The organism is Arthrobacter sp. QXT-31, assembly GCF_001969265.1.
Lineage (GTDB): Bacteria > Actinomycetota > Actinomycetes > Actinomycetales > Micrococcaceae > Arthrobacter.
On the sequence record NZ_CP019304.1, the window covers coordinates 854,526 to 1,082,147 of the forward strand.

The 227,622-nt window shown below is 65.8% G+C and carries 200 protein-coding genes, 1 tRNA gene, 3 rRNA genes, 3 pseudogenes and 1 riboswitch (2 of these 208 running past the window's edge); of the genes and pseudogenes, 101 read left to right on the forward strand and 106 right to left on the reverse strand.

Translation table 11 applies throughout. The annotated features are described in order from the left end of the window. From BWQ92_RS03890 to BWQ92_RS03900, 3 genes are all read left to right on the forward strand, one after another. Nucleotides 1-599, forward strand: partial view of a DUF4245 domain-containing protein gene (locus tag BWQ92_RS03890; RefSeq protein ID WP_076798375.1) — the 3' portion only. 97 nt of this gene lie to the left of the window's left edge; 599 of the gene's 696 nt are visible here — the last part of the coding sequence; the start codon falls outside the window, past its left edge; the stop codon is at nucleotides 597-599. A gap of 9 nt (nucleotides 600-608) precedes the next feature. Then, nucleotides 609-1,223 (forward strand): carbonic anhydrase, encoded by a 615-nt coding sequence (locus BWQ92_RS03895; protein ID WP_076798376.1) that lies wholly within the window; start codon nucleotides 609-611, stop codon nucleotides 1,221-1,223. Nucleotides 1,224-1,310: 87 nt separating this feature from the next. Next, nucleotides 1,311-2,738, forward strand: coding sequence for a class II fumarate hydratase (locus BWQ92_RS03900; protein ID WP_076798377.1), 1,428 nt, complete (start codon nucleotides 1,311-1,313; stop codon nucleotides 2,736-2,738). 227 nt (nucleotides 2,739-2,965) lie between these two features. On the opposite strand, the gene BWQ92_RS03905 is transcribed toward BWQ92_RS03900, so the two are convergent. Then, nucleotides 2,966-3,517: a prepilin peptidase gene (locus BWQ92_RS03905; protein WP_076798378.1), complete on the reverse strand. Its 552-nt coding sequence runs from the start codon at nucleotides 3,515-3,517 to the stop codon at nucleotides 2,966-2,968. A gap of 58 nt (nucleotides 3,518-3,575) precedes the next feature. On the opposite strand from BWQ92_RS03905, the gene BWQ92_RS03910 reads away from it, so the two are divergent. From BWQ92_RS03910 to BWQ92_RS03920, 3 genes are all read left to right on the forward strand, one after another. Then, a complete protein-coding gene (locus BWQ92_RS03910) occupies nucleotides 3,576-4,373 on the forward strand; it encodes a hypothetical protein (protein ID WP_076798379.1) in 798 nt (265 codons plus the stop codon). Nucleotides 4,374-4,456: 83 nt separating this feature from the next. After that, nucleotides 4,457-5,011 (forward strand): hypothetical protein, encoded by a 555-nt coding sequence (locus BWQ92_RS03915; protein WP_236783096.1) that lies wholly within the window; start codon nucleotides 4,457-4,459, stop codon nucleotides 5,009-5,011. A gap of 65 nt (nucleotides 5,012-5,076) precedes the next feature. Beyond that, entirely contained in the window at nucleotides 5,077-5,727 is a 651-nt protein-coding gene (locus BWQ92_RS03920) for a GNAT family N-acetyltransferase (protein ID WP_076798380.1), read from the forward strand. Between the two features lie 59 nt (nucleotides 5,728-5,786). Here BWQ92_RS03920 and BWQ92_RS03925 read toward each other — a convergent pair whose 3' ends face one another. Both BWQ92_RS03925 and BWQ92_RS03930 read right to left on the reverse strand, forming a co-directional pair. Next, the gene (locus BWQ92_RS03925) at nucleotides 5,787-7,223 is read right to left on the reverse strand and encodes a PhoH family protein (protein ID WP_076798381.1); all 1,437 of its coding nucleotides are present in this window, start codon (nucleotides 7,221-7,223) and stop codon (nucleotides 5,787-5,789) included. 270 nt (nucleotides 7,224-7,493) lie between these two features. Further along, a complete protein-coding gene (locus BWQ92_RS03930) occupies nucleotides 7,494-8,255 on the reverse strand; it encodes an isoprenyl transferase (protein WP_076803496.1) in 762 nt (253 codons plus the stop codon). 177 nt (nucleotides 8,256-8,432) lie between these two features. On the opposite strand from BWQ92_RS03930, the gene trhA reads away from it, so the two are divergent. Continuing rightward, a complete protein-coding gene (trhA, locus tag BWQ92_RS03935; RefSeq protein WP_236783097.1) occupies nucleotides 8,433-9,206 on the forward strand; it encodes a PAQR family membrane homeostasis protein TrhA in 774 nt (257 codons plus the stop codon). On the opposite strand, the gene BWQ92_RS03940 is transcribed toward trhA, so the two are convergent. From BWQ92_RS03940 to mca, 3 genes are all read right to left on the reverse strand, one after another. Continuing rightward, complete coding sequence (locus BWQ92_RS03940) at nucleotides 9,187-11,382, reverse strand: thioredoxin domain-containing protein (RefSeq protein WP_076798382.1); 2,196 nt, start codon at nucleotides 11,380-11,382, stop codon at nucleotides 9,187-9,189. The genes trhA and BWQ92_RS03940 overlap by 20 nt on opposite strands. Continuing rightward, nucleotides 11,360-11,638 carry a hypothetical protein gene (locus tag BWQ92_RS03945; protein WP_076798383.1) on the reverse strand — a complete coding sequence of 93 codons (279 nt, stop codon included), beginning with the start codon at nucleotides 11,636-11,638 and terminating at the stop codon, nucleotides 11,360-11,362. The genes BWQ92_RS03940 and BWQ92_RS03945 overlap by 23 nt, the downstream gene beginning before the upstream one ends. Before the next feature lie 144 nt (nucleotides 11,639-11,782). Continuing rightward, nucleotides 11,783-12,688 carry a mycothiol conjugate amidase Mca gene (gene mca / locus BWQ92_RS03950; protein ID WP_076798384.1) on the reverse strand — a complete coding sequence of 302 codons (906 nt, stop codon included), beginning with the start codon at nucleotides 12,686-12,688 and terminating at the stop codon, nucleotides 11,783-11,785. An 84-nt stretch (nucleotides 12,689-12,772) separates the two neighbouring features. Between mca and BWQ92_RS03955 the strand changes: the two genes are divergently transcribed. Further along, entirely contained in the window at nucleotides 12,773-13,243 is a 471-nt protein-coding gene (locus BWQ92_RS03955; protein WP_076798385.1) for a DUF4307 domain-containing protein, read from the forward strand. A gap of 203 nt (nucleotides 13,244-13,446) precedes the next feature. Then, complete coding sequence (gene greA / locus BWQ92_RS03960; protein WP_076798386.1) at nucleotides 13,447-13,941, forward strand: transcription elongation factor GreA; 495 nt, start codon at nucleotides 13,447-13,449, stop codon at nucleotides 13,939-13,941. Nucleotides 13,942-14,074: 133 nt separating this feature from the next. Here greA and BWQ92_RS03965 read toward each other — a convergent pair whose 3' ends face one another. From BWQ92_RS03965 to BWQ92_RS03980, 4 genes are all read right to left on the reverse strand, one after another. Continuing rightward, a complete protein-coding gene (locus tag BWQ92_RS03965; protein WP_076798387.1) occupies nucleotides 14,075-14,680 on the reverse strand; it encodes a rhomboid family intramembrane serine protease in 606 nt (201 codons plus the stop codon). Between the two features lie 8 nt (nucleotides 14,681-14,688). Then, nucleotides 14,689-15,927, reverse strand: coding sequence for a threonine ammonia-lyase (gene ilvA / locus BWQ92_RS03970; RefSeq protein ID WP_076798388.1), 1,239 nt, complete (start codon nucleotides 15,925-15,927; stop codon nucleotides 14,689-14,691). Nucleotides 15,928-15,930: 3 nt separating this feature from the next. Beyond that, nucleotides 15,931-17,346 carry an AI-2E family transporter gene (locus tag BWQ92_RS03975; protein WP_157365094.1) on the reverse strand — a complete coding sequence of 472 codons (1,416 nt, stop codon included), beginning with the start codon at nucleotides 17,344-17,346 and terminating at the stop codon, nucleotides 15,931-15,933. A gap of 66 nt (nucleotides 17,347-17,412) precedes the next feature. Beyond that, a complete protein-coding gene (locus BWQ92_RS03980; protein WP_076798389.1) occupies nucleotides 17,413-18,366 on the reverse strand; it encodes an aldose 1-epimerase family protein in 954 nt (317 codons plus the stop codon). A 178-nt stretch (nucleotides 18,367-18,544) separates the two neighbouring features. On the opposite strand from BWQ92_RS03980, the gene BWQ92_RS03985 reads away from it, so the two are divergent. The 4 genes from BWQ92_RS03985 to BWQ92_RS04000 are packed head-to-tail and all read left to right on the forward strand — an operon-like array spanning nucleotide 18,545 to nucleotide 22,998. Continuing rightward, nucleotides 18,545-19,390, forward strand: coding sequence for a DeoR/GlpR family DNA-binding transcription regulator (locus BWQ92_RS03985; RefSeq protein WP_076798390.1), 846 nt, complete (start codon nucleotides 18,545-18,547; stop codon nucleotides 19,388-19,390). Further along, the gene (gene galT, locus BWQ92_RS03990) at nucleotides 19,387-20,565 is read left to right on the forward strand and encodes a galactose-1-phosphate uridylyltransferase (RefSeq protein ID WP_076798391.1); all 1,179 of its coding nucleotides are present in this window, start codon (nucleotides 19,387-19,389) and stop codon (nucleotides 20,563-20,565) included. The genes BWQ92_RS03985 and galT overlap by 4 nt, the downstream gene beginning before the upstream one ends. Beyond that, nucleotides 20,562-21,719, forward strand: coding sequence for a galactokinase (gene galK / locus BWQ92_RS03995; protein ID WP_076798392.1), 1,158 nt, complete (start codon nucleotides 20,562-20,564; stop codon nucleotides 21,717-21,719). Before galT ends, galK begins: the two co-directional genes overlap by 4 nt. 40 nt (nucleotides 21,720-21,759) lie before the next feature. After that, nucleotides 21,760-22,998 (forward strand): acetyl-CoA C-acetyltransferase, encoded by a 1,239-nt coding sequence (locus BWQ92_RS04000; RefSeq protein WP_076798393.1) that lies wholly within the window; start codon nucleotides 21,760-21,762, stop codon nucleotides 22,996-22,998. Nucleotides 22,999-23,159: 161 nt separating this feature from the next. Here BWQ92_RS04000 and BWQ92_RS04005 read toward each other — a convergent pair whose 3' ends face one another. After that, complete coding sequence (locus tag BWQ92_RS04005) at nucleotides 23,160-24,098, reverse strand: Bax inhibitor-1/YccA family protein (RefSeq protein ID WP_076798394.1); 939 nt, start codon at nucleotides 24,096-24,098, stop codon at nucleotides 23,160-23,162. Between the two features lie 355 nt (nucleotides 24,099-24,453). Between BWQ92_RS04005 and BWQ92_RS04010 the strand changes: the two genes are divergently transcribed. The 4 genes from BWQ92_RS04010 to BWQ92_RS04025 are packed head-to-tail and all read left to right on the forward strand — an operon-like array spanning nucleotide 24,454 to nucleotide 28,522. Then, nucleotides 24,454-25,749, forward strand: a complete 1,296-nt coding sequence (locus tag BWQ92_RS04010; RefSeq protein ID WP_076803499.1) for a branched-chain amino acid ABC transporter permease — start codon at nucleotides 24,454-24,456, stop codon at nucleotides 25,747-25,749. Between the two features lie 9 nt (nucleotides 25,750-25,758). After that, nucleotides 25,759-26,727, forward strand: a complete 969-nt coding sequence (locus BWQ92_RS04015) for a branched-chain amino acid ABC transporter permease (RefSeq protein ID WP_076798395.1) — start codon at nucleotides 25,759-25,761, stop codon at nucleotides 26,725-26,727. Beyond that, nucleotides 26,724-27,755: an ABC transporter ATP-binding protein gene (locus BWQ92_RS04020; RefSeq protein WP_076798396.1), complete on the forward strand. Its 1,032-nt coding sequence runs from the start codon at nucleotides 26,724-26,726 to the stop codon at nucleotides 27,753-27,755. Before BWQ92_RS04015 ends, BWQ92_RS04020 begins: the two co-directional genes overlap by 4 nt. Further along, nucleotides 27,752-28,522: an ABC transporter ATP-binding protein gene (locus BWQ92_RS04025; RefSeq protein ID WP_076798397.1), complete on the forward strand. Its 771-nt coding sequence runs from the start codon at nucleotides 27,752-27,754 to the stop codon at nucleotides 28,520-28,522. The genes BWQ92_RS04020 and BWQ92_RS04025 overlap by 4 nt, the downstream gene beginning before the upstream one ends. A gap of 70 nt (nucleotides 28,523-28,592) precedes the next feature. On the opposite strand, the gene BWQ92_RS04030 is transcribed toward BWQ92_RS04025, so the two are convergent. The 17 genes from BWQ92_RS04030 to BWQ92_RS04110 form a co-directional block, all read right to left on the reverse strand. Beyond that, complete coding sequence (locus BWQ92_RS04030) at nucleotides 28,593-29,939, reverse strand: ABC transporter substrate-binding protein (RefSeq protein WP_076798398.1); 1,347 nt, start codon at nucleotides 29,937-29,939, stop codon at nucleotides 28,593-28,595. Nucleotides 29,940-30,112: 173 nt separating this feature from the next. After that, nucleotides 30,113-30,186, reverse strand: a tRNA-Leu gene (locus BWQ92_RS04035). A gap of 20 nt (nucleotides 30,187-30,206) precedes the next feature. After that, nucleotides 30,207-31,157, reverse strand: coding sequence for an N-acetyltransferase (locus BWQ92_RS04040; protein ID WP_076798399.1), 951 nt, complete (start codon nucleotides 31,155-31,157; stop codon nucleotides 30,207-30,209). A gap of 99 nt (nucleotides 31,158-31,256) precedes the next feature. Beyond that, nucleotides 31,257-32,738 carry an NAD(P)/FAD-dependent oxidoreductase gene (locus BWQ92_RS04045; protein ID WP_076798400.1) on the reverse strand — a complete coding sequence of 494 codons (1,482 nt, stop codon included), beginning with the start codon at nucleotides 32,736-32,738 and terminating at the stop codon, nucleotides 31,257-31,259. 34 nt (nucleotides 32,739-32,772) lie between these two features. Next, nucleotides 32,773-34,167 carry a S8 family serine peptidase gene (locus BWQ92_RS04050; protein WP_076798401.1) on the reverse strand — a complete coding sequence of 465 codons (1,395 nt, stop codon included), beginning with the start codon at nucleotides 34,165-34,167 and terminating at the stop codon, nucleotides 32,773-32,775. 19 nt (nucleotides 34,168-34,186) lie between these two features. Continuing rightward, nucleotides 34,187-35,143, reverse strand: a complete 957-nt coding sequence (locus BWQ92_RS04055) for a Ppx/GppA phosphatase family protein (RefSeq protein WP_076798402.1) — start codon at nucleotides 35,141-35,143, stop codon at nucleotides 34,187-34,189. Then, on the reverse strand, nucleotides 35,140-35,835 hold the full coding sequence (locus BWQ92_RS04060) for a DUF501 domain-containing protein (RefSeq protein WP_172411759.1): 696 nt from the start codon (nucleotides 35,833-35,835) through the stop codon (nucleotides 35,140-35,142). The genes BWQ92_RS04055 and BWQ92_RS04060 overlap by 4 nt, the downstream gene beginning before the upstream one ends. Before the next feature lie 75 nt (nucleotides 35,836-35,910). Further along, nucleotides 35,911-36,729 carry an FtsB family cell division protein gene (locus BWQ92_RS04065; protein ID WP_076798404.1) on the reverse strand — a complete coding sequence of 273 codons (819 nt, stop codon included), beginning with the start codon at nucleotides 36,727-36,729 and terminating at the stop codon, nucleotides 35,911-35,913. A gap of 87 nt (nucleotides 36,730-36,816) precedes the next feature. After that, nucleotides 36,817-38,097, reverse strand: a complete 1,281-nt coding sequence (gene eno, locus BWQ92_RS04070; protein ID WP_076798405.1) for a phosphopyruvate hydratase — start codon at nucleotides 38,095-38,097, stop codon at nucleotides 36,817-36,819. A 121-nt stretch (nucleotides 38,098-38,218) separates the two neighbouring features. Continuing rightward, entirely contained in the window at nucleotides 38,219-38,839 is a 621-nt protein-coding gene (locus tag BWQ92_RS04075) for a MazG nucleotide pyrophosphohydrolase domain-containing protein (RefSeq protein ID WP_076803500.1), read from the reverse strand. Nucleotides 38,840-38,939: 100 nt separating this feature from the next. Further along, on the reverse strand, nucleotides 38,940-40,082 hold the full coding sequence (locus BWQ92_RS04080) for an adenosine deaminase (protein ID WP_076798406.1): 1,143 nt from the start codon (nucleotides 40,080-40,082) through the stop codon (nucleotides 38,940-38,942). A 159-nt stretch (nucleotides 40,083-40,241) separates the two neighbouring features. After that, nucleotides 40,242-40,943 (reverse strand): DedA family protein, encoded by a 702-nt coding sequence (locus tag BWQ92_RS04085; protein ID WP_076798407.1) that lies wholly within the window; start codon nucleotides 40,941-40,943, stop codon nucleotides 40,242-40,244. 102 nt (nucleotides 40,944-41,045) lie between these two features. Beyond that, a complete protein-coding gene (locus tag BWQ92_RS04090; protein WP_076798408.1) occupies nucleotides 41,046-41,663 on the reverse strand; it encodes a DedA family protein in 618 nt (205 codons plus the stop codon). Nucleotides 41,664-41,665: 2 nt separating this feature from the next. Continuing rightward, the gene (locus BWQ92_RS04095; protein ID WP_076798409.1) at nucleotides 41,666-42,979 is read right to left on the reverse strand and encodes a thymidine phosphorylase; all 1,314 of its coding nucleotides are present in this window, start codon (nucleotides 42,977-42,979) and stop codon (nucleotides 41,666-41,668) included. Beyond that, the gene (locus BWQ92_RS04100; protein WP_076803501.1) at nucleotides 42,976-43,377 is read right to left on the reverse strand and encodes a cytidine deaminase; all 402 of its coding nucleotides are present in this window, start codon (nucleotides 43,375-43,377) and stop codon (nucleotides 42,976-42,978) included. Before BWQ92_RS04100 ends, BWQ92_RS04095 begins: the two co-directional genes overlap by 4 nt. A gap of 221 nt (nucleotides 43,378-43,598) precedes the next feature. After that, the gene (locus tag BWQ92_RS04105) at nucleotides 43,599-44,798 is read right to left on the reverse strand and encodes an amidohydrolase (protein ID WP_076798410.1); all 1,200 of its coding nucleotides are present in this window, start codon (nucleotides 44,796-44,798) and stop codon (nucleotides 43,599-43,601) included. A 99-nt stretch (nucleotides 44,799-44,897) separates the two neighbouring features. After that, nucleotides 44,898-46,031 (reverse strand): mannose-1-phosphate guanylyltransferase, encoded by a 1,134-nt coding sequence (locus BWQ92_RS04110; protein WP_076798411.1) that lies wholly within the window; start codon nucleotides 46,029-46,031, stop codon nucleotides 44,898-44,900. A 257-nt stretch (nucleotides 46,032-46,288) separates the two neighbouring features. Here BWQ92_RS04110 and sdhC point away from each other — a divergent pair, with 257 nt between their 5' ends. The 5 genes from sdhC to BWQ92_RS04135 all read left to right on the forward strand — a co-directional run bounded on the left by sdhC (nucleotide 46,289) and on the right by BWQ92_RS04135 (nucleotide 50,735). Further along, on the forward strand, nucleotides 46,289-46,669 hold the full coding sequence (sdhC, locus tag BWQ92_RS04115; protein ID WP_076798412.1) for a succinate dehydrogenase, cytochrome b556 subunit: 381 nt from the start codon (nucleotides 46,289-46,291) through the stop codon (nucleotides 46,667-46,669). A 3-nt stretch (nucleotides 46,670-46,672) separates the two neighbouring features. Beyond that, nucleotides 46,673-47,164 (forward strand): succinate dehydrogenase hydrophobic membrane anchor subunit, encoded by a 492-nt coding sequence (locus tag BWQ92_RS04120; RefSeq protein WP_076798413.1) that lies wholly within the window; start codon nucleotides 46,673-46,675, stop codon nucleotides 47,162-47,164. Between the two features lie 105 nt (nucleotides 47,165-47,269). Continuing rightward, complete coding sequence (gene sdhA, locus BWQ92_RS04125; protein ID WP_076798414.1) at nucleotides 47,270-49,072, forward strand: succinate dehydrogenase flavoprotein subunit; 1,803 nt, start codon at nucleotides 47,270-47,272, stop codon at nucleotides 49,070-49,072. 1 nt (nucleotide 49,073) lies between these two features. Further along, nucleotides 49,074-49,856, forward strand: coding sequence for a succinate dehydrogenase iron-sulfur subunit (locus BWQ92_RS04130; RefSeq protein ID WP_076798415.1), 783 nt, complete (start codon nucleotides 49,074-49,076; stop codon nucleotides 49,854-49,856). A gap of 108 nt (nucleotides 49,857-49,964) precedes the next feature. Beyond that, nucleotides 49,965-50,735, forward strand: a complete 771-nt coding sequence (locus BWQ92_RS04135) for an alpha/beta hydrolase family protein (protein WP_076798416.1) — start codon at nucleotides 49,965-49,967, stop codon at nucleotides 50,733-50,735. Here the strand turns inward: BWQ92_RS04135 and BWQ92_RS04140 are convergent. The 13 genes from BWQ92_RS04140 to glyA all read right to left on the reverse strand — a co-directional run bounded on the left by BWQ92_RS04140 (nucleotide 50,692) and on the right by glyA (nucleotide 62,708). Beyond that, nucleotides 50,692-51,756, reverse strand: coding sequence for a YihY/virulence factor BrkB family protein (locus BWQ92_RS04140; RefSeq protein WP_076798417.1), 1,065 nt, complete (start codon nucleotides 51,754-51,756; stop codon nucleotides 50,692-50,694). The two genes, BWQ92_RS04135 and BWQ92_RS04140, sit on opposite strands and share 44 nt — an antisense overlap. 37 nt (nucleotides 51,757-51,793) lie before the next feature. Beyond that, nucleotides 51,794-52,402, reverse strand: a complete 609-nt coding sequence (locus BWQ92_RS04145) for a 2'-5' RNA ligase family protein (protein WP_087873655.1) — start codon at nucleotides 52,400-52,402, stop codon at nucleotides 51,794-51,796. A 4-nt stretch (nucleotides 52,403-52,406) separates the two neighbouring features. Then, complete coding sequence (gene trpS, locus BWQ92_RS04150) at nucleotides 52,407-53,495, reverse strand: tryptophan--tRNA ligase (RefSeq protein ID WP_076798419.1); 1,089 nt, start codon at nucleotides 53,493-53,495, stop codon at nucleotides 52,407-52,409. A 17-nt stretch (nucleotides 53,496-53,512) separates the two neighbouring features. Next, nucleotides 53,513-54,346 (reverse strand): exodeoxyribonuclease III, encoded by an 834-nt coding sequence (locus BWQ92_RS04155; protein WP_076803502.1) that lies wholly within the window; start codon nucleotides 54,344-54,346, stop codon nucleotides 53,513-53,515. Nucleotides 54,347-54,356: 10 nt separating this feature from the next. Further along, the gene (locus BWQ92_RS04160) at nucleotides 54,357-54,914 is read right to left on the reverse strand and encodes a hypothetical protein (protein WP_076798420.1); all 558 of its coding nucleotides are present in this window, start codon (nucleotides 54,912-54,914) and stop codon (nucleotides 54,357-54,359) included. A 57-nt stretch (nucleotides 54,915-54,971) separates the two neighbouring features. Continuing rightward, a complete protein-coding gene (locus BWQ92_RS04165; protein WP_076798421.1) occupies nucleotides 54,972-55,805 on the reverse strand; it encodes an ABC transporter permease in 834 nt (277 codons plus the stop codon). Beyond that, entirely contained in the window at nucleotides 55,802-56,620 is an 819-nt protein-coding gene (locus tag BWQ92_RS04170; protein ID WP_157365265.1) for an ABC transporter permease, read from the reverse strand. The genes BWQ92_RS04165 and BWQ92_RS04170 overlap by 4 nt, the downstream gene beginning before the upstream one ends. Nucleotides 56,621-56,678: 58 nt before the next feature. Continuing rightward, nucleotides 56,679-57,641, reverse strand: coding sequence for an ABC transporter ATP-binding protein (locus BWQ92_RS04175; RefSeq protein WP_076798423.1), 963 nt, complete (start codon nucleotides 57,639-57,641; stop codon nucleotides 56,679-56,681). Nucleotides 57,642-57,743: 102 nt separating this feature from the next. Further along, nucleotides 57,744-58,052 carry an SHOCT domain-containing protein gene (locus BWQ92_RS04180; RefSeq protein WP_076798424.1) on the reverse strand — a complete coding sequence of 103 codons (309 nt, stop codon included), beginning with the start codon at nucleotides 58,050-58,052 and terminating at the stop codon, nucleotides 57,744-57,746. A gap of 472 nt (nucleotides 58,053-58,524) precedes the next feature. Then, entirely contained in the window at nucleotides 58,525-59,190 is a 666-nt protein-coding gene (locus BWQ92_RS04185) for a response regulator (protein ID WP_076798425.1), read from the reverse strand. Beyond that, nucleotides 59,187-60,383, reverse strand: a complete 1,197-nt coding sequence (locus BWQ92_RS04190) for a sensor histidine kinase (RefSeq protein ID WP_076798426.1) — start codon at nucleotides 60,381-60,383, stop codon at nucleotides 59,187-59,189. Before BWQ92_RS04190 ends, BWQ92_RS04185 begins: the two co-directional genes overlap by 4 nt. Before the next feature lie 117 nt (nucleotides 60,384-60,500). Further along, nucleotides 60,501-61,400 (reverse strand): bifunctional methylenetetrahydrofolate dehydrogenase/methenyltetrahydrofolate cyclohydrolase, encoded by a 900-nt coding sequence (locus BWQ92_RS04195; protein ID WP_076798427.1) that lies wholly within the window; start codon nucleotides 61,398-61,400, stop codon nucleotides 60,501-60,503. Nucleotides 61,401-61,403: 3 nt separating this feature from the next. Then, complete coding sequence (gene glyA, locus BWQ92_RS04200) at nucleotides 61,404-62,708, reverse strand: serine hydroxymethyltransferase (protein WP_076798428.1); 1,305 nt, start codon at nucleotides 62,706-62,708, stop codon at nucleotides 61,404-61,406. A gap of 172 nt (nucleotides 62,709-62,880) precedes the next feature. Then, a riboswitch (ZMP/ZTP riboswitch) is annotated at nucleotides 62,881-62,967 on the reverse strand. Nucleotides 62,968-63,009: 42 nt separating this feature from the next. Between glyA and purU the strand changes: the two genes are divergently transcribed. The 4 genes from purU to BWQ92_RS04220 all read left to right on the forward strand — a co-directional run bounded on the left by purU (nucleotide 63,010) and on the right by BWQ92_RS04220 (nucleotide 65,418). Then, complete coding sequence (purU, locus tag BWQ92_RS04205; protein ID WP_076798429.1) at nucleotides 63,010-63,870, forward strand: formyltetrahydrofolate deformylase; 861 nt, start codon at nucleotides 63,010-63,012, stop codon at nucleotides 63,868-63,870. 72 nt (nucleotides 63,871-63,942) lie between these two features. Beyond that, nucleotides 63,943-64,302, forward strand: coding sequence for a class I SAM-dependent methyltransferase (locus BWQ92_RS04210; RefSeq protein WP_076798430.1), 360 nt, complete (start codon nucleotides 63,943-63,945; stop codon nucleotides 64,300-64,302). A 204-nt stretch (nucleotides 64,303-64,506) separates the two neighbouring features. Continuing rightward, entirely contained in the window at nucleotides 64,507-64,827 is a 321-nt protein-coding gene (locus BWQ92_RS04215) for a DMT family transporter (protein WP_076798431.1), read from the forward strand. A gap of 66 nt (nucleotides 64,828-64,893) precedes the next feature. Beyond that, nucleotides 64,894-65,418 carry a gamma carbonic anhydrase family protein gene (locus BWQ92_RS04220; protein ID WP_076798432.1) on the forward strand — a complete coding sequence of 175 codons (525 nt, stop codon included), beginning with the start codon at nucleotides 64,894-64,896 and terminating at the stop codon, nucleotides 65,416-65,418. Nucleotides 65,419-65,485: 67 nt separating this feature from the next. Here BWQ92_RS04220 and BWQ92_RS04225 read toward each other — a convergent pair whose 3' ends face one another. Continuing rightward, nucleotides 65,486-67,216 (reverse strand): flavin monoamine oxidase family protein, encoded by a 1,731-nt coding sequence (locus tag BWQ92_RS04225; RefSeq protein ID WP_172804240.1) that lies wholly within the window; start codon nucleotides 67,214-67,216, stop codon nucleotides 65,486-65,488. Nucleotides 67,217-67,246: 30 nt separating this feature from the next. After that, complete coding sequence (locus BWQ92_RS04230) at nucleotides 67,247-68,785, reverse strand: amino acid permease (protein ID WP_076803504.1); 1,539 nt, start codon at nucleotides 68,783-68,785, stop codon at nucleotides 67,247-67,249. A 102-nt stretch (nucleotides 68,786-68,887) separates the two neighbouring features. Between BWQ92_RS04230 and BWQ92_RS04235 the strand changes: the two genes are divergently transcribed. Next, the gene (locus tag BWQ92_RS04235) at nucleotides 68,888-70,747 is read left to right on the forward strand and encodes a PucR family transcriptional regulator (protein WP_076798433.1); all 1,860 of its coding nucleotides are present in this window, start codon (nucleotides 68,888-68,890) and stop codon (nucleotides 70,745-70,747) included. Here the strand turns inward: BWQ92_RS04235 and BWQ92_RS04240 are convergent. Further along, a complete protein-coding gene (locus tag BWQ92_RS04240; protein WP_442856760.1) occupies nucleotides 70,744-71,565 on the reverse strand; it encodes a nitrilase-related carbon-nitrogen hydrolase in 822 nt (273 codons plus the stop codon). The two genes, BWQ92_RS04235 and BWQ92_RS04240, sit on opposite strands and share 4 nt — an antisense overlap. 211 nt (nucleotides 71,566-71,776) lie before the next feature. Between BWQ92_RS04240 and BWQ92_RS04245 the strand changes: the two genes are divergently transcribed. The 11 genes from BWQ92_RS04245 (at nucleotide 71,777) to BWQ92_RS04295 (ending at nucleotide 85,827) form a co-directional block, all read left to right on the forward strand. Beyond that, a complete protein-coding gene (locus tag BWQ92_RS04245) occupies nucleotides 71,777-72,967 on the forward strand; it encodes an ROK family transcriptional regulator (RefSeq protein WP_076798434.1) in 1,191 nt (396 codons plus the stop codon). 130 nt (nucleotides 72,968-73,097) lie between these two features. After that, a complete protein-coding gene (gene mmsA, locus BWQ92_RS04250) occupies nucleotides 73,098-74,654 on the forward strand; it encodes a multiple monosaccharide ABC transporter ATP-binding protein (protein WP_076798435.1) in 1,557 nt (518 codons plus the stop codon). Nucleotides 74,655-74,697: 43 nt separating this feature from the next. Then, a complete protein-coding gene (gene mmsB / locus BWQ92_RS04255; RefSeq protein WP_076798436.1) occupies nucleotides 74,698-75,975 on the forward strand; it encodes a multiple monosaccharide ABC transporter permease in 1,278 nt (425 codons plus the stop codon). 55 nt (nucleotides 75,976-76,030) lie between these two features. Then, nucleotides 76,031-77,131 carry a substrate-binding domain-containing protein gene (locus tag BWQ92_RS04260; protein WP_076798437.1) on the forward strand — a complete coding sequence of 367 codons (1,101 nt, stop codon included), beginning with the start codon at nucleotides 76,031-76,033 and terminating at the stop codon, nucleotides 77,129-77,131. A gap of 259 nt (nucleotides 77,132-77,390) precedes the next feature. After that, nucleotides 77,391-78,854, forward strand: a complete 1,464-nt coding sequence (locus BWQ92_RS04265) for an ABC transporter permease (protein ID WP_076798438.1) — start codon at nucleotides 77,391-77,393, stop codon at nucleotides 78,852-78,854. Nucleotides 78,855-78,856: 2 nt separating this feature from the next. After that, nucleotides 78,857-79,564, forward strand: a complete 708-nt coding sequence (locus tag BWQ92_RS04270) for an ABC transporter ATP-binding protein (protein ID WP_076798439.1) — start codon at nucleotides 78,857-78,859, stop codon at nucleotides 79,562-79,564. Nucleotides 79,565-79,721: 157 nt separating this feature from the next. Then, nucleotides 79,722-80,792 (forward strand): Gfo/Idh/MocA family protein, encoded by a 1,071-nt coding sequence (locus BWQ92_RS04275; RefSeq protein ID WP_076798440.1) that lies wholly within the window; start codon nucleotides 79,722-79,724, stop codon nucleotides 80,790-80,792. A gap of 124 nt (nucleotides 80,793-80,916) precedes the next feature. After that, nucleotides 80,917-82,101, forward strand: a complete 1,185-nt coding sequence (locus BWQ92_RS04280; RefSeq protein WP_157365095.1) for a hypothetical protein — start codon at nucleotides 80,917-80,919, stop codon at nucleotides 82,099-82,101. A gap of 141 nt (nucleotides 82,102-82,242) precedes the next feature. Continuing rightward, the gene (locus tag BWQ92_RS04285; RefSeq protein ID WP_076798442.1) at nucleotides 82,243-83,889 is read left to right on the forward strand and encodes a beta strand repeat-containing protein; all 1,647 of its coding nucleotides are present in this window, start codon (nucleotides 82,243-82,245) and stop codon (nucleotides 83,887-83,889) included. A gap of 301 nt (nucleotides 83,890-84,190) precedes the next feature. Further along, nucleotides 84,191-85,315, forward strand: coding sequence for a serine/threonine-protein kinase (locus BWQ92_RS04290; RefSeq protein ID WP_442856761.1), 1,125 nt, complete (start codon nucleotides 84,191-84,193; stop codon nucleotides 85,313-85,315). Further along, complete coding sequence (locus BWQ92_RS04295) at nucleotides 85,312-85,827, forward strand: hypothetical protein (RefSeq protein WP_076798444.1); 516 nt, start codon at nucleotides 85,312-85,314, stop codon at nucleotides 85,825-85,827. Before BWQ92_RS04290 ends, BWQ92_RS04295 begins: the two co-directional genes overlap by 4 nt. Before the next feature lie 62 nt (nucleotides 85,828-85,889). On the opposite strand, the gene BWQ92_RS04300 is transcribed toward BWQ92_RS04295, so the two are convergent. Further along, on the reverse strand, nucleotides 85,890-88,106 hold the full coding sequence (locus BWQ92_RS04300; protein ID WP_076798445.1) for a catalase: 2,217 nt from the start codon (nucleotides 88,104-88,106) through the stop codon (nucleotides 85,890-85,892). Nucleotides 88,107-88,379: 273 nt separating this feature from the next. Between BWQ92_RS04300 and BWQ92_RS04305 the strand changes: the two genes are divergently transcribed. Continuing rightward, entirely contained in the window at nucleotides 88,380-89,231 is an 852-nt protein-coding gene (locus BWQ92_RS04305) for an SRPBCC family protein (RefSeq protein WP_076798446.1), read from the forward strand. Nucleotides 89,232-89,338: 107 nt separating this feature from the next. On the opposite strand, the gene BWQ92_RS04310 is transcribed toward BWQ92_RS04305, so the two are convergent. After that, on the reverse strand, nucleotides 89,339-91,558 hold the full coding sequence (locus tag BWQ92_RS04310) for an NADP-dependent isocitrate dehydrogenase (RefSeq protein ID WP_076798447.1): 2,220 nt from the start codon (nucleotides 91,556-91,558) through the stop codon (nucleotides 89,339-89,341). 374 nt (nucleotides 91,559-91,932) lie between these two features. Between BWQ92_RS04310 and BWQ92_RS04315 the strand changes: the two genes are divergently transcribed. Then, entirely contained in the window at nucleotides 91,933-92,925 is a 993-nt protein-coding gene (locus BWQ92_RS04315) for a trypsin-like serine peptidase (protein ID WP_076798448.1), read from the forward strand. Next, entirely contained in the window at nucleotides 92,909-93,079 is a 171-nt protein-coding gene (locus BWQ92_RS23815; protein WP_172804241.1) for a hypothetical protein, read from the forward strand. The genes BWQ92_RS04315 and BWQ92_RS23815 overlap by 17 nt, the downstream gene beginning before the upstream one ends. Nucleotides 93,080-93,575: 496 nt before the next feature. Here BWQ92_RS23815 and purH read toward each other — a convergent pair whose 3' ends face one another. Continuing rightward, nucleotides 93,576-95,246, reverse strand: coding sequence for a bifunctional phosphoribosylaminoimidazolecarboxamide formyltransferase/IMP cyclohydrolase (gene purH, locus BWQ92_RS04320; RefSeq protein ID WP_076798449.1), 1,671 nt, complete (start codon nucleotides 95,244-95,246; stop codon nucleotides 93,576-93,578). A gap of 178 nt (nucleotides 95,247-95,424) precedes the next feature. Here purH and BWQ92_RS04325 point away from each other — a divergent pair, with 178 nt between their 5' ends. Continuing rightward, complete coding sequence (locus BWQ92_RS04325; RefSeq protein ID WP_076798450.1) at nucleotides 95,425-96,777, forward strand: MFS transporter; 1,353 nt, start codon at nucleotides 95,425-95,427, stop codon at nucleotides 96,775-96,777. Nucleotides 96,778-96,952: 175 nt separating this feature from the next. After that, nucleotides 96,953-98,407, forward strand: a complete 1,455-nt coding sequence (locus BWQ92_RS04330; protein ID WP_076798451.1) for an exodeoxyribonuclease VII large subunit — start codon at nucleotides 96,953-96,955, stop codon at nucleotides 98,405-98,407. A gap of 65 nt (nucleotides 98,408-98,472) precedes the next feature. Here the strand turns inward: BWQ92_RS04330 and BWQ92_RS04335 are convergent, their stop codons facing one another. Then, nucleotides 98,473-99,414: a hypothetical protein gene (locus BWQ92_RS04335; RefSeq protein WP_076798452.1), complete on the reverse strand. Its 942-nt coding sequence runs from the start codon at nucleotides 99,412-99,414 to the stop codon at nucleotides 98,473-98,475. A 145-nt stretch (nucleotides 99,415-99,559) separates the two neighbouring features. Continuing rightward, nucleotides 99,560-100,147 (reverse strand): phosphoribosylglycinamide formyltransferase, encoded by a 588-nt coding sequence (gene purN / locus BWQ92_RS04340; protein WP_076798453.1) that lies wholly within the window; start codon nucleotides 100,145-100,147, stop codon nucleotides 99,560-99,562. Between the two features lie 39 nt (nucleotides 100,148-100,186). Here purN and BWQ92_RS04345 point away from each other — a divergent pair, with 39 nt between their 5' ends. After that, nucleotides 100,187-100,630 carry a hypothetical protein gene (locus tag BWQ92_RS04345; protein ID WP_076798454.1) on the forward strand — a complete coding sequence of 148 codons (444 nt, stop codon included), beginning with the start codon at nucleotides 100,187-100,189 and terminating at the stop codon, nucleotides 100,628-100,630. Between the two features lie 31 nt (nucleotides 100,631-100,661). On the opposite strand, the gene BWQ92_RS04350 is transcribed toward BWQ92_RS04345, so the two are convergent. Continuing rightward, nucleotides 100,662-101,981 (reverse strand): cell division protein PerM, encoded by a 1,320-nt coding sequence (locus tag BWQ92_RS04350; RefSeq protein WP_076798455.1) that lies wholly within the window; start codon nucleotides 101,979-101,981, stop codon nucleotides 100,662-100,664. A 174-nt stretch (nucleotides 101,982-102,155) separates the two neighbouring features. Between BWQ92_RS04350 and BWQ92_RS04355 the strand changes: the two genes are divergently transcribed. After that, nucleotides 102,156-102,617 (forward strand): DUF4383 domain-containing protein, encoded by a 462-nt coding sequence (locus BWQ92_RS04355; RefSeq protein WP_076798456.1) that lies wholly within the window; start codon nucleotides 102,156-102,158, stop codon nucleotides 102,615-102,617. A gap of 193 nt (nucleotides 102,618-102,810) precedes the next feature. Here the strand turns inward: BWQ92_RS04355 and BWQ92_RS04360 are convergent, their stop codons facing one another. Further along, complete coding sequence (locus BWQ92_RS04360) at nucleotides 102,811-103,602, reverse strand: ZIP family metal transporter (protein WP_076798457.1); 792 nt, start codon at nucleotides 103,600-103,602, stop codon at nucleotides 102,811-102,813. A gap of 48 nt (nucleotides 103,603-103,650) precedes the next feature. Then, entirely contained in the window at nucleotides 103,651-103,830 is a 180-nt protein-coding gene (locus BWQ92_RS04365; protein ID WP_076798458.1) for a hypothetical protein, read from the reverse strand. Between the two features lie 129 nt (nucleotides 103,831-103,959). Between BWQ92_RS04365 and BWQ92_RS04370 the strand changes: the two genes are divergently transcribed. After that, on the forward strand, nucleotides 103,960-105,087 hold the full coding sequence (locus tag BWQ92_RS04370; RefSeq protein WP_172804242.1) for a hypothetical protein: 1,128 nt from the start codon (nucleotides 103,960-103,962) through the stop codon (nucleotides 105,085-105,087). Between the two features lie 400 nt (nucleotides 105,088-105,487). Here the strand turns inward: BWQ92_RS04370 and BWQ92_RS04375 are convergent, their stop codons facing one another. Both BWQ92_RS04375 and BWQ92_RS04380 read right to left on the reverse strand, forming a co-directional pair. Further along, the gene (locus BWQ92_RS04375; protein WP_076798460.1) at nucleotides 105,488-106,189 is read right to left on the reverse strand and encodes a MarR family winged helix-turn-helix transcriptional regulator; all 702 of its coding nucleotides are present in this window, start codon (nucleotides 106,187-106,189) and stop codon (nucleotides 105,488-105,490) included. A 103-nt stretch (nucleotides 106,190-106,292) separates the two neighbouring features. Then, nucleotides 106,293-107,165 carry a YsnF/AvaK domain-containing protein gene (locus BWQ92_RS04380; protein WP_076798461.1) on the reverse strand — a complete coding sequence of 291 codons (873 nt, stop codon included), beginning with the start codon at nucleotides 107,163-107,165 and terminating at the stop codon, nucleotides 106,293-106,295. A 397-nt stretch (nucleotides 107,166-107,562) separates the two neighbouring features. Between BWQ92_RS04380 and BWQ92_RS23940 the strand changes: the two genes are divergently transcribed. The 3 genes and pseudogenes from BWQ92_RS23940 (at nucleotide 107,563) to BWQ92_RS04395 (ending at nucleotide 109,628) form a co-directional block, all read left to right on the forward strand. Continuing rightward, complete coding sequence (locus tag BWQ92_RS23940) at nucleotides 107,563-108,564, forward strand: hypothetical protein (RefSeq protein ID WP_076798462.1); 1,002 nt, start codon at nucleotides 107,563-107,565, stop codon at nucleotides 108,562-108,564. Then, nucleotides 108,561-108,991: pseudogene (locus BWQ92_RS04390) on the forward strand (phage holin family protein). Before BWQ92_RS23940 ends, BWQ92_RS04390 begins: the two are co-directional and overlap by 4 nt. Then, nucleotides 108,988-109,628, forward strand: a pseudogene (locus tag BWQ92_RS04395) (DUF3618 domain-containing protein). The pseudogenes BWQ92_RS04390 and BWQ92_RS04395 overlap by 4 nt, the downstream one beginning before the upstream one ends. Nucleotides 109,629-109,704: 76 nt before the next feature. On the opposite strand, the gene BWQ92_RS04400 reads toward BWQ92_RS04395, so the two are convergent. Together BWQ92_RS04400 and BWQ92_RS04405 are read right to left on the reverse strand one after the other, a co-directional pair. Beyond that, a complete protein-coding gene (locus BWQ92_RS04400; protein ID WP_076798463.1) occupies nucleotides 109,705-110,880 on the reverse strand; it encodes an NAD(P)/FAD-dependent oxidoreductase in 1,176 nt (391 codons plus the stop codon). Nucleotides 110,881-111,005: 125 nt separating this feature from the next. Further along, nucleotides 111,006-111,215, reverse strand: a complete 210-nt coding sequence (locus BWQ92_RS04405; RefSeq protein WP_076798464.1) for a DUF2945 domain-containing protein — start codon at nucleotides 111,213-111,215, stop codon at nucleotides 111,006-111,008. A gap of 230 nt (nucleotides 111,216-111,445) precedes the next feature. Here BWQ92_RS04405 and BWQ92_RS04410 point away from each other — a divergent pair, with 230 nt between their 5' ends. The 6 genes and pseudogenes from BWQ92_RS04410 (at nucleotide 111,446) to BWQ92_RS24555 (ending at nucleotide 118,119) form a co-directional block, all read left to right on the forward strand. Further along, nucleotides 111,446-112,882 carry a flotillin family protein gene (locus BWQ92_RS04410; protein WP_076798465.1) on the forward strand — a complete coding sequence of 479 codons (1,437 nt, stop codon included), beginning with the start codon at nucleotides 111,446-111,448 and terminating at the stop codon, nucleotides 112,880-112,882. Between the two features lie 81 nt (nucleotides 112,883-112,963). Then, the gene (locus BWQ92_RS04415; RefSeq protein ID WP_157365267.1) at nucleotides 112,964-113,209 is read left to right on the forward strand and encodes a hypothetical protein; all 246 of its coding nucleotides are present in this window, start codon (nucleotides 112,964-112,966) and stop codon (nucleotides 113,207-113,209) included. A gap of 80 nt (nucleotides 113,210-113,289) precedes the next feature. Further along, nucleotides 113,290-114,453 (forward strand): glycosyltransferase family 4 protein, encoded by a 1,164-nt coding sequence (locus BWQ92_RS04420; RefSeq protein WP_076798466.1) that lies wholly within the window; start codon nucleotides 113,290-113,292, stop codon nucleotides 114,451-114,453. After that, nucleotides 114,450-115,832, forward strand: a complete 1,383-nt coding sequence (locus BWQ92_RS04425; RefSeq protein WP_076798467.1) for a UDP-glucose dehydrogenase family protein — start codon at nucleotides 114,450-114,452, stop codon at nucleotides 115,830-115,832. The genes BWQ92_RS04420 and BWQ92_RS04425 overlap by 4 nt, the downstream gene beginning before the upstream one ends. Before the next feature lie 141 nt (nucleotides 115,833-115,973). Continuing rightward, nucleotides 115,974-117,173, forward strand: a pseudogene (locus tag BWQ92_RS24550) (diguanylate cyclase domain-containing protein); the annotation flags it as partial. A gap of 154 nt (nucleotides 117,174-117,327) precedes the next feature. Continuing rightward, on the forward strand, nucleotides 117,328-118,119 hold the full coding sequence (locus BWQ92_RS24555; RefSeq protein ID WP_335633098.1) for an EAL domain-containing protein: 792 nt from the start codon (nucleotides 117,328-117,330) through the stop codon (nucleotides 118,117-118,119). Between the two features lie 76 nt (nucleotides 118,120-118,195). Here the strand turns inward: BWQ92_RS24555 and BWQ92_RS04435 are convergent, their stop codons facing one another. The 4 genes from BWQ92_RS04435 to BWQ92_RS04450 form a co-directional block, all read right to left on the reverse strand. Beyond that, on the reverse strand, nucleotides 118,196-119,050 hold the full coding sequence (locus BWQ92_RS04435; protein ID WP_076798468.1) for an SDR family NAD(P)-dependent oxidoreductase: 855 nt from the start codon (nucleotides 119,048-119,050) through the stop codon (nucleotides 118,196-118,198). 492 nt (nucleotides 119,051-119,542) lie between these two features. Further along, nucleotides 119,543-119,659 (reverse strand): 5S ribosomal RNA (rrf, locus tag BWQ92_RS04440). 168 nt (nucleotides 119,660-119,827) lie between these two features. Next, a 23S ribosomal RNA gene (locus BWQ92_RS04445) occupies nucleotides 119,828-122,955 on the reverse strand. A gap of 494 nt (nucleotides 122,956-123,449) precedes the next feature. Beyond that, a 16S ribosomal RNA gene (locus BWQ92_RS04450) occupies nucleotides 123,450-124,975 on the reverse strand. The 16S, 23S and 5S rRNA genes sit together here, the layout of an rRNA operon. Nucleotides 124,976-125,678: 703 nt before the next feature. Here BWQ92_RS04450 and BWQ92_RS04455 point away from each other — a divergent pair. The 4 genes from BWQ92_RS04455 to BWQ92_RS04470 all read left to right on the forward strand — a co-directional run bounded on the left by BWQ92_RS04455 (nucleotide 125,679) and on the right by BWQ92_RS04470 (nucleotide 130,392). Beyond that, nucleotides 125,679-125,936 (forward strand): hypothetical protein, encoded by a 258-nt coding sequence (locus tag BWQ92_RS04455; protein WP_076798469.1) that lies wholly within the window; start codon nucleotides 125,679-125,681, stop codon nucleotides 125,934-125,936. A 137-nt stretch (nucleotides 125,937-126,073) separates the two neighbouring features. Continuing rightward, nucleotides 126,074-127,501, forward strand: coding sequence for a GAF domain-containing serine/threonine-protein kinase (locus tag BWQ92_RS04460; protein WP_076798470.1), 1,428 nt, complete (start codon nucleotides 126,074-126,076; stop codon nucleotides 127,499-127,501). 207 nt (nucleotides 127,502-127,708) lie between these two features. Then, a complete protein-coding gene (locus tag BWQ92_RS04465) occupies nucleotides 127,709-130,054 on the forward strand; it encodes a multicopper oxidase domain-containing protein (protein ID WP_076798471.1) in 2,346 nt (781 codons plus the stop codon). A gap of 155 nt (nucleotides 130,055-130,209) precedes the next feature. After that, on the forward strand, nucleotides 130,210-130,392 hold the full coding sequence (locus tag BWQ92_RS04470; RefSeq protein ID WP_076798472.1) for a PspC domain-containing protein: 183 nt from the start codon (nucleotides 130,210-130,212) through the stop codon (nucleotides 130,390-130,392). Nucleotides 130,393-130,399: 7 nt separating this feature from the next. Here the strand turns inward: BWQ92_RS04470 and BWQ92_RS04475 are convergent, their stop codons facing one another. After that, a complete protein-coding gene (locus tag BWQ92_RS04475; RefSeq protein WP_076798473.1) occupies nucleotides 130,400-131,377 on the reverse strand; it encodes an exonuclease domain-containing protein in 978 nt (325 codons plus the stop codon). 245 nt (nucleotides 131,378-131,622) lie between these two features. Continuing rightward, nucleotides 131,623-131,889 carry a hypothetical protein gene (locus tag BWQ92_RS04480; RefSeq protein ID WP_157365097.1) on the reverse strand — a complete coding sequence of 89 codons (267 nt, stop codon included), beginning with the start codon at nucleotides 131,887-131,889 and terminating at the stop codon, nucleotides 131,623-131,625. 146 nt (nucleotides 131,890-132,035) lie between these two features. Here BWQ92_RS04480 and BWQ92_RS04485 point away from each other — a divergent pair, with 146 nt between their 5' ends. Then, nucleotides 132,036-132,389 (forward strand): GYD domain-containing protein, encoded by a 354-nt coding sequence (locus tag BWQ92_RS04485; protein WP_076798475.1) that lies wholly within the window; start codon nucleotides 132,036-132,038, stop codon nucleotides 132,387-132,389. 28 nt (nucleotides 132,390-132,417) lie between these two features. On the opposite strand, the gene BWQ92_RS04490 is transcribed toward BWQ92_RS04485, so the two are convergent. Beyond that, nucleotides 132,418-134,049 carry an alkaline phosphatase D family protein gene (locus BWQ92_RS04490; RefSeq protein WP_076798476.1) on the reverse strand — a complete coding sequence of 544 codons (1,632 nt, stop codon included), beginning with the start codon at nucleotides 134,047-134,049 and terminating at the stop codon, nucleotides 132,418-132,420. Between the two features lie 157 nt (nucleotides 134,050-134,206). Then, nucleotides 134,207-134,701, reverse strand: coding sequence for a hypothetical protein (locus tag BWQ92_RS04495; protein WP_076798477.1), 495 nt, complete (start codon nucleotides 134,699-134,701; stop codon nucleotides 134,207-134,209). 471 nt (nucleotides 134,702-135,172) lie between these two features. Here BWQ92_RS04495 and BWQ92_RS04500 point away from each other — a divergent pair, with 471 nt between their 5' ends. Then, nucleotides 135,173-135,637, forward strand: a complete 465-nt coding sequence (locus BWQ92_RS04500; protein ID WP_157365098.1) for a hypothetical protein — start codon at nucleotides 135,173-135,175, stop codon at nucleotides 135,635-135,637. A 71-nt stretch (nucleotides 135,638-135,708) separates the two neighbouring features. Here BWQ92_RS04500 and BWQ92_RS04505 read toward each other — a convergent pair whose 3' ends face one another. After that, on the reverse strand, nucleotides 135,709-136,176 hold the full coding sequence (locus BWQ92_RS04505; protein ID WP_076798479.1) for a hypothetical protein: 468 nt from the start codon (nucleotides 136,174-136,176) through the stop codon (nucleotides 135,709-135,711). 354 nt (nucleotides 136,177-136,530) lie between these two features. On the opposite strand from BWQ92_RS04505, the gene BWQ92_RS04510 reads away from it, so the two are divergent. Both BWQ92_RS04510 and BWQ92_RS04515 read left to right on the forward strand, forming a co-directional pair. Next, nucleotides 136,531-137,862, forward strand: coding sequence for an SAM-dependent methyltransferase (locus tag BWQ92_RS04510; protein ID WP_076798480.1), 1,332 nt, complete (start codon nucleotides 136,531-136,533; stop codon nucleotides 137,860-137,862). A 38-nt stretch (nucleotides 137,863-137,900) separates the two neighbouring features. Further along, entirely contained in the window at nucleotides 137,901-138,602 is a 702-nt protein-coding gene (locus BWQ92_RS04515; protein WP_076798481.1) for a type 1 glutamine amidotransferase domain-containing protein, read from the forward strand. Nucleotides 138,603-138,639: 37 nt separating this feature from the next. Here BWQ92_RS04515 and BWQ92_RS04520 read toward each other — a convergent pair whose 3' ends face one another. The 6 genes from BWQ92_RS04520 to BWQ92_RS04545 form a co-directional block, all read right to left on the reverse strand. Next, nucleotides 138,640-138,903, reverse strand: coding sequence for a hypothetical protein (locus BWQ92_RS04520; RefSeq protein WP_076798482.1), 264 nt, complete (start codon nucleotides 138,901-138,903; stop codon nucleotides 138,640-138,642). A 140-nt stretch (nucleotides 138,904-139,043) separates the two neighbouring features. Further along, nucleotides 139,044-140,027, reverse strand: a complete 984-nt coding sequence (locus tag BWQ92_RS04525; protein WP_076798483.1) for a D-2-hydroxyacid dehydrogenase — start codon at nucleotides 140,025-140,027, stop codon at nucleotides 139,044-139,046. Continuing rightward, the gene (locus BWQ92_RS04530; RefSeq protein WP_076798484.1) at nucleotides 140,024-141,181 is read right to left on the reverse strand and encodes a tartrate dehydrogenase; all 1,158 of its coding nucleotides are present in this window, start codon (nucleotides 141,179-141,181) and stop codon (nucleotides 140,024-140,026) included. The genes BWQ92_RS04525 and BWQ92_RS04530 overlap by 4 nt, the downstream gene beginning before the upstream one ends. Next, nucleotides 141,178-142,620 (reverse strand): aldehyde dehydrogenase family protein, encoded by a 1,443-nt coding sequence (locus tag BWQ92_RS04535; RefSeq protein ID WP_236783099.1) that lies wholly within the window; start codon nucleotides 142,618-142,620, stop codon nucleotides 141,178-141,180. The genes BWQ92_RS04530 and BWQ92_RS04535 overlap by 4 nt, the downstream gene beginning before the upstream one ends. Before the next feature lie 145 nt (nucleotides 142,621-142,765). After that, complete coding sequence (locus tag BWQ92_RS04540) at nucleotides 142,766-144,043, reverse strand: NAD(P)/FAD-dependent oxidoreductase (RefSeq protein WP_076798486.1); 1,278 nt, start codon at nucleotides 144,041-144,043, stop codon at nucleotides 142,766-142,768. A gap of 27 nt (nucleotides 144,044-144,070) precedes the next feature. Continuing rightward, nucleotides 144,071-144,745 (reverse strand): haloacid dehalogenase type II, encoded by a 675-nt coding sequence (locus tag BWQ92_RS04545; RefSeq protein ID WP_076798487.1) that lies wholly within the window; start codon nucleotides 144,743-144,745, stop codon nucleotides 144,071-144,073. Nucleotides 144,746-145,148: 403 nt separating this feature from the next. On the opposite strand from BWQ92_RS04545, the gene BWQ92_RS04550 reads away from it, so the two are divergent. The 10 genes from BWQ92_RS04550 to BWQ92_RS04595 all read left to right on the forward strand — a co-directional run bounded on the left by BWQ92_RS04550 (nucleotide 145,149) and on the right by BWQ92_RS04595 (nucleotide 155,286). Then, nucleotides 145,149-146,072, forward strand: coding sequence for an ABC transporter substrate-binding protein (locus tag BWQ92_RS04550; protein ID WP_076798488.1), 924 nt, complete (start codon nucleotides 145,149-145,151; stop codon nucleotides 146,070-146,072). Between the two features lie 48 nt (nucleotides 146,073-146,120). Continuing rightward, complete coding sequence (locus BWQ92_RS04555; protein WP_076798489.1) at nucleotides 146,121-147,017, forward strand: amino acid ABC transporter permease; 897 nt, start codon at nucleotides 146,121-146,123, stop codon at nucleotides 147,015-147,017. Further along, the gene (locus BWQ92_RS04560) at nucleotides 147,014-147,781 is read left to right on the forward strand and encodes an amino acid ABC transporter ATP-binding protein (protein ID WP_076798490.1); all 768 of its coding nucleotides are present in this window, start codon (nucleotides 147,014-147,016) and stop codon (nucleotides 147,779-147,781) included. Before BWQ92_RS04555 ends, BWQ92_RS04560 begins: the two co-directional genes overlap by 4 nt. A 2-nt stretch (nucleotides 147,782-147,783) precedes the next feature. Then, the gene (locus tag BWQ92_RS04565) at nucleotides 147,784-148,917 is read left to right on the forward strand and encodes an FAD-dependent oxidoreductase (RefSeq protein WP_076798491.1); all 1,134 of its coding nucleotides are present in this window, start codon (nucleotides 147,784-147,786) and stop codon (nucleotides 148,915-148,917) included. Between the two features lie 80 nt (nucleotides 148,918-148,997). Then, on the forward strand, nucleotides 148,998-150,251 hold the full coding sequence (locus tag BWQ92_RS04570) for an aspartate aminotransferase family protein (RefSeq protein WP_076798492.1): 1,254 nt from the start codon (nucleotides 148,998-149,000) through the stop codon (nucleotides 150,249-150,251). Nucleotides 150,252-150,278: 27 nt separating this feature from the next. Next, nucleotides 150,279-151,733, forward strand: coding sequence for an NAD-dependent succinate-semialdehyde dehydrogenase (locus BWQ92_RS04575; protein WP_076798493.1), 1,455 nt, complete (start codon nucleotides 150,279-150,281; stop codon nucleotides 151,731-151,733). Nucleotides 151,734-151,772: 39 nt separating this feature from the next. Then, the gene (locus tag BWQ92_RS04580; RefSeq protein WP_076803507.1) at nucleotides 151,773-152,465 is read left to right on the forward strand and encodes a GntR family transcriptional regulator; all 693 of its coding nucleotides are present in this window, start codon (nucleotides 151,773-151,775) and stop codon (nucleotides 152,463-152,465) included. Between the two features lie 186 nt (nucleotides 152,466-152,651). Beyond that, on the forward strand, nucleotides 152,652-153,578 hold the full coding sequence (locus BWQ92_RS04585) for an ABC transporter substrate-binding protein (protein ID WP_076798494.1): 927 nt from the start codon (nucleotides 152,652-152,654) through the stop codon (nucleotides 153,576-153,578). Between the two features lie 55 nt (nucleotides 153,579-153,633). Continuing rightward, complete coding sequence (locus BWQ92_RS04590; protein WP_076798495.1) at nucleotides 153,634-154,521, forward strand: amino acid ABC transporter permease; 888 nt, start codon at nucleotides 153,634-153,636, stop codon at nucleotides 154,519-154,521. 69 nt (nucleotides 154,522-154,590) lie between these two features. Further along, complete coding sequence (locus BWQ92_RS04595) at nucleotides 154,591-155,286, forward strand: GntR family transcriptional regulator (RefSeq protein WP_076798496.1); 696 nt, start codon at nucleotides 154,591-154,593, stop codon at nucleotides 155,284-155,286. A 106-nt stretch (nucleotides 155,287-155,392) separates the two neighbouring features. Here BWQ92_RS04595 and BWQ92_RS04600 read toward each other — a convergent pair whose 3' ends face one another. Both BWQ92_RS04600 and BWQ92_RS04605 read right to left on the reverse strand, forming a co-directional pair. Further along, nucleotides 155,393-155,737 (reverse strand): cupin domain-containing protein, encoded by a 345-nt coding sequence (locus tag BWQ92_RS04600; protein WP_236783100.1) that lies wholly within the window; start codon nucleotides 155,735-155,737, stop codon nucleotides 155,393-155,395. Nucleotides 155,738-156,293: 556 nt separating this feature from the next. Continuing rightward, the gene (locus BWQ92_RS04605) at nucleotides 156,294-159,278 is read right to left on the reverse strand and encodes an FAD-binding and (Fe-S)-binding domain-containing protein (RefSeq protein ID WP_076803508.1); all 2,985 of its coding nucleotides are present in this window, start codon (nucleotides 159,276-159,278) and stop codon (nucleotides 156,294-156,296) included. Between the two features lie 305 nt (nucleotides 159,279-159,583). On the opposite strand from BWQ92_RS04605, the gene BWQ92_RS04610 reads away from it, so the two are divergent. Further along, the gene (locus BWQ92_RS04610; RefSeq protein ID WP_076798498.1) at nucleotides 159,584-161,782 is read left to right on the forward strand and encodes an amylo-alpha-1,6-glucosidase; all 2,199 of its coding nucleotides are present in this window, start codon (nucleotides 159,584-159,586) and stop codon (nucleotides 161,780-161,782) included. Nucleotides 161,783-161,814: 32 nt separating this feature from the next. Here the strand turns inward: BWQ92_RS04610 and BWQ92_RS04615 are convergent, their stop codons facing one another. From BWQ92_RS04615 to BWQ92_RS04660, 10 genes are all read right to left on the reverse strand, one after another. Beyond that, nucleotides 161,815-162,477 (reverse strand): GntR family transcriptional regulator, encoded by a 663-nt coding sequence (locus BWQ92_RS04615; RefSeq protein WP_076798499.1) that lies wholly within the window; start codon nucleotides 162,475-162,477, stop codon nucleotides 161,815-161,817. Nucleotides 162,478-162,520: 43 nt separating this feature from the next. Then, nucleotides 162,521-163,972 carry an NAD-dependent succinate-semialdehyde dehydrogenase gene (locus BWQ92_RS04620; RefSeq protein ID WP_076798500.1) on the reverse strand — a complete coding sequence of 484 codons (1,452 nt, stop codon included), beginning with the start codon at nucleotides 163,970-163,972 and terminating at the stop codon, nucleotides 162,521-162,523. A 1-nt stretch (nucleotide 163,973) separates the two neighbouring features. Continuing rightward, the gene (locus BWQ92_RS04625; RefSeq protein WP_076798501.1) at nucleotides 163,974-165,149 is read right to left on the reverse strand and encodes an FAD-dependent oxidoreductase; all 1,176 of its coding nucleotides are present in this window, start codon (nucleotides 165,147-165,149) and stop codon (nucleotides 163,974-163,976) included. Nucleotides 165,150-165,206: 57 nt separating this feature from the next. After that, entirely contained in the window at nucleotides 165,207-166,613 is a 1,407-nt protein-coding gene (locus tag BWQ92_RS04630) for an NAD(P)/FAD-dependent oxidoreductase (protein ID WP_076798502.1), read from the reverse strand. A gap of 98 nt (nucleotides 166,614-166,711) precedes the next feature. Further along, nucleotides 166,712-167,446 carry an SDR family NAD(P)-dependent oxidoreductase gene (locus tag BWQ92_RS04635; RefSeq protein ID WP_076798503.1) on the reverse strand — a complete coding sequence of 245 codons (735 nt, stop codon included), beginning with the start codon at nucleotides 167,444-167,446 and terminating at the stop codon, nucleotides 166,712-166,714. Nucleotides 167,447-167,516: 70 nt separating this feature from the next. Further along, complete coding sequence (locus BWQ92_RS04640) at nucleotides 167,517-168,626, reverse strand: alanine racemase (protein ID WP_076798504.1); 1,110 nt, start codon at nucleotides 168,624-168,626, stop codon at nucleotides 167,517-167,519. A gap of 39 nt (nucleotides 168,627-168,665) precedes the next feature. Beyond that, entirely contained in the window at nucleotides 168,666-169,136 is a 471-nt protein-coding gene (locus tag BWQ92_RS04645) for a RidA family protein (protein ID WP_076798505.1), read from the reverse strand. A 17-nt stretch (nucleotides 169,137-169,153) separates the two neighbouring features. Next, complete coding sequence (locus BWQ92_RS04650; protein WP_076798506.1) at nucleotides 169,154-169,843, reverse strand: haloacid dehalogenase type II; 690 nt, start codon at nucleotides 169,841-169,843, stop codon at nucleotides 169,154-169,156. 223 nt (nucleotides 169,844-170,066) lie between these two features. Continuing rightward, complete coding sequence (locus tag BWQ92_RS04655; RefSeq protein ID WP_076798507.1) at nucleotides 170,067-171,470, reverse strand: GntP family permease; 1,404 nt, start codon at nucleotides 171,468-171,470, stop codon at nucleotides 170,067-170,069. A gap of 59 nt (nucleotides 171,471-171,529) precedes the next feature. Next, entirely contained in the window at nucleotides 171,530-172,075 is a 546-nt protein-coding gene (locus BWQ92_RS04660) for a gluconokinase (protein WP_076798508.1), read from the reverse strand. Nucleotides 172,076-172,266: 191 nt separating this feature from the next. On the opposite strand from BWQ92_RS04660, the gene BWQ92_RS04665 reads away from it, so the two are divergent. From BWQ92_RS04665 to BWQ92_RS04675, 3 genes are all read left to right on the forward strand, one after another. Then, nucleotides 172,267-173,019 (forward strand): FadR/GntR family transcriptional regulator, encoded by a 753-nt coding sequence (locus BWQ92_RS04665; RefSeq protein WP_083706213.1) that lies wholly within the window; start codon nucleotides 172,267-172,269, stop codon nucleotides 173,017-173,019. 273 nt (nucleotides 173,020-173,292) lie between these two features. Continuing rightward, nucleotides 173,293-173,757: a hypothetical protein gene (locus BWQ92_RS04670; protein WP_236783103.1), complete on the forward strand. Its 465-nt coding sequence runs from the start codon at nucleotides 173,293-173,295 to the stop codon at nucleotides 173,755-173,757. A gap of 103 nt (nucleotides 173,758-173,860) precedes the next feature. Further along, nucleotides 173,861-175,417, forward strand: a complete 1,557-nt coding sequence (locus tag BWQ92_RS04675) for an IS1182 family transposase (RefSeq protein ID WP_076798510.1) — start codon at nucleotides 173,861-173,863, stop codon at nucleotides 175,415-175,417. 259 nt (nucleotides 175,418-175,676) lie between these two features. Here the strand turns inward: BWQ92_RS04675 and BWQ92_RS23820 are convergent, their stop codons facing one another. Continuing rightward, nucleotides 175,677-175,844 carry a hypothetical protein gene (locus BWQ92_RS23820; protein ID WP_172804245.1) on the reverse strand — a complete coding sequence of 56 codons (168 nt, stop codon included), beginning with the start codon at nucleotides 175,842-175,844 and terminating at the stop codon, nucleotides 175,677-175,679. Nucleotides 175,845-175,964: 120 nt separating this feature from the next. Here BWQ92_RS23820 and BWQ92_RS04680 point away from each other — a divergent pair, with 120 nt between their 5' ends. Next, nucleotides 175,965-177,821 carry a tetratricopeptide repeat protein gene (locus tag BWQ92_RS04680; RefSeq protein ID WP_236783104.1) on the forward strand — a complete coding sequence of 619 codons (1,857 nt, stop codon included), beginning with the start codon at nucleotides 175,965-175,967 and terminating at the stop codon, nucleotides 177,819-177,821. Between the two features lie 11 nt (nucleotides 177,822-177,832). Here the strand turns inward: BWQ92_RS04680 and BWQ92_RS04685 are convergent, their stop codons facing one another. The 3 genes from BWQ92_RS04685 to BWQ92_RS04695 form a co-directional block, all read right to left on the reverse strand. Then, entirely contained in the window at nucleotides 177,833-179,089 is a 1,257-nt protein-coding gene (locus tag BWQ92_RS04685) for a plasmid pRiA4b ORF-3 family protein (protein WP_172804246.1), read from the reverse strand. Nucleotides 179,090-179,180: 91 nt separating this feature from the next. Next, the gene (locus BWQ92_RS04690; RefSeq protein WP_076798513.1) at nucleotides 179,181-179,384 is read right to left on the reverse strand and encodes a cold-shock protein; all 204 of its coding nucleotides are present in this window, start codon (nucleotides 179,382-179,384) and stop codon (nucleotides 179,181-179,183) included. 237 nt (nucleotides 179,385-179,621) lie between these two features. Beyond that, a complete protein-coding gene (locus tag BWQ92_RS04695; protein WP_076798514.1) occupies nucleotides 179,622-180,920 on the reverse strand; it encodes a phosphoribosyltransferase family protein in 1,299 nt (432 codons plus the stop codon). Nucleotides 180,921-181,048: 128 nt separating this feature from the next. On the opposite strand from BWQ92_RS04695, the gene BWQ92_RS04700 reads away from it, so the two are divergent. Continuing rightward, a complete protein-coding gene (locus tag BWQ92_RS04700) occupies nucleotides 181,049-181,426 on the forward strand; it encodes a TfoX/Sxy family protein (protein WP_076798515.1) in 378 nt (125 codons plus the stop codon). 5 nt (nucleotides 181,427-181,431) lie between these two features. On the opposite strand, the gene BWQ92_RS04705 is transcribed toward BWQ92_RS04700, so the two are convergent. Further along, nucleotides 181,432-182,169 (reverse strand): hypothetical protein, encoded by a 738-nt coding sequence (locus BWQ92_RS04705; RefSeq protein WP_076798516.1) that lies wholly within the window; start codon nucleotides 182,167-182,169, stop codon nucleotides 181,432-181,434. A gap of 267 nt (nucleotides 182,170-182,436) precedes the next feature. Here BWQ92_RS04705 and BWQ92_RS04710 point away from each other — a divergent pair, with 267 nt between their 5' ends. The 5 genes from BWQ92_RS04710 (at nucleotide 182,437) to BWQ92_RS04730 (ending at nucleotide 190,308) form a co-directional block, all read left to right on the forward strand. Further along, complete coding sequence (locus BWQ92_RS04710) at nucleotides 182,437-182,913, forward strand: hypothetical protein (protein ID WP_076798517.1); 477 nt, start codon at nucleotides 182,437-182,439, stop codon at nucleotides 182,911-182,913. A 20-nt stretch (nucleotides 182,914-182,933) separates the two neighbouring features. Continuing rightward, nucleotides 182,934-184,769, forward strand: coding sequence for a glycoside hydrolase family 15 protein (locus tag BWQ92_RS04715; RefSeq protein ID WP_236783105.1), 1,836 nt, complete (start codon nucleotides 182,934-182,936; stop codon nucleotides 184,767-184,769). Between the two features lie 182 nt (nucleotides 184,770-184,951). After that, nucleotides 184,952-188,416 (forward strand): chitobiase/beta-hexosaminidase C-terminal domain-containing protein, encoded by a 3,465-nt coding sequence (locus BWQ92_RS04720; RefSeq protein WP_172804247.1) that lies wholly within the window; start codon nucleotides 184,952-184,954, stop codon nucleotides 188,414-188,416. A 525-nt stretch (nucleotides 188,417-188,941) separates the two neighbouring features. Beyond that, a complete protein-coding gene (locus tag BWQ92_RS04725) occupies nucleotides 188,942-189,910 on the forward strand; it encodes a TM2 domain-containing protein (protein ID WP_076798520.1) in 969 nt (322 codons plus the stop codon). Nucleotides 189,911-190,029: 119 nt separating this feature from the next. After that, nucleotides 190,030-190,308: a DUF4190 domain-containing protein gene (locus tag BWQ92_RS04730; protein WP_076798521.1), complete on the forward strand. Its 279-nt coding sequence runs from the start codon at nucleotides 190,030-190,032 to the stop codon at nucleotides 190,306-190,308. Nucleotides 190,309-190,419: 111 nt separating this feature from the next. Here BWQ92_RS04730 and BWQ92_RS04735 read toward each other — a convergent pair whose 3' ends face one another. From BWQ92_RS04735 to BWQ92_RS04755, 5 genes are all read right to left on the reverse strand, one after another. Beyond that, entirely contained in the window at nucleotides 190,420-191,886 is a 1,467-nt protein-coding gene (locus BWQ92_RS04735; protein ID WP_076798522.1) for a mannitol dehydrogenase family protein, read from the reverse strand. A gap of 22 nt (nucleotides 191,887-191,908) precedes the next feature. After that, nucleotides 191,909-192,913 (reverse strand): NAD(P)-dependent alcohol dehydrogenase, encoded by a 1,005-nt coding sequence (locus BWQ92_RS04740; protein WP_076803510.1) that lies wholly within the window; start codon nucleotides 192,911-192,913, stop codon nucleotides 191,909-191,911. Between the two features lie 145 nt (nucleotides 192,914-193,058). Beyond that, entirely contained in the window at nucleotides 193,059-193,976 is a 918-nt protein-coding gene (locus BWQ92_RS04745; protein WP_076798523.1) for a carbohydrate ABC transporter permease, read from the reverse strand. Further along, complete coding sequence (locus BWQ92_RS04750) at nucleotides 193,973-194,947, reverse strand: carbohydrate ABC transporter permease (RefSeq protein WP_076803511.1); 975 nt, start codon at nucleotides 194,945-194,947, stop codon at nucleotides 193,973-193,975. Before BWQ92_RS04750 ends, BWQ92_RS04745 begins: the two co-directional genes overlap by 4 nt. Before the next feature lie 26 nt (nucleotides 194,948-194,973). After that, nucleotides 194,974-196,320 (reverse strand): ABC transporter substrate-binding protein, encoded by a 1,347-nt coding sequence (locus BWQ92_RS04755; protein ID WP_076798524.1) that lies wholly within the window; start codon nucleotides 196,318-196,320, stop codon nucleotides 194,974-194,976. Between the two features lie 217 nt (nucleotides 196,321-196,537). On the opposite strand from BWQ92_RS04755, the gene BWQ92_RS04760 reads away from it, so the two are divergent. Together BWQ92_RS04760 and xylB are read left to right on the forward strand one after the other, a co-directional pair. After that, on the forward strand, nucleotides 196,538-197,488 hold the full coding sequence (locus BWQ92_RS04760; RefSeq protein WP_076798525.1) for a sugar-binding transcriptional regulator: 951 nt from the start codon (nucleotides 196,538-196,540) through the stop codon (nucleotides 197,486-197,488). Beyond that, complete coding sequence (gene xylB / locus BWQ92_RS04765) at nucleotides 197,485-198,888, forward strand: xylulokinase (RefSeq protein ID WP_076798526.1); 1,404 nt, start codon at nucleotides 197,485-197,487, stop codon at nucleotides 198,886-198,888. Before BWQ92_RS04760 ends, xylB begins: the two co-directional genes overlap by 4 nt. Before the next feature lie 32 nt (nucleotides 198,889-198,920). Here the strand turns inward: xylB and BWQ92_RS23440 are convergent, their stop codons facing one another. Both BWQ92_RS23440 and BWQ92_RS24460 read right to left on the reverse strand, forming a co-directional pair. Continuing rightward, nucleotides 198,921-199,076 carry a hypothetical protein gene (locus BWQ92_RS23440; protein ID WP_157365099.1) on the reverse strand — a complete coding sequence of 52 codons (156 nt, stop codon included), beginning with the start codon at nucleotides 199,074-199,076 and terminating at the stop codon, nucleotides 198,921-198,923. Further along, complete coding sequence (locus BWQ92_RS24460) at nucleotides 199,073-199,198, reverse strand: hypothetical protein (RefSeq protein WP_257787662.1); 126 nt, start codon at nucleotides 199,196-199,198, stop codon at nucleotides 199,073-199,075. Before BWQ92_RS24460 ends, BWQ92_RS23440 begins: the two co-directional genes overlap by 4 nt. 306 nt (nucleotides 199,199-199,504) lie before the next feature. On the opposite strand from BWQ92_RS24460, the gene BWQ92_RS04770 reads away from it, so the two are divergent. The 4 genes from BWQ92_RS04770 to BWQ92_RS04785 are packed head-to-tail and all read left to right on the forward strand — an operon-like array spanning nucleotide 199,505 to nucleotide 206,211. Then, nucleotides 199,505-200,947 carry a DUF3375 domain-containing protein gene (locus BWQ92_RS04770; protein ID WP_076798527.1) on the forward strand — a complete coding sequence of 481 codons (1,443 nt, stop codon included), beginning with the start codon at nucleotides 199,505-199,507 and terminating at the stop codon, nucleotides 200,945-200,947. Next, entirely contained in the window at nucleotides 200,944-201,588 is a 645-nt protein-coding gene (locus BWQ92_RS04775; protein ID WP_076798528.1) for a DUF4194 domain-containing protein, read from the forward strand. Before BWQ92_RS04770 ends, BWQ92_RS04775 begins: the two co-directional genes overlap by 4 nt. Further along, entirely contained in the window at nucleotides 201,585-204,980 is a 3,396-nt protein-coding gene (locus BWQ92_RS04780) for an ATP-binding protein (RefSeq protein ID WP_216639968.1), read from the forward strand. The genes BWQ92_RS04775 and BWQ92_RS04780 overlap by 4 nt, the downstream gene beginning before the upstream one ends. Beyond that, nucleotides 204,970-206,211 (forward strand): Wadjet anti-phage system protein JetD domain-containing protein, encoded by a 1,242-nt coding sequence (locus BWQ92_RS04785; protein ID WP_076798529.1) that lies wholly within the window; start codon nucleotides 204,970-204,972, stop codon nucleotides 206,209-206,211. Before BWQ92_RS04780 ends, BWQ92_RS04785 begins: the two co-directional genes overlap by 11 nt. On the opposite strand, the gene BWQ92_RS04790 is transcribed toward BWQ92_RS04785, so the two are convergent. The 3 genes from BWQ92_RS04790 to BWQ92_RS04800 all read right to left on the reverse strand — a co-directional run bounded on the left by BWQ92_RS04790 (nucleotide 206,208) and on the right by BWQ92_RS04800 (nucleotide 208,278). After that, the gene (locus BWQ92_RS04790; RefSeq protein ID WP_076798530.1) at nucleotides 206,208-207,437 is read right to left on the reverse strand and encodes an ATP-binding protein; all 1,230 of its coding nucleotides are present in this window, start codon (nucleotides 207,435-207,437) and stop codon (nucleotides 206,208-206,210) included. The two genes, BWQ92_RS04785 and BWQ92_RS04790, sit on opposite strands and share 4 nt — an antisense overlap. Nucleotides 207,438-207,751: 314 nt before the next feature. After that, the gene (locus BWQ92_RS04795) at nucleotides 207,752-208,078 is read right to left on the reverse strand and encodes a type II toxin-antitoxin system PemK/MazF family toxin (protein ID WP_076798531.1); all 327 of its coding nucleotides are present in this window, start codon (nucleotides 208,076-208,078) and stop codon (nucleotides 207,752-207,754) included. After that, nucleotides 208,075-208,278 carry an antitoxin MazE family protein gene (locus tag BWQ92_RS04800; RefSeq protein WP_076798532.1) on the reverse strand — a complete coding sequence of 68 codons (204 nt, stop codon included), beginning with the start codon at nucleotides 208,276-208,278 and terminating at the stop codon, nucleotides 208,075-208,077. Before BWQ92_RS04800 ends, BWQ92_RS04795 begins: the two co-directional genes overlap by 4 nt. A gap of 124 nt (nucleotides 208,279-208,402) precedes the next feature. On the opposite strand from BWQ92_RS04800, the gene BWQ92_RS04805 reads away from it, so the two are divergent. Next, nucleotides 208,403-209,185 carry a GntR family transcriptional regulator gene (locus tag BWQ92_RS04805; RefSeq protein WP_076798533.1) on the forward strand — a complete coding sequence of 261 codons (783 nt, stop codon included), beginning with the start codon at nucleotides 208,403-208,405 and terminating at the stop codon, nucleotides 209,183-209,185. A gap of 53 nt (nucleotides 209,186-209,238) precedes the next feature. Here BWQ92_RS04805 and BWQ92_RS04810 read toward each other — a convergent pair whose 3' ends face one another. Together BWQ92_RS04810 and BWQ92_RS04815 are read right to left on the reverse strand one after the other, a co-directional pair. Then, nucleotides 209,239-210,480, reverse strand: coding sequence for a S8 family serine peptidase (locus BWQ92_RS04810; protein WP_076798534.1), 1,242 nt, complete (start codon nucleotides 210,478-210,480; stop codon nucleotides 209,239-209,241). 188 nt (nucleotides 210,481-210,668) lie between these two features. Then, complete coding sequence (locus BWQ92_RS04815; protein WP_076798535.1) at nucleotides 210,669-211,961, reverse strand: S8 family peptidase; 1,293 nt, start codon at nucleotides 211,959-211,961, stop codon at nucleotides 210,669-210,671. A gap of 219 nt (nucleotides 211,962-212,180) precedes the next feature. On the opposite strand from BWQ92_RS04815, the gene BWQ92_RS04820 reads away from it, so the two are divergent. After that, nucleotides 212,181-212,555, forward strand: a complete 375-nt coding sequence (locus BWQ92_RS04820; protein WP_076798536.1) for a PH domain-containing protein — start codon at nucleotides 212,181-212,183, stop codon at nucleotides 212,553-212,555. A 99-nt stretch (nucleotides 212,556-212,654) separates the two neighbouring features. Here BWQ92_RS04820 and BWQ92_RS04825 read toward each other — a convergent pair whose 3' ends face one another. Next, nucleotides 212,655-213,407, reverse strand: coding sequence for an IclR family transcriptional regulator (locus tag BWQ92_RS04825; RefSeq protein ID WP_236783106.1), 753 nt, complete (start codon nucleotides 213,405-213,407; stop codon nucleotides 212,655-212,657). 207 nt (nucleotides 213,408-213,614) lie between these two features. Between BWQ92_RS04825 and BWQ92_RS04830 the strand changes: the two genes are divergently transcribed. Both BWQ92_RS04830 and BWQ92_RS04835 read left to right on the forward strand, forming a co-directional pair. Further along, entirely contained in the window at nucleotides 213,615-214,433 is an 819-nt protein-coding gene (locus tag BWQ92_RS04830; protein WP_076798538.1) for a maleate cis-trans isomerase family protein, read from the forward strand. A 12-nt stretch (nucleotides 214,434-214,445) separates the two neighbouring features. Beyond that, entirely contained in the window at nucleotides 214,446-215,822 is a 1,377-nt protein-coding gene (locus BWQ92_RS04835) for an SLC13 family permease (protein ID WP_076798539.1), read from the forward strand. 84 nt (nucleotides 215,823-215,906) lie between these two features. Here BWQ92_RS04835 and BWQ92_RS04840 read toward each other — a convergent pair whose 3' ends face one another. Then, complete coding sequence (locus tag BWQ92_RS04840; protein ID WP_076798540.1) at nucleotides 215,907-216,527, reverse strand: flavin reductase family protein; 621 nt, start codon at nucleotides 216,525-216,527, stop codon at nucleotides 215,907-215,909. A gap of 40 nt (nucleotides 216,528-216,567) precedes the next feature. Here BWQ92_RS04840 and BWQ92_RS04845 point away from each other — a divergent pair, with 40 nt between their 5' ends. Next, a complete protein-coding gene (locus BWQ92_RS04845; protein WP_076798541.1) occupies nucleotides 216,568-217,314 on the forward strand; it encodes a haloacid dehalogenase type II in 747 nt (248 codons plus the stop codon). A gap of 12 nt (nucleotides 217,315-217,326) precedes the next feature. Here BWQ92_RS04845 and BWQ92_RS04850 read toward each other — a convergent pair whose 3' ends face one another. The 3 genes from BWQ92_RS04850 to BWQ92_RS04860 form a co-directional block, all read right to left on the reverse strand. Next, nucleotides 217,327-218,244 (reverse strand): hydroxymethylglutaryl-CoA lyase, encoded by a 918-nt coding sequence (locus BWQ92_RS04850; RefSeq protein WP_076798542.1) that lies wholly within the window; start codon nucleotides 218,242-218,244, stop codon nucleotides 217,327-217,329. Continuing rightward, on the reverse strand, nucleotides 218,244-219,563 hold the full coding sequence (locus BWQ92_RS04855; protein ID WP_083706215.1) for a CaiB/BaiF CoA transferase family protein: 1,320 nt from the start codon (nucleotides 219,561-219,563) through the stop codon (nucleotides 218,244-218,246). Before BWQ92_RS04855 ends, BWQ92_RS04850 begins: the two co-directional genes overlap by 1 nt. 124 nt (nucleotides 219,564-219,687) lie before the next feature. After that, nucleotides 219,688-220,479: an IclR family transcriptional regulator gene (locus BWQ92_RS04860; RefSeq protein ID WP_076798543.1), complete on the reverse strand. Its 792-nt coding sequence runs from the start codon at nucleotides 220,477-220,479 to the stop codon at nucleotides 219,688-219,690. Nucleotides 220,480-220,618: 139 nt separating this feature from the next. Here BWQ92_RS04860 and BWQ92_RS04865 point away from each other — a divergent pair, with 139 nt between their 5' ends. From BWQ92_RS04865 to BWQ92_RS04890, 6 genes are all read left to right on the forward strand, one after another. Further along, a complete protein-coding gene (locus BWQ92_RS04865; protein ID WP_076798544.1) occupies nucleotides 220,619-221,464 on the forward strand; it encodes an ABC transporter ATP-binding protein in 846 nt (281 codons plus the stop codon). Then, nucleotides 221,461-222,324 (forward strand): ABC transporter permease, encoded by an 864-nt coding sequence (locus BWQ92_RS04870; RefSeq protein WP_216359107.1) that lies wholly within the window; start codon nucleotides 221,461-221,463, stop codon nucleotides 222,322-222,324. The genes BWQ92_RS04865 and BWQ92_RS04870 overlap by 4 nt, the downstream gene beginning before the upstream one ends. A 32-nt stretch (nucleotides 222,325-222,356) precedes the next feature. Beyond that, on the forward strand, nucleotides 222,357-223,433 hold the full coding sequence (locus BWQ92_RS04875; protein ID WP_083706216.1) for an ABC transporter substrate-binding protein: 1,077 nt from the start codon (nucleotides 222,357-222,359) through the stop codon (nucleotides 223,431-223,433). Nucleotides 223,434-223,530: 97 nt separating this feature from the next. Then, a complete protein-coding gene (locus BWQ92_RS04880) occupies nucleotides 223,531-225,528 on the forward strand; it encodes an aconitate hydratase (RefSeq protein ID WP_076798545.1) in 1,998 nt (665 codons plus the stop codon). Next, complete coding sequence (locus BWQ92_RS04885) at nucleotides 225,525-226,748, forward strand: MFS transporter (RefSeq protein WP_076798546.1); 1,224 nt, start codon at nucleotides 225,525-225,527, stop codon at nucleotides 226,746-226,748. Before BWQ92_RS04880 ends, BWQ92_RS04885 begins: the two co-directional genes overlap by 4 nt. 186 nt (nucleotides 226,749-226,934) lie before the next feature. After that, on the forward strand, nucleotides 226,935-227,237 hold the full coding sequence (locus BWQ92_RS04890) for a YciI-like protein (protein WP_076798547.1): 303 nt from the start codon (nucleotides 226,935-226,937) through the stop codon (nucleotides 227,235-227,237). 153 nt (nucleotides 227,238-227,390) lie between these two features. Here the strand turns inward: BWQ92_RS04890 and BWQ92_RS04895 are convergent, their stop codons facing one another. Further along, nucleotides 227,391-227,622, reverse strand: the 3' end of a protein-coding gene (locus tag BWQ92_RS04895; RefSeq protein ID WP_076798548.1) for a 2,3-butanediol dehydrogenase. It continues 824 nt past the right edge of the window; the window shows 232 of its 1,056 coding nt (coding positions 825-1,056); its start codon lies off the right edge, out of view; it ends in the stop codon at nucleotides 227,391-227,393.

Here is a 227,622-nt window from a genome sequence, read left to right on the forward strand (position 1 = left end):
CCGTCAAGCCCGTAATCGCCGCGGCTGCTGCGAAGCGGGCCAATGCCTCGGTAATCGGAATGATCATCGCCCTCGTGGTGAGCGTCGCGGCGTTCCTGCCTATCGTCCTCATGAACCCGTCCCCGAAGTCGGACGGCTACCGCCCCAATATCGATGTCAGCGCCGTGGCCACCAACGCCAAGGGTGTGGCGGGATTCACACCTGTGGCCCCCGCGCCGGGCGACACATTCCGCCCGAACTACGCCCGCTGGGCTGCTGGCAGCGGCACCGGAGTCGCGGCCTGGGAGGTCGGGTACGTCACCCCCAAGGAAAAATTCATCGGCCTGACCCAGACCAGCAAGGCCAACCCCACCTGGCTCCTGCAGCAGACCAAGAACGCCCCCGTCACCGGCACCCGCAATGCCGGGGGCAAGGAGTGGGAGCTCCACGACACCGGCAAGGGCGAGAAGAGCATGGTGCTCGCCTACCGCGGCTCAACCGTCGTCCTGGCGGGAGACGCCAACCTGGAGGAGTTCGCGGTCCTGGCTGCCGCCGTCGTCAAATCCCTGGAAAGTAACCCTGCTGTCATTGTTTCCCCTTCGCCGAGCCCCGCGCCGTAAGGTGGGGCGGTGACCACTTACCTGACCCCTGCCCTGGCCTGGCGCCGTCTGCGCGAAGGCAACGAACGCTTCGTCACCGGTGAATCCTCGCACCCCAACCAGGACGCCTCACGGCGGTCCTCGCTCGTGGAGAACCAGCACCCTTTCGCCGTGATCTTCGGCTGCTCGGACTCGCGGCTCGCCGCCGAGATCATTTTCGACGTCGGGCTCGGTGACGTCTTCGTTGTCCGCACCGCCGGCCAGGTCATCGACGACGCCGTACTCGGCTCGCTCGAGTACAGCATCGGTGTGCTGGGCGTGCCGCTGATCGTGGTGCTCGGCCACGACAGCTGCGGAGCCGTCAGCGCCACGAAGGACGCCGTCGAAACCGGCCAGATGCCGGCGGGCTTCATCCGCGACCTCGTGGAGCGCATCACGCCGTCGGTCCTCACCTCCCTGCGCAATGAGCAGACGGAGGTCAACGACATGGTGGTGGAGCACGTCAAGCAGACCTCACACCGTCTCGTGGACAGCTCACGTGTGATTTCGGACGCAATCGAGTCCGGCCGGACAGCTGTCATCGGCCTCTCCTACAGCCTCGGCGAGGGCCACGCGGAGCTTGTTTCCGGAATCGGCGACCTCTAAAAGCAGCCTGAAAACGCCCGGGCGGGCCGCATGAAGCATGCCGTTCACGGTTTTCGATGCGGCGCCCGGGCGTCCTAAGCTAGCCCCATGACTTCCACTGAAGAGTTCCGTATTGAACATGACACGATGGGCGAAGTCCGCGTCCCCGTGAACGCCCTGTACCGCGCGCAGACGCAACGTGCAGTCGAGAACTTCCCGATCTCCGGAAAAACCCTGGAACGTGCCCACATTGAGGCGCTGGCCCGGGTCAAGAAGGCCGCTGCCCAGGCCAACGCTGAACTGGGTGTGCTCGACGGCGAGCTGGCCAAGGCGATCGCGGACGCCGCCGACGAGGTGGCCACGGGCAAGTACGACGGCGACTTCCCCATCGACGTTTTCCAGACCGGCTCCGGCACGTCCTCGAACATGAACACCAACGAGGTCCTCGCCGAGCTGGCAACGCGCGCCCTGAAGGCCGCCGGCAGCGACAAGGTGGTCCACCCCAACGACCACGTCAACGCCTCGCAGTCCTCCAACGACGTGTTCCCCACCTCCGTCCACGTCGCAGCCACCTCGGCCCTGATCAACGACCTCATTCCGGCCCTCGGCTACCTCGCCGAATCACTGGAGCGCAAGGCCGTCGAGTTCAAGGACGTCGTCAAGTCCGGCCGCACGCACCTCATGGACGCCACCCCGGTCACCCTGGGCCAGGAATTCGGCGGCTACGCCGCGCAGGTCCGCTACGGCATCGAGCGCATCAACGCCGCACTCCCCCGCGTCGCCGAAGTTCCCCTCGGCGGCACCGCCGTGGGAACCGGCATCAACACCCCGGCCGGCTTCCCGGAGCGCGTCATCGAACTGCTCGCCACGGACACCGGCCTGCCGCTGACCGAAGCACGCGACCACTTCGAGGCTCAGGCCAACCGCGACGGCCTCATCGAGGCCTCCAGCCAGCTGCGCAACATTGCCATCTCCTTCATGAAGATCAACAATGACCTGCGCTGGATGGGCTCCGGCCCCAACACCGGCCTCGGCGAAATCGCCATTCCGGACCTGCAGCCGGGCTCCTCGATCATGCCGGGCAAGGTCAACCCCGTCATCTGCGAGGCGTCCATCATGGTCTGCGCCCAGGTCATCGGCAACGACACCGCCATCGCCTGGTCCGGCACCAACGGCGCCTTCGAGCTGAACGTCGGCATCCCGGTGATGGCCGCGAACCTGCTCGAGTCCGTCCGCCTGCTGGCCAACACCAGCCGCGTCATGGCTGACAAGATGATCGACGGCATCACCGCCAACGTGGAGCGCGCCCGCTTCCTCGCCGAGGCCTCGCCGTCGATCGTCACCCCGCTGAACAAGTTCATCGGTTACGAAAACGCAGCCAAGATCGCCAAGACCGCGGTGGCCGAGGGTCTCACCGTCCGCCAGGCCACCGAGAAGCTGGGCTTCGTCGGCGAAGGCGAAGGCAAGGTTTCCGAAGCGGATCTCGACAAGGCCCTGGACGTCACCACCATGACGGCCCCGGCCCACAAGGCCTAGGTCTCCCCACCGCCTCTGCGGAGGCGCCAATAAAGTACGACGGCGGTCGCCCACCTTCATCGCGAAGGCGGGCGGCCGTCGTCGTTCTTTTGGGCCACAACTGTACGTTCGCGCTTCCAGGTGGGGCCACAACTGTACGTTCGCGCTTCCAGGTGGGGCCACAACTGTCCGTTCGCGCTCAGGTGTGGGGCCACAAGTGTACGTTCGCGCTCGGTCAGAGGTGGAGGTCAGGCGGGCAGCAGCACCATCGCCACGGCCGCGCCGGCCAGCATGAACGGCCCGAACGGAATGGCCGACTTGAGCGTCCCGCGCCGCAGCGCCAGCACGCCGATGCTCCAGAGGCCGCCGAGCAGGAACGCGGCGAACGTCCCCGCAAACACATGCGGCCAGCCCAGGTAACCCAGGTACAGCCCGAGGACACCGGCGAGTTTCACATCACCGAACCCCATGCCGGGCGGGTACACCAGCCGCAGCAGGAAGTAGAACAGCCACAGCACCGCTCCCCCGGCCAGGATCCGCAGCGCCGGGACGCCGAAAAGGCGGGCCCCGCCGTCGGGCACTCCGGACGGATCACCGACGGCGAGGGTCAGCACCGCGCCCAGCAGCAGCGCGCCGGCCACGGCATAGGAGGGGAAGACGATCCGGTTCGGCAGCAGGTGGTGCCGGACGTCGATCACCGTGAGCCGCACCGCCATTACGGCAAAGTAGGCGCACGCGGCGAGCACCAGCCAGAATGCGGCGGGTGCGGCTTCCCAGAGTTCCCCCAGTCGTTGGATCACCCTCGGATGCTACTGGATTGCCCGTCCCGGCGCTGGGGGCCGCGCGTAAACTGTGGATATGGTGACCTGGGACGCCAAACACGCGCAGGAACATGGCGGCGATGCTCCGCCCACATCGGCTGCCTCCTTTCGCAATCTTTGCCGCTCGTCCCCGTGGAAATGGCAGTCCCTGCGCTTCGAATACACCGAAACTCCGGGCAGCGGACCTCCCGCCACTGACATGGTCCGCGCCTGGCTGCGCCGTCCCGGCGCCCTCCGCCTGGAGTCCGCCGACGGCACCCTGCTCGGCAGCACCACAGGCATCAACGATTCCCGCGACGGCCTGTACATCAGCGCCACCCGGAAGTCCTGGCTTCTTCCTGCGCACCTGGTCACGCCGGTCTATGACGACGGCGGGCTGGTGCGCCGCCGCCCGGAGGCCGCCTACGGGGAACCCTCCTTCGGAAACGGCCGCTTCGCTGCCGCGCTGGATCCGGTGGAGCTGGCGGGCAATGCCCCGGTGCCCCTGGAGTTCCCCAACGCCAACGCCGTCGAAGTGCTGGAGCCCGTCCAGGAGGTGACGCACGAGGGCCGTACGGCGCTGGAAACCGTGGTGTCCCCGAACCCCGGTTACCGTCCGCTGGATTCGGCAACGCCCCTCTGCGGCCCGGGCCGGACCAGGATCCGCGTTGATGCCGGCACCGGTGTGTGCGTGGCCGCCGAACCGCTCGACGGCGGCGGGCAGCTTCCCGGGCACCGCATCCGGATCCTGGCCGTGGACGAGTACATGCTGGACGATCTTTTCGTGGCGCAGCCGATGAACCTCACAGACGTGCGCGAGCACATCCCGTGGCCGCTGCGTCCCAACCCTGCGTGACCGGTGGCTGCGCCTGACCGGGACGCCCGGAATGCGGGGTGCAGCGCAGGTTTTCTCCAACCTGGCCGCCGCACACTCGTGCCATGTCAGCCATGGCCCGAGACGTCTCGACAACCGACGCGGGGGACGCCGGGTCGCCCCGTTCCCGGCACCGCAGGAAGCTGCTGCTGATCCCGCTCTCCCTGCTCTGTGCCCTGGGACTTCTGCTGGGATATCTCTTCCTCACCGCCAAACCGGAGGCCAGCACGCCGCTGGGTGCGAGCGCGGCGGTTCCCGGCGGGACGGCGCGGGTCAGCGATGTGGTCCCGCTGGAAAAGGACGGCTGGCTTCCGCCGGAGCGCGTCCAGGTGCTGGACGCCGGCCCGTCGGCGGGGACCCACCGGGTGCGCATCCTGGTGCAGTTCACGGCCCTGGACGGCGAGGGCATCGGCCTGGACACGTCACAGTTCGCGGTGACGGGGCTGGGTGCCGGCAGCATCCGTCCGCTGTGGGCGGCACCCGGGAAGGCGCAGCTGCGGCAAGGTGACTCAGCCGATGCCACCATGGTGTTTGAGCTTCCCAACCGGGCAGTTGCCCTGGTGCTGGAAGGACCGGATAACACCCGGCTGTCCCTCGGCCTGTCGCACCACACCGGCTGACGGCCCGGCGGCCGGCAGCCCCCGGCCGGCAAGGGCGCTCCCCACAGATCGGTTAGGCTTCCGGCATGACCGAGCTGACCTCCGTGTGGCCTCCGTTCGCCCTCACCCTGAGCACGCCCAGGCTCACACTGCGGCCCCTGCGCGACGACGACATCCCCAAGGCCGTTGAAGCGGCGGCCAGCGGCATCCACGACCAGGGCCGGAACCCGTTCAGCACGCCCTGGACCGCGGTGCCCGCCGAGGAGCTCGGCCCCACCATGGCCCGCTGGTACTGGCAGTGCCGCGCCGCCTCCACGCCGGAGTCCTGGACTCTGGCACTGGGCATCTGGCACGACGGCACCTTCCTCGGCTGCCAGGACATGGCAGCGCGGGACTTTTCCATCCTCCGCACCGTCACCACCGGATCATGGCTGCGGAGAAGCGCCCAGGGGCGCGGCTTCGGCAAGGAGATGCGGGCCGCCGTCGCGCTTTACGCCTTCGACTGGCTCGGCGCTGAGGTGTGCGAATCCGACGCGGCACACTGGAACGCCGCATCGCTGGGCGTCTCCCGCGCTCTCGGCTACGAACTGAACGGTGTCACCCGCATGTCCTGGGCCGGCAAGCCGGAAACGGTCCAGCGGGTGCGCCTCACGCCGGAAACCTTCAACCGCCCCGACTGGCAGTTGCGGGTGGAAGGTCACGAACCGACGGCGAAGTTCCTCCTGGGAGTCAACTAGGGCGGCGGGGCGCCGTTGCCGTGGAAGCAGCGCGGCAACGGCACCCCGCCGTCATCGAACTACGCCCCTTCGAGCAGGTCCGTGACGAGCGCCGCGATGGGCGAGCGTTCGGAGCGGGTGAGGGTGATGTGGCCGAAGAGCGGGTGGCCCTTGAGCGTTTCGACGACGGCTGCGATGCCGTCGTGCCGTCCGACCCGGAGGTTGTCGCGCTGTGCGACGTCGTGGGTGAGGACGATCTTCGAGTTCTGCCCGATCCGGCTCATGACGGTCAGCAGGACGTTCTTCTCCAGCGACTGGGCCTCATCCACGATCACGAAGGCGTCGTGCAGGGAACGGCCGCGGATGTGGGTCAGCGGCATGACCTCCAGCATGCCGCGGTCCATGACCTCCTCCACGACTTCCTGGCTCACGAGCGCGCCCAGGGTGTCGAAGACCGCCTGCGCCCAGGGGTTCATCTTTTCCGCCTCCGAGCCCGGCAGGTAGCCGAGCTCCTGGCCGCCCACGGCGAACAGCGGACGGAAGACGATCACCTTGCGGTGCTCGCGGCGCTCCAGCACCGCTTCCAGGCCGGCACACAGGGCGAGGGCTGACTTGCCGGTGCCTGCGCGTCCGCCCATGGACACGATGCCCACGGCCGGATCCATCAGCAGGTCGATGGCGAGCCGCTGCTCCGCGGAGCGTCCGTGGAGTCCGAAGATGTCGCGGTCGCCCCTGACCAGGCGGACCTGTTTGTCGGCGCCGACCCGGCCCAGGGCGGACCCGCGGCTGGAGAGCACCACGAGGCCGGTGTTGACGGGCATCTCGGCGGCCGCCGGGATGAAGACGGGCTCGTGGCCGTAGAGCGTGGAGATTTCCTCGTCGCTCGCATCGATCTCCGCCACCCCGGTCCACCCGGAGTCCTTGACGAGCTCGTTGCGGTATTCGTCGGCCAGCAGGCCCATGGCCGAGGCCTTCACCCGCATGGGGAGGTCCTTGGACACCACGGTGACGTTGCGCCCCTCGTTGGAGAGGTTCTTGGCGACGGCGAGGATGCGGCTGTCGTTGTCCCCTGCGCGGAATCCGGCCGGAAGGACTTCGGCCGAGATGTGGTTCATCTCGATCATGAGCGTACCGCCCGCGTCACCCAGGGGGATGGGCCGGTTCAGCCCGCCGTGCTGGATGCGGAGATCATCAAGGAGCCGGAGCGCCTTCCGTGCAAAGTAGCCGAGTTCGGGGTCGTGCCGCTTCCCTTCAAGTTCGGTGATCACCACGATCGGCACAACGACCTCATGCTCCGCAAACCGCAGCAGGGCGCGGGGGTCGGAGAGCAGCACGGAGGTATCGATGACGAAAGTGGAGACTGCTGGCTGGGATTCAGTCCGTGGGCCGGAAACAGCAAGACCGGCTGCGGCGTCTTTCATGTCCGCACCGGTCTTTGAATTGGCTCGCTTGGCGCGAGAGGTAGCCTTCTCACCCGTGTCCGTGATGACGTCGGGCAGTTGTTCAGAAATAGCCACATCGACTCCAGCCCCGGGGCGCACGCCCGGAATTGTTATTGGTGAGGCGGTTCGGCCACGAGGCCGGATCCGGCCTCCCATACAGCCGGTGCGAAAAATCGCTCCATGTACTGGCCTCCCCGATCAGCCGGCGGTTTGCCTGCTGATGGGTTTAACGTAAATCGGCCCGCAGTAATTTCCAACGTCTTCTTCCGGCGATTCCTGTTGCCGGCGCGTGAATTCGGAGTGAACGGAAACAGCCCATGGCAGGGCCGCCAGACAACGGAAGGGCTATGAACCGAAGCGCCGCTGCCGGCCCGCGTAGTCACGGAGGGCGCGCAGGAAATCGACCTTCCGGAAGGCCGGCCAGAGTGCCTCGCAGAAGTAGAACTCGCTGTAGGCGCTTTGCCACATGAGGAAACCCGAGAGCCGCTGCTCCCCGGACGTCCGGATGACCAGGTCCGGATCGGGCTGCCCGCGGGTGTAGAGGAAGCGTGAGATGTCCTCCACGCTCAGGGAATCCGCGAGCTCGGTGATGTCGGCCTTGTGCGCCACGGCGTCGTGCAGCAGCTCGCGTACCGCGTCCACGATTTCGCGTCGGCCGCCATAGCCGACGGCCACGTTCACGTGCAGTTTCTCGCGCACCGGCGTCCGGGCAGTGAGCTTGGTCAGGCGGTCCGCCAGGTAGTCCGGGAGCAGCTCCGGGGCGCCCATGGCGTGCACCGAGATGTCCTCATCCTCGTCCAGCCGGTCCAGCGTGTTGGCGATGATGCCCATGAGGAGATCGAGCTCCTCGCCGGAACGGCTCATGTTGTCCGTGGAAAGCATGTACAGGGTGACCACCCGGACGCCAAGCTCCTGGCACCAGCCGAGGAACTCGTGGATCTTGTCGGCGCCGGCCTGGTGGCCCTGGCTGGTCGGGGCATTGAACTGCCGCGCCCAGCGCCGGTTGCCGTCCACCATGACGCCAATGTGGCGGGGGATCCGTTCCGGCTCCAGGGACCGCAGCAGCTTGCGCTCGTAGAAGCCATAGAGGAACCCGGGCCATTCCATCCGGAGATTCACCTGACTTCCTGCTGTACGACTTTTCTGCAAGTCCTAGGCTACCGCCCGCAGGCCGGGGCCGTGTGCAGGTGCCCGCAGAGCGGTCCGGCGGACGAGCCTCCCAAGCACCAGGACCGGAACACTACCGGCAGGTAACTTACTGAACCGTAGGTTATTCTGGAGGGCATGGAGAGCAATGCCCCGGATGGCAGGCCGGGCGCGCCGGGCGGGCCGGACCCGGAACCTGCGAAACGGAACCCAGGCCGGCAGCCGGCCCCGGCAACAGAGCCAAGCGCCGTGGACGACGCCGCGGAACGCATCGCAGAACTGCTGACCATCAAGCCAAAGTGGCGGGGATGGATCCACACCGTCACCGCCCCGTTAGCCCTGGCTGCGGGGATTGTCCTGGTTGCGCTGGCTCCCACGGCGGACCGCAAGATCACGTCCGCCATCTATGCCCTGACCGGGGTCCTGCTGTTCGGAGTCAGCGCGGTCTACCACCGCGGCAACTGGTCCCCCGGGGTCAAGCGCGTCCTCAAACGGCTCGACCACACCAACATCATGCTGGTGATTGCCGGCAGCTACACGCCGCTCGCGTGGAGCCTGCTGGACAGGCCGGCGGCGGAGGTCCTGCTCTGGCTGATCTGGCCCGCCGCGGTCCTCGGGGTGCTGTTCCGGCTGCTGTGGACCGACGCCCCGCGGTGGCTGTATGTGCCCATCTACATCGGCCTCGGCTGCGGGTCCCTGTTCTACCTGCCCGCGTTTTTCGCCGCGAGCGTCCCGGCGGCACTGCTCATCTGCATCGGCGGCGCACTGTACATCGCCGGGGCCGTGTTCTACGCGCTCAAGAAGCCCAACTTCAGCTACCGGCACTTTGGCTTCCACGAACTGTTCCACGCGTTCACGGTGCTGGCCTTCGGCGCGCACTTCGCGGCCATCCTCATGGCCGTGCTGAGCTGACCCGCTCGAGCGCCTCCTCAGCGGTTGCCACCGGCCGGTCACAGACCATGCCGCGGCACACATACACCAGCGGCTCTCCGCCGGGTCCGGCCGTCCTGTGCCGCAGCAGCGGCACTTCTGCCGGCGTCCCGCCGTCGTCCGCGTCCCCTGCCGCCACCACCAGCCCCGGGCTCGGGGACAGCAGCAGCGCGCGGTGGAGGGCGTCCCGCTCCGGACCGGGAGGCCCGACGACGGCGGCCTCCACCGGCCCGGCAAGCGCGGCCTGCGCTGTGGCCAGGAGCCATCCCGCCACCCGCGGTGCCCGTGTTGCCAGCGGGGGCACCAGTGCCAGGATGTTCGCGGAGATGGTCCGGTGTTCGGCGGAACCGGACAGGGCGGCGTAGCTCAGCAGGACGCCGGCGAAGGCGGCCGCGCCGCTGGGCGTCGCGTTGTCGAAGGGATCCAGGCCCGGCGTTCCGCCCTGGGCGCTGACCACCTGCTCCGATTCCCCCGCCGAGTCGGCGAGCCTGCCGCCGTCGACGAACCGGGTGCAGGCGGCCTGGATCAGCGCCTCGGCGAGCGCGTACCAGCGGCCGGCGCCTGTGGCCGCATACAGGGCCAGGAAGCCGTCCGCGCAGAAGGCATAGTCCTCGAGCAGGCCGCCGATGCCCCGGGCTGCGCCGCCGTGCGACACCCGGACCAGTTGCCCGGCCGCCTGCGGCCCGCCAGGTTCCGGCCGCCAGTGGACCCGTTCCAGGTAGCCGGCGATCCGGCCGGCAGCGTCCACCAGGTCCGGCCGGTCCAGGACGGCGCCGGCCTCCGCGAGCGCCGCCACGGCGAGCCCGTTCCAGCCGGCCACCACTTTCTCGTCCCGCTCGGGCTGCGGCCGCCGTGCCCTGGCTTCCCGGAGGCGGCCCCGCACCTCCTGCCAGAGCCGCACCTCGTCTGAGTCCAGTGCCCGGCCCGGGTGCAGCGGCGAGCCGAGCTCCGAGACGGTGCCGCGGGGGCCGATGTTCATCATCCAGGCGGCAGCGGTGGCGTCCTCCGCGCCAAGCACCTGTTCGAGATCCGCGGGAGTCCAGAGGTAGCTGCCCCCTTCGTGGTGCTCCCCGTCCACCACGGAGTCCGCATCCAGCGAGGACGCCAGCCCGCCCTCCGGAAGCCCCAGCGCGGCGAGCATCCATTCGGCGGTCCGCGCCGCGACATCCGCAGCCTCGGCGGCCGGGAACCCTGCAGTGCCGCCCAGCCTGATCCAGTGGACGTAAGTCCGCAGCAGCTGGGCGTTGTCGTAGAGCATCTTTTCGAAGTGCGGAACGGACCAGTCCCGCGTCACCGAGTAGCGGGCGAAACCGCCGTCGAGCTGGTCAAAGAGAGCCGAGCGGGCCATGGCCGCGAGGGTGCGCCCGGCCATCTCCCGGGCTTCACCGGCCGTGTCCGAGGGGACCGCCGCGTGCCGGATCAGGAACTCCAGAACGGCCGACGGCGGGAATTTGGGGGCGGTGCCGAACCCGCCGTCGTCGGGGTCTTCGGACCCGGCCAGGGAACGGACGGCGGCCGGCAGCAGGCCGGCGTCGAGCAGTTCCGGGGGCCGGGACACGTCCACGGCGGCGGCGAGCTGCACCTGGCCCATGTTCTGCGCGAGCGAGCGGGCGTTTTCCTCGACGGCGCCGCGGCGTTCTACCCAGGCCTCGGACACAGCCTCAAGAACCTGGCGGAAGGAGGGGCGCCCGGGCATGGGACGGGGCGGGTAGTAGGTGCCCGCGTGGAAGGCCAGGCCCGCGGGGGTCAGGAAGACGGACATGGGCCAGCCGCCCTCGCCGCTGATGGCCTGGGTAGCGGCCATGTACACCGAGTCCACGTCCGGACGTTCCTCGCGGTCCACCTTGACCGGCACGAAATGGCGGTTCAGGTAATCGGCGGTGGACTGGTCCTCGAAGGATTCGCGGGCCATGACGTGGCACCAGTGGCAGGCGGCGTAGCCGATGGAGAGGAACACCGGAACGTCCCGGGACGCGGCAGCCGCAAAGGCGGCGTCCCCGAACGGCTGCCAGTGCACCGGGTTGCCGGCGTGCTGGCGCAGGTAGGCCGAGGGTTCAGCATCGAGGGCGTTGCGTTCCCCCGGCCGGGGATCCCCTGGCCGGGGTTGCCCTGGTGCGGGCGGCCCTGATCGGGGATCAGGTGTCGGTGCGGCCTGCATTGCCGTTGGCGGCATCGTCGCGGGCAATGTCCGCCGCCTCGGCGGCAGCCAGGCGTTCTTCCTCCACCTGCGCACGGTACCGCACGCGGCGGATGCGGCGCACCATGTCCACGATCAGCAGCGCGGTGAGCACCACGATGAAGGCGGTCAGCAGGAAGCCCAGCAGGCCGGGCGTGACCTGGTCCTCGGACAGGCCGGGGCGCAGCGACGGCGAGGGTGCCGGGGACGCTGCCAGGGCGATGAGCAAATGGTGCACTGTTCAAACCTTCTCAAGGCTGGGGCCGCCGTCGGCAGCCTGGGCTAACGTCCGGCCCGTTGGTACGCGCGCGGCCACGGCCGCACGGTGTTTCCGCACGGTACGCGGAAACTTTCTACGCGGGATAGAAAATGTCTCTTGTCTCTATCTTAGCCCCGCGAACAGGTCCTTTTCCGGCAGCTCCGGGGCCACCTTCGACTGGATCAGCGTGTAGTCCTCCCAGGGCCAGACGCGCGCCTGCATTTCGGCCGACACGGCGAAGAAGAAGCCCAGCGGGTCCACCTGGGTCCGGTGGGCGCGGAGCGCGTTGTCACGGGTCTCGAAGAAGTCGCCGCAGTCCACCTGGGTGGTGGTCTCATGCGTGGGCGGAGGCGGCGTGTGGCCTTCGGCGTCGGCCTCAAGCCAGGCGGCAAGGCGCTGCGCGTAGGGCGACTGGAGGCCGGCCTCCTCCAGCGCGAAGTGCAGCGCACGGAAGCGTTCGGGGCTGAACGCGCGGTCGTAGTAGAGCTTGCTGGGCTCCCACGCCTCCCCGGTGCCCGGATACCTGGCGGGGTCGCCCGCGGCTTCGAAGGCTTCCACCGCAACCCGGTGCGCCATGATGTGGTCCGGATGCGGGTAGCCGCCGTTCTCGTCATAGCTGACCATGACGTGCGGCTTGAAGTCCCGGACCAGCCTGACGAGGGGCGCCGCAGCGCGTTCCAGGGGCTGCAGGGCAAAGCAGCCAGCCGGCAGCGGCGGGAGCGGGTCCCCTTCGGGCAGCCCCGAGTCCACGAAGCCCAGCCAGCGCTGCCGGATGCCGAGGATCCGGGCGGCCTCGTTCATTTCCAGGCGCCGGGCACCGGCCATGTCCCGCTTCGGATGGGGCGCGGCCTCCATGGCGGGGTTCTGGATGTCGCCGCGGGAGCCGTCCGTGCAGGTTGCGACCATCACATCCACGCCGGCCGCGGCGTACATCGCCATGGTGGCTGCGCCCTTGCTGGATTCGTCATCCGGGTGGGCGTGGACTGCCAGCAGGCGAAGCTTGGACGTCTGGCTGGTGGACGCTGTCATCTGGGACTGCTCCTCTTTCTCCTGGGACGGACTGCAATGCTGACGCCGGATATTTCCCGCGTTGATCGCCACTAAACTGGAAGGGTGACTACCGAGGACAAGTCGGCCACCGCCCAGCCTGCAGACATTAGCCTAGCCAATCGCTATGGCCCCCCAAAGCGCAGGATGTCCGGGAAGGCCAAGCGCTGGGCGGGAATCGCTGCGCTTGCGGCCGGGATGGGCTTTCTGGCCTGGGTGTCCACGTCCAATGCCACGGCGTCGGTGACGTTCAAGGACATCGGCTACCGGACCACGGATGCCACCCAGGCCGAAGTGGACTTCCAGGTGACGAGGGAACCCGGCACGGCAGTCAAGTGCGCCGTCAAGGCGCTCGATTCCAAGTTCGCGGTGGTCGGCTGGAAGGTGGTCGACATCCCGCCCGTCCCGCAGGAGGCGCAGGGCCAAAGCGCCGACGGCGGACGCACCCTCGCCCAGCGGGTTGTCCTGCGCACCGAATCGCAGGCCGTCTCGGGCGTCGTGGACAGCTGCTGGATCCCGAAGCCCGCGGCCTCCTAGGCCCGATTAGGCACGCCGGGTAAGCGGGCAGCAGAAGAAGCTATGTGACCCACGCCCCTTGGTTATTGGGTTTACTCCACAGGATTGACTACAATGAATCAATACCTTTACCCCGCTGAGATGGTTGCTGAGTTCCACAGGTGGCCACCGTGGCGGGGTCTTTGTTTGTTTGACCGCTTGTACACCCACTAGAGGAGAAGTCCGTGTCTACCACTAACAGTGCGCCTGCAGCTTGGCTTACCCAGGAAGCTTTTGACCGCCTGAAGGCAGAGCTGGACCATCTTTCCGGCGCCGGCCGGGCGGAAATCGTCCAGAAAATCGATGCCGCGCGTCAGGAGGGCGACCTCAAGGAGAACGGCGGTTACCACGCTGCGAAGGAAGAGCAGGGCAAGATCGAGGCCCGCATCCGCCAGCTGACCGTCCTGCTCCGCGATGCCCACGTCGGCGAGGCACCGGCCGACGACGGAATCGTTGAGCCCGGCATGATCGTCGTCGCCCGCATCGCCGGTGACGAGGAGACCTTCCTGCTCGGCTCCCGCGAAATCGCCGGCGACTCCGACCTCGACGTCTTCAGCGAGAAGTCCCCGCTCGGTTCCGCCATCATGGGCCACAAGGAGGGCGACAAGCTCAGCTACACCGCCCCCAACGGCAAGGACATCTCGGTAGAGATCATTTCCGCCAAGCCCTACTCCGGCTAACACCGCATCCGTCCGCGGTCGCTGCAAACGCACGACGCCGGCCCTCCCCTTCCGGGGACGGCCGGCGTCGTGCTTTAACCCGTCTTAGCCCTGCTGGCGCCGCATAGCGGCGTTCAGAGCAGTTCAGCTGTGTTCAGCGGCGGGAGACCCGGGCCCGCAGCACCACGGCGGCCAGGACGCCGCCTGCGGCGCCGCCGAGGTGTGCCTGCCAGGAGACGTATCCCGCCAGGTTCGGAATGATCCCGAAAAGGATGCCGCCGTAGGCGAGGAACAGCACCACCGAGAGGAGGATCTGCCACCAGCTGCGGTTGATGAAGCCGCGCACCAGGAGGAACGCGAACAGGCCGAAGACCAGGCCGGACGAGCCCACGGTGACCCCGCCGGCGCCAAACAGCCAGACGGCCAGGCCGGAGCCCAGCCAGCTGCAGGCGACGGCCGTGAGGAAGACCCGGAGCCCGGACAGGAACACCAGGAACCCGAAGATGATCAGCGGCAGGGCATTGGACAGCACGTGGTTGAGGTTGGCGTGCAGCAGCGGGAAGGTGAACACGTCCAGGACGCCGTCGGCGCTTCTGGGCCTGAGCCCGAAGACGCCGTTCAGGGAGTGCAGCAGCACCGTGTTGAGCAGTTCGATGGCGAACAGGAGCGCCACGAAGGAACCCACCACCAGCAGTCCGCCCCTGGCACGGGCGGCAGCCGTTGCCCTGCCGGCCGGCGCCTCTCCGGAACTGTCCAGCATGCCGGCTCCTAGTGCACCACGATCGGCTGGAATCCCTCGGCGCGCAGGGCACCGAGGACCTGTTCGCCGTGTTCGTGGCCCTTGGTTTCCAGGTTCACGGTGATGGACACGTCGCCCATGCTGATGGAGCCGCCTACCCGGGTGTGGTCGAGGCCGGTGACGTTGGCATCGTTCTCGGCGATGATCCGCGCGATGGTGGCCAGCGAACCCGGCCGGTCATCGAGCATCATGCGCACGGTCATGTAGCGGCCGGCGGCGGACAGGCCGCGCTGGATCACCTTGAGCATCAGCATGGGGTCGATGTTCCCGCCGGAGAGCACGACGGCGGTGGTTCCCGGGTTTTCGATCTTGCCGTCCATGAGGGCCGCCACGCCCACGGCACCGGCGGGCTCCACCACCATCTTGGCCCGTTCCAGCAGGAAGATCAGGGCGCGGGCCAGCGAGTCCTCGCTGACCGTGACCACGTCATCCACCAGTTCACGGATGATGCTGAACGGAAGCTGGCCAGGCCGGCCGACGGCGATGCCGTCGGCCATGGTGGAAACCTTCTTGAGCGGCACCAGGGCATCCGCTGCCAGCGACGGCGGGTAGGCGGCCGCATTCTCTGCCTGGACGCCGATGATGCGGATGTCGCGGCCGAGCTCCCTGGCGCGGGCCTTCACGGCAACCGCGACGCCGGCCAGCAAGCCCCCGCCGCCGACCCCCATGAGGATGGTGTCAACATTGGGCACCTGCTCGAGGATCTCCAGGCCCAGCGTGCCCTGGCCTGCCACGACGTCCACGTTGTCGAAGGGGTGGACGAAGACCGCTCCCGTGTCGTCGGCGTAGCGCTGGGCCTCGGCCAGGGCTTCATCCACGTTGTGCCCGTGCAGGACCACCTCGGCGCCGTGGCTGCGCGTGGCGGCAAGCTTGGGCAGGGCCACGCCGAGCGGCATGTAGATCCGGGCCTTGATGCCCAGGCTCTTGGCGGCGACCGCCACGCCCTGCGCATGGTTGCCAGCGGAAGCAGCCACCACTCCGCGCTTCTTCTCGGCTTCGGAGAGGCGCGCCATCCGCACGTAGGCGCCGCGCACCTTGAAGGAGCCGGCGCGCTGCAGGTTCTCACACTTGAAATAGACGTCGCCGCCCACCATGCCGCCCAGGGCCCGGGAGGACTCCACCGGTGTCCGCGCAATAATCCCGTCCAGCAGCTTCTGCGCCTCAAGGACATCGTCCAGCGTGACGGGAAGGCTTTCGGGGGTGTTCACGAACTATTCTCCTTTGGGTGATTCAACGTCGGCACCCGGGGCAGCGTTGCCGTCCGGGGCGCCGTGTGCAGTGCCGGCAGGGTTGCCGTGGCCGGAATGCGAGCCCGGCAGCCGGACATCCTTGAACGTGTTGTCCTCGTCGGCAGAGGCCGGGTCTGCGGTACCCGCGGCAGCCGGCACAAGTTCATGTTCCCACGTTCTGGCAGCAATATACCGAATCGCCGAATTTGCTACGGCCAGGATGGGCACCGAGAACAGCGCACCGGGGATGCCGGCAAGGTAAGAACCGGCGGCAACGGACAGGATCACGGCCACCGGGTGCAGGGCAACAGCCTTGCCCATGACCAGCGGCTGCAGGATGTGGCTTTCCAGCTGCTGCACCAGCAGCACGATGCCCAGCATGATGAGTGCGTTGACCGGGCCGTTGGCCACCAGCGCGAGCAGCACCGCGATGGCGCCCGTCACCAGCGCACCGACGATGGGGATGAAGGAGCCGATGAAAACCAGCACCGCCAGGGGCAACGCCAGCGGGACTCCGATGATCGCCGCGCCGGCGCCGATGCCCACGGCGTCCACGAACGCCACAAACATCTGGATCCGGGCATAGCTGACCATGGACGCCCAGCCGCGCCGGCCGGCGCCGTCAGTGGCCGCGCGGGCCTGGCGCGGCAGGAGCCGGACCAGGAACGCCCAGATGCGGCTGCCCTCGAGGAGGAAGAAGATCAGGATGAACAGCGCCAGGATCATGCCGGCGGCGAAGTGCCCGGCAGTGCTGCCGAAGGAGAGTGCCCCGCTGAGGATACTGCTGCTGTTGTTCTGCAGCGCCGCCGTGGCCTCCTTGATGTACTGGTCGATCTGCGCCGCGCTCAGGTGCAGCGGCCCCTGGGCCAGCCAGTCCTGGATCTGCTGGATGCCGGTCAGCGCTTCGCTCCACAGCTCCTGGAAACCGAGGGCAAGCTGCCGGCCGACGAGTGCCAGGGAACCGGCGATAAGGCCGATGAAGGCAAGGACGGTGATCGCGACGGCGGCGCCGTTGGGCACCTGGGACTCTCGCAGCCAGCGCACCACCGGACTCAGCAGGCCGGCCAGCAGCGCTGCCACCATAACGGGAATGATGAGGAAACTGACCTTGGCCAGCAGCCAGACCAGTGCCCCGGTGATCAGCAGGATCAGGCCCAGCCGCCAGGCCCATGCCGCCGCAATGCGCACGCCGTAGGGAATGTCCTGCTCCAGGTCACGGTCGGTGCGGATGCGCCGCGGCTCGAGGCGCTCGAAGGGGCCGCGCCCGACGGGTCCGGCGCCCGCTGCTGCGCCTGCCCCGCCGGTGTTGCCGCCGCTCCCGGCCGCGGCTGCGCTTCCGGTGGCGCTGGCGCCCATGTTGGCTGCGTTGTCTGGTGTGGCGTCCCTTGCTGGCGTCATAGCCCAATACTTCCCTAGCCGCAGGGTTATGGGAAAGCGGAGTAGGAGGAACAGGGCCCGCCTGACCTAGCCCAGGTCGGCGCGGATGCCCCAGGTAGCCGTGAACGAGTCGCCGGGGGCCAGCCAGCGGAGGCTGTCCCCCGAGTTGAAGGCATTGGCCGGACCGGTCATCGGTTCCAGCGCCACGGCTGCGGGCCGGCCCGGGTAGATGCGGCTGACAAAGACGTGGACGAACGGGCAGGTCTCGTCCTGCCAGAGGCTTACGCTGCGGCCGTCCGGAGCCGTCAGCGTGTGCCGGGCGATGCCGCCGTCGAACTCCAGATCGGTCAGGGCGGCGTCGAGATCCAGCTCCCCCACCGTCCTCCCCCGGCGCAGGTCGCTGTCCGCCGAAACCGGCTCGGAGCTGCGGGGGATCATCCGCGCATCCGCCACCAGCCGCGTGGCGGCGTTCACGGTCAGGGTGAGTTCCTCGGAGGGAACATCGCCAATCCGGAGGTAGGGGTGCGCACCGAGCACGAACGGCGCCTCGGCCCCGGAATCATTGACCAGGGTTTGCCGCACCTCCAGGCCCAGGTCTTCGGCCAGGGAGTACTCCACCCGGTGCCATACCAGGAAGGGGTAGCCGTGCTGGGGGAACACGGGCGCCTCAAGAGTCACGGCAAACTCGGATTCGGCCACCAGGGCGTACGACGCATTCCGCAGCAGCCCGTGGCTGGCGTTGTTTTTGGAAACCTCGGTGATATCCAGCTGCTGCTTCTTGCCGTTCAGGTGCCATACCCCGTCCTCCACCCGGTTGGCCCACGGCGCCAGCGTGATGCCCGCCGCGCCGGGCGGAATGTCGGAATCCCCGTAGGACTCGGTCAGCTGAACGCCTCCCCGGCTGTACCACCGCAGCCCGGCAGCCAGCTCAGTGACCACGGCGAGCGCGTCGCCCCGCCTGAGCTCGTACTGCCTGCCCGTGGCGTAGCGCCGCTGAGCCTGGACGGAATCGCTGGTTTCGGAAGTCGCGCCGGAAGTCATGGACCTACCGTACAACGCACATACGGCAACCCATGCCCCATGAGGGAACGAACAGCCTTGTTATCTTTTGGTAGAAAGTATTTGTTTTTGATCGTTTTGTGCCACAATGGATTCCGAGCCCGAAAGTGACCGGGCCCACAAACACAGACGCCTGGGTCACCGGGGAAGGAGGAGACAAGTGCTCGCAACGCAGCGGCAGCACCGCATCCTCCAAGAGCTCGACGCGGAAGGAACCGTCCGCGTGGCAGCGCTGGCAGACCTGCTTCGCGTCTCCGAAATGACCGTCCGCCGCGACATCGACGTGCTCGACGCCGAAGGCCTGCTGCTGCGGGTTCACGGCGGCGCCACCCGTGCCTCCTCCTTCAGCACACTTGAACCGGGGTTCGGCGCCAAATCGGCACGGGAAACGGATGCGAAACGGGCCATCGCCGCGGAGGCGCTCACGCTGCTCCGCCCCGGCATGACCCTGCTGGTTTCCGGCGGCACCACCACTCACGAGCTCTCGCGGCTGCTCCCCCGGGATCTCGGGCTCACGGTGGCCACCAACTCCCTCATGGTGGCCAACTCATTGGGTCCGGCCGGCGACGGCGGCATCCGCACCGTGGTGCTCGGCGGCCAGCGCACCCCGTCCGAAGCCCTCGTTGGCCCGGTGACGGTGCATGCGCTGGACAACCTGCACGCCGACCTGTGCTTCATGGGCGTGCACGGCTTCGACCCGAAGGCCGGCATCACCTCGCCGAATCTCCTCGAGTCCGAGGTCAACGCCGCCATGGTCGCTGCCTCCGACAGATTGGCAGTGCTCGCCGACGCCACCAAATACGGGACCGTGGGGCTCGCCCGGATCGCCCCGCTATCCGCCGTCGGCACCCTCATCAGCGACGACCGGATCAGAACGGGTGCCGCCGGCCCCGGCGCCGAGAACCTGCTCCGGCAGTCCGTCGGCGAGCTGCGGCTGGCGCCGGTAAACCAAACATTGCTGAACCAACCACCCATGACCCCCGCGTTCAAAGGACACGACGCATGACCCACATCACCAGCACCCAGCTCGCCGACGGCCGCGAACTGCTCTATTTCGACGACGCCGGCTCAACCCGACCCCGGTCCGTGGAGCTCACGCAGGACGGCCGGGACCTTCCGCCCCGCGGCGAGCCTGGCGAAGTCCGGTTCGACGCACTGACCGGCGAATGGGTGGCCGTGGCCGCGCACCGGCAGACACGCACCCACCTCCCGCCCGCGGACCAGTGCCCCATCTGCCCCACCACCGACGCCAACCCGTCCGAGATCCCGGCGCCGGACTACGACGTCGTGGTATTCGAGAACCGCTTCCCCTCCCTCGGCCCGGCAGTGGGCCCCGTCCCTGCCAACCCAGGCTGGGGTACCACCGGCCCGGCGTTCGGGCGCTGTGAGGTGGTCACCTTCACCCCGGAGCACACAGGATCATTCAGCGGCCTGAGCGAAACCCGCGCCCGCACGGTGGTGGAGGCCTGGGCACACCGGACGGCTGCGCTCAGCGCGCTGCCAGGCATCAAACAGGTTTTCCCGTTCGAAAACCGCGGCGCGGACATCGGCGTCACCCTGCACCATCCGCACGGCCAGATCTACGCCTACCCGTACGTCACCCCGCGCGCCGCTGTCATGGGCGCCGCCGCCCGCAGGTTTTATGACGACGCCGGCGGGCAGCAGACGCTGACCGGCTCACTGTTGCGAGCCGAGCGGGAGGACGGCAGCCGGATGGTGCTGGAAAGCGACAGCTTCAGCGCCTACGTTCCATTCGCTGCCCGGTGGCCGCTGGAGATCCACCTCGTCCCGCACCGCCAGGTCCCGGACCTGGCCGCGCTGAGCGGGGAGGAGAAGGACGAACTGGCCCACGTCTACCTCGACCTGCTCAAGCGCCTCGACGCGCTCTATCCCACCCCGACGCCCTACATTTCAGCGTGGCACCAGGCACCTGTGGATGATCTCCTGCGTCCGGCCAGCTACCTGCACCTGCAGCTGACGTCCCCGCGCCGGGCGGAGGACAAGCTGAAGTTCCTGGCCGGCTCGGAGGCGGCCATGGGGGCCTTCATCAACGACACCATGCCCGAACAGGTGGCGGAGCGGCTCCGCTCGGTCACCGTCCCGGCATCCCCCGCCGAAGCCCTCGCTCCGGTTGCCCCCGGACTGATCGAGCCGGACCTCATCGAAGGAGCCCACGCATGACCGCCCCCGCCACCACCGACCTCGAGGCGCGGTTTTCCGCCGCGTTCGGCCGCCAGCCCGACGGCGTGTGGCAGGCTCCCGGCCGGGTCAACGTGATCGGCGAACACACGGACTACAACGAGGGTTTCGTGCTGCCGTTTGCGATCGACAGGACCGCCCGCGTGGCCGTGGGGGTACGCCCGGACTCCACCGTCCGGATGCTCTCGACCTACGGGGACCAGGGAATCACGGCGGCGGACACCGCGTCTCTGGAGGGCGGCACGGCCAAGGGCTGGACCAAGTACCCGCTGGGCGTCATCTGGTCCCTGCAGCAGCGCGGCATCGACGTCCCGGGACTGGACCTGCTGCTGGACTCCGATGTGCCGCTTGGCGCCGGACTGTCCTCCTCGCACGCCATTGAATGCGCGGTGATCTCCGCACTCAACGACCTCACCGGCGCCGGCATGGGCCCGGAGGACATGGTGCTGGCCACACAACGTGCGGAGAACGACTTTGTAGGTGCGCCCACGGGCATCATGGACCAGTCCGCCTCGCTGCGCGGTTCGAAGGGCCACGCCGTGTTCCTGGACTGCCGCGACCAGAGCGTCGAATTGGTCCCCTTCGAGGCGGAGGCTGCTGGCCTCGTCCTGCTGGTCATCGACACCAAGGTCTCCCACTCCCATGCCGACGGCGGCTATGCCTCCCGCCGCGCCTCCTGCGAACTGGGTGCCCAGGTGCTGGGCGTCAAGGCGCTCCGCGACGTCACCGTGGGCGACCTCGAAGAGGCCAGCGGGCTGCTGGACGAGGTCACGTTCCGCCGCGTCCGGCACGTGGTCACAGAGAACGACCGTGTGCTGCAGACCGTGGAACTCCTGCGGCAGCAGGGACCGTCGGCCATCGGGGCCCTGCTCGATGCCAGCCACGCGTCCATGCGCGACGACTTCGAGATTTCCTGTCCGGAACTGGATCTCGCCGTCGGGAGCTCACGGGCGAACGGCGCCATCGGCGCCCGGATGACCGGCGGAGGTTTTGGCGGAGCGGCCATTGCCCTGACTCCGGTGAGCGAGGAGCAGCAGGTGCGTGCCGCCGTCGTACATGCCTTTGCGGAGGCGGGGTACGCCGCACCGGACATCTTCACCGTCACCCCGGCGGCAGGGGCAATGCGGCTGGTATAGCTCCCCTGCGCGGAGGCGGGTCCGGGCGTAGGCTGGTCGCATGCCTGAAGCAGTCATTGTTTCAACCGCCAGGAGCCCGATCGGCCGCGCCTTCAAGGGCTCACTGAAGGATGAGCGGCCGGACGACATGGCCGCCGCCATGGTCCGGGCGGCGCTGGCCAAACTGCCGGCGTTCGACCCCACCGGGGACACCGGGCCCGGACTGGACGACCTCTATCTCGGCTGCGCCGAACCCAGCGGCGAGGCGGGATCCAACATGGCACGCGTCGTCACCATCCTCACCGGACTGGACAACGTACCCGCGGCCACCGTCAACCGGTTCTGCGCCTCCAGCCTGCAGACCCTTCGGATGGCCTTCCACGCCATCCGGGCGGGCGAGGGCCAGGCGTTCGTGGCGGCCGGCGTCGAAGCCGTGTCCCGCTACCAGGACTGGGCCGGGGCGGGCGAAACGGGAGCCCAAAACCACAACCCGCTGTTCGAACCGGCCCGCCAGCGGACGGCCGCACGGGCGGAGTCGAACACGCCCTGGACTGATCCGCGGCTGGGTGACCGGATGCCGGACATCTACATCGCCATGGGCCAGACGGCCGAGAACGTGGCCACGTCCTACGGGATCAGCCGTGCGGACCAGGATGAGTGGGCCGTGCTGAGCCAGAACCGGGCCGAGGCGGCGATCGCCTCCGGCTTCTACGCCCGCGAAATCACACCGTACGAGCGGCGCGACGGCACGGTGGTGGACCGGGACGACTCGCCGCGCCCCGGCGTGAGCCTCGAGGCCGTCAGCGCCCTGCAGCCGGTCTTCCGGCGCGAGGGCACGGTCACTGCCGGCAATGCGTGCCCGCTCAATGACGGCGCCGCGGCCCTGGTGGTCATGAGCTACGACCTGGCCCGGGACCTCGGGCTGGAGCCGCTTGCCAGGATCGTCTCCACCGCGGCCACCGCCCTGTCCCCCGAACTGATGGGGATGGGGCCGGTGGAGGCCTCCAGGCAGGCGCTGGCCCGCGCCCGCCTGGACATGCGGGACATCGACCTCGTGGAGCTCAACGAGGCGTTCGCCGTCCAGGTGGTGGCCAGCGCCCGCGAACTCAAAATCGACCCGGCCAAGCTCAACATCCACGGCGGCGCCATCGCCTTGGGCCACCCCTTCGGCATGACCGGCGCGCGGATGACCACCACGCTGCTCAACGGCCTGCGCGAAACGGACGGAACGCTGGGCCTGGCCACCCTCTGCGTCGGCGGCGGCCAGGGCATGGCCGTGGTGCTGGAGCGGCTCACCTAGCCCGTTCCACTGGAGATTTTGTACAGATAATGGCTCCAAATGGCCCCCGAAGTCGCGACAAATGGACAAAAACCCCAGTCTTGACGCGAAAGTGGGGCCCCGCCGGTTGGCGGGGCCCCACTTCATGCTACTGAGGAACGACGGCGGCAGCCGCTATGTGCCTATTCTTCCCCGCCGCGGAGGATCGCCAGCAGGCGGATGATTTCCACGTACAGCCACACGAGCGTGACGGTGAGGCCGAAGGCGGCGGTCCAGGAGAAGCGCTCCGGCGCTCCGGCGCGGACGCCGGCCTCGATGCTGGTGAAGTCCATGATCAGCGAGAAGGCGGCGAGGCCGATCGCGAGCAGGCCGATAAAGACGCCCAGCGGGATGCCGAAGATCTCAACGCTCGTGCGCAGGCCGAAGGGTGAATCCACCGCGCCGGTCCACATCATGATCATGTTGATCAAGGCGAACACCGCGTAGCCGATGACCGCGATCATGAAGAAGCGCATTGCCTTGGGCGTGGCGCGGACCTTGCCGCTCTTGAAGAGCACCAGGGTCACGGCGAACACGGACAGCGTGCCGATGACCGCCTGCAGGCCGACGCCCGGGTACATCCCGTCGAGGATGCGGGTCAGGCCTCCGAGGAAGAAGCCCTCGAGCGCGGCGTAGGCCAGGATGAGGGCCGGCGAGGGCTGCTTCTTGAACGTGTTGACCAGGGCCAGGACAAAGCCGCCCAGCGCGCCCACGATCATGAGCATGCTGGCGAGCGACAGGCTCACCGTCAGGGTGACGGCCGCGCCAACCACTACCGCCGCGAGGCAGATGGCGGTCTTGACGATGACGTCGTCGAAGGTCATCCGTCCGGTTTCGGCGGGGCCGGCCGCCGGCCGGTTGTACATCTGCTGCAGCTGGTCGTTGGTCATGTTCTGCTGCTGCGACATCCAGCCGGACTGGGCGTCCATGACCGAGCCGGGAGCGCGGCCCTGGCCGTACTGCGGCTGGCCGAACTGGTTCTGGCCGTAGTGGTTCTGGCCGTACGCCTGCGGGACAGGCGGTGCCTGGGTGGCTTCACGGAAATTCTTTCCGTTGAAGATCGGGTTTCCGCCAAGTGCCATTGCGGGTGTCCTCCGTCTAGGGGGTTGAGTGTTGGTTCTAAAGCTCACGCTATCAATTCCTACGCACTAACGGCAGGGAAAGTTCCGCTGTGGCAGCGGACTTTTCAGTTGTTACCGGATCGCTATCTGATGGTCAGCTCCGCCCGCGATGTTTGTACTGCCCGCGCTGTACGATAAGCGGGTCAGGGTGACGGATATCACAGCTGGTCAAGCCCGCTTCACCAGCAGGAACTCTCTTCCGTCCGCCGCCCTCCGTTCGCAGCGGCTGCAACGAAGCAGCCGCAACCACCCCCACGTGGAGGTTTTCAATTTGAGACGCACACCGAGAGGGCTGCCTATCCGGCGGCCGGCCGGGCTGCTGAAGGTATGGGGGGCCATTGCCTCCGCCGTCGTGGCACTTCTGCTGGTCGCAGCACCGGCATCGCAGGCAGGCACTCCAGCTCCGACACCACCCCCGTCGAACCAGCAGTTCCAGAACAGCATCAGCGGCTTCCTCCGCGACGATACCCGGCGTCCCCTCGAAGGCGTCAAGATCACCGCCAAGAGCGGCGACTTCACCGGCGAGGCAACCTCGGGCGCCAACGGGTCCTGGCGGATTGGCGTTCCCACCCAGGGCACCTACGAAATCGAACTGGACGAGTCAACGCTTCCGGAGGGCATCACGCTCGCCGAGGGCCAGTCGAATCCCCGCAACGTCACGTTCAGCCAGACGTCAAACCTCTCGGTCATCTTCGCCTTCGGCAAGGGCATCGTGGTGCAGCAGCAGGACTTCGGCCAGAACCTCCTCAACCGGCTTGTGGCCGGCCTTAGCTTCGGCCTGCTGCTGGCCCTTGCCTCGGTGGGCCTGTCCCTGATCTTCGGCACCACCGGGCTCACCAACTTTGCGCACGGCGAGATGGTGACGCTCGGCGCCGTGCTGGTCTTCGGATTCAGCGCCCTGAACCTGCCCTTCTGGCTGGCCATCATCCTGGCCCTGCTCGGCGGCGGACTCCTTGGCTATGTGCAGGACACCGGGCTGTGGCGCCCGCTGCGGCGCCGCGGCACGGGCCTGGTGCCCATGATGATTGTCAGCATCGGATTGGCCCTGGCGGTCCGCTACATCATCCAGTTCTACTTCGGCGGGGCCACGCAGCAGCTGCCCTTCGCGCAGAGCGCCGAAATCCAGATCGGCCCGGTCTCCATCTCCCCCAACAACCTGTGGTCCCTGGTCATCAGCGCCATCGTGATCGCCCTCCTGGGCATCGTGCTGCTGAAGACCAGGCTCGGCAAGGCGACCCGCGCGGTGGCCGACAACCCCGCCCTGGCCGCCGCTTCCGGCATCGACGTCGACGGCGTCATCCGCCTGGTCTGGATCGTGGGCGGTGTCCTGGCCTCCCTGGGCGGCATCCTCTGGGCCTACTACCGCCCGGGCGTCACCTTCGACATGGGCTCGCAGATCCTGCTGCTCATCTTCGCAGGCGTGACCCTTGGCGGCCTCGGCACCGTTTTCGGCGCCCTCGTCGGGTCCATCATCGTCGGCATCTTCGTCGAACTGACCACAGTGTTCGGCCTCGCGGCCGACCTCAAATACGTGGGAGCACTCTTCATCATGATCGTTGTCCTCTTGTTCCGGCCCCAGGGCATCCTGGGCCGCCGCGAGCGCGTGGGTTAGGAGACAGCCATGGACTTTGGATTTATCCTTGCCAGCGCTGCTGGGGAACTTTTCAGCCCGACGACGGCGGCCTACGCCCTCGCGGCGCTCGGCCTCGCCGTGCATTTCGGCTACTCGGGCCTGCTGAACTTCGGCCAGGCCGGCTTCATGGCGGTGGGCGCCTACGGCTTCGCCATCTCGACCCTCAGCTTCCGGGTGCCCTTCTTCGTGGGGCTGCTGATCGCCGTCGTCTGCTCGGTGCTCTTTGCGCTGGTGCTGGGCATTCCCACGCTCCGCCTGCGGGCCGACTACCTGGCCATCGTTACCATCGCCGCAGCGGAAATCGTGCGCTACGTCGTCACCACCAACCAGCTCACGTCCGTGACCGGTTCCGCCAATGGGCTTGCCGCCTTCGAAGGCGGGTTCTATTCGATGAACCCGTTCCCTGAGGGCTCCTATTTCGGCATGAACAACCGGGACTTCTTCATCCGGGTGGTGGGCTGGGGACTCGTGGCGGTCGGCTGCGTCCTTGTCTGGCTCCTGATGCGCAGCCCTTGGGGCCGCGTCCTGAAAGGCATCCGCGAGGACGAGAACGCGGTGCGTTCACTCGGCAAGAACGTGTACGCCCACAAGATGCAGGCACTCGTGATCGGCGGCATCTTCGGTGCGCTGGCCGGAATGATCTTCACGCTCCCCCGGGGCGCCGTGCAGCCGGCCAACTACGGCACCGAGCTGACGTTCTTCCTGTGGACCTGCCTGCTGCTGGGCGGCATGGCAACAGTCCTCGGGCCGGTGATCGGCGCCATGATCTTCTGGGTGGTCCTGTCCCTCACGCAGGGCGTTCTGTACGGTCTCATCGAATCCGGCGCGGTGACCTGGCTGACCACGGTCCAGGCCGGTCAGCTGCGCTACATCCTGGTGGGCATCGCCCTGATGCTGCTGATGATCTTCAGGCCACAGGGTGTCTTTGGCAACAAGAAGGAGCTGGCGTTCGCATGAGCAAGCACAGCGAGGAAGCAATGGAAGAGGGCGTCGACTACATGACGGACACCCGTCCGATCGCCGTCGGGGAAAACACCCCCGGCTGCAAGAAGCGGGACCCGATCGTCGTCGCCGAAAACGTCACCCGCAGCTTCGGGGGCATCAACGCCGTCGACGTCGACTACCTGGAGATTCCGCGGCACAAGATCACCGCCCTGATCGGCCCCAACGGGGCCGGCAAGACCACCCTGTTCAACCTGCTCACCGGCTTCGATACGCCGAACTCGGGCAAGTGGCAGTTCGAGGGCCAGAGCATCGCCGGGGTGTCCTCCTACAAGGTGGCGCGGATGGGCATGGTGCGAACCTTCCAGCTCACCAAGGTCATGGGCAAGCTCACCGTCATGGAGAACATGCGGCTCGGCGCGTCCAACCAGCCGGGTGAAAGGCTGTCCAAGGCCCTGTTCAAGAACATCTGGGGCGGCCGGGAGAAGGAGATCACCGAGCACGCCAACGTCCTGCTGGAGAAGTTCAAGCTCGACACCAAGAAGGACGACTACGCGGCCTCGCTGTCCGGTGGCCAGCGCAAGCTGCTGGAGATGGCGCGTTCCCTGATGGTCCGTCCCAAACTGGTGATGCTGGACGAACCGATGGCAGGGGTCAACCCGGCACTGACGCAGTCGCTGCTGGACCACATCAAAAACCTGAAGTCCGAGGGCATGACCGTCCTCTTCGTGGAACACGACATGCACATGGTCCGGCACATCGCCGACTGGGTGGTGGTCATGGCCGAAGGGAAGATCGTGGCCGAGGGCCCCCCGGGCGAGGTCATGAAGGACCCCGCCGTCATCGACGCCTACCTGGGCGCCCACCACGACGTCGATCTTGGCGACACCGAGGGCATTCGGGAGCTGGAGCAGGAACTGGCGGCGGATGAGGAGTCCATCGTCGGCACCGAGAATGCGGGCATCATCGCCGTGGACGCTGTGGCACCTGACCTCCGGCCCGGCGGATCATCTGCCATCCCCACAGACAAGGACAAGGAATGAGTGCCACGAGCCCGGCCCCGGCCGCAAACAGCGCAGCAGAGGACGGCGTCGTCGTCAAAGTCACGGACCTGGTGGCCGGCTACCTCCCCGGCGTCAACATCCTCAACGGGTGCAGCATCGAGGCCCGGAAGGGCGAGCTGATCGGCATTATCGGCCCGAACGGGGCCGGCAAGTCCACCCTGCTGAAGGCCATGTTCGGGCTGGTCAAGGTGCACTCCGGGTCCGTCGTGGTCCGGGGCCGTGACCTCACGGGACTGAAGGCCAACAAGCTGGTGACCCAGGGCGTCGGATTCGTGCCGCAGACCAACAACGTCTTCGCCACGCTGACCATCGAGGAAAACATGCAGATGGGCATGTTCCAGCGTCCCAAGGACTTCGCCGAGCGCTTCGACTTCGTCACCAGCCTGTTCCCTGAACTCGGCAAACGCCGGGCGCAGCGTGCAGGGTCCCTGTCCGGCGGCGAGCGGCAGATGGTGGCGATGGGGCGGGCCCTGATGATGGAACCGGCGGTGCTGCTGCTGGACGAGCCCTCGGCAGGCCTCTCCCCCGTCAAGCAGGACGAGACGTTCCTGCGGGTGCACGAGATCAACCGGGCCGGCGTGTCCGTCATCATGGTGGAACAGAACGCCCGCCGCTGCCTGCAGATCTGCGACCGCGGCTACGTCCTGGACCAGGGCAGGGACGCGTACACCGGCACCGGCCGCGAGCTCATGAAGGACCCCAAGGTCATCCAGCTGTACCTCGGCACGCTGGCGGACGAGCACTAGCCCCGCCAAGCACCACAGAGAAGCCCCCGTCCGGCTGGACGGGGGCTTCTCTGTGCGGTGGGAAGCGGCTTTACAGCTTGCCGAATTCTTCCCTGGCCGGCGTGTACTTGTTGTCGTCCTGGTACTCGTAGATGCCGATGAAGGCTTCCGTCGGGTCACCGGCCTCGGAGAAGGTCACCGGACCGGACTGGCCGTCGTAGTCGATGTCCTTGCCATTGCGGAGCAGCGTGACGCAGGACGGGAAGTCCGTGCACTTCTCGCCGCCCTCGGAGACTGCCTTGAGCTGCTTGGCGATCTCCGCGCCCTTAGTGCTCTTGGCGGCCTCTGATGCCAGCGAAATCAGGTTGACGGCGTCGTAGGACTCGCCGGCGTAGCTGTAGTCCTTCAGGGCCGGGTCGATGGCGAGGAGCTCCTTCTTGAAGTCCTCCTTGGCGAAGGTGCCGGGGATGGTTCCCTGCGCGCCCTTCAGCGTTCCGGCCTTGAAGTCCTTGCTGTAGTCGGACGTGTTGCCATCCACCATGAACAGCTGGGTGGGCTTGATGCCCTTGCCGGTCAGCAGCGGAACGATGCTCTTGGCCTGGTCGAAGGTGATCAGCGCAATGGCATCCGGCTTCGCGGCGATGACCTTGTCCACCTGGCTGCTGAACTGCGAGTCACCCTCGTTGAAGAGTTCCTCGGCCACAACCTGGCCGCCGGCTGCCTCAAAGGCGGCCTTGATGTTCTTCTGCAGGCCCGTGCCGTAGGCATCGTTCAGGACGATCATGCCCACGGTCTGGGCACCACAGGTGGCCATGTAGTTACCCAGCACCTTGCCCTGCAGGACGTCCGACGGAGCGGTGCGCCAGTACAGGCCCTTGTCATCCCAGGTGGTGAAGTCGGGCGAGGTGTTGGCCGGCGAGAACTGGACCACGCCCGCGCCGGTGATCTGGTTGATCACGGTCTTGGACACGCCCGAGGAGGCGGCGCCGATGATGGCGCTGACACCCTGGCCGAGGAGTGCCGTGGTGGACTGCGTGGCGATGTCCGTCTTGGTGTCGCCGGAATCGCGGTGGACCACCTGGATCGGCTTGCCGAGCACGCCGCCGGCGTCGTTGACTTCCTTGACACCAAGGTTAACACCGGCGATTTCGGGTGGGCCAAGGAACGCCAGCGACCCCGTCGTCGGCAGAAGCGATCCAAGTTTCAGCGGTGTGGGGGTGGTGGTGGTCGCAGCCGGCACGTCGCCGGTCTGTGTTGCAGTACTGGTTGCCCCGGCCGTGGCACTGGGTGCAGGGCACGCGATGCCGCCTGCCGCTGCGGTGGTTTCGGTCGCGCTTGGGGTGGAGCCGCCACCACAAGCCGTGGCCAGAAGGGCGACGCCGAGGCTAAGCGCTGTGAGCTTAGCGACCCTGGGCGCCGCCTGGGGGAGTGAAATCATTGAGAATCTCCTCGATCCAAAGGTGCGTACGGCCTTTGATGCGATTTGTGGTCAGGGGTTCCTGAGCTAAATTCAAGCTAATCCAATTCGTGCAGGAACATAAGTGACTAAGGTCACATCCTCATAACACTCGTTGCATATTGGAACACCGGCGGCGCCGAGGAGAAAGCTAGTACCCCAGGTGGGACTCGAACCCACAACACGCGGATTTTAAGTCCGCTGCCTCTGCCAATTGGGCTACTGGGGCGCCCGGTCAATGGTATCGCCTCAGAGGGCGGCCAAGGGCCCCGCGTACCGGAATGTGCCGTGGACTCCTCCTGGCCACAGGGCGAGGGGCAGGAACTGGAAGTGGTCGCCCCACTTGGCATCGGGCGCCTGAACTCCCAGGGACGACGCCGGGACAAAGCCGAACCGGGGGTAATAGTCGGTGGATCCGAGCAGCGCGATGCCCTTCTCCCCTGCTGCGTTGGCGCGGATGACTGTTTCGCGCATGAGGGCCGAGCCGATGCCGTGGCGCTGCAGCCGGGGCGTCACGCAAATGGGCCCGAGGCCCAGGAGCTCGAGGTCCTCCACCCACGCCCGGGTGCTGATCACGTGGCCGACGATTTCGCCGTCGAGTTCGGCGACGATGCTGAACTCCGGCAGATACTCCTCGGCAACGAACAGCTCGCGCAGGACCTTGACCTCAACAGGCTCCCCCTCGACGGGCAGTCCGGTGACGGGGGAAACGGCGAAGGCTTCGGCGGCCAGGGCGAGGAGGGCCTCACGGTCGCCCGGTTCTTCGCTGCGCAGCATCACTTCCCGCACCGGCTCCGGCTCGGGGGCGTTGGCGGCCGCGAGCTCGGCCAGGACTTCCAGCGCCCGCGCCGAATCGGCCACGGGGACCAGGAGATGATCGTGGTGGAAGCCGGCTAGAACGTTGCAGCTGATCCGGGCCTGGGTCAGCGCCTTGCTCACAGCCGCGGTCAGGCCCACAGCCTCCAGCGCCGAGTGGACCTCGAGGGTGATCCAGGCCGCCACGAAGTCGTAGGGCAGGTCCAGCGCGTCCGCCTCGGCCCGGGGCAGGACCACGGTGAGCCCCTCGGCTTCCCGAACGGCGGCCTCGATGTGCCCGGCGAGCGGCCTGCCATGCGGCCAGAGAACGTAGACGTACTCCCCTTTCCGGAGCACCGGATGCATCGAGGCAAGGAGAGTCTGGAGGTTCTTTTCACCCGTCATGCAGCCAGTCTAGGGGTGCGCCAGGGCACAGCCGGGAAAGCCGGGACACAACGAAGCGGCCGTTCCCCGGAAAGGGGAACGGCCGCCGTCGTTATTTTTTTACTTGGCCTCGGCCGTGACCGGGTCCTTGGCGCCGCCCTGGGCAGGGGCGGCGGACTTCTCAGCCGGAGCCTTTTCGACCGGAGCCGGCGCGGCGGGGGCCGCGGGCTTGGGCGCCGGGGTGGCAGCGGCCACGAAGGCGCCGCGCGGGTTGTCCAGGTCCAGCAGCTGCGTGGTGTCGCGGCCTGCGAAGAAGCTCAGGATCCAGTTGAAGACCACCCGGAACTTGCGCTCGAACGTCGGCATTGCCATGCCGTGGTAGCCGCGGTGTGCCAGCCAGGCGAGAGGGCCTTTGAGCCCGATGCGGCCGAACAGGTTGATGTTGGCAACGCCCTTCCACTCACCGAAGCCGGCCACAGCACCGAGGTTCTTGTGCTTGTAGTCAACGAGCGGCTTGTCCCAGCGGGAAGCCCACAGGTTCTTGGCGAGGCGCTTGGCCTGGCGCAGCGCGTGCTGGGCGTTGGGGACGCAGGTGCCGTCCGGGAGGCCGCCACCCGACAGGTCGGGAACTGCGGCGATGTCGCCGGCAGCCCATGCGTTGTCGATGATGCCCTCGTCACCCCCGATGCGCAGGTCCGGCAGGACGCGGACGCGGCCGCGCGGCTCCAGCGGGAAGTCGGTGGAGCGGACCATCGGGTTGGCCTGGACACCGGCGGTCCACACGAGGGTGTCGGTCTCGAATTCCTGGGCCGGCGTCTTGTCCGGCAGGTTGATGAGCTTGAGGGAGCCCTCGGCATTGTCCAGCGAGGTGTTCAGCAGGACCTCGATGCCGCGGCTGCGGAGGTGCTCCACAACCCACTCGGCCTGCGGCGCGGTGACCTCGGGCATGATGCGGCCCATGGCCTCGACGAGGACGAAGCGGACTTCCTCCTGCTTGACGCGCGGGTTGTTGCGGACCGCGGCGCGGGCGAGGTCTTCCATTTCGGTGATGCACTCGATGCCGGCGAAGCCGCCACCCACCACCACGAAGGTCAGGGCACGGGCGCGTTCAGCGGGGTCCGTCATGGTGGAACCGCGCTCGATGCGGTCGAGGACCTTGTTGCGCAGCGCAACGGCTTCCTCGATGGTCTTCAGGCCGATGCCCTTGTCCGCCAGGCCCTTGATCGGGAACGTGCGGGTGATGGCGCCGGCGGCAAGCACGACGTCGAAGTACGGGACCTCGAAGTTCTCGCCGCCGTCAGCCGGGGCAACCACTGCCGTGCGGTTGGCGTGGTCGATGGAGAGGACGCGGCCCTGGATGAGCTCGGTCTGCTTGAGGTGCTGGCGGTGCGAGACCACTGCGTGGCGGGCCTCGATGTTTCCGCCGGCAACTTCCGGCAGGAAGGGCTGGTAGGTCATGTAGGGCAGCGGATCGACGACGGTGACGATGCCGCCTGCGTTCGCGATCTTCTTCTGCAGTTTGAGGGCTACGTAGAGGCCGACGTACCCGCCGCCGACGACGAGCACACGCGGACGATCCTGGAGCTGTGGGGTGGTTGCCATAGCTCCAGAGTACAGTACTTTGTGAAAATCTTCACTAACTGGTGCGGTCGGCCCGGTCCACCCTTGTCAGCGTATCGGTGTCCGGCTCCTCTGGACCGCCGCCTGATGCCCGGTAGGCGCGGCGCAGCTGCACCGCTCCTGCCACAATGATGGCTACAAAAAGCGCACCGAAACCGATGACCACGGCCGCGGGCAGCGCACTGTCCAGCTGCGACGGAGGCACGGCCACCGGCACGGTCGCCGAGGGCAGCGTGGCCTGCGCGGCGGGCGCCGTGGACGAGGGCTCGGGAGCGGGCGTAGCGAGGTTGCCGCGCCGGTGGACGCGGATCCAGTCCGCGATGGAACCCAGCGGGTTTGCTTTCGTTTCTGCGACGTCTTCCTTGAGCGCCGCCTCCGCGTTGAGGACGCCGAAGCCGTACAGCGGGTCCTTGCCGGGCGCGCCTTCGTCCTTGGCAGTGGAGACAATCCTGTTGATGACCTGCTCGGCGCTCATCTCCGGCCACTTGGAACGGATCAGGGCAGCAACTCCGGAGACGATGGGGGTGGCGCCGGACGTGCCGGCCCATTCCGCGTAGCTGCCGCCGGGCAGTCCGCCGGCCAGCTTCTCGGCCGGCGCGGCCACGCCGATGCTGATGCCCTGGGAGGAGGAGTCGGTGCTCGCCCGTCCGGTCCGGTCCACGCCGGCGACGGTCAGCACACCGGGGATGGTGGCCGGGGCCCCCACCTGCACGTTGCCGCCCACCCGGTTGCCGGCCGCGGCCACGATGACCACGTCCTTCTGCTCGGCGTACAGGAACGCTGCGTCCCAGCTTTGCGGCCACTCCGGCGAGGTGCTTCCCAGCGAAATATTGATGACCTTGGCGCCGTTGTCTACGGCCCAGCGCACAGCCTCCGGGATCTGGTCCTGGTCGCTCTTGCCACCCGGGTTGGGTGATCCGAGCCAGGTGGAGACGGAAAGGATCTGGGCTTCAGGGGCCACGCCCATGATGCCGTCCGGCCTGCCCTTGGCTGCTGCAGTGGCGCTCGGCGAAGGCTTGGCGCTGGCCGTGGCCTTCTTCGGCGGCTGGTGCCCGCGGCCCGCGAGCATGGTGGCCACGAGGGTGCCGTGCTCGGGCTTGGCGCCGATGCTCTTCTCACCGTCGGGATCGCCGGCGCCGGAGACGTCGTGGCCGCCGGCCAGCACGCCCTTGAGGTCAGGATGGTTGCCGTCGACACCGCTGTCGATCACCGCCACCTTCACGTTGGCGCCCTTGGAGACCTCCCACGCCTTGGTGATGCCGGCTTCCTTGAGCCAGTATTCCCTGTCCCGCCAGGAGTCGGCCTGCGCGGCCGGGGCGGTGGCGACGGCGGACGCGGCGATGCCGCCGGCAAGCACCGCGGACAGAAGGGCCGAGACCGTCCGGCGCAGCCGGGCTGTTGCTCTGGTCATTCAGGATCCAATACTTGGTTTAGCTTTGTGCCGCGGCACTCAGGGCAATTCCGTCCAGAATATCGTGCTCGCTGGCCGTGGCCGTAATGATGCGTCCGGCGCTGAGCTCGCCCATCCGGGTAAGGATGCGCCGCCAGACCAAGGCACCGGCTCCGATGACGTCCACCCGGCCGGGATGCATGTAGGGCAGTTCCGCCCGCTGGGCCCGCGGCATCTGCAGCAGGTCGGTGGCGGCGGCCTGTACGGCGGCAATGGACAGTTCGGCGCCGTGGATGGCTGCCGGCAGGTATTCGGGCAGCCTGAGCGCGTGCGCCGTGATGGTGGTGATGGAACCGGCAACCCCGACGACGGCGGTGCTGCGTTCCAGCGGAACGTCCAGTCGCGCTTCGGCGATGGCGGCGTCGACGTCGGCCTCCGCGGCGGCGATCTGTTCGGCCGTGGGCGGGTCCGCCGTGAGGTGGCGTTCGGTCAGCCGGACGCAGCCGATGTCCACGGAGCGGGCGGCGATCACGCCATTGGCGTCGCCGAGCACGAACTCGGTGCTGCCGCCGCCCAAATCCACCACCAGGACCTTGTCCTCGGCCGAGATCGGCAGCACGCTGCTGGCGCCGGCAAAGGACAGCGCGGCTTCCTCGTCGCCGGTAATCACCTCGGGCTCCACGCCGATGAGGTTCCTGATGCCGTCCACGAACAACTGGCGGTTCCGGGCGTCCCGGCTGGCGGACGTGGCCACGAAACGGACCTTCCGGGCCTGGTACTCGCGGATGAGCTCGGCGTAGTCAGCCGTGGCGGCGAAGGTGCGCTCCAGCGCCTCGGGCGCCAATTCACCGGTGGCGTCCACTCCCTGGCCGAGCCGCACTACCCGCATTTCGCGCACGATATCGGTGAGCCTGGTGGCCCCGTTGCTGTGGTCAATGTCGGCGATGAGGAGTCGGATGGAATTGGTTCCGCAGTCGATGGCGGCCACCCGGGTCATGCGCCTGCCTCCGTGTTTCGGGACTCCGTCGTGCTTTCGTCGGTCTTGGATTTGCGGACGGGCGCCGGGCGGCCGACGATCTCCGGCAGTCCCTGCGGGCCATGGCGGCTGAGGTCCCTGGACGGCGCCTCGCCGGCCGTGTCCCAGGCACCCTCGCAGTAGCAGCGGTCAGCGGTCCACCATTCGCTGATGGCTGCGATGGCCTCGTCGCCCAGCGGGTTCACACCGGGACCGGCGGCCAGCGAGTGTCCCACCAGGACGTGCAGGCATTTGACGCGGGTGGGCATCCCGCCCGCGGAGACGCCGTCGATCTCCGGGACGTCGCCGATCCCGGACCGCGCACCGATGTCGGCACGGGCAGCCAGATAGGCCTCGTGGGCTTTCCGGTAGGAGGAAGCGAGGGAGTCGTCCGCGGCGAGCCGGTCGTTCATGTCGTTCATGAGGCCGCCGGCTTCAAGCCGCGAGACCGCCGACGTGATGACGGGGTGGGTCAGGTAGAACGTGGTGGGGAAGGGCGTCCCGTTGCTCAGGCGCGGGGATGTTGCCGCCACCAGGGGGTTCCCGCAGACGCAGCGCGCCGGGATTTCCACCACGTCACGCACCGGCCTTCCAAGCTGGCGGCTGAGCACATCGAGGTCCTGCGCTGATGGCTGCCGGGATTCACCGGGGGCGGTTGCCGTGTTGTCGTCCACTGGCGTGGCCGTCCTTCCTGCCCGGATCTGGCTGCCCCGGCATTCCGGTAGGCAGTCCCGCGGCGGGCGCCGCTCCTAGTCTGTCGCCGAGCGCTTGATGGAGTCCCAGAGGGAATCCACCCAGGGCACATCGGCGGGGTCTTGTCTTTCTGCTGCACTGGGCTGGCTGCCTGTTGCGCCGGCCGGCAGGTCGCTGCCGAACACCCAGTAGCCGGTCTCTCCCGGCATAACCATGTTAATGCGGTCCCGTGCCTGCTGCTTGACGTAGTTCGGGTCCTGCCATCGGGACACCTGCCGTTTGAGGTTGTCCTGCTCCGCCTTGCGGTCTGCGATGTCCGATTCCAGGGCCGCAATTTCGGCCCGCTTGTCGATGAAGATCTTCACGGTGGGGGCCAGCATGATGGTGATGGCCACCATCACCACGGCCAGCGCCAGCATCCGCCCGGAGAACGCCTTCGCAGGTACGGGGTCGAGGTTGTCGTCCTCGGCGGGGACGGCTGAAGAACCGGACTTCGTGCGGCTGCTGCCAGATTTTCCGGCTGCCGTGCTGCCTGTCCTGCCGGCGCGGGCTGTTACGCCGGTTCCAGTTGATGCGCCGGTTCCAGTTGATGCGCCGGCCTTTGATCCTGCGCCCTTGCTGCCGGCGCCTGTTGAACCGGTGCTGTTAGTCCCTTTAGTCCCCGCGCCGGTTTTAGTCCCTGTCCCGGCCTTCGTCCCAGGGGCGCCGGGCCTGCCCTCGGCCCGCGTCCCGTGTCCCGTCCCGGCGTCATGCGTGGCGTGCGCGGAGCGGGAAGCGCCAAAGTCCGCCTGGATGACGTCTCCCCCGGCCGATCCGGCGGCGGACTGCTGTGCTGGTGGGGTCACCCTGGGAACTTTGGGACGGCGGGTAGCCATGACACTCCTGTAACGTGTGGCGCCAAAAACAAAACCGGTGGCTATGGTCTTTCCACCATAGCCACCGGTCAGCTGTTTCTTTGGCTACTAGGCCTTGAAACGCGGGAACGCGCTGCGGCCGGCGTAGCGTGCGGCGTCGTCGAGTTCCTCTTCGATGCGCAGCAGCTGGTTGTACTTGGCAACACGCTCGGAGCGGGCCGGAGCACCGGTCTTGATCTGGCCGGCGTTGGTGGCAACGGCGATGTCGGCGATCGTGGTGTCTTCGGTTTCACCGGAGCGGTGCGAGGTGATGGTGGTGTAACCGGAGCGCTGGGCGAGGGAAACCGCGTCCAGGGTCTCGGTCAGGGAGCCGATCTGGTTGACCTTGACCAGCAGGGAGTTGGCCGTGGCGGCGTCGATGCCCTGCTGCAGGCGCTCGGGGTTGGTGACGAAGAGGTCGTCGCCCACCAGCTGGACCTTGTCACCGATGGTGTCGGTGAGGATCTTCCAGCCTTCCCAGTCGTTCTCGTCCAGCGGATCCTCGATGGACACCAGCGGGTAGTCGGCAACGAGTTCGGCGTAGTAGGCGCTCATCTCGGCGGAGCTCAGCGACTTGCCTTCGAACTGGTAGGCGCCGTCCTTGAAGAATTCGGAGGAGGCGACGTCCAGTGCCAGCGCGATGTCCGTGCCCGGGGTGTAGCCGGCCTTCTGGATGGCTTCCTGGATCAGGTCCAGGGCGGCGCGGTTGGAGGGCAGGTTCGGTGCGAAGCCGCCCTCGTCGCCGAGGCCGGTGGCCAGGCCCTTTTCGTTCAGCACGGACTTGAGGTTGTGGTAGACCTCAACACCCCAGCGCAGGCCCTCGGAGAAGGTCTCGGCACCGATGGGGGCGATCATGAATTCCTGGATGTCGACGTCGGAATCCGCGTGCGAGCCGCCGTTGAGGATGTTCATCAGCGGAACCGGCAGAACGTGGGCGTTCGGGCCGCCCAGGTACTTGTACAGCGGCAGGTCGGCCGAGGCTGCTGCAGCATTGGCAACTGCCAGGGAAACGCCGAGGATGGCGTTGGCGCCCAGCTTGCCCTTGTTGGCGGTGCCGTCCAGGTCGATCATGGCCTGGTCGATGCTGCGCTGGTCGGTGGCGTCGAAGCCGGTCAGGGCCGGTGCGATCTGGTCGATGACGGCGTCAACGGCCTTCTGGACACCCTTGCCGAGGTAACGGCCCTTGTCGCCGTCGCGCAGTTCAACTGCTTCGTGCTCGCCGGTGGATGCACCGGACGGAACGGCAGCACGGCCGATCTGGCCGTCGGAGAGGAGAACTTCAACTTCGACGGTGGGGTTGCCACGGGAATCGAGGATCTCGCGGGCGTGGATGGCATCGATAAGCGCCATGGATTTGCTCCTTGTGGGCGATATTGCGGGGGTTTCTAGAAGGAAAATCTCGACGTCCTCGTCAGGGACTAGCGTAGTCGAGAGTGGTGCACGTTACGGAAACCTATCCAGAACCCGGACGTCATGATCCGGGCGCGGAAGATTCGGGGTGGCGGTTCTGGTACCGGCGGACGGCCCCGCGGAGGGCGCGTTCGGCGTCGAACCCCCTGCTCCGGGCAGAACGCACGACGGCGAGCAGCAGCTCGCCGAGCTCGGCTTCCGTTTCCATTGTTTCGGCGAGCCGGGTCCCGGCGAACTCGACCCGCGGATGTTCTTCAGCCGGAGGCAGCCCGGCCCGTTCGGCCCGGTCCAGGGTTTTCTGGGCCTGGGCCAGTGCGGGCAGGGCCACCGGGATGCCCTCGAACGGCGTGCTGCGCTGCGGGCTTTCGGCCTTTTTGACGGCATCCCACTTGAGCACGATCTCCTCCACGGTGGCAGGGAAGGAGTCCTGGAGGGAACCGTCCGGACGGAACACGTGCGGGTTGCGGCGGATCATCTTCTCGGTGAGGCCGCGGGCGACGTCGCCGAAGCCGAACACTCCGCGTTCCTCGGCGAGCCGGGCGTGCAGCACCACCTGGAGCAGCACATCGCCGAGTTCGCCTTTCAGCTCAGCCTCGTCCGCACCCGTCTCGATGGTCTCGGCCACTTCATGGGCCTCCTCCAGCAGGTACTCCACAAGGGACTCGTGGGTGAGGGCGCCCATCCAGGGGCAGTGCTCGCGGAGGGCAGCGATGATCCCCAACAGCTCCCCCACCTCGCCGGCCGGTCCAGGATCCGGAGCGGATTCAGGCTGTCGGGCAGCTTCAGCCAAGGTCGCCGTACGCGTCGTTGATGTACTCCACGAGGGCTTCCTTTTCCTCCAGCGGCAGGAAGGACGCTTCGGCCGCGTTGAGCGTGAGCTCCAGCAGGTCGTCGAGGTCGTAGTCGAAGGTTTCCACCAGCAGCTCGAACTCGTCCGTGAGCGTCACACCGCTCATGAGGCGGTTGTCCGTGTTGATGGTTACGTTGAAGCCGAGCTGGTACAGCATGTCCAGCGGGTGGCTTTCGATGCCCTCGCCGAAGCCGGCAATGGCGCCGGTCTGCAGGTTTGAGGACGGGCAGATCTCCAGGGCGATGCCGCGGTCCCGGATCCAGCTGGACAAGTTGCCGAGCGTGACCAGGCCGATGTTGTCGCTGTCCTCGTCGGCGTCGTCCTCGTCGAACTCCACCATGATGTCCTCCGCGATGCGGACACCGTGGCCCAGGCGCAGCGCGCGGCCGTCAACCAGGGCGGACTGGATGCTGTCCAGTCCGGCGGCCTCGCCGGCGTGCACCGTGGCCGGGAAGTTGTTTTGGGCCAGGTAAGTAAAGGCGTCCCGGAAGCGCGAGGGCAGGAAGCCGTCTTCGGCGCCTGCGATGTCGAACCCGACGGCACCCTTGTCGCGGTGCCGGACGGCGAGCTCGGCGATTTCCTGGCCCCGGTCGGCATGCCGCATGGCCGTGATCAGCTGGCCCACCTGGATCTCGCGGCCGGTCTCGGCCACCGCCTCAACACCCGCTTCGAGGCCTTCCTGGACGGCCTCGACAACCTCGTCCAGGGTCAGTCCCTTCTGGAGGTGCTGCTCAGGTGCCCAGCGCACTTCGCCGTACACCACGCCGTCGTCCGCGAGATCCTCCACGAACTCCTTGGCGACGCGGAACAGCCCTTCCCTGGTCTGCATGACCGCGACCGTGTGGTCGAACGTCTCGAGGTACCGGACCAGGGATCCGGAATCGGCGGACTCGCGGAACCATTCGCCCAGTGCCGTCGGATCAGTGGACGGCAGGGTGTGCCCCACGGCTTCCGCCAACTCGATGATGGTGGCAGGGCGCAGGCCGCCGTCCAGGTGGTCGTGAAGGGAGACCTTGGGCAGGCTCTTCAGGTCGAAGTCAAGGGCAGGGGCGGCGTCAACGATTGGCTCAGTCACGTACCAACTCTAGGGTTGGACCGGCGGCAATGCCAACGAAGCGGGAGGATGCCCAAACCTGCCTCCGCCAGCGCGAACGTACAGTTGTGGCCCCAAATCCGAATGGAAATGGGGCCACAACTGTACGTTCGCGCTGGGCGGCTTCTGCTGTGCCTCCTGTTAGGCCACGCGGCTGGTCTCTTCCGGGACGTCGTTCCCGTCCGGGAGGCTGCCCTCTTCCGGAACCCTGCCCTCTTCCGGAACTGGGGCGTCGTGGCGGCCAAGCCGCTTGTGCCACCAGCGAAGGGCGTGGTCGATGATGATGCCCAGGATGATGGCGAACACGACGGCGATGCCCGCGCCCAGCAGCGGGTTGTGGTGCAGCCACGGGAAGGAACTGGCCACGAGGCCGATGCCGATCGAATAGCCCACCCACGTGAAGCAGGCGAAGGCATCCAGCACGAAGAACCTGCGGTGCGGGTACCCGGTGGTGCCGGCAACGTAGTTCACGGCGACACGTCCCCAGGGGATGTAGCGCGCCGTGAAGATCAGCACGGCGCCGCGCTTCTCCAGTTCGTAGCGCGCCCAGCCGAAGGCCTTCTGCACCTTGGGCCGGCGCATCCATTTCCAGCGCTCCAGCCCGATCTTCCGGCCCAGCATGTAGGCCATGTTGTCACCCGCCATGGCCCCGGCCAGGGCAGTCAGGCCGAGGATCCAGAGGTTGGGCTCCCCGCTGTGCCGGGAGAAGGCTGCCAACGCGACGATGAGGGTCTCGCTCGGGACCACCATCGCGAACCCGTCCACGAAGAAAAAGAGCAGTAAGACGGGGTAAATCCACCATTGACCCGCTGCATGGAGCACGGCCTCATTAATAAACTCCACGCGGCTGATGCTCCTAGGAAATATAACAAGACGGGAAGTGACGCAAATCGCTCTTTAGTGTCGCATGGCGGAACGATAGTGCGCTATGCCCTGATTGGAAAGTCAACTTTCCCGGAACGGATCCGGAATGCGGTTCCGCACCCGGTTGATTCCAATGTCCACCAGGATGCCCAGCATAATGGCGCAGACAATGGCGATCACGGCTCCCAGCAGGTGGTTTTCCTCGAACCACTGGCCGAAGAACAGGCCGATGGCCACTGAGTACGAGGCCCAGAGGGTGGCGGAAAGGACGGTCAGCCCGATGAAGCGGGAATGCGAATAGTGCGTGGCCCCTGCCGTCAGGTTCACCGCCACCCGGCCGATGGGGACGAACCGCGCCACCAGGATCAGCGACGCCGGCCGCTTGCGCAGCTCCCGCCCGGCCCACCGGAATGCCCGCTGCATCCGTGGCCCGCGCATCCACGCCCAGCGCTGGATGCCCACGGCGCGGCCGATGAGGTAGGCGGCGTTGTCGCCGGTGAAGGCGCCCAGCCCGGCGACGGCGGCCAGCAGCCACGGATTGGGAACATCCGCCGTCGCGGCCACGGCCGCCAGCCCCACCACCACCGATTCACTGGGGATGGGCGGGAAGAAGCCGTCGATAATGCAGCAGCCCAGGACTATGAACAGGACCCATGGCTGGCCGGCTGCCGCCAGGATGAAGTCGTTGATGGCCTGCACGGTCAGGCGATGCGGTCGATGATGAGCTGCTGCGCGGGCCGGGAACCTTCAGGTGCGATCGTCACGGCATGATCGAGCGCGTCCTTGGCCCGGGCAAACTTCCCGGGCGTGTCCGTCAGCAGGGTCATCAGCGGTTCACCGGCGCGCACCACTGCACCCGGTTTGGCGTGCAGGCGGACACCCGCTGCTGCCTGCACCGGGTCCTCCTTGCGGGCCCGCCCGGCGCCGAGCCGCCATGCCGCCACACCCACGGCGAACGCGTCGAGTTCCACGAGGACGCCGTCCGCCGGCGCGTAGATGGTTTCCGTCTCCTTGGCCGCCGGCAGCTTGGCCCGCGGGTCGCCGCCCTGCGCCGCGATCATCCGGTTCCAGACGTCCATGGCCCTGCCGTCCTTGAGCGCAGCGGCCGGATCGGCGTCGGAAACACCGGCGCACCGCAGCATCTCCTCTGCCAGCCTCACTGTCAGCTCGACGACGTCGGCCGGGCCCCCGCCTGCCAGGACTTCAACGGCTTCCTCCACCTCGATGGCGTTGCCTGCGGTCAGCCCCAGCGGCGTGCTCATGTTCGTCAGCAGGGCCACCGTTTCCACCCCGGCGTCCTTGCCAAGGGCCACCATCGTCTCTGCGAGTTCGCGCGCGCCGGCTTCGTCCTTCATGAACGCCCCGCTGCCCACTTTGACGTCGAGCACCAGCGAGCCCGTGCCCTCGGCGATCTTCTTGCTCATGATCGACGAGGCAAGCAGCGGGATGGATTCCACGGTGCCCGTGACGTCGCGGAGCGCATAGAGCTTCTTGTCCGCCGGGGCGAGCCCTGGCCCGGCGGCGCAGATCACCGCGCCCACGTCCTGGAGCTGGGCCATCATTTCGTCGTTGCTCAGGGCCGCGCGCCAGCCGGGAATGGACTCGAGTTTGTCCAGCGTGCCGCCGGTGTGGCCCAGTCCGCGTCCGGACAGCTGCGGGACCGCCAGCCCGAACACGGCCACGAGGGGTGCCAGCGGCAGGGTGATCTTGTCCCCCACCCCGCCCGTGGAGTGCTTGTCCGCCGTAACCTTCACGCCGCCGTCGGGCCGCCGGAGGCCGGAGAAGTCCATCCGCTCCCCGGAGGCGATCATCGCCGCGGTCCACTGGGAGATTTCGGCGCGGTCCATGCCGTTGAGCAGGATGGCCATGTTCAGCGCGGCCATCTGCTCCTCGGCGATGACGCCGCGGGTATACGCGTCGATGGTCCAGGCAATCTGCTCCGGGCTGAGCACGCCCTTGTCGCGCTTGGTCCGGATGATGTCGACGGCGTCGAACGGCTCGGTCCTCTGGGTCACCGGCTTCCTTCCAGGTGTTCGGGTCCAAATGCATCAGGCAGCACCTGGTCCATGGTCTTGATTCCCTGCGTCGTCATGAGTTCCATGCCCGGGGCGCGGAACTCGTACAGCAACTGCCGGCAGCGTCCGCAGGGCATGAGCACATTGCCGCCGCCATCCACGCAGTAGAAGGCGCGCAGGAGGCCGCCGCCCGTCATCTGCAGGTTCCCCACGAGGACGCACTCGGCGCACAGGGTCAGGCCGTAGCTGGCATTCTCCACATTGCAGCCGCTCACGATCCGGCCGTCCGCCGTGAAGGCCGCGGCGCCCACCGGGAAGCTGGAGTAGGGCGCGTAGGCACTCTTCAAGGCCTCGAGCGCAGCACCCTCCAGGGCCGCCCAGTCGATCATGGCGCCCATTGCGCTGGCGTCGTTCTGCACGGCCGTCACCCCTTGGCGTACGGGGTGCCGCTGGCCGGCACCCGGGTGCGCAGCAGCGCACTCATGAGCCCACTTTAGTGTCCTGCCCCAAGTCCGGGTAACTCGGGCCGGCTAAACACGCCAAGCGCGAACGTACACTTGTGGCCCCTGGGAAGCGCTTCCCAAGGGCCACAACTGTACGTTCGCGCCTGTCCCTGAAGCTAGAGGTCGCGGATGGTGCGGAGCGCTGCGGCGGTCAGGACCTGGATGCCGTATCCGAGGGCACGCTCATCCAGGATGTAGTCGCCGCGGTGGAGGTCGTACTCCTCGCCGCCGGGAGTCTTGGTGCCGAGGCGCATCATGGCCCCCGGCAGCTCGGCGAGGAACCATGCGAAGTCCTCCCCGCCCATGGACTGCGGCGTCAGCACCACTGCACCCTCGCCGATCTCGGCGCGCGCCGCGGCCTCGATCAAAGCCGTCTCGTGCTCGGAGTTGACCACCGGAGGAACGCCCCGGGTGTGCTCCAGCCGGACGTCGACGCCGTAAGGGGCGGCCACCTGGTGCACCACCTCATCCAGCAGTTCGCCGGCGCTGTGCCACGCATCGCGGTCCAGGCAGCGCATGGTTCCTGCCATGTATCCGGTGCCGGGAATCGCGTTGGGTGCCGAGCCTGCGGAGATGTGCCCCCACACCACCGAGACGCCGCTGCGGACATCAACCCGGCGGGACAGGACGGCCGGCACGTTCACGGCAATCTGGGCCAGCGCGAAAACGAGGTCCTCGGTCAGGTGGGGACGCGAGGTGTGCCCGCCCCGGCCGGAGAGCTCAATCCTGATGGTGTCGGAGGCCGACGTGATGGCGCCGATGCGGGTGCCGATCTTGCCCACTTCGATGCGCGGGTCGCAGTGCAGCGCCAGGATGCGGGGCACGCCCTCCAGCACGCCCTGCTCAATGCAGGCGTGGGCGCCGCCGGGCATGGTTTCCTCGGCGGGCTGGAAGATGATGCGCACGGATCCGCCCAGCGGGGATTCCTGGTGCATGCGGTGCAGCACCAGGGCGATGCCCAGCATGGTGGTGGTGTGCACGTCGTGGCCGCAGGCGTGCGTGACGCCGTGGTTCTTCGAGGCGAACGGCAGTCCCGTTTCCTCGATGATCGGCAGGGCGTCGATGTCGCCGCGCAGCGCCGTGGCGATCGGGCCCTCCCCGATGTCCACGGTCAGGCCGGTGCCCTCCAGCCGGCGGGGCTGGAGGCCGGCGGCCTCGAGCCGCTCCACCAGCTTGTCCGTGGTCCGGAATTCCCTGAAGGACAGTTCGGGGTGCGCATGCAGGTCGCGGCGAAAATCGATCAGTTCCGGCAGCAGGGGCTCGAGCCACGGTTCCACCAGGGCGGTCGGCTCAGCTTCAGTAGTGTAATTGCGCACACCTCAACTCTAGCGATGCCGGAAAAATTAGCGGCATCGCCTTCTCCGCGTTACGCGTTCGCTGTTCCCGGTTCACCCGTCGTCGGGAACAGCAGGGCCCTAGAGGACGTCGGTGTCGCCGCTGGCCTTCAGCGCGTCCACGGCCTGCTTCACCCGCTGCGAGTGCTGCTTGGTGGTGACCAGCAGCGCATCCGGGGTGTCCACGATCACGACGTCCTTGATGCCGATCAGTGCGATTACGCGTTTGGTGTCCGAGACCACCACGCCGCTGGCGTTTTCGGTGAACACACGGGCGCCCTCGCCGAGGACGGTCACCTCGTCCACTTCCTTGGCGCTGTTCAGCCGTCCCACGGACGCGAAGTCACCGACGTCGTCCCAGCGGAAGGATCCGGGTACGACGGCGACGTCCCCGGCCGCCGCTGCAGGCTCGGCTACCGCGTAGTCGATGGCGATCTTGGGCAGCGTGGGCCAGATCCGCGCGGTGACTTCGTCACGCTGCGGCGTGTCCCACGCCTGGGCGATCTCCTGCAGGCCGTTGAACAGCTCGGGCTGGTTCGCTTCCAGGTGCTTGAGCATGAGGGAAACGGGCGCCACGAACATGCCCGCGTTCCAGACGTAGTCGCCGCTGTCCACATACTGCTGGGCAACGTCCTCGTCCGGCTTCTCCACGAACTCCACCACAGCCTGCGCGTTGGGGGCCGCCGGAATGCGCAGTGAGTCTCCTGACCGGATGTAGCCGAACCCCGTGGAGGGGTGCGTTGGCTTGATGCCGATGGTTACGATCTTGCCGGCGGCGGCGGTGTGGATGGCCTCACGGACGGTGTCCTGGAAGAGACCGTCGGGGCTGATCACGTGGTCCGCGGCGAAGGAGCCCATGATGACGTCCGGATCACGCTGGTGCAGGATGGCTGCGGCCAGGCCGATCGCGGCACCGGAGTCCTTGGGCTCGCTCTCGAGCACGAGGTCGCCGTCCTGCACCTCGGGCAGCTGGCTGCACACGGCATTGCGGTGCGCCACGCCGGTGACCACCAGGACGCGGTTTCCGGCCAGCGGTTCGAGGCGGTCGTAGGTGGCACGCAGGAGCGTGCTGCCGGACCCGGTGAGGTCGTGGAGGAATTTGGGAGCTGCTGCACGCGACAGAGGCCAGAGGCGGGTCCCCACACCACCTGCAGGAATCACAGCGATAAAACGGCTGAGAGGTGAGTCCTGGCTTGTCACTTTGTCGTTACTCATCAAGGCCTACTTTAGCCGAAGCACCTCAACGTGCCCCTTCGGCGCCCTGCCGCAGGCGAATACAGTGGCAGCAAATGTGGTGTTTGTCTCAAAATAGCCGAAAATCCGTACAGTACGTGGCGGGCAAGGACCACCTGAATTGAATAAGCTGTAAGCGAAGCCTAGATTTAGGCCTGAGCTACGAGTGCTCTCGCAGCAGGCGTTTCCCCCGGCGTGGATCCCGCGCCAGCGCCGCTGTGTTCAGGGAGGTTTATTCAGTGCCGACGAAACCAGCTGGCACCTTGTACCGCGGCCGTGAAGGCATGTGGTCCTGGGTTGGACACCGTATTACGGGTGTAGTGATCTTTTTCTTCTTGTTGGTCCATGTGCTGGACACCTCGCTGGTGAGGGTGTCGCCTGAGGCCTACACCGCCGTAATCGGTGCCTACAAGAACCCGCTGATGGCCCTGGGTGAAACGGGCCTCGTCGCAGCGATCGTGTTCCACGCCTTCAACGGCCTGCGGATCATCGCCGTCGACTTCTGGAAGAAGGGCGCCAAGTACCAGCGTCAGATGCTCTGGGTGGTACTGGGCCTGTGGGTCGTCACCATGGTCGCCTTCGCCATCCGCCACCTGTCCCTCGCGCTCGGAGGTCACTAAGCCATGTCCGCAACTGAGATCCAGTCCCCTCGCAGCGGACAGATCATCGGCAAGCCCGAGTCCGGCAGGATCGCCCCGAAGTACCGCCGCAACGGCACCTCGCGCGGCAACTTCGAAATGCTGGCCTGGCTGTTCATGCGCCTCTCCGGCGTGGTCCTGGTTGTGCTGATCTTCGGCCACCTCTTCGTTAACCTCCTGGTGGGCGAGGGCATCCACGCCATCGACTTCGGCTTCGTTGCCGGCAAGTGGGCAGATCCGTTCTGGCAGTTCTGGGACCTCGCCATGCTGTGGCTGGCCATGCTGCACGGCACCAACGGCGTGCGCACCATCATCAACGACTACGCCGAGAAGGATTCCACCCGCTTCTGGCTCAAGATGGTCCTCTACGCAGCCTCCGCCGTCATCATCATCCTCGGCACCCTGGTGATCTTCACCTTCAACCCGTGCCCGGTTGTGGACGGCGTCCAGCTGCCCGGCGGCTTCTGCCCCGCGTAGCATCCCGTGGCGGCCCGCCATCGATTGGCGGGCCGCAATTTTGTGCGGAGACGGCTCAGACCGCCCGCTGTTTTATTGCGAATTTAGAGAGAAAGAGCGTCTGGTATGCAGGTCCATAAGTACGACGTCGTCATCGTCGGTGCCGGTGGCGCCGGGATGCGCGCCGCGATCGAGTCCGGTCAGCGTGCGCGAACAGCAGTACTGACCAAGCTCTACCCCACCCGCTCCCACACGGGTGCGGCGCAGGGCGGCATGTGTGCTGCCCTGGCCAATGTCGAGGAAGACAACTGGGAATGGCACACCTTCGACACCATTAAGGGCGGCGACTACCTGGTTGACCAGGACGCCGCCGAGGTCATGGCCAAGGAGGCCATCGACGCCGTGCTGGACCTCGAAAAGATGGGCCTGCCGTTCAACCGCACGCCCGAGGGCCGCATCGACCAGCGCCGCTTCGGCGGCCACACCCGTGACCACGGCAAGGCTCCGGTGCGCCGCGCCTGCTACGCCGCCGACCGCACGGGCCACATGATCCTCCAGACCCTGTACCAAAACTGCGTCAAGCACAACGTTGAGTTCTACAACGAGTACTACGTCCTGGACCTCCTGACGGTCGAGGAAGACGCCGTCCGCGAGGACGGCACGCCGTACAAGCAGAAGCGCGTTGCCGGCGTCGTGTCCTACGACCTCGCCTCCGGCGAGCTGCACGTCTTCCAGGCCAAGTCCGTCGTGTTCGCCTCCGGCGGCGCCGGCAAGGTCTTCAAGACCACCTCCAACGCCCACACCCTCACCGGTGACGGCATGGGCATCGCGTTCCGCCGCGGCATCCCCCTGGAGGACATGGAGTTCTTCCAGTTCCACCCGACCGGCCTGGCAGGCCTGGGCATCCTCCTGTCCGAGGCCGCCCGCGGTGAGGGCGCCATCCTCCGCAACTCCGAGGGTGAACGCTTCATGGAGCGCTACGCCCCCACCATTAAGGACCTCGCCCCGCGTGACATCGTGGCCCGCTCCATGGCCAACGAGGTCCGCGAAGGCCGCGGCTGCGGACCGAACAAGGACTACGTGCTCCTTGACCTGACGCACCTTGAGCCGGCCCACATCGACGCCAAGCTGCCGGACATCACCGAGTTCGCCCGCACCTACCTCGGCGTGGAGCCCTACACGGAGCCGGTTCCGGTCTTCCCGACGGCGCACTACGCCATGGGCGGCATCCCGACGAACATCGCCACGGAGGTCCTGCAGGACAACGACACCGTGGTTCCGGGCCTGTTCGCCGCCGGCGAGGTGGCCTGCGTTTCCGTGCACGGCTCCAACCGCCTGGGCACCAACTCCCTGCTGGACATCAACGTGTTCGGCAAGCGTGCCGGCATCGCCGCCGCGGAGTACGCCAAGACCGCTGGCTTCGTGGAGCTGCCGGAGAACCCGGAAGGGTTCACCAACCAGCTGCTGGACGTCGCCCGCAACGCGAACGGCACCGAGAAGGTCTCCGCGATCCGCAAGGAACTGCAGGACACCATGGACGCCAACATGCAGGTGTTCCGCACCGCCGAGACGCTCAACCAGGTCCTCAGGGACATCGAGTCCTTCGAGGAGCGGTACACCCGCATCAACGTCCAGGACAAGGGCAAGCGCTTCAACCTTGACCTGCTGGAAGCCGTTGAACTCGGGTTCCTGCTGGAACTGGCCCGGGTCATGACGGTTGCTGCCCTGTACCGTGAGGAATCGCGCGGCGGCCACTTCCGCGAGGACTTCCCGGACCGCGACGACGAAAAATTCATGAAGCACTCCATGGCGTACAAAGAAGACCACGCACCGGCCGACGGTTCCGCGGAGGAGGCAATCGCCGGTGTCCGGCTTGCCACCAAGCCGGTTGTCTTTACGCGCTACGAGCCGATGGTGAGGAAGTACTAATATGTCCGCTGAACTTGCTGAGCCAGCCTCCAAGATCGAACTTCCCGCCGGTGTTGGCGGCGGCGGGGAAATCCCGACATTCGACATCACCATGCGCGTTCGCCGCTACGACCCCGAGGTTTCCGGCGAAGCCCGCTGGGACGACTTCAAGCTGACCATGTATGGCACGGACCGTGTTCTGGACGCGCTGCACAAGGTCAAGTGGGACGTGGACGGCAGCCTGTCGTTCCGCCGCTCCTGCGCCCACGGCGTCTGCGGTTCCGATGCCATGCGCATCAACGGCCGCAACCGCCTTGCCTGCAAGACCCTGCTGAAGGACCTGGACACGTCCAAGCCCATCACCGTTGAGCCCATCAAGGGCCTGCCGGTGGAGAAGGACCTGATCGTGGACATGGAGCCGTTCTTCCAGTCCTTCCGCGAGGTCATGCCGTTCCTCATCAACAAGGGCCACGAGCCCACCAAGGAACGCCTGCAGTCCGTCGAGGACCGTGAGCGCTTCGACGACACCACCAAGTGCATCCTGTGCGCCGCCTGCACCTCGTCCTGCCCCGTGTTCTGGACCGACGGCCAGTACTTCGGCCCGGCAGCGATCGTGAACGCCCACCGCTTCATCTTCGACTCCCGTGACGACGCCGGCGACATGCGCCTGGAAATCCTCAACGACAAGGAAGGCGTGTGGCGCTGCCGCACCACCTTCAACTGCTCCGAGGCATGCCCCCGCGGCATCCAGGTCACGCAGGCCATCGCAGAGGTCAAACAGGCCATCCTGGCCCGCAAGATCTAGGGACCGCTGACCAGCGGACAAAAGAGTACGACGGCGTCGCCCACCACGTGCGGAAAACGTACGGTGAGCGGCGCCGTCGTTGTTTAACGACCCAAAGGGAGAAAACAGATGCACCGCTCCGAGAAAGTCTCCTTCGAAGGCACCACCGGTGAGCTGCTCTCCGGCATCCTCGATGTGCCGGAAGGCCCTGTAAAGGGCTGGGGCGTCTTTTCGCACGGCTTCACGCTGGGCAAGGACAGCCCTGCGGCGTCCCGGATGTGCAAGGCACTCGCGGACAACGGGATCGGCATGCTCCGGTTCGACAATGTGGGCCTGGGCGGCTCCGCCGGGCAATGGTCCGCGGGCTCCTTCAGCCACAAAGTGGCGGACACGGTGCGGGCGGCGGAATACATGCGGGCCGAGGGGCGGGCCATTTCCCTGCTCGTGGGGCATTCCTTCGGCGGCGCCGCTGTCCTTGCGGCGGCGTCCGAAATCCCTGAACTCGACGCAGTTGCCACGGTGGGTGCACCCTTCTCCCCCAAGCACGTCGCGCACGTCTTCGATGCGGCCCTGGACAAGATCCTCAGCGAAGGCAGCGCCGAGGTGGACCTGGGCGGCAAGCGGGTGGAGATCCGCCGGCACTTCGTGGAGGACCTGGAGAACGCCGACCTCACGGACTGCATCCGGCGGCTGCACAAGCCGCTCATGGTTCTGCACTCCCCCACGGACAACACCGTGGGCATCGAGAATGCCAGCACCATCTTCCAGACCGCCCGCCATCCGCGGAACTTCGTCTCGCTGGAGGGCAGCGACCACCTGCTGACCGGCAAGGGCCAGGCGGCACGGGCGGCGAAGATTATCGCGGCGTGGGCCGACCAGTACCTCGACGCCGGACACTGACGCCCACGGGGCGCGGATGATCGGCCGGATGGTGCCGCTCCACCGGCGTCTTTCCGGGCTGCACCTGCCGTGCACCCCAGCCGGTGGTTTTGGCTGCCGGAGCGGCCTTCAGGTCCTCCTCGCGGATGGCCGCCCAGGACGCGGACACGAGGTAGACCTGGCTGACCAGATTGAACCAGATCAGCAGGCCGATGATGATGGCGAACGGCGCCAGGATAGGGTTGCGTCCCGCCCCGGCAAGCAGTTCCGTGCTGAAGACCTGCAGGACCGTGGTGCCCACGCCCGCGAGGATGGTTCCCTCAAGCAGCGCCTGCCGGGAGAGCCTGAGGCCGCCGGCCAGCCGGAACATGATGAGCGCCGTGATCCAGTTCAGCAGCAGCGGCACGGCGATCTTGATCAGCGCCGCCACAGGCCCGGCCACCGCCGGGTCCAGGCGCAGTTGCTCCATCGCCCAGCCCGCCGCGGTGCCGAACACGAGGGACGCACCGGAGCTGATGACCAGGGCGACGCCGAGCAGCAGCAGCGTCCCGGCGTCGCGCAGTTTGATGACCACGGGATTCAGCCGAAGCGGGCCCAGCATCATCACACCGCGGAGACCTTCGCGGAGGCCGGCGATCCAGCCGAGGGACGTGATGACGGTGACGATCGCGGCGATGACCGCCGTCCACCCCAGCCCGTCGGGGTTCAGGAGGTCCTTCGGGTCCACCAGTCCCTCGCCGCCGTCGACCTTCAGCAGGCCCGGGGCGCTTTCGGCCACGCTGGCAACGATCCGGTCCAGGAGTGCCGGCTGGCCCCGGAGCACGAGGCCCGCGATGGAGAAACCGGTGGTCAGCAGGCCGGTGATGGAAAAGAACATGTTGAAGCCGGTGCCGGCACTCATCAGCGGCCCGTGCTGCAGCGTGTAGTGCTGCCAGGCCCGCATGGGGCGGAAGGCGTTGAGGCGGGCCAGGAGCCACTGGACCAGGGCCATGAGCTGCGGAAAGGCGCCCTTGCCGGACCGGCGGGCTTTGCCCCACTCCACCCGCTTGCGGATGACCTCCAGCTTCAGCTGCGCGCGCTCAGTGGGCGGCGGTGGCGCCGTCGGCGTTTGGTGCTCGGAGGGCGTCCCGTTCGTCGTCTGGTTCGGTACCAAAGTCAAGCTCTTCCCGTAGCTGCCAAATACCGTCGGTGTCGTGCTCGTAAAGTCCCATGCTAACCACCGGGAAGGTTGCCCTGTAGTCCTGCAGCACCGTTTCGGCCTCATCGAGGCTTTCCGGTGCGACGTCGTGGGCAATGGTCACATGCGGATGGTACGGAAAGGGCAGCTCCCGTGCCAGCGGCCCGGTCTGGAGTTTCTCGTGCAGATCAACGCATTCCTGGAAGCCCTCCTCCACGTTGATGAAAACCACCGGGGAGACGGGCCGGAAAGATCCCGTTCCGCAGATCGTCACCATGAAGGGGGCCTGCGTCCGGGCCACCTCGCGCACATGGTCCCTGGCCGTCTCCCAGTCCTGCGTGGGGGTGGTGGTCACGAGGGTGATGTGCGCAGGGATGACGGTGGCCATGGGGTCCCCGAAGGAGGCCCGCCACCGCTGCAGTTCCTCAGCGATTTCAGGCGGGAAGCCCAGAATGACCCCGAGGCTCATTCCTTCGCTGACTCCGCTGTTGGCGGGCTTCGGGGCCGGCATCTTGCTAACGGGCTCCGGCATATGGAAGGAAACCGGTCTTGGCATAGACGTCCTGGAGGGTCTCGGCGGCAATCGCACGGGCCTTGTCCGCGCCGTGGGCCAGCAGGCGGTCCAGCTCCGCAGGGTCCGCCAGCAGTTCGTTGGCGCGGTCGCGGATGGGGGTCAGGTGTTCGGTCACCGCTTCGGCGAGGTCCACCTTCAGGTGGCCGTACATCTTGCCTTCGTAGGCTTTGACCAGCTGCTCCACGGTCTGCCCGGTGATGCCCGAGTAGATGGTCAGCAGGTTGGACACGCCGGGCTTGGTTTCCCGGTCGAAGCGGATCTCCGTCTCGGCGTCGGTCACGGCGGACTTGATCCGCTTGGCCGTGACCTTGGGGTCGTCGAGCAGGTTGATCAGGCCAGCGGGCGACTCCGCGGACTTGGACATCTTGGCCGTGGGAAGCTGCAGGTCGTAGATCTTGGCCGATTCCTTCTGGATGAAGGGTTCCGGAACCGTGAACGTCTTGCCGAAGCGCGAGTTGAACCGGGTGGCGAGGTCGCGGCTGAGCTCCACGTGCTGGCGCTGGTCCTCGCCCACCGGAACGCCCTGCGGCTGGTAGAGCAGGATGTCCGCGGCCTGGAGGATCGGGTAGGTGAACAGGCCCACGCTGGCGGAGTCCGAGCCCTGCCGGAGCGACTTGTCCTTGAACTGCGTCATGCGGGAAGCTTCGCCGAAACCCGTGATGCAGTTCAGGACCCAGGCCAGCTGAGCGTGCTCGGGCACCTGGGACTGGACGAACAGGGTGCACTTGTTGACGTCCACGCCGCCGGCGATGTACTGGGCCGCCGTGACGCGCGTCCGCTTGGCCAGCTCCGCGGGGTCCTGCGGAACGGTGATCGCGTGCAGGTCCGGGATGAAGAAGATGGCGTCGTACTCGTCCTGCATCCGTACCCAGTTCACGAGGGCGCCGAGGTAGTTACCCAGGTGCAGGGAGTCGGCGGAGGGCTGCATGCCGGAGAGGATGCGGTGGCGGATTCCGGCAGCAGGCCCGGTGCCGTTTGCGGCTTCCGGCTGCGCAGCGGCGGCGTCGGTCACGGTGGGGGTGGAAGTCATTCGTCGGAGCCTTTGGACTAGAGCCGGTAGTCCACTACCAGCGGGGCATGGTCAGAGAAGCGGGTGTCCCACGACGGCGCCCGGTCCACGACGGCCTGCACTGCGGCGGCCGCGAGGTCGGGGGTGGCCAGGTGGTAGTCGATGCGCCAGCCGGTGTCGTTGTCGAACGCCTGGCCGCGCTGCGACCACCAGGTGTAGGGGCCGTTGACGTTGCCCGCCAGGCCCCTGTGAACATCCTTCCAGCCGATCTCCTCACCGAAGAAGCGGTCAAAGTAGGCACGCTCCTCCGGCAGGAAGCCGGCACGCTTGACGTTGCCCTTCCAGTTCTTGATGTCCAGCTCGGTATGGCCGACGTTCAGGTCACCGGTGACCAGGGCGTGGTCGCTGTGCTTGGTGAGCTCGGGCAGGCGGGTGCTCATGACATCCAGGAAACGGTATTTGTCGTCCTGCTTGGGGGTGCCGGCCTCGCCGGAGTGCACGTAGGCGCTCACGACGGTCAGCTGGGACGCGTTGCCTTCGGCGTCGCGGACCCGGAAGTCCGCCTCCACCCAGCGGCCGGCCGTGGCGAAGTAGTCGTCGCCGATGTGGTCGCGGGTGACCAGGGGCTCCTCACGGGAGGCGATGGCGACGCCGGCACGGCCCTTGGCCTCTGCTTCGGCGTGCAGGATGTACCACCCTTCGCCGATGAGCTGGCGGACGATGGCGTCAGGTGCGCGGACTTCCTGCAGCGTGAGGATGTCCACTTCGCGGGTCGCCAGCCATTCGGCCATGCCCTTTTTGTAGGCAGCGCGGAGGCCGTTGACGTTGACTGTTGCGATGCGAAGGTGGTCCTTCTTCAATGCCGAGCTCACCCGTTCCACTCTAGTCGATGATGGTTCCGGTCACGGGCTCGCCGGAGCCACCGGACGACTTGATCATGTCACGCGCGTTGGTGGCGGTGATTTCGATGGTCTCCAGGGCGCGGCGGATGGTGTCCTGGTCCGCGGCTGCGCCCTTGGCCCGCTCCTGCTCCACCACGCGCACCTGCACCTGCACGATCTTGAAGGAGTGGTCGAGCTTCATGTCGCGGAGTTCTTCCGCTTCACCGCGTTCGCGGACCAGCCGGGTTCCGCCCTGGTCTGCCGTGGCAGGCGCGCGGCCGGTGGCCGCGTTGAACGCGTTGTGCGCCTCGTTGAGCTTCGCCCCGGCCTTCTTGGCCGCCCGCTGGATGCTGAACACCACGAAGGACGCCAGCGCCAGCCAGAACAGTGCGATGACAGCAACGACCCAGCCGACGACGTCGTTCTGGTTGGCGGCGAAGATCACTGCCACCAGGAAAGCGGTGATCAGGACCAGCAGGCCCGGGCCGCTGATGCGGAACATGGAGAACCCTCCCCGGCCGGGGGTGGATGGAGACTTGGAGCTGCCCAGAGATTGCATGGAGCTATTCTCTCAAATCCCCGGAGCTCCCCAGGACGCTTCCACCGGCGGCGAACGCTACTTGAGGAAGAGGCTGCGCAGCCTGCCGGTGGTGAGCATGAGACCCAGCACGATCATCACCAGGTAGTAGCCCACGTGGATGGCGGTGGCCGGTGTGAAGGAGGCGGCGCTGATCTGGCGCAGCAGTTCCACGCCGTGCCACAGGGGCATGGCCTGGATCAGCCACTGGATGTACTGCGGGTAGACGCTCAGCGGATAGAAGGTGGCGCTGAACAGGAACATCGGCAGCATGATGAAGTTCACCCAGTCCATCTGCTGGAAGGTCTTCATGAAGCTGGTGATGCCCATGCCGAAGCTGGCGAACCCGAAGGCGATCAGCACCGACGCCGGGATCATCAGCAGCGCCCAGGGGGTGGTGATCAGGCCCATCACGCCCATGACCGCCGTGAACCCGGTGGCGTACAGCAGGCCGCGCAGCAGGGCCAGGAAGATCTCCCCGATGGCCACGTCCAGCGGTCCCAGTGAGGTGTACAGCATCCCCTGGTAGAGCCTGGCGAAGTTCATCTTGAAGAAGACGTTCCAGGTGGAGTCGTACACCGCCCCGTTCATGGCAGAGACCGCCAGGAGCGCCGGTGCGATGTACGCCGCGTAGCTGATCTCCTGGCCGCCCGGGCCGGCGACGGAGCCCACGACGGCCCCCATTCCGACGCCCATCGAAATGAGGAACAGCACCGGCTCGAAGAACCCGGACAGCATGACCAGCCAGTTGTTGCTCTTGGTGGCCATCAGCCCGCGCCCGATCACCGCGCGGGCGTTACGCGAGTACAGCGGGCCGAAGCGCCGGTTCCGGGCTTCCTCCGTGACAGCGTGGCCCTGCGTCAGGACTGTCACTGCTCCATCCTCCTGACGAACTGGCGTTTGGTGAGGACCCAGCCGAACCAGGCCAGCCCCAGCAGGAACAGGACATGGATGATGGTCAGCACCGGGGACTCCTCATAGCCGAACGTCATCACCCGGCCCAGCTCCGTGCCATGCCAGATGGGCGAGATCCAGCCGATCCAGCGGACCAGCACGGGCAGCGTGTCCAGCGGGAAAAACGTGCCGGAGAACAGGAACAGCGGCATGACGATGAACCGCATCACCATCGCGAACTGGCCTTTGTCCTCCGTGATGGATGCCGCGTAGGCCATGAGCGGCAGGCCGAAGGAGAGCCCGGCCAAGGTGGCCACCAGCACTGAACCCCAGCCCCAGCCGCTGGGCGATGCGCCGAACATGGCCACGAGGACGAAGTAGATCACGGACTGCAGCAGGAACCGCAGGGTGACCGCGATGATCTGCCCGGCCGCGATCTGCTCCGGGGTCAGCGGCGAGGCGTGCGGCCCGTAGTAGACCCGGCGCCACTTGAAGCCGTCCATCACCGGGAACGTGAACTCGTTGGCGGCGGTCATGACCGCGGCGGAGACGAGCAGGGCCGGCGCGATGAAGGCGATGTAGCTGACCCCGCCGAACGCTGCGGCGCCGTTGGCGTCCACCAGGGTGGCCAGGCCGACGCCCATCGCGAACAGGTACGCCGCGGGCTGGCCCACGCTGTACAGGAAGATGGACCAGCCGTAGCCCTTCATGACGCGCAGGACCTGCTCGGCGTAGTAGAAGGCGCCCCAGCGCCGCGCTTTGGCGGCCGACACCTCAGGAGGGTGGGCGCGCAAGGTGCGTCCCGCCGTCGGACTTTCCGGTGAACTGACGCCGGAGGAGGCAGGCGATGGCTCAGTCAATGAGGCTCCTGCCGGTGAGCCGGAGGAACACGTCCTCCAGCGAGGACCTGCGCACCAGCGAGGTCAGCGGCCGCAGCCCGCGTGCGGAGACTTCCTCCAGCGCCGCCTCGCCGTCGTGCGTGTAGATCAGCACCCGGTCCGGCAGCGTCTCCAGGCGTTCGCCGATGCCCTCGAGCTCGGCGCCGATGCTGGCGTTGCGCTCCGAACCGAACCTCAGCTCCAGGACCTCCCGCGTGGAGTAGTCGCGGATGAGCGATGCCGGCGAGCCCTCGGCCATGATCCGGCCCTTGTCCACCACGATCAGCCGGTCGCACAGCTGCTCTGCCTCGTCCATATAGTGGGTGGTGAGGATGAGCGTGACGCCCTGCTCCTTCAGCCGGAACAGCCGGTCCCACAAGATGTGCCGTGCCTGCGGGTCCAGGCCGGTGGTGGGCTCGTCCAGCAGCAGGATGCGGGGCTCGTTGATGAGCGAGCGGGCGATGGTGAGGCGGCGCTTCATGCCGCCGGACAGGGCATCCACCTTGGACTTGGCCTTGTCCGTCAGCTGCGCGAACTCGAGCAGTTCGTCGGCCTTGGGCTTGAGGTAGCTCATGGGCAGGCCGAAGTAGCGGCCGTAGACCAGCAGGTTGTCCCGGACCTTGAGTTCCTCGTCCAGGTTGTCCTGCTGCGGCACCACGCCCAGGTGCGCGCGCACCTCGGGCCCGTTCCGCTCGGGGTCCAGCCCCATGATGGTCAGGCTCCCGGAGGTCCGCTGGGACACCCCGCCGATCATTTTCATGGTGGTGGACTTCCCCGCGCCGTTGGGCCCGAGCAGCCCGAAGGACTCCCCCGCCGGAACGCTGAAGGAAATGCCGTCGACGGCGGTGACGTCGCCATAGGTCTTGGTCAGGTTCTCCGCGGTAATCACGTACCGCGGCGCGGCGGGCACCGCGGGCCCTGTTTCTTGAGCGGGCACAGGCTTCTTGGACGTTCCTTCGGCGGAATGGAGTTCGGGCACCCCATTACGCTAGTACGCGGCGTTAGCCAAAGGAATAGCTAAATCTCAAAAAACAGGGTACTACCTCCGGTTTCCCCGCGGGCCGCCCCGCAGGACCTCGAGCCGCTGGCGGTATTCGGTCTCGTCAATCTCGCCCCGCGCGTAACGCTCCCGCAGGACGCTTTCCCCGCCGCGGGTGGTGGCCCACTCGTCGTTCCTGCGCCACGTGCGCCTGGCGAAGAAGATCAGCAGGCCGATGACCAGGATCCAGAACAGCGGGAACACCAGGAACCACGGCGAGTAGCCTGTGCCCCACGGGCCGTGGGCGACGGAATCGGCCAGGAACTGCGCTGGCTGGACGGCGAAAACGGTGGCTAGGGATGAAGTCATGTCATGCTCCAAAAACTCGGTACGGGCCGTCTTTCGGCTCTGCTTCGAGTCTGGCTTTCCGACGGCGGCGGGTCGTCCGACGCCGGGAGTCACCTTGGGTGCCGCACGTACTCCGCGGGGAGGCAGCCTCCTGCTGCCCCAGCCGATCCAATCTTTATGGACCCTCTCTCACTCCCTGCAGGTTTTAAGGCGATCCTCTCTCACTCCCTGCAACTTTCACGGCGACCCTCTCTCACTCCCTGCAACCTTCAAGGCGACCCTCTCTCACTCCCTGCAACCTTCAAGGCGACCCTCTCTCACTCCCAGCCGCCTCCGGGTGCCGACGCTCTATCGACTGATAGAGCGTCGGCACAAAACCTGCAGGAAGTGATAGAGCATCGGTGGTTTTGGTGCAGGGAGTGAGAGAGCGTTGGGAGCTGGCCGTCCGGTTCTGCTGCCCTCCGCCGGGAGGCCGAAGCTGGCGTCTGCAGCCCTATCCCGCCCAGCCGGGGCGGACAAGGCCCGACTCGTAGGCCAGCACCACGAGCTGGGCCCGGTCGCGCACCAGCAGCTTGGTCATGATGCGGGACACGTGGGTCTTGGCGGTCAGCGGGGTGATCACCAGCCGCTCCGCGATCTCGGCGTTGTTCAGGCCCTCGCCCACGAGCTTCAGGACCTCGCGTTCGCGTTCGGTGATGTTCTGCAGGGATACCGGAGCCGCCGTGGCCCGGGATTGCAGCGCCAGCTGGGCCATGATCCGGCGGGTGACCGACGGCGAGAGCAGGGCGTCGCCGTCGTGGACCACGCGCACGGCGCGGAGCAGCTCCTCGGGTTCGGTGTCCTTCACCAGGAACCCTGCTGCCCCGGCCCGCACCGCCTCCGCAATGTATTCGTCCAGTTCAAAGGTGGTGAGGATGATGATGCGCGTGCCGGCGAGGCCGTGGTCCGCCATGATCTTCCGCGTGGCTTCCAGGCCGTCCGTCCCGGGCATCCGGATGTCCATCAGCACGACGTCGGGACGCTCCCGGGAGGCGAGGCGGACGGCGTCGCCTCCCGTGCCGCACTCGGCCACCACCTCCATGTCCGGTTCGGCGTTCAGGAGGGCCCGGAAGCCGGCCCGGATGAGCGTCTGGTCGTCGGCCAGCAGGATGCGGATCATCGCGTCTCCCCTTCCGGCTCCGGCGGCCGCCCTGCCAGGGAACCGGCCAGCGGAATCACCGCCCGGACCCGCCAGCCGGGGTGCGGCAGCGCAGGGTTCAGCGGCGCCAAGGAGAGCGAACCGCCCACGGCGGCCGCCCTCTCCCGCATCCCCGTCACACCGTTGCCTTCCGGCACCCCGGCGGCCCCGGCGCCGTCGTCGTCAATGGTCACGGTGAGCTGCTTTCCGGGCTTCCCGTCCGGTGCCGTGCCCTCCAGTGCCAAAACGACGGCGGCCTTCCGGGCCCCTGAATGGCGCACCACGTTGGTCAGTGCCTCCTGGACGATCCGGTATGCGGCCTCCTGGACGGTGTCCGGGAGCTGCTGCACGGCGGCTGTGTCCGGCTGGGTCAGGCTGACCTCGAGCCCGGCGCGGCGCGCGTCATCGGCAAGCGCGGGAACGCGGTCCAGCCGGGGCGGCGGCGCGGGCTTCAGCGGGGCGTCCTCACGGAGCACGCCCAGAAGCTGGCGGATCTCGGCCAGGGAATCCTTGCTCGCCGCCTTGATGGCCTCCAGTGCCGGGCGGAACTGGGCGGGGTCCTTCTCCCCCAGGTGCAGCGCCACGGAGGCGCGGACGTTGATCAGCGACAGGGAATGGGCAACGACGTCGTGGATGTCCCGGGCGAGGGCCAGCCGGTACTCGTCACGGGCAGCCTGTTCGCGGGCCTCACGCTGGCGGCGGCGTTCCGCCACCCGTTCGGTCCGCAGCCGGATGCCCTCCCCCATCAGCACGAGGATGGCCAGCCATGACGTGCCGGCAAACGCCCGGACCAGGGCGAACTCGTCCCCGCTGGCCGCCGCTGCTGCCACCAGGACCGATGCACAGGCGCCGGCTACGGCCCAGGTCTGCCAGCGCTTCCCCGCCGCGGCGGAAAGCACGAATGCCAGCGCCAGGGACAGGAACACCGGGCCCCAGGCGTAGCCGAGGGCCAGGTACGCCCCTACGGAGGCGGCCGCGGCAGGAAGCATCACCAGCGGGGCGCGGCGCCGCAGTGACAGGGAGGCGGGCCCGGCCAGCAGCAGGACGAAGCCAAGGGCATCCAGCACCCGGTGGTCGGGCTGCCGGGCGGAAGCGAAGACCGTGCCCACCACCTCGATGACGGCCACCGCAACCACGATGGCCGCTGTGGGCGGTCCCCGGAAACGGCGCTGCATATCTCCGAGCCTAGCCCGGAAGGCAGCGCCCGTCGTCGGCTTAACGGCGTAGGGAGCCTACTCCCGGAGGAGTAAGCTCCCTACGCGCCGTTCGCGCCCTAACCTCGCAAGCTCAGGCTAGGAGATCCCCGCCTGGCGTTCCGCGGTTTCCACCACGTTGGCCAGGAGCATGGCGCGGGTCATCGGACCCACACCGCCCGGGTTCGGGGACAGCCAGGCGGCGACGTCGGCGGCATCGGGGTGCACGTCCCCGGTGACCACCGCCTTGCCGCTGCCGTCGTCAACGCGGCTCACACCGACGTCGAGCACGATGGCACCGGGCTTCAGGTCCTCCGCCTTGACCAGGTGCGGCACACCAGCCGCAGCGATCACGACGTCGGCCTGCCGGAGTTCGGCGGGCAGGTCGGCGGTGCCGGTGTGCGCCAGCACCACGGTGGCGTTGACGTCCTTGCGGGTCAGCAGCAGGCCCACCGGCCGGCCGATGGTCACGCCGCGGCCAACCACGAGGACGCGCTTGCCCTTCAGGTCAATGCCGTGCCGGCTGAGCAGTTCCACGCAGCCCTTGGGGGTGCAGGGCAGCGGGGACTTCATGGGTCCGCTGATGTTGGCCACGAGCCGGCCCAGGTTCATCGGGTGCAGGCCGTCGGCGTCCTTGTCCGGATCCATGGCCTCCAGGATGACGTCCTGGTCGATGTGCTTGGGCAGCGGCAGCTGGACGATGTAACCCGTGCAGTCGGGGTTTTCGTTCAGTTCGCGGACCACGTCAAGGAGCTCGTCCTGGGTGGTTTCCTCGGGCAGGTCGCGGCGGATGGAGTTGATGCCCACCTCGGCGCAGTCCTTGTGCTTGCCGCCCACGTACCAGGTGCTGCCGGGGTCAGTCCCCACCAGGATGGTGCCCAGTCCCGGGGTGACGCCCTTGGCCTTGAGTGCGGCCACGCGTGCGGTCAGCTCGGCCTTGATGGCAGCGGCGGTAGCCTTGCCGTCAAGGATCTGCGCGGTTTTTGCGGTTTCAGTCATGGATCACCACTGCTCGTGCTGCGGGTACAGCGGGAAGTCGGCTGCGAGCTTGTCCACGCGGGCCTGCAGGGCTTCAACGTCCGTGCCGGAGCCGGCCTTCAGCGCGGTGGCGATGATTTCGGCAACCTCCGTGAACTCGGTGGCGCCGAAGCCGCGGGTGGCCAGTGCCGGGGTACCGATGCGCAGGCCGGAGGTGACCATCGGCGGGCGGGGGTCGAACGGCACGGCGTTGCGGTTGACGGTGATGCCCACCGAGTGCAGGAGGTCCTCGGCCTGCTGGCCGTCCAGCTGGGAGTTGCGCAGGTCCACCAGCACCAGGTGCACGTCGGTGCCGCCGGTGAGGACGGAGACTCCGGCTTCGGCAACGTCGGCCTGGTTCAGGCGGTCGGCGATGATCTTGGCGCCTTCCAGGACGCGCTCCTGGCGCTCCTTGAATTCCTGGCTGCCGGCGATCTTGAAGGCCACGGCCTTGGCAGCGATGACGTGCATCAGCGGCCCGCCCTGCTGGCCCGGGAAGACGCTGGAGTTCAGCTTCTTGGCCCACTGTTCCTTGGCAAGGATCACACCGGAGCGGGGACCGGCGAGGGTCTTGTGTACCGTGGAGGTCACGACGTCGGAGTGCGGCACCGGGCTCGGGTGCAGGCCTGCTGCGACGAGGCCGGCGAAGTGGGCCATGTCCGTCCAGAGCAGGGCGCCGACTTCATCGGCGATGGAGCGGAAGGCTGCGAAGTCGAGGTGGCGCGGGTAGGCGGACCAGCCGGCGATGATCACCTGCGGCTTCTCGGCGATGGCCTGCTCGCGCAGCTTGTCCATGTCCACCCGGAAGCTGTCCTGCTCCACCTGGTAGGCGGCAACCTGGTAGAGCTTGCCGGAGAAGTTGAGCTTCATGCCGTGGGTGAGGTGTCCGCCGTGGGCCAGGGACAGGCCCAGGATCTTGTCACCGGGGTTGATCATGGCGGAGAGCGCGGCAGCGTTGGCCTGCGCGCCGGAGTGCGGCTGGACGTTGGCGTACTCGGCACCGAACAGGGCCTTGACCCGGTCGATCGCCAGCTGCTCGGCGACGTCAACGTACTCGCAGCCACCGTAGTACCGGCGGCCCGGGTAGCCCTCTGCGTACTTGTTGGTCAGCACGGAGCCCTGGGCTTCCATGACCGCGCGCGGGGCGAAGTTTTCGGAGGCGATCATTTCCAGGGTGCCGCGCTGGCGGCCAAGCTCCTGGTCCAGGACCGCGGCGATCTCGGGGTCGAGTTCGGCCAGCGGCTGGTTGCTGACGGAGGAGGTGCTAACGGAAGTCGGTGAAGTGGTCACGAAGAACTCCTGGCTAGGGATGGGCACTGCTAAAGGTCAGGCTACCGGCTGGAACGTTGCTCCGCCCCTCGTTGACCATCATCCGGAAGAGTTCCGGGCGCAGGTCCATATAAGGGCGCCGCAGCGCACTGGGTGGCTGCTCTTCGAAAAGCAGCGCTACCGGCAAAACATGACCCTCGGCCCAGGCGTACGATCCGTGGTCTTCGTGAGTGCCGCTCCCTGGTGGTTAGCCACCCAAACGCCAGTTGCGACGCCACCACACTATCAAAAGCGGGACCAACGCGCGGGTAGGCTGTTCTTCGTGAATGAAGACCAGCTCGCCAAATCGTATGTCGTTACCCTCTCCTGCCCTGACCGCCCCGGAATCGTGCACGCCGTTGCCGGCGCCCTGCTCGTGGCGGGCTGCAACATCATGGATTCCCAGCAGTACGGCAGCGAGACCACCGGCACCTTCTTCATGCGCGTGGAAGCCACCACCAAGGCCTCCCAGAACGAGGTGGTCGCCGCCCTGGAACCCGTGGCCGAAGCCTTCGGCATGCAGTGGACCCTGAACCCCGTGGGCCGCAAGGTCCGCACCCTGCTGATGGCCAGCAAGTCGGCCCATTGCCTGAACGACCTCCTGTTCCTGCAGCGCTCCGGGACCGTGCCCATCGAGATTCCCGCGATCGTCTCCAACCACCGCGACCTGGCCGGGCTGGCCGAGTTCTACGGCATCCCGTTCCACTACATCCCGGTGACGCCCGAGACCAAGGACCAGGCCGAGGACCAGCTGCGCAAGATCATCGCCGAAGAGGGCGTCGAACTGACCGTCCTGGCCCGCTACATGCAGGTCCTCTCCGACGACCTCTGCACCGAGCTGACCGGCAAGGCGATCAACATCCACCACTCCTTCCTGCCCTCCTTCAAAGGCGCCAAGCCGTACCACCAGGCCTATGCGCGCGGCGTGAAGCTGATCGGCGCCACCGCGCATTACGTCACCGCCGCGCTGGACGAGGGCCCGATCATTGAGCAGGAAGTCATCCGGGTCAGCCACTCGCGGACGGCGGAGCAGCTGGTGCAGATGGGCCGGGACGTGGAAGGCCGCACCCTCGCCCAGGCCGTGCAGTGGCATGCAGAACACCGCGTGCTGCTGGACGGCAACCGGACGGTCGTCTTCAACTGAGCAACCCCTTCGCCGCCGCGGTCCCTTCGTGGGTTCCGTGGCGGCGGCTTTTAACCAAGACTGGTTAACACGATGACTCTGCTGACAGAAACTTCGCTGGAACCATTCATCGCCCTGCTCAAGGCCCAGGGCAGGCACGCCGTGCTGGACGTGTGCTGCGGCCCGGGCGACGACGGGCTCCGGTTCGTCCAGGCCGGCATCCACTACACGGGCGTGGATCCCTTCGACGGCAACGTCCGGTACGCCATGGCCCGCCGCTTGAGCGTGTCGGTCGCAGATCCGACGTCCCTGCCCTTCGCCGCGAACACATTTCCGGCGATCTGGGCGGTCCAGTCGCTGGAGGGCCTCACCGCGGAGGAGGCGGACGACGTCGTCCGGGAGCTTGAGCGCGTGGCAGAACCGGGTGCGCCGATCGCCGTCGTTCTGCCCTGACGCTGTCTTCTCCGGCACTTTGCTGTCTCCCCCGGCACCTGCCGGCATGGGCGCGGCACCTGCCCGCATGGCCCCGGCGTCCTGCCTTCCGCGTTCATCCGATTCCGATGCGGCGTGTCCGGCCGTTTAGGATGGAATGTTTCGCCGGGCTCTGCTGGCGGCACGCCGGCAACTGTTCCGGCGGTGGGGAAAGGACGAATCTTCGTGGGCTATGTCTATCTGGCGCTGGCGATCGCTGTGGAGGTTCTGGGCACCAGCCTGCTGAAGTCCACGGAAGGATTTACCCGGCTGTGGCCCAGCGTCTTGTGCCTGGGTTCGTATGGGGTGGCCTTCGTCCTGCTGTCACAGGTGGTCAAGAGTGTGCCGGTCGGGGTCGCCTATGCCCTGTGGTCAGGCCTCGGAACGGTTGCCATCGTGGCCATCGGCGCCATGTTCCTCGGTGAAGAGCTGAACCTGACGAAGATCCTGGGCATCGGCCTGGTGGTGGCCGGCGTCGTCGTCCTGAACGTTGGCGGAGCCCACTGACTGTACTCCGGCGGGAGCGCCAGCCGGGCGGGTCCGATGGGTCATTGGTGTCCTAGGCTTGGGGGCATGGCTCCCATTTACCCCTTTGCCGGTGACACCCCGGACATCCACCCTTCCGTTTTCGTTGCGCCGACGGCGTCGGTCATCGGCCGCGCCACGCTCGCCGAGGATTCCAGCGCGTTCTACGGCGTTTCGGTCCGCGCGGACACCGCCGCCATCACCGTGGGCGCCGGCAGCAACCTGCAGGACAACGTGGTGCTGCACGCCGACCCCGGCTTCCCCTGCAGCGTCGGGGCCCGTGTCAGCGTCGGGCACAGCGCCGTCGTCCATGGCTGCACCGTCGAGGACGACTGCCTTATCGGCATGAGCGCCACCATCCTGAATGGAGCAGTGATCGGCGCCGGCTCGCTCGTGGCGGCCGGCGCCGTCGTGCTGGAAGGGACGGTAGTCCCGCCCCGCTCGCTGGTGGCCGGGGTCCCGGCCAAGGTGCGCCGCGAACTCACCGATGAGGAGTTCGACGGCGTGAAGGGCAATGCCGCGCACTACCGCGACCTCGCCCAGGCGCACCGGGAGATGCACGCGCCCAGGTAGGCCGCAGCACAGGGTGTTCCCGGCGCCGGGAACGCCCTGACGTGCTGCCTGGCTGGGTGCCCCGGGCTTAGTCCAGGCTGATCGGGCCCAGTTCATCCAGCAGGTCGCCGGGCCCGGGGTTGCCGGGTGCCGAGGAGCCGCCGAGGTGGTTCACCACGCCCCACACTGCGTTCAGGCCCGTGGTCACGGCGCCCTCGGCCCAGCCGGCGGTGAACGAGACGTCGTCGCCGGCGAGGAAGATGCCGCGCTGGCTCTCCGGCAGCCTGTCCTGCTTGAAGTGCGTGAACAGCCGCTGCTGGTAGCGGTAGTGGCCGGGCAGGTTCGCCTTGAAGGCGCCCATGAAGTTGGGGTCGGCCTCCCAGGAGACGGTGATGGGCTGGCCCACGATGTGGCTGGCGATGTCCACGCCGGGGTAGATCTGCTCGAGGGAGTGCAGCATCAGCTCCACGCGTTCGTCGGCGTTGAGCGCCAGCCACTTCAGCGCGTCGTCGTTCCACGTGTAGGACAGCAGGATCACGGCGGGCTGGTCTGGTCCGTTGTCCAAGAGGTAGGTGGCGCGGTTGAGCCGGTCCGTCAGGGTCATGGACAGCACCTCCCTGCCGGTTTCCGGGTCGATGTCCTTCCAGAACGGCCGGTCCACCATCACGAACGTCTTGGACGACTGCATGTAGTGCGAGCGCTCGATCGCCGTCCACAGCTCGGCCGGGAACAGTGCCTCCTCCGTATGGATCCGGGTGGACAGCAGCCACGACTGGCAGGTGGTGACCACGGCCGGGTAGGACGCTTCCCTCCCCCACCGCTCACGGACGCGGAGGTTGCCGTCGGCGTCGCGGCTGATCCGTTCGACGGCGCCGCGCGGCGAGCCGGAGTGCAGGGACGCCAGGGACGTCCCCTCCGGCCAGTGCACCATGCCCGACGGCGTGTGCCGCCACAGTGCCTCCGGGAGCCTTTGCGCTCCCCCGGCGATGAGGCGGTGCTGGTCATCGGCGTCGGTGTACACGACGCGCAGGATTTCCAGGATCGAGTTGGGGAAGTCGGTGTCCCAGCCGCCGGTGCCGAAGCCGACCTGGCCGAACGCCTCGCGGTGCGCGAAGCCGGCCTTCCGGAACGCGTTGCTGCTGGCGATGAAGCCGTAGAAGGTCTCCTCGTCGAGCTCCGGGAGAAGCTCGTTCCACAGTTCCTTGATCCGGGCCGTGTCCCGCGCCCGGATGGCCTCCTGCATCTGCGTGAACTGCGCGCCGTCGTTCACGGCGGCCTTCCAGGCGTCGGCCACTTCGCGGAAGAAGGGCGGCAGGTCCGCGGAGGTGTTGGCGTAGTGTTTCTGCCCTGCCAGCTCGATCACGGTGCTGGAAGTTGCCGGGGCCAGGGGGTTGGGGAAGTCCTGCGTTTCCAGCCCCAGCAGGTCAACGTAGTGGTAGAAGGCCTTGCCGGACACCGGGAACCGCATGCCGCCCAGGTCTGCCACCACATCGGGAGCCGCCGGGAAGCTGGCGGTGCGCAGGCGTCCGCCAAGCTGGTCCGCTTCATACAGCACCGGACGCAGCCCGAGCTTCATCAGCTCGTACGCCGTGACCAGCCCGGACAGCCCGGCGCCCACCACGGCGACCTCGGTGCCGTACAGTTCCGGCGGGACCGATCCCAGTCCGTCCGGGTGGGACAGGTAGTGGTCGTAGCTGAAGGGGAAGTCCGGGTTCAGCATGGTCACCGGGGCCTGGTCCGGCACCCCGGCACCGGGCAGGCCTGGCGCGGTGGTCACGCTGGACGGGTCAGAGGCCGGCAGTTCGGTAGCGGTTGTCATGGAAGGTCTGTCTCCGTGGTCTCGTGTTTTTTACTGATGGAAGGTTGTCTGGTCAGCGGATGCAGGTGCTGGGGAAAAATCACGGCCGGATAGTTCACGGTATTCCTCCTGCCCCAGCGCGGCTACCCGCGAGTGCCGCCTGCCGTAGCCGAAGTAGGCGGCAAGGCCCACGAGCATCCAGACCCCGAAGGTCACCCATGTGTCAGCGCCCAGGTTGGCCATCAGGTAGACGCACATCAGCGCGCCCAGGATCGGTGTCAGCGGGAACAGCGGAACCCGGAAGGTCCGCCGGAGCTCCGGCTGCGTGCGGCGGAGGTAGAGAACTGCCACGTTCACCAGGGCGAACGCGAACAGGGTGCCGATGCTGGTGGCGTCGGCGAGCGCCCCGAGCGGGACCAGCCCGGCAGTGAGCGCGACGGCGGTTCCCACGATCAACGTTCCGGCAACCGGGGTGCCGGTCCGGTGCGAGACACGGCCAAAGACGCGGGGAACCAGTCCGTCACGGGACATGGAGAGCAGGATGCGGGTCTGTCCGTAGAGGACGGTGAGCACAATGCTGGCGATGGCCAGGACCGCTCCGACGGCGAACACGAGAGCGATCCACGGCTGTCCGGTGATTTCCTCAAGGATCTTCACCAGTGAGGCCTCGGTGCCGTCGAACCAGCCCCACGGGCGGGCGCCGATGGCTGCAACGGCAACCAGCACGTAGATAGTGGTGACAATCAGCATGGAGAGCATGATGGCCCTGGGCAGGTCTCGCTTCGGGTTGCGGGCCTCCTCGCCCGCGGTGGAGGCGGCGTCGAAGCCGATGTAGGAGAAGAACACCCGCGAGGCGGCGGCGGAGACGCCGGCTGCCCCCATCGGCAGCAGCGGCTCGAAGTGGCCGCCGTTGAAGGCGGTGAAGGCCACGGCACAGAAGAAGACCAGGATGCCCACCTTGACCACCACGATCGCGGTGTTGATCCACGCACTTTCCTTGGCGCCGCGGACCAGCAGAACCATGGCCAGCACCACGATCACCATGGCCGGAATGTTCACCAGGCCGCCGTCGCCCGGAGGCTGTGACACCGCATCCGGCAGCACCTGCCCGAAGACCGCCAGGGTTTCGTTGACGTACTGTCCCGCGCCCACGGCCACCGCCGCAACGGAGACGGCGTATTCGAGCACGAGGCACCAGCCGCAGATCCAGGCCATGCCCTCCCCCATGGTGGCGTACGTGTAGGAATAACTGGATCCGGCGGCAGGCACCATGCCGGCCATTTCGGCGTAGGACACGGCGGACAGCAGCGCGGCGAGGCCGGCGATGGCGAACGAGATCCAGATGGCCGGCCCTGCCAGCGGCACGGACTCGCCCAGGATCACCAGGATGCCGGTGCCGAGGGTGGCTCCCACGCTGATCATCGTCAGCTGCAGGACCCCGAAGCTGCGCACCAGCCGGGTTCCGCCATGGCCCGTCTCGGCTTCCTGCACCATCTGCCCGATCGGCTTGCGGCGGAGCAGCTGGGCTGCCAGTCCGGGGCGGCCGGCCTGTAGTGGAGGCCGCTGTCCTGCTTGGGTGGGCACAGTCATCATTGACGTCCGTTCGTGAGTAGTTGGGGGCTTTCCGTCGCTCCAGCCTAGGCATGTGAGTCACCTCTCAATGCTGTGCAAAATGACCTAGAGTGTTCTGGCATGGGACGTAATGCACAACAGGCCGGTGCGCCCGGCGGCACCGGCGACACCCCTTCCGCCGCCGGTTCGGCCGCTGAACATCAGGGCGGTGTCACCCTCGACCAGCTCCTGGCGCGGCTGCCCGCCGGGCTGGAGCTGGTTCACGACGGCGGCAACGGCTCCGGCGTGCTGCGGTGGGTTGAGCCGAGTGAGCTGGAGGACCCCACGCCCTACCTGCTCGACGGCGAGTTCCTCCTCACGGCGGGCCTGCCCTTCGTGGCCGGCGCAGGCGGGACGGCGGACCGGGGCGCAGGCGGCCGCGCGGCCAGTGAGGGTGCGGAAGACGGTGCGATGGGCGCCGCAGATGCCGTACCAGCCTGCGCCGCGGGTGACGGTGCGATGAGCGCCGCAGGTGACGCGGCCGCCGTCGACGCCTACGTCCGGCGCCTGGTGAAGGCCGGAGTCGTGGCACTCGGCTTCGGCCTCGAGCCGTACTTCAGCTCCGTCCCGGAGACCGTGGTGGCCGCCTGCGTCCGGCACAACCTGACCCTCCTGCAGGTGCCGAGCACCATCCCGTTCGCCGCCATTGGCCTGGAGTTTTCCCGGCTCCTCGAGTCGGACAACGCCAAACTGTTCCGGCACCTCGCGGACACCAACCGGCAGCTGATGCGTGCTGTCCTGTCCGCCAGGCCCGAACACGAACTGCTCGCAGCCCTCGCCCAGCGGGTTCCGGTGTGGGCCATGCTCATCGGCGCGGACGGCCGGGTGCGCGCCCGGGCAGGCTCCGGCGTCGAGGTTGCCGCGCTGCAGCCGCTGCTGGGCCGGCTCCTGGGCGGAAGCGGTCCGCGCGTCGAGATGGATTCCCTGGACCGCCCGGGGTCCGGTCTCGTGTTCGGGCATCCGCTGCGGAGTGCGCGCGATGCCAACCTCGGCGCGCTGGTGCTGGGCACTGACGCCCCGCTAACGCCCGCGCAGAACAGCGTGGTCTCCTCCGCCGTCGGGCTCCTGGAGCTCCTGGTCCGGCAGCGGACCAGCGGATCGCTGGCGCCGAGCCAGCTGGCAACGTCCCTGCTGCTGCACCCGGACAGCCTGTCCGCCGGCGGGGCGCGGCACATCAACGGACTCCGTGACCTGCTGGCCCAGAGTACGTCCTCCACGCGGTCCGCCCAGCTGCGCGTTGTGCAGGGAGTCCGGGCAGCGCAGCACATTGGAGCCCAGGGCGCCGGAATTCAAGACACCGGACATGAAGGCGCCGGGGCGCAGGTAGCCGGTGCCGTGCAGGGCATCCGGCCGGACAAGGCCGCCGGACGCGCCGGCGAGAGCCCGGTCCGTGAGCTGCTGCAGTGGCGCCGCCTGTTCGACACCAAACTCGTGGAGCTCACGGACTACGGCTTCGCTGCGATCACCCGGCTCAGGGTGGACGATGCGCTGCTGGCCGAAGTCGAAAAGCTGGGGTGGCGGCTGGTCATCGGGGACCCCAGCGAGCTCACGGACCTGAGCAGCGCCTACCAGCGGGTGACGGCACTGCGGCAGCGCGTCCAGACCACCGGCAAGAGCGCGCGGGTGGGCGAAGTGACGTGGACGGTCGCCGGACTGCTCGGCCAGGAAGCCGGAACGATGCTGGCCGGCCGGCTGCTGGAGCCGGTGCTCAGCCAGGACAGCGAACGCCGAACCGCCCAGCTGTCCGTGCTGAAGGCATGGCTCGGCGAGAACGGTAACTGGGATGCCACCGCCAAAGCGCTGGGCCTCCACCGCAACAGCGTCCGCCGGCAGATCAATGCGGTGGCCGAGCTGTTGGACACCGACCTGAACCAGGCGCAGGTGCGGGCCGAACTCTGGATTGCGCTGCAGTACGTGGACGAGCTGCAGGCCGGCGCTTAGTCCTGCGAAGGCTTTGCGGCGCCGGGCTTTTCCCAGGCCCGGTAGACGTCGGGCCGCCGTTCGCGCAGGTAGGGCACGGCGTCCCGCGCCCGGCGGGCCGCTTCGGCGCTGACCTCGGCATACACAAGCTCCTCGCCGCGACCAGCAGAGGCCAGCAGTTCGCCGTCCGGTCCGGCAATGACGCTCCCGCCCAGGAAGGTGCAGCCGTCCTCCTGTCCGGAGTGGTTGGCGTAGGCCACTGTCAGCTGGCTCTCCAGCGCCCGGGCCCGCAGCAGCACCTGCGGAACCGAATCGAAGCCGTGGGCCAGTGCGGTGGGGACAAGGAGCAGGTCGGCGCCCGCCGCGGCGGCCGCGCGCACTGTCTCCGGAAACTCCACGTCGTAGCAGATGGCCAGCGAGGCTTTGAGGCCACCCAGATCGACGACGGCGGGGGCTGCTTCCGCGGGGCTGAACGCTTTGCGCTCCTCCGGGCCAAAAAGGTGGACCTTGGCGTAGCTGAGCAATTCGTTACCGGCGTGGTCCAGGACTGTCGCGGTGATCTGCCACTCGCCACCGGGCGCAACAGCGGGCAGGCTGTAGACGAGGGCAGTCCGGTGCTTGGCGGCGATGCCTGCCAGAGTCCGCCGGAGGCCGGGCAGGGTCCCGGGGTCCAGCTCGGCCCGGACACGCAGCGGGGCGTAGCCCACCGGGAAAAGCTCGGGGGTCAGCAACGCCCCGGCGCCAGCTTCCGCGGCCGTCCGCGCCGCCCGGTCAATGGCGGCGCAGTTCCGCTCGATGTCCAAAACACTGGAGTTCGCCTGCATCAGCGCCAGCTTCACCGTGATCACCTCAAGTCTTCGTGGATGCCCCGCCCAGCACCGGGCGCCGTTTCCTTCAGCGTATCTGCGGCGGCGGCCCCCGATCCGGTCCATTTGCACCGTCCCGCACGCTCTGCGGGATGGATCGCCCGCCACGAGTTATTCGTCCAGATGCTGGGGTATTGCGTTAACTTCTTGACTACAAGGGCAGGAATGGTGCAATGTTCATTTCATGCCCTCACCATCGAGCTCAACGAGGAGCCGAACCAAAAACCCCGGGTCGCAATCGGCCCTCAGGAGCCTGAACCAGCAGCGCATCATCGAGTGTCTCCTGAACGGCCCCTCGACCCAGGCGGAACTGGCGCGGCAGACGGGACTCTCCACGGCGACGGTGTCCAACATCGTCAAAATCATGCAGGATTCGGGGCTCGCATCCACCGAGCCGACCACCAGTTCCGGACGGCGGGCGCTCAACGTCCGGCTGAACAGCAACGGCGCCGTGGCGGTGGGCATCGACTTTGGCCGGCGGCACCTGAGGGTGGTTCTTGCCTCGCTCAGCTACCACATCATCGCCGAAGAATCCGTCCTCCTGCCCCTCGGCCACCAGGCCGAGCAGGGCATCCAGGCCGCCGTCGCACTGCTGGACAAACTGCTGGCCGACAGCGGGGTGGAGCGCAGCGCAGTGGTGGGTGCCGGCGTCGGAATTCCCGGCCCCACCGACCACCGGACCAGCACTGTCGCCCAAGGGGCAATCCTTCCCGAATGGGTGGGCATCGACATCCTGGAGCGCCTCGAAGAGGCGTTCCAGTTCCCCATATTCATTGACAACGACTCGAATTTGGGTGCCCTGTCCGAGGTCACGTGGGGACCCCACAGCGGCGTCAGCAACCTGCTGTTCATGAAGATCGGTTCGGGCATCGGCGCGGGGCTGATCCTCAACGGCAACCCCTTCTACGGCAACGTCGGCATCACGGGCGAAATCGGGCATGCGACCATCCACGAACACGGCCTGATCTGCCGCTGCGGCAACCGGGGATGCCTGGAAACCATCGCCTCCACCACCACCATGATCGAACTGCTGAGCCGGGGCGAGGAGCGGCCGCTCACGCCCGAGGACATCGTCCGCAAGGCACTCGCGAGGGACGCCGCCACCCTGCGCGTAGTGGACGACGCCGGCCTGGCTGTGGGACGCGCGCTGGGGAACGTGGCGAACCTGATCAATCCCGAGGTGATTGTGGTGGGCGGTCCGCTGGCGGGGCTGGGCGACATCCTCCTGGACCCGATCCGGCGCGGGCTGGTGCGGCACGCCGTGCCGGTCGTCGGGGAAACCACCACCCTGACCATGTCCTCGCTGAACGACCGGGCCGAGGCCCTGGGCGCCGCCTCGCTGGTCTTCCAGCACGCAGGAATCCGGCGCACGTAGCGTTTCGTTATCCCGCCGTTGCGTTAAAGACTTGACGACAACGGCATGCTCCATCTACTTTTTTCATCAGACGGCCCCTGTGACTTGCAGGGGAGACAACGAAGTCAATGCATTGGAGGCGTAAGGGCAAATGACGTCCCTCAACACGCAGAGCGAACCGGTTCTCCTGGAGATGCGCTCCATCACCAAGGAATTCCCCGGTGTTAAAGCCTTGTCCGATGTGAACCTTCGGGTGAAGGCCGGCGAAATCCACGCGATCTGCGGGGAGAACGGCGCCGGCAAGTCCACCCTCATGAAGGTGCTCTCCGGCGTGTACCCCTACGGCAGCTACAGCGGCGACATCGTGTACCAGAACGAGGTGCAGCAGTTCAAGGACATCCGGGCCAGCGAACATGCCGGCATCGTGATCATCCACCAGGAGCTGGCCCTCATCCCGGAACTCTCCATCACGGAGAACATCTTCCTGGGCAACGAACCGGTCAAGCGGGGCGTGATCGACTGGGCCGAGGCCCGCACCCGGTCCCGTGAGCTGTTGGCCCGGGTGGGCCTGCGCGAGGACCCGGACACCCCGATCAAGGAGATCGGCGTCGGCAAGCAGCAGCTGGTGGAAATCGCCAAGGCGCTGAACAAGTCCGTGAAGCTCCTCATCCTCGACGAGCCCACGGCGGCACTGAACGAATCCGACTCCCAGCACCTGCTGGACCTGATCCTGGGCCTGAAAGGCCGCGGCATCACCTCGATCATCATTTCCCACAAGCTCAACGAGATCGAGCAGATCGCGGACTCCATCACCATCATCCGCGACGGCAAGTCCATCGAGACGCTCAACGTCAAGGCCGACGGCGTGGACGAGGACCGCATCATCAAGGGCATGGTGGGGCGCACCCTGGAATCCCGGTTCCCGGACCACGAGCCCAAGATCGGGGAGGTCCTGTTCGAGGTCAAGGACTGGACGGTGGGCCACCCGCAGGTCCAGGACCGCCTGGTCTGCAAGGGCTCCAACTTCTTCGTCCGCCGCGGCGAGATCGTTGGCTTCGCCGGGCTGATGGGCGCCGGCCGGACCGAGCTCGCACGGTCCGTCTTCGGCCGCTCCTACGGCCGCTTCATCAGCGGCCGGATCTACAAGGACGGCAAGGAACTCCACCTCAAGAACGTCAGGCAGGCCATCGACGCCGGCCTGGGCTACGTCACCGAGGACCGCAAGTCGCTCGGGCTGAACCTGCTGGATGACATCAAGACCACCACGGTCTCCGCGGCGCTGAAGAAGATCAGCAAGCGCCTGGTGGTGGACGCCAACAAGGAATTCACCATCGCGGAGCAGTACCGCAAATCCCTGCGGACCAAGACGCCGTCCGTGGAGGAGGGCGTGGCCAAGCTGTCCGGCGGCAACCAGCAGAAGGTGGTCCTGGCCAAGTGGATGTTCACCGACCCCGACCTGCTGATCCTGGACGAACCCACCCGCGGCATCGACGTCGGCGCAAAGTACGAGATCTACGGGATCATCCAGCAGCTGGCCAACCAGGGCAAGGGCGTCATCGTGATCTCCTCCGAACTCCCCGAACTGCTCGGTCTCTCCGACCGCATCTACACGATCTTCGAAGGCGCCATCACAGGTGTCCTGAACAAGGAGGAGGCCAGCCAGGAAAGCCTCATGAAACTCATGACCTCCAACCGCAAAGCCGCCTGACCCTCTGGAACCCTCCAGACCCTTCCAGAACAAGGACTGACAAATGAACGCGCTCAAGAAGCTCTTTGGCGGCAACACCCGTCAATTCGGCATGATCTTCGCCCTGGTGGCGCTGATCATTTTCTTCCAAATCGCCACCGACGGCCGCACGCTGACGCCGGGCAACGTGATCAACCTCTTCAACGGCAACTCCTACATCCTGATCCTGGCCATCGGCATGGTGCTGGTGATCATTGCCGGCCACATCGACCTGTCAGTCGGTTCCGTCGCGGCCTTCGTCGGCGTCACGGTGGCCCTGGCCATCCGGGACTGGGGAATCCCCTGGTACGCGGGCATCCTGCTGGGCCTCGCGCTTGGTGCGCTGATCGGAGCCTGGCAAGGGTTCTGGACGGCCTACGTGGGCATCCCCGCGTTCATCGTCACGCTGGCCGGCATGCTGCTGTTCCGCGGTTTCAACCAGTTCGTCGGCAAGTCCAACACCATCCCCGTCCCCTCGGACTTCCAGTACATCGGCTCCGGCTACCTTCCGGAGGTCGGCCCGAACACCGGCTTCAACAACCTGACGCTGCTGCTGGGCCTGCTCGCCGTCGCGTTCGTGGTCTTCAGCGAACTGCGCAACCGCCGCACAGCGAAGGCCCTCGGCGCGGAGGTCCCCGAGGGCTGGGTGGTGGCCACCAAGCTGATCCTGGTCTGCGGCGCCATCCTCTACGCCACCTACCTGTTCGCCACCGGCCGCCCCGGCACGTCCTTCCCCATCCCCGGCCTCATCCTGGCCGTCATGGTCCTGGTCTACGGCTTCATCGCCTCCAAGACGGTCGTCGGCCGCCACATCTACGCCGTGGGCGGCAACCGCCACGCGGCCGAACTCTCCGGCGTCCAGTCCAAGAAGGTCAACTTCATGGTCATGATGAACATGGCCATCCTGGCCGGCCTCGCCGGCATGATCTTCGTCGGCCGCTCCACAGCCTCCGGACCGTTCGACGGCGTGGGCTGGGAACTTGACGCCATCGCGGCCGTGTTCATAGGCGGCGCCGCGGTCACCGGCGGCGTGGGCACCGTGATCGGCTCGATCGTCGGCGGCCTGGTCATGGCTGTCCTGAATAACGGCCTGCAGCTGCTCGGCGTCGGCGCCGACCTGACCCAGATCATCAAGGGCCTGGTGCTGCTGATCGCCGTCGCGTTCGACGTCTACAACAAGAGCCAGGGCAAGCGCTCCATCATCGGCATGCTGACCCAGAACTTCAACCGCCCCAGCGGAGGCACCCCGCTCCAGCCCGACGAAGTGACCTCCACCAAGGAAACCATCTCCCGGGAAGCCTGAGCACCGCCCGCTCCCCGGATGTTTTTCCCACCCCTAAAGAAAGTGAACCGAGCAAATGCGAATGATTGGTAAGGCAGGAAAGGCGGCAGCAATCGCTGCCATTGCGGCACTGGCGCTGACAGCCTGCGGCCGTTCCGAGTCAGGAACCACGGGCGGCGGCACCGGCGGCGGGGAGGCGTTCCCCAAGGACTCCTCAATCGGCGTCGCACTTCCCCAGAAGACCAGCGAGAACTGGGTCCTGGCGGAGAAGCTGTTCAACGACGGCCTCAGCGAGGCCGGCTTCAAGCCGGACGTGCAGTTCGCCAACGGCGGCGTCTCGGAGCAGCAGAACCAGATCAGCGCCATGATCACCAAGGGCGCCAAGGTCATCATCGTCGGCGCGATCGACGGCGCCCAGCTGGGCACCCAGCTGAAGCAGGCCAAGGACGCCGGCGCCACCATCATCGCCTACGACCGCCTGCTGCTGAACACCGAGAACGTGGACTACTACGTGGCCTACGACAACTTCAAGGTGGGCGAGCTGCAGGGCAAGGCGCTGCTGGATGGCATGAAGGCCAAGAAGCCGGAGGGCCCGTACAACATCGAGCTCTTCGCGGGCTCCCCTGACGATGCCAACGCCAAGGTCTTCTTCGACGGTGCCATGAGCGTCCTGCAGCCGAAGATCGACGACGGCACGCTGAAGGTGCTCTCCGGCCAGAAGTCCTTCGAACAGGCTGTCACCCAGGGCTGGAAGGCCGAAAACGCCCAGCGCCGTGCAGACACGCTCCTGACCGGCAGCTACACCTCCGCGTCGCTGGACGGCGTGCTGTCCCCGAACGACACCCTGGCCCGTGCGGTACTGACCGCCGTCAAGGCGGCCGGCAAGCCGCTTCCGGTGGTCACTGGACAGGACTCCGAGGTTGAATCGGTCAAGTCCATCATGGCCGGCGAGCAGTACTCCACCATCAACAAGGACACCCGCAAGCTCGTTGAGCACTCGATCGTCATGGTCAAGGACATCCAGGCCGGCAAGACGCCTGAGATCAACGACGACAAGTCCTACAACAACAAGGTCAAGACCGTTCCGGCCTACCTGCTGGAGCCGGTCATCGTGACCAAGGAAAACGTCAAGACGGCCTACGTGGACGATCCGGTTCTCGGCCCGATCACCAAGTAACACCGCAGACACCACAGAGCCCCGGCTCCCCCGAGTGACCAGTTCACGAAGGAGGGCCGGGGCTCTTCCGTTGCCGCCACCCAACGCTTCCTCACCTCCTGCCGCCCCCACCCCCACGCTTCCTCACCTCCTGCCGCCCCCACCGTCGCCACGGCTTCACAGCGGAAACATAGGTCCGGCCCGTTTCCCGCACAGCAGCGGGCACCAGTGTGGAATCCGAAGCCGGCCAATCCCCCGGCATGTGATCCCAAGGAGTGCAGTGAGCGTCCTCGCCCGAAGTGTAGGCAATGCGTTTAGAAACAAGGTCCGAACAGCCGCCGTTGTGACCGTGCTGGCTGTCGCGATCGGCCTGGCCCTGGCCATGCTGGTGGCCAACCAGGCGGTCGGCGCCAAAGTCCAGGAGCTGAACGCTTCGGTGGGCACCGTGCTGACGGTGAACCCGGCCGGCGGCCAGGGCTTCGAAGGCGGCGGCGAGCCGCTCACCGCCGAGCAGGCAGCAACCGCCGCGGACGTTCCAAACGTGACCGCCGTCGTCGGAACCAAAGCGTTGCGGCTGCGCAATGCAACCGAGGCCGCAGCACAGGCGGCGGCCGGAACGCAGGCCGGCCCGGGCGGCGGGCAGGGCGGCGGCCCCGGTGGCCAGACCACCACGCTGACCACCAGCCTCACGGCCGCCGTCGACGCCGGAACGCTCGGCGCACGCAACCAGGACAGCACCGGAACCACCGGGACAAACGGAACCACCGGCACCGCCCAGCCTGCGCGGTCCCTTCCGATCACTGCCACCGGCACCGGCGCGGAGGTGGACAGCACTGGCAAGGCGCTGGAACTGACCTCGGGCACCGGCCTGGGTGACTACACCAAGGAATCCACCAAGGCGCTGCTGGGCACCACGCTCGCCGAGAAGAACAACCTCAAGGTCGGCTCTACCTTCACGATCAACAGCAAGACCTTCACCGTCGCCGGCCTGTTCGACGCCGGCACCGCGTTCGGCAACAACGCCCTCTACGTCACGCTCCCCACGGCCCAAACGCTGGCCGAGCTGCCCGGCGAACTGTCCACGATGATCGTCACCGTGGACAGCATGGAGAACGTTGAGACCGCCAAGACAGCACTCCAGAACGCACTCGGCACCGACAAGGCCGACGTCACCCAGGGCCAGCGCAACCTCGAAACCGCCGTCACCTCCCTGGGCAGCGTCAAGAACATCTCCATGGTGGCCTTCATCGCCGCACTGGGCACCGCGGGGCTGATCATCCTGCTGATCATGGTCATGCTGGTCCGCGAGCGCCGCCGCGAAATCGGCGTCCTCAAAGCCATCGGCGCACCGAACCGGACCATCGGGCTGCAGTTCGTGCTCGAGGCTCTGGTCCTGGTGGCCCTCGGCAGCGTGGTGGGAGCCGTCATCGCCTCCTTCGCCAGCGGCGGCATCGCCTCCGCCCTGGTCAGCTCCAGCACCAGTACGACGGCGGCCCCCGCCGGCCAGCGCGGCGGCGGGTTCGCGGGGGCTGGCGGAGTATTCCCGGGCGGACAGTTCCAGGGCGGACAGGGCGGCCCGTTCGGCGGCGCGTCCCAGCTGCTGACCTCCGTCACGGCCAGCGTGTCTCCCGGCATCCTTGCCGCCGGCATCGCCGCAGTGTTCGGCGTCGCCATCATCGGCGCGCTGGTTCCGGCCCTGCTCACCGCCCGCATCCGCCCCATCGAAGTCCTCCGAGGAGAATAGCCATGATTGAAGTCAAGGATCTTGTCCGCACGTTCAAGTCCGGCGACCGGACCATCAAGCCGGTCAACGGCGTCAGCTTCGAACTGGAGCAGGGCACACTGGCGTCCATCGTGGGCAAGAGCGGCAGCGGCAAGAGCACACTCCTGTCCCTCCTGGGTGCCCTCGACAAGCCCACCAGCGGAGACGTCGTCGTCAATGGCGTCAGCCTGGCGGGCATGCCCGACGGCAAGCTGACCGAATACCGGCGCCGGGACATCGGATTCGTGTTCCAGCAATTCAACCTGGTCCCCAACCTCTCCGCACTGGACAACGTCATGCTGCCCATGGAGTTCGCCGGCATGCGGAAGTCCGCCAGGGCTGAACGGGCGCGGGCGCTGCTGGAGCAGGTGCAGCTCGACCCCGACAAACACGGCCGCCGCATCAACCGTCTCTCCGGCGGCGAGCAGCAGCGCGTGGCGATTGCCCGGGCCCTCGCCAACAAGCCGAAGCTGATCCTCGCCGACGAGCCCACGGGCAACCTGGATGAGCAGACCGGCGACCACATCATCGAACTGCTCAGTTCCCTCAGCCGGGACCACAACACCACCATCCTCGTGGTCACCCACGACCGCACGCTCGCCAACAAGACGGACCGCAGGTTCCGGCTGCAGCAGGGCAAGCTCACGGAGGAAACCGTCCGCGGCCGCACTGCAGAACCGGCAGCCGTCTAGAGCCCGCAGTCCAGGGGGAACCGCCGTCGGGGTTAACGCGGAAGGTGGGGGCGGGCCAGAAACCCTCCCTCACCTCTCGCAGGTTTTTACCTCACCATCCCTCACCTCTCGCGGTGTTTTACCCAACCCTCCCTCAGCCGGGTGAGAGGATGGCGTCATGACGTCACCGATCGCCAAGCCATGGCTCTTCACCCAGCCCAACCAGGATCCCCTTGCCGCCACCGGCCGCAGGCTGCGGTGGGGTGTCATCGCCACGGGTCGGATCGCATCCCTGGTGTCGCAGGACCTGGCCCTTCTGGAAGATGCGGAACTTTACGCCGTCAGCTCCCGCGCGCAGCACACCGCGGACGCGTTTGCAGGCGAGTTCGGCTTTGCCGTGGCGTACGGGGACGACGGCGGACAGCCCGGTTATGAAAGGCTCCTCGCCGATGACGCGGTGGACGTCGTCTACGTGGCAACGCCGCACGCCCAGCACCACCGGGTTGTCCTGGCTGCGCTCCGCGCAGGTAAGCATGTTCTTTGCGAAAAGGCGTTCACCATCAATGCCCGCGAAGCTGCCGAGCTGATCAAGGTGGCACGTGAAAAGAAGCTGTTCCTCATGGAAGCCGTGTGGAGCCGGTTCCTGCCCAGCATGCAGAGGGCGTTTGAGATCGCGCATTCCGGCGAACTTGGAACCGTCCAGTGGGTCACGGCCGACCTTGGCTTTCCGGCGCCTTACTCCCCCACGGCAAGGCTCTGGGCTGTGCAGGACGGCGGCGGTGCACTCCTCGACATCACCGTTTACCCGCTGCTGTGGGCCCTTGGCACCTTGGGTTTCCCGCAGACGGTCAGTGCCATGGGCACTTTGAACGACGACGGCGTGGACGCCCAGAACGCGCTCACGCTGGGTTACCATCACGGCGCGCAGGCACAGCTCACTTCGTCCCTGCTCGCGCACGGCCCCCGCAGCGCGACTGTTGCCGGCAGCCTGGGGTACCTGCAGACTCTCGGCTCGATCAACAACCCCAAGAAGCTGGTGGTGGGGATCGGGCAGGAGACGCCGCGGACGGAACACTTCGAGGTGATGGGCCGGGGCTATACGTACGAGCTTCGTGAGGTGACGCGCTGCCTCCAGCAGGGCCTCACCGAGAGCCCGGTCATGCCCCTCGAGGACTCGCTAAATACGATGCGGCTGTTCGATGGAGTCCGCGCGCAGCTCGGTGTCGCGTATCCCAATGATGCACACTGAACAGGCCTGCCTACCTTACTCGAATCGAAAGAATTATTGCCTCCGGCTCTGGACTCTCACTTTGAGGCAGGCTTAGGCTGAAGACGGTCGTCGATTGATTCGGTGAGCTCGGGGGGTGTTAAGCATGACCATCGCGTCTTTGTCGCGGTCCGTGCTGCGCCCTTTGCGTCCTGTTCTGTTGGCCGGCGCCGCTGCAGTCGCATGGCTAGCTGTATCCGCCCCAGCCGCGGACGCCGACAATTCCCCGCAATCTGACTCCCTCGGCAGCACCATTTCGTCGGCTCTCTCCTCGGTCAACGGCAGTGCTGGCAATGTGGCAGGCGGCGTTGGCACGCTGGTCTCCTCCACCGCCCACGCAACCCGCGCCGCCGCCCAGCAGACGCCGGACGTAGCACCGCCGCCGCCTCCGGCTGTCGATCCGGCTGCCATCCCGGAACCTTTGCCAGCGACGCTTGCGCCGGCACCGGCCGAACAACCGTCGATTGTTGCGCCTCCAGCTGTGACTCCCGTCCCTGCCGCGCCTGCGGCGCCCACGCCTGCGGCCGTGGTTGCCCCGGTGGTGGCGGACATTGTTGAGCCTCTCGACGCCGCCTTGGGCGAACTGCCGCTCGGAGGAGCGCTTCCCGATGACACCGTGGCCGGGGTTACGGATCCCGTGGTGGCCATTGCTGATGAAACGCTAACGGACGCGGGCGAGACAGCCCTGAAGCCGGTGGCCGGGATTGTGGCACCCGTAACCGACGCCGTGAGCCCGGTCACCGACGCCCTGCCTGTCGAGCTTCCCGTTGGCCCGGTCACGGACGTGCTCACGCAGATACTTCCTCTAGCGGATCCAATCATTGAGCCGCTCGCGGATGCCCTCACAGGGACTGTCGCCGTTCCAGATCGGCTCACCGCAGCTGGTCTCGCTGAAACGGGCCGAATTTACGCAAGCCCAGGGGTCGCAGGCATCCTCGCCGCGCCCTCTGCAGCGTCTGCGCCGGCCGTTCAGCCTGCCCTCGGATCGCCGGCTCATCACAGCCAAGTGGTCGCGCCAAAGGCGGCCGCGCCAGCGGGGCCTGCCCCGAAGATTCCTGCCGGCGGAGACTCACCGTCCGGTGGGGACCGCACGCCAACGCCCGAGGCGCTGCTTCCGGCTCCGGCCTCAGGCTCGGGCAGCGGCACATCCTCCGGCGGCCCCTCTGCTTCGGCCGCCTGGCTAAACAGCTCCTTCGAATACCTGCCGCTCATGGGATTTGTCCCCGTCAGCGGACCCCTTCAGCATGTTCCTTCGCCGGTGGCCAACGACCCCGGCTCCCGTCCTGACTAGTTGGGCCCCTTCTGCCTCCCTGCGGCAGACACACGGCCAATCAGGTTGCCATGAGCACCTGACAACAACTTTTCAGGAGACATCGCAATGCACCAGACAGTTCGCAGGGGCCTATTAGGCACCCTCTTTGCCGGAGGGCTATTGGCCCTCGGCGCTACCGCGGCGAGCGCGGACACCACTGCCACGGGCGCGGTCGACATCGCGGCCGAAACCGCTTCGGCGGACCTCAATGCTTCGACGTCGCTGGGTCTGCTGGGTGGCCCAGCGCCGTCGAATTCTTCCACTGTCAGCGTTAACGCCGACCTCGACCTCAGCACCGGAACCTCAAGCGGCAGCACTGCCGCCGTGGCACCGGCGGCGACGGCACTGGTCGACGTCAACCTCGGCAACACGACCGTGACCGGAACCGACACCACCCTTCCGGCCACGGACGCCACCGCACTGGTCGACGTCAACCTCGGCAACACCACCCAGGCCGGGACGGACACCACCGTTCCGGCCGCGGACGCCACCGCCCTGGTCGACGTCAACCTCGGCAACACGACCGTGACCGGGACCGACACCACCCTTCCGGCCGCGGACGCCACCGCCCTGGTCGACGTCAACCTCGGCAACACGACCGTGACCGGAACCGACACCACCGTTCCGGCTACGGATGTGACGGCCGCCGCAGACATCAACCTCGGCAACACCGCCCTCACCGGAACCGACACCACCGTTCCGGCCGCTGACGCCACCGCCCTGGTCGACGTCAACCTCGGCAACACCCCGGTAGCAGGAACCGACACCACCGTTCCGGCTACGGATGTGACGGCCGCCGCAAACGTCAACCTCGGCAACACCGCCGTCACCGGAACCGACACCACCGCTCCTGCCGCTGACGCCACCGCCCTGGTCGACGTCAACCTCGGCAACACCCCGGTAGCAGGAACCGACACCACCGTTCCGGCTACGGATGTGACGGCCGCCGCAAACGTCAACCTCGGCAACACCGCCGTAGCAGGAACGGACACCGTTGTTCCCGCCACCGACGCCACCGCCCTGGCCGACGTCAACCTCGGCAACACCCACGTGGCGGGTACCGACACCGTTGTTCCCGCCACCGACGCCACCGCCCTGGTCGACGTCAACCTGGGCAACACCAACGGAACGGGAACCGGCACCACCATCCCTGACCTGACCGCCGTCGTCGACCTCAACCTCGGTAACACAGGTTCACTGGGAACCGGTGCTGACGGCACTGTCGACCTCGGGCTCGGCACGGGAACCGACACGACTGTGGACCTGGGCGTTGATCTGGGAATCGGACTGGGCACAGGAACTGAGACCACGCCGCCTGCTACCGATCCGGGTGACGGAACGGGTTCCGGCACGGCCCCCGGTGATGGAACAGATACCGGCGGCACCGGGACCGATGGAACAGATACTGGCGGCACCAGCACTGACGGCACCGGCGCGGCGGGTACCGGAACCGAAGGCAGCGGAACCGGCACCGATACGACCGGCGGAGCCACAACAGGCGCCGGCACGGCGGGTTCCGGCACCGAAGGCACCGGAACCGGAACCAACGCACCGGCCACGGCCATCCTGCCTGCGGGTTCGCTGACCACCGGCGCCGCAGCATCGGAGAGCACGGCAGCCAAGGCGAACGCAGGCATGGCCAACGGAAACACGGCCACCGGACAGCAGACGCTCGCCAACACCGGAGCCGACGCCGGGCTGCTGCCCCTGGCCCTGGTGCTGCTCGCCACCGGCGCACTGCTCGTGATTCGCAGGAAGAAGGCCTAAGGGTCCACATCCCGGTCAAAAAGGAATAGCCGCCTTCGTCGGCGGTCCGCCGCAAGGGAGTTCACAAGACTCCCAGATGCCGGACCGCCGGCGAAGCCGTGCTCGTCTGGGCGTCAGGCGCCGGCGACAGCCGGTCCGCCAGCCACAGCCCGCGGCAAAATTTAATAAGTACACGTATTATCCTTAACACCGAGCCACAGCGGATAAGGACGGCAACGTGTTGGAAGAAACGCCCGTCGGGGTGACAACGGATGTACTGGGCGGGCGCTACCGGCTGGGTGAAGTGATCGGACGAGGCGGCATGTCCTCGGTCTACACAGCCGCCGACGAGAACCTGGGCCGGGACGTCGCCCTGAAGCTATTCGCCCCGCAGGCCGCCGACGCCGACGAACTCAAACGGCAGGAAGCCGAGATCCGGCTCCTTGCAACCCTGAACCACCCCAGCCTCGTCACCCTGTTCGACGCCGGCGTGGACACCCGCATACCGGACCAGCCCAGGCCCTTCCTGACCATGGAACTCGTGGAGGGCCAGGACCTGCGCAGCCGGATCCGCCATAGCCGCGTTCCGCTCGACGAACTGTCCGTCATCGGCGCCGGCATCGCCGATGCCCTCGCCTACGTTCACGGGCTGGGCATCATCCACCGCGACATCAAACCCGCCAACATCCTCCTCGTCCAGGTCCGGCCCGGCGAACCGGTCCGCCCCAAACTGACCGACTTCGGCATCGCCCGGATTGAGGACGGCACGCGCCTCACAGCCACCGGCACCATGGTGGGCACGGCCGCCTACCTGAGCCCCGAACAGGCCATGGGCTCCCCGCTCTCGCCCGCCTCGGACATCTATTCGCTCGGCCTCGTGCTGCTGGAATGCATCAAGGGAACTGTCGAGTACCCGGGAAGCGCGGTGGAATCAGCGGTGGCGCGGCTGCACCGTGCCCCGGAAATCCCCGATGACTTGCCCACTGAATGGCAACACCTGCTCGCTTCCATGACCGCCCTCGAACCGTTGGAGCGGCCCTCCGCCGCCGACCTGGAAGTGGCCCTCCGGCATGCCCTCGTGTCACCCGACTCCGCTCCCGGAGAGCTGGCAGAGGAACACACCCGCATTCTTCCCGCGCTGCCGTCCCGGCCGCCGTCGATACTTCCGTCCGGTTCATCCGAGCCGCAATCAACAGCCGAAACTCAAGCACACCCGTCACCAGCACCCGAAACGTTGCCAGGCCCAAGCGCCCGCGTGGGCGCAGCGAAGAGACGCCGACGTTTCCGGATCGGCGCCGGGCTTGCCGCCGCCGCTCTGCTTGGCGGAGCAGCCGCGCTGACTGTCGCCGCCAACGCACCTGCAACGCCCGACGTCGTTCCCTACCCCAGCGTCAGCGGCACCTTGGGCGACCATCTCAAAGAGCTGCAAAGGAGTGTTGAACCATGAGCCCACGCCGGACACCGGCCGCGTGGCGCCGGGCGGTGACAGTTCTCACGGGGTGCATGCTTGCAGCCGGACTGGCCGGTTGCGCCGGCTCCACCCCGGAACTCGAAGCAGACGCAGCCGCAAAGCTCCAGCAGCGGGTCCTGGAGGTCACCCGGTCTGCAGCCGGCAGCAATCCCGCTGCCGCCCTGACGTCACTGGACCGACTGTCTGCCGAGCTGGATGCTGCGGCGGCCGCCGGGCAGGTTTCCTTCAAGCGCCACCGGAGCATCGTTGCGGCCATCAGCGCCGTCCGGGCCGACCTGACCGCCGCGCAGGCCGCCAAAAAGAAGGCTGCGGACGCGGCCGCTAAGGCCGCGGCAACTGCGAAACCCTCCCCTGCTCCCTCCCCCGTGGCGGTGGTCCCGGTTCCCGCCCCTGCGCCGGTGCCGGCTCCGGCAAACGGCGGGCAGCAGGACAACTCCGGGAAGGGCAGTTCGGAAGGAAACAAGGGGGCGGGCAAAAACAAGGACTAGTCCCACCTTGGGACCAGTCCTTGTTTTCAACCGTCAGGAGAATTTCTGCCTGTGCACGACCGTCAGGAGGTCGCTGCCGGGAAGCGCTCCCACGCCCGGTGGGCGGCCAGCAGCTCCTGGATCTGCGGAACCACCTGCCCTGCACTGTCGCCGAGCACCACGCCGGCCGCGTCATCCGGGATGCTCGCGGCGTCCACGCCGGCTGCGCCCGAGCCCCACGCGCCGATGGCTTTGGCATGCCGGAAGGCCTCTGACAACAGCAGCACGACGCGCGGATCCAGCGAGGCACCGGGTTCGCCGGCCTTCGCGTCCAGGCCCTGTTCGGCGTCGTCCGCCGGCTCCGCCGATCCTGCCAGGATGATCGCATCGAACTCGGTGGAGCGTGCGGTGAGGTAGGTCCGCTGAACCGGGATCCCGCCGTCGGCCTCTCCCCCGAGCGTCCCGCCGGACGGGGCGATCACCAGCGGCAGGATGCCGGCGTCGTCGAGCGCCTTGCGGGCATCCCGGAGCGCCTCGAGGTCGCTGGACTCGTCCGCCACAATCCCGACAACCCGGCCGGCCACCGGCCAGGTCTTGCCGAGCTGGGAGAGGGCAGGGCTGGGCTGGGCCTCGGGCACGTTCTCGGTTGCCTCCGGAGCGGGCATGCCCAGGCCGCGGGCAACGGCGGCGCACAGTTCGGCGTCGATGTTAGCCAGGGCGAGCAGCTGGCGCTCACGGACGGGCTTCTCGTAGCACTTGCCGAGCTCGAACGTGTAGGCCTGGATCACGTGGTCCTGCTCCACGGGAGTGAGGCTCCGGAAGAACAGCCGCGGCTGGCTGTAGTGATCATCAAAGGAGGCGGGGTTCTTGCGCTGCTTGATGGCTTCGGCCACAGCTTCCGGAACGTCAACGAAGGCCCCAAGGTCCGCGCCGGCCTTGAACGGGCAGCCGCCGTCGAGGGAATTGGGCCGGTAGGGCGCCACGCCGGCGTGGACGGCGGTCTGGTGCATGCCGTCGCGCAGCATGTCGTTCACCGGGGCCTGCGGCCGGTTGATGGGGATCTGTGCGAAGTTCGGCCCGCCGAGGCGCGAGATCTGGGTGTCCAGGTACGAGAACAGCCTGACCTGCAGCAGCGGATCGTTGGTGACGTCGATGCCGGGCACCAGGTGCCCGGGATGGAAGGCCACCTGCTCCGTTTCGGCGAAGTAGTTGACCGGGTTGGCGTTGAGCGTCATCAGGCCGATCGGCTGGACGGGAGCCAGTTCCTCGGGCACAAACTTGGTGGGGTCCAGCAGGTCGATGCCCTCGAACATCTGGTCCTCGGTGTCCGGGAACGTCTGGATTCCCAGCTCCCATTCCGGGTAGGCGCCGGCCTCGATGGCGTCCGCCAGATCGCGCCGGTGGAAGTCCGGATCCATGCCGTTGATGATCTGGGCCTCCTCCCAGACCAGCGAGTGCACGCCCTGCTTCGGCTTCCAGTGGAATTTGACGAGCGTCGTGGCACCCTCGGCGTTGACCAGGCGGAAGGTGTGGACGCCGAAGCCCTCCATGGTGCGGTAAGAACGCGGGATGCCGCGGTCGGACATGTTCCACATGGTGTGCGCCTGGGCCTCGGTGTGCAGCGACACGAAATCCCAGAACGTGTCGTGGGCGCTCTGGGCCTGCGGGATCTCGCGGTCCGGGTGCGGCTTTGCGGCGTGCACAATGTCCGGGAACTTGATCCCGTCCTGGATGAAGAACACCGGGATGTTGTTGCCCACCAGGTCGTACACACCCTCGTCGGTGTAGAACTTGGTGGAGAATCCCCGCGTGTCCCGGACGGTGTCGGCGGAGCCGCGCGAGCCGAGGACGGTGGAGAACCGGACGAACACGGGAGTTTCCACGTCCTTGGCGAGGAAGCCTGCCCGGGTGATGTTGGCGGCCGTGCCGTACGACCGGAACACGCCGTGGGCGCCAGCACCCCGGGCGTGCACCACACGCTCCGGGATCCTCTCGTGGTCGAAGTGCGTGATCTTCTCCCGGAGGTGGTGGTCCTGGAGCAGGATCGGTCCCCGCGGACCGGCCTTAAGCGAATGGTCCGTATCCGTCAGCCGGAGGCCCTGTGCGGTAGTCAGGTACTGCCCGGACTGCGCCCGGGCGTGTTCCGGCGCGCCGGTGGGGCTGCCGGTCGGGGACACTGCCTCCGGCCCCTGCTGGTCCGGCTTGGGCGGCAAAGGTTCCCTTGGGGTGGTGGGCTCGACGACGGCGGGCTGCTCGCCTGCCGGTGCTCCCGGAATGTTGATTGCTGATTCTTCAGGCACAGAGCTAATCCTTTCCGAAACGGCGGCCTAACCGGACTCGGCCACCGGCGCTGGGCGCGCGGCCGAAAGATAAGCCTGCTTAGTACCCTACGAAACCCGGCCGCCGCCCACAACCGTGGGCCGTCATCCGGGCGCTGCGCGCGTCATAGTCAGCAACCTTACTTTCTCTCTTCAAATGCCGCGTGCTTCCCGCTACGTTGGAGGTGTTCCATCCGAACAAGGGCAATCAGAACCACGGGCCATCCCCCCGTACGCTGAAGGAGTGAACCAAGCATGGCAACTGTCCAGGAATCGATCACTGTCGATGTCCCCGTACGCCAGGCCTACAACCAATGGACCCAGTTTGAGGATTTCCCCAACTTCATGAGCGGCGTGGACGCCGTCCGCCAGCTCGATGACACCACTGTTCATTTCGAAACCAGCATCGCGGGTGTGAAGCGCGAGTACGACGCCCAGATCACCGTCCAGGAGCCGGACCAGCGCGTCACGTGGGAGAGCCTGAATGAGCCGCGCAACTCGGGCACCGTGTGGTTTGAGTCCCTCGGCGCCAACGAGACCAAGGTGAACGTGGAGCTGACCTGGGAGCCGGAATCCGCGGTGGAGAAGCTCGGCGCAGCCACCGGCCTCGATTCGCGGCAGGTCGCCTCGGACCTGAAGAAGTTCAAGAAGTTCATCGAGGAACGTGACACCGAAACCGGCGCCTGGCGTGAGAGCGTGAGCGGCGGCGAGGTGGAAGGTGACGCCCGCACGACGGCGGCTGGCACCGGCGTCGGAAGCGGAACCGGCGGCGTCGGGACGGCGGGTGCCGCCGGCCTCGGAGCGGGAGCGGCGGGTGCCGGCGGTGCCGGAGCGAGCAGGGAGACAGGCACCTGGGGGGCCACGGCGGCCGGCGGTGACGGGGACCCGGGCGCAAGCACCGGCTACTCCGAGGGTGCCGGCATGGACGCGGTCCCGGGACGCAGCTACGAATCCGGTGACGCCTACGACGCCTCGGCCACGGAACGGCCGGTGAGCACGGACCCGGACCTCGCCGTCGACGCCCCTTACGGGGATGAGGGCACAGGTGAGCCGCGCAACGAAACCCGGCATACCGACACCCGCCGCGACGACATTCCCGACCGGTAGGCCAACGCCCAGACCGGCGGCAGCCGGCACGGCAAGGACAAGAAGAAACGCCCCGCCACTCAAGCGAGTGGCGGGGCGTTTCTGGTGCCTGGCGGCGGGCCGAAGAATCAGCCCAGGCTGGCAACGATCTTGTTGAGCGTGGCGGACGGCCGCATGACTGCCGCAGCCTTCTCGGCGTCCGGGTGGTAGTAACCGCCGATGTCGGCCGGCTGGCCCTGGGCGCCCAGCAGTTCGGAGACGATGGCGTCCTCGTTGGACGTCAGCGCCTCGGCCACCGGCGCGAAGGAGGCCGCGAGATCGGCGTCCTCGGTCTGCTTGGCGAGTTCCTGTGCCCAGTACTGGGCCAGGTAGTAGTGGCTGCCGCGGTTGTCGATCTCGCCGGCCTTGCGGCTCGGGGACTTGTTCTCCAGCAGGAAGGTGCCGGTGGCGCGGTCCAGGGTGTCGGCCAGGACCTGGGCCCGGGCGTTGTCCGTGGTGTTGGCCAGGTGCTCGAAGCTGACGGCCAGCGCCAGGAACTCACCGAGGCTGTCCCAGCGCAGGTGGTTTTCCTTCAGGAGCTGCTGGACGTGCTTCGGGGCCGAACCGCCGGCGCCGGTCTCGAAGAGGCCGCCGCCGTTAATCAGCGGAACGATGGACAGCATCTTGGCGCTGGTGCCCAGTTCCAGGATCGGGAACAGGTCCGTCAGGTAGTCGCGGAGCACGTTGCCCGTGACGGAGATGGTGTCCTCGCCCTTGCGGATGCGCTCCAGGGTGAAGGCGGTGGCCTTGACCGGGGAGAGGATCTCGATCTGCAGGCCCTCGGTGTCGTGCTCCTGGAGGTACTCGCGGACCTTCCCGATGAGCTTGGCGTCGTGGGCACGGGCCTCGTCCAGCCAGAACACTGCCGGGGTCTGGGACGCGCGGGCGCGGTTCACGGCCAGCTTGACCCAGTCGCGGATGGCCAGGTCCTTCGTCTGGCACGCGCGCCAGATGTCGCCCGGGGCTACTTCGTGTTCGATCAGGACGTTGCCGGAGCCGTCGACCACCTGGATCTTGCCGGGGACCTGGGCTTCGAAGGTCTTGTCGTGGCTGCCGTATTCCTCGGCGGCCTGGGCCATGAGGCCGACGTTCGGAACCGTGCCCATCGTGGTGGGGTCGAAGGCGCCGTTGGCGCGGCAGTCGTCGATGACAACCTGGTAGATGCCGGCGTAGGAGCTGTCCGGCAGGACTGCCAGGGTGTCGGCTTCCTGTCCGTCCGGACCCCACATGTGGCCGGAGGTGCGAATCATGGCGGGCATGGAGGCGTCCACGATGACGTCGCTGGGGACGTGCAGGTTGGTGATGCCCTTGTCGGAGTCGACCATGGCGAGCGCGGGGCCCTCTTCGAGGCCCTTCTTGATCGCGGTCTGGACACCCTCGCGGACGTCCTCGGGCAGCTCGTCCAGTCCGTTGAGGATGGAGGCGAGGCCGTTGTTGGGGCTGAGGCCGGCCGCGGCGAGCTGCTTGCCGTAGGTGTCGAACAGCTCGGAGAAGTAGGCCTTGACCACGTGGCCGAAGATGATGGGGTCGGAGACCTTCATCATGGTGGCCTTCAGGTGGGCGGAGAAGAGCACGCCCTCTTCCTTGGCGCGGGTTACCTGTGCCGCCAGGAACTCATCGAGGGCGGCGGCGCGCATCACGGTGCCGTCGATCACTTCGCCGGCGAGGACCGGGAAGGCCTTCTTCAGGACCTTGACCGTGCCGTCTTCACGGACCAGCTGGATTTCGATGGTGCCGTCGGCCGGGACCACCACGGACTGCTCGTTGGAGCGGAAGTCGTTGGCGTCCATGTGTGCCACGTTGGTCTTGGACTCGGGGGTCCAGGCACCCATGGAGTGCGGGTTCTGCCGGGCGTAGTTCTTGACCGACAGCGGCGCGCGGCGGTCCGAGTTGCCTTCACGCAGGACCGGGTTCACTGCGGAGCCCTTGATCTTGTCATAGCGGGACCGGATGGCGGTCTCTTCGTCCGACGTCGGGTTGTCCGGGTAGTCCGGCAGCTTGTAGCCCTGGGACTGAAGCTCCGCAATGGCCGCCTTCAGCTGCGGCACGGATGCGCTGATGTTGGGCAGCTTGATGATGTTGGCTTCCGGCTTCTTTGCCAGTTCACCGAGTTCAGCCAGGGCGTCACCGATCCGCTGCTCTTCAGTGAGGTAGTCGCCGAAGACGGCGATGATGCGGCCGGCCAGCGAAATGTCGCGGGTCTCCACCTGCACACCTGCCGTGGACGCGAACGCCTCGATGATCGGCAGGAACGAATATGTGGCCAGCATCGGCGCTTCGTCGGTGTGGGTATAGATAATTTTGGCCATGCTCGGGCGTCTCCCTGAAGGTCGGCTTGTATCTGGTATTCCGGCTATTTCACCAACCTTTAACTTACCCGAGGTGAACCGGTTGAACCTTACCCGGACGGCCCGGCGGCCCTGCATGACCCCGTTCCCGTGTCTTCCGCCACACTATCCATTGTCCCCGGGGCCTATGAGTCCTAATCTTTCTCTCATAAACGAATACCGCTTCGGCGGCTGAAGTCAGTTGGAACCCCTTGCGGCAGGGGCAGATCAGCACCCCCCTACCTGGCAAACAAAAACTTGAATCGTCACCAACCGAGCTTGTCATCCCCCGGGTAGGTCAATCAGTCACCCGGCGTGCCTCGCGGGGCCCGCCCCACCTGATAGGTAGGACCGCAATGACGAGCAAAAAGACTCTGGCCGGCAGCCTCCTGAGCCTCTCCACTGGTCTGCTGCTGGCCGCGAGCGCCATCGGCGGCGCAACAGCCTCTTCTGCCACGCCGCAGGACTCGACCCAACTCCAGGTCGAAAGCATTCCGGTGTCCAGCCCACAGGGCTACTGGACACCCGAGCGCATGCGCGCCGCCGTTCCCGGGGAAGTGCTCGCCGCCAAGGCCGTGGCCCGGCAGGACAACAAAGGCCCTTGGCCCGCGGCTGAAGTGGAGTCGGGAGAGTTGACCAGATTCGCCGGCACCACGGCGCAGACCACCGCCCTGCATGTAGACGAAGCCCCGGTGAGCCACATCGGCAAGGTCTTCTTCACCCTTGGCGGGGCCAATTACGTCTGCTCCGGCAACTCGGTCACCGCCGCCAACAAGAGCCTGGTGGCCACCGCCGGCCACTGCGTCAATGAGGGACCGGGCGCCTTCGCCACCAACTGGGTCTTCGTTCCGGGCTACGTCAGCGGGAAGGCCCCCTACGGTCAGTGGCCTGCCCGGTCGCTGCACGCCGCACGGAAATGGACCTCGGGCGGCGACATCAGGTACGACACCGGCTTCGCCGTGGTGGCCCGGGTGGGAGGCAAGACCCTCGCCGATGTGGTGGGTGCGTCCGGCGTCGAATTCAGCCAGCCGCGCGGCCTGACGTACAAGTCCTACGGCTACCCCGCCGCTGCCCCGTTCACAGGGCAAACGCTCGTAAGCTGCACGGGCACAGCCAAAGACGACGCTATCAACCCCCAGTTCAATTCGCAGGGCATTTCCTGCGACATGACCGGCGGTTCCTCAGGCGGCCCGTGGTTTGTCCAGGGCGACACGGATCAGGCGGACGGTCCCAACGGCTTCCAGAACTCCGTCAACAGTTACGGGTACGGAACACGTTCAACCACCATGTTCGGACCCTTCTGGGGTTCGACCATCATGAAGGTCTACGACAGTGCACAGAGGAAGTGACGAATCTGACGGCGCCGAGGTAAGCCACAACGTCAGCCGGACGCCCGAGGAAATCCTGGCCTACTGGACCCCGGAACGGATGGCCGAAGCCGTCCCCCGGGACATCCGGTTGCCGGATCCGGAGGAAAGCCAGCCCCAATCTGAAGAAAAGTAAGTTAAAGCCCGACGGCGGCCGTCCCCTTAGGGGCAGCCGCCGTCGGGCTTTGCTTGGGCCACGCCGCCGGGTTCCTGGCCGAGCACAGCGAGGTTAGGGAGGCGGTTGGGCCCACGCCGCCCGGGTTCCCTGGCCGAGCGCAGCGAGGTTAGGGAGGCGGTTGGGCCCACGCCGCCCGGGTTCCCTGGCCGAGCGCAGCGAGGTTAGGGAGGCGGTTGGGCCCACGCCGCCCGGGTTCCCTGGCCGAGCGCAGCGAGGTTAGGGAGGCGGTTGGGCCCACGCCGCCCGGGTTCCCTGGCCGAGCGCAGCGAGGTTAGGGAGGCGGTTGGGCCCACGCCGCCCGGGTTCCCTGGCCGAGCGCAGCGAGGTTAGGGAGGCGGTTGGGCCCACGCCGCCCGGGTTCCCTGGCCGAGCGCAGCGAGGTTAGGGAGGCGGTTGGGCCCACGCCGCCCGGGTTCCCTGGCCGAGCGCAGCGAGGTTAGGGAGGCGGTGGGGACTAGTGGAAGAAGTGGCGGGCGCCGGTGAAGTACATGGTGATGCCTGCAGCGTTAGCGGCGGCGACGACTTCCTCGTCCCGGACGGAGCCGCCGGGCTGCACAACAGCCCGCACGCCGGCGTCGATCAGGATCTGCAGGCCGTCGGCGAACGGGAAGAACGCGTCCGAGGCTGCGACCGCGCCGCGGGCACGGGCAGGTGCGCCGGCAGCGTCCGCGTTGGAGGCGCCGCCTGCACCGTCGACATTGGACTCAACCTGCACGCCGAGCGTGTTGGCCCGCTCCACCGCGAGCTTGCAGGAGTCCAGGCGGTTGACCTGGCCCATGCCGATGCCGACTGCGGCACCATTCGAGGCGAGCAGGATGGCGTTGGACTTGGCTGCGCGGCAGGCGGTCCAGGCGAAGGCGAGGTCGGCCAGGGTGGCGTCGTCGGCCGCTTCACCGGCGGCGAGCGTCCAGTTGGCGGGGTTGTCGCCGTCGGCGTTCACCTTGTCGGTGACCTGCACCAGCACACCGCCGGAGACCTGGCGGATTTCGGTCGGGTAGCGGCCGTAGCCCTCGGGGAGGGCGAGCAGGCGGATGTTCTTCTTCTTGCTGAGGATTTCCACGGCCTCGGGCTCGAAGCCGGGGGCGATGACAACCTCGGTGAAGATGTCCTTGACGGTGTTGGCCATGCCGGCGGTTACCGGGCGGTTGGCCGCGATGACGCCGCCGAAGGCAGAGACGGGGTCGCAGGCGTGGGCCTTGGCGTGGGCGTCGGCGATCGGGTCCGCGGCGCCGGCGGAGGCGACGGCCACGCCGCAGGGGTTGGCGTGCTTGATGATGGCCACGGCGGGCTCGGCGAAGTCGTAGGCGGCCCGCAGTGCTGCGTCGGCGTCCACGAAGTTGTTGTAGCTCATGGCCTTGCCGTGCAGTTGGTCTGCCTGGGCGATGCCTACCGGGGCTGCCTTGTCGACGTACAGCGCGGCCTGCTGGTGCGGGTTCTCGCCGTAGCGCAGCACCTCGGAGCGTTCCAGGGCCAGGCCGGCGTAGGCGGGCCAGTCGATGACGCCGTCACCGTCCTCGTCGAGGAACTGGCTGGCGGTCCAGGTGGCCACGGCGGTGTCGTAGCTGGCCGTGTGCGCGAACGCCTTCGCGGCGAGCCGGCGGCGGGTCTTGAGGTCGAAGCCGCCCTCTGCGGCGGCGCGGACCACGTCACCGTAGAACGTCGGGTCCACCACAATGGTGACGGCGGCGTGGTTCTTCGCGGCGGAGCGCACCATGGCAGGGCCTCCGATGTCGATCTGCTCCACGACGTCGTCCTGGGCGGCGCCAGACTTCACCGTCTCCACGAACGGGTAGAGGTTCACCACGACGAGGTCGAAGGCCTCGATCTCCATCTTGGCGAGGGTTTCCATGTGCGCGGGGACCCGGCGGTCGGCGAGGATGCCGCCGTGGACGCGCGGGTGCAGGGTCTTGACCCGGCCATCCAGCATCTCCGGGGAACCGGTGACTTCCTCGACTTCCTGGACCGGGATGCCGGCCGCGGCGATCTTCTTGGCGGTGGAGCCGGTGGAAACGATTTTGACGCCTGCTGCGTGCAGGCCCTTGGCGAGCTCCTCCAGACCGGTCTTGTCGTATACCGAGATCAGGGCCCGGCGGATGGGAACACGGTCAAGCTGCGTCAGGGTCACAAAAGTCTCCGTCTTTATAACGCGGTTGATGTGCCGCGGTTGGTGGGGATACGGCCAGTTTATCGTGTCGGCACGCCTCGTCCGGCTGGCCGGCAGAGTGTGAAGGCGGGCCCGGGGACCGGGCGGAGACCCGGGCTCCGGTGCCTTTAGCAACGTAAGGTTTAAGCAGGAGGCCGAAATGAACATTTACACCGCTGTCCCCAGTGGCGAGCAGGTAGTCCAGGAGCTGCCGTGGCGCTGGAAAGTGCAGGGCCGGATCTTCCTGATCGGGGGCCTGGGATTCATGTTCGATGCGTGGGACGTCACCCTTAACGGCATCCTCATTCCGCTGCTGTCCAGCCACTGGAGCCTCACTCCGGGCGAGGCCGGCTGGATCGGCACCGCGAACCTGATCGGGATGGCCCTCGGCGCCTTCATCTGGGGCACCATCGCGGACACCATCGGTCGCAGGAAGGCCTTCGCGGCCACGCTGCTGATCTTCTCGCTGTTCACGGTGCTTGGCGCCTTCTCCCCCGACTTCATCTGGTTCTGCGTGTTCCGCTTCATGGCGGGTTTCGGCCTGGGCGGCTGCATTCCGGTGGACTACGCGCTGGTGGGTGAATTCACGCCGCGCAGGCAGCGCGGCCGGGTCCTCACCGCCATGGATGGCTGGTGGCCCGTGGGTGCTGCGCTCTGCGGCTTCGTGTCCGCCTGGCTCGTGGCCGCGTTTGCCGACTGGCGCCTGACCATGCTCGTCATGGTGCTGCCCGCCCTGCTGGTGTTCTGGGTGCGGCGCAGCGTGCCGGAGTCGCCGCTGTTCCTGATCCGCAAGGGCCGCCGGGACGAAGCCGCCCGGGTGATTGACCGCCTGGTTGAGGCCACTGGAGCCGAGCCCCGCGCCTACAGCCTGCCCGAGCCGCAGGCCGTGCCACGGCTTTCCGCCGGCAGCGCCTGGCAGCAGCTGCGCGGTGTCTGGCAGTTCAACTGGAAGATCACGGCCGCATCATGGGCCCTGTTCATGAGCATCCTGTTGGTCTACTACCTGTCCCTGACCTGGATGCCGCGGATCCTGATCGGCGCGGGGTTCGCCGAATACAAGGCGTTCCTGACAACGGCGGGGATGGCCGCCGTCGGGCTTCTGGGTGTAATCGCGGCAGCGCTGCTCGTGGAGCGCCTGGGCCGCAAGTGGCTGCTGGCCATCACGGGGCCGCTGTCGGCGCTGATCCTGGTGGTGGTGGCCTTCGTGGTGGATGTGCCCACCGCCGCGGTGTTCTGGCTGCTGGTGTTCGGGTTTGTGGTGCAGGTGGCCATCCCGGTGCTCTACGCCTACGTGTCCGAGCTGTACCCCACGGAACTGCGCGGCAGCGGCTTCGGCTGGGCGTCCACGTTCTCGCGGCTGGGGGCAGGCTTCGGCCCGCTCATCTTCGCGAACTACTTCTGGCCGCAGCTGGGGCTGGCCACGTCGTTTGCCCTCGCCGGCGGCCTGGTGGTCCTGTCCGTGCTGTGGATGGCGTTCTTCTCCCCCGAAACCCGCCAGCGCCGCCTCGAGTAACCGGACGGTTCCCCCTCCCAACTGACTCGCAGTTGTTGTCGTTTTGAGCCGTCGAAACGACAACAACTGCGAGTTACTTGGGCGCCAGATCCGGCCGTTTGACGGGTCATGTCCGATGGCGGCGCTAGGCTCTGGCAGGAACGCTGGGGACCGTCTCCAGCCGGTTGGGAGGCCCATGACTACGTCCGCCAAGACTCCGTCCCTTGCTACCGAGCATGTCTCGGTCAGCCAAGTCAGGAGGTCAGTCAAGAAGGCCATCGCCAAGCGTGAGTGGGGCATTCAAGGAGAGTGCGTCGCACCCGTTCAGTCGGGCGCGAAATGGAACTTCGACCTCGTCACCCTGACTGCGGACGGCGTGAGCGTCCTGTCCTGCACCATCTGGGAGGACAGAGCCCCCGGGATCGAAGACTCGCTGCGGCGGGCGGGGCTTTCGCTCCAACAAGCCATGACAGCGGGGATGGTCCTCAAACTCACAGGCACCACCTGGCTCGCACAAGACGGCAAGGTCTGCGTTAGGGTCACAGGGATCGAACCTGAATTCGCCCGACGAGGGGCTCTCTACTTGGCGGACAGAGCGGCGAAGGCCGAACTACGGGCGGCTGGCGTACCTAGCGAGCGCCTTGGGGAGCTGTTCGTCCATGCCGATCCGGAGACCGTCTTCCAAGGCATGGATCGCAGGCCCAGCCGGATCATGGTCTTGGCGCCGGCCGGGGCCAAGGGCGTGGGTGACTTCAAGCACCGCTTCGGAGACGTCAGGTCTCCTGCCGTCGACATCGCATACCGAGCTCTGTCGTGGACGGATAACAGCAGCATTCAAACTATCCAAGCCCACTTAGACGAGGCTCACCAGGCGAATACGGACCTCGTCGTACTTATACGGGGCGGGGGTCCCTGGAGTCACTTACGTGGATATGACCGCGTCGACCTCGCCTTGGCTATTCACAGATCCCCTGTTCCAGTTGCGACCGCTGTGGGCCACAACGCTGATGTCTCTTTGGCGGACCGGGCCGCAAAACTGTCTTTCATCACTCCAACGGCAGCGGCAGAAGCCATCTATAAAGCCCATAGTCACCGTGCTCCTCGAAAGAAAAGTGCTCGGACCGGAGCGACGCACTACAAGCGGAAGCCGGTGCACACCGCTTGGACGGTCGCGCCGGGAGCCAGACCGGCCGACGCAACGAATCCAGAGAAGCAACTTCAGGCCCTAGAGGGTAAGCTCGCGGATGCCCTGGCAGACGCTTCCAAGCTTGCGGCCACTCTGCAGTGGTCAGCCGCTGCCCACATTGCGGATCTTCTCGAAACAGCAGAACAGCGGGTTAGGTTTATTTCCCGTCTAATGACAGTGGCTACCGTCACCACGGCCACGGCGCTGATCGCGTTTGGCGAGGACCTTCTGGCGCTCCTCCAGCCTGCCCCACGTCCGCTCGATTACTGGCTTTATGCGGCGACAGTCATCCTTGCCGGGACAGTCCTCGTGGTCCGACAAAGTCTAGCCAGACGGAAAATTGCCCTTCCATCTGCCGCACCGATGAAACGCCCGCACGTCGATATAAATTCGTGGCGGTTTGCTGCGAAGAGGGTCCGAACCATCCGCGGTCTACGCAAGCTTCGCTATCACCGGCCAGCCTAACTGTAACTCCCACCTGGCTCGCAGTTGTTGTCGTTTTGAGCCGTCAAAACGACAACAACTGCGAGCTACTTGGGTACCCACCCCCTGCTAAGCAGCGCGTCGCGGACTTTCGCGACGGCGGACAGCGCGTAATGCTGCATGTGGCGCTTTGAGATCCTGACCGGCAGCCAGCCGGCACGACTATAGTCCTCTTCTCGGGCGATATCCCGGACGATCTGGCCAGGCTCGGAGTGGCCTTCCCCCTCGTATTCGACGGCAACTTTGTATTCCGGATAGCCGAGATCGGGTTCGCGTGCGACGCCGGGACGGAGTTCAGTAGGCACGTTCAGTTCCGGTTCCGGCAGGCCGGCCTGCTCCAGTGCCAGCCGCAGGCGCGTCTCGGGTGCCGAGTCCGCACCGACGCGTGCCATCTCGAGTGCAATTCTGGCCTTCCGGATGCCGGGGGTGCCTTTGTGCCGATCCAGCATGTCGGCCAATTGCTCACGGGTGGCGTAAGGCTCCCTTCTGACTTCGAACTCCGGCCGAGGATTTCGCACCAGATGGTCAGCCACCACGGTCAGCTCCTCGACGCTCATCCTGCGAGCGATATCCAGCCACGTCCGGACCCTGCTGGTCACCAGCAGGCCGCCAACAGAGACGATTTCGTCGTCGAAGAACTGACCCACGTGGCCGAACACCCCCGTGCGGCGGGGAATGGCCATCCTGTCCGGGCGGGAGATGTGAATCCGTGGATCCTCTGTGCCGGGGAGGAAACCCGGAAACTGCCAGAAAGTGAACGCTGTGGCGTGGGACGCAGCCGAGAACTGGGTCACCCTCGTGAAGGGCCGGACCAGCTCCGGCAGTCCTGGCCCTGGGAGGCGTTCATACTTGGGCACCCTGATGCCGCGGCTGGGCGCGGACAGCGCTCCGTGCCGCAGCCGCCGCAGGCTGACACCGGCGTCGGCGGCCTCCTGGCAAGTGAAGGGCGCCAAAGCAAGCGGCTCGGGAAGCGGTTGAGGAGTCTTCACCGGACCATGGTCCCAAACCCATAACCTGCTGCGGGCGTTATCCACAGGTCAACGCCGTGGCAACCCAACTAACTCGCACTTGTTGTCGTTTTGAAGGCTCAAAACGACATTAAATGCGAGTTAGTTGGGTGGGGAGGAGGGTCGGTTACTTGGGGGCCTGGGCGGCGGCGTACTCGGCGGCCAGCGACGCCAGGGTGGACACCAGCAGCCGCCGCTCCACCACCTTGATCCGCTCGTGCAGGGTTTCCTCGGTGTCGCCGTCCTCGATGGCCACGGCCTCCTGCGCGATGATGGGGCCGGTGTCCACCCCGGCGTCGGCCCAGTGCACGGTGCAGCCGGTGACCTTCACGCCGTAGGCCATGGCGTCGCGGACACCGTGGGCACCGGGGAAGGACGGCAGCAGGGCGGGGTGCGTGTTGAGGTATTTTCCGTCGAAGGCATCGATGAACTCGGGGCTCACGATCCGCATGAAGCCCGAGGACACCACCACGTCCGGCTGGTACGCGGCAACGGCCTCGGTCAGCGCGGCATTCCACTTTGCGCGGTCGGGGTAGGCCTTGAAGTCCACCACGAACGTGTCGATCCCCGCTGTGGCAGAGCGCTCCACGCCGTAGGTTCCCGGGCGGTCCGCGCCCACTGCGGCGATTTCGACATCCAGGTCCCCGGCCTGAACGGCGTCGATGACCGCCTGGAGGTTTGAACCGGTTCCGGAGACGAGGACTACTATGCGCATTGCTCAAGCTTAGGCGGCTGCTCGCGTAGGCTGGAAAACATGAACCCCACACCCGGCCCCCAGGGGCGGCAGCGGACCGCGCGTCCGCTCAGCGAGGAGGCCAAAGCCTCGCTCCAGAAGACGCACAACCTGTTCCGCATGTTCATCGTGGCGGTGCTGGGCGCCTTCTTCGTGTTCCAGCTGGACATCGCCTACCTGTGGCTCACCGCCATCCTGACGGCGGCGGGGATCGTGCTGGGGATCATCGTGCTCATCCGGGCCATCCGGTTCAAGGAATCCAAGCTGGTCCTGTTCGGCACGATTTCCGGCCTGGTGGTGGCCGCCGTCATGGTTCTCCTGGTCCTGACCTCGGCCCTGTTCTTCAACCAGGTGCGCGACTTCCAGCAGTGCTCCCGCCAGGCGCTGACCAGCAAGGCAAGCACGGAGTGCCGGGTCCAGCTGGAGAACTCGCTGCCCCGTCCGCTTCAGCAGCCCGCCCGCTGACAGCGGCAAGGGCCCGGCGAGGTCCGCGGGGCTAGTTGCTGCTCGGGGCAGTTCCCAGCTCGGCATCCCGCAGTTGCCGGCGTTCCAGCCATGGTCCCGCCGCGTACCCAATTACGACGCCGATGCCCACTTCCGCGGCCAGCCAGACTGCCGTCCACAAGGGGTCCGGGCCAATGTCCGTGAGCCGGCCGATGCCGGCCGAGCCACGCGCCAGCCAGGCGAGGGCGGCAGCCAGCACGCCTGCAGCGGTCCCGACGATCAGCGCCAGGAACAGCGTGGACGCCGCGGCGGTCAGCCAGCGGACGTGAAGCTTGATGGACAGCCATTCATCGAAGTGGTTTTCGCCTTCACGCAGGAACCACCAGCCGGCCAAGACCCCGGCGAGCACGGGAACCACCAGCGCCACGAAGCCGAAATCAAGCGGGCCGGCAGGAATCGCGGCAAAAACAGGGATGCTTGGAAGCGGCCCCACTGCCGTCCCCAGCGGCCCCACATGCGACCCGGCGCCGAGCGCAAACCCGGAGCCGCTCAGCCATGCGAGCGCGAAGACGGCGAGGTTGGGCAGGAAGCCGAGCTGCGCAATGGTGAGGGCCGCGCCCCCGACGGGCCCGGCGTCGACCGCTTCATAGACCGCCACCACCAGGTTCCAGTGGATGAAAAGGTCCGCCGCCAGCAGCGCCGACGAGATGGCGAGCGCCGCGATCACCGCCACGAAACCGGCCTTGGCCGCAGAGGCCAGATACGACCCCGCCCACCGCGAATGCTGGCTGGTGCGCGCAATCCAGTCCACGGCGTCGACGCCGATCAGCCGGCTCCATGAACCGGCCTCGCGCCGGGCGCCGATCACCATCCCGAGGCCGAAGGGAACCAGCGGGAAAAGACCTGCCCACCACAGGAAGACCCCAACGTCCTCGGTCCGGCAGATAAAGCCGGTGGCGATGCCAAAACCCGCATAGACCAGCCACGAACCCAGCAGCGCCTGCCACAGCTGGTCAGTGTAGGAGGCCCGGGCCAGGCGTCTGCCCGCGCGCCAGGCCAGCAGGAACGGGATGAGGGTCAGGCCCAGTGGAAGCAGCCACAGTGTGCCGGCCTCGGGCCTCGCTGCGGCGCCTTCCCCCACGGTGGTGAGGTACAGCGGCACCCCGTGGATGACCAGCCAGGCCTGGCCGGCGAGCCGGGCCAGGACATCGAGGCCAGCGCTTCCGAAACCGGAGGTGGCCCACACCGCAACGATAGGCACGACGACGAGCAATGCCGAGATGAAGGCCGCCTGCGCGGACTCAAGGCCGCCCTGCAGCCACAAGGGCATGGGCAGCCCACGGTCTCCGGTCTGGTCAGCACGCAGTTTCATCGCCTCCATCGTGCCACGCGGCGCCCCGCCGACCCGTCTTCGACAGGCTCAACAGGGCCGGAAACTCGAACGGTCCTGCACCCGCTCCGGTATACGGCACGTTCGGCGGCGAGCGCTTTTTCGGAAGGCCGGACGTAAAATTAGCTTGTCCGCATTCAGTGGTTGGAGGCAGAAATGACTACCGCATCCCCACATGCACACGGCGTCCACTTTGGCAGGACTGACGTCCAGAACGCCGGCATGGGTGTAGGTATTGTCTTGATGGTGGTCGGTGTACTGGGATTCATCCCGGGGATCACCGCACGGTACGGCGAACTGATGTTCCTTGGCCCCAATTCGCACGCCATGTTCCTCGGCCTGTTCCAGGTGTCCATGCTGCTCAACATCGTGCAGCTGGTCATTGGCGCGACCGGCTGGGCCATGTCACGCAGCGAGATGGGTGCGCGGAGGTTCCTTCTGGGCGCCGGTGCGCTGTACATCGTCCTTAGCATCTACGGGCTCAGTGTCGGAGTGGATTCGGCGGCCAACTTCCTGTCGCTGAACATGCTGGACAACTGGACGCACATGGTGCTGGGCGTGCTGATGATTGCCTGTGGCTGGATGTTCTCACGGCATCCGGTCGAGGACAGGAAATAGCCCGGAACGCGAACGCCGGGAACTAGGAGCCGCGAATGAATAGATATCTAATCTGAGTATTCGTACTACCGGTTGGTGCAGGCGGCCACGCAAAGTCATGGGCGTCTGCACCAACTTTTTTGTGCGGACAGTGCCCGTTCGCCGGCGCTCCGGGGTCGGCCCTGGGCCAGGGACCTGCGCCAGGGCCAGCAACCTACGCCAGGGACAGCACGAAGGAGAGCACAAACCCGGCCGCCGTGCTGAGCGCCACGGCCGGACCGCCGTGTTCATAGGCCTCCGGCATCAGGGTGTCCGCGAGGGAGGCGATGACCGCCCCGGCTGCGAAGGCAAGCGGCAGCGAGATGGTCTCCGGGCTCGTGCCGGACAGCGGACCTGCGCCAAGGACCACCGCCGCGACCAGCAACACTGCGCAGACGGCCCACAGTCCCATGACCGACCCGGCGGAACGGCCCTGGCTGCGCATCGACGAGGCACCCACCAGCGCCTCGGGCAAGTTGGACACGAAGATCGCGGCCAGGAGTGCCAGGCCCCCGGTTCCCTCCCCCAGGGAAACACCCAGGGCAATGTTTTCAGGGACGCCATCCAGCGTCACAGCTGCCAGCAGCGCCATTCCGGCGGCACCCCGGGTGGAGGCTGCTGTGGGGGCCTTCTCGACGGCGGCGGCATCCGTATCCAGCTTGGCGCTGCCCCGGTACTCATCGGCGGGCACCGACCTGGATCCGGGCTGCGCCCACCGGTCCAGCAGCGCGCTCAAGGCGGTGAAGACCACCGCACCGACCAGCAGGCCGAGCGCGGCACGCACAATCCCGCCGCGCTGATAGGCGTCCTCAAACAGCTCGAACGCCAGGGCGGTGATCAGCGCGCCGGCGGCAAACGACAGCAGGATTGCCAGCAGCCGTTTTGGCAGCTCAAAACGGACACCAATAAGCGCACCAATAACAAGTGCACTAGAAGCCACCGCGCCGAACAGGAGGGAGGTTCCCATGGCGCAAGTATAGGAAGGCGCGGCCGGGATGGAATAGCCTTCCCCGCACTAGAAACGGATCCGGGCATACGGCTCACTGGGCAGGTTGCCGGCAGTCCACGGCTTTTCTGACGGTTCGCTCGGGCCTTCGCCGCGGCCGTCGCGCAGGACGGCCCGCACCGTTGCCACAATGGCGACGACGGCGATTGCGGCCAGCAGCACAAGGACGACGACGATTGATCCAGACATCCTCTGAGCACCTTCTGCTTCAATTTTATTGCGATTGAAGGCGCCCGCTCACAGGCGAATATTTTTCCTCTGGACGGAACCGCATGACGGGCATATTCTGGTCTCCCATTGCGCTGGGGGGTGATTTCAATGGGCAACAGCTTGCGCCTTCTCAAGGCTGTTCTTGTGCGTGCCCTCCTGGTGCCCGTTGTCCTCGCGCTGGCCTGGATTATTTGGGGCGCAGCATCCGCCGGTGCAGTATCCGGGGACACCGGTTCGGCCGGCCCGCTGGACCCCGGTTCCTTAAGTACCAACTCCCTAACTACCGGTTCGCTCAGTAGCGGTTCGTTGGACACAGCCCCTGTGGCTGCCATCGCTACATCCGCAGTGCCTGCTCCGCTGGTTTCCCCAGTCTCCGAGGTGGCTCCGGTCGCCACGCTGCTGCCGGCAATTCCCGAGCTGCCGGCGGTAGCCAGCGTCCCGGCTGCTGTCACCAAGCCGGTGTCGCCTGTCGCGGGCATCGTGGCGGACACCGCCGGCACCGTGGTCAACCGGGCGCCGAAGGCGGTTTCCGCAGTGACCAGGACTGTCACCGCAACGGCTGCTCCCGTCCTCAACAAGACGGACAGCCTCATATCGGCGGCCCAGAACGTCATCGCGTCCGTGCCGCCGCTGCCCATCGCGCCTGCGGTGCCTGTTCCGGCGGCCCCGGCGCCCTCATTGCCGGTTCCGTCGGTGTCCGTCCCGCGGGTGCCTGTTCCTTCAGTAGCTGTTCCTTCTGTGCCGGCTCAGGAACAACCAGCGGATCCCGCACCGGACGTCATGCGGACGGCGCCGCACCGCGGTGCCATGGGCAACCAGCCAAATCTTGCCGTGCCGTCACATGACCTTCCGCCCTCGGCGGTGAGGCCGGCGTCGAATGCTGCAGACAGGGCTGCGCCGGCTGCGGGCGCAGCCCTGCCTTTCGCCGGATCCGGCCTTTCGCTGGCCGAACTCCGGATGACGACGCCTGAACGGCGGGTGCTGGCGGCCGTCCACCCTGTCACCCACAACCTGCGCTTCCATGAATGGCCCGGAGGGGATCTGCTCCATCCCTTTGCCGTGAGCGAGGGAACGTCGGGGAACTCCTCCCCAGGCTTCGAAGGCTCGGGCGCCCAGGCCGCCGACGTGGCTGGCGGATGGGACCGTGCCCTTTTGCTTGCCGGCGCCCGGGTCTTCGACGCCGGCCTGTACCTTCCCGCCAGCCCAGCCTTTGATCCGGGGTGCTCCCCCGACTGAACAGGTCACCCCTGCCCACCTTCCGGGCAGAAACGACCACCTGCGCAGCCCTGCGCATGGACCACCAGTTCAGTCAGGAGAATATGTCATGTCTACGCACGCCCCGCTGTCTGCCGCCCACCGCCCATCCCGTCTGCAGTCCGCAACCGGCGAGGGCCGGATCGGAAACTGGCCGGACCCAATGCGCGGCCGGATTGGAAACTGGCCGGATCCGATGTCCGGTCTCATCGGCAACTGGCCGGATCCGATGCGACGGCAGCGCTAGGGATATCCAGGCGAAGCTACAGTTCCATCTGGTCGAAGCTACGGTGCCATCCGGCCGCGTGACCGGGCCGGATGGCAAAGGAAAGTGCCGCCGCGCGGTGGCGCGGCGGCACTTATCCCTGCTCAATCACCCCGCCTATACGGGGGCGGAGTCGCCCTTCCCGTGCGGCTTCGGTATGACACCGGCCCGGTCCTGCGGCGCCGGGATGGCGTCCTGCGCTGCATTCTCTTCTGCGGCGACGGGTGCCTGCAAGGCGGGTTCCGCAGACGAATCCGTGCCGGAGCCCTGCTGAACACCTTCATCCGGCACTCCTTCCAAGGGCGCGCCCGCTACGGCAGGGCCCCCTTCCACGTTCTCCCCCGCACCCGGCTCGCCTCCGGCGGATGTATCCTGAGGCTTGGCAGAGCCGGCTTTAGCGCGGCCGGGAAAGTAGCTGATGACCCGTGCCAGTTCCCTGCCCAGGACGGTTCCTCCGACGACATCAGGGGGCAATGCCTCCTGCTCGGCTTTCCGGGCCGCCTCCAGTGCCTGGCGCCCCGCTTCCGTTATGGAAACCTCGTTGTGCCGCCTGTCCAGCGAACTGGACTCACGAACCACAAGCCCTGCCGCCTCGAGCCGCGACAGCACCCGGCCTATTGACTGGCTGCGGACTTTGATGTCAGAGGCCAGCTGTTCCTGGTTCAGCGGGCCGTCGAGGAGGCCCTGCAGTGCGATGACCGCGGCGTGGGTGAGCCCGAGTTCGGCCAGGGCCTGGTCCTGCCTGCGCTGGACAAGCCTGGCGGCCATGGACAGCAGCTGGTGAGGGCCCCACTGGTCTGCGTCAGGATTCGGGACCATCGGTTTAGACCTTCTTTCCCCTTTGAGCCCGTGCTGGCACCATGGCCAGCCCCAAATGCCGGCAACGCCGGGGCCGGATAACCCGGCCCCGGCGTTAGGCACACTAACGTCGGGTGTCCTCGACGCCGTCGGTCTCAATGCGCTCCTTGCGGACTTGTTCATCCACTGTCACCTCATCGGTGACGGTTTCCGTGTCCAGCCTGACCCGCTCAACGGGCACGGCCTCCTTGTCCACCACGGGGCGTTCCTCGTGGAGCACCACCTCGTGTTCGGCCTCGCTGATGTCCGGACCGCTGAGCGCTTCGCCCCGGTTTCCTTCCGTGATCGGTTCGCGCTCCAGCCGCACTTCCTCGCGCTGCACGGGAACCGTCTGGGTGACGTTCTCGGTCACCACGTATTTGCGCAGGCGCGCCCGGCCGGCAGCCTGCCTTTCCGTGCCGACGTTCAGGCGTTCCTCCGAACGGGTCATGGCGTCATCGTCGCCCAGCCCTGCCGTTCCACGGCCGGCCCTGTCATCCGCCGCGCTGTAGGTTCCGCCGCTGCCTGCGGCCGCGAACCCCGCGTCCCGGTCAGTGGCTGTAAGGTTGGCAGCGGACTGCTCCGTTGTCCGGCGGGAGTCGGCGCTGTGCCCGTTCGCAGCCTCGGAGTAGGTCACGTTGCCGTTCAGCTGGTAGTGCTCGTAAAGGCGGTCTTCTTCTGCCGGGTCCAGGTGGCCGTCGGCGTCCACGCGCGGAGCGTCCTTTACTTGGTTCTTGCTGTACGGGACAACGATGTCGTCTCCTTCAAGCCGCGCCCCTTCCAGGGGAATGAAGGACTCCGAGGTTCCGAAAAGGCCCGTCCGTGCCGTCACCCATGTGGGCTGCCCGTTGGCATCATCCGCATAAACCTGCCCGAAGGAGCCGATCTTGTCTCCGTCTGCGGAGACGATGTTTCCGTTCTTGTTGAGCAGGTCGTCGATGTGTTCCTTGGTCAGCATGCTGTCTCCTTGGAGTTTGACTTCATGTTCACATTTGGCTGTTCACGCTGAGGCCGACGACGGCGCTGCCGCCCGACTGGTAGGTGTTGCCCACCGTGGCCGGCTGTCGTGCCGTCGTGGCCGAGGCCGATGCTCGAACCTCGCATCTATACCCTAAGCATGCTTACTATCAGATTGGCAAGCCTACTTAGCTTTTTTCTTCGGACCGGCCACGGCGGACCGGGGACCGCACTGCGCATTCGGGCGATTTTTCCGGCCGGAAACCTGACGAATACGGGCAACAGTACGAAAAGAATGACAAGGGTACTTACTATTTATTAGTAAACATGCTTACCATTGCATGCCAGCACTGCTGGTTCTGAACAGCCGCTGACCCTTTCGGAAAGAGAGAGCGAAGATGACAGAGAATCAATGGCCGCAGGATGAAAGCCTTACGACTCCCCCGGCCACGCAGAACTCGGCTTACAACGCGGGCACCACCGGCTACGGCACAACGGGCGCGGACAGTGCCGGCTACGGCACGGGCGGCTCCGCCACGGCCTACCAGGACGATGCTTCCAAGAAGGATGTGGCCAAGCACGAGGCCGCGAACGTCGCAGGCGAGGCCAAGGGCGCAGCCAAGAATGTCGCCGAGACGGCCAAGTCCGAGGCGAAGAACGTCGCCTACGAGGCCAAGAACAGCGCCCGTGACCTGCTGCACCAGGCGAAGTCGGACCTGACCAGCCAGGCCGGCACCCAGCAGACGAAGGCCGCCGAAGGCATCCGTACCATCTCCTCGCAGCTGCGCACCATGGCCGACGCACCGGACCAGCAGGGCGTGGCCTCGGACCTGATCCGGCAGGCCGCCGACCGCTCCGAATCCGTCGCCTCCTGGCTGGACAACCGGGACCCGGGCTCGCTCCTGGATGAGGTCAAGTCCTTCGCCCGCCAGCGCCCCGGCACCTTCCTGCTCCTCGCAGCAGGCGCGGGCCTGCTCGCCGGACGCCTGGGCCGCAGCCTGCAGGCCGGCGCCCCCGAAACCACAACCCGGGCTGGAGCCGCCGGAACCGTTCCGCCCTACCCTGTTCAGCCGCCGGCAACGGAAAGTACCCTGGACGCCGGCGCGGGCGCGCCGCTCTATGACCGCGCGGAACTGGGCGAACCCGCCTACACCCAGCCGGCTTACGGCGAACCCGCCACCGGGCAGCCGGCCTACGGTGAGCCGGCCTACGGTGAACCGGCAGTCGGGCAGCCGGGGTACGGAGAGCCAGGGATCGGCGAGCCTGGGTACGGAGAGCCCACGCGTCGCGGCACCACAGGTCCGGCCTCAACGCAGTCACTGCCGGGCAACTCTGCTTCCGGCGTTCCGCTGCGGGATGTGGATGACCCGTACACCGAGGGTGGAGGTCGTCCCCTGTGAGCAGCCAGATACCCGATACCCCACCAACGGCCGCGCACGCGAAGGCCGACACCACGTCCCTGGGCGACCTCCTCGGTGAGGTCACCCGGGACCTGTCCACCCTGATCCGGCAGGAAATCGAACTCGCCAAAGCCGAACTCAAACAGTCCGGCACCCGCGCCGGCAAGGGCGGCGGCATGCTCGCCGGCGCCGGCGTCGCCGGGCACTTCGTGCTCCTGTTCCTCTCCATCGCCCTCTGGTACGCCCTCGGCGAGCTAATGGGACTGGGCTGGTCCGCCGTCGTCGTCGCCGTGATCTGGGGCATCATCGCCGCGATCCTGGCCTCGTCGGACGCAAGGAACTCAAAGCCATCAAGGGCATGCCCCAGACCGTCGAAACCGCCAAGGAAATCCCGCCCACCCTCAAACCGAACGGAGACCACCGATGAGTGAGAACCCGGACGCCATCCGCGCCGACATCGAAGCCACCCGCGCCCGCCTCGGCACCAACGTGGACGCGGTCGCCGACAAGGTCACCCCCTCCAACATCGTCCACCGCCAACCAGCAAGGTCCGCGACGCCGTCTTCGGAGTAAAGGAGAAAGTCATGGGCACCGCAGAACACGCCACCCACAACGCCTCCGGCCACCTCCACTCCGCCGCCCACACCACCGGCGGCGGAGTCCACCAGGCCACCGACGCCGCAGGCAACGCCCTCCACGGCGCCGGCGAAGCGATCGCCGACGCACCCCGCCAGGTCGCCGCGAAAACCCAGGGCAACCCCCTGGCCGCCGGGCTCATCGCCTTCGGCGCCGGACTGCTCGTCTCCTCCCTGATCCCGCCCAGCGAGAAGGAACGCGAAGCCGCCGACAAGCTCAAGACCGCGGCCGAACCGGTCACCACCCAACTGACCGAAACCGCCAAGGACATGGCCCAGGGCTGGAAGGAACCCGCCCAGGAAGCCGTCGAAAACGTCAAGGCCACCGCCACCGACGCCGCCCAGCACGTCAAGGAAGAAGGCCAAACCGCCGCCTCCGACGTCAAAGCAACCGCCACCGACGCCAAAGACCACGTCAAAAACACGTAGTCTTCAGAGCACGACGACGGCCGGCCCGCTTTCATGCGGGCCGGCCGTTTCTTGGTGGTCGGGAAGAAGGAGGAACTTAGGCCCGGCCCTTCAGGATCAGGTTCCAGTAGATGCCGGGGAAAAGGTCCCGCTCGAGAATCCACGTGGAATGCCGTTCCTTGGCAACATCCACCTTCGGGATTGACGGCATGGGCCGGTACTCGTCGTCGAATTCTGCGAAGACAACTGTGGACCGGGACACCGTGAAGGGGCAGGCGGAGTATCCGTTGTATTTGGTGGTAGGCTCCCCGCCGCGGAGGACGGCTTTCAGGTTCTTCGCCAGGACAGTGGTCTGTTTCCGCAGCGCGGCGCCGGCCTTGGAGTTTTTGGTGCCGGCGGCGTCGCCCAGGGACCAGACATTCAGGTATCTGGTGTGGCGGAGCGTCTCCGGATCCACCTCCACGAATCCGCCGCTGTCGCCGTCTGCCGGCAGTGCGGTGGCCTTGAGCCAGTCGGGCGCGGACTGTGGCGGCACGGCGTGCAGAACGACATAGCTGAGGCTCTCACTCCGGCCCGTGGCCGAATCGTGGATCTGTACGCTTCGTGCAGCCGCATCAACTGCGGTCACCTCGCTGTTGCAGCGCAACTCGATGCCGTACTCGCTGATTTTACGGTTCAGCTCCTCGTCCACGCCGGGCACACCATAGACCGTCGGGGTCGGCACCACCATCACCACACGGATGCTGGAGAGCACTCCCTGCTGGCGCCAGTAGTCACAGGCGAGGTACATGGGCTTCTGTGCGGCGCCGCCGCACTTGACCGGCCCGGAGGGCATGGTGAACACGGCCGTGCCGCTCTTCAACCCGCTGAGCAGGGCCCAGGTCTTGGGAGCCAGCTCATACACATAGTTGGAGGAGGCATGGGGTGACTCCATGGCCTCGGCCAGGCCCGGCACCTTATCCCAGTCAAGCTGCAGGCCCGGGCACACCACCACATGGCCGTAGCTGAGCCGGTTCCCGGACGCCAGCAGCACCGTGTTCGTTTCCGGCCTGACGTCCACTGCGCTGTCCGGGATCCAGGCCACGCCCCTGGGAATGACCGACTCCTGAGGGCGTACGGCTTCGGCGGCCTCGGCGGTTCCTCCGCCGATATGCGAGAACAGCGGCTGGAAAAGGTGCCTGCCACTGGGTTCCACCACGGCAATGTCACGGACCCCGTAACGCCGGAGCCGGGCGGCCAGCGAGATCCCGGCGTTCCCGCCGCCGATCACCACGACGTCGTGATGCCTGCGTCCATTGCTTTCGGGTCCGGAAGCGCGCCCGGCGACGGGCTGCTTCCCCTGCGTCGGAGGGACGGGCGGTGTGCTGGACCGTGAAAGTCCAGATTCGGCTGCCACGGCTACCCTTTCTTTTCCGTCAGGGTGCCGGCTTTGTGTGCCGCCCTCGCCCCTGTCTTGGTGGACTCCACCACGTACTGGGGTTCATCATCACTGGCGCGGTGGGTGTGGCCGTCCAGTTCGAAGTCGCTGGTCTTCTTTTCAACGATCTTGCCGTGGGTCTTTCCCTGCGGCGTGTTCCATTCCACTTCGGTGCCTTTGGTCAGCGCCACGCGCACTCCTTAGGTTGGGGCGGGCTCTAAAGTCATGGCCCGGGGTGGCCGTCAGCACCGACCCTACAGCCGGTGGGTCAGTCCGGCCAGAGCGCCGGAATTGCTGGACTCTGCACGGGCGCGCCACCACACTGTCTATTACAGCCGGCAATCCGGGAAATTGAGGGACGCGGGCACCGTATTTTCCGTGCTTAATTGCACCGGTTCAATCGCACTGAAAGGACAACGCCATGGAGAACCTGGCAGCCATCCTCCCGCTGATTGTCATTGTTGTTGCGGTGCTTCTGGGCGTCCTGATTATCTGGCTGGCCGTCAAACTCATGTGGAAGGTCGCCGAACCAAATGAGGCCCTCATTATTTCCGGACTAACCCGTGCCACGCTGGCAAGCGCCGACGGGATGGACTTCAAGATCGTCACGGGCAAGGGCGCGCTGGTGGTTCCGGGCCTGCAGACCGTCCGGACGCTGTCCCTCACACTGAACGAGACGGAACTGAAGGTCTCCTGCGTTACCAGCCAAGGCATCCAGGTGGTGGTGGAAGGCGTCGTCATCTACAAAATCGGGGATGCGCCCGCATTTATCGCCAATGCCGCACGCAGGTTTCTCGGCCAGCAGCCGAAAATGGAAAGCCAGGTGTACAACGTCTTCGAAGGCCACCTGCGTTCGATTATCGGCAGCATGACGGTTGAGGAAATTATCCGAGAGCGCGATAAGTTGGCGTCCCAGGTCCGCGGGGCCAGTGGCGTGGAAATGGAAAAGCTCGGCCTGGTGGTGGATTCCCTGCAGATTAAGGACCTCCAGGACCCCACCGGCTATATCCAGAACATCGCCAAGCCGCACATCGCCCAGGTCAAGATGGAAGCCCGCATTGCCGAGGCCACCCGGAACCGGGAGGCCTCGGAGCGGGAAGCCGAAGCCGCCGCCCAGATCGCTGATGCGCAGAGTGCTTCGGCGATCAGACAGTCGGCCGCGCAGGCCAATGCGGAGCGGGCGAGGGCCAATGCCGCACAGGCCGGCCCGCTGGCAGAGGCCACCGCACGCCAGCAGGTGGTGGTCCAGGAAACCGAGGTGGCCAAGCTCGAGGCAGACCGCGAGGAACAGAAGCTGCAGACCACCATCCGCAAGCCCGCCGACGCGAAGGCCTACGCACAGCGCACCGAGGCAGAGGCGCAGAAGGCGGCGGACATCAGCGCAGCCGAAGCGCGGGCGAAGCGGACGGAACTGGAAGCCCAGGCCAATGCCCGCCGCGTGGAAGTGGAGGCGCAGGCCAATGCGAGCGCGGCCGCCGCCATTGCCGGAGGCACCCGGGTAACGGGCGAAGCCGAGGCAGCGGCCACGAAGGCACGCGGGGACGCCGCGGCGTCGGCCATCAAGGCGAAGGCCCTGGCCGAGGCAGACGGCATCAAGGCCCGCGGCGAGGCACTGGAGAGCAACCAGGATGCCGTCATTGCCCAGCAACTGGCGGAGAACATGCCGTCCATCGTGGCGGCAGCGGCCGAGCCGTTCGGCCACGTGGACCAGCTCACGGTACTCAATGGCGCCGATGGCCTCAACAGCATGGTGGGCGGGATCATCACCCAGGCGGGCACCTTCCTGCCGCGGCTGTCGACTGCCCTGAAGAACGGGCATAACCACGCCAAGCAGCCGCCGAAGCCGCCGGGCTCTTAGGGACTGGGCACGGCACGAACGGCCCAAAAAGGAACGGCACAGGGGAACTCCGGGGAAGCTGAGGGGAAGCCAAGGGATATGGTGCACAGGAACGTCGACCGGAGCCTGACCGGGAAGATCGGCCGGGTGAGCGGGCGGATCGGCCCCGGAACCGTGGGCGAGGTCATGCTCGCCTACCGCGGCGGCACCAGCGCCTTTCACGCGTACCCGTTCGACAAGGTCAGCGTCTTCCCGGTCGGCGACGAGGTGCTGGTCATCTACTTCGAACCGCCGCAGACCGTCTTCGTGGATGAGCTGCCGGACGTTCTCCGCCACGAGGAACGCTAGCCCCGCCCGTTAACCCAACCTTCCGTTCCCGGTTACGCCCGCTCCCCCGCAAAGTTAGACGGCGGGAACATCGTTGAGGGGTGAGGATCGCTATCGTTGCCGAATCATTCCTGCCGCTGATGAACGGAGTCACGCACTCCATCCTGCGGGTGCTTGAACACCTGCAGGTGCGGGGCGATGAGGTGCTGGTGATTGCGCCGTCGACGTCGGACGCTGATGTTCTGGACGTTGTGAACGGCGCGTTTGTGCACCGGTTGCCCTCCGTTCCGCTGGCGGGTTATCCGAACGTGCGCGTGGCGCTGGGAGGTGTGTACCGGGTCAAGAGAATCCTTGCCGACTACGCACCTGACGTGGTCCACCTGGCGTCGCCGTTCGTGCTCGGCTGGCGGGCGGCGCAGGCCGCGCATCAGCTGGGGATCCCCACCGTGGCCATCTACCAGACCGAGGTCCCCAGCTACGCTGCCCGGTACGGGGTGCCGTTCCTGGAGAACTGGGCCTGGAACCGGGTGGAAAACATTCATCTCCTGGCGTCCCGGACGCTGGTGCCCTCCACTTTCGCGCTGAACCAGTTGCGCGGCCGCGGGATTCTGCGGGTGGGCATGTGGCGGCGCGGTGTGGATACCGCGCGTTTTGCACCGGGAAAGCGCGACGATGGGTGGCGGGCATCCGTGGCCCCGGGCGGTGAGCGCATCATCGGCTACGTCGGCCGGCTGGCTGTGGAGAAGCAGGTGGAGGACCTTGCCGTGCTGGCAGATGTTCCCGGCACCCGCCTGGTCATTGTGGGCGACGGCCCGCAGCGCGCCGCGCTGGAGGAAGCACTTCCCAGCGCGGCGTTCACCGGTTTCCTCGGCGGCGAGGAGCTGGCCCGGGCCGTGGCCTCGTTCGATCTCTTTGTCCACCCGGGCGAGTTCGAGACCTTCTGCCAGACCATCCAGGAGGCCATGGCATCCGGTGTTCCGGTGGTGGCCACCGGCCGCGGAGGACCGCTGGACCTCGTGGAGAATTCCCGCACCGGCTGGCTCTACGAGCCCGGTGACCTGGCCGGACTGCGCCGGCATGTAATGGACCTGATGGGCGACGACGCCAAGCGCCGCGCGTTCGCAGCGGCCGCTCACGCCTCGGTCCAGGGCCGGACGTGGCCCGCCCTGTGTGCTGAGCTGGTGCGCCACTACAGGGACGCCATTGCCGGTGCCCCACTTCCCACCGCCCCACTTCCCACCGACACCTTAGGAGCCACCCTGTGAAGATTTCCGTGATCGGCTGCGGTTACCTCGGCGCCGTGCACGCGGCCACCCTCGCATCGATGGGCCACACAGTGGTGGGGATCGACGTCGACCCTGCACGCGTGGAGCAGCTGGCCAGCGGCCGGGCGCCGTTCTTCGAACCGGGCCTGGACGAGCTCCTGCGCGACGGCCGCAGCACCGGCCGGCTCAGCTTCTCCACGGACTTCGCCGATGCCGCCGCGGCGCAGGTGCACTTCCTCTGCGTCGGCACGCCACAGTCCAAAACGTCCGACGGCGCCGACCTCAGCTTCCTGCTCTCCGCCACTAGAAGTCTCCTTCCGCACCTGGGCCGGGGTGCCGCCGTCGTCGGTAAATCAACAGTGCCGGTGGGCACCGTTGGCAAGCTGGGACGAATGCTCAGCGGGCGGCAGGACGTGCTGCTGGGCTGGAACCCGGAGTTCCTGCGGCAGGGCACGGCGGTGAAGGACACGCTGGTGCCGGACCGCCTGGTGTACGGGGTGCCCGGCGGCAAGGAGGGCGCGTTCGTGAGCCGCAGCGACGGCAGGAAGGGGGCTGCGCGCGGTGTGACCGCCGTGCTGGACGCGGTCTACGAGCCGCTGCTGCGCGCCGGCATCCCGCGGATCGTATGCAATTTCGCGACGGCGGAACTGATCAAATCGGCGTCGAATGCCTACCTCGCGACGAAGGTCAGCTTCATCAATGCGATGTCGGAGCTGTGCGACGCCGCCGGCGCCGACGTCACCGAGCTAAGCGAAGCGATGGGCATGGATCCGCGCATCGGCAACCGGTACCTGCACGCCGGGCTGGGATTTGGGGGCGGGTGCCTGCCGAAGGACATCCGCAGTTTCCGTGCCCAGGCGCAGGCGCTGGAGGTCCGGTCCGTGGACGAGTGGATGGGCGTGGTGGACTCCATCAACCTCGGCCAGCGTGCCCGGACCGCGGAGATCGCCAGTGAACTCTGCGGCGGCATGATCGCCGGCCGGACCGTGACCGTGCTGGGTGCCGCCTTCAAGCCGGACACCGACGACATCCGGGACTCCCCCGCCCTCGACGTCGCGCTCCGGCTCGCCTCCGCCGGGGCGCACGTCACCGTGACGGACCCGAAGGCCATCAACAACTCCTGGATGCGCTACCCGCAGCTGCGGTTTGAGGCTTCTGCCATGCGGGCCCTTGAGGGTGCCGAGCTGGTGCTGCTGCTGACCGAGTGGGCCGAGTACCGGGACCTGTCGCCAGCCGCCGCCGGGCAGGTGGTACGACGCCGGACGGTACTGGACGCCCGGAACGTACTGGACGCTGCCGCGTGGCAGGCGGAAGGCTGGACCGTCCGCGGCCTCGGCACGCAGCCGGCCCCGGCAGTGGAGCGTGTCCCCGCCGGTTGAGCCTCGGCCCACCGCTGCCTGAGCTGGCCTTCCTTGGCCGGGCTTGCGAGGTTAGGGTGCCGGTGAGGACTAACCACCCCTATCATCGAGGTGAGGGGGTGGACGCACAATGGGTTTCGCGCGGTCTCACGCACCGGTCGCATGACGGTGGCTTTCCCACGCCCGGAACAGGATCCGGCCGGCAGCTACGCCCACCTGTTTGACTCCCTGCCGGACGCGGTCCTGGTCGTTGGCGGCGACGGGGTAATCACGCGGGTTAATGCCGCCGCCGAACGACTCTTCGGCTACGGCAGGCTGCAGCTCGTGGGCCAGGACCACCGCATGCTGCTCGCCGAAGGCTACCGCAGCGGCTTCGACCGCCTCTTCGCCGCCCTGCGCAGCGAAACCGGAGACAGCCCGGCTGCGCAGACCCCCTTCGAATCCTACGGGCTGCGCAGCGACGGAACGGAGTTCCACGGCGAGGTAGCCTGCTCGCTCCTTGATTCCGACGGCGGCCCATCATTGGTCGCGTCGGTCCGGCCCACGTTCCACCGGCAGGAAGCCGACGCCGAACTGCGGGAAGCGATGTCGCTGCTCAGCGCCACCCTTGAGTCCACGGCCGACGGCATCCTTGTGGTGGGCATCGACGGCAAGATCGCCGGCATCAACGAGCAGTTCACCAAGATGTGGGGCATCCCCCGGGATCTCATGGCCGCCGGAGACGACGCCGCCGTGATCGACCACGTGCTCGGCCTCCTCTCGCATCCGGAGATCTTCCTGGACAAGGTCAACGAGCTCTACGCCCACCCCACCGCCGAAAGCCATGACACCCTGGAGTTCCTCGATGGCCGCACCTTTGAACGCTACTCACGACCCCAGCGGGTGGGCAACATCGTGGTCGGCAGGGTCTGGAGCTTCCGCGACGTGACGCCGCGGCGCCGCGCCCAGGAACAGGCCCGGCAGGCTATGGCGGACCTCGCCGAACAGGCGGCGCAGCTGAAGGCGATGGCGTTCCAGGATCCGCTGACCGGACTGGCGAACCGCAAGCTGTTCCATGACCAGCCGTCCGAAGCGCTACACGGCGGCACAAGTGCCGCCGTCGACATCCTTCTCCTGGACCTTGACGACTTCAAGGAGGTCAACGACATCCTTGGCCACGCCGCCGGGGACCAGATGCTGGTGGAGGTGGCCCGTCGGCTGAGGGCCTGCGTCCGGCCGGACGACACGGTGGCGCGGCTGGGCGGTGACGAGTTCGTCGTGCTCCTGACTGGAGCTCCGGATGCCGAGGCGGTCGCAGAGCGCATCGTACAGTCGCTCAACGTTCCCGTGCGGATTGAAGGGTCCATGCTCCGGCCGAGCCTCAGCCTGGGGATCGCTTCGCTCAGCGAGAACGCGGTGGCTGCGTCGGAGCTGATGCGGCGCAGACGTGGCGATGTATGCGGCCAAGGCCGCCGGCAAGAACCGGTACATGCGATTCAGGCCGGAGATGATGACCGCCCTGGTGCAGCGGACGGACATGGAGGCCGGACTCCGGCTCGCCGTCGACAACGGAGAGATCAACGTGAGCTATCAGCCGGTCGTATCGCCGCGGCTGGGGCAGGTGGTCCAGTTCGAGGCCCTCGCCCGGTGGGAACGCGGCGGCAGGAAGGTCCCGCCGTCGCAATTCATTCCGACGGCGGAGCGCAGCGGCCTGATCTCCGCCGTCGGCCTGCAGATGATGCGGGAAAGTTTCATCCAGCTGGGCCCCTGGCTTTCCGGCGGCACCGAACGCTCGCTTGCCGTCAACGTGTCGGGCGTGCAGCTGCGGGACTGTGATTTCGCCGGCACCGTGCTGGGCATGGCGGAGACGCATGGCTTGAACCTCCGGCAGCTGGTGCTGGAGGTGACAGAGAGCGTGTTTTTCGACGCCGACGAGCACGTGATCAGCCAGCTCGCGAGTCTTCGCAGCGCCGGAGTCCGGGTAGCGCTCGACGATTTCGGTACCGGCTACTCGTCGCTGGGCCGGCTCCAGGAGCTGCCGGTGGATGCGGTGAAGATAGACCAGTCCTTTGTCTCCATGGTCAGGACCGGGGCCGAGAAGCTGCCGATCCTCAGTTCCATGATCAACATGGCCCACAGCCTGGGGCTGAGCGTTACCGCGGAGGGCATCGAGACCGCCGAGCAGGCCGCCTACCTGACCGACCTGGAGTGCGACGCGCTGCAGGGCTTCCTGTTCTCGGTTCCCGAATCCGAGGCCGGGCTCGAGCAGGCCATCAGCCGCTCAGCCGAAGCGCTCGAGGCGCTTGAAGGCCTGCGCCTGCGCCGCTGACCGCAACCCTTCCTCACCTCCCGCCGCCTGCTGGCCAACCCTCCCTCACCTCCCGCCGCCTTCCAGCAAACCCTTCCTAGGCGTTGTCGAGCTCCGGCCTGTCCACCGGGTCGCCGGCACTGACGAGCTCCAGGCTACGGTCCCAGAAATTCCTCGCCAGCTCGCCGTCGTACGCCTGCTTGTTGGCCTTCGCCAGGGCACGCTTGACGTAAAAAGCGCCGGGAACCCAGTCCCTTCCGGGCGTGGAAGTGGCGAGCCACACGAGCGTGTCTGCGCCTTGCTCGGCCGACAACAGGAACCGGTTCAACACCGTCTTGTAGGCGTGGCGGAACCAGCTCGTAGACTCCGCCGCAAAGTTCGTAGCCACGACGCCGGGATGGAAAGCCGCCGCCGCGATGCCGTCCTTCCCATAACGGTTGTGCAGTTCAGCGGTAAACAGGATATTCGCCAGCTTCGCTGTGCCGTAGGCCCGGTTAGTCGAGTAACTCCGCTCTGAATTGAGATCTGCCAGGTCCAGCCGGCCAAAGCCGTTTGCCATGCTCGAGGTATTGATGACGATGGCATTGCTCGCAGTGAGCACGTCCAGCAGCTCGGTGGTCAGCAAGAACGGCGCCAGGTGGTTAATCTGGAACGTCTTCTCGTGACCGTCCACAGTCAGCTCATGGCCGCGCATGATTCCGCCGGCATTGTTCACCAGAACATCGATCCGCGGATAACGGCTCCGCAGCGCCGCGGCCAGCTCGCGGACCTGGGAAAGCTCAGCGAAGTCGCAGACAAAGTAATCAGCGCCCAGTTCGGCGCTTACCGCCGCGGTCTTCTCGGGCGAACGTCCGACGACGACAACCCGCTCCCCTGCCTTCGCCAGGTTCCGTGCGGCTGCGGCACCGATGCCGTCGCTGGCTCCGGTGATGACGATAGTGCGCTGGGCCATAAAGAGTCCTTTACAGGTCGGACGGTTGGGCGGGTCACCAACCGCTGTTCAAGCCCGTGTCTGTAAAAGGGCTCCACTGAGCCAACGGCCCCCGCCGGGAATCTGTTCCAGCAGGATCTGTAGAAGCGTTTGGGGATTGACGGCAGAATCTGAGGGAGGGTCGGTGAAAAACCTGCAGGATCTGAAGGAGCGTTTCAATCGATCAACTGATCCTGGAACGCTCTATCACTACCTGCGGCTTCGAATCCAACGCGTCATCAGATCCTGGCGTCTCAAACGCGACGCTCTCTCAGATCCTGCCGTTTCAGAGCAAACCCTCAGTCAGTTCCTGTCGCCTCAAGCCAGACGCGCCCTCACGTGTGGTCGTGGGACTGAGGACGCGTTTGGAAAATGGCGGCAGGAGGTGAGGAAGCGTCTGGTGAGGGCCGTGGGCTGGGCGGTTAAATGGTTCAGGCCCCGACGTTCATCGTCGGGGCCTGAACCGTAAATAGTGTCCGGCGGTGACCTACTCTCCCACACCCTCCCGGGTGCAGTACCATCGGCGCTGTGGGTCTTAGCTTCCGGGTTCGGAATGGGACCGGGCGTTTCCCCCACGCTATGACCGCCGTAACCCTGTTACCCGAACCCCCTTTTTGGCGTGTGCCGGCGGGGGTGGGAAGACTGTGGTTACCAACTTGTGGTGACGTATTCAGTTATCTTTGGTTCCTGCCAGGCAAACCCGCCGGGGGGTTTGTTGGTTGGGAACCACATAGTGGACGCAAGCAGTTGTGTTTCTTGTGGGTCAAGTTGTTGGCCTATTAGTACCGGTCAGCTTCACGAGTCGTTAGTCCTCGCTTCCACATCCGGCCTATCAACCCAGTGGTCTGGCTGGGGGCCTCTCACACAAAAAGTGTATGGAAATCTCATCTTGAAGCGAGCTTCCCGCTTAGATGCTTTCAGCGGTTATCCCATCCGAACGTAGCTAATCAGCGGTGCACTTGGCAGTACAACTGACACACCAGAGGTTCGTCCGTCCCGGTCCTCTCGTACTAAGGACAGCCCTTCTCAAATTTCCTGCGCGCGCAGCGGATAGGGACCGAACTGTCTCACGACGTTCTAAACCCAGCTCGCGTACCGCTTTAATGGGCGAACAGCCCAACCCTTGGGACCTACTCCAGCCCCAGGATGCGACGAGCCGACATCGAGGTGCCAAACCATGCCGTCGATATGGACTCTTGGGCAAGATCAGCCTGTTATCCCCGAGGTACCTTTTATCCGTTGAGCGACGGCCATTCCACAATGTACCGCCGGATCACTAGTCCCGACTTTCGTCCCTGCTCGAGATGTCTCTCTCACAGTCAAGCTCCCTTGTGCACTTACACTCGACACCTGATTGCCAACCAGGCTGAGGGAACCTTTGGGCGCCTCCGTTACTTTTTAGGAGGCAACCGCCCCAGTTAAACTACCCATCAGGCACTGTCCCTGACCCGGATTACGGGCCGAAGTTAGATGTCCAAAGTGACCAGAGTGGTATTTCAACGATGACTCCACCCGAACTGGCGTCCGGGCTTCAACGTCTCCCACCTATCCTACACAAGCCACTCCGAACACCAATACCAAACTATAGTAAAGGTCTCGGGGTCTTTCCGTCCTGCTGCGCGTAACGAGCATCTTTACTCGTACTGCAATTTCGCCGAGTTTATGGTTGAGACAGCGGGGAAGTCGTTACTCCATTCGTGCAGGTCGGAACTTACCCGACAAGGAATTTCGCTACCTTAGGATGGTTATAGTTACCACCGCCGTTTACTGGGGCTTAAATTCTCAGCTTCGCCCTGAAGGGCTAACCGGTCCTCTTAACCTTCCAGCACCGGGCAGGAGTCAGTCCGTATACATCGTCTTGCGACTTCGCACGGACCTGTGTTTTTAGTAAACAGTCGCTTCCCCCTGGTCTCTGCGGCCCCGATCCCCTCCCGGCAGCGTGTGCCGTTCAAGGTTGGGGCCCCCCTTCTCCCGAAGTTACGGGGGCATTTTGCCGAGTTCCTTAACCATAATTCTCTCGATCGCCTTAGTATTCTCTACCTGATCACCTGTGTCGGTTTGGGGTACGGGCGGCTAAAACCTCGCGCCGATGCTTTTCTAGGCAGCATAGGATCACCGAATCCCCCCTTTACGGGAGTCCCGTCAGATCTCAGGCACATGAACAGCGGATTTGCCTACCGTTCGCCCTACATCCTTGGACCGGGACAACCATCGCCCGGCTCGGCTACCTTCCTGCGTCACACCTGTTAATACGCTTGCCTCCCAGGATCAGGTCCCGCGCTCCACCAAAACCCTTCCGTCCAAAGGACGGTCAGGCAGGTCTCGGGCGGTTAGTATCCCCTGTTCAACATGGGCGGTTTTTCGCCGGTACGGGAATATCAACCCGTTGTCCATCGACTACGCCTGTCGGCCTCGCCTTAGGTCCCGACTTACCCAGGGCAGATTAGCTTGACCCTGGAACCCTTGATCATCCGGCGGACGGGTTTCTCACCCGTCTTTCGCTACTCATGCCTGCATTCTCACTCGTGTAGGCTCCACCGCTGGTTTACACCGCGACTTCACCGCCCACACGACGCTCCCCTACCCATCCACACTCCTGAACCACAAAGGCTTAGAACATGTGTGAATGCCACAACTTCGGCGGTGTACTTGAGCCCCGCTACATTGTCGGCGCGGAATCACTTGACCAGTGAGCTATTACGCACTCTTTTAAGGATGGCTGCTTCTAAGCCAACCTCCTGGTTGTCTGAGCAACTCCACATCCTTTCCCACTTAGCACACGCTTAGGGGCCTTAGTTGGTGGTCTGGGCTGTTTCCCTCTCGACTATGAAGCTTATCCCCCACAGTCTCACTGCTGCGCTCTCACTTACCGGCATTCGGAGTTTGGCTGACGTCAGTAACCTTGTAGGGCCCATTAGCCATCCAGTAGCTCTACCTCCGGAAAGAAACACGCAACGCTGCACCTAAATGCATTTCGGGGAGAACCAGCTATCACGAAGTTTGATTGGCCTTTCACCCCTACCCACAGCTCATCCCCTCCATTTTCAACTGAAGTGGGTTCGGTCCTCCACGACGTCTTACCGTCGCTTCAACCTGGCCATGGGTAGATCACTTCGCTTCGGGTCTAGATCACGCCACTGCAACGCCCTGTTCAGACTCGCTTTCGCTACGGCTTCCCCACACGGGTTAACCTCGCGACGTAACACTAACTCGCAGGCTCATTCTTCAAAAGGCACGCCGTCACAACTACAAGGCTGCTCCGACGGATTGTAAGCACACGGTTTCAGGTACTGTTTCACTCCCCTCCCGGGGTACTTTTCACCTTTCCCTCACGGTACTGGTCCGCTATCGGTCATTAGGGAGTATTTAGGCTTATCAGGTGGTCCTGACAGATTCACACGGGATTTCTCGGGCCCCGTGCTACTTGGGATACTCATCAAAGGCGGTGCACAGCATTACGGTTACGGGGCTAACACCCTCTACGGCCGGCCTTTCAAGACCGTTCACCTATACCAGCACCCTCACCTCCCCGGTCCGGCAGAACCAGGACAACAAGTCCCACAACCCCGCCCATGCAACGCCCGCCGGCTATCACACATGGAAACGGTTTAGCCTGATCCGCGTTCGCTCGCCACTACTAACGGAATCACTGTTGTTTTCTCTTCCTGCGGGTACTGAGATGTTTCACTTCCCCGCGTTCCCTCCACGCACCCTATGTGTTCAGATGCGGGTCACCAGGTCACTCACGCGCCTGGCGGGGTTTCCCCATTCGGACACCCTGGGATCACAGTCCGGTTATCGACTCCCCCAGGCTTATCGCAGATTCCTACGTCCTTCTTCGGCTCCTAATGCCAAGGCATCCACCGTGTGCTCTTAAAAACTTGACCACAAAGATCAAAAACATTTTCTCGAGAGAACCACAGAAACCAACCACACACCCACAAGGGCATCCGGCCAGATCCAGGTTCTAATATCTTGGAAATTGCTTCTTATACAAGATGCTCGCGTCCACTATGTAGTTCTCAAACAACAACCCCGTACCACACATCCCACACACACTTTCAGTGCATGCGATCGGTGCAGCCAGGAAACCAGAAACAAACAACCCGGGAAAGAACAACCCCTCCCGGCCCTGTTGCCTCAGGACCCAACAGTGTGCCAAACACCAAACCAAACAACCCCCGCCCCGCCGTTCCAGGACAGCACCCGCAAAGGCACCGACCGTACTAAACCAGGGACAACGAACCGTCCGGCAGCTATTTATTGATATTCCACCCATGAGCACCCGCCACAGAACATCCGTCTGTGCTGCGGGCCTTTACTCCTGACAGCACCAGCCACCAGGCATACACCCGGCCACCATGCTGTAGGTGCTCCTTAGAAAGGAGGTGATCCAGCCGCACCTTCCGGTACGGCTACCTTGTTACGACTTAGTCCCAATCGCCAGTCCCACCTTCGACGGCTCCCTCCCACAAGGGGTTAGGCCACCGGCTTCGGGTGTTACCAACTTTCGTGACTTGACGGGCGGTGTGTACAAGGCCCGGGAACGTATTCACCGCAGCGTTGCTGATCTGCGATTACTAGCGACTCCGACTTCATGGGGTCGAGTTGCAGACCCCAATCCGAACTGAGACCGGCTTTTTGGGATTAGCTCCACCTCACAGTATCGCAACCCTTTGTACCGGCCATTGTAGCATGCGTGAAGCCCAAGACATAAGGGGCATGATGATTTGACGTCGTCCCCACCTTCCTCCGAGTTGACCCCGGCAGTCTCCCATGAGTCCCCACCATCACGTGCTGGCAACATGGAACGAGGGTTGCGCTCGTTGCGGGACTTAACCCAACATCTCACGACACGAGCTGACGACAACCATGCACCACCTGTGAACCGGCCCCAAAAGGAGAAACCACATTTCTGCGGCGATCCGGTCCATGTCAAGCCTTGGTAAGGTTCTTCGCGTTGCATCGAATTAATCCGCATGCTCCGCCGCTTGTGCGGGCCCCCGTCAATTCCTTTGAGTTTTAGCCTTGCGGCCGTACTCCCCAGGCGGGGCACTTAATGCGTTAGCTACGGCGCGGAAAACGTGGAATGTCCCCCACACCTAGTGCCCAACGTTTACGGCATGGACTACCAGGGTATCTAATCCTGTTCGCTCCCCATGCTTTCGCTCCTCAGCGTCAGTTAATGCCCAGAGACCTGCCTTCGCCATCGGTGTTCCTCCTGATATCTGCGCATTTCACCGCTACACCAGGAATTCCAGTCTCCCCTACATCACTCTAGTCTGCCCGTACCCACCGCAGATCCGGAGTTGAGCCCCGGACTTTCACGGCAGACGCGACAAACCGCCTACGAGCTCTTTACGCCCAATAATTCCGGATAACGCTTGCGCCCTACGTATTACCGCGGCTGCTGGCACGTAGTTAGCCGGCGCTTCTTCTGCAGGTACCGTCACTTTCGCTTCTTCCCTACTGAAAGAGGTTTACAACCCGAAGGCCGTCATCCCTCACGCGGCGTCGCTGCATCAGGCTTGCGCCCATTGTGCAATATTCCCCACTGCTGCCTCCCGTAGGAGTCTGGGCCGTGTCTCAGTCCCAGTGTGGCCGGTCACCCTCTCAGGCCGGCTACCCGTCGTCGCCTTGGTAAGCCATTACCTCACCAACAAGCTGATAGGCCGCGAGTCCATCCAAAACCGCAAAAGCTTTCCACCCCCCACCATGCGATGAGGAGTCATATCCGGTATTAGACCCAGTTTCCCAGGCTTATCCCAGAGTCAAGGGCAGGTTACTCACGTGTTACTCACCCGTTCGCCACTAATCCCCGGTGCAAGCACCGGATCATCGTTCGACTTGCATGTGTTAAGCACGCCGCCAGCGTTCATCCTGAGCCAGGATCAAACTCTCCGTTGAAGTAAAACAGACACAACCAGGCACAATGGAAATAACACCACACCCGGCTGCACAAAATTTGAAACCAGCCAAAACACCAGACCACACCACGGGGGTGGGCGGCCCGGCAATTCAACCAATCAATAAAAAATCGGTATCAATAAACTTGGCACACTATTGAGTTCTCAAACAACAGACACACCCGGCACCACCCAAACCAACGTTCAGGATCGCTCCGGAGCAACTTTTCAAACTTACCCGTCCCGGCGAAGCTTTGCAAATCGGCGTTTCTGCGATTTCCGCTTGGCAGGAGGGTCCCCGGCCCGTCCGCGGGCGCACTGTATTAGCGCACCATTTCCAGGCTGTTTGAAAAGGGGTTGGCCGCTATTTTTCCGCTTCAGCGGCGGCGACTCGAAAGACTCTACACGGCCCCGGGGGCCCGTGCAAATCGGCGCCGGGCAGCAGCCTCCGAGCACATATAGGGATAGGATTTCGTTGTGCCCGGGGTCATTCTGGTGCCCGGACAGGCAGTCCGCACGGCACGGACCGTACTAGCGGGTAGCTGCCATCCCGGCCATTACTCTGCGCGTTACCGGCTCAACTAGACAGAACAGTCTGTCTCGCATAAATTTCAGGTAGATCGCTGGCCCTATGGGCAGAGATCCGTTTATCGCTGAAGCAGAAACGGCGGATCAATGTGCATGTCCTATTGAGGAGCCAAAAAATGGATGCCACCCAGTTCGACCTATTTGTCGCCGAGGCGCTCACCACGGAGCGGGAGACTGACACCGTTCTCGGGCCTGACGAGCTCTATGGCCTCTACACCAGCTGGTGCCTGATCCATAAAGCACAGCCGGATGCCGCTGGCGCGCTGTTTGTGGCGCTCAGGGAACGCGGCATTGATCCTGAGAACTGCGAAATGGCCATGACGGGGCCGGCTGCAGCGGACTACATCCTGGCGAGTGCCCCCAGCCTTATCTAGGCCAAGCAAGTGAAAGAGCCGGCGCAAGTCGGCTCTTTCTGCGTACTCAGACATGCATTTGGGGCGCATTGCCCAAACAGCGATTCATCGCACTTATATCGCCAGCCCGCGGGCTCGGCGGGAAGTACAGGTACCCAATGGCCGTAGAATCCGGCAGCGCAGAAGGCGCAATCCTAGGCGGCAGGTACCGCATGGTGGAGCAGATAGGTTCCGGTGCCATGGCCAACGTTTACCGGGCCGTGGACGAGTCCCTTGAACGGGAAGTCGCCATCAAGGTCATCAACCGAAGGGACACGACCCGGGAAACGGCGCGTGACGACGACGCCGAGGTCAAAGTTCTGGCTGCCCTGAACCACCACAGCCTGATCACACTGCTCGACGCCGGGGTGGACCGGCAGGGGCCGGGGCGCCCCCGCATCTACCTGGTGATGGAGCTCGTGGAAGGCCCGGATCTCAAGCGCCGCCTCACGGAGGGGCCGCTTTCCCCCCGCCACACGGCCGAGATCGGCTATGACGTGGCAGATGCCCTGGCGTACATTCACGAAAGCGGTGTTGTTCACCGGGACGTCAAGCCCGGCAACATCCTGGTGTTCGACTACCAGCACGACACCGCCCGGATGCACGCCAAGCTGACGGACTTTGGCATCGCACTGATGGCTGACGAACCCGACCTGCAGGGCGAAGGCTTCCTTGGCACCGCAGGCTACCTGAGCCCGGAGCAGGCGAAGGCCGAGCCCGTGGGGCCGCCCAGCGACGTCTACTCCCTGGGCCTGGTGCTGCTCGAGTGCCTGACCGGGCAGCAGGCCTTTCCCGGGGACCCCCTGCAGAGCGCCCTCGCACGCCTCATGAACGACCCCCATATCCCGGACGACATCGAGCCTGAGTGGCGCCTGCTCCTTTCCGCCATGACAGCCCGGAATCCGGAGGACAGGCCGTCGACCACGGAGGTCAGCCAGGCCCTGTATGAACTGTCCCTAAGCACGCGCGGAAAGCACAAGGTGGACGCCTCCGTCATTCCCGCTGACGAGGAAGCCCGGATGGAGGCGGTGCGCAGCTACGGAATCCTCGACACTCCCCCGGACGGGGCGTTCGACAGGGTCACCGCGCTGGCCGCCAGGCTTTTCTCCGTGCCGGTGGCGATCGTGTCCATCGTCGACCACGACCGGATCTGGTTCAAGTCTCACTACGGGCTGGAGGTGAAGCAGATCAGCCGGGACCCGGGCTTGTGCGCGTCAGCGATCCTGCAGGACGATCTCTGGGTGGTGGAGAACGCGCCCGAGGACCCGCGGACCCTGCTCAATCCCCTGGTCGCTGGGGAGTTCGGCCTGAAGTTCTACGCCGGTGTTCCCCTCAAGACCCGCAGTGGCCACAACCTCGGAACACTGTGCATCCTGGACTTCGAACCGCGCACCCTGACTGCCGAGGACCACGCCAACCTGCGGGATCTGGCAGGGATGGTCATGACGGACCTTGAACTGCGGCTGGAAGCAGCGGCTGGACAGCCCGACACCCCCCTGGGTTCCGCAGCGTCGACGATTCCCATGGATACCGGCCTCGTCAGCTAGGAGCCCCTTCCCGCCGCCCGCGGGCCACCGCCACGCGGAGATGCCCCCTGGCATGGGGCACCACGTTATGTCAGGACATTAATCCCGCCGCAAGATTTTCCTAGGCTGCCCCGACCACGATGAGTGCTGTCTGTAAGCGCAATTGGGGGCGACCATGGACCTGTGTTCTGCATCTAGTTCCGGTCTCCACGACACAGGAGGCCGGCAATGGCAGTATTGGATATCCACGTCAACGACGGCTACGTCCCGATGGTGGACGGCTCGCTCGTTTACCACCGGGGCTTTGGGGAGCGGCGCACCGCGGTCAACGATCCGAACCCGTCGCTGGCGCTGAGTCCGAGGGTCATCACCGCAAACGGACGGGTGGTGGCCAGCAGGACGTACCCGCTGGGTGCACCGCTTCCGCCGCATGGAAGGCCCACGCCGCTGCGTCCGGACCCGGCACAGGCCCGGCAGTTCCTGGCGCGGCGTGGCTACTGGGCCAGCTTCTTTCCGCCGCGGACGCTCATCGCTGAGACAGGCAGCACCATCGAGGTGATGTTGCACAACAACCTCGGGCAGCCGCATGAGATCCGCTTCCATCGTGCCGGGCCGGGCGGGGCGGACATCGGTTCCGGTCAGGTAGCGCCGGGAAAATCCAAGCTCCTGCGGTTTCCGTCGCCTAGGCCGGGTACCTACTTGTTTACGGATCCGGGCAACCAGCCGGTGGAACGGACCCTTGGCCTGTACGGCGCGCTGGTCGTGATCGATCCGCGCAACGCGTGGCGGCTGGCGCCCGGCGCGGCAGAGTTCGAACGCCAGTGGCTCTGGCTCTGCCATGACGTGGATTCCAACTGGGCCCGCATCTCCTCGCGGGGACAGACAGTCAACCCGCTGGCCACACCGGCCGTGCCGGACTACTTCACCATCAACGGGTTCGCGGGGTTTCAGTCGCTGGCAGTCACCAGCGACGCGGAGTTCAACAACCGGCGCAAAGAGGACACCCTGCCGTCGGGCCACCCGCGCGAAACGGACGTTCGCAACTTCAGCGCCTCCCCCTCGCCGGGCGCCGTGCGGACCGGACACCTCATGCGGATGCTCAACGCCGGCATCGTGGACCACCAGCTGCACTACCACGGCAACCATGTCTGGACCGTGCGTGCCAACGGCATCGACTTCCCCCGTTCCCAGGGCCGGGTTTCGCCACAGGGAGACGTCATTCTCCAGCAGTGGGAGGACACCGTTCAGCTGCAGCCCGGGGAGCGCAAGGAAGCGATACTGCCGGTCCGGCGGCCGCCGGAGGTGATCGACCAGGTCTGGAATGCCAGGACCGAGGACTGGACTTACCCGATGCACTGCCACGCCGAACCCTCCCAGACCGCGCGCGGCGGCCTTTACCCCGGCGGTCTGGTGGCCGACTGGGTGCTGGCCCACGAGCCCGTCCCTGACGAGGGAGTCCCGACAGCAGAGGACTCCCACCACACGTTCCGCAGCCAGGTGGATTTCTCCTCGGACCAGCCCCATGAGGGCAGCCCGGAAACCAAATTCCTGCTGAAACCCGATGTCTCGCTGGAGCTTGACTTCTTCAACAGGAAAATGGACTTCCCTGACGGCTCCGAGCATGAGGTGTGGAGCTTCGAGGGCAACGGCTTCGGCCGCCAACTCCCTGGCACTACAGTGCGGTTGCGCGAGGGCCAGCTGTTCCACGCCACTGTCAAACCCAGCAAGAAAGTCCATACGATTCACTGGCACGGCATCGAACCCGACCCCCGCAACGACGGCGTAGGCCACACTTCCTTCGAAGTTTCCGGCCACTACACGTACCAGTGGAGGCCGGACGTCGCCGAACGCGGCAACCCCAACCGGGGCTCGGCCGGAACCTACTTCTACCACTGCCACGTCAACACTCCCCTTCACGTGCAGTACGGCATGTTCGGCGCCATCGTTGTGGATCCCCCACCCAATCCGGCCATGCCCGCTCCGGCAGGTACACGCCGCCATTCGTTCGAAGGTCCGCTCTATGACGTCGCCACGGAGACCATGATCGCGCCGTACTCGATCGATCCGAGATGGCATGACATGAACCACGCGGAGGGGCTCAACGGCGAGGACGCGGGACTGAACCGGTTCGAGCCGAGGCACTTCTTCCTCCTTGGCGGCAACATCCCGAGCCGGCCCAGGGGTGACGACAGGGTGTGGACCGTCTCGCAGATGCGGGCCAACGTGGCTGGGTACGGCAAGTATCCGACGCTCGTCCGCATGGTCAACGTGGACTACTTCCCCACCCTGACCCGGATCACGGACGCAGCGGGCAGGCCGGCCAAGATTGCAGAGTTGATTGCACATGATGGCCGCCCCTTCTGGACCACGCCCAATCCCACCGGTCCGGCGGTACAGCCGTATACGGCCGGGCAGCCGCTCATGACCGACATCATCAAGTCGGGTGCCGCAGAAAAGTTCGACTTCCTGCTGCATCCTCCGGCCCCGGGAAAGTACACCATCAGCATCCAGTTCGTGCACTGGCTTACGTCGAAGGTTCTCGCAACGAAGACGGTGACAGTCACGGCGGTTTGAACGGCCAGCTAATTAGATGCAAGGGATAACTCTTGAAAGCTCGACGGCGGGAGGGCGCCAGCGTCGCCGGCCTCCCGTCGTCGGGGTCAACTGTCCCGAGAAATCGGGCGAACTGGGCCGCTGACGTACAGCGGGCCGGCTGCTACTGTGGCGGCATGGAAGCTGGTATGGTCCGCCCCAGGAGCGGCAAGGTAATCGCTGGCGTCTGCGCGGCGCTGGCAGCGCGCTTTGGTATTTCCAAGGCGCTGGTCCGCTTCGGCTTTGTGCTGTTCGGCCTGTTCGGTGTCGGGGAGCTGGTCTACATCGCGTTGTGGATCCTCATCCCCAAGGAGCGCTGAACGCCGATCAGTTGCCGGGCAGGAGCCGGTGCCAGCCGCGCGTGATGCTGGCCCAGATCGCCCACATGGCGGCCGCGGCTGCGGCGAGTGACAGTGCAGCTGTTAGGGTCTGGCCGGCGGCGAAGAAGCGGATGGTGTATCCGGTCAGGTAGGCGAGTCCGACGGCGGCCGCCACACCCAGCGCGAACAGCAGCAGTCCCGCGGCGGTGCTGAATGCGCGCTTAGCGGTGCGGCCGGGGCGCTCAGCCTCAGTCCGGCCCGGCTGCAGCAGGTCGACGGTACGCCCCTCCTCCCAACCGCCGTCGGCGGTACCGGCACGGTCGGCAATCAGGTGCGGACCGGCGTCGGGCAGCACCACGGTGAAGTTGGCATCAGGCTCAGTCTCCGGGTCAGCGTCCGTCCGGACACGCCGGCCGCGGCGGCGCTTGCCGACCGTCGTCGTCGGCTCTTCCCAGACGTCGTCCAGAGCGGTGAAGCCGCCCTCGGCGGCGATCGCGAGCACAATCTGGGCGCAGGCCAGCGCGTGCGCCCGCGGCTCATGCCGCTCAACCCGCGGAAGGTCCAGCGCGGTGAGCACGTCGCTGAGGCGGTGCCGCGGCAGGGTCAGGTGGTCCTGGGCGAGGCGCAGCGCGCAGTAGAAGTCCTTGGCCGGCAGGTCCAGGTGCTGGTGCTCGGTGGCTTTGCGCATGACCGAGGCGTCATAGGGGGCATCGAACGCCACAAGCGGGTCCTCGCAGACGAACTGCAGGATGCCTTCGAGGGACATTTCCCAGTCGGCGGCGTTCTGGACGTCCTGTTCAGCGATGCCGTGGAGCTCCACGTTGATGGGGTCAAAGTCGTCGATGCCGGGCGGCGGCTTGATGAGCCACGACGCCGTGTCCACGATGTGCCCGTCCCGGACCTTCACCAGGCCGACGGCGCACGCCGAGCCGCGGTGGCTGTTGGCCGTTTCGAAGTCGATGGCCGTAAAACTGATTCCTGACATCCTTGCCTCCCCAGGGCATGGCGCGGGAGGCCGCAAACGCCGTTGTTTGTGACCTCCCGCACATGACCTCGCTATTCTTGCAGAAGGTATGCAGGATTACGGCCCCGGAGGGCAATGTGACGTGCGCCATTCCTCCAGTGCAACGGCTGTTGACTGTTCGTCGCCTGTCCGGGAAAGCCCGACGGCGGGTGGCCGGCAACGCTTAGCCGGCCACCCGCCGTCGCTGGTTCAGGAACGGGTGGTGATTACCGCCCCGGGTTCGGATCTATGCCCCCGGTGGTCCCCATCCCGCCGTCGTCCTGGCCGGCAACCTCGGGGACTTCGATCAGCGGAACGGACTGTGTGACGGGCGCACTGTGGTGCGCAGGATCCTTGTGCCGGGCTTCCTGGAGGTGCTGTTCCAGCTTCTCTTCCGCGTCGCGCCGACGCTGGCCGATAGTACGCATCTGCTGGGTGGTGGGTGCCGCATGCGCGTGCTGGTGCGGCCCGTGATCCGGAAAAAACTCGCTCATAGTGGAATCGTCCCACTGGTCAGGCCACCTGGCTACCACCTAAAAACCGAAGGCCCCTCGGAAGAAAAATCCGCCGTTGCCCGCCGGAAAGCACCCTGCCATTCTGGGTAAATCCCGCTTCCGGGAGCGAACGAAAGGACCAGACGATGCCCCTTTATCTTTCCAAGTTCAGCTACACCCCGGAAACCTGGGCACGGCTGACGAGCAGCCCGGAGGACCGGAGGAAGGCCGCGAAAACCTACATCGAATCAGTCGGCGGAAAGCTCCACGGATTCTGGTACTCCTTCGGCTCGCACGACGGCTACAACCTCTGGGAGGCACCGGACAACGTGTCCATGGCCGCAGTCGCGGTGGCGATCACCGGGGGCGGGGCGCTTGCCTCGTTCGAGACAACAGTGCTCCTGACCGTCGAGGAGGCGATGGATGCCATGCGGCAGGCCGCACAGATCAAGTACCAGGCTCCGGGCACCGCACAGCAGCCGGAGGTTACAGTCGATTGAGCCAGCGCCCCGGCTTGGACCGGCCGGCTCAGCGCTCCGGGTTCAGGTCCTTGCGGAAGATCACCGTGCCGTTGGCGTTGCGGAGGGTGACGGAAAAGACGTCGTCCCCGCCGAGGTCCACGTGGCCGAAGTACTGGCTTTCGCCGCTGCGCGGTGACTCGCCGGCGTAGGCCCCCGCCCGGGAGAAGACCACCTCGGGGCCGAAGGTGCCGTCCATCTGGTTTGGTCCGAAGCTGCCCGCGTTGATGGGGCCGCCCACGAACTCCCAGAAGGGGTCGAAGTCCTGGAACGCGGCACGCTCGGGCGAGTAGTGGTGGGCGGCGCAGTAGTGCACGTCAGCGGTGAGCCAGACGACGTTTTTAACCCGGTTGCGCTTGAACGCGGACAGCACCCGCGCGATCTCGAGTTCCTTGCCCAAGGGGGCACCGGCGTCGCGGTTGGCGAGGGACTCCTGGGCGGCGGGCCCGTCGGGGACGATGATGCCGAGCGGGAGGTCTGCGGAGATCACCTTCCACGTGGCCTTGGACTTGCTGACCTCGCGGATGAGCCAGTCGGCCTGTTCCTGGCCCAGGATGTGGGTGAGCTTCATTTCCTTGCCGTCGGTGTTGGGCTCCTTGTAGGTGCGCATGTCCAGGCAGAAGACGTCCAGCTGCGGCCCGCGGGTGATCTTGCGGTAGATGCGGGCCGGCTCGAAGCCGGTGCTGCCGTCGCTGAGCTGGGCGATGGGCTGGTATTCCTGCCAGGCCTGGCGGCCGCGGGCGGCAAGGACGTCGACGCGGCGCTCGGTGTAGCGGGCGTCGGTGAGGATTTCGCCGGGGTACCAGTTGTTGGTGGTTTCGTGGTCGTCCCACTGCGCGATGACCGGGACCTCGGCGTAGAGGGCGCGGATGTTCCTGTCCATCAGGTTGTAGCGGTGCCGGCCGCGGTACTCCTCGAGGGTTTCGGCAACCTTGGAGACTTCCTCGGTGACGAGGTTGCGCCAGATCTGGCCGTCGCGCTCGGTGACCTGGGCGGCAATGGGGCCGTCGGCGTAGATGGTGTCGCCGGCGTGGATGAAGAAGTCCGGCTTGGTGGCGAGCATGGCCGCGTACCCGCGCATGCCGCCGATGTCCTCGTTGATGCCCCAGCCCTGGCCCGCGGTGTCGCCGGTCCAGACGAAGCTCTGGCCTTTCTTTTCGCCGTTGCTGCGGGACCAGACACTGCTGGCCTTCGAGCCGGGCGCGGTGCTGAAGGAGCCGCTGCCGGCCTCCCCGGCGTTGCCCTCCCGATCTTCGAAGTGCATGGTGAGCGCGAAGCGGGTGCCCGGAGGCAGGTCGCGGGCGTGGATCTTGGACGTGAAGTCTGTGGCGTCGCTGGCTGCGGTGCCGCGCAGCACCCGGCTGAACGCGCGGCTGCCACGGAGCGGGGACCCGCCCTCGTCGACGGCCAGCAAGTTGGCCACCAGCCGGCCGGCACCTGACGCGCGCGACCACAGGACGCCCGAGTTGGTGGTGACGTCTCCGGTGGAGATGCCGGACGGCAGGGTCAGGCGGTTGCGGACCAGCGGGACGGCGGACGGGCGGGCCGCGTGGGCGGGGACAACCAGTGAGGGTGCGACGGCGGCAGCACCGGCAGCGGCGATGGCACCTTTGAGGACGTTGCGGCGGGAGAGAGCAGTCATGGGGCCATCGTTGACGGGCCGGATTAAGAGCCGGCGACGGCGGGGTGAACCGGGTGGAGCGCGGCGGTGACGGAGTACCCCCGGGCAGAAACACTCAAGGCCCGGTGGGAGCCGGGCCTTGAGTGTTTAGTTTGTCGATGCTTGCAACTAGTCGACGTTAGTTGGAGATCGACAAGCTGGCGCTGGTCTTCCAGCCGGTGTACGGCGACCACACGCCGTTGGTGCCTTCCTGCCACCGGACCTTCTGGTAGACCTCTTCGTTCCCGATCTCGCCGTTCACCAGGGTGCGGACGTTCGAGATGGTCACGGGTCCGCTCCAGTAGTTCAGATGGCGGCTGAAGTTGGAGGTGCCCAGGTAGTCGTCACCGTTGGGCCAGTCGTCGTCCTCCCAGCGTTCCTGCGTGATGTTCACGTAGCGGTCGCTGTAGCAACGGACTTGGATCTTGTAGTCCACGAGTTTGACGCCCGAGGAATTGAACCCGGCGAAGACGGGCTTCAGGGGGGTGACAGAGCAGGCATAACTGGTGGTCGCGGCCTGGGCCGGAGCCGCAAGGACAAACGGTGCAGCCGCCATTGCCACGCCGAGAGCAGACAAGAGGGCGAGCTTGCGGCGGATGGGATGGGACTTCTTCGATGAAGGGGAAGTAGACACGAATGTGCTCCTAGGAATGAAGATGCGATGGATGAGGTTTTGCGCCCTGGGGAACGGGCCCCGGATCCTCGGTGTCTCCGATTGATCCGGTGAATCAATGGTGAAACCTGGCACCCATCCGTGACTTCCGTGCCAGCACTGATCTTTGCAGCGGGGGTCCCATGACAAAATGGCCGGATTAATTGACAAATATTGAAATTGTCTTCCCAACCGCTCGAAGCTCGGACTAACATCCTGCACCTGGGCATTAATCAAGGAAGATATGCCGAGAGCTGACCCTTACTTTCGGGCAAGGGTAAATGGGTGGGAATTAAGCGCGTGGCGCTTTTCCTTGCGGCAACTCATTTGCGGATTCTCCATGGAGAACCGCCTACATTCGATATTCCGGGCTGACTTTACCGCCTGTCAATTCCTGCGCGTATTGCGTCCCCTTCGGCATGCGCGCTTTCGCACCCCATCGGGATGGAATTCATGATGAAAAAGATCTTAGTTTTTGCTGCCGTTTTGCTTGGTCTTGTTGTAGGTGGAGGGCCCGTTGCCGCCGCGCCGCCGGAACCAGCCGACACAACCTTCTTCAACAATGACTGCGGCTTCCGAGTCAAGATCACCGTCACTGGCGGCTCCGGTTTCAACGAACTTCCGGGGGGAGCCGCAATCATTACTGCACCCAACCAGCGGGTTACCCTCACGAACGTCAAAACGGGAGAAAGCGTCAGCTTTGTGATTACGGGGGCAACCCACATCGATGCGAGCGATCCCGACCTTCTGGTCGTGACGTCAACGGGAAACAATGTCCTGATCGTTCCGGAAGGTCCCACTGAAGGCCTGTTCTTCACCCAAGGCACCGTAACCTTCGTGCTGGACGACAAGGGACGCCAAGTAAGCGCTTTTGAAGGCCCTGGGAAGGTGACCGATATTTGCGCATTATTGACATAACGGTCACCACATACGAACGGGTGGCTGGCATTCCTGCCAGCCACCCGCCGTCGTCCGTTGAGACAGGCAGTTCAGCGCGCCGGTGCCTCGTCCACGAACGCCACCTGGGCCACGGCCTGCTGGTAAAGCTTGAGGGCGTCCTCCACTGCGAGGCTGCCGAAGCTTAGGGACAGCTGGAGGCCTTCCAGCTGGGCATTCGCGCTCTCGGCGGCGCTGACCTTCTCGCCCAAGGCACGGGAGTTCGCGAAGTTCGTGGCCAGCGCCGCGGCGACGGAGTAAATTACGGCAGCCAGGCAAAGGAACCGCCACACCACGGACTCCTCCTCCAGCCGGAAGATGCCCTGGATGGCCTGAGTGAATCCGGTCCCGCCAACGGCCGGACCTGCCGTGAGCATCGCGGCCAGGGCACTGCCCACGATGCTGATGTTGGAGAGCCTGTTCCGGCGCGGCCGCTCACGTCCCAGATACACGCGGATGGCCTGCTGCTTCTGGTCGATGCGGTTGGACAGCCGTTGGCGGGTATCCGCGGATTCGTCCATGGTCGGCTACAGCCTTTCTCCCCCGGTCGACGCTTTGGGTTTCAGGATCCCACCGCCCCGAAATCCGGTCCAGAGCGGAAGAAGTGCGGGACGGTGAGGCTGAGCCTGCGCAAACCTCGCCGGGCACGCCGGAACGCACCCAGGACGCTGGAAATTTCCGGCGGGCCCGCAGGCCTCCCGCGAATTCGTGGGAGGCAGGGGCGGACTCGGGCGGCAGAACCCGGCCGCCGCCAGGCAATCCAAGCAAGACAGACCTGTCTCCCTGTCCGGGGCAGGCGGGCTTGTGTACCTTATTTCCACGGGACTGCAATGGCGCATCCCGGCGGGCTGGGGAGCGGATGAGAGGCGACGAAGATGGCAAAGACGACCGGAGCGGCACCAAAACTTGCCAAGGCATTGGCCATCGTTCTCGGCACCGGGGACGCGGGCACCGGGCACCCGGATAAGAGGGGGCCTGGCACCGAGCAGATTCCGGTCCGGCTGCGGGCCTGGGACGGCTCCGAAGCAGGCCCTGCTGACGCGCCGCTGATCGAGTTCACGTCGCGAAGGGCGCTGCGGCGGATCCTCTGGTCGGCGGGACAGCTGGGACTGAGCCGGGCGTATGTCGCCGGCGAGATCAGCGCGCACGGCGACATCTTCGCCGTCTTCGCGGCACTCAGCTCCGCCGGCAAGTTCGCCGAGCCCGGCCCCTTCACTCCGCTGACACCACGGGAGCTGTGGACGCTGCTAAAGACCGGTGTCCGGCTGGGGGCGCTGGGGCCCAACCCCGCTCCCCCACCGGAGGAGGCCAAGGTCGAGAAGCACGGGAGGCGGCACTCCAGGAAGCGGGACGCCGCAGCCATCTCGCACCATTACGACGTCGGCAACGACTTTTACCGGCTGGTCCTGGGCCCGTCGCTGGTCTACTCATGCGCCGTCTGGTCCGACGAGGGCACGGGCCTGGAAGGGGCCCAGGAGGCGAAGCTCGACCTGATCTGCCGGAAACTCGGGCTGAAGCCGGGCCAGCGTGTGCTCGACGTGGGCTGCGGATGGGGAAGCTTCGCCCTGCACGCGGCTGAGCGCTACGGGGCGAACGTCGTCGGCGTCACACTATCCACGGAGCAGGCGGACCTAGCCCGGAAGCGTGTGGCCGAGGCCGGGCTGACCGAGCGCGTGGACATCCGCGTCCAGGACTACCGAGATGTGAACGACGGCCCCTTCGACGCGATCAGCTCCATGGGCATGTCCGAGCACGTCGGCCGCGAGCAGCTCCCCCGGTATGTCTCGCAACTCCATGGCCTGCTGCGTCCCGGCGGGCGGCTGCTCAACCACTCCATCTCCTGGAACGCCGGACCCACCGAGGATGACCCCGACTCGTTCATTCCCCGTTACGTCTTCCCCGACGGCGAGATGCTCAGTCTGGGGACGGTGGTCACGGGCTTGGAGGACGGCGGCTTCGAAGTGCTCGACGTCGAGGCCCTCCGCCGGCACTACGCCCTGACCCTGCGGGCCTGGGTCAGGAACCTCGAGGACCAGTGGGACGAAGCAGTCCGGCTCACCTCCGAAGGACGGGCCCGGATCTGGCGGCTGTACATGGCGGCCAGCGCGCTCGGCTTCGAGAACGGGCTGACCGGCGTGAACCAGGTCCTCGTGCAGAAGTCCGGCGGTGAGGAACCGCAGCTGCGGCTGAGGAACTGGGCCGGCTGAGCCTAAACCAGGAAATCCACACACAAGGAGCAAGGACAATGGCTAACATTCTGATGGTCGTCTCGGCGGCCGACTCGCTGACCATGAAGGATGGCAGCCAGCATCCCACCGGATTCTGGGCCGAGGAGCTGGTGGTGGCGCACCGGACCCTTCAGCAGGCGGGACATTCAGTGGATTTCGCCACTCCTGGCGGGGTCAAACCCACGGTGGACAAGCTGAGCCTGCAGGCCGAGACGGTGGGCAGTGAGGAACGGGCGGAGGACTTCCGCACCTATCTGGACATGATCGAGGTGGACCTTTTCGCGCCATTGGTGCTGGCCGACGTCGACATGTCCGCCTACGACGCCGTCGTCCTGCCTGGCGGGCACGGCCCCATGGCCGACCTCTTCCAGGACAAGGACCTCGGCCGGATCCTCGTGGAGGCCAACGGCGCCGGCAAGATCATCGCACCCTTCTGCCACGGCCCGGCGGCCCTGCTCAGCGCCACGGCCGACGACGGTGCGTTCGCCTTCGCGGGCCGCAAGCTCACGGTCTTCACCAACTCGGAGGAAATGACCGGCGGCACCGGGGAAAACACGCCGTGGTTCGTGGAGACGGCACTGCGAGGAAAGGACGCCAACGTGGAGACCGGCCCGGACTGGGCCAGCCACGTGGTGCGCGAGGGCAACCTGATCAGCGGCCAGAACCCGCAGTCCAGCGAGGACGTGGCCAAGGAGGTCATCAAGGCGCTCGCCGAATAATCAGAACGCCTGATTGGGCCTCGCATAAGCACTCTTCCTACTGGCTAGGTCGCTTGTGCGAGGCGTCTTCGTGCCGAACCGACAGCGCGTCGGCGGCGTAGAGCATTTTGCGGCCCATGGCGTCATCGGGCCAGACCCAGACAACAGAACCATCCGGCATGAGGTCATCGATGACCCCGGACCCGGCGGTTCCCTCTGTTTCAAAAAGGACGCGGTCACCCACGCTGTAGCTAGGCGGCTTGGCCGCACCACGCTTGGCCCGGCTGCCACGTGCAAGGGGGGTGGAAGATGCAACTGACATAGTGGGAACGCCTTTCTCTGCTTGCTTCGGAAGGTGTCTGCGTCGATGACGAAGCGGTAGCCGACTGCTCCGCAGGTGCCCTTTTGGACGCTCAAAACGGCGCTTGCGGAGCAATCGATGGGTTGTTTGGTGGAGAGGACTCAAGAAGCGGTGACGAATCCGAGGGACTTGTCCACGACGTTCTGCAGCGGATCGGCGTTGCAGTACCGTCGCAGGTTGTCGACGAAGAGTTTGCCGAGGTCATCGAGGTAATCTTCGGTGTCGCCGCTCATGTGAGGTGTGATGATGACGTTGTCCATGCCCCAGAGTGCATGTCCTTCGGGCAGGGGTTCGGGGTGCACGACGTCCAGGGCGGCGCCGGCGATGGAGCCGGCGGCGAGTGCTTCGGTCAGGGCGTTTGTGTGGACGAGCTCCCCGCGCCCGACGTTGACCAGGTGCGCGGACGGCTTCATGGCGGCCAGGACCGCGGCACTAACCAGGCCCCTGGTCTCGTTTGTCAGGGGCGCAGCCAAGACCAGGAAGTCGTATTCACCCACGATCCGGGACAGGTCGCGGGAGGAGTGGATCTGCCCAAAGTCGGCGTCGCCTGCGCGGGCAGCGCGGCCGGCCCCGTCCACCTTCATGCCAACGGCGCTGAAGAGCCGGGCGATCTCCCGGCCGATGGATCCGGTGCCGACCACCAGCGCGCCCAGACCCTGGATCTTGCGGGTGACCCGGTGCTGCCAGCGCTCTTGCTGCTGCAGCCGGAACGAACCGTGGGCGTCCTTGGCCAGATCCAGCACAAAGCCGAGAGCGAACTCGGCGATGGACCGGCTCAGGACGCCGCGGGAGTTCGTGTAGGTGATGTCACTGCGGATCAGTTCATCAAAGAGCAACTGGCTGACGCCGGCGGCGGAAACATGAACCCATTTCAGGGTTGCCGCCGCGCCCCAGTTCTCCTTCAGGGCCGGTGAGAAGGAGTGCCACTGGTACAGCACATCCGCGCCGTCCAGCGCCTCCGCCAAGCCGTCGGCCTTGGTCAGCCGGACCTCCGCCAGTTCCTCGATTTCGGCCAGGCGGGGCGGCAGCGCCTCCCGGTAAAGGGCGGCAACAACCGGACGCCTGCCCTGCCGAACAGCGGTCATGGCGCAGCAGTCCCGAAGACGGCCGCCCCGTCCGGCGCCAAAGCCGCCCCGTCCGGCGCCAGGGCCGGCCCGTCCGGTGCGGCCACCCTGTGCAGCGGGGCAAGCGCGTCGATGGCGGTGAGTACGGCGGCCGTGAATTCCGACGTCGATGAGGTTCCGCCGACGTCGCGGGTTCCGTGCCCGTTCCGGAGGGCCGACTCGAACGCTGCCTGCAGGTGGGCTGCCGCCTGGGGGTGGCCGAGGTGTTCGAGCATCATGGCCCCGGACCAGATCTGGCCGACCGGATTGGCCAAACCCTTGCCGGCGATGTCCGGAGCAGAGCCGTGGACCGGTTCGAAAAGGGACGGGAAGTCACCTTCCGGATTCAGGTTGGCACTCGGCGCGAGCCCGATCGAGCCGGTCACGGAACTGCCCAGATCGGAGAGGATGTCCCCGAGCAGGTTGGAGGCTACGATCACGTCCAGGGTCCACGGTTTGAGGACCATGTGCGCGGCGAGGGCGTCCACGAGCTCATGCGTGACGCTGACGCCGGGATAGTCCTTGACGGTCTCCTCCACAACCTCGTCCCAGAACGGCATAGTGTGGATGATGCCGTTGCTCTTCGTCGCCGATGTCAGCTTCCCCGACCGCGACGAGGCGAGGGACGCCGCGAAACGGGCGGCGCGGGAGACGCCGAGCCGGGTGAAGATGGTTTCCTGCACCGCGCTCTCGTGCGGCAGCCCGCGGTACATCCGCCCGCCGACCTCTGAGTATTCGCCCTCGTTGTTCTCCCGAACGATCAGGAGGTCGATCGGGTTCTCCGCCGCAAGAGGTGACGCGACGCCGTCGAGCGTTTTGACCGGGCGGAGGTTGATGTACTGCTGGAATTCACGCCGGATCGGGATCAGCAGCCCCCACAGGGACTCCGTGTCCGGAACCTCCGGGGACCCGACGGCGCCCAGGAAGATGGCGTCGTGCCTTGCGAGCTGTTCCAGCCCGTCAACCGGCATCATCCTCCCGTTACTGAGGTAATAGTCGGAGCCCCAATCAAAGGACGTGAACTCCAGGCTCAGCGAATGGAGGTCCGCGATCCGCTCCAGGCAGGCGATGGCGGCCGGGACGACCTCCTTGCCGATGCCGTCTCCAGCGATGACTGCGATGCTGTGCCTACTCATGAGGTCCCCGCCAGACGGCCGAGGCTTTGCCAGCGTGGCTGCTCTCCAAGGTTGATGATGGTGTTCTTCGGTTCGGTCATTTCATGGACGGCGTAGCGGACGCCTTCGCGGCCGACGCCGGATTTTTTGAAACCGCCGAAGGGCATGGAGTCGATGCGGACGTCGCTGGTCTCGTTGATCACCACGGCGCCCACGTGCAGCTGCTCGGCGATGGTCAGGGCCCGGTCAATGGACTGGGTGAAGACGCCTGCCTGGAGACCGTAGGCTGTGTCGTTGGCCTCATGGATGGCGTCGGCGATCTCGATGAACGGAATGATGGTAACCACCGGCCCGAAGACTTCCTCCCTGATCACCTTGCATTCCGAGGGCACGTCGGTCAGCACGGTCGGCTCATAGAAGGTGCCGCGTCGCCGCCCGCCGGCCTGGACCCGGGCCCCGGCTGCCTTTGCCTCCTCCACCCATTCCTCGACACGTTTGGCTTCGTCTTCGGAAATCAGCGGACCGACGTCGGTGCTGCGATCAAGCTTGGGTCCCGTTGTGAGGGACTTGGTGCCCACCGTCACCTGTGCCAGGATCTCCTCGAACAGCGAGGTGTGGACGTAGACGCGCTGCACGGAAAGGCAGTTCTGTCCCGCCACTCCGAACGCTCCGGCAACGATCGCCTTCGCGGCCGCATCGGCATCGGCGTCGGGGCAGACGATCGTGGCATTGTTGCCGCCCAGCTCCGAGAGGATCTTCTTGGACCCGGCAGCGGCGGCGATGCGTTCCGCCGTCGCCGGGCCGCCCGTGAAGGAGATCAGGTCCACCTGCTGGTCGGTGACGAGCGCCCGGGAGACACCGGGACCGGTGACGATCGCGGCGAGGCGTCCCGACGGGACGCCGGCCTCGAGCAGCAGCTGGACGAGGGCCAGCCCGGTCAGCGGGGTCCGGGTGGAGGGTTTAAGTACGACGCCGTTGCCTCCGATGAGGGCCGGGCCCAGCTTGTGTGCCACCAGATTCAGCGGATCGTTAAACGGCGTGATTGCCGCGACGATGCCCACCGGTTTCCGGCTGTACCAGCCGATCTTGTTCCCGCCGGCCATGCTGTCTTCAAACCCGAGGGTCTCCCCCGCCAGCTCGCTCGATGCCGCTGCGGACAGCCGGAGGGTCTCCACGCACCGGCTTACCTCTCGCTCGGCTTCGGTGATGGTCTTGCTGCTTTCGGCGGCGATGATGTTGGCGAAGTACGCAGCCCGCTCCGTCAGCAGCAGCGCCGCGTTTTCCAGCGCCTCCCGGCGGGACCGCAACGGCCAGTCCTGGATCCGGAGGTGCCGATGAATGTGGGCGATGGCCCGGCGCACATCCTGCGGAGTAGACGTGCAGACCCGCCCCAACAGCAGGCCGTCCTGAGGATCCCGGACCTCCACGGTCAGGTCAGCGGTTTGCCACTGCCCTTCCATGAAGGCTCCCCCGGGGAGTTTGGCGATTTGTGCCCGGCTGTACCCTGTTTCCGGGCATGCGTCAGCGAGGGGCGTCGATAGCGACATGTGATCCCTTGTCTAGATGAGTCGGCTAGGTGATTCGGCTGGTGCTTCGTTCGCCGGTCTACTTGACCCGGTCGATGATCTTGGCTGCTGCGCCGATGAAGGGCAGGAACCACGGCGGGCCGAAGTGGCCCGGCACGGGCGGGTTCTTCAGGTCACCCCACACGTTGGCGGACTTGTCTCCGCCCATGTAGTGCGCCATCCGCTTGCCCATGTGCGCGGCCATCTGGACCCCGTGGCCGCTGTAGTTGAGCGAGTAGAAGAGCCCGTCGTGCTCGCCGGCGTGGACCATCTGGTCCATCGACAGGTCCACGAGCCCGCCCCAGATGTAGTCCACCCGGGCCTTGTCGAGGTAGGGAAACAGCTCGAGCATGGCCTTGCGCAGGATCTCGGCGCTCTTGACGTCGGAGTCCGGGCTCGAGAGTGCGAACCGGGCCCGGCCGCCGAAGAGGAGCCGGTTGTCCGGAGTGATCCGGAAGTAGTAGGTCAGCATTTTGCTGTCCGAGGCCATCCGCCGGTTCGGCAGGATGCGGTTCACGACGTCCTCGGGCAGCGGCTCGGTGACGATGATAAAGCTGCCCACGGGGATCACGCGGCGCTGCATCCACGGGGTGACGCTGCCGGTGTAGCCGCTCGTCGCGACCAGGACCTGCTTGGCCCGGGTGATCCCGCGGGTGGTGTGCACGTCGTGCACCGTGCCGTTGATGCGCTTGAGCTCGGTCACGCCCGCGTCCTCGCAGACCACCGCGCCGGCACCGACGGCCGCCCCCGCCAGACCGTGGGAGAACTTGCCCACGTGCAGGCCCGCGCCGAGCGGGTCCATCATCGCGCCCTTATAGAAGTCCGTGCCGATCTCGGAGTGGATCTCGGACTTCGGGATCAACGTGACGTGGTGGTCCACAAGCTTGGCCAGGAGCTCCTGGGACTTCCGGAAGCCGTCGTTGTGGGACTCATGGAAGGCCAGGGATAGCTTGCCGAAGCGCTTGAAGTCGCAGTCAATCGCGTAGTCGTGGACGATCTTCTCGATACTCTCGATCGCGTCGTTGTACTCGCGGAAGTATTCCACCGCGCGGGCCTCACCGTAGCGCTTGACCGCGGTGCTGAAGCCGATGGCCAGGCCGGTGGTGGCCATGCCGCCGTTGCGGCCGGACGCGCCCCAGCCGACGGTGTGGCGTTCGAAGACCGCAACGCTCGCGCCCTGCTTCGCGAACTCGAGCGCGGCGGAGAGGCCGGTGAAGCCGGCGCCGATGATCGCGACGTCGACGTTCTCCGGCACGGGGGTGCGCCGGTAGTCACCGGAGGGCTCGGCTGTGTCCAGCCAATAGGGAACGAGTTTCATGGTGTGACCTTTCGCCTCGACGTCGGTTTAGAGACCGAGGTGCTTGTTGATCTCGTCCAGGGACTTGGCAACGTTGAGGTCGTAGCCCGGGCCAATGGGGTCGTAGCCACGGTCCAGCACCCAGAGGTTCCGGAAGCCCATGTCGTGCATCGGGTGCATGTCGTAGCGTGTGTGCGAGGAGATGTGCAGGAAGTCCTCCGGCTTGGCATTGAGGGTGTCCAGCATGTACTCGAACGCCTGGTAGCGCGGCTTGTAGGCCTGGGCCTGCTCAGCCGTGTATACGGCGTGGAAGTCTGCACCGAGCTTCGGGATGCTGATGTCCAGGAAGCTGGTGTCGGCGTTGGACAGGGCCACCAGCTTGTAGTTGTCGCCCATCAGTTTCAGCGGAGCCGGCACGTCCTCGTGGGCGACCCAGCCGCGTACAGCCTCAGCAAACTCTGCGCCGGCACCGGGGGTCGGTCCAATTCCCCAGCGCTTGCACACGCGGTCAAAGGAGTCCTGAAGGATCGCCTCGTATGGCTTGTAGTCGCCAAGGACCTCATCGAACCGGTACCCGCGGAACTGCTTCTTGAACGTGGGCCACTGCTCCTCAGAGATACGCCCATCCAACAGACGGCGGGTCGTGGGATCAATGTCGAAGTTGATAAGCGTGCCGTAAACATCAAAAGAGATGTACTTCGGCCGGGAGTTGGTCTCTGCCATGATTCGTCCGTTTCTTGAAGTTGTGTGGGGGCCCGGATGCGAGCCTCATTGCGGTTCCAGGGCAAGTTCAGAGCGAGTTGGACTCTTCCCCGTGGCAGGGGACTCCGCCACCCGATACATCGACTCTAGGACCGAAAATTGTAAATTGTCAACAGTTTGGCGGCCCCCCTTCAGGTCTCGTTAAGCCACCATTTTTCTTTTCGTCAATTGTTGACAATCCTGTTCTGAGGCGGTTGCATTGGCTTAGATGCGGAGGAGATCCGGATCACAACCCCGCATGAAGCACACCACGTCGGGCGCCGGCCCGGCGTCCACGCAAGGGATATCGGGCAGCCGGTCCTGCGATATATGCACTCCGTTCTGGCCGATCCAACTCAGCCGGAACCATCCGAAGGGAAGCACCATGAAGACCAGAAACAAAGTCCAGACCGCAGCCGCAGGGCTCGCCGTCGTATTGGCATTGAGCGCCTGTGGCGGCTCGGCCACTGGGGGCACAGCTACGGGAGATTCCAGGACCTCGAACACTGCCGACATCTCCGAGGGCGTCCAGCCTGACGCGGCAGCGGTCAAACTGTTGCCGCAGTCGTACAAGGACAAGGGCGAGCTGACGGTCGCGATGGACCTCCACTACCCGCCCACGACGTTCCTCGCGGAGGACAACACCACCCCGATTGGCCTGAACCCGGATGTTGCCCGGCTTGTTGCCAAGAAGCTGGACCTGAAGCTGAAGTTCGTTGACACGAAGTTCGACACGATCGTCCCAGGCCTGGACGGCGGGCGTTTCGACTTCACCGCCACCACGATGTCCAAGACCGAGGAGCGGCTGCAGGTGCTGGACATGATCGATTATTTCCGGGCCGGCAACTCCGTGGCCGCTGCCGCCGGGAACCCGCAGAACCTCACCGTAGAGACCCTGTGCGGAAAGAACATCGCCGTGACCCAGGGCTCCACCGGGCAGCTCAAGCGCCTCCCGGCCCTCAACGAGCAGACCTGCACCTCCAAGGGACAGCCGGCGATCAACGCCGTGACACTGCCCAACGTCCAGGAGGCCCTGACCCAGCTGCACTCCAAGCGGATCGACGGCGTGCTGTATGACACGACCTCACTGGGTTGGGCTGAGAAGCAGCAGCCAGGTTCCTTCACCATCCTTGGCCGGGTCAATGTCGGTTCGAACGACGTGACCGCGATCGGTGTGAAGAAGGGCTCGGCGCTAACTCCGGCGCTGCAGGCAGCTGTCCAGTCCGTCCTGAAGACCCCGGAGTACAAGGAGTCCCTGGAGACCTGGGGCCTGGAGTCCGGGGCCATCACCGACGCCAAGCTGAACTAGCGGGAGGCCTTGATGGTTACAGCTACTAGAAAAGGAAGTGAAGCAGCGATGGGTAGCATCGATGCAGCCCTGAAGCCGCGGCTTCAGCTTCGGACTCCCGCCGAGTACGCCGGGTGGGTCCTGAGCATCCTTGTCGGCATCGGGATCCTGACCTCGGTCCTGACCAACCCCAACTTCAGGTGGGACATCGTCGGGAAGTACTTCTTCGCTGAGTCGATCCTGCGCGGGCTGATGCTCACGATCTTCCTCACGGTCGCGAGCATGGCCCTGGGCACCCTGCTCGGGCTGGCCCTGGCGGTCATGCGCTCCTCGCGCGTGAAGCCGGTTGCCATCGCGGCCGGTATCTACATCACCTTGTTCCGCGGCACCCCGGTGCTGGTGCAGCTGATTTTCTGGTTCAACATCTCCGCCCTGTACCCGAACCTGACCATCGGCATCCCGTTCACCAACATCGGGACTGCGGTGGACACGAACGCGATCATGGGCCCCATCACAGCAGCCCTGGTTGGCCTGACGCTGAACGAGGCCGCTTATATGGCCGAAATCATCCGAGGCGGTTTCTCGGCCGTGGGCAAGGGCCAGATCGAGGCCGCGGACTCGCTCGGGATGAGCGCGGGCATGAAGATGCGCAAGGTCATCATTCCCCAGGCGATGCCCTCGATCATCCCGGCTACCGGTAACCAGGTCATCGGCATGTTCAAGGGAACCTCCCTCGTCAGCGTCCTGGGCGTCGCGGAACTGCTGCAAAGTGCGCAGCTGATCTACGCCCGCACCTACGAGACCATTCCGCTGCTGATCGTCGCCAGCCTCTGGTACCTGGTGATGACCCTGCTGCTGAGCTACCCGCAGTCCAAGCTCGAGCAAAAATACTCCCGCGCAACCTCCAGGCTTCCCCGCAAAGCCAAGGCCGTTACGCTGACAGACACGGAAGGTATAGCCCGATGAGCACCGACGGAACTATTGTCGCCCGCAAAATCCGCAAGTCCTTCGGACCCAAAACAGTCCTGAAAGACATCGACCTGGACATCGCCAGCGGCGAGATCTGCTGCATCATCGGCCCCTCCGGTTCCGGCAAATCCACGATCCTGCGCTGCATCAACGGCCTGGAGACCGTCGACTCCGGAGTCCTGAAGGTCAACGGTGAAGACTTCGGCTACTACGAAACCGACACCGCCTATCACGCCCTGCCGCCCAAGAAACTCGCCGCCCAGCGCACCCGGGTCGGCATGGTCTTCCAGCAGTTCAACCTCTTCCCCAACATGACCGCCGAGGAAAACGTCATGTCCGGGCCCGTGCTGGTCAAAGGCGCCGACAAGAAAGCCTCCGCGAAACGGGCACACGAACTGCTCGCCAGTGTGGGCCTTGCCGGGTTCGGGGACTACTACCCCGCCCAGCTCTCCGGCGGACAGCAGCAGCGCGTCGCGATCGCCCGGTCCCTGGCCATGGACCCCGAGATCATGCTCTTCGACGAACCCACCTCCGCCCTGGACCCGGAAAAAGTCGGCGAAGTCCTCATGGTCATGCAGGACCTGGCCAAGAAGGGCATGACCATGGTCGTGGTCACCCACGAAATGGGCTTCGCCCGCGAAGTCTCAGACTCCCTGATCTTCATGGACGACGGCTACGTAGTTGAACGCGGCGACGCCCGGGAAGTCCTGCGCAATCCAAAGGAAGCCCGCACCAAGGCCTTCCTGGACAAGGTGCTCTAAACATGGACGGAGAACTCGCCGTCATCGGCCTCGGCAGCATCGGAAGCATGGCCCTCTGGCAAGCCTCCCGCCTCACCGACTCGGTCACCGGCTTCGAAGCAGCAACCCCCGCCCACGGCCGCAGCGCCGTAGGCGGAGACACCCGCCTGTTCCGCATGCTCTACCGCGGCAACCCCGACTACTACCTCATCCTGGAACGCTCCCGTGCCCTCTGGGCCGAACTCGAAGCCGAAACCGGCCAGAACATCCTCACCCGCTGCGGGGGACTGTCCATCGGAACGAACAACGGCCCCTACCTCTCCGCGCTGCTCGACACCACCCGCGCCACCGGCGCCGAGCACCAAATCCTTACCCGCGAAGACATGGCAGAGCGCTACCCCCAGCACAACCTCCGCGATGACGACATCGCCGTCTACGATCCCCACGCCGGGGCCCTGCGCACCGAACGAGCCGTCACCGCCGCTGTCACCGCCGCGCAGGCGAACGGGGCAACCATTCACACCAACACCCCCATTGACAGCATCGAGGAAACCAACGACGGCGTCCTCATCACCTCCGGCAGCAGATCCTGGACGTTTGAGAACGTCATCGTTTCCTCCGGCGGCTGGTCCCAGCGCCTCATGCCCGACTACCTGAAAACCGCAACTCAAACCAAACGGATCTTCCTGACCTGGTTCCTCGCAAAAAACCCGGCCGAGTTCTCACCCGACCGATTCCCCATCTTCATCCGGATTTCAGGCGACCGCTCCATGTATGGTGCGCCCGCCGTTGACGGCGCAACTGTCAAGGCAACCCTGGACGGACGCGGCAAACCCACACCCTCCGCCGACTCCGTCCTCCGGGACCTCACCCCCGGGGAGATCACAGAAACCACCGAAACCGTCACCGAGTTCTTCCCCGGCCTGCACCCCACCATTGTCCGCACAGACGCCTTCCCCGACCTGTTCACGAAGGACGGAAACCCCCTCCTTGGCCGATTCAGCGAAGTCAGCAGGATCTACTGCGCCACCGGCTTCTCTGGAGGCGGCTTCAAGAATGCCACTGGCTACGGGGAAATAGCCGCGCACGAGGCCTTGGGCAAACGGCCCTTTGAAGGCCTGGATTTCGTAAGGCCCCGACGGTACAGGACCAACTGACGCCGACAGTTAGAAGCTGGCTGCGATCGCACTGATCGCATATTGTTGACAATTTACAGTTCCTAAGAAAGTATGAAGCCATGGCAACTCTCAGCCCCCTCCTCAAGCAGGCAACTCCGGTGGTCGTAGACCATGCTCTCGGCAGCTGGATCCACGCCACCGACGGTAAAAAGTACCTCGATTTCACCACCGGAATCGGCGTTACGAGTACGGGACACTGCCACCCCGACGTCGTAGCGGCAGCCCGCGAACAGGTGGGCAAGATTGTCCATGCCCAGTACACCACCGTGATGCACAAGCCATTGCTTGAGCTCACCGAAAGGCTGGGAGACTTCCTGCCCTCGGGGCTGGACAGCGTTTTCTACGCCACCTCCGGCTCCGAGGCAGTGGAAGCCTCCGTCCGCCTTGCGCGGATGGCCACGGGCCGGCCCAACATCATCTCCTTCCAGGGCGGCTTTCACGGCAGGACGGTGGGCGCTGCCTCCCTTACCACCGCAGGCACCAAATTCCGGTCCGGCTTCTCCCCCCTCATGGGCGGGGTGCACATCGCGCCCTTCCCGCATTCGTACCGGTACGGCTGGGACGAGGAAACAGCAGTCAACTTCGCACTGAAGGAACTGGACCACCTCTTCCTCAGCATCAGCAGCCCAGCAGACACTGCCGGCTTCATCATCGAACCCGTCCTCGGCGACGGCGGCTACATCCCCACTCCCCCGGCGTTCCTGCAGGGCCTGCGGGAACGGGCTGACCGGCACGGCATCGTGCTCATCGTGGACGAAGTCCAGGCTGGCGTGGGCCGCACCGGAAAGTTCTGGGGACACGACTGGGCAGGGATTCGCCCCGACGTCGTCATTACCGCCAAGGGCCTGGCGAGCGGTTTCCCGATCTCGGCCATTGCCGCCTCGGCGGAACTGATGGGCAAGGCCTGGCCCGGCTCCCAGGGCGGCACCTACGGCGGAAACGCCGTCGCCGCCGCGGCCGGCGTGGCGACCCTCGGCGTCATTGAACGCGAAAACCTGGTGGAGAACGCCCTGCTCCGCGGCGATGAGCTGCGCACCGGGCTGGAAGGCCTCAAGGCAGACTTTGCGGGAATCGGAAACGTCCGCGGCCGCGGCCTCATGCAAGGCATCGAATTCACCACGGCGGACAACGTCCCTGATGCCGCTACCGCCCTGGCCGTCCAGCAGGAAGCCATCAAGGAAGAGCTCCTCCTGCTCACCTGCGGGCCGCACGGCAACGTCATCCGCATCATCCCGCCCCTCAACGTCAGCAGCGACGAGATCCAGGCAGGGCTGACCAGGTTCACCCAGGCGCTGAAGACGGCCACCTCCTAATCCCCCTACGATCCTTGAAAGCGTGACATGAGCTCTTCATTTGACCCCACTGGCCTCCACACCGAGCTGTTCATTGACGGCGCCTGGCAGAACGCCGCCGGCGGCGCCACTTTCCCTGTAGAAAACCCGGCCACCCATGAAATCATCGCCCACGTGGCCGACGGCGGGTCCGAAGACGCAGCCCGGGCCATCGAGGCCGCAGGCCGCGCCCAGGCAGAATGGGCGAAGTCCACACCCCGGGCACGGGCCGACGTCCTGCGCCGCGCCTTTGAGCTGGTTATTGCCAACACCGACCGTCTCGCAGCGATCATGACGGCTGAGATGGGCAAGCCTTTGGCGGAGGCGAAGGGCGAAGTGGCTTACGGCGCAGAAATGCTCCGCTGGTTCTCAGAAGAAGCCGTCCGCATCGGCGGAGATCAGGCTACCTCCGTTGACGGCAAAAACAGGATCATGATCACCAAGGAACCGGTCGGCCCGTGCGTACTGGTCACCCCGTGGAACTTCCCGCTGGCCATGGGTGCCCGCAAAATCGCCCCGGCCATTGCCGCGGGCTGCACCATGGTCTTCAAGCCTGCCGAGCTGACACCGCTGACGTCCCTTGCCCTGGTTGAAATCTTCAGGGAGGCAGGACTGCCCGACGGCGTCCTGAACGTCGTGACCACCTCCAGCGCCTCCACAGTTGTCGGACACTGGATGAGCAGCGGCATTGCACGGAAGGTGAGCTTTACCGGCTCCACCGAGGTCGGCAAGATCCTGCTGCGCCAGGCGGCCGAGAACGTCATGCGCTCCTCCATGGAACTGGGTGGAAACGCCCCGTTCATCGTCCTGGCCGATGCGGACATTGAAAAAGCCGTGGACGGCGCCATGAAGGCCAAGATGCGCAACATGGGCGAGGCCTGCACCGCTGCGAACCGCTTCTTCGTGCACCGCTCCGTCATCGAGGAATTCAGCGAGAAGTTCGCCAAGAGGATCTCCGAACTGCAAGTGGGCAACGGCGCACTGGAGGGAACCGACGTCGGACCCCTCATCGAACAGAAGGGCTTGGACAAGGTTGAGAACCTGGTCAGCGATGCGGTCGCCAAGGGCGCGCGCATCCTGACAGGCGGCAGCCGCCCGGAGGGTCCGGGATACTTCTACACCCCCACCGTCCTGACCGACGTGCCCCTGGACGCAGATATGATGACTACTGAGATTTTCGGTCCGGTCGCGGGCATTACGCCCTTCGACAGCGAGGACGAAGTGCTGCGCCTCGCCAACGACACCGAATGGGGCCTGGTGGGCTACGTCTTTACAGAGAGCATGGAAAAGGCCCTGCGCTTCTCCGCAGACCTGGAAGTAGGCATGGTCGGACTGAACACCGGCCTGGTCTCCAATCCTGCAGCACCCTTCGGGGGCGTCAAGCAGTCCGGCCTGGGACGCGAAGGCGGCAAGATTGGCATCGATGAATTCCTGGAAACGAAGTACACAGCAGTAGCGGTCTAGAGGGCCTTTAGGCCGAAGAATGAAATGAGGGGGATGTCAATGGCGGCACCAGAAGGACTGTTTGTCCTGGAAGGAAGACCGACGGCGCAGCTGATCGCCGATCAGCTGCGGGAACAGATCGTCCAGGGGACCTTCCGTCCCGGACAGCAGATCAATGAGTCTGCAGTGGCCGCCCAGTTGCGGACGTCCAGGGGCCCGCTCAGGGAAGCGCTGCAGCGCCTGTGCCAGGAGGGTCTCCTGGTCAGCCACCGTAACCGGGGGGTCTTCGTCCTGGAGCTGTCGACCGCCGACGTCGAAGAGATCTACGCCGTCCGGGAGGCGGTGGAACTGGCCGCCTCCAGCACCTTGTTGGAAGCCGGGCAGGACCAGATCAACGACACCTGCCGGGTGCTCAAGGAAATCGTCAGGGACATGGCGAAGCACGTTGCCGCGTCCGACTGGCAGGCGATTGCACGGTTGGACATGCAATTCCACACCACCTTTGTTGCAGGAACGGGCAATACCCGGCTGATCCGTATATACGAGACCCTCGCGGCCGAATCCAGGATGTGCATACTCAACCTGGAAGTCTCCTACCCCCGCCTGGACGTGCTGGTCCAGGAACATCAGGAACTTCTGGACCTGCTCCAGGCAGGAGACAGAGAAGGATTGCAGCAGGCCGTCAAACGTCACCTGCAAAAAGCGGTTGAGGATCTCACCGTCACAAGGCAAGACGGGGAAATCACCCTCTAGGGTGCTTCCCCGAGCAGGATCCGTAGCGCGGAGGTGGCCTGTTCCCGTGGAGCCGGCCACCTCTGCGTTTCCCACAAAAAGTTTTTGTAAATTGTCGATGATCTGCGATCCGTCGTGGTTGCATTATTGAGTAGGAAGCAATAGCCCAAAAACCCCCCCAACAGCACCCCGCCCCGGGAAGTACCGATGAAAAGCAGAAGCAACCTCCAGCAAGTCGTTGCAGTGTTGGCCATTCTCTTTGCACTCGGGGGGTGCGGCATCGGCGGAAGCGGCGATCCGGCACAGGAGGGCTCGAGCAGGTCAAATACGGCTGACATCTCGGAGGGAGTCCAGCCCGACGAGTCAGCGGTCAAGCTGCTGCCGCAGTCCTACAAGGACCGGGGCGAACTGACGGTCGCGATGGACCTGCATTATCCCCCGACGACGTTCCTGGCTGAGGACAACACCACCCCCATCGGCCTCAACCCGGACATGGCACGGCTGATTGCCAAGAAGCTTGGACTGAAGCTGAAGTTCGAGAACACCTCTTTCGACACCATCATTCCCGGCCTTGACGGCGGCCGCTACGACTTCACCGCCACCACAATGTCCCCCACCCCTGAGCGCTTGAAGGTGCTGGACATGATCGATTACTTCAACGGAGGCGTTTCGGTTGCCGTTGCGCACGGCAACCCGCTGAACATCAGCAATGACGATATGTGCGGCAGGAACATTGCGGTCACCAAGGGCTCCAATGCGCAGCTGAAGCATCTGCCGAACGTCTCCGAATGGACCTGCACTTCCAAGGGCAAGCCTGCCATCAACGGCGTCACCCTGCCCAACGTCCAGGAAGCCCTCACGCAGCTGACCTCGAAGCGCATCGATGGTGTCTTCTATGACACCCCGGCGCTGGCCTGGGCAGCCAAGCAGCAGCCGAACACTTTCACGATCCTGACGCCACAGATGGATACGCGCTCCGATCACGTGGCTGCCATCGGCCTAAAGAAGGGATCACCACTGACGCCGGCCCTGCAGAAGGCCGTCCAGTCCGTTCTGGACAGTCCCGAATACAAGCAGTCGCTCGCCAATTGGGGCCTCGAGGCAGGCGCCATCACGGAAGCAAAGCTCAACTAGGGGACACACCGTGCTGAAATTCAATGGCCACGGAAGTAATACCAAAACGACGCCGGTGGACCCAGCCCTCAAGCCGAGGCTCCGTCGGCGAAGCGCGTTTGAGTACGCCGCCTGGGTCGCATGCGGTCTCCTGGCCGTGGGCATTCTCTTTTCCGTAACGACCAACCCCAACTTCAAGTGGGGGGTGGTGGCCCGGTACTTCACCCACGAAACCATCATCCGCGGCTTGCTGCTGACCATCTTCCTCACCATTGCCAGCATGGTTTTCGGGACACTGCTGGGCCTGGCCTTGGCGATCATGAGGTCCTCCAGCATCAAACCGATTGCCGCCACCGCGGGCGCTTACATCACCTTGTTTCGCGGGACACCCGTTCTGGTGCAGCTCATCTTCTGGTTCAACATCGCCGCTTTGTACCCGAACCTCACCATCGGAATCCCGTTCACCGACATCGGCACCGCTATAGACATCAACGCGCTGATGGCACCCATCACGGCTGCCCTCATCGGCCTGAGCCTTAACGAGGCCGCCTATATGGCCGAAATCATCCGCGGCGGGTTCACTGCCGTCGGCAAGGGCCAGATCGAAGCCGCCGACTCGCTGGGAATGAGCCGCGCAACGAAAATGCGCAAGGTCATCATTCCGCAGGCCATGCCCTCGATTATCCCGGCCACCGGCAACCAGGTCATCGGCATGTTCAAGGAAACCTCCCTCGTCAGCGTGCTCGGCGTCGCCGAACTGCTCCAAAGCGCCCAGCTCATCTACGCCCGCACCTACGAGACCATCCCGCTGCTGATCGTCGCCAGCCTCTGGTACCTCGTGATGACCCTCCTGCTGAGCTACCCGCAGTCCCTTCTGGAGAAAAGGTACTCCCGCTCTTCCGCAACGCTTCCCCGTAAAGCGAAGAAGGTTGTGCTCACGCAACCGGAAGGCATTGCCCGATGAGCAGTGCACGGGCCAGCTATTGTCTGGAACATACGTAAAACGGCCACGCAGCGAAATGAGGAGATGTCAATGGCGGCACCGGAAGGATTGTTTGTCCTGGAGGGAAGGCCCACGGCGCAGCTGATCGCCGATCAGCTGCGGGAACTCATCGTCCAGGGCACCTTCCGCCAGGGACAGCAGATCAATGAGTCCGCAGTGGCCAGCCAGCTCCGCACGTCCAGGGGCCCGCTGCGGGAAGCGCTGCAGCGTTTAAGCCAGGAGGGGATCCTGGTCAGCCATCGCAACCGCGGGGTTTTTGTCCTGGAGCTTTCGAGCGATGACATCAAGGAGATCTACACGGTCCGCGAGGCCGTGGAACTGGCCGCCACAGACATACTGATGGATGCCGGGCAGGAGAAGATCAGTGATACGTGCGGCGTGCTGAAGGGGATCCTCAAGGACATGGCGAAGCAGGTTGCGGCAGCCGACTGGCCGGCTATCGCACGGCTGGACATGGAATTCCACACCTCACTCGTTGCCGGTACGGGGAATTCCCGCCTCATCCGGATTTACAACACACTGGCCGCCGAATCGAGAATGTGCATTCTCAGCCTGCAGGTTTCCTATCCCAGGGTTGGCGCTCTGGTGGAGGAGCACCAGATCCTCCTGGACCTGCTGGAAGCGGGAGACAGGAAAGGGCTTCAGCGAGCCATCAAACGGCATCTGGGCCAGGCAGTTGAGGATCTCACTGCCACAACGCCTGAGCCAGCACCACCATCGGCTTGACACAGCGAGGCGCCGCCCCAATGAGGACCGTCCGGCGGGGGCAAGAGCCCGGGCAGCTCTGCCCGGGCTCTTGCCTGCCAGGAGTGGCGAGAGTTGGGGTTCCGGATTAGTCGGTCGTAGCGGGAAGATCCGCGACAACCCACATTTTGCGAAGCGTTTCGTGGATGGTCCAGTTGCCCTCCCAGCCTGCAGGCGTCACGAACAGAGAACCGGGACCGATGTCGAAGCTGGTCCCGTCCGGTTCGGTGATGGTTGCGGTCCCGCTCAGGATTTGGCAGATCTCGTCGTAGCCAGGCCTGGTGCTCTTGAACGTTCCGGGGGTTACTTCCCAGATGCCCGTCTTCAATCCGGCCCGCTCCCACAGACGCAGGGACACCTCGGTCTGGCCGGGCGTAACGGACGTTTCCTTGGATTTGTGCTCCCCCGGGTCCACGGTTGTTGCATCGCTCATGACGGTCGCCTTGACCATAGTTTCTCCTTCTCGGGCTGGGCCCTTCGTACTGTGTGCCCGCCTTGATTGGAAGAGCACCTTTCAATCCTAGCAATTGTCAACAATTGACGATAGCCTTGAAAGGAAATCTTGCATTGGGGATGGGTCGGACATAGGGGGCTGGTCCGCAGGGGGCACACTTGCTCGGCGTCAGGAACAGAAAGGCAGAAAATGCGACAAAGCCGTCGTGAGTCCCTGCGGATGGCCCTCATCGGAGCTTCCTACCAGGCCACGGAATGCTCAGCCTGATTGTGCTTATCACGGCAGCGCTTCTGACCAGCTCCTGCGCCGTCTCGCTCCCACCCCGGTCAGTTACAGGAAGAATCCGCAAGAAAAAGGTCAGAAATCTGTTGCCGTGGCGCATCGGTGCCGGAATCCTGGCACTGGGCTCGGTCCTTTTGGCGGTTCATATTCAGCAAGGGATGTTCCAGTGACTGGCCCGTCGCCGAAGAGGGCGGACATGAGCTTCAGACAAGCTACACCCCGCCCCGGAGGTCTTCTTCATGCCGCCGTGCCGTCAGTCCGGCAGCGGGGCCGGGTCCAGCAACTGGGCCAGGTGGAGCGCCGGCCTGGCGGCGTCGAGCTGGCGCACCTGCATCGCACATGAGAAGCCGTCGGCGAGAACCGGAGTGCCGCCGTCGGTATTCCTCAGCGCCGGCGCCAGAGCGTTTTCCGCCACCTTCATGCTCAGCTCATAGTGCTGCCGCTCGAAGCCAAAGTTTCCTGCCACACCGCAGCATCCTGAAGCGTCGGTCACCTCGGTGATGCCCAGCTTGGCAAGGGCAGCGCGCTGAACGTTGCCCCCGAATACTGAATATTCATGGCAATGGGTTTGCAGCACCACCCCGGATGGCAGCGGAACCGCGGGTGAAGGCTGCCATCCAGCAGATGCAAGCTCCCCGATGTGGGCGGCAAAACTGCGCACCCGGGCCGCCACCCGCCGGGCCTGCTCGGTGGGGACCAGTTCCGGGAGGTCTTTTCGCAGGGCTGCGGCGCAGCTGGGTTCGATCACGACGATCGGCCGGCCCGTGCCGTCGTCGAGCAATTCAGCCGCCTTGCCGAGCAGCTTTGCGGCGGTGTCCAGCTGGCCTGTGGAGATCCATGTCAGCCCGCAGCAGGCGTCTGCCGAACAGCTAGCGCCTTGTCCCGCCTCGGCAAGCACCCGTGCGGCCGCCCCAGCCACTTCGGGGCGGAAGCCCTTGGTGAAGGTGTCGACAAAGAGCACCACATCGCCGTCCGACCGCCTCCCCTCCCTCTTGCCAGCCAATTCAGCCTTGCCAGCAGCTCCAGTCCTGCCACGTCGTCCGGCGCCGGCTTCCACCTGCTTCCGCCAGTCCCCGGCTGCTGCGAAACGGGGAAGGCTGCGCTGGGTGGTAAGGCCGCCCAGCGCAGCTATTGCCTTGCCCAGCGGGCTGGCAAGGACAGCGTTCACGACGGGTGCCATTCGTCCTGTCACCTTCAGCCAGCGCGGCAGCCAGCCCAAGGAATAGTGCGAAAGCGGACGCAGGCGGCCGGAGTAGTAGTGGCTGAAGAACTCCGCTTTGTAGGTGGCCATGTCCACTCCGGTTGGGCAGTCACTGGAGCAAGCCTTGCAGGCGAGGCAAAGGTCCAGCGACTCCCGGACTTCCTCCGATTTCCAGCCCTCTTCGACCGTGCGGGCGCCACGGACCATCTCCTGAAGTACCCGGGCCCTTCCTCGGGTGGAATCCTTCTCATCTCCGGTCGCCCGGTAGCTCGGGCACATGACGCCGCCGGCATCGGCGCGGCACCGCCCGACGCCGATGCACCCCTGAACGGCGTGGACCCAGGGATCAAGCATGTCCTGGTGGCTGGACGGGGCGTTCTTGCCTGTGCCGCCGTGCGGCCGGAGATCGAAAGCGGTGCGCCACTCCCGCTGCGGGACACCGTCCAGCGCGAGGTGGGCGCCGATGGGATCCGGATCCGTCAAGGAACCCGGGTTGAGGATCCCGGCAGGGTCCCAGAGGCGGCGGTAGGAGCGAAAGGCAGCAAGCATCGTGGGAGAGTACATGATGGGGAGCAGGGCAGAGCGTGCGCGCCCGTCACCGTGTTCCCCGGAGAGGGATCCTCCGTGGCGGACCACCAGTTCCGCGGCTGCGCGCGAGAATGATTCGAAGACGGTGCGGCCCGCCTCGGTGCGAAGGTCGTACGTAATGCGGATGTGCATGCAGCCTGCTCCGAAGTGGCCATACATGATTCCCGTGAGCTTGTACCTGGCCAGCAAGTCCTTCAGATCGGAGAGATAGTCGGGCAGATTCTTTGGGGCGACGGCGGAGTCCTCCCAGCCCGGCCAGGATTCACCTCCGCCGGCCAGCCGGGCAGACAACCCGGCGCCGTCTTCGCGCACGCGCCACAGTGAGGCGCGTTCCACAGGGTTGGGCACCGCTCGGCCCTCCACCAGCCGTCCGTTATTGCGCAGGGTGGCCAGGAGCCGGTCCGCCTCGGCGGCCACGACGGCCGGATCGTCGCCGTCGAGGTCGACATACAGCCAGGCCTTTCCTTCCGGGAGGCCCTGCACCGAATCCTCGCCGCGCCTGAAACGCATGGTTTCAACGATCGCCTCATCGATGCCCTCGACGGCGGCAGGCGAGAACCGGAGGATCTCCTCAATATCCCGGGCGGCCTCTACGACGTCGCGGTAGCCCAGGCATACCAGGAGGGAACTGGCAGGCTTGGGGACCAGCTTCATGCGCGCCCCCACAATGACCGCGCAGGTGCCTTCGGAGCCTGCGAGCGCGCGGGCCACGTCGAAGCCCTTCTCCGGAAGGAGGTTCGCCAGATGGTAGCCCGAGACCTGGCGCTGGATGCGTCCCAGTTCGGTACGGAACTCGGCCAGGTGCCCGTGCGCCAGATCCTTAAGACCCGCGTTGAGGGATTCTGCCCGCTCGGCGGAGGCCCGGTCTTCGGGATCGGTAGCGCGGAGTCCGGTGGCAGTGGCTGTCAGCCGGGCGCCGTCGGAGGTGACTATATCCAACTCGGCCAAATGGTCCGAGGTCCTGCCATAGCGCACTGAATGGTTTCCGCAGGCATCATTGCCCACCGAGCCGCCCACTGTTGCCCGGTTCTTCGATGACGGGTCGGGCGCGAAGGTCAGCCGCTGATCCGTAAATTTTTCGACCGTGCGGGACAGCACGGACAGGACTACGCCAGGTTCGACGTCCGCAATCCCCGCTTGTTCGTCAATCGCCAGGATGCTGGCCATATGGCGGGAAAAGTCGATGACCAGGCCGGGGCCCACAGCGTTGCCTGCCATGGACGTCCCTCCGCCGCGGGGAACCACGGGCGTACCGGTCTCGCGGCAGGCGTCCATGGCGGCAACGACGTCGGAAACGCCCCGGGGGTACATCACTGCCACCGGAGGCACACGGTAATTGGAGGCGTCATATGAATATTCAGCAAGCCGGCGCGGGGAAGTCTCTACGGGGATTCCTGCTTCCATGAGGCGTCCTACCAGGACCGGCGTCCCGGTCACCTGCGAGGCCATGGCCGAGGGGTTGCTTCCGGTCACGTCGATGCTCCTATCGGTATGGGCCGGTCGTCCTGGTGCTCCGGACCGCCGACGTTGTGGTTCCAGTCGCCACAACTAGGGAAGCCTAAGCGCTGCGCTAAAAATCGTCAACAATTTACACTCATCCCCTGCGTGGTCTGCGTTTAGCGGAGACCTGGCAGGTCACCATGCGCTCTGGAATCCGACGGCAAGCAAGAGTAGCGTCGACAGGAACATAACGATGCCCAACAGCAGGATGGCCAGGGGCCGGGCGGTCGGAGTGGTTCTTTGAGGGGGCCGGGATGGCTGGATGGAACGCTGACACCGCAGCCGGACCTGTGGGTTCAGGCACAATCACCCTGGTGGAAGGCACCTCCTTCTGCATCTCCTCGCCCAATGGGGACATCCACCCCGAAAATCCGCATGGGGTTTTCTACCAGGACACACGCGTCCTGTCCGGATGGAAGCTGACGGTTAACGGCCAGGCACTTGAGCCGTTGGCGGCGGAGACGAAGGAGCCGTATCGCGCCCTGTTTGCCGGCCGCGTTACCCGGTCAGACGGCTACGCGGACAGCCCCTTAATTGTGGAGCGGCTGCGGGAGGTGGGCGCCGGTATCCAGGAGCAGATTACCGTTCGCAACTACTCGCTCGAGCCCGCCGAATGCGTCATATCAGTACGGCCTGAAGCAGACTTCGCGGATCTTTTCGAAGTCAAGGAAGCACGGATACAGCGGCGCTGGGAACAAGAACGGCAAGTAGCCGGTGATTCGCTGACCATCTTGGGCGCCTGGAATGACGTGCGGAAGGGCATGGTTATCCAGGCTCCCGGCGCCGATGTCACCCATGAGGCTCTCAGCTACCGCGTGTCCGTGGGGGCGCACGGACAATGGAGCACCCTCCTCACCGCAGTACCTAGCACTGAAGCGGCAAGTCCCCCGCCGCCGTCGTTCGTCCATACCGAAGGGGAGGACATATCCCCCCGCGACCGCCGGCGCCAGGAGTGGGTGGCCAAAATTCCCAAACTGCACATGGGCAACCATTCCATCGAACGAACCTTGCGGCGCAGCTACGACGACCTTGGCGCACTTCGCATCGAGGACCCGAACCATCCGGAACGCATCGTGGTTGCCGCCGGCGCGCCCTGGTTCATGACCCTGTTCGGGCGCGACTCACTCTGGGCATCGGAAATGGCCGTCGCCGTTGATCCTTCCCTGGCCCTCGGAACGCTGCAGACATTGGCTGACCGCCAGGGCACGGTAGTGGATCCCGTGACGGAAGAAGAGCCGGGCAAGATCCTGCATGAGGTGAGACTGGACGTTTCCAGCGGGCTTTCGCTGGGCGGGAAGCACATCTATTACGGCAGCGTGGACGCCACTCCGCTGTTCGTGACGATACTGGGAACGGTGAGCCGCTGGGGATTCGCGAAGGACACTATAGCCGCTCTGCTTCCCCATGCGGACCGGGCACTGGAGTGGATCCGGCAGGACGGCGACAAGGACGGCGACGGATTCGTCGAGTACCAGCGCCTCAACCCCCGCGGACTCATTAACCAGGGCTGGAAAGATTCGTGGGACGGGATCAACTTCGCCGACGGCACTATGGCGGAAGGGCCGATTGCACTGTGCGAAGTGCAGGCCTACGTCTATGACGCATACATGGCGCGCGCATGGATTGCCTATGACTCCGGGGAACGGTCTCTTGCTTCCGAGTTAGCCGATCAGGCAGCCCAACTGAAGAAGCGGTTTAACGAACAGTTCTGGATTCCCGAGCGCGGGTACTACGCGATTGCCCTCGACGGCAGGAAGCGCCAAGTTGACGCGTGCGCCTCAAACATGGGCCACTGTCTATGGACTGGTCTCATAGATGAAGACAAGGCGCCCATGGTGGCCGAACGGCTCATGTCCCCCGAGATGTTCAGTGGCTGGGGAGTAAGGACGTTGGCCAGCGACATGGGCGCGTACAACCCTGCCAGCTACCACAACGGATCCGTCTGGCCCCATGACAATGCGGTCATCGTTGCCGGTCTTGTGCGCTACGGTTTCGTGGAGCAGGCCCAGCGGATTTCGACGGCGCTGCTTGAGGCAGCCGATTACTCGAATGGCCGCCTGCCAGAACTGTTCTGCGGCTTCAGCCGCGAGCAGTTCGCTGAGCCGGTGCCTTATCCGACGGCGTGCTCACCCCAGGCCTGGGCTGCAACCACACCGCTGCAACTGGTGACAAGCCTGATGCGCTACGACACGCACGTTTCCCGCGGCGGCTTCTGGATGGATCCGGTGCTTCCGGAATCCTACGGTGACTTGCACATCACGAACGCCCCCATGGCAGGCGGCCGGATAACCATTGATATCGCCAATTCTGTCCCTTCGGTGCAGGGCCTGCCCCACGGGATGGTGTTCCACCAAGGGCATCGGCCATACCTCGCCGAACTCATCGAGCAGGCCGGCCTGGGACCAAAGGCCAGCACCCCGAGGCCGCACATCACCGCCGAAGGTTCTGCATAGCTGGAGTCCGGAATGACGTCCCGGAAGGTCGCTTACTTCTGCTCTAGAGGTTCTGCCTGGAGAGCATTCTGGAATTGACTGACCGTCTCCTGGCGGAAGGCCTCGAAGTCGCCTTGCAGGGCAAGTTCTGCGAGTTTCTCGTGCTCAACAGCTATGTCATGAAGGTCGCTGTAGGTGCGGTGGTCAGCCGCCAGGTACAGACGCAGCTTGGTCTCCCACCCGTTCCACATGCTTTGCAGCGCGGCGTTCCCGGAAAATTCGTAGAAGAGCCTGTGGAAGCGAAGATGAGCGTCAATGCTGCCTGGGATGTCATTGGTGTCGGTGGCCCGGTACAGTTCCTCGATGGTTTGCTTCAGCCGGAGCTGCCCCGGACCCCGCAAGGTAGGGGCCGAGAGCTCGGCAGCATACGGCTCGACGAGGACCCGGATTGCTGCGATCTCCGCTACGTCGCGAGCACTGACTTCCACAACGAATGATCCGCGGAAGGGGATCTTTACGACCAGCCCTTCCTCCTCAAGTTTGGTCAGCGCCTCACGTAGTGGGGACCGGCTGATGCCGAGGTCCGCAGCGATGTGCGTCTCGCGCAGTTGCTCCCCTGGAGGCACGGTTCCGTCAAGTATGGCGGTACGGAGCACGCGGTAGACACCCTCTGGCGTGGTTGTCCGTTGTTCCTGCCACTCGAACTTGCGGTCCATGCGCTGCCTTCCTTGTCGATTGTCGATTATATCGGGCCGCCTGTCAGACCGCGATTGCGGTGTACTTGTACTCCAGGAATTCCTCGATCCCGATTTTTCCGCCTTCGCGTCCAAGTCCGGATTGCTTAACCCCGCCAAACGGTGCCGCCGGGTTGGAAACCAAGCCGGTGTTCAGGCCGACCATTCCAACTTCCAGTTCCGCCGTGAAGCGCAGTGCCTTGTCCATGCTTTCGGTGAACACGTACCCGACCAGCCCCCACTCGGTATCGTTGGCCAGGCGGAGGACTTCTTCTTCGCTGTCGAACGGCAGGATCGCCGCCACCGGGCCGAAGATTTCCGTGCTCATCACTTCGGAGTCCAGCGCCACATCAACGAGGACGGTGGGGGTGTAGAAGTATCCGGGGCCTTCCGGACGGCTGGCGCCGGTCAGCACCCGTGCTCCCTTGGAGACAGCATCTGCAACGAGGCTTTCGACTTTTTCCACACCTTTGCGGTCGATGAGGGGCCCGACGTCGGTACCAGCCGAAGCGCCGTTGCCGACCCGTAGCTCTGACATCTTTTTGGAGAACTTCCCGCTGAATTCCTCGATCACGGAACGGTGGACGAAGAAGCGGTTTGCGGCTGTGCAGGCTTCCCCCATGTTCCGCATCTTTGCCGTCATGGCTCCCTCTACCGCCTTTTCGAGGTCTGCATCGGCCAGGACGATGAACGGTGCATTGCCCCCGAGTTCCATTGAGCAGCGCATCACGTTGTCCGCCGCCTGCTCGAGCAGAACCTTGCCAACCTCAGTGGAGCCGGTGAAGCTGACCTTCCTGGCCACGCCGCTGCTCATCCAGTGATCTACCACGCTGGAGGCCCTGGAGGTCGTGACAACGTTCAACACGCCATCGGGAAGGCCTGCTTCCCGGAAAATTTCTACCAGGGCAAGGGATGTCAGCGGCGTCAGGGCCGCCGGTTTGAAGACCATGGTGCATCCAGCGGCGACGGCAGGGGCAATCTTGCGGGCGCCCATGGCGAGCGGGAAGTTCCATGGGGTCACCAGTACGCAAGGGCCAATGGGTTCCTTGGTGACCACGATCCTGGTGTCGCCGTCCAGGGAGGCTGCGCTGTCACCGCCAATACGGACAGCTTCCTCTGAGAACCAACGGAGCATGTCGGCCCCGTAGGCCACTTCGCCCCTCGCTTCTGCGAGCGGCTTGCCCATTTCCGCCGTCATGATGGCGGCGAGCCGGTCCGTATTGGCGGTCACCAGTTCAAAGGCGCGCCGGAGAATGTCACCTCGTTCGCGGGGCGTGGATTTGCTCCACTCTGCTTGGGCACGGTCTGCTGCCCCGAGAGCCAAGGCAGCGTCCTCAGGACCGCCGTCGGCAACACGTGCAATGATCTCGTTCGTCGCGGGGTTCTCCACCGGGAAGGTAGCTGAATTTGTTGCCTCTTGCCATACGCCGTCAATGAACAGCTGCGTTTGAAGAGTGGTGGGAAATGAAGTGGTCATGTCACGCTTTCGGTAATTGAGGGGCAGAGTATTGGACGGAGGGCTGGCGCGCCTTGAACCGCTCCGGGCGCACGAAGTCCAGGCCCACGAATGACTGCTTGCCGAGCACTTCGTGCGCAGCGATGTGGCCGAAGCCAGTGGCATTCTTGAATCCGCCTCCGGAGAAGCCTGTGGCGCAGTAGATCCTGCTTGACTCGCCGAGCCAGCCCAGCAGCGGGTTCCGGTCCTCCGTGTAGAGGTCCGGAAAGGCGTCGGAGCGGACGATCGTCGGAATGAGGCCGGGGAAGAATTCGGTGACGGTTTCGACAGTCTCGGGGATTTCAACTGCTGAGAGGTCCCGGGGGAAACCATTGGGGTCGGTTGTGACCGTGCCCCGGCCGTCCAAGGTGGCTTTGACGGTGACTCCGTCAACCGTGGGTGCTCCGTACATGGAGCGGTCCTCGTACATCCGGCTGAAAGTGGGGAAGTTGTCCGGAGTGAACTGGGCTGCGTCGCGGGCAACAAACCAGGACAGGAAAACTCTGCGTGTTTCCGTGTGTGCCTTCAGGTAGTCGGGCATGAGCTGCCGGGACCAACCCCCGGAGGCGATGAGGACCTTTCCGAAGGTCCAGGAGGTGCCTCCTGAGGTGATGACAACGCCGTCGTTGGTTTCCCTGATGCTGCTGACTGGAGTGTTGTTGAGGACCGTTGCCCCGTTGGCCGCTGCGGCAGCGACGGCTGCCGTTACTGCCCGGTCGGTCCGAAGAACACCGGCGTTGGGGTCGAACACTGCGGAGTCGTCCGCCCTGAGGTTGTGTTGGGGGTAGCGTTCGGCCATTTCCTCACGGGTCAGGATCTGGTGGGCAGCCCCGTTGATCCGGGTGGTTTCCAGGACGCTGCGGAGGTAGGGTCCATCGGTGCTTCCGATGGACAGTCCGCCACAACGAGTGAGGATATCCTGTCCGGTTTCTGCTTCGAGCTCCGCCCAGAGGTCACGTGAGCGCTCCAGGATCGGGTAGTACCCGGGGGTTCCGCGGTAGATCATGCGGAACAGCCGGGTGTCCCCGCCAACGGCGCTGCGTGCGTGTGCGGGAGTGTGTGCCTCGAAGCCGACCACGGAGTCGGAAAGCCGTGAGGCCTGCCAGAGTGCCATGCTTCCGATGCTGCCAAGCCCAATTACGGCAAGTTTTCCGTCCATTTGCTTAGAACCTCTCCTTGTTGTGTTTGAGGTCCAAGTGAAGGACCTGGTTGGTGCCTATTCATGAAGTCCCGCGAGCCTGCTGCCGAACCTGGCAAGGAGTGAGGTATGCGTGGAATTCCTGCACTCTTCCCATTGATCCGCCAGTCCGAACAGCCGGTACATGCCGTGGACACCCAGCCAACGGATCGGTTCCGGTTCCCATTTCCGTGCGCGGTAGCCGACCCAGGGAAGTGTGGTGCGCTGCGTCTTCCGTTCGAAAGCCAGTTCCGCGAGAGTCCGCCCGCCCACGTAGGCTGCCGTGACGCCGTGCCCTGCGTATCCGGTTGAGGATCCGATCCCGGACGCCGGGTCCCAGTTCACCCCGCCGTTCCAGTCACGGGTGACGCCGAGGACCCCGGACCAGGCGTGGTCCACTTCGAACTGGATGCCAGGGAAGAAGGAGCGGAGCTTGGTGGAGATCAGGTCAATTGTGGACTGGGCAGTTGAACCGGCGCCCCCGGTGCCGGAGCCGTAGCGGTATGGCACTCCCCTGCCGCCGATCGCGATGCGGCCGTCCGCTGTGCGTTGGGAGTAGATGAAGGTATGTGCGGAGTCGTTAAGGCACTGCTGCCCGTTCCAGCCAATTTGCTGCCACGCCTCCTGCGACAGCGGTTTGGTCACAATCATTGAGGAATTGATCGGTATCAGCGTCCTGCCGCCAAGCAGTGGACCGGAATATCCTTCGGTGCAGATGAACGTTTTGGCCGCGGTCACCCGCCCGTTTGGCAGGGTGAGGGTCTTGCCGTTGATGCTGCCGACCCGGCTGCGTTCGTAGATGCTCACGCCCATGGAGGTCAGGGTGTCAGCGAGACCGTAGACGAGTTTGGCTGGCTGGATCCGGGCACAGTGCTTGTAGAAGAGCCCGCCGTGGACGGTGGAGATGTTGACCCGGCTCTGGAACTCGTCCCGGCCGAGCAGGTGTACCTCATCTTCGGTCACCCCATACTTCAAGTCGGCGTCGCGCCTGGTGACCAGCCGGCCGAGCCCTGCCCTGGTGTGGGCAGCCACGAGCGCGCCACCTTTATGCTGATCCGCATCAATGCCCTCGGCCTGAAGAATATCCAGGACGGAGTCGACGCCGGCAATAAACTCCTGCTGGAAGGCCCGGCTCGCGTCCAGCCCGCCCCCGGATACACGCGCAAACGTGGCGCGGTTTCCTGGAATCATGGCAGACAGCCAGCCGCCGTTCCGTCCGGACGCGCCGTAGCCTATCTGCTCTGCCTCAAAAACCGCGACCGCAAGCGACGGCTCGAGCTTCTTGGCGAAATAGGCCGCCCACAGGCCGGTGTAGCCGCCACCGATGATGGCCAGGTCTACTGACCCGTCGCCTGTGAAGCGGGGGTACGCGGGCCTCTTGTCCGCGAGTCCGGCCATCCAGAAGCCGAGCTCTCCGTTTCGGGGTGCTGCCGCAAGGGCTGTCATTGTTGTCCTTCTTTATGTGTGAACCGTTGAGCCAATACGACTGCGGGACATCCCCAGCCTTGGCTGGCTTAGATGTGCCTGCGCCGGATGGCGTGGTGTCAGAAGGCGGTGTAGCCGCCGTCGACGGGGAGGACCGCTCCTGTGATGTAGGAGGATTCCGGTGACGCCATGAAAAGTATGGCGTCGGCGATCTCTTCGGGCGTTGCGAGGCGTTGGAGCGGGATCTGGCCCTCCCGCTCGCGGCGGTAGGCCTCGGGGTCGGGCCTCCGCTGGAACGATGCCTCGATGACGGGAGTGACGGTCAGTCCTGGCGCAACAACGTTGACGCGGATGTTGCGTGAGGCCCACTCGATAGCAGCTCCCTTGGCGAGCATGATGAGACCGCCCTTAGCCGCGGAGTACAGGACTTCGCCGGGTTTGCCAACCAGTCCCAGTCGTGAACTGACGAGGACGAACGAGCCGCCTGTGGCGGGCATCAGTGGTGCGAAATGCTTCATCATCAGGAAGGCACTGAGCAGGTTGCTGTGGATTACGTTCTTCGCATCCTCATACGCCATCTCCGTCAGGGGGCCGCTGACCTGCAGTCCGTGGTTAAGGACGACGACGTCCACGGTTCCGAACGATTCGGCGGCCTGGCGGGCCAGGCCTTCGACGAAGGCCTCATCGTTGAGATCTCCAGGGACGTACAGGTCGCCGGGCTGGGCGGTATCAAGTCGCTCCCTGCGGCCCGTGAGCAGCAGTCGGGCGCCTTCGCGTCGGAAGCGGGAACTCACTGCTTCCCCGATTCCGCTGCTGGCACCGGTTATAACGGCAGTGGACTTATCAAGCCTCATGGGGTCACTCCTTGGTACGGTGAATCGCTTGGGTTGCGGGCTTTGGGACGGGATGTCCGTCAGGGACGGCTCAGCTCAGGAATCCGCGCGCATCCACCCGCCACCGCTCCAGCGATGCGCCCGCGCTGTCCGTGACAATCAATTCCTCAAAATTGATGACAACCGGGCAGACGTGGTTCGGCACGATCGGAAGCACCGTGCCGACGCTCGGGCGGAAATCGCCAGCCGGCAGCGGCAGAAACCCGTGATACTCGTTGAGCTTGGAGAGAATGGCCGACGTGCCGGGCACGGCCCCGTAGCCAATCTCGGGGCTGCCTTCTCGGCTGAGTGCTTTGCTGCCTACATCGAGGATGACCTGATCAGGAACCCAGCTGCTGACCACCGTGCCGGCGACGAACAGAGCAATTTGGTCTTCAGTGCAGGCCCCCAGCCGGGCGTTGTTCAAGTCATTGAACACATATTCTCCGGGCCGGATTTCGGTGATCACGCTGCTGGCGGTGGAGAACTCCACCGTCGGGGTGGAGCCCGCACTGACCACCTCGGGGCTGATGCCCACCGCGCTGAAGCTGCGCACCGCTGTGGTGAGCGCGGCCTCCTGGTCCAGTGCCGCGGCCTTGCGGGCGTCCCGGTTGGAGCTACCGTGACCTGGATACGTGAAGATGCCCACCGGGACGAGTCCGCGTCTGCGGGCGGCAGCTGCGAGGTCGCCTGCGATCTCGGGCGGCGCACCGGAGCGACGAGCACCGCAGTCCACCTCGATGACAACCTGCAGCCGTTCGGCTTCAGTGCCCATCGCGTCAGCAAGGGCATCGATAGCCGCGAAATTGTCGACGCCGACCCGCAGCCGGGTGGTGACGGCAAGTTTGCGCAGCCGCAGGCCTTTCGTTCCCGAAGGCCAGATCGGGTAGGCGATGAAGATATCGTCGAAGCCCGCTGCGGCGAAGACTTCGGCCTCACCAACGTTTCCTGCGGTAATTCCGACAGCCCCGGCCTTGACCTGGCGCCAGCCGATTTCCACACACTTATGTGTTTTTACGTGCGGCCTGACGTCGAGGTTGTGCTGGGCGGCGAAGCCCTGCATGCGATCGATGTTGTCCTGCATCACGTCGACCAGAATGATCGGCGCAGGGGTGTCAATTCGCCCGGCGAGGGCGTTGAGTGCTCCCTGAATACGGTTCACGCTTGTTCTCCTCATGAATTTGGGCCAGCACGTCCGCCCCTAAACGGCTGTGCAGATCATCTGGATCTCCACAGGAGTGTTCAGCGGCAGTCCGGCGACGCCGATTGCGGTGCGGGCGTGCCGTCCGTTGTCGCCCAACACTTCGATGAGCACTTCGCTGGCCGCGTTGGCGACCTGCGATTGCAGGCCGAAGTCCGGTGTACTGGCCACGAAGACCAGCATCTGCACGATCCGGACCCGCTCCAGATTTCCTACCGCCTGCACGGCGGCCGCGAGGCAATTGACCGCGGTATGGCGGGCGAGGTCCTGCGCCGTTTCCAGCCCGACGTCCCTGCCGACGATCCCTGTGCCCAGCAGGACACCGTCCTTGTAGGGCAGTTGGCCGGAGATGTGGATGCTGGAATCCACCGCTCGGTGGTGCACGAAGTAGGGGTTGTCCGCGAGGCTGGGAAGGTCCAGGCCGAGGGCCCGGAGCCGGTCCAAAGCGGAGTCCGCCGTTGCGAGGCTCATTGCCGGTCAGGTCCTTCTTACGAGGCAGCCGGTCGTGGCAGGCCAAAGAGGACGGGGAGATCGGCGATGTCGGTGATCCGCTCGTAGCCGAGCCAGTGCTCGTCGTGCTCGAAGCCCCGGTCAACGTACACCTTGTTCTTAATGCCCATGATGGCTGCAGGCCTGTGGTCATACATCGGGCTCGCAGAGACATGCACGATCTCGTCCGGTGTTACGCCAAGCTTGTCGAACATGTACTCAAAGGCTCCGAGTCGCGGCTTGTACATGCCCATCTGCTCGGCGCTGATGATGACGTCGAATGGGGCCTGGAGGTTCGCCGCAAGGCGCACAGCGTGGGCGGTGTCACTGTTGGTGATGATGACCAACGGAACTTCCTCAGCCAGCCGGTTCAATGCCTCGGTCACACCCGGGTACGGGCCAAAGGACGGGATGTTCTCATAGACTGCCCGCGCGTCGGCGGCACGGAACTCGAGGCCTACCCGGCGCGACGCGCGTTCCATGGAGTCGGCAACGATCTGGTGGAACGGCTTGTATTCGCCCGTGCACTCGTCGATGCGGTACGCCTTGCAGGCCCGCAGGTACTCGTCCGCGATCTCTGCCGGCAGCCGGTCGCCCAGGACTTCGCGGATCGCGTCGTTGATTGCGAACTTGATCAGCGTTCCGTTCATGTCGAACGTAGCGAACTTCGGTTTCGTTTCGAATGCCATTTTTCCTCCACATTATCTTGGTCGATTGTCGACGACACTTCCACGAGCTTGTCGATAGCTGCTTACGAGGAGTGCCGTCGATTGTCGACAATAGTCGCCCTACCTGTAGATTGTCAACAGTTTGTTCGACTTGGGTGAGTGTCCGGTGCTCCGGTCATAGCACGACGGCGGGAGGCCGGCAGATCTGCCGGCCCCCCGCCGTCGTGGTTGAGCGGAAAGGGAGCTAACCCGCCAGCCCGGCCACCAGGAAGATGACTGCGGCGATGGCGAAGCCCATGACTCCGATGAAGGTTTCCATGACCGTCCAGGTCTTCAGCGTGGTCTTGACGTCCATGCCGAAGAAGCGGCCCACCAGCCAGAAGCCCGAGTCGTTCACGTGCGAGACCACCACGGAACCGGCGGCCACGGCGATCACCATCGTGGCGATCTGCATGCCGTTCAGCCCGGCGGATGCTACGGCGGGCGCGATGAGCCCCGCGGTGGTGGTCAGGGCCACGGTCGCAGAACCCTGGGCGATGCGCAGGATCGCGGAGATCAGGAAGCCGGCCAGGATGAGCGGAATGCCCATGTTGCCCAGCACGTCGGCCAGCGCGTCGCCGATGCCGGAGGTGCGCAGCACGCCGCCGAACATGCCGCCGGCGCCGGTGATGAGGATGACCGAGCAGACCGGTCCCAGCGAGGATTCGAGCAGCTTCTCGAGGGCGCCGGTGTGGACGCCGCGGCGGGCGCCAAGGACGAACATCGCCACGAGCACGGAGATCAGCAGTGCCACCGGGGTCTCGCCGAGGGTGCGCAGCAGCTGGAACCACTGCTCGTCCTTGACGCCCTCGGGAAGGACGCCGGAGGCGGCGAGGGTGTTCAGGCCGGTGTTCATGAAGATCAGGACCAGCGGCAGGAGCAGCATGCCAATGACGGTGCGGAAGCGCGGCGGGTGCGATTCAGCCTCGGCGGACGCATGGCCAAGGAGTTCCGGCACGGGAAGCACCAGCTTCTTGCCCGTCCACAGGCCGTACAGGTAGGCGGTGACGTACCAGGTGGGGATGGCGGTGAGCAGGCCGGCGATGGTCACCAGGCCGACGTTCGCTTCAAAGAAGGCCGACGCCGAGACCGGGCCCGGGTGCGGCGGCAGGAAGATGTGCATCACGGAGAACGCGCCGGCGGCCGGGAGGCCATAGCGCAGCACTCCCCCGCCCAGCCTGTGGGCGACGGCGAAAACGACGGGGAGCATGACCACAAGGCCGGCGTCGAAGAAGATGGGGAAGCCGAAGATCAGTGAGGCAAGGCCCAGCGCGAAGGGGGCGCGCTTCTCGCCGAAGATGCCGATCAGGTAGTCGGCCAGCACCTTGGCGCCGCCGCTGGTTTCCACGATGCGGCCGAGCATGGCGCCCAGGCCGACGAGCAGTGCCACGGTCCCGTGGGTCGTCCCGAAGCCGTTGATCAGCACCGGTACCACCTGGTTGGCGGGGATCCCGGTCGCGAAGGCCGTGGCAAGGCTGACCACGATCAGGGCGAGCAGCGCATGCATGCGCAGCCTGATGATCAGGAACAGCAGGACGCCGATCGCCGCGGCCGCGATGAGCAGCAGCGGTCCTGCGCCCAGCGTTTGAGTCCATCCTTCGATGGTCATGGTTCTCCTTTGAAACAGATTTCTTGGGGGGTGGGGATAGAAAGAGAGTGAAGGGGCGCCTAGTTGGCAGGAGGTGCCTGGTCCGGGGAGAGCTTGAGCGCGGCCAGGATGGACTGGATGAGTTCCTCCGGGGTGCGGGTGATGTCGAGGCGGAGGCTTCCGGCCTCCACTTCCGCGTCGGTGAGGGGCTCCAGCGTAGCGAGCTGGCTGGGCAGGAGCGTGGGCGGCATGAAGTGGCCCTCACGTCCCTGCATGCGCTCGCTGAGCAGGTCCGCCTCGCCGTGCAGGTGGAGGAAGATGACGCGGCCTTCGGCCTTGGCCAGGAGCTGCCGGTAGCTCTGCTTGAGCGCGGAGCACGTGAGTACGGTGCTGTGGCCGTCCCGCGCCTGGGCGGTCATCCAGTCCTGGATCTGCTGCAGCCATGGCCAGCGGTCCTCATCCTGCAGCGGAATGCCCTGGCTCATCTTGTCGATGTTGGCCTGGGGGTGGAATTCGTCGGCCTCGGCGCAGGCCCAGCCGAGGTGCTTGGACAGGGCCGCGGCGATCGTGGACTTGCCCGAACCGGCAACGCCCATGACCACCAGATGCGTGGCTGGATACTGCATGTTTTACCTCCGAAGAAGACGTCTTTGGCTTGTGGAAGAAGCTCAATCTGCAGTCCTACTCGGTCTGCGCTGGGAATAAGGTATCACCAATTCATTTAAAAGATACTATCTTTTCGTGTCACAGGTCATACCTTTTCTTTTTCTTCCGGTACTCTGGAGAGGCGCTCGGCGCGCTGAGGGAAGGCAGGATCATGTCGACGGCGACAGAAGACCACGCGGATAACGCGTCCGACGGCGGGTTGTCACCCGCCATGCATGAACGCGTGCTTGACGCTGTGGGCGTGGCCATCGCCTCCGGCAGCCTCGCGCCGGGAAGCCGCCTGACCCTCGAGGGCCTCCAGCAGGAGTACGGCATTTCCCGCACTGTTGCCCGGGACACCATGAAGGTCCTCGAATCGATGAACCTCGTCTACTCCCGCCGGCGGGTGGGCATCGTGGTGCAGGACCCGCAGCTCTGGAACGTCTACGATCCCAAGCTGGTCCGCTGGCGCCTCGCGTCGGAACGCCGCGCCCAGCAGTACGCCAGTCTCACGGAGCTGCGCATCGCCGTCGAGCCCATTGCGGCGGCCGGTGCCGCCCGCCGGGCCAGCGCGGCAGAGCGCAGCCAGCTCGTGGCCTTGGCCGCGGACCTGCGGCGGCTGGGTGAAGCGGGCGAGCTGGAGGCATTCCTCGAGGCGGACATCGCCTATCACCGGCTGCTCCTGAAGAGCTGCGGCAACGAGATGTTTTCGGCCCTCGACGAGATGGTGGCCGAGGTGCTGACCAGCCGGACGAAACAGGGCCTCATGCCGTTCAAGCCCCGGCCCGAAGCGCTCGACGCCCACGAGAAAGTGGCGGCGGCGGTGGCCGGCGGGGACGCCACGGCTGCCGAGGTCGCCATGCACCACATTCTCGACGAGGTGCGTGAGGCGATGGGGCTACATCTGGCCCCCGCCGCTGGCTGAACTTTTGAAACCGAGCCTGTCGAATCTCCTGGGCCGGGAGCATAATTTAACCCCGCTCAATCTTTCACGTGCCGTGCACGCGGGCGGGTAATTCACCGGCTGGACCCTTATGGGGTGCCGGCATCCTGGCGAAAGGTGGGCCGGGCTGGTCCACCGCTTCGCACCCTTACCGAAATGGAAACACCGGTCTCAGAGGGTTGGAAGAAAATGTTGTGCAGGACCAGAACAGGATTGATGTCCCTGGTCGCGGCTGCTGTCTTGGCAGCAGGATCCTTGCCCGGGACTGCCGCCGGCAGCTCCGTGCTTCATGACGATGATGATGATGACTCCAAGCTGACCTCCCAGCAGCGCGATCTCGTCGAGACGCTGAGGGATGTCACGGAGGACTACCGTTCGCTGGATGAAGCGATGGAGGACGGCTACAAGAAGGTGACCGGATGCGTCGAGAAGGCGGGTGTTGGCGCGATGGGGTTCCACTACGCCAAGAACTCCCTGATCGATGCCAAGACTGACGCACACCATCCGGAAATACTCGTGTACATGCCCAACAGGCATGGACGGTACAAGCTGGTTGCCGTTGAATTCCTTTCCACGGCGAAGAAGCGCCCCGTGATTGCGGGCGTGAAATTCGACAACGGGCCGTTCCCCAAGACTTTCGCCCTGCATGCCTGGGTGTGGCGGGAGAATCCTGACGGCATGTTTGCTGCCTACAATCCGGACCTTAAATGCCGCAAGTAGCCGAATGCCGTAAATAGCCGAGTGGCCTAGGAGCGCGCTGAATATATCGTCACGGTCTGGCGTGCCTGCCGGGTTTTCGGGGCCGGTGATTAATGCTGGTGTCATGCAGGGTCGCGAGGATGCTCAGCGTGGGTATTTGGATGTGGAAGCGCTGGCCGGGGAGTTGTTGGCCCCGGGCAGCGTTTTCGCGTTTTTGGCAGAACATCGGGGGAGGTTGTTCCCGGATTCGATAATGGAGGATCTGTTCCCCTCCGGGCGGGGGCGTCCGTCGGTGCCGGCGCCGGTGATCGGCTCGGTTCTGGTGCTGCAGGCGTTGCAGGGGCTCTCGGACCGCGAGACCGCGGAGGCGTTGACGTTTGACCTGCGGTGGAAAGCCGCCTGCGGGTACGGGCTGAACCAGGCCGCGTTCCATCCGAGCACGTTGACGTATTGGCGCCGGCGGCTGGCCGCGTCGGGGAATCCTCACCGGGTCATGGAAGCGATCGCGGAGGTCGTCGCGGAGACCGGAATCCTGAAAGGCAAGCGCCGCCGGGCATTGGATTCTACGGTCCTCGATGATGCGGTGGCCCGGCAGGACACGGTCACTCAGCTGATCGCCGGGATCCGCCGCTTCGGCCGGGACGTGCCCGGTGGCAAGGACCTGATCGCGGCCCACGGCACCGGGTATGACTACACGCGCACCGGCAAACCTGACATCGCCTGGGATGATCAGGACGCCAGGGACGGGCTGGTCTCGGCGCTGGTCACGGACGCGCTGGCGCTGCTGGCCGCGGTCGATCCCGAAACGCTCGAGGGCAAGGCGGCTGATGCGTACGCGCTACTGGCCCTGGTAGCCGGGCAGGACGTGGAACCGGCCGAGGATTCGGACGGGACCGATGGGCGGTGGCGGATCGCGCGCAGGGTCGCCCCCGACCGGGTGATCTCGACGGTGGACCCCGATTCCAGGCATGCCCACAAGACCCGGGAAGAGCGCCGGGACGGATACAAGGCCCACATCGTGATCGAACCCGATACCGGTCTGGTGACCGCCGCGATGATCACGAAGGCCGCGGGCGAGGGCACGTCCGATGCGGACGCCGGGGCGATGCTGCTGGGCCAGGACGGGACGGTCACCTCAGACGTCCAGGTGTTGGCGGACTCTGCCTACGGGACCGGGGAACTGCTCAGGACCCTCGCCGCGGCCGGACACACCGCGTTGATCAAGCCCAAGCCCTTGGCCAGGGCTGTCGAGGGCGGGTTCACGATCGATGATTTCGCCTACGATCAGCTGGCCGGGACGCTGACCTGCCCCAACGGGCTGGTCCGAACGATCACCGCGAAGGGCTATGTCACGTTCGGTGCAGGCTGCGCCGGTTGCCCGCTGCGCTCCCGCTGCACGACCGCAACCCGGGGCCGGAAGATCGAACTGCACCCGGAGCACGCGCTGATGCGCGAACACCGCGCCGCATCACGTGCGGAGGGGTTCCACGCCGACTACACACGCCACCGCCCCATGGTCGAACGCTCCATCGCCTGGCTCGTGAAAGACAACCGGCGCCTGCGCTACCGCGGTACGACAAAGAACCACGCCTGGTGGCAGCTGCGCATCGCCGCAGTAAACCTCAAACGCCTCCTGAACCTCGGTCTCACCAACGACAAAGGATCATGGGCCATCGCATGAGGGACACACTGGACCCCGGGAAGGACCCGGAAAGGCTCTTCCTGGGTCGGATACACGGGCCCGAACCGACGACTGGCCTCCAAAAGAATCCGCTCCGACCACCCGCACATGCCTGAGAAGCCGGGCAAAGCGCTCACGCACCCGCCCAACCCCTCAAAAAGCCCCTAGTTCAGCAGTCTCCTAGATGACCGAAACTGACGGGAGGCCGGCATTACTGCCGGCCTCCCGCCGTCGTGCTTCCAGCTGGCCGACGCCCGCCCTACCAGAGCCGGGCGCTGGAGTACGGAACGCTGGGCAGGTCGCCGGCTTCCCAGGACGCATGGGAGCGGACGCCGGGGCTGTGCCCCCGGCCGTCGGTGAGGACGGATCGGACGGTGGCGGTGACAACCCAGAGTCCGATGAGAAGCAGGATAACGAGCAGTGCCATGGTGTTTGTGCCTCGTGTTGGTGTGGGCGGATGGGATGGCTTCAGTGTCCGCAGCGGGCGTGTGAGCCAGCGTGTGAATGCCCGCTGACGCCACGGAGGGCCGGGGCTAGAATGACGCGTATGGCCGAAAGCACCATTCGGCTCCTCGGTCCGCCGGCGATCGAGTCCACTGGCACTTCTTCTCCGCAGCCCCGGGGCCGCAAGGCCTGGGCCGTGCTGGCCTACCTTGCGCTGCAGCCGGACGGCACCGGGCGGTCGCGGCTGGCAACGCTGCTGTTCCCGGATGCGGCAGATCCCCTCGGTGCGCTGCGCTGGAACCTCTCGGAGCTTCGGCGGACGCTCGCGGGTGTGACGTTCGACGGTGATCCGGTCCGGCTGGTGCTGCAGCCGCCGTGGCGGTGCGACGCCGTCGAACTGGTTTCATCGGGTGCGCTCCCCCGCCCGGACCCGCGCAGCCTGAACGGCCAACTGCTGGAGGGCCTGTCCTTCGCCGACTGCCCGGTTTTCGATTCGTGGCTGGCGGACCAGCGCTACCGGCTGGAGAACTGCGCGCAATCTTGGCTGTACGAGTCGTCCGTGTCCGCGCTGGCCTCCGGTGATCCGCGGGAGGCAGCTGAGCTTGCCTCGCGTGTGCTGCAGCGCGACCCCTTCCACACAGACTGCAACGCCGTGCTGGTCAGGGCACTCGTGGCGGCCGGCGAGCACCGGCGCGCACGGGAGCACGTGGCCAGGTGCGCCGACCTTTACCGGGACGAACTGAACCTGCCGCTGCCGCCCGAGATCCGCCGCGCCCTGGCAGGCGCGGAACCCGAGACCGACCCGGGGATCCCCGCCACGGCTACCACGGTGCGGTCCTACCTCGACGCCGGCGGCGCCTCGCTCCTGGCCGGGGCCGTGGACCGGGGGCTGGACCAGCTGCGGCTCGCCGTCGTCCTGGCCCAGCGCACGCCGGACAGGCACCTGCTGGCCGAGTCGCTGGTCACGCTGGCCGGGGCGATGATCCACCAGGCGGGCGGCCGCGGTGCGGAGGTGGCGGATTTCCTGCACCGGGCGCTGTCGGCGGAAGCACCGGCGGCCGGCATGCGGGGCAAGCCGCCGTCGGACGCGTCGCCGTCGGAAAAGCACGACGGCGCGTCCCCCACTTCCGCGGCCGCCTACCGCGAGCTGGGGTACTTGTCCGTCCAGCGCGGTGTTCCGGACCGGGCAGCGGGCTGGCTGCAGCGGGCAAGTTCGGCCGCTGCCGGATTCCCCGAGGAGCAGGCACGGGTCCTGGCGATCCAGGGCATGCTGGCCTCGGACACCGCCAGGTACGGGGATGCGATAGATGTGCTGACTGCGTCCATCCGGCTGGCGCGGGAGCTGCGGAACCGCCGGCAACTGGCATTCAGCAGCGCGCTCCTCGGGCGGGTGATGCTGCTGCGCGGGGAGCTGGAACAGGCGGTCGAGCCGCTGGACCATGCACTGCAGTGGATCCTGGCCGAGCACTGGACGGCGTTCGAACCCTTTGTGGCAGGAGTGCGCGGAGAAACCTACCTGGCGGCAGGTGATCTCGAGGCCGCCGCGGAAATGATCGACAGGTCGTGGGTGCTGGCGGACCTGGCCGGGGACCACTGCTACATGGCCCTCGCGGCGGGGGCGGAAGCCCGCTTGTTCCTGGCACACGGCGACCTCGCCGCGGCGCAGCACTGGGTGGACAGAGGGATGCAGCCCAAACCCTGGTACCTCTGGTATTCGGCCCGGCTGCTGGACGTCGCCGCGGAAGTGGCCATCGCCGCAAGGGATGAGCGGACTGAAGAAGTGGTGGAGAGGCTTGGGGCACTCGCGAGCCGGAGCGGAATGCGTGAGTTCGTGGTGCGGGCGCAGTCCCACCGCGCCGTGCTCGGCGATGAGGCTGCAGCCCAGGCCGTTCCCTGGCTGGCGAAGCAGATCGACAACCCCGCCCTGACCGCATTCCTCGCGGCGCGCGGGCAGCTCTGAAGTGAGCTCAGTCAGCGGTCATTCAGCACCTGGCTGACTTCCAGGAAGAACTTCACGCCGCCGTCGGTCAGCAGCCGTTGCCGCCAGCGGGTCTCCCGCGCTTCCATCAGATGGAGGCAGCCAAGCGCACGCCTGACGGTTTGGTTGATGTCCGATGCCCACGACTCCGGTATTGGGTGGCCGGAGCGGGTCACAAAACCGGCGGCCTCCAGGGCAGCGCGGATCGCTTCCACCTTGCGGTTCCAAGGCGGGGCGATGCCGGTCAGATGCCAGAACGCGTAGAGCCGGGTGACGAGGTAGACGGCGTCATGTTCCGGCCTGCCGATCTTGTCGATGACAAGATCCCACAGGTCCGCCGGCCGCTCCAGGGCCCGCCTGCCGGCGGTTGTCAGCACCAGCCGGCCCTTCAGCTTCCTGAGCAGCCGCCACCTGATGACGTGCTCCCGGAGCTCCATGACAGTTACCGCATGCGCCTCCCGGTTCGCCTTGCCCATCACCATGTTGCTCCAGCCGAGTTCCTCTATGGCCCGCAGCACCATGGCCGGTTTCAAGTAGCCGTCCTTGGTGAGTTCCACGCCGTCGGGCGACGCCTGCTCCAGCAGCCAGCGGACCGGCCGCAGCACGGCATCGCGGTCCTCGTCCGTGAGCGGCTGGGGCCACCACTGAAGGCTGAGGTTCCGCAGCTTGCGGTTTACGCTCTGGACGTCAAAGGCTGACGCGTCGAATTGGCGGCCGCTCTGGCCGGTCAGCTGAAAGACCCAGCTGTCCGCGTCCGCGTACTCGGCATGGTTCCTGTCCGCCAGGATCTGCACCAGCCGCGTGTAGCCCGCCGCACCGCCCGAATCTTCCACGGGACCCCGGCTTGCACCCTCCAGGCAGACCAACTCGCCGGCAGCAAGGTCGACGGCGCCCAGAAGTTCCACCTCATGCGTCCAGCAGTCACCAAAGTCGTACTCGTACTCAATGCGGGACCTTCCCGGCTGTTTCGCGTCCAGAAGGTCCGAAAGCACGACGCCGGAAACCGCCGCGGCCTCAGCTTCTTCCGTTTCGTAGTCCGGCCCGGCGAGAACCGCTGGCTTGCCTTTTCGGTCCACGTACCGGATGCCGTAGAGGTGCCGGTCCTCCCAGCCGAAGGCCGCCTGGACAGCGAGATGGAATTGGGGAACAGTCAGGTCCGCCGGCAGCTGAAGCCTGCGCCAGATCTCCGGGTCGGTGCCCTGAATACTGACGCGCAGGTCGAAGGCGGGGACGGCGTCGGTGGAGTGCATGATGGCCATTGTTCCATCGACCAACGAAAACAGGGCCCGCCAAAATTGGCGGACCCTGTTCGGAACCTAACGGTCCGGGAACTCTAGGAAATTAGAGAGCCTGGATGTTCACGGCCTGGGGACCCTTGGGGCCCTGCTCGGTTTCGAAGGAAACCTTCTGGTTCTCTTCGAGGGAGCGGAAGCCGGAGGAGTTGATCGCGGAGTAGTGCGCGAAAACGTCCTGGGAAGAGTCGTCCGGGGAGATGAAGCCGAAGCCCTTTTCAGCGTTAAACCATTTGACGGTGCCAGTAGCCATTATTTTTGTCCTTCGTGAAGGTGGAGGAAAAGTCCCGACTTTCGGGCCCTCCGGTGTGGGGTGTTCAAAACCGCTACTTCAGAAGAACGCGGACTTCCGACCGCGCGTACTGCCTGAACTACACAATGCAAACACAACAACGTCATCCACTCTACACGAGATCCCCCGTGCCCCTCGCCAAACTTGCAGGAACAACCTTTCGGCCAGCTATGGAACAGCCGCAGCGCGGGCGAAAAGTCAGAGGTACTGCGTGAACCACTCGGCGGCCAACTCGGCTGCCTTGGCGAGGGTTCCCGGTTCTTCAAAGAGGTGCGTGGCCCCCGGGATGATCTCCAGACGGGTGGGCGCGTCCATGAGCGCCATGGCCTGGCGGTTCAGGCCGAGGACCTGGGAGTCAGCTCCGCCGACAATCAACAGGGTGGGGGCACGCACCGCGGCAAGCTTCTCGCCGGCCAGATCCGGACGGCCCCCGCGGGAAACGACGGCGGCCACCTGCGCATCGGCTTCAGCCGCGGCCCACAGGGCGGCGCCTGCTCCTGTGCTGGACCCGAAATAGCCGATCCGGCTCGACGACGTGTCCTGCCTCGCGCCCAGCCACCGGCTTGCAGTCGCGAGGCGCGCGGCGAGCAGGGCAATGTTGAACACGTTTGCGCGGTCCGGTTCCTCGGCCGGCGTAAGCAGATCAAGCAGCAGCGTGCCCAGGCCGGCGTCATGGAGGACCGACGCCACGTACCGGTTACGGGGGCTGTGACGGCTGCTGCCGCTGCCGTGGGCGAAGACGACGACGGCCTCACAGGGTGAGGGCAGGTGCAGGCTGCCGCGGAGCCGGACCTCTCCGCAGGGTATGTCCACTTCCTCCTCGATTCCGGCATCCCCCGCTGCCTGAAGAGGCCGGCGCGGTGGCCGGGCCGCGGCGTCGAGCATCCGCAGAACCTCTTCGTCCTCCGTCGGCGCGAAGTCACGGTAGTAATAGCCCACGGAGTGGAACATCGTGGCCGGCACCAGGCACACGACGTCGTCCGGTTCAGTAAGCGAGGCGAGCACCCGGGCGGGAGCAACAGGCACGGCCAGGATCACCTTTGCCGCGCCGAGTTGCCTGGCCCTTTCGCATGCTGCGCGCGCCGTCGAGCCGGTGGCCAGGCCGTCGTCGACGATGATGGCCGTGACGCCGTGCAAGTCACTGTGCGTCCGCCCTCGGCGATACCTGGCCAGCCAGCTTTCCAGAAGCTTCCGCTCCTTGCGTTCGACTGCTCCCACATCCCGTTCAGTGAGCCGGTATGTGGCGATCACGCGCTGATCAAGTACCCGGGTGCTTCCCTCTCCGATGGCCCCCATGGCAACCTCGGGCTGGAACGGAACCCCCAGTTTCCGCACAACAATCACATCCAGCGGGGCATCGAGTGCTTTCGCCACCTCGACGGCAACCGGAACACCGCCGCGGGGCAACCCCAGCACCACCGTCTCCTGGCCCCGCAGCCCGGCCAGCCTGTCTCCCAGCCGCCGGCCGGCATCGGCCCTGTCCAGGAACTCGAACATCGAGGTGATCCCTCCCTTCAGAGGCGGCAACGCGAGTAACATCACCAGCACCAGCAATTCCAGTCAACGCCCTTCCGCCAATGCCTTCAAGGGAAGATCTGGAAGCCGGCCCTACCGGAGGGGGAACCATGGAAATGCCCAAAGCCACCGAGGCCGACAAGGAGCGCTTCCGGGCCGCGCTGCCGCCGGATCCCGAGGTGGTGGTGAAGCCGATGTTCGGGAACCTGGGCGCGTTCGTCAACGGCAACATGTTCGCCGGGCTGTTCGGGCCGACCATCGGAGTCAAGCTCTCGGACGAGGACCGTGAAATGCTCGAGTCGTCGGAGCGGACTGTGCCGTTCGGCCCTGCGGAGCGTCCGATGGGCGGCTATACGGGGCTGCCTGAAGTCTGGAACGAAGAGGGCGACGGCGACACCACGCGGGCCAGGGCCTGGGTAACCAAGGCCTTCAATTTCGTGGCAGGGCTGCCGCCCAAGGAACCGAAGGCCAAGGCCTCCAAAAAGTAACGGAGCTAAGGCTGGACCACGTCCACGAGTTCTGAGCGGCTGCCGGTCTCCAGGTCCTCCGTCAGGACCAGCGAGCGGACCTCGGGGCAGTAGTACTTGTGCTCCCGCGCGTTCTTCTCCAGCGGCGTCCAGTCGAGGACCTTCACACAGTCGGTGTATTTGCGGGCCTTGGTGGTGACGGCCTGGCCGGTGGCGATGGTGTCCCTCATGTCCTCCGCGTTATTGATGTAAAACTCCTGGCGGTAAGAATCGCCAACACGCTGGTCGGCCTTCATCCAAATGCCGGCTTTCGCCCCGTCCTTTCCGTGCAGGAAGCTGCCCGCGTGGTGGATCAGGATCCCGTTCCAGTAGTTGTTCACGTCCTCCCCGAAGTACCACACGTCCCCGTTTTTATGCTGCGCCAGGTAATCCCTGGTCTCCTCTACCAGCTGGCCGTTCTTGTACTCCTTGTCCAGATAGACCACCGTCTCGAAGCCCTCGATCTGCATCTTCTCCGGCAGGATCTCGATCTCGATCCGCTCGGTGACTCTGCCTCCCGCCGTCGTCTCATACGTCATCTTCTTGCCGACAGGGAGGGCGAAGTACTTGTTGGTGATGTCGGTGGTGAAATCCGCAGGACTGATCTGCGGGTTGTACTCCCCGGCCCTGCTTCTTTTGATGTTGTCGTTGTAAAAAAAGACCGCCCCGCCGGCAACCAGCAGCAGGACGAGAACACCGAGGAATATTTTGGTTCGCAATAACATGACCTTTTCCCACTCCTTCTGAGTAGAAATTCCTATAAAGGGTCAGAGCACCGTTGCTTGCCCATGGCCATGGAAAAAAGGTAGTGCAGCCCGCCCGGAACCAGAAGACCCCAATGCGGACACCTCCAAGGCCACGATCGCGGCCTGTCCCGAGGCCCTTGCCTGCCACTCGCGGACATTCTAAAATTAGATAACTTATTTTTAGAAGGTGCGCCATGGAACAGGCACAAGCACGCCGCACCGGCAAGCAGCAGGGCGGCGGTTGAGATGGACTGGCAAGGCTGGGCGCTGTTTGGGCTCCTCGCCACCACTGCGCTGACCGCGGTGCTGATCGCGTGCCAGATGGCCGGCTGGACAAGGCTCGACCTGCCGCTGGTCCTGGGCAGCCTCGTGACGCCGGATCCGGACAAGGCGCGTGTCGCCGGGTTCTTCATCCACCTCGCGGCCGGGCAGGTCTTCGCGCTCGGCTACGCGGCGGTTTTCGCTCTGCTGGGCCGAGCCACGTGGTGGATCGGCGCACTGCTGGGCCTCCTGCACGTCGCCGTCGCGCTGACCGTCATCCTGCCCCTGCTGCCGGGCATTCATCCGAGGATGGCCAGCACCAGGGCCGGCCCGGCCAGCCGTTCAGCCCTCGAACCGCCGGGCCTGCTCGGCCTGAACTACGGGATCCAGACTCCGGCAGTAGCCGTGGCGGCCCACCTGGTGTACGGCTCGCTGCTCGGACTGCTCCTCACCGCTGGCTGACAGGGAGAAGGTGAAGCCACGTGGAAACCAGGATGCACTCCCCCGCCCTGGAGGACTACGGGCTGCTGGGCGACACGCGGACTGCCGCGCTGGTCTCGGCCGACGGCGGCATCGACTGGCTCTGCGCGCCCACCTTCGACGGCGATCCCGTCTTCGGCGCGCTGCTCGGCGGCGCCGAAGCCGGCACCTTCCGCGCCGGCCCCGCCTTCCCCGCCGAACGCCTCGTCCGCCGGTACCGGCCGCACACGGCGACGCTCGAAACGGTCTGGGCCGCGGACGGGGGAACACTGACCCTCACCGAAGCGATGGTGGCCGAGGTGTCGGGCCGCCTGCTGCCCACCACCCTCCTGATCCGGCGGCTGGAGGCCGACGGCGCACCGGTACGGGCCGCCGTCGACTTTAACCCCCGGTTCGGCGAGCGCCATCTGCGCCCCCGCGTCCGGAGGGGGCGGCATCTGGTCTGCGAATGGGGCGCCCTGGCCATGTCACTCGGCTGCAGCGGCGGGTTGCGGGTTGAGCCGGGTACGACGGCGGAACTCACCGTTGAGCCCGGCCGTCCCGTGGTGATGGTGCTTGGGTTGGCATATACGGAACCGCTGATCTGGGTGGATCCGGAGACCGCGTGGGACCTGGTGGAAGCCGATGAGGACCGCTGGCGGGAGTGGACGTCGGGCATCAGCCGGGACGTTCCGTTCCGTGAACCGGTGCTGCGGAGCCTGCTGACGCTGAAGCTGCTGACCTACTCCCCCTCGGGAGCACCGGTGGCCGCCCCTACCACGTCACTGCCGGAGGACCCGGGCGGCATCCGCAACTGGGACTACAGGTACGCCTGGCCGCGGGATGCCAGCATCGGCATCGCCGCGTTCCTTGGCCTCGGCAAGGATGCCGAGGCACTGAACTTCCTGAACTGGCTCCTGCACGCCAGCAGGCTGGAGCGGCCCCGGCTGCCGGCCCTGCTCACCCTGACCGGCGGGCATGTCCCCCGCGAGCGCACGCTGGAGAACTGGCCGGGCTACGCGGACAGCTCTCCGGTGCGGGCGGGCAACGGGGCCGCGCACCAGCATCAGCTGGACGGCTACGGCTGGGTGCTCGACGCCGCGTGGAACCTCGTGCGGCAGGGGCGGCGCCTGAACTCGGAGACGTGGCGGGCGATGCGCAGCTTCACGGATCTGGTGGCGCGGCGGTGGCCGGAACCGGACGCGGGCATCTGGGAAATCAGGGCCGATGCCGCGCACCATGTGCATTCGAAGATCATGGGCTGGCTCGCCCTTGACCGGGCACTGCGGATTGCCGAAACCCACCGCATCAGCGCCCGGCGGCGGCGCCGGTGGGAGACGGCACGAAGCGAGCTCACAGCCGACATCAGGGCGCAGGGATTCGACGCCGCCCGGAACACATACACGCGCTCCTACGGATCGGCCGATCTCGACTCGGCCCTGCTGATCCTGCCCGTGACCGGCTTCGAGGATTCCGGCTCTCCGCGGCTGCGGGGGACGGTGGATGCGGTGTGGGTTGAGTTGTCGGCCGGCTACCCCTTCCTCTACCGCTACCCGCCCGGCCAGGACGGGTTGCCCGGTGATGAAGGAGCTTTCCTGCCGTGTTCCTTCTGGCTGGCCCAGGCCCTCGCCCTGACGGGACGGGCAGCCGAGGCTGCGGAACTGTTCGAGTCGCTGCTGGGCTACGCCGGTCCGCTGGGCCTGTTCAGCGAGGAAGCCGATCCCGCCACCGGAACGCTCCTCGGCAACTATCCGCAGGCGATGACGCACGCCGCGCTGGTCCAGGCGGCGCTGGCCCTCCGCGACGCCTCCCACCAGCTGGCGCCCCTCCCGCAGGCCGCGGGCCCGAAGGAAGCCTGACTCCTCCACCGGCACAGCCCTGACGGGAATTTTCGGGGTGAGCCCCCCGCAAAAGGGGGAACCGTCTATCGGATCCTAGGAAAATCCCAACGTCCGGGCGGCAGGCTCGGCGTGGGGGGCATCAACTACACAAACGCACCATGCGCCCCTCGGACAGGACATTTACCATCAGGGGGGACATCTTGAGTGTTCAAAAGCAGGACCAAAAAGAACGGTCGAAAGTCCGGGTGGCCCGGCGCCGGCGGACGATGGGGATAGTGACCCTGGGCGCGGTGCTGGCGTCCGGGCTGACCGCCCTGCCGCCGGCTGTTGCGGCGCTGCCGGCAGGCGGTCCCGTGCTGTCGCAGTCGGTAGTCGCTGGCATGGTGCCCGCGGCGCTGCCCGCCGGCCCTGCGGGCGTGGGCCCGATCGATCCGACCAACGGTTATCCGTACTGGTACGCCGACGGCGGGGACGAGGCCAAGGGGCTGGAGCCCGTCCGGCTGGAGCTGTGCCTTGACGGCTCGGTCTGCCCGGTCATCGGCATCGACTACGATCCGACCCAGCCGCTGGCGATTCCCGGGAATTTCCCGGAAGAGTCATTCTGGTGGTCGGCCGAAACGTCGCTGACCATGCCGGGCGGGGCATCAGCACGGCTGATCATGGCCCAGGAGGCGGCGTTTTCCGGAGTCGGGGACGTGGCGCAGGGACAGCAGAACGGGTTCGCCCGACTGCGGATCCGGCTGGACGACGGCGTACCCAACCAGCGGTACACGTTCACCCACCCGTACGGTGTTGAGGTGCTGACCGCGGATGACCGCGGCCGGATCCGCTTCACCGAAGACATCGGCTGCATGCAGCAGCCGTGCAGCTGGGACGAGCCGTCCGAGGGACGCATCGGCCCCTTCCTGCGGTGGGACCCGGCCGTGGCACCGGCAGCACCGGAAGGCTTTATCGGCGACCCTCTCGTCGAACACAAGGTGGTGGGCAGCCCCAACAACACGGACTACTTCCAGGTCTCCGGACCGGCGGACGCGGGCGGCACTCCCGCGAGCGCCCGGACGGACCTGTTCGCCGTGCAGGGCAAAATCGCCACGCTGAAGGCAGGGGTGGACAAGCCCGGGGGCGTCTACAACTCCAAGCAAACGGTCAAAATCCAGGCGTCCCTGCCGGACAAGGCGAAGATCATCTACACCACGGACGGCACCGATCCCGGGTTCAACGAAGACGGCACCATTAACGGAACCGAAGTCGTGCCTGCCGCGGGCGACATGTCCGCGGTGGCCGCCGTCGAACTGGCCACACCGGGCCTGACCACGCTGAAGTACATGGCGGTGGACCTCGAGGACAAGGAGAAGGCCACCGCCATCTACACCGAAGAGTATGAACTCGACGCCACCCGGCCGTGGCTTGAGGCCAGCCCGGACGCGGCCGCTGGTCCCCTCGCGGGACCGCAGACGGTCACCCTCACAGGGACCACGAACGACCCCTCCGTTGCGCCGGACATCTACTACACCACGGACGGATCGGCCCCGGGTCTGACGGAGGATGGGGAACCGACCGGCTCCACCCGCGAATACAACGATCCATTCCGGCTCGGGATGTCCACCACCATCCGGGCCGTCGCCATCGACCCGGCCACCGGAACTGCCGGCGAGGTGCGTTCCTTCCCGTTCAAGGTCCGCAACCTCTCTGAAGTGGGCCCCCTCGGCGACCACGGCTTCCCGGTGTGGCTGAAGGACAACGGCTGGGAAGGGCAGGAACCGGTCCAGCTGGACCTGTGCCTGGATGACCCGCTGTGCCCGGTGGTCGATGACCGGCCAGACCCGACGCAGCCGACGTCGTTCCCGGACAACTTCCCGGGCGAGGCGTTCTGGTTCGCGTCCGACGCGGAAGTTCCCGTCGACGGCGGGGACGTCCGGCTGACCCTCGGTTCGGAGGCAGCGTTCGGGGCGGATGCCGTGCAGGACAACGCGCAGGTCGGCTTCGGCCGGGTCCGGGTCCGCGGCGACGCGGTCTTCGAGCCGGAGGCAACCTACCGGTTCACACACCCTTACGGGGCCCTGGACCTGAAGGCGGATCTCGACGGCAACATCAACTACACCGAGGACCTGGGCGCCCTGAACGCCACCGGCGACTTCTCGGGGCTGCTGGAGAGCAGGATCGGGCCGTTCCTCCGGTGGACCGAAGGTGCTCCCGAAGGGTACCTCGGCGACGGCGCCACGCCGCACGCCGTGACCGGCAGCCCGTATGACACGAACTACTTCAAGATCGAGAAGATTGCTGCGCCCAGCGGCGATGTACTGGATCCGGAGCTCCTTGGGGAGACCGACCAGTTCGTGGTCCAGGGCCGCATGACCGGCGCCACCCCGCCGGAGCCCACCCCCACGGCAACGACGGCGGGCGGCGTGTTCGCCACCGACCAGCTCGTGGCGCTGACGGCCACCCCGGAGAATGCACAGATCTTCTTCACCACCGACGGCACGGACCCGACGACGGCCAGCACGCTGTACACGGAGCCGATTCCAATCACCGCCGAGGGCACCACCACGGTGAAGTTCATCGCCGTGGCGTTTGGCATCGCCTCTCCAGTGATGACGGAGACGTTCACGGTGGACAAGACGGCACCGGGCCTGAGCGCCAATGTTGACGGCAGCGAGGTCCCTGCGGGCACCGCCGTGACACTGTCCGCCAGCGAGGACGCGGCCATCTTCTTCACGCTGGATGGCAGTGAGCCCACAGCGGACGGCACGCGGTACTCGGCACCGGTGACGCTCGCGGGGGGCCAGACCCTGCGGGCGGTGGCCATCGATGCCGCCGGCAATGCCAGCAGCATCGGCAGCTGGACGGCGGCCGAAGGAACCGGCGGTGAGACCCCCGTTGATCCGCCGGTCGAGGAACCTGCCACGAGGGACGGCATCGGCCGGGACTTCAACGGCGACTCCAGCGCCGATCTCGTCTCGACGGACACTTCGGGCAAGCTATGGCTGTACCCCGGCAACGGCAACGGCGGTTTCGCACCCCGGAAGCAGATCGGGTCGGGCTGGAACGGCATGACCAGCGTGGTCAGCGCCGGGGACACCAACAGTGACGGCAAGGCTGACCTGGTGGCCCGCGACGCGGCCGGCAAGCTGTGGCTGTACCCCGGTAACGGCAGGGGCGGTTTCGCCGCGAAGAAGCAGGTGGGGCAGGGCTGGAACGGCATGACCAGCATCGTTGCCCCCGGTGACTTCAGCGGGGACGGCAAAGCCGACCTCGTGGCCCGCGACAAGGCCGGCTACCTCTGGCTCTACGCCGGTGACGGGCGCGGCACCTACGGCGCCGTAAAGAAGATCGGCCGGGGCTGGAACAGCATGACAATTGTCGGCGCCGGGGACACCACCAGCGACGGCAAGGCTGATCTGGTGGCCCGCGACACTGCCGGCAACCTGTGGCTCTACGCCGGCAGGGGCGACGGATACGTGGCATCCAGCAAGCAGATCGGCACGGGCTGGAACAGCATGACCCTGCTGATGGGACCCGGCGACTTCAGCGGCGACGGCAAAAACGACCTGATCGCCCGCGACAAGTCCGGCAACCTGTGGCTGTACGCAGGCAAGGGCGACGGACACGTCTCTGGGAAGAAGATGATCGGCACGGGCTGGAACTCGATGAAGAACATCCTCTGATCCGTTCCCAGCCAGACTGAAACAGCACAACAGTGGTCTCCGCCGGTTTTCCGGAGGGGACCACTGTTGGTTAACGGAGCGTGCCCATCCAAGCCGAGAGTTTTTGTACAGATAATGGCTCCTGAAGTGCCTGGAGCGGCCGTTATCTGTACAAAAACTCGGGGTGCTTCTGCTTCGAATGCGTTGCGAGGGTCCCCGCCGTTTGGATGCCCGACGGCGGGAGTCAAGTCCGACGGCGGGCCGTAAGGTTGCCGCCGTCGGCCGTCTGTTTGGACTTTCCCTAACTTGGCCAAAAAGCTGCCGAGCAACCCGCGCTCGTGGGCGAACGCTCTCAGCTGCAAGCGTGTCGGGCGATGGGTATTTCTGCCCATCGCGGCTCTCGGCCCCCGATAGTAAATTCATTGGGTAAATACTTTCCGGCCTGACACGGCGCCACGTTCAGGAGCCGAAAGAGGGCCGCCCAACGCTCGCACCCAGGCAGGCAGCCCTCACACCCGCTCGCACACCTCCGCAAAAGGAAGATCGATGAGTCAACCCAGTTACCCCCACGCGCCCCAAAACGGTCCATCAGCTCCGCCGATTCCGCATCCGCCGTCCAGCTATGGCGGGCAGTACCAAGGCGAATACCAGCCGGGGCCCTACGGCGACGTTCCCTACGCCAGCGGGCCGGGGAAGTCGTTCATGACCACGTGGATTCTGTCCCTCCTGCTGGGCAGCTTCGGTGCGGACCGTTTCTACCTGGGCAAGGTCGGCACGGGCATCGCCAAGCTTCTGACCGGCGGCGGGTTCGGCATTTGGGCAATCGTGGACCTGATCATCACCCTGACCGGAAACGCACGGGACAAGGACGGGCGGCCGCTGGAGGGCTACCCGGAGAACAAGAAGAAGGCCTGGATCATCACCGCGGTCGTCTGGGTGATCGGAATGGTGGTCGGAGCCCTGTACATGGTGATGTCCTTTGCCATGGCTTCCCAGATGCTTGTGGGACGGAACACCCCGGCTCCGCCGCTACCCGCTGCCTCCGAAGCGGCACCGGCCCCGTCATCCGCTGCTTCCGAGGCGGCACCGGCCCCGTCATCCTCGGCCACCGACACCGCCACCGCCACCGATGCGAACTCCCTGGTGGTTACCGTGTCCGAGGGCAATACGGTGAAAGTCGGGGTCCTGGACTCCCTCTACATCTCTGAAATTCCGCGCATGTCCTACATGAAGCCGCAGAACGGAGGGTTCCTCGCCATCAAGGTTTCCTGGGAGACGCTGACGGGAAGCAGCAGGACCAGCCCTTACAACTTCGAGGTCTACGACACGGACGGCAATGAGGGCGAGCTGATCTCTCTGGACGAGGGGCTGGGGAGCCTGCCCACTGAGGAAGTTGGCGCCGGTGATGTTCGCCGGGGAATGATCGTGTTCGACGTCAGGAAGGGCCCCGTCAAGGTCGTGGTCAAGGATGAGTTCGGGGACGCGGCATCCACCTTCACCCTGACCACTCAGTAATCTGTGACGGGAAAAACCGAGGTCCTGCCCTGCTGCAGCCCGATTGTTGATATTTTTTGATTGCCGCTCCGCAATGTGCGGGCCGGGGGACCCACCATTTGCCATCGAAAGGCACCATCATGAGCACACCTCAGTACCAGCCGCAGTACCAGGGCTACGCGCCGGCACCGGCTTCCGCCAAGACCAACACGCTGGCCATCGTTGCGCTGATCTCGTCGTTCTTCATCAGCCTGCTCGGCGTCATTCTGGGCCACGTCGCCCTGGGCCAGATCAAGAGGACCGGCGAAGGCGGACGCGGCCTGGCCATCGCCGCCCTGGTCATCGGCTACGCGTCGATTGCCCTCTCGGTCGTCCTGCTCATCGTCGTCCTCGGATCGGCCGCCGCCTCCCAGGCCTGACAGCAGCGCGGCAGACCCCCGCCGGGAACTTTCCCGGCGGGGGTCTGTTGCTTTCTGCCGCGGAAAGACGGACGACGGCGGCGCTCCCCCGCCGCCGTCCGCTTCCGTTTTCTAGGACTCCAGTCCGCGAAGCGTCTCCCTCGCACCGTACCGGTGCAGGCTGGCCAGCGCTTCGGAGTACGCGGTGACAAACCGTTCGTTGTCGATGAGGTCGCCGAAGACTTCCCGGTTCGAGATGAAGGACAGCGGGTCCTGCCGCTGGCGTGCGGCGGCGGCCATCAGGGTGTCCTTGAGCCGGTCCACCACCTCGATCGGGTTGCCCTGCTCGTCCGTTCCTTCGGCATAGCGTGCCCAGCTCGCCACAATCGCAGCAGACCGGCTGATCTCTCCCCCGTTCTCGAGGTTGATCCGCACCACGGGCAGCAGCCACTTCGGGATCCGGTCCGAGCTCTCCGCACACAGCCGGGCCAGGGTGTCGCGGACGTATTCGTTGGAGAAGCGCTCGATCAGGGCCCGCTTGTACGTGCCGAGGTCGATGCCGGGCACCGGCTGCAGCGTCGGCGTCGCTTCCCGGTCCATGTAGTCCAGCAGGAACCGCGCGAACAGCGGGTCCTGCGCCGCCTCGTGCGCGTAGCGGTACCCGGCCAGGTGCCCGAAGTAGCACATCCCCTGGTGGCTCGCGTTGAGCAGCCGCAGCTTCATCAGCTCATACGGCTCCACGTCCTCCACGAGCTGCACGCCGGCCTTTTCGAAGGGCGGACGCCCCAGGCTGAAGTGGTCCTCGAGCACCCACTGCTCGAAGGGTTCGCAGACCACGGGCCAGCCGTCCTCAACACCGAACTCCTCCGCGATGGCCTGCCGGTCCTCGTCGGTGGTGACGGGCGTGATGCGGTCCACCATGCTGTTGGGGAAGGGCACGTGCTCGGTGACCCAGGCGCCGAGAGCCGGGTCCTTGAGCGAGGCGAAGGCCGTGAACATCTCCCGCGCCACGTCGCCGTTGCCCTGGATGTTGTCGCAGGACATGACCGTGAACGGCGCCAGCCCCCGGTCCCGGCGCCGGCGCAGCGCCTCGGTGATGAGCCCGAAGGTGGTCCGCGGCGCGGCACCGGGCTGGAGGTCGTGGACCACATCGGGGTTGTCGGCGTCGAAGCGGCCGGTGACGTGGTGGAAGTTGTACCCGCCCTCGGTGACTGTCAGCGAAACGATCCGGACGGCGTCGGACGCCATTTTTTCGATCACGGCCTCGGGATCGTCGGGCGCGAAGAGGTACTCGATGATGGAGCCGATCACCCGGCCTTCCCGCGTCCCGTCGGGGTTCTTCACCACCAGCGTGTACAGGCAGTCCTGCCGGTCCATGACCTGCTTCATCCGGGCGTCGCCGGGCAGGACGCCCACGCCGCAGATGGCCCAGTCGTGGGCGAGGCCGGCGTTCATCAGCTGGTCCAGGTACATGGCCTGGTGCGCGCGGTGGAAGCCGCCGACGCCGAAGTGGACGATGCCGGCGGTCAGGGCCGAGCGGTCATAGGACGGACGGGCCAGGCTGCCCGGGAGTTCGGTGAGTGTCGCATCGGTGAGCATTGCTGTTCCTTTCAGTGCGGGCTCAGCGGCCCGGGTAGACCACGGCTTTGAGCTGTCCGGGCTGCTTGCCCGCTTTCAGTGCTTCTTCGGCGTCGGCCAGGCCGAACCTGCCGGTGACCAGGATGTCCAGGTCCACCTTGCCGTCGGCTATGAGCTGGATGGCCAGGGGCCAGGTGTTGGTGTAGCGGAAGACGCCGGAGAGCCAGATCTCCCGGTTCTGGATGTACGAGACGGGGAGTTCGACGTCGTCCGCCCCCAGCCCCACGAGGATCACCTTTCCGGCGGGCGCCACGGCCTTGATCCCGGAACGGACCGCCTGCGGTGCGCCGGAAGCGTCAATGAACGCGTCGACGTCGAGCCCCTCCACCGTGTCAGTGCGGGCGTTGAGCGCGTGGGTGGCGCCGTGGTCCAGCGCGAACGCGAGGCGGTCCTCGGCGATGTCGCTGATGTAGATTTCGGTGGCGCCGAACGCGCGGGCGGCCTGGGCGGCGATGATGCCGATGGGTCCGGCGCCGGCGATCAGCACCCGGCTGCCGGGGCGGATGCCGGCGCGTTCGCAGGCCCACAGCCCCACGGAGAGCGGCTCGATCAGGGCGGCCGCCTCGTCGCTGACGCTGTCCGGGATCTCATAGGCGAAGTCGGACTGGATGGTGACGTATTCCGTGAACGCGCCGTCCACCGGCGGGGTGGCGTAGAACTCGATGTCCGGGCAGAGGTTGTACCGTCCGGCGCGGCATTGCTTGCAGGTGCGGCAGGGTCGCTGGGGTTCGACGGCGACCCGCTTGCCGATGCGGGCAGGGTCCACGGCGCTTCCGGCGGCGGTGATCCGGCCGGAGAGTTCGTGGCCGAGGATGAGCGGGTGGTCCACCACGTAGTCGCCGATCCGGCCGTGTTCGTAGTAGTGGACGTCGCTGCCGCAAACGCCGACGGCGGCCACCTGCACCAGGACCTGGTCGGGATCCAGCTGCGGGACGGGCAGCGTTTCCAGGGCCATCTCGCCCTGGCGCTTGAGGACGGCGGCGCGCATGGTGTCCGGCAGGCCTGTTTGGCCGGGGGCTGTCTGGCCGGTGCCTGCCTGGCCTGGGGCGGCGGGCTGGGTGGTTGTTGTCATGGAGGTCATTCCTTTGGAAGTGGAGGGCGTTACTTGGCCGCGCTGTTACTTGACCACGCCGTTACTTGACCGCGCCGAGCGACAGACCCTGGACGAGCTTGTCCTGCGCGGCGAAGCCGGCGAACAGCACGGGCAGGGAGATGATGACGGCGGCGGCACACACCTTGGCGAGGAACAGGCCCTGGCCGGAGACGAAGCCGGTGAGGAACACCGGGGCGGTGCCGGCGACGACGCCGGTGAGGACGCGGGCCAGCAGGAGTTCGTTCCAGCTGAAAATGAAGCAGATCAGGGCGGTGGCGGCGATGCCGGGCATGGCAACGGGGGCGATGATCTTGCGCAGGATGAGCAGGAGGCTGGCGCCGTCGATCTGGGCCGCCTCGAGCATTTCCTCCGGGACTTCGGCGAGGAAGGAGCGCATCATCCACACGGCGATGGGCAGGTTCATGGAGGTGTACATCAGGATCAGGAACCAGATGTTGTCCAGCGCGCCGACGGTCCGGGCAAAGAGGTAGAGCGGCAGGATCGCGGCCACCACCGGCATCATCTTGGTGGAGAGGAAGAAGAACATGACGTCGGTCCACTTCTTCACCGGCCGGATGGAGAGGGCGTACGCGGCCGGGATGGCCAGTGCCAGCACCAGGACGGTGGAGAGGATGGAGGCGGTGGCGGAGTTGATCAGCGGCGGCCAGGGGCTGACGCCGGAGGTGGCGCCGAAGAACTCCTTGTACGCGTCCAGGGTCAGGTCCGCGGCGATGGAGGGCGGGTTCGTGGCGGCGTCGGTTTCGGAGTGGAAGGAGGTCAGGATCATCCACAGCACGGGGGTGGCGAAGAGCAGTGCCAGCAGCCAGGCGGCGATCCCGGCGGCGGTGTTGTTCCGTGTAGGGTCCATCCGGGACTTGCGACGCCGTGAGATGCGGCCGGTGTTTAGGGCGATAGGGCCGGCGGGGTTGTCCTGTGCAGCGGGCGTGAGGGTGCTCATCGTGCTGCCTCCTTTTTGAAGAGCGAGAAAACGGTGCGGAGGGCGAAGGTCGCCACGATGATGGTGCCGATGACCACCACGACGCCGGCGGCGGAGGCCAGGCCGTATTCGTTGGCGAAGTAGAACGTCTGGTAGATCGCGTAGGGCAGGTTCGCGGTGCCCAGGCCGCCGGCGGTGAGGGTGAAGACCGAGTCGAAGTTCTGCACGATGTAGATCGCGCCGAGCAGGCCCCCGAGTTCCAGGTACTGGCGCAGGTGCGGCAGGGTCAGGTCGCGGAAGATGATCCACGGGCTGGCGCCGTCCATCTGGGCGGCTTCGATGGTGTCCATCGGGCGGGACTGCAGCCCGGCGAGCAGGATGAGCATCATGAACGGGGTCCACTGCCAGACCAGGGACGCGATCACAGCTGCCAACGGGGCCTGGGACAGCAGGTCCAGCTGGGGGGCGGCGCTGCTGCCGAACAGCGACCAGACCCAGGTCAGGATGCCGTTGATCAGCCCGTAGGTCGGGTTCAGCAGGGCGTGCTTCCAGATCAGGGCCGCAGCCACCGGGACCACCAGGAACGGGGCGATCAGCAGGGTCCGGGCCAGGCCGCGGCCGATGAACTTCTTGTCCAGCAGCAGGGCCAGTCCCAAGCCGATGAGGAGGCTGATCAGCACCACGGAGACGGTGAGGACGATAGTGGTGAAGATGGCCTGGCGCAGGTCGGGGTCGGTGAGGACCGTGACGTAGTTCTCCAGACCGGTGAAAGCGGTCTTGTCGGGGCTGAGGCTGTTCCAGCTCATGAACGAGATGATCAGCGTCACCAGGAACGGAAGCTGGGTGACGATGATGAGGAAGATCAGCGCCGGCAGCAGCGGTGCGCGCCGCGCCCAGGCCAGGGCGCGTTCCCGCGACCGGGTATCCCGTGGGGACGGGGATTTGGGTGCGCTGTGCCCCGGACGGGAGATACGCGCCGTTGCGGTAGTCATGATGTTCTCCTGCGGTTCGGTTGAGGTCACTTGTACTTGTTGCCGACTTTTTCGGCGGCCTGCTGGCCCTTGTTCAGCGCGTTAACCACGGTGCCCTGGCCCGCGATGGCGGAGCTGATCCCCTGCGAGACGCTGGTGCCCAGGGCGGCGAACTCGGGGATGCCGACGAACTGGATCCCGACGGCGGGACGCGGCTGGGCGCCCGGGTTCTTCGGGTCGGCGTTCTCGATCGCGAAGCGCTCAGCCTTGAAGAACGGCGCGGCCTTCTGGAACTCGGCGTTCTCATAGGTGGAGATGCGCTTGCCGGAGGGGACCTTCGCCCAGCCCAGCTTGGCGGCCACCAGCTCCTCGTACTCCTTGGAGCTGGCCCAGGCGATGAACTTCCCGGCCGCGTCCTGTTTCTTGGAGGCCGCCTGCATGGCCCAGGACCAGGTCCACAGCCACCCGGAGGACGCCGTCTTCTTCACCGGCGCCTGCGCGTACCCGATCTTGCCCTTCACCGGTGAGGCATCGGCTTCGAGGGCACCGGCGGCGGAGGTGGCGTCGTACCACATGGCCACCTTGCCCTGGCTCATGTTGTTCAGGCACTCGGTGAACCCGGCCTGCGCCGCACCGGCCTCGCCGTGCTTGCGCACCAGGTCAACGTAGAACTCGACCGCTTCGGTGAACTCGGGGGCGTTGACCTTCGCATTCCAGTCCTTGTCGTACCAGGTGCCGCCATAGGTGTTCACCACGGTGGTCAGCGGCGCGAAGACCTGGCCCCAGCCCGGCTGCCCGCGCAGGCAGATCCCCTTCATGCCCGGCGCGGCGCCGTCGGCCTTCGCCGCCAGCTCGGCCACCTGGTCCCAGGTGGGCTTCTCCGGCATGGTCAGCCCCTTGGCGTCGAAGATGTCCTTCCGGTACATCAGGAAGGAGGACTCGCCGTAGAAGGGCTCGCCGTAAAGCTTGCCGTCCGCACCGGTCAGCGACGCCGTGTACGCGGGCAGGATGTCCGCCTGGTTGAACTTAGGGTCCTTCGCCACAGAATCCAGCGGCGCCAGCCACTTGTTCGCCGCGAAGAACGGGATCTCATAGTTGGACAGGGATGCGACGTCGTACTGGCCGGCCTGGCTGGAAAACTCCTGGCTGATCTTCGCCCGGACATCGTTCTCCGGCAGGACCGTGTAGTTGACCTTGATCCCGGTTTCCCGAGTGAAGTTGTCCGCCGTCAGCTTCTGCAGGTCCTCCATCTGCGGGTTGTTCACCATCAGGACGCTGATGCTGTTCGGGTCACCCGCGCTGTTGCCGCCGCCGGCTCCCGCACAGGCGGAGGCGGACAGGGCGATGCACAGCGCACCTGCAGCCAGCGAGGCGGCACGCATCTTGGGACGCATAAGAACTCCTTTGTGCTCAAAAGTCAGGACACCGGTCCGGGCCGCAGCCGCGGACCCGGTGGTATGGGCCGCTCGGCCCGTTGCAGCTTCGGCTCTCATCTGAGCTTGCTCATCTGAGCGAACTGCTGCTGCTCATCTGTCATGTGACTCTAGTCATATATACTCGTTTGAGCAAGAGGCAATACTCAAATGATCAGATGTGCGAGAGGTGACGGGCATGAGCGAGCTTTCCCATGAAGAGCTTCTGGCGCGCATCAGCAGCGAGTACTACCTGGAGAACCGGTCCAAGGTGGAGATCGGCAGCAGCTACGGGATCTCGCGATTCCAGGTGGCGCGGCTGCTCACGGAGGCCCTCGAGAAGGGCATTGTGGAAATCAAAGTGAACTTCCCGTCCCGCGTCTCCGCTGCCGACATCCGCCGCATTGAGAAGTTCCTGGGGATCGGCGGGATCGCCGTTGCGGACACCAACGGGGACGTGATCCAGGCGCGCGGGATCCTGGCCAAGGCGGCCGCCGTCGAAATTTCCCGGCAGGCACCGGCGGGCGGGACCATGGGCATCTCCTGGTCCCGCACCCTGGACGTGGCCTCCCGGCTGGTCCGGGAGCTTCCCAAGTGCGACGTCGTCCAGCTCGCCGGCGCGCTCCCCACGGAAGGCGAGAGCAATCCCCTTGAGCTGATCCAGCGGCTGGGGCATGTGAGCGGGGGGCTCACCTGGCCGCTCTGGGCACCTTTGGTGGTGGAAGATCCGACGACGGCGGCCGGCTTGCGCCGCCAGCCGGAGATCGCCGAGGCGCTGGCGAAGGCGGACTCACTCGACCTGGCCGTCGTCGCCATCGGTGCGTGGAAGCCCGGCACCTCCACCATCTGGGACCGGGCCGACGCCGACGTGAGGCAGGCGGCAGTGGAGGCCGGCGCCGTCGGGGAATGCTCCGGCCGGCTGATCAACGCCAAAGGCGTTGCGGTGGAGTCGGGGCTGGACGAGCAGATCATCGCCGTCAGCATCAAGCAGCTGCAGCGCACCCCGAAGGTGATCGCCGTGGCCCAGGGGGAAGCGCGGGCTGAAGCGGTGCTGGCGGTGGCGAAGGCCGGCTTCGTCACCACCCTGATCATTGATTCGCCGCTGGCCAAGGCCCTGACTGACCTAATCGATGAGGAGAAGAGTCAATGAGCGTTGTTATCGGTGTGGATTCCTCCACCCAGTCCTGCAAGGTCCTCGCTGTGGACGCCGAAAGCGGTGACGTGGTCGCGTCCGGTGCTGCGTCCCACCCTGACCTCACGGCCGTGGACCCGCACGTTTGGACGTCCGCACTGAAGGAAGCGTGGCATTCCGCCGGCGCCGACCGGCTGGGCGGTTCCGTCGCCGGTGCCGGCATCGCCGCGCAGCAGCACGGGATGGTGGCCATCGACAGTTCGGGGACACCCGTGCACGACGCGCTGCTGTGGAATGACACCCGCAGCGCCGCGGATGCGGCGAGGCTGCGGAACGAACTTGGGGCTGAGGCGTGGGTGGATGCCGTCAACCTGGTCCCGGTGGCGTCGTTCACCATCTCCAAGCTCGCGTGGCTGGCGCGGAACGAGCCCGACGCCGCGGCCCGCGTGGACCAGGTGGTCCTCCCCCACGACTGGCTCAACGGCGCGATGGCCGGGGAATTCACGACTGACCGGAGCGACGCCTCGGGCACCGGATACTTCTCCCCCGTGACGGACAGCTACCGGCCGGACCTGCTGGAACGCTTCTTCGGACGGGCTCCGCGGCTGCCGCGCGTGGTGGCTTCAGGTGAGGCTGCCGGCACCGTGCAGAGCGGCTGGGGCATCGACGGCGCCGTCCTGGCCGCCGGTGCCGGGGACAATGCCGCGGCGGCGCTGGGGCTGGGGCTGCGTCCGGGTGAGGTGGTGGTCTCGATCGGCACCTCCGGGACTGTTTTCACCGCGTCGCCGTCCGCGATGCCGGACGTGAGCGGTGAAGTGGCGGGGTTTGCGGACGCCGCCGGCGGCCACCTGCCGCTTCTGGCCATGCTCAACTCGGCCCGGGTGATGGCCGCGACCGCGTCCATGCTCGGCGTCGATCTGGCGACGTTGGATTCCCTGGCACTCGCCGCGGGCAACGATGCCGGCGGGCTGACGTTCCTGCCGTACCTGGACGGCGAGCGCAGCCCCAACCTGCCGCACGCGAGCGGGAGCCTGGTTGGTCTGAGCCGGAGCAACATGTCACCGGAGAACCTCGCGCGGGCCTCCGTGCTGGGAGTGCTGAACTCGCTGGCCGATGCCATCGACGTGCTGCGGCAGCTGGGCGGGACGCCGGACAAGGTCTTGCTCATTGGTGGTGGTTCGAAATCGCATGCCCTGCGGCAGGCCGCGGCCAGCATCTTCAACCTGCCCGTCGAGGTGCCGGCAAGCCGGGAGTACGTGGCGCTCGGTGCTGCGAAGCAGGCGGCATGGGCAGCGACCGGAGAGCTTCCGGACTGGAGGCGCAGCATCGAGGCGGCCTACGAGCCCGACGGCGACTGGGGCTTCAGCGTCCGCGAGCGGTATGCAACGGCCCGCCGGAACATTTACGGCGTCGGCTGAGCTGGTCGCTGGTTGAAACCGTCGAAGCCAGATCAGTCGCTGTCGTAGCGGGCGAGTGCCTCGATGTAGACAGCGGCAGTTTCCTGGTCGCCCTTCGCGGTGTACTTGGCGATGATGTTCGCCAGGTCGCGTTTGATGACGCAGCGCGCGTCATACGGTTCACGAGGACGGGGAACGTAATCGTTCATGACGCCCAGCTCCCTTGCACCTCTTCACGCTCCAGCAGATAGCGCAGAAATGCCGCCTGGTTATCGATTTCCCGCTGCTTGCGCGGGGAGACCCAGTCCAGCACTTCTTTGTCGTCGGCCATGATGTTCACCCCTTTCCAGGTTATGGATTGATGGTGAACCTGTTCGGGCAAGATCCGCGAAAGTTTCCGGCAAGATCGGCGAAGGTCTTCCTCCACGGCAAGCCTAGGGCGGGGCTACATTCACGAGTTCAAGCTGCATCGGCTCGCCTGCGAACGATGCGAGAGAGTTTTTGTCCAGATAATGGCTCCTGAAGACCTCCTAGCGGCCATTATCTGGACAAAAACTCGGATGGGTTTCGCCTTTCGATGTCGGCGGCGCCCCTTAGAGTGAACTGACGGTAAGTGAGGCGACACCGCGAGGATCGGATGGACTACTACGCAATCAACGCCCTGCGTGAGAACCATGCAGGCTGGTCCCTGCTGCGCGCCCAGAACGCCCCGCTGGCCATCTCGTTTTTCATGGCGGCCTTCACCGGACCGAACCAGCGCAACGTCGGCCGCCAGCAGCTCATCGACGGCCTCGACGATGTGCTCTTCGGCCTCCGCGATGCCTACGGCGAGGACAAGTTCCCGCGGCAGGCAGCCGAGTACCTGGACGACTGGGCCGCCCCCGAAAGGGCGTGGCTGCGGAAGTACTACATCCAGGGCCAGGACGAGCCCCGCTACGACCTCACCCCGGCGGCCGAGGACGTGGTCCGCTGGGTGGAGAGCCTCAAGGGCAGGGACTTCGTCGCCACCCAGTCGCGGCTGACGAGCATCTTCGCGGTCCTGGAGCGGCTGGTCCAGCAGTCGGAGACGGACCCTGAGGTTCGCCTCAAGGAACTGCAAAGCCAGCGGGACGCCATCGACGCAGAGATGCAGCGCATCCGCGACGGCAACATCCGCGTCATGACAGCGCCGGAAGCCCTGGACCACTTCCAACAGCTGACGGCCCTGGCCAAGGATCTCCTCTCCGACTTCCGCGAGGTCGAGCAGAACTTCCGCAAGCTGGACCGCCAGGTCCGCGAGCAGATCGCCACCTGGGACGGCACCCAGGGCGAGCTGCTGGAATCGATCTTCGCCAACCAGCAGGACATCAGCAGCTCCCTGCAGGGCCGGACATTCCAGGGCTTTTGGGACTACCTCATGTCCCCAGAATCCCGGCGGAAACTGCAGGAACTCCTCCAGCGCGCCACCCAAATCGAAGCCCTGGCCAGCACCGAGAACCTGCACACCGTCACCAACCTGCACCAGGACTGGCTGCCCGCCGTCGAACAGACCCAGGCCACCGTCCGCCAGCTGTCCCAGCAGATGCGCCGGCTGCTGGACGACAAGGTGTTCCTCGAAAACAAGCGCATTATGCAGCTGATCCGAAGCGCCGAGTCGGGCGCGCTGGCAACAAGGGAACAACCGCCGTCGGGCGACTTCATCGCCATCGATGGCCCTCAGGTGGAGATCACCCTGCCGTTCGAACGCCCGCTGTACGAACCAAGCCGGCGGGTCATGGTCGAGGACCACATCGAAACCGCCGACGACGCGGACGTGGACGCCGGCGCCCTGTTCAGCCAGTTCCATGTGGACAAGGAACGCCTGAAAGCCAATATTGACGCCGTCCTCGCCGAGGCCGAACAGGCCACGCTGGCGGACATCACAAAGAAACACCCCGTACAGCAGGGTCTCGCGGAGATCGTGGCCTACTACCAGCTGGCCACGGAGTCCGACTGGGCCACCATCAACGCGGAGACCGAGCAGCACATAGCCTGGCAGCTGGAAGACGGCAGCATCCGCGAAGCCACACTCGAACAGATCATCTTCGGAAGGCCCGCATGAATCCGGCAGAGAATTTCCCAGCCACAGCGGAAACGGAAAGCCGCACGCCCGAGGAACTTCCCGGCGTCGTCACCCGGCTCTTCAAAGGCGTGCTGTACGCCGAAGCGGACGAGAAGGTCTGGCAGTCGCTGCTGCGCCTGTCCTCCCAGGTCCGCGACTACGTGTCCGTGCTGGGGCTGGACCTGATCCTGGACGAGTCCGAGGGCTACGCGTTCCTGAAGTCGCGCGAGGATCCGGACGGCACGCTCCCCCGGCTCATCGCCCGCCGCACGCTCACCTTCAACGTCAGCCTCCTGCTGGTCCTCCTCCGCCGCCGCATGCTGGAGTTCGACATCAACAGCAGCGAGGTCAGGCTCATCATGACCGAGCAGGACATCGTGGACATGGTCTCGCTGTTCCGGCCCGAATCCAGCAACGAGGCCCGGACCCTGGACCGGCTCCGGGCCGACATCAAGAAAGTGGTGGAGCTCGGCTTTCTTCGGAAGCTCAAGGGGCAGGCGGACACGTACGAGGTGGCCCGCATCCTCAAGGCGTTCGTGGACGCCCAGTGGATGGAGGAGTTCGATGCGCGGCTGGCGGACTACCGGGCGACGCTGGACGGAACGCTCGGCGCCGGGACCCCAGCGGAGGACAGCAAGTGAGCACCGAAGTGCAGGACACTCTCTTCAGCCTGGAAGAAAAGACGGACGACGGCGGGACTCCCCCGGGCTTCCGGCTGCACCGTTTGGAGCTGCTCAACTGGGGCACGTTCCACCAGGGCGTGCGGACGTTCCGGTTGGACGGAGCCAACAGCCTCCTCACGGGCGATATCGGCTCGGGCAAGTCGACGGTGGTGGACGCCATCACCACCCTGCTGCTGCCGGCCAACAAGATCGAGTACAACAAGGCGGCGGGCGCGCAGAAGAAGGAACGCTCGCTGATGTCGTACGTGCGGGGCTTCCACAAGAGCACGCGCAGCATCGGCGGCGAATACTCGAAGCCTGTGGCACTGCGCAGCACCGGGGCGCTGACCGTGGTGCTCGCGGTCTTCCATAACGCGGTGCTCGGCAAGTCGGTCACCCTTGCCGTTACCCTGTGGGCCACGCAGGAGGCTGGCCAGCCCAACCGTTTCTACTCGCTCGCTGAGGCAGACCAATCCATCGCTGCAGACTTCTCGAACTTCGGCCAGGACCCGGCCAAGCTGAAGAAGAAACTCCGTGCTGCCGGCGCCGCCGTACACGACACCTTCGAGCCTTACGCCGCGGCCTTCAAGCGGCAGTTCGGCATCAGCGGCAACCAGGCCATGGAGCTGTTCCACCGCACGGTGTCCATGAAGCAGGTGGAGAACATCACCTCGTTCGTGCGGACCAACATGCTGGAGGAGGACAACGTCGCCGAGCGGATCGGCAAACTGATCCACCACTTCGACGACCTGAAAAAGGCCCACGAAGCGGTGCTGCGGGCGAAGGACCAGATCGCCCTGCTCACGCCCATCAGGGACGGCGCCGCCCAGCACGCGAAGCTGAGCCGCGAGGACGAGCTGGCCCGGCAGCAGCGGGATCAGCTGCACCCTTGGTTCACGGACCGGAAGCTGCAGCTGAGCCTGGAGCATCAGCAGGAGCTGGAGCGGACCGGTGAACGGCTGCAGGAGGACAGCAGTAAGCTCCGGACCGAGATCGCGGACAAGCGGCGCCAGCTGCAGGCCGTGCAGGAGGACATCCGCACCAACGGCGGCGGCCGGCTCGCAGCGATCGACGCCGACATCGCCCGGCTGGCCAGTGAATCGCGGATTCAGCGGCAGCGCTTCGACACCTACACGGAGGCCGCGAAGGATCTGGGGCTGCGGACGCCCGAGGACAAAGTGCTCTTCGACGCCAACCGTACAAGGCTTGGCGAGGTCGAAAAGCAGCTCGCCGAACACTCCGATGAGCTGCAGGAGGACCGGACTCAGCTGACCATCAGCCGCACCGAACTCAACGCGCGCCTGGCAGAGATCGGCGCAGAGCTGCGCAGCCTGCAGTCGCGCCCCAACCTGCTGCCCATCCCCCAACTGGAGCTCCGCCGTCGGCTGTGTGACGGCACGGGCATCGCGGAAGCGGCGCTGCCGTACGCCGGCGAACTACTAAAGGTAAGGGACGGCGAGGGCGCCTGGGAGGGTGCCGCAGAACGCACGCTGCACGGCTTCGCGCTGTCCCTGCTGGTGCCGGCCGAGCACTACGCGGCCGTGAGCAGCTGGGTGGATGCCAACAACCTGAGGGGCCGGCTGGTCTATCTGCGGATCGGCGAATCCCCGGCGGCCAGGACGGCGGAGCCGGACACCCTGGCCGCGAAGATCGCCATCAAGCCGGGCACGCCGTTCCGCAACTTCCTGCTCGACGAGCTCGCCACCCGGTTCGACCACTACTGCTGCGACACCCTCGAGGACTTCCGTCGCTACCCCAAGGCGCTCACCGTCAACGGGCAGCTCAAGGGCGGCCGGGGCAGGCACGAAAAGGACGACCGGCGGGAGCTCACCGACCGGCGCAACTACGTGCTCGGCTGGGACAACCACGACAAGATCAGCCGCTTCCTCACCGAGCAGGACGAGGTCAGGGGCCAGCTCCGGCTGACAGAGGCGCAGCTGGCCAAGGTGAACGGGAGCCTCGGTGCGCTGGGCCGGCAGAACCAGCAGCTCGGCACCGTGCGGTCGGTGGCGGACTTCGGCGAGATCAGCTGGCAGCTCACGGCCCGGCGGATCGAGGAGCTCAAGGCCGAGAAGACCGAGCTGGAAACTGCCAGCGACGTGCTCAGGCAGCTGACCGCCAAGGAATCCGCGGTGTCCGGCGGGCTGGAGCGGCTGGAGGAGCGGGCCGGCAAGCTGCGCGAGCGCCTGGGCGCGAACGAGAAGGACGCGAAGGACATCGCCGAGGCCATCGAGGAGTGCCGCGGCATCCTCGCCGAGACTCCCCTGACGGACGACGGCGGGGTGCTGGCCGCCGTCGAACTTCTCACCAAGGCAGCGCTCGGGGACAGGACGCTGACGTACAAGAACACCGGCACGGCGGAAAGCTCGGTCCGCGCGGGGCTGACGGACACCATCGATGCGCTGTCCAAGCGGATCGCCCGGGCGGCGGAGGGCACCGTCCGGCTGATGGCGGACTTCCGCAACAGATACCCGAACGAGACCACGGACATCGACGCCGCGCTCGAGGCCGCCGCGGACTACAACCGGCTGCTGGAACAGCTGGTCAGCAACGACCTGCCCCGCTTTGAGGCGCACTTCAAGGAGTCGCTGAACCAGAACACAATCCACGAGGTGGTGGCGTTCAACGCGTTCCTGGACAGCCGGCGGCAGGACATCGTGAACCGGATCGGCGAGATCAACCAGTCGCTGGCGGGCATTGAGTACAACCCGGGCCGGCACATCCAGCTGGAGCACCAGAACAGCTCGGACCAGGACGTTCGCGAGTTCGGCGTTGATCTGCGGGCGTGCTCGGAGGGGACCATCGGCGACGAGGAACAGTACTCGGAGCAGAAGTACCTGCAGGTGGAGCGCCTGATCGAGCGCTTCCGGGGACGCGAGGGCCTGACCACGCTGGATGAGAGGTGGACGGCCAAGGTCACGGATGTGCGGAACTGGTTCACGTTCTCGGCGTCGGAGAAGTGGACCGAGACGAGCGAGGAGTTTGAGCACTTTACGGACTCGGGCGGCAAGTCGGGCGGCCAGAAGGAGAAGCTGGCGTACACCATCCTCGCGGCTGCGCTGGCCTTCCAGTTCGGGCTGGGGTCGGGTGTTACCGCCTCCAAGAATGCGAAGAGCGGCCGGAGTTTCCGGTTCGTGGTGATCGACGAGGCGTTCGGGCGCGGGTCGGACGAGTCCGCGCGGTACGGGCTGCAGCTGTTCCAGCGGATGAAGCTGCAGCTGCTGATCGTCACGCCGCTGCAGAAGATCCACGTGATCGAGCCGTTCGTCTCGCACGTGGGGTTCGTGGCGAATACCAACGGCGACGACTCGCAGCTGCGCAACATGACCATCCAGGAGTACCGCGACGAACGGGACCGGCGTGGCCGCTGAATCCTGGACTACTGTTTCTGGGCTGCGGGCGCTGTCGCTGAAGGCGTGGAACAGCGGTGCGCTGCTGCGGGAGTTGCTGGAACCGTCGGGCGCGTATCCGCGCCGCCGTTCCCTGAAACGTCCTACGGCGGCGGCCCTGTTGAGCGATTACGCTGCGGCCCAGCAGTGGGCGGCTGAGCTGTTCGCCGGTGCCGGCCCGTACGAACTGGAAACCGCGGAGGTGGGGCGCCGGACGGTGGGCTCCAACCGGATTCCGGCGGCTGCGGTATTTACGACGGTGGAGGACGAAATTTCCTTTATTGTGAAGTCCCGGGAGGCGGCGCGGTTCCGGGAACTGGCGTCGCAGCTGAATGAACTGGATCCGCTGCTGGCTGGCTGGGCGGCGCGGCGGCCGCTGAAGCTTTTGGAGCTGGGACCTGACGCTATGACGGCTGCGCGCGTGGCGCTGTGGCTGCGGGACAATCCCGCGCCGGGGATCTACGTCCGGCAACTGGGACTGCCCGGAGTGCACACGAAGTTCATCGAGCGGAACCGGCAGGTTATTGACCAACTGCTCGCCGCCGTCGTTGTCTCCGGCTCCGAGATTGATGACCCGGAGACCACCGCCGAAGCACCAGTGGAAGCGGAGGAACCTGACGTCGCCTTGGACGACGGTGCCGGCCGCACCCCGGCGGCACGCTTTGCCCGGCGCCACGGGTTTCTGCATCCTCCAGAGCTCGTCCGGTTCCGCATCCTCGACCCCGCGGTTCCCGCGCTGGCCGGCGCCCGGGACATCACCGTCACGGCTGAAGCTTTGGGTTCACTGGAGCTGCCAGTGCACACCGTGATTGCGACCGAGAACCTGGTCAACTTCCTGGCTCTTCCCGATCGCCCCGGCACCCTGGCCCTCTATGGAGCCGGCTACGGATTCTCTTCCCTACGTGATGCGGCGTGGCTTCGCGACCGCGGGGTCCTGTACTGGGGCGACATCGACACACACGGCTTCAGAATCCTGGACCAGCTTCGTTCAGTGCACCCGCACGTGGAGAGTGTGTTGATGGACGAGGAAACCCTGCTCGCCCACCGCCATGCGTGGGGTGAGGAACCGTCGCCGTCGAAAGCTGCGTTGACCAGGCTCACTGCGGAGGAGTTGGCGCTCTATGAAGCGCTGAGCAGCGACACCCACGGTTCAGCCGTACGCCTCGAACAGGAACTCATCCGCTGGGACTGGGCGCTGGAGCGGCTCCGCTAGTGCTTTTTGGCTTTGGAGCGTCTCTTCTGCACAGGAGGAACATCTAAGTCCGGCACAGCTCGGAGCATGAAGCGGTCGAAGTGAGGCACAGTGAACCCCGCGTAGCCGTGGGAGGGGGTATAGAGGAGCCCCATGTTGATGAGCTCAGATCTGGTGGGGGCTAGCTGGGTCGACTCTCGTCCCATGACAGCAGCCACATCTGCGGCCTTTTGCGAGTCAGGGCCGAGCTGTGCCATTGCTCGCATGTAGGCAATCTGCAGTTGAGTGGCCCTATCCAAACGGACGCGGAAGAAGGAGGAATCAAGCTTGGCCTCGTACGCGTCCTTTGCATCCTCTACGTCTTCAAGCGTGATGACATCGTCGTCAGCCACTGCCCATACCTGGTACCCAAGCTCTTGAACGAAGTATGGATAGCCCTCCGTAAGCTCAAACGCCCGGTTCAGGGCGTCGTCGCTGAACGACACACCTTCAATGTGAGCAGGCTCGGCGAGAGCCTTCTTTGCATCTTCCACATCGAGCGAGCCGATTTTTGGAAACTTGAAAAGCCGCTCGGCGTAGGATTTTGCATCACCTGCGAGCTCCGCGATCTGGGGCAGGCCGGCTCCTACAAAGGTTACTGGGAGCTTTCGTTGAACCGTCTTATGTATTGCCTGAATAACGGCTTCCAGCTGCGTCTGGCTCAGGAACTGGACCTCATCAAACAGCAAAACTAGCCCTGTCGCATGTTCCCGCGCAGCTTCGCCGATGGAAACCAGGACGTCCGTCAAATCCAGGGTGAGGTTCCCGTGATCGGCAAACCCCTCGGCGGGGTCGACGTCCAAGGACAATGTCGGGGCCCCTGACGACGGGTCGATGGAAAGGCTGAAGGACTGGAGGACTTGAGCTGCTTTCCTGGCCTTCTCTCCCCACTTGGCCTTGGGCGAAATCTGAAAGAGTGCTGCCCGAAGTTGCGAGTAAACCGTCTGCCGGAAGTGACTGTCGTCATGCTTGCTGGCCTCCAACTCAAGGACTCTCCACTTGAATTCCTCGGCTATCTGGCGGAACTCTCCCAGCAGCACAGTCTTCCCAACGCCGCGCAGACCAGTGACGATCATGGATTGATTCGTCCGTCCGCGGCCCAGGCGGTGGAGGAGCACTTTGAAGTCCTCCAGCAACTCGTCTCGTCCGATGACGATCTCGGGAGTAGCACCGGCATTGGGCGTGTAGGGATTGCTTATGGGGTCCACACGACCGAGCTTACAACTTTTATCCCGCTTTATTGGATTCTAATAAAGTGACTAAAAATCAATAAACCCGGGGCAGACCTGTTCTGGCTCGAGGTCGCGCCGGACTACAACCGGCTGCTGGACCAGCTGGTCAGCAACGACCTCCCCCGGTTTGAGGCGCACTTCAAGGAGTCGCTGAACCAGAACACCATCCACGAAGTGGTGGCGTTCAACGCGTTCCTCGCCACGCCTACGGACCGGCCGTACGCCTCGAACAGGAACTCATCCGTTGGGACTGGGCGCTGGACCGTCTCCGGTGACTGGACCTGGCAAATTCAGCGCCCCAGCCCGAGAAAGACGGCAAGGGATTGTTCAACTGCAACCATCGTTTTGGAATCTATTCGGCCTATCCGCTGCCCCAGGTTACTGCGACGGACTGTTGTCAGCTTGTCCACCATAATCTGGCTGACGAGTTCCAAACCGGTGAGCTGCCCCGGTTCCACCGTCAGCCTCAGGAGCGGGGCGTCAGTCAGATGGGACGTCAGCGGCAGGAGCGTGACCGACTCCGACGCTTCGAAAAGGTCATCCTGAATGATGAGTGCGGGTCGGGGCTTCTGCGCATACGTTCCGCCGGACACCGTCCACAGCTCACCGCGATTCACTCCGGCCAGTCTTCCGCAATCTGTTCGACGAAATCCTGGTCGTCCGTCGCCCGGTCCGAAGCGGCAACGGCCAGCGCCTGGCGTCGCGCTTCGTCCCTAAACTTCTCCGTGCGCACATCCGGCACCCACATCTGAATCTGCCGGAATCCGCGCTCACGCATGGCAATCCGGTGCCGTGCAACCCGATCCCTTACGCTCATGAATCCATGTTACATGTAACGTTCTTGCGTGTGCCCGTGATCCGGCATAACGGGGCTTGTCCAACAAGCCCGTACCACTTGCTACGCTGGAATCCCCCTAACAACCCGCAAGCGAGGCAATAACGTGCACGAGGACGCCGTCCGGTTCCTGTCCCAGCCGGTGGAGGCCCAGTCCGGCTCACCGCTCCGGGTTGCCGTCTACTCTCGGATCGCCGAAGCCATCCGCAACAACCTGCTCCAGCCCGGCTCCATGCTTCCCACTGAGACCGAACTCGGCACCGACATGAAGGTCAGCCGCACCGTCGTCCGCGAGGCCCTCATGCTGCTCGAGGAGGACGGCCTCATCCGGGCCCGCCGCGGCGTCGGCCGGTTCGTCTCCGACACCCTCCCCCGCATCGGCATCGAACGCATCCGCCCCTTCGAGGAGGTCCTCGGCGGCCCCGGCCACCAGGTCCAGATCAAACGCATCCACGTCGAAAAGCAACCGGCCTCCGAATTCGTCGCCCCCGGCGTCGGCGTCGAACCCGGCAGCGACGTCTGGCTCTGGGAATCCGTCCTCATCCGCGACGGCGAACCCATCGCGCACCTGCAGGAAAACATCTCCGCGCTCCCCGTCAGCTTCGCCGGCAGCACCCCCAAGCCGTTGGAGATTAACGACGACGGCGGCACCACCTTGCTTACGGCCCTCAACAAGGCGGCGGGCCGGGGACTGGGGCCGGGCGAGTGCCAGATCAGCCTCAGCCAGGTCGGCCCGAGCCGCGCCAAGCTGCTGGACCTGCGGCCCTCGGACCCGGTCCTCGTGCTGACCCAGTACGTCCGGCACGCGAACCGGCCCTTCTACCTGGCCAAGTGCCTCATCGCAGACCGGGCGGGGCACCTCTCAGTGATGCAGTCGCTCCAGTCTTAACCAAGAAGGCTCCGCCAGCTGAGTTGGCGGAGCCTTCTTGGTTAGAGCTTCGGCTAACGAACAGCCTTGTCTGCATTCACTCGGCCATACGCCCAGAAGGCGCCCGAGCCGGGAACCTTGTCAGCGGTCGACTCCACAATTGTCCTGACCGACGAGTTCGTAGCTCCCGGGTGGGAGCTCCAAGCAAGCGCTGCAGTTGCAGCGACTATCGGTGAGGACATCGAGGTCCCGTTGCCCACGTCGTAACCGAAGGAGCGGCTGTTTTGCGTCCCGATGACAAACTTATGGTTCGGGAACGTCGAATAGACGTTGACTCCGGGAGCTGCCACATCCACCCAGCTGGCGCCGTAGGTCGAGAAGGATGCCTTGGCGTCCTTGTTGTCCGTAGCTGCGACGGCGATGACGTTGGGGTATGCAGCCGGGTAGATCTTGGTCTGGTTGCCCCCGTTGCCTGCTGCGGCAACGAGCACCACGCCCTTGCTCCAGGCGTTGTTGATGGCAGCTTCGAGGGTGCGTGACGCCCGGACGCCGATGCTCATGTTGATGACCTTGGCACCGTTAGTGACCGCCCAGTTGATGCCGTTGGCAAGGCTGGAGCTGGATCCTACCCCGCTGTCGTTGAGCACCTTGCCGGCAAGGATCGAACAACCCGGGCACGTTCCGGCAACACCGACCGTGTTGTTGTAGCTGGCTGCGACAATGCCGGCCACATGGGTGCCATGGCCGTAGTTGTCCTCGTTGGTGGCAGCGCTGCTGAAGTTGGCCCGCAGAACAACCTTCGGGTTGATGTCGGGGTTGTCGCTGGCGACACCCGAATCAAGAACAGCGACTTTGATGCCGCTCCCGGTGGTGACGTTCCATGCTTCGACGGCGTCGACGTCGGCATCAGCTGTTCCCGCGGGCACTGTGAGCGTGCTGGGAGTGTTGGTGAACGACTGGGCGGTGTTCTGGAGGGCATATTGCCGGGGGAAGTACTGGTCAGAGGTGGCCGCCGTGACTACCTCGTCCGGCTCTGCATACTCGACGGCGGGGTTGCGGCTCAACGTTTCGATGAGTGAGGCTTCCTGCCCCGCCCGCACCTTGATCACCTGAGCTCCAGTGCTGCCAATGCTGGCACCGTTGCTGAGGCCCTGCTGGCGGAGTACGGCGGCGGCGGTGCCGTTATCCCGGAACTTGACGATGATCTGGCCCGTATTCTGCTGCGGCTCCGTTGCCGCGTTGCCCGGGCCTGCTGCGGTGACTGCACCAAACCCGAGGAGCACCGCGGCGAGGCCAGCTATAACTACCTTTTTCATAGGCAGAATTTTCCGTCAATCCGCACGGGCGAGGTAGCGTCTGCCGGAAAATTACACCCGCGTGTGTGCCAAGGGTGCCGCGGCAAGCCCTACCTCATTAACTCAATACAAAGGTGCTCCGCCGGTTCACCGGCGGAGCACCTTATCCAATTGCAGCTATTGCCGACGCCTTTGCAGTCGCTCCGGTCCTACTGCTGTCCCATTGGCTGGTCGCAGACTCCAACCACAGCCCGGCACGCGTTCACGCGGCCCTTTGCCCAGCTGCTGCCGGTACCGAGAATCGGGTCAGCCGTGGATTCGACTTTTAGGCGGACTGACTTGTTGTCGGTGCCGGCAGGCGTGCTCCAAACAAGTGCGGCAATGCCGGCAACAACTGGCGAGGCCATGGACGTGCCGCTGGCAATGTCATAACCCATGGACCGGCCGTTCTGCTTGCCCAGGACGAAGGGGTGCTTCGGAAAGGTCGAGTAGACATTGACGCCCGGCGCTGCCACATCCACCCATTTGCCGTAGGTTGAGAAGGAGGCTTTGGCATCGTTGTTGTCGGTCGCGGCCACGGACAGGACGTTGGTGTAAGCGCCCGGGTAGATCGGTGCCTGGGTACCGGCGTTACCGGCCGCGGCCACGATCACCACCCCGCTCTTCCATGCGTTGTTGACGGCAGCCTCGAGGGCCCGCGATGAAACGCGCTGTCCAAGGCTCATGTTGATGACCTGGGCGCCGTTTTCAACCGCCCAGTTGATGCCATTCACGATGGACGAGGTGGAGCCGGAACCGTCGTCGTTCAGGACTTTGCCGTCCAGGATGGAGCAATCCGGGCAAACCCCAGTGACACCCTCCGTGTCCCTGGTGGCGGCGACAATACCGGCCACGTGCGTACCGTGGCCGTAGTTATCTTCGCCCGTGGCCGCGGTGCTGAAGTTGGCGCTGAGAACAACCTTCGCTGCGATGTCGTCGTTGTCGCTGGCGACACCCGTGTCCAGCACGGCAACCTTGATGCCGCCTCCCGTGGTGCCGTCTCCCGTAGTGACGCTCCACGCTTCGACGGCGTCCACATCGGCGTCGGCCTTGCCTGCGTTGACGGTTACCGTGTCGTTGGTGCTGTTAAACGACTGGCCCTCGTTGTGCAGTGCGTACTGGCGGGGGAAATAGTTCGGGTCGGGTTCATCGACGGCGGCGGTAACCAGCTGGTCCGGCTCGGCGTATTCAACGTTGGGGTTCCGGCTCAGGGACTCGATGAGCTGGGATTCTTTGCCGGCCGGCACTTTGATGAGGTGCGCGCCAGTGCTGCCGATGCCGGCGCCGTCGCTGAGTCCGCGCTGGAGCAACAGGCCGGCTGCGGCGGCGTTGTCGCGGAATTTGACGATGATCTGGCCTGGGATCTGCTGCGGCTCCGTTGCCGCGTTGCTTGGCCCAGCTGCGGTGATTGCGCCAAAACCTACGACTACTGCGGCGACGCTGGCCATAACGTGTTTTTTCATAAGGAGCATCTTGCTTGAATCTGGATGAGCTAGGTAGCACCTGCCGGAAAATTACCTGCGAATTTCCTCCTTACTCCGTGGCTTTCGCTGGCGGCGCGCCTCCGCCACCTAAGACTAAAAGGGCGACGGCGGCACCGCCTTGAGCGCGTCAGAACGCCCGCGGCCACGTCATTTGAGAGACTGGCTGGGTTCGTATAACAAGGAAGAGGGGGCTCCCTTATGGAGGCAGCAGCAGTAACCACGTGGATGTTCGTTGAAGAATGTCCTATTCCACATGACGTGATGGAATTGATGCTCCCTGGCGAGCAGCCGGTTGCCGCCTACCGGACCTTCCGGGACAGCGCCATCTTTACGACCAAACGCATGATCGTGCGCGACGCGCAGGGCCTCACCGGGAAGAAGGTGGAGGTGTACTCGCTGCCGTACACCGCCATCAACATGTGGTCCTCGGAGAATGCCGGAAAATTTGACCTCGACGCCGAACTGGAGCTGTGGACTCGAGCAGGCCACGTCAAGATCAAGGTGGGCAAGAAGGTGGACATCCGCCGCCTCGACATGCTGATCGCGCATTCGGTCATTGGATCGCAGCACTAAGACTGCACAAAACGCGAAAACGGCGGGGAGGACAACGCTCTCCCCGCCGTTTTAGCGACAGGACCCCGCCGCACCGCAGCCATGCCTATTCCGGCTGGTTCACCCGATGGCTTGGCTGCTGTCGTATCCCAGTGCACGGCTGGCCTCCAGTCCCGCACGGGCTACCACCGGCCCCAGCCGCTCAACATCGGCGGGCCCGATCCGCTGGGTAGGGAACCCCAGGCCCAGAGCACACGCAAGCCGTCCGGCATGGTCGAACACCGGCGCGCTGATGGAACCCACATCCGGGTTGCGTTCCCCGAAGGCTGCGAAAAACCCCTGCCGGCGGGCAACAGCCGCCTGCTCCCGGAGCGTGTCCAGGGACACCGGGGTATCCGGCGTAAAGCCCTCGAGTCCGTGCTCGTCCAAGGCATCCCAGGCCCCGGGGTCGAACGCCAGGAAAACCTTGCCGGGGGCGCCGGCGTGCAGCGGCATGACCATGCCCACCATGAACGGCCGCATCACCACGTGCCGCGTCTCGGCCACGGCAACGATGGTCCGGAAGGCCCCGTCCCGGACGTACAGGCAGGCAGTTTCGCCGGTTTCGTCGCGCAGCTGCTGCAGGACCGGTTTCACCAGCCGGACCACGTCCAGCCCGAACGTCCCGGGAGTAGCCCAACGGACCAGTCCGATACCGATCCGGTACCGGTCGCCGTCGCGGTCCAGGAATCCCTCACGGAGCATGTTCTGCACCAGCCGCTGGCAGGTGCTGGACGGCAGCCCCGTCTTGCGGATGATCTGCTGCAGCGTCGGTTCGGGCGCCTCCACCGAGAAACAGTCCAGAATCTCCGCCACCTTGTGCAGGACCAACAAGGGGGAAGCTCCAGCTCCCGGTTCCTTCACCACTGTTCAAACGCCCCTTCAATCTTCTTACGCCGGCAGCCTCCAGCTTAGTGAGCCGGGAGCAGCGCCAGGCACGTGATCTATTTGACACCCCCCGCACGTGACCCACATCATGGGATTAGAACCCACTTTATGGGTTTACCCCAACAATCCCCAACACAACGACGTGGAGAAGCCATGAGCACCCCCGCTGTAACCTGCGAAACCGCCCCCGAGCCGAAGCGCCCCGGTGCCAGCCGCGTGGGACTGATCGTTCCCAGCTCGAACACCACCATGGAGACCGAGCTGCCGGAACTGTTCCGGCGCCAGGCCGAGGCCACCGGCCACAAGTACACCTTCCACTCCGCCCGCGCCGGCATGAAGAAGGTCACCAAGGAAGAACTGCTGGCCATGGTGGGCAAGGCAGCCCAGTGCGCCGAAGCGGTCTCCGACGCCGACGTGGACGTCATCGCCTACGCCTGCCTGGTGGCCGTCATGGCCCAGGGCCCCGAAGCCCACGAGGGCTCCGAGAAGGTCATCGCAGACGCCGCCGCCGGCAACGGACACCCCGCCCCGGTCACCAGCAGCGCCGGCGCCCTGGTCCGCACCCTGCACGAAATCGGCGCGCAGAAGGTCGCCATGATCACCCCCTACATGAAGCCGCTGACCAAGATGGTGGTGGACTACATCGAAGGGTCAGGCATCACTGTGCTGGACGCCATCAGCCTCGAAGTAGCGGACAACCTCGAAGTTGGCTGCCTCGACCCGCAGAACCTGCCCGCGCTGGCCCGCAGCCTGCAGCGCGAGGGCGCGGACGCCGTCGTCCTGTCCGCCTGCGTCCAGATGCCGTCGCTCGCCGCGGTCCAGGCAGTGGAGGACGAGCTGGGACTCCCGGTCATCACGGCGGCCACGGCCACCACCTACGAGATCCTCAAGGCCCTGGGCCACCAGCCCGCCATCACCGGCGCGGGCAGCCTGCTGTCCGGCGCCGGCGTCCTCACCCCGGCAAACGCGTAGGCGGTTGGCACCATGTCGCTGTCACTCATCGCGTTCCTGGTGCTGGTGGCGGCCTTCGCGGTCGGGTCCTTCACCAAGATCAACGCCGGGCTGCTGGCCACCGTCGCCGCGTTCGGCGTGGGCACCCTCCTGGCCGGCATGTCCATCAAGGACGTCATCGGACAATTCCCCGCCGGGCTCTTCTTCATCCTGGTGGGCGCAACCCTGCTGTTCGCCATTGTGCGGATCAACGGCACCATAGACCTGCTGGCCTACTGGGCCGAACGGCTCGCCGGCGACCGGAAGATCCTGGTCCCCATCCTCATGTTCCTGCTGACGGCGGCCCTCGCTTCTGCCGGCGCATTCACGCCCGCCGCCATCGCTATCGTCGCCCCGGTGGGCCTGGCACTGGGCATGCGGTTCGGCATCAGCACCCTGGCCATGGGCCTGGTCATCGTCCAGGGCGCGAACGCCGGTGCATTCTCTCCGGTCAACCCCTTCGGTGTCCTCGGCAACAAGATGCTGGAGGGCGCCGGCGCCGCGGACGGCTCATTCAAGCTCTACGCGTACTGCTTCGTCTTCAACGCCATCCTGGCCGTGATCGCCTACGTCCTGGTGCAGGCCATCATGAAGCGCCGGGCGGCCAAGGCAGGTGCCGCCGGCGGCGACAGTGCCGTGAAGAACGACGGCGGCGCTGACGCACCCGCAGGGAGCGGCGTTTCAGGTTTCGGCGGCGCCGGAACGGCGGTACTCACCGCACCGGCACAGACCGCTGTGGCCGCCGGGACCAGGACCCGCCCGGAGAAGGTGGCCGCAACCCCCATGCGCATCCTCACGCTGGTGGGCATCGCCTCCCTGCTGGTGCTCACCACCGTCCTGGGACTTGATGTGGGAGTTGCCTCGCTGGTCATCGCCGCGGTACTGATCATCCTGGACTCCAGCGTGCAGAAGCCGGCGGTGGAAAGCATGCCCTGGTCTGCCATTATCCTGGTGACCGGCATCGTCACCTACGTGGGCATGCTGGAAGAGATGGGCGCACTGAAGGAGCTCCAGGAAGGCATCGCGGGCCTGGGCAACAGTTCGCTCGCCGCGCTGATTGCAAGCTACGTGGTGGCCATCGTTTCAGCCTTCGCCTCCACTACCGGAACCCTGGGTGTCATCAGCCCGGTCATTGAGCCCATCGCCATGGACCCGCTGCTTACCCCCGTGGGAGTGGTGACGGCCATCGCCATCAGCTCCTCAGTGGTTGATGTCAGCCCCATGTCCACCAGCGGCGCCCTGCTGATGGCGAGCGCCCAGCCCAAGGATGAGCGGATGTTCTTCCGCGCGCTGCTGCTGTGGGCTATCGCGATGATCGGTGTGGTGCCGCTCCTCGTCTGGTTCCTGTTCGTCCAGCTCGGGCTCGGCTAAGAGTCCTGGGCTGAAGGGGAAGGGATGTCCTGGCCGGGCATCCCTTCCCCTTTCTCTTCCCCGCACAACGCGGGCCGGCTGGCCCTAGGCCTTGGGCCGGAAATGGCCCGGCCAGTCCTTCAGCCGGATCCGGGTCAGGTCCTGGATGTCGCCGAGTGTGCCCCACTCATCCAGCCCCAGCCGGGCCAGCGGCTCGAGCAGGTCAATCCGCGGGTGGCTGCCGTCCAGCACGGCATCGCTCACGGCGGCATGAGTCACTTCACCGAAAACCAGGGTGGAGTCCCCCATCGGCAGCACGGAATGGAGGCGGCATTCCAGCACCGCCGGTGATTCCTTAACGCGCGGCGCGGCTACGGTGAGGCTCGGTTCCCGGGTCAGGCCGGCGGCGTCGAACTCGCTGACATGCGGCGGGAAGTTGGTGCCGGTGGCGTTGACCTCTTCCAGGAGTGCGGCCGGGGCCAGGTTGACCACAAACTCGCCGGACCCGGTGATGTTGCGGAGCGAGTCTTTCTCCCCCACCGAGGTGAATTGCACGATGGGCGGATTCGTCGACGCGACGGTGAAGAACGAGTGCGGCGCAAGGTTGTCAACACCCTCCGGCGAGACGCTCGAAACCCACGCGATGGGCCGGGGCACCACCACCGCGGTGAGCAGCCGGTAGAAATCGCGGGCAGACGTCGCCGTGGGACTGAAATCAGTACGCATACTGCCACACTAACGGTGGCAGCACGAAGGGAGACGGCATATGAGGTTCCAACCGTACCGTTCACCATCTACCGGGCGGGAGGTACGCGCCGTCTTCTTCGACACGTTCGGGACTGCGGTCGATTGGCGCACCGGCGTCGCCCGCCAGGCAACGGCGTTCGCGGCGGAACAGGGACGGGAACTAGACGCGGAAGCCTTCGCGGACGACTGGCGAGCCCTCTACCAGCCGGCAATGGAAGCCATCCGCAGCGGCACCCGTGAATTCACCACACTGGACACACTCCACCGCGAAAACCTGGACCGGGTGCTCCGCCGCCACGGCTTCGACCCGGAGCGGCTGGGGGCGGAGACCCTGGAGAAGCTGAACAAGTCGTGGCACCGGCTACCGCCGTGGCCGGACAGCGTGGCGGGCCTGGCAGCCATCCGACGCCGCTACATTGTGGGGCCGCTGTCGAACGGCAACACCTCATTGCTGCTGGACATGGCCAGGAGTGCGGGACTGCCGTGGGATGTGATCATCGGCTCGGACATGACGCGCACCTACAAGCCGCTGCCTGGGGCCTATCTGAGGACTGCGGAGTTCCTGGATCTCAGCCCCGGTGAGGTGATGCTGGCGGCGGCCCACAACAGCGACCTGCAGGCTGCCCGGGAAGCGGGGCTGGCGACGGCGTTCATTGCCCGCCCCACGGAATACGGCCCGGGCCAGGCGGCGGACCTTGCCCCGGAGGGCAACTGGGACCTGTCGGCATCGGGCATCCCGGAATTGGCGGACCTGCTCGGGGCCTGAAACCGTTTCGCGCTACGCTGCCGCGGGGAACACCCCTGCCCCTGCGAGCCCTGACCGCGGATCCGTACCGACGATGCCGCAGATCCAGCGGCCCAGTTCCGTCGCCTTCTGCACGTCGATGCCTGTCTGGAACCCGGCGCGCCCGAGCATCCACGCGAGGTCCTCCGTGGAGACATTGCCCGCTGCACCGGGAGCGAACGGGCACCCGCCGAGACCGCCGACGCTGCTGTCGAACACGTCGACGCCCGATGCCATGGCCGCATAAGTGTTGGCCAGCGCAGTATGGCGGGTCTCATGAAGGTGCGCCCTCAGCTGCAGGCCGGTTTCCTCGCGCAGCCTGGCGAAAGTCTCGCCCACCTGCCACGGCACGGCGCACCCGATGGTGTCCGCCAACGCGACTTCCGCCAGATTCGCACGGCCAACCGCACTGCGGACGACGTCGAGAGTCTGTTCGATCGGGACGTCGCCTTGGTAGGGGCAGCCAAAAGCGACGGCCGCGGTGACGCTGAGCGGAATGGATGCCGAGGCGGCGATGTCCGACACTTCCTCCAAAGCCGCAAGCGCCGCTGCAACGGTGGTGTTCTGGTTGGCGGCGGCGAACGCATCAGTCACCGGGAGCACGTAGTTCATCTCGTCCACCCCGGCGTCGACGGCGCGCACGGCACCCCTGGTGTTCAGTACCAGGCCGATATAGCTCACGTCGCCGGTGCGCGGGACCGCTGCCATGACGGCGTCGGCATCGGCCATCTGGGGAACAGCTTTGGGGTTCACAAAGCTGACGGCTTCGATCCGCCGGGCACCCATCCCGATCAGCTCTTCGATGAGCCGGACCTTGTCCTTCGTGCTCACGGGGGTCTTCTCGTTCTGCAGGCCATCGCGCGGGCTGACGTCCACGATCGAGACCGGCCTGGTTCCATGGGCGAACGCCATCAGATTGCTCCTTCGTTACGCGCATTCTGCAACTCTTCGTCGGTGAGGTTCAGGAGACCCTGGTACACATCGGCATTGTGGGATCCATGCACCAGAGGCCCGTTCCAGCTGATCCGGCCGCCGGAGCGCGTGAGCTTGGGGACGATTCCCGGCTGGACCACGGCACCCAGCTCGTCGTCGGCCACTTCCACAAGCATGTCCCGGGCCTTGAGCTGCGGGTCCTCGAAGATATCCTCAACAGTGCTCACGGTGCTGTTCGGAACAGCGTGTTCATCGAGCAGGCTGACCAGCTCGCCGGCCGTGTAGTGCCCCGCCCAGTCGGCGATGATGCCTTCAAGCTCCTCCTGGTTGCGGCCGCGCTGCGCATGGTCACGGTATTTCGGGTCCTCCGCGAGGCCGGGCACGCCCATCGCCCTGGCCAGGCGCACGAAGACCGAGTCCTGATTGGCCGCTATGACAACCCATTTGCCGTCGCTAGAGCGGAAGATGTTCGACGGCGCTATCCCCTTGAGTCCCGAGCCGCTGGGTCCAGGAACAATACCGGCGGCGGCGTAGTCCGGCACAGCGCTCTCCAGCAGCGAAAAGCACGCCTCCACGAGCGACACATCGACCACCTGGCCGGTCCCTCCGCGGGCATCCCGCCAGTACAGCGCCAGCAGGATCCCCTGCAGGGCATACAGCGAGCCGAGACTGTCGCCCAGGGATATGCCTGTGCGGGGCGGCGGCTGGTCGGGGTAGCCGTTCAGGTGCCGCAATCCGCTGCGCGCCTCAGCGACGGAGGCATACCCCGGCTTTGACGCTTCCGGACCAGTCTGTCCGTACCCGGAGACCCGGGCGATGATGAGGCCGGGATTGATCTTCCACAGTTCCTCAGGGCCGAGGCCAAGCTTTTCCATGGTGCCCGGGCGGAAGTTCTCCAGGATGACGTCGGCTTCCTTGCAGAGCTCAAGAAAGAGCTCCCGGCCCCGCGGGGCTTTGAGGTCCATGGTGACGCACTTTTTGCCGCGGGACTGCACGGACCACCACAGGGTGTGGTCCTTGACCCGCGCACGGCCCCATTCGCGCATGGGATCCGGCCTGTCTGGGGATTCGACCTTGATGACTTCGGCGCCGAAGTCGGCCATCTGCCGTCCCGCGAAAGGCCCGGCGATCAGCGATCCCAGTTCGAGGACGCGCACTCCGGACAGCGGACCGGCACCATCGCCCGTGACTGTGGTCCTGGTTGCAGTGGCTGACGGGGCTTCTTCAGCAATCCTGCGGCCGCCCTCGTCCGCGGCGTCCTTGCCGCGCTTCGCTGTGCCGGTTTCGTAAACCTTCATCAAATCTCAACTCCTGATTCCTGATGCGGACCCGGTGGGCGCCGTACACGCGGACGGGAGGTCCAGGACGCTCCGTCGCACGGGAACCAGTATGCACTCATCTCTTCATATTGTGAACATCAAATCACGATATGGGTACCTCCTCGGAGGGAAGGCTCCCGCCGATCAGCCGCGTGCCTTCGGCGGCCGCGGCGACGACGGGTTCTATCCAGGAGGCGCACACGTCGTAGGGCATCCTCATGGTGGGCCCCATCACGGTGAGTGCACCGTAGAGCTCAGCCTGCGGACCGAAGATCGGAACGGACAGGCCGCTGGCGCCGGAGACCCGCTCGCCGGTGGTGATGGCAAAACCGTCGGCACGGGTCTTGGCGACGGCGGCATCGAGGCTTGCCGCGTCCGTGATGGTCTGGTTGGTGATGGACCGGAGCCCTGACCCGTAGACCCTTTCCGCCAGATCGGCGTTCCAGGCGAGCAGCACACGGCCTGCCGAACCGGCGTGGATCGGCATGATATCGCCGACCTCGACGGCCCTTCGAAGAACCCGCCGGGTCTCGGCCAATGCGACGCAAACCCTGCTCCCCTGCGATTCCCTGAAAATGCAGACCGTCTCGCCCAACTCATCCCGCAATCGCCGGATCACGGGCGTCAGCAGTTCCAGGAAGTCAAGACCCTGCCGTGCGGGCGCCGCCCAGTGGGCCATGCGTATCCCGATCCGGAAATGGTCACCGCGCCGGTTGAGCAGTCCCTCGTGCACCATGTTGGTGACCAGGCGCTGCACCGTGGAATGCGGCAGCCCGGTCTCGGCCCGTATTTCGGCGAGGCTCATTTCAGGCCGAACCAGTGAAAAGGCATCCAGGATGGACGTGATCTTCTTCAGCACCAGCAACGGGGCGGCGGCGTTTTCGGTTGCGCTCATGGGTCTATCCCGGCTCCTTCTTCTCCCAAGGCGGGGCAGCGGCCATTCACTGCCCCCTTGTAGTGTGACAGAGGTTACTGTTAGCCTAGCGTCCACTATATGACCATCGACTCACAATGTGGTTAGCGGGAGAACAGCAATGACGCACCCCTTACAGCCTGAATCTTCGAAGTTCGCGGTTGAGCTCAACGGATGCACCAAGGAGTTTGCAACTCCCGGCGGCGGATCGTACTTCGCTGTTCGGGACATCGACCTCAAGGTTGAGCCCGGACGGTTCGTCTCCATCGTCGGTCCGACGGGATCGGGCAAGTCCACCATCCTCAACATGGCCGCAGGACTCCTGAATCCTTCGTCGGGCACTGTCCACAGCTTCGGTGAGGCCGTCCACGGGGTGAACCGCCGCGCCTCCTACATGTTCCAGCAGGACGCCCTGCTGCCATGGAAGTCTGTCATCGACAACGTCAGCCTCGGGCTCACCATGGCCGGGGTATCCAAGGCCGAGGCCTACGACGAGTCCCGCCGCTGGCTCGAGAAGGTGGGATTGAAGAACTTCGCTGACCGGTACCCCCACCAGCTCTCCGGCGGCATGCGCAAGCGCACCGCAGTTGCCCAGGCCTGGATCGTCAACCCGGACATCCTGCTGATGGACGAACCTTTCTCCGCGCTCGACGTGCAGACGCGGCAGATCATGGAGAACGAACTCCTCCAGCTCTGGCAGGAATCGGACAAGGCGGTCGTGTTCATCACCCACGACCTGGACGAGGCCATCGCCCTGTCCGACGAGGTGGTCATCCTCGGGGCCGGGCCGGGCAGCACCGTCGTCGGCAGCTACGAGATCGACATCCCCCGCCCGCGGGACCTGCTTGATATCCGGGACGATCCCAAGTTCGTCGAGCTCCACAGAGAAATCTGGGGGCGTCTCAAGGTTGAGGTGTCCAAGACCTACGAATCAGCACGGGAAGAGGAAGAGAGCGACGCAGCATGACTGTGGCACCGGTTTCCAAGAAAACACAACGCTTTCCCCTCCGGAAGGAACGGGGTGCGCCGGCAGCCCAGCACCCCAAACGCAGGCGGGGTGAAGCATCGAACTTCTCCATTCGGATGGGACAACTGGGCCTCGCCGCCGTTGTCCTCGGCGCGTGGGAAGTGCTGGGACGCGTTGGCGTCATCGACCCGTTCTTCTTCCCCCTGCCCTCCGACATCCTGATGACGGTATGGGTCTGGATCTCCAGCGGCTTCGTCTTCCCTCATCTGTGGATCACCCTGCAGGAATCGATCCTGGCATTCCTGACGGGTGCGGCGGCCGGCCTGGTCCTGGGCTTCCTTCTGGCGCGGGTCCGTTTCCTGGAGCGGCTCCTGGACCCGTTCCTGCAGATGTTCAATGCCCTTCCCCGGGTGGTGCTGGCCCCGATCTTCCTGCTGTGGTTCGGCCTGGGGATCTGGTCAAAGGTCGCCTTCGGCTTCACCCTGGTGTTCTTCATCGTCTTCTTCAACACCCTCGAGGGCGTCAAGAGCGTGGACCGGGTTCTCGTGGACAACGCACGCATGCTGGGGGCGTCGGAGAAGCAGCTCCTCCGCCACGTCTTCATCCCCAGCGCCCTGACCTGGATCTTCTCCAGCCTGCACATCAGCGTAGGTTTTGCCATCACCGGTGCCGTGGTGGGTGAGTACCTCGGAGCTTCCGCCGGTGTGGGCTACGCCATCGCCCAGGCCCAAGGTGTCTTCGATACCAAAGGGGTCTTCGCCGGCATGTTCATCCTGATGTTCGTGGTCCTGATCATCGACCTCCTCGTCAACCGCCTCGAACGGCACCTCCTGAGGTGGCGCCCGGTCCGGTCCTCGTAACCCATCACCATCACCGCCTGAAAGGGAACCCCATGACACAGAACCAAACCCGGCACCGGCGCCGGAAGCTCTTCCGCCCGCTGACCCTGCTTGCCTCCGCTGCCCTGGCCCTCTCGGCCTGCGGCGCCCCTGCGGCTGCACCTCCGGGCCAGGGCGGGACCGGCGCTGCCGGCGGGGAAGGCACCAAGGTGATCATCGGCGTCGGCGGCCAGACTCTCCTGACCTACCTTCCCACCACGCTGGCCCAGCAGCTGGGCTACTACAAGGATGAGGGCCTGAACGTCGAACTCCAGGACCTGCAGGGCGGCTCGAAAGCGCTCACCGCGATGGTGGGCGGCAGCACAAATGTCACCAGCGGATACTACGAGCACACCATCCAGATGCAGGCCAAGAACCAGCCCATCAAGGCGTTCGTTGACATGGGCCAGTCGTCGGGACTTGCCCTCCTCGTGGCGCCGAAGAATGAGGGCAAGATCAAGTCCATTGCGGATCTCAAGGGCAAGAACGTCGGCGTGACCTCACCGGGGTCCTCCACTGACATGTTCGTTAAGTTCCTGCTGGCCAAGAACGGCATGCAGCAGACAGATGCCGCCGTATCAGCCATCGGCGCCGGGTCCTCTGCCGTTGCCGCCGTGGAGCAGAACCAGGTGGATGCGGCGGTGATGCTCGAACCTGACGTCTCCGTACTCGCAAAGCGGATAGGCCACGATCCGGTGCTGCTGGAAGACGTCCGGACCGTGGAGGGGCTGAAGGAAGTATTCGACACCGGCTCATGGCCGTCCTCCTCCCTCTACGCCAAGACCGAATGGCTGGACCAGAACAAGGAAACCGCGGGCAAGCTCGCCAAGGCGATCAAGCGCACCCTCGAATTCATCGACGGCCATTCCGGCGAGGAGATTGCCGCGAAAATGCCTGAGAAGTTCGCTGGCGGGGACAAGGAGCTCTACGCCAAAGTCATTGAGGACCTGAAGAAGACGCTCAGCAAGGACGGATCCTTTACCGAGGACGGCGCCCAGGCGGTCCTGAAGACACAGCGGGTGGCCAACCCGGAGGTCGGGGACAAGGACATCAAGCTGGAGGACACCTACACGAACGAATTCGTGAAGTAGCACCAGCCGCAGGCACGCCATCCGCACCGGGTGGCGTGCCTGCGGCCGGTACTGCGTTCCTGCGGCCGCCACCGCATTCCTGCGAGGAGAGCTCCCAGTGCCCGAGACACTGACCCACAAAATCCTGGCCAGCCATCTCGCATCCGGCGAGCTGACTCCCGGTGCCGACATCACCATCGCCGTCGACCAGATCCTCATCGAGGACGCGACCGGAACCATGACCGCCATGCAGTTCGAAATGCTCGGCGTGGATTCCATCGCGGTGCCGCTGGCGGTCATGTACGTCGATCACAACGTCCTGCAGATCGATGACAAGAACATGCAGGACCACCGCTACCTCCGGACGTTCTCCGCCCGCTATGGGCTGCGCTACTCCCCCGCCGGGCACGGCATCTCCCACTACATTCACCTTGAGCACTTCTCCCGGCCGGGCCAGGTCCTCGTGGGCGCGGACTCCCACACCTCAACGGCGGGCGCCCTCGGCATGTTCGCCCTCGGCGCCGGCGGGCTGGAGGTGGCGGTGGCCATGGCGGGCTACGGTTTCGACTTTGTGTGCCCCGCCGTCGTGGGCGTGGAACTGACGGGCACGCTCGGGCCCAGCGCCGAAGCGAAGGACGTGGTACTGGAGCTGCTGCGCCGCCACGGCGTGCGGGGCGGCCGCGGGAAGGTGTTCGAGTTCTACGGCGAGGGTGTAGCGTCCCTGTCCGTCTCGGCGCGGGCCACCATCTGCAACATGATCATCGAAACAGGCGCTGCCACAGCCATCTTTCCCTCCGATGGCCAGACCCGCGCGTGGCTCCGGGCCCAGCGCCGCGAGGACCAGTTTGTTCCCCTGGCGGCAGACGAAGGAGCCGCGTACGACGACGGGGAGCAGCTTGATCTTTCAGGCCTCGTTCCGCTCGTGGCGCTGCCGCACTCACCAGGCAACGTCCGTCCCGTGTCCGAACTGCCGCGCACCGAGGTGGTTCAGGTCTGCGTCGGTTCCTCTGTAAACAGTTCGTACGAGGATCTCGCCACTGTGGCGGCCATCCTCAAGGGACACACGGTCCATCCGTCCGTACAGCTCACTGTCACCCCCGGATCGCGGCAGATCCTCCAGACGATCATCGCGTCCGGGGTATATGAAGACCTCATGGGAGCCGGGGCGCGGATGCTAGAGCCCGTGTGCGGCCCGTGCGTGGGCATCGGGCAGGCGCCAACGGAGGGCGCGCCGTCGCTGCGGACCTTCAACCGTAATTTCCCGGGCCGGAGCGGCACAGCTGAGGACTGCGTGTATCTGTGTTCGCCGTCGACCGCTGCCGCGAGCGCACTGCACGGTGCGATAGTCGACGCCTCCACTGTCAGCCGCGGCCAACTCCGCCCCGCAACGCCACCCAACCCGGAGATCCACGATCTGCACATTGCCGGCGTCCTGCCCTTGGAGAGCCGGCGCACCATCGAGATCGAGCGCGGCAGCAACCTGGTCCCGCCGCCACAGCCGGAACCGCTCGCGCCGGACCTCGACGCCCGGGTGCTCATCGTCGTCGGCGATGACATCTCCACCGGCGATATGGCTCCCGACGGCGCCATCGCCATGTCCGTGTGGTCCAACATCGCCGTGTGCGCGCGCTTCATGTTCCGCCGCCTGGATCCTGGATTCCACGACCGGGCCTTGGAATGGGGCGGCGGAATTATTGTCGGCGGGGAAAACTACGGGCAGGGTTCATCGCGGGAACATGCCGCCCTCATCCCGTTGTACCTGGGGGTGCGGGTGGTGGCGGCCCGGAGCTATGCCCGGATCCACCGCCGCAACCTCATAGCGGCCGGCATTGTGCCGCTGATCCTTCCCTCTGACGCGCAAAGCTCAACCGGGCAGCGCTGGGCGATCGAAGGGCTTGCTGATGCCCTGGCCAGTGGTCACCGCTCCGTTACCGCCCGCGTGGACGGGGACGCGGAGCTGACGCTCAGGCTCGACTTCTCGCCGGCCGAACGCGCTGTCCTCACTGCCGGAGGCCTGCTGGCCCAGGTGCGGACCGGCGGGCGCTCCCTGCTGGCCAGTGACGCCGTTGTCCAGGACGACGCGGCAGGCGTTTCGCAGAGCCGGTCCGCACGGTGAAGCAGGCCGCCGTCGAATCGGGCCGAAAACCAGCACGTCGGCCTGGACAGCGCGCCACGGCCATCGCTGCACTGACAACTGTGGTGGCGGTGCTGCCGGTCTTCCTCGTCGGCGGCCTGGCTGTCCAGCTCGAGCAGGACCTGGGCATGACGGCGTCGGCACTCGGTGTCGCGGTGGCCACCTTCTGGGCTGTGTCAGCACTGCTGTCCGCCCCGGCAGGGTATGTGGCGAGCGGACTCGGGCTTCGACGCGGGGTTCCGCTGGCCGTCGGGCTGGGGTTCGTTGCGCTGGCCGGCATCGCGTTTGTCACTCCGCACTGGGCATGGCTCATCGTCTGGCTCGGTTTCGCCGGTGCAGCAAACGCCCTTATCCACCCGCTGTCCAACGGCCTGATCGTGGATCAGGTGGCGGTCCGCAACCGCGCCTTCTCGTTTGGCCTCAAGCAGGCAGCCATTCCGACGGCGACGCTCACCGCCGGCCTGTCGGTCCCGGTTTTCGCCCTCACCGTGGGGTGGAGCTGGACCTTTGCGCTGGCAGCACTGTTGGCGGCGTCCTTGATCCCGGTCCTCCTTCGCACCCTCCCCCGTGACAGCAGCGTCCCCCGGCGCTCCGGCAAAGCTGCCCGTGAGCCTCTTCCCCGGAGGCTGAAACCCTTCCTTTTTGCGACAGCGGCAGCCAGCGCGCTAGGAGCCGGGCAGGCCAATGTGGTGGGTGCTTTCACCGTGACCATGGCTGTGCAGGCGGGATTCGATGCCGCCGGCGCGGGCCTGTTGCTGGGCGCTGCCAGCGTGGCCGGGATTCTGGCGCGGCCGCTGGTGGGTATCGCTGCCGATCGGGGAATCGGCGGCTCGATGGCCACCGTGGCCCTGATGATGGGGGCCGGAAGCCTGGGGCTGCTCGGCATGGCGTCCGGCTTCCCGATCGCCTACGGAGCCGGCGCCGTCGTCGCGTTCGGGTTGGGCTGGGGCTGGAACGGCCTGGCCCATTACGTGGTCTCCCGCACGGCGCATCCGTTCACCCTCCAGGCCACCGGGATCACGCAGAGCGGCACCTACATCGGCGGAACGCTGGGGCCGTTGCTGTTCGGGATCGTGTTTTCCCAGTTCGGTCCGGCCGTTGGGTGGACGCTTGCAGCTGCGGTGGCAGCAACCGGGGCAGGGGCCTCGCTCATCGCGTTCCGTCTGGAGAAGGGGTTGCGCGGCGGGCCCGCCCCGGCATAATCCGAAGCCTTCGGACAGTTCAGGCCAGGGCCGCACTGCGCTGCCAGGAGGCAAGAATGCGTCTTGAGACACTGGTCATCATGCCTTCCGGCCCGCCGCCCTGTGGCCGCGGAACGGGATTGAGTCCCGGTGGGTACGCTACTTCTACAACGAGTGAAAACCCCTGAACGAAATGGACGGACACCCATGCACGCCGTGCTCGAATACACCTATGAGGACAACTACCTTCAGACCCGCGAAAAATATCGCTCAGATCACCTCAGGGCGGCGTGGGAAGCAGTGGAACGGGGCGACCTTCTGCTGGGTGGGGCCGTTGGGGAGGGACCCTTTACTGGGCTGCTGATCTTCACGGGCGAGAACGCGCTCGAGGCTGCAAGGACTTTTGCAGCCGCTGATCCTTACGTCACCGCCGGCGTGGTGACGTCGTGGACCGCCCGCCCGTGGACAACGGTGGTGGGAAAAGAGGCGGCCACACCCGTCCGCCCGTAAGCCCTATCTATCGCATCTCACCGCAAGCAGGACCGAGGCCACTAGCCAGCAGCAACGGATGGAGCGACGACGGCGGGAGTACCTGCCGCCGTCGTCCTCCGTCAGCGTGGGCGAACGGCAGCCGCTCCCCTGACGCGCGGCCGCCCACAGCCCCTACGGGTGCACCAGCACCTTCACCGCCGTGTCCTTGTGGTTGATCAGGGTGTCGAAGCCCTGCTCCACCAGGTCCTCCAGCGCGATCCGGCCGGTGATGAAGGGTTTGAGGTCCACCTTGCCCTCCTGCACCATCTTGATCACGGCGGGGTGGTCCCGGACGTAGGCGATGGTGCCGCGCAGGTCGATCTCCTTGAGCACCAGCTTCTGCATGTCCACCGTGGCGGGCGCG

What these genes read in the sequence shown, in the direction of transcription:
- BWQ92_RS03900 (WP_076798377.1), top strand. Translation starts at nt 1,311, where the DNA reads ATGACTTCCACTGAAGAGTTCCGTATTGAACATGACACGATGGGCGAA.
- BWQ92_RS03910 (WP_076798379.1), top strand. Translation starts at nt 3,576, where the DNA reads ATGGTGACCTGGGACGCCAAACACGCGCAGGAACATGGCGGCGATGCT.
- BWQ92_RS03915 (WP_236783096.1), top strand. Translation starts at nt 4,457, where the DNA reads ATGTCAGCCATGGCCCGAGACGTCTCGACAACCGACGCGGGGGACGCC.
- BWQ92_RS03920 (WP_076798380.1), top strand. Translation starts at nt 5,077, where the DNA reads ATGACCGAGCTGACCTCCGTGTGGCCTCCGTTCGCCCTCACCCTGAGC.
- BWQ92_RS03930 (WP_076803496.1), bottom strand. Translation starts at nt 8,255, where the DNA reads ATGGAATGGCCCGGGTTCCTCTATGGCTTCTACGAGCGCAAGCTGCTG.
- trhA (WP_236783097.1), top strand. Translation starts at nt 8,433, where the DNA reads ATGGAGAGCAATGCCCCGGATGGCAGGCCGGGCGCGCCGGGCGGGCCG.
- BWQ92_RS03940 (WP_076798382.1), bottom strand. Translation starts at nt 11,382, where the DNA reads ATGCAGGCCGCACCGACACCTGATCCCCGATCAGGGCCGCCCGCACCA.
- mca (WP_076798384.1), bottom strand. Translation starts at nt 12,688, where the DNA reads ATGACAGCGTCCACCAGCCAGACGTCCAAGCTTCGCCTGCTGGCAGTC.
- BWQ92_RS03965 (WP_076798387.1), bottom strand. Translation starts at nt 14,680, where the DNA reads ATGCTGGACAGTTCCGGAGAGGCGCCGGCCGGCAGGGCAACGGCTGCC.
- BWQ92_RS03975 (WP_157365094.1), bottom strand. Translation starts at nt 17,346, where the DNA reads ATGACGCCAGCAAGGGACGCCACACCAGACAACGCAGCCAACATGGGC.
- BWQ92_RS03980 (WP_076798389.1), bottom strand. Translation starts at nt 18,366, where the DNA reads ATGACTTCCGGCGCGACTTCCGAAACCAGCGATTCCGTCCAGGCTCAG.
- galT (WP_076798391.1), top strand. Translation starts at nt 19,387, where the DNA reads ATGACCCACATCACCAGCACCCAGCTCGCCGACGGCCGCGAACTGCTC.
- galK (WP_076798392.1), top strand. Translation starts at nt 20,562, where the DNA reads ATGACCGCCCCCGCCACCACCGACCTCGAGGCGCGGTTTTCCGCCGCG.
- BWQ92_RS04000 (WP_076798393.1), top strand. Translation starts at nt 21,760, where the DNA reads ATGCCTGAAGCAGTCATTGTTTCAACCGCCAGGAGCCCGATCGGCCGC.
- BWQ92_RS04005 (WP_076798394.1), bottom strand. Translation starts at nt 24,098, where the DNA reads ATGGCACTTGGCGGAAACCCGATCTTCAACGGAAAGAATTTCCGTGAA.
- BWQ92_RS04015 (WP_076798395.1), top strand. Translation starts at nt 25,759, where the DNA reads ATGGACTTTGGATTTATCCTTGCCAGCGCTGCTGGGGAACTTTTCAGC.
- BWQ92_RS04020 (WP_076798396.1), top strand. Translation starts at nt 26,724, where the DNA reads ATGAGCAAGCACAGCGAGGAAGCAATGGAAGAGGGCGTCGACTACATG.
- BWQ92_RS04025 (WP_076798397.1), top strand. Translation starts at nt 27,752, where the DNA reads ATGAGTGCCACGAGCCCGGCCCCGGCCGCAAACAGCGCAGCAGAGGAC.
- BWQ92_RS04030 (WP_076798398.1), bottom strand. Translation starts at nt 29,939, where the DNA reads ATGATTTCACTCCCCCAGGCGGCGCCCAGGGTCGCTAAGCTCACAGCG.
- BWQ92_RS04040 (WP_076798399.1), bottom strand. Translation starts at nt 31,157, where the DNA reads ATGACGGGTGAAAAGAACCTCCAGACTCTCCTTGCCTCGATGCATCCG.
- BWQ92_RS04045 (WP_076798400.1), bottom strand. Translation starts at nt 32,738, where the DNA reads ATGGCAACCACCCCACAGCTCCAGGATCGTCCGCGTGTGCTCGTCGTC.
- BWQ92_RS04050 (WP_076798401.1), bottom strand. Translation starts at nt 34,167, where the DNA reads ATGACCAGAGCAACAGCCCGGCTGCGCCGGACGGTCTCGGCCCTTCTG.
- BWQ92_RS04055 (WP_076798402.1), bottom strand. Translation starts at nt 35,143, where the DNA reads ATGACCCGGGTGGCCGCCATCGACTGCGGAACCAATTCCATCCGACTC.
- BWQ92_RS04065 (WP_076798404.1), bottom strand. Translation starts at nt 36,729, where the DNA reads ATGGCTACCCGCCGTCCCAAAGTTCCCAGGGTGACCCCACCAGCACAG.
- eno (WP_076798405.1), bottom strand. Translation starts at nt 38,097, where the DNA reads ATGGCGCTTATCGATGCCATCCACGCCCGCGAGATCCTCGATTCCCGT.
- BWQ92_RS04075 (WP_076803500.1), bottom strand. Translation starts at nt 38,839, where the DNA reads ATGGGCGCCCTCACCCACGAGTCCCTTGTGGAGTACCTGCTGGAGGAG.
- BWQ92_RS04100 (WP_076803501.1), bottom strand. Translation starts at nt 43,377, where the DNA reads ATGGGCGCCATGATCGACTGGGCGGCCCTGGAGGGTGCTGCGCTCGAG.
- BWQ92_RS04110 (WP_076798411.1), bottom strand. Translation starts at nt 46,031, where the DNA reads ATGAGTAACGACAAAGTGACAAGCCAGGACTCACCTCTCAGCCGTTTT.
- BWQ92_RS04120 (WP_076798413.1), top strand. Translation starts at nt 46,673, where the DNA reads ATGTCCGCAACTGAGATCCAGTCCCCTCGCAGCGGACAGATCATCGGC.
- sdhA (WP_076798414.1), top strand. Translation starts at nt 47,270, where the DNA reads ATGCAGGTCCATAAGTACGACGTCGTCATCGTCGGTGCCGGTGGCGCC.
- BWQ92_RS04130 (WP_076798415.1), top strand. Translation starts at nt 49,074, where the DNA reads ATGTCCGCTGAACTTGCTGAGCCAGCCTCCAAGATCGAACTTCCCGCC.
- BWQ92_RS04135 (WP_076798416.1), top strand. Translation starts at nt 49,965, where the DNA reads ATGCACCGCTCCGAGAAAGTCTCCTTCGAAGGCACCACCGGTGAGCTG.
- BWQ92_RS04145 (WP_087873655.1), bottom strand. Translation starts at nt 52,402, where the DNA reads ATGCCGGCCCCGAAGCCCGCCAACAGCGGAGTCAGCGAAGGAATGAGC.
- trpS (WP_076798419.1), bottom strand. Translation starts at nt 53,495, where the DNA reads ATGACTTCCACCCCCACCGTGACCGACGCCGCCGCTGCGCAGCCGGAA.
- BWQ92_RS04160 (WP_076798420.1), bottom strand. Translation starts at nt 54,914, where the DNA reads ATGCAATCTCTGGGCAGCTCCAAGTCTCCATCCACCCCCGGCCGGGGA.
- BWQ92_RS04180 (WP_076798424.1), bottom strand. Translation starts at nt 58,052, where the DNA reads ATGACTTCATCCCTAGCCACCGTTTTCGCCGTCCAGCCAGCGCAGTTC.
- BWQ92_RS04185 (WP_076798425.1), bottom strand. Translation starts at nt 59,190, where the DNA reads ATGATCCGCATCCTGCTGGCCGACGACCAGACGCTCATCCGGGCCGGC.
- BWQ92_RS04190 (WP_076798426.1), bottom strand. Translation starts at nt 60,383, where the DNA reads ATGCAGCGCCGTTTCCGGGGACCGCCCACAGCGGCCATCGTGGTTGCG.
- BWQ92_RS04195 (WP_076798427.1), bottom strand. Translation starts at nt 61,400, where the DNA reads ATGACTGAAACCGCAAAAACCGCGCAGATCCTTGACGGCAAGGCTACC.
- BWQ92_RS04210 (WP_076798430.1), top strand. Translation starts at nt 63,943, where the DNA reads ATGACTCTGCTGACAGAAACTTCGCTGGAACCATTCATCGCCCTGCTC.
- BWQ92_RS04220 (WP_076798432.1), top strand. Translation starts at nt 64,894, where the DNA reads ATGGCTCCCATTTACCCCTTTGCCGGTGACACCCCGGACATCCACCCT.
- BWQ92_RS04225 (WP_172804240.1), bottom strand. Translation starts at nt 67,216, where the DNA reads ATGACAACCGCTACCGAACTGCCGGCCTCTGACCCGTCCAGCGTGACC.
- BWQ92_RS04230 (WP_076803504.1), bottom strand. Translation starts at nt 68,785, where the DNA reads ATGACTGTGCCCACCCAAGCAGGACAGCGGCCTCCACTACAGGCCGGC.
- BWQ92_RS04235 (WP_076798433.1), top strand. Translation starts at nt 68,888, where the DNA reads ATGGGACGTAATGCACAACAGGCCGGTGCGCCCGGCGGCACCGGCGAC.
- BWQ92_RS04245 (WP_076798434.1), top strand. Translation starts at nt 71,777, where the DNA reads ATGCCCTCACCATCGAGCTCAACGAGGAGCCGAACCAAAAACCCCGGG.
- mmsA (WP_076798435.1), top strand. Translation starts at nt 73,098, where the DNA reads ATGACGTCCCTCAACACGCAGAGCGAACCGGTTCTCCTGGAGATGCGC.
- mmsB (WP_076798436.1), top strand. Translation starts at nt 74,698, where the DNA reads ATGAACGCGCTCAAGAAGCTCTTTGGCGGCAACACCCGTCAATTCGGC.
- BWQ92_RS04260 (WP_076798437.1), top strand. Translation starts at nt 76,031, where the DNA reads ATGCGAATGATTGGTAAGGCAGGAAAGGCGGCAGCAATCGCTGCCATT.
- BWQ92_RS04270 (WP_076798439.1), top strand. Translation starts at nt 78,857, where the DNA reads ATGATTGAAGTCAAGGATCTTGTCCGCACGTTCAAGTCCGGCGACCGG.
- BWQ92_RS04275 (WP_076798440.1), top strand. Translation starts at nt 79,722, where the DNA reads ATGACGTCACCGATCGCCAAGCCATGGCTCTTCACCCAGCCCAACCAG.
- BWQ92_RS04280 (WP_157365095.1), top strand. Translation starts at nt 80,917, where the DNA reads ATGACCATCGCGTCTTTGTCGCGGTCCGTGCTGCGCCCTTTGCGTCCT.
- BWQ92_RS04290 (WP_442856761.1), top strand. Translation starts at nt 84,191, where the DNA reads ATGTCCTCGGTCTACACAGCCGCCGACGAGAACCTGGGCCGGGACGTC.
- BWQ92_RS04295 (WP_076798444.1), top strand. Translation starts at nt 85,312, where the DNA reads ATGAGCCCACGCCGGACACCGGCCGCGTGGCGCCGGGCGGTGACAGTT.
- BWQ92_RS04305 (WP_076798446.1), top strand. Translation starts at nt 88,380, where the DNA reads ATGGCAACTGTCCAGGAATCGATCACTGTCGATGTCCCCGTACGCCAG.
- BWQ92_RS04310 (WP_076798447.1), bottom strand. Translation starts at nt 91,558, where the DNA reads ATGGCCAAAATTATCTATACCCACACCGACGAAGCGCCGATGCTGGCC.
- BWQ92_RS04315 (WP_076798448.1), top strand. Translation starts at nt 91,933, where the DNA reads ATGACGAGCAAAAAGACTCTGGCCGGCAGCCTCCTGAGCCTCTCCACT.
- BWQ92_RS04325 (WP_076798450.1), top strand. Translation starts at nt 95,425, where the DNA reads ATGAACATTTACACCGCTGTCCCCAGTGGCGAGCAGGTAGTCCAGGAG.
- BWQ92_RS04330 (WP_076798451.1), top strand. Translation starts at nt 96,953, where the DNA reads ATGACTACGTCCGCCAAGACTCCGTCCCTTGCTACCGAGCATGTCTCG.
- purN (WP_076798453.1), bottom strand. Translation starts at nt 100,147, where the DNA reads ATGCGCATAGTAGTCCTCGTCTCCGGAACCGGTTCAAACCTCCAGGCG.
- BWQ92_RS04345 (WP_076798454.1), top strand. Translation starts at nt 100,187, where the DNA reads ATGAACCCCACACCCGGCCCCCAGGGGCGGCAGCGGACCGCGCGTCCG.
- BWQ92_RS04350 (WP_076798455.1), bottom strand. Translation starts at nt 101,981, where the DNA reads ATGAAACTGCGTGCTGACCAGACCGGAGACCGTGGGCTGCCCATGCCC.
- BWQ92_RS04355 (WP_076798456.1), top strand. Translation starts at nt 102,156, where the DNA reads ATGACTACCGCATCCCCACATGCACACGGCGTCCACTTTGGCAGGACT.
- BWQ92_RS04360 (WP_076798457.1), bottom strand. Translation starts at nt 103,602, where the DNA reads ATGGGAACCTCCCTCCTGTTCGGCGCGGTGGCTTCTAGTGCACTTGTT.
- BWQ92_RS04365 (WP_076798458.1), bottom strand. Translation starts at nt 103,830, where the DNA reads ATGTCTGGATCAATCGTCGTCGTCCTTGTGCTGCTGGCCGCAATCGCC.
- BWQ92_RS04370 (WP_172804242.1), top strand. Translation starts at nt 103,960, where the DNA reads ATGGGCAACAGCTTGCGCCTTCTCAAGGCTGTTCTTGTGCGTGCCCTC.
- BWQ92_RS04375 (WP_076798460.1), bottom strand. Translation starts at nt 106,189, where the DNA reads ATGGTCCCGAATCCTGACGCAGACCAGTGGGGCCCTCACCAGCTGCTG.
- BWQ92_RS04380 (WP_076798461.1), bottom strand. Translation starts at nt 107,165, where the DNA reads ATGCTGACCAAGGAACACATCGACGACCTGCTCAACAAGAACGGAAAC.
- BWQ92_RS23940 (WP_076798462.1), top strand. Translation starts at nt 107,563, where the DNA reads ATGACAGAGAATCAATGGCCGCAGGATGAAAGCCTTACGACTCCCCCG.
- BWQ92_RS04410 (WP_076798465.1), top strand. Translation starts at nt 111,446, where the DNA reads ATGGAGAACCTGGCAGCCATCCTCCCGCTGATTGTCATTGTTGTTGCG.
- BWQ92_RS24555 (WP_335633098.1), top strand. Translation starts at nt 117,328, where the DNA reads ATGGAGGCCGGACTCCGGCTCGCCGTCGACAACGGAGAGATCAACGTG.
- BWQ92_RS04435 (WP_076798468.1), bottom strand. Translation starts at nt 119,050, where the DNA reads ATGGCCCAGCGCACTATCGTCATCACCGGAGCCAGCGACGGCATCGGT.
- BWQ92_RS04455 (WP_076798469.1), top strand. Translation starts at nt 125,679, where the DNA reads ATGGATGCCACCCAGTTCGACCTATTTGTCGCCGAGGCGCTCACCACG.
- BWQ92_RS04460 (WP_076798470.1), top strand. Translation starts at nt 126,074, where the DNA reads ATGGCCGTAGAATCCGGCAGCGCAGAAGGCGCAATCCTAGGCGGCAGG.
- BWQ92_RS04465 (WP_076798471.1), top strand. Translation starts at nt 127,709, where the DNA reads ATGGCAGTATTGGATATCCACGTCAACGACGGCTACGTCCCGATGGTG.
- BWQ92_RS04470 (WP_076798472.1), top strand. Translation starts at nt 130,210, where the DNA reads ATGGAAGCTGGTATGGTCCGCCCCAGGAGCGGCAAGGTAATCGCTGGC.
- BWQ92_RS04475 (WP_076798473.1), bottom strand. Translation starts at nt 131,377, where the DNA reads ATGTCAGGAATCAGTTTTACGGCCATCGACTTCGAAACGGCCAACAGC.
- BWQ92_RS04480 (WP_157365097.1), bottom strand. Translation starts at nt 131,889, where the DNA reads ATGAGCGAGTTTTTTCCGGATCACGGGCCGCACCAGCACGCGCATGCG.
- BWQ92_RS04485 (WP_076798475.1), top strand. Translation starts at nt 132,036, where the DNA reads ATGCCCCTTTATCTTTCCAAGTTCAGCTACACCCCGGAAACCTGGGCA.
- BWQ92_RS04490 (WP_076798476.1), bottom strand. Translation starts at nt 134,049, where the DNA reads ATGACTGCTCTCTCCCGCCGCAACGTCCTCAAAGGTGCCATCGCCGCT.
- BWQ92_RS04500 (WP_157365098.1), top strand. Translation starts at nt 135,173, where the DNA reads ATGATGAAAAAGATCTTAGTTTTTGCTGCCGTTTTGCTTGGTCTTGTT.
- BWQ92_RS04505 (WP_076798479.1), bottom strand. Translation starts at nt 136,176, where the DNA reads ATGGACGAATCCGCGGATACCCGCCAACGGCTGTCCAACCGCATCGAC.
- BWQ92_RS04510 (WP_076798480.1), top strand. Translation starts at nt 136,531, where the DNA reads ATGGCAAAGACGACCGGAGCGGCACCAAAACTTGCCAAGGCATTGGCC.
- BWQ92_RS04515 (WP_076798481.1), top strand. Translation starts at nt 137,901, where the DNA reads ATGGCTAACATTCTGATGGTCGTCTCGGCGGCCGACTCGCTGACCATG.
- BWQ92_RS04520 (WP_076798482.1), bottom strand. Translation starts at nt 138,903, where the DNA reads ATGTCAGTTGCATCTTCCACCCCCCTTGCACGTGGCAGCCGGGCCAAG.
- BWQ92_RS04525 (WP_076798483.1), bottom strand. Translation starts at nt 140,027, where the DNA reads ATGACCGCTGTTCGGCAGGGCAGGCGTCCGGTTGTTGCCGCCCTTTAC.
- BWQ92_RS04530 (WP_076798484.1), bottom strand. Translation starts at nt 141,181, where the DNA reads ATGAGTAGGCACAGCATCGCAGTCATCGCTGGAGACGGCATCGGCAAG.
- BWQ92_RS04535 (WP_236783099.1), bottom strand. Translation starts at nt 142,620, where the DNA reads ATGGAAGGGCAGTGGCAAACCGCTGACCTGACCGTGGAGGTCCGGGAT.
- BWQ92_RS04540 (WP_076798486.1), bottom strand. Translation starts at nt 144,043, where the DNA reads ATGAAACTCGTTCCCTATTGGCTGGACACAGCCGAGCCCTCCGGTGAC.
- BWQ92_RS04545 (WP_076798487.1), bottom strand. Translation starts at nt 144,745, where the DNA reads ATGGCAGAGACCAACTCCCGGCCGAAGTACATCTCTTTTGATGTTTAC.
- BWQ92_RS04550 (WP_076798488.1), top strand. Translation starts at nt 145,149, where the DNA reads ATGAAGACCAGAAACAAAGTCCAGACCGCAGCCGCAGGGCTCGCCGTC.
- BWQ92_RS04555 (WP_076798489.1), top strand. Translation starts at nt 146,121, where the DNA reads ATGGGTAGCATCGATGCAGCCCTGAAGCCGCGGCTTCAGCTTCGGACT.
- BWQ92_RS04560 (WP_076798490.1), top strand. Translation starts at nt 147,014, where the DNA reads ATGAGCACCGACGGAACTATTGTCGCCCGCAAAATCCGCAAGTCCTTC.
- BWQ92_RS04565 (WP_076798491.1), top strand. Translation starts at nt 147,784, where the DNA reads ATGGACGGAGAACTCGCCGTCATCGGCCTCGGCAGCATCGGAAGCATG.
- BWQ92_RS04570 (WP_076798492.1), top strand. Translation starts at nt 148,998, where the DNA reads ATGGCAACTCTCAGCCCCCTCCTCAAGCAGGCAACTCCGGTGGTCGTA.
- BWQ92_RS04575 (WP_076798493.1), top strand. Translation starts at nt 150,279, where the DNA reads ATGAGCTCTTCATTTGACCCCACTGGCCTCCACACCGAGCTGTTCATT.
- BWQ92_RS04580 (WP_076803507.1), top strand. Translation starts at nt 151,773, where the DNA reads ATGGCGGCACCAGAAGGACTGTTTGTCCTGGAAGGAAGACCGACGGCG.
- BWQ92_RS04585 (WP_076798494.1), top strand. Translation starts at nt 152,652, where the DNA reads ATGAAAAGCAGAAGCAACCTCCAGCAAGTCGTTGCAGTGTTGGCCATT.
- BWQ92_RS04595 (WP_076798496.1), top strand. Translation starts at nt 154,591, where the DNA reads ATGGCGGCACCGGAAGGATTGTTTGTCCTGGAGGGAAGGCCCACGGCG.
- BWQ92_RS04600 (WP_236783100.1), bottom strand. Translation starts at nt 155,737, where the DNA reads ATGAGCGATGCAACAACCGTGGACCCGGGGGAGCACAAATCCAAGGAA.
- BWQ92_RS04605 (WP_076803508.1), bottom strand. Translation starts at nt 159,278, where the DNA reads ATGGCCTCGCAGGTGACCGGGACGCCGGTCCTGGTAGGACGCCTCATG.
- BWQ92_RS04610 (WP_076798498.1), top strand. Translation starts at nt 159,584, where the DNA reads ATGGCTGGATGGAACGCTGACACCGCAGCCGGACCTGTGGGTTCAGGC.
- BWQ92_RS04615 (WP_076798499.1), bottom strand. Translation starts at nt 162,477, where the DNA reads ATGGACCGCAAGTTCGAGTGGCAGGAACAACGGACAACCACGCCAGAG.
- BWQ92_RS04620 (WP_076798500.1), bottom strand. Translation starts at nt 163,972, where the DNA reads ATGACCACTTCATTTCCCACCACTCTTCAAACGCAGCTGTTCATTGAC.
- BWQ92_RS04625 (WP_076798501.1), bottom strand. Translation starts at nt 165,149, where the DNA reads ATGGACGGAAAACTTGCCGTAATTGGGCTTGGCAGCATCGGAAGCATG.
- BWQ92_RS04630 (WP_076798502.1), bottom strand. Translation starts at nt 166,613, where the DNA reads ATGACAGCCCTTGCGGCAGCACCCCGAAACGGAGAGCTCGGCTTCTGG.
- BWQ92_RS04635 (WP_076798503.1), bottom strand. Translation starts at nt 167,446, where the DNA reads ATGAGGCTTGATAAGTCCACTGCCGTTATAACCGGTGCCAGCAGCGGA.
- BWQ92_RS04645 (WP_076798505.1), bottom strand. Translation starts at nt 169,136, where the DNA reads ATGAGCCTCGCAACGGCGGACTCCGCTTTGGACCGGCTCCGGGCCCTC.
- BWQ92_RS04650 (WP_076798506.1), bottom strand. Translation starts at nt 169,843, where the DNA reads ATGGCATTCGAAACGAAACCGAAGTTCGCTACGTTCGACATGAACGGA.
- BWQ92_RS04655 (WP_076798507.1), bottom strand. Translation starts at nt 171,470, where the DNA reads ATGACCATCGAAGGATGGACTCAAACGCTGGGCGCAGGACCGCTGCTG.
- BWQ92_RS04660 (WP_076798508.1), bottom strand. Translation starts at nt 172,075, where the DNA reads ATGCAGTATCCAGCCACGCATCTGGTGGTCATGGGCGTTGCCGGTTCG.
- BWQ92_RS04665 (WP_083706213.1), top strand. Translation starts at nt 172,267, where the DNA reads ATGTCGACGGCGACAGAAGACCACGCGGATAACGCGTCCGACGGCGGG.
- BWQ92_RS04675 (WP_076798510.1), top strand. Translation starts at nt 173,861, where the DNA reads ATGCAGGGTCGCGAGGATGCTCAGCGTGGGTATTTGGATGTGGAAGCG.
- BWQ92_RS23820 (WP_172804245.1), bottom strand. Translation starts at nt 175,844, where the DNA reads ATGGCACTGCTCGTTATCCTGCTTCTCATCGGACTCTGGGTTGTCACC.
- BWQ92_RS04680 (WP_236783104.1), top strand. Translation starts at nt 175,965, where the DNA reads ATGGCCGAAAGCACCATTCGGCTCCTCGGTCCGCCGGCGATCGAGTCC.
- BWQ92_RS04685 (WP_172804246.1), bottom strand. Translation starts at nt 179,089, where the DNA reads ATGCACTCCACCGACGCCGTCCCCGCCTTCGACCTGCGCGTCAGTATT.
- BWQ92_RS04690 (WP_076798513.1), bottom strand. Translation starts at nt 179,384, where the DNA reads ATGGCTACTGGCACCGTCAAATGGTTTAACGCTGAAAAGGGCTTCGGC.
- BWQ92_RS04695 (WP_076798514.1), bottom strand. Translation starts at nt 180,920, where the DNA reads ATGTTCGAGTTCCTGGACAGGGCCGATGCCGGCCGGCGGCTGGGAGAC.
- BWQ92_RS04700 (WP_076798515.1), top strand. Translation starts at nt 181,049, where the DNA reads ATGGAAATGCCCAAAGCCACCGAGGCCGACAAGGAGCGCTTCCGGGCC.
- BWQ92_RS04705 (WP_076798516.1), bottom strand. Translation starts at nt 182,169, where the DNA reads ATGTTATTGCGAACCAAAATATTCCTCGGTGTTCTCGTCCTGCTGCTG.
- BWQ92_RS04710 (WP_076798517.1), top strand. Translation starts at nt 182,437, where the DNA reads ATGGACTGGCAAGGCTGGGCGCTGTTTGGGCTCCTCGCCACCACTGCG.
- BWQ92_RS04725 (WP_076798520.1), top strand. Translation starts at nt 188,942, where the DNA reads ATGAGTCAACCCAGTTACCCCCACGCGCCCCAAAACGGTCCATCAGCT.
- BWQ92_RS04730 (WP_076798521.1), top strand. Translation starts at nt 190,030, where the DNA reads ATGAGCACACCTCAGTACCAGCCGCAGTACCAGGGCTACGCGCCGGCA.
- BWQ92_RS04735 (WP_076798522.1), bottom strand. Translation starts at nt 191,886, where the DNA reads ATGCTCACCGATGCGACACTCACCGAACTCCCGGGCAGCCTGGCCCGT.
- BWQ92_RS04740 (WP_076803510.1), bottom strand. Translation starts at nt 192,913, where the DNA reads ATGCGCGCCGCCGTCCTCAAGCGCCAGGGCGAGATGGCCCTGGAAACG.
- BWQ92_RS04745 (WP_076798523.1), bottom strand. Translation starts at nt 193,976, where the DNA reads ATGAGCACCCTCACGCCCGCTGCACAGGACAACCCCGCCGGCCCTATC.
- BWQ92_RS04750 (WP_076803511.1), bottom strand. Translation starts at nt 194,947, where the DNA reads ATGACTACCGCAACGGCGCGTATCTCCCGTCCGGGGCACAGCGCACCC.
- BWQ92_RS04755 (WP_076798524.1), bottom strand. Translation starts at nt 196,320, where the DNA reads ATGCGTCCCAAGATGCGTGCCGCCTCGCTGGCTGCAGGTGCGCTGTGC.
- BWQ92_RS04760 (WP_076798525.1), top strand. Translation starts at nt 196,538, where the DNA reads ATGAGCGAGCTTTCCCATGAAGAGCTTCTGGCGCGCATCAGCAGCGAG.
- xylB (WP_076798526.1), top strand. Translation starts at nt 197,485, where the DNA reads ATGAGCGTTGTTATCGGTGTGGATTCCTCCACCCAGTCCTGCAAGGTC.
- BWQ92_RS23440 (WP_157365099.1), bottom strand. Translation starts at nt 199,076, where the DNA reads ATGAACGATTACGTTCCCCGTCCTCGTGAACCGTATGACGCGCGCTGC.
- BWQ92_RS24460 (WP_257787662.1), bottom strand. Translation starts at nt 199,198, where the DNA reads ATGGCCGACGACAAAGAAGTGCTGGACTGGGTCTCCCCGCGCAAGCAG.
- BWQ92_RS04770 (WP_076798527.1), top strand. Translation starts at nt 199,505, where the DNA reads ATGGACTACTACGCAATCAACGCCCTGCGTGAGAACCATGCAGGCTGG.
- BWQ92_RS04775 (WP_076798528.1), top strand. Translation starts at nt 200,944, where the DNA reads ATGAATCCGGCAGAGAATTTCCCAGCCACAGCGGAAACGGAAAGCCGC.
- BWQ92_RS04800 (WP_076798532.1), bottom strand. Translation starts at nt 208,278, where the DNA reads ATGAGCGTAAGGGATCGGGTTGCACGGCACCGGATTGCCATGCGTGAG.
- BWQ92_RS04810 (WP_076798534.1), bottom strand. Translation starts at nt 210,480, where the DNA reads ATGAAAAAGGTAGTTATAGCTGGCCTCGCCGCGGTGCTCCTCGGGTTT.
- BWQ92_RS04815 (WP_076798535.1), bottom strand. Translation starts at nt 211,961, where the DNA reads ATGAAAAAACACGTTATGGCCAGCGTCGCCGCAGTAGTCGTAGGTTTT.
- BWQ92_RS04820 (WP_076798536.1), top strand. Translation starts at nt 212,181, where the DNA reads ATGGAGGCAGCAGCAGTAACCACGTGGATGTTCGTTGAAGAATGTCCT.
- BWQ92_RS04830 (WP_076798538.1), top strand. Translation starts at nt 213,615, where the DNA reads ATGAGCACCCCCGCTGTAACCTGCGAAACCGCCCCCGAGCCGAAGCGC.
- BWQ92_RS04835 (WP_076798539.1), top strand. Translation starts at nt 214,446, where the DNA reads ATGTCGCTGTCACTCATCGCGTTCCTGGTGCTGGTGGCGGCCTTCGCG.
- BWQ92_RS04840 (WP_076798540.1), bottom strand. Translation starts at nt 216,527, where the DNA reads ATGCGTACTGATTTCAGTCCCACGGCGACGTCTGCCCGCGATTTCTAC.
- BWQ92_RS04845 (WP_076798541.1), top strand. Translation starts at nt 216,568, where the DNA reads ATGAGGTTCCAACCGTACCGTTCACCATCTACCGGGCGGGAGGTACGC.
- BWQ92_RS04850 (WP_076798542.1), bottom strand. Translation starts at nt 218,244, where the DNA reads ATGGCGTTCGCCCATGGAACCAGGCCGGTCTCGATCGTGGACGTCAGC.
- BWQ92_RS04855 (WP_083706215.1), bottom strand. Translation starts at nt 219,563, where the DNA reads ATGAAGGTTTACGAAACCGGCACAGCGAAGCGCGGCAAGGACGCCGCG.
- BWQ92_RS04860 (WP_076798543.1), bottom strand. Translation starts at nt 220,479, where the DNA reads ATGAGCGCAACCGAAAACGCCGCCGCCCCGTTGCTGGTGCTGAAGAAG.
- BWQ92_RS04865 (WP_076798544.1), top strand. Translation starts at nt 220,619, where the DNA reads ATGACGCACCCCTTACAGCCTGAATCTTCGAAGTTCGCGGTTGAGCTC.
- BWQ92_RS04870 (WP_216359107.1), top strand. Translation starts at nt 221,461, where the DNA reads ATGACTGTGGCACCGGTTTCCAAGAAAACACAACGCTTTCCCCTCCGG.
- BWQ92_RS04875 (WP_083706216.1), top strand. Translation starts at nt 222,357, where the DNA reads ATGACACAGAACCAAACCCGGCACCGGCGCCGGAAGCTCTTCCGCCCG.
- BWQ92_RS04890 (WP_076798547.1), top strand. Translation starts at nt 226,935, where the DNA reads ATGCACGCCGTGCTCGAATACACCTATGAGGACAACTACCTTCAGACC.